Origin of the sequence: Flavobacterium branchiarum, assembly GCF_030409845.1 — a bacterium.
Lineage (GTDB): Bacteria > Bacteroidota > Bacteroidia > Flavobacteriales > Flavobacteriaceae > Flavobacterium > Flavobacterium branchiarum.
Window position 1 is genome coordinate 1,382,009 of record NZ_JAUFQQ010000003.1, and the last position, 230,686, is coordinate 1,612,694.

Genomic DNA, 230,686 nt, shown 5'->3' on the forward strand with positions numbered 1-230,686 from the left:
TCAACGGTGGAACGGCCATTGATACTGCTAAACTTGAATTATTAGGAAGTAACTAGAATATGTAGTGTAGCGGTGAAATGCTTAGAGATTACATGGAATACCAATTGCGAAGGCAGGTTACTACTAATTGATTGACGCTGATGGACGAAAGCGTGGGTAGCGAACAGGATTAGATACCCTGGTAGTCCACGCCGTAAACGATGGATACTAGCTGTTGGGAGCAATCTCAGTGGCTAAGCGAAAGTGATAAGTATCCCACCTGGGGAGTACGTTCGCAAGAATGAAACTCAAAGGAATTGACGGGGGCCCGCACAAGCGGTGGAGCATGTGGTTTAATTCGATGATACGCGAGGAACCTTACCAAGGCTTAAATGTAGTTTGACCGATTTGGAAACAGATTTTTCGCAAGACAAATTACAAGGTGCTGCATGGTTGTCGTCAGCTCGTGCCGTGAGGTGTCAGGTTAAGTCCTATAACGAGCGCAACCCCTGTTGTTAGTTGCCAGCGAGTCATGTCGGGAACTCTAACAAGACTGCCAGTGCAAACTGTGAGGAAGGTGGGGATGACGTCAAATCATCACGGCCCTTACGCCTTGGGCTACACACGTGCTACAATGGCCGGTACAGAGAGCAGCCACTGGGCGACCAGGAGCGAATCTATAAAACCGGTCACAGTTCGGATCGGAGTCTGCAACTCGACTCCGTGAAGCTGGAATCGCTAGTAATCGGATATCAGCCATGATCCGGTGAATACGTTCCCGGGCCTTGTACACACCGCCCGTCAAGCCATGGAAGCTGGGGGTGCCTGAAGTCGGTGACCGCAAGGAGCTGCCTAGGGTAAAACTGGTAACTAGGGCTAAGTCGTAACAAGGTAGCCGTACCGGAAGGTGCGGCTGGAACACCTCCTTTCTAGAGCCTTAGTGTTAGCTATATGCACGCTAGGGAAAGAAGACGAAAGATACTAAAGGTTCATCTCTAAAGATTATATTACTCTGCTGTTAGTTCAAATAATAAATTTAAGTAAAACAGAGTCTCGTAGCTCAGCTGGTTAGAGTACTACACTGATAATGTAGGGGTCGGCAGTTCGAGTCTGCCCGGGACTACTATTTAAAACTTAAATAAAAGGAAATTTTAGAAGTTGAGCATTTATGAGTGAATTCATAACTCATAATTCATCATCATTTTAAAAATGGGGGATTAGCTCAGCTGGCTAGAGCGCCTGCCTTGCACGCAGGAGGTCAACGGTTCGACTCCGTTATTCTCCACTATCTTTAAGAAGATAGAATATAGAAAAAAAGAATATAGATTAAGTCTATACTCTAATCTCTATTTTCTTAATCTAAAAAGAAAAAGTTCATTGACATATTGAGATAAGAAAATAATAAAAAGTAGAAAGCGTTTTTATTGAGTAGCAATACAAAATATAAAAACAAAAAAAAACGGTCATATTAAATTATGATTGGTACAATAAGCAAAATAAGGGCGTATGGGGGATGCCTTGGCTCTCAGAGGCGATGAAAGGCGTGATAAGCTGCGAAAAGCTACGGGGATCGGCACACACGAATTGATCCGTAGATACCTGAATGGGGCAACCCACTATGTTGAAGACATAGTACACCGATAGGTGGGCAAACCCGCTGAACTGAAACATCTAAGTAGGCGGAGGAGAAGAAAACAAAAGTGATTCCGTAAGTAGTGGCGAGCGAACGCGGATTAGCCCAAACCAACCATGTTACGGCATGATTGGGGTTGTAGGACCACGAGATTTCTTGCACAAAGAATTAGAATCTACTGGAAAGTAGAACCATAGAGGGTGATAGTCCCGTATAGGTAATGAGTGTAAAGGATAGTGGTATCCTGAGTAGGGCGGGGCACGTGAAACCCTGTCTGAATTTGGCGGGACCATCCGCTAAGGCTAAATACTCCTGAGAGACCGATAGTGAACCAGTACCGTGAGGGAAAGGTGAAAAGAACCGTGAATAACGGAGTGAAATAGATCCTGAAACCATACGCTTACAAGCGGTCGGAGCCCTTTCGTGGGGTGACGGCGTGCCTTTTGCATAATGAGCCTACGAGTTAACGTTGCTGGCAAGGATAAGTGGTTAAGCCACGGATCCGTAGCGAAAGCGAGTCTGAATAGGGCGCTTTAGTCAGTAGTGTTAGACGCGAAACCGTGTGATCTACCCATGGGCAGGTTGAAGCTGTGGTAACACACAGTGGAGGACCGAACCGGTTGACGTTGAAAAGTCTTCGGATGACCTGTGGGTAGGGGTGAAAGGCCAATCAAACTCGGAAATAGCTCGTACTCCCCGAAATGCATTTAGGTGCAGCGTTGTGCATAAAGTTATATAGAGGTAGAGCTACTGATTGGATGCGGGGGCTTCACCGCCTACCAATTCCTGACAAACTCCGAATGCTATATAATGTTTCACAACAGTGAGGGCTTGGGTGCTAAGGTCCAAGTCCGAGAGGGAAAGAACCCAGACCATCAGCTAAGGTCCCCAAATATATGTTAAGTTGAAAGAACGAGGTTTGTCTGCCCAGACAGCTAGGATGTTGGCTTGGAAGCAGCCATTCATTTAAAGAGTGCGTAACAGCTCACTAGTCGAGCGGACGAGCATGGATAATAATCGGGCATAAACATATTACCGAAGCTATGGATTTACAGTTTACTGTAAGTGGTAGGGGAGCATTCTAACAGGGTTGAAGGTGTATCGTAAGGTATGCTGGACTGGTTAGAAAAGAAAATGTAGGCATAAGTAACGATAATGCGGGCGAGAAACCCGCACACCGAAAAACTAAGGTTTCCACAGCTATGCTAATCAGCTGTGGGTTAGTCTGGTCCTAAGGCGAACCCGAAAGGGACAGTCGATGGCTAACGGGTTAATATTCCCGTACTACTAATTACTGTGATGGGGTGACGGAGTGATGAAAGCGCCGCGAACTGACGGAATAGTTCGTTGAAGTACCTACCTATAAGCTGTGCAGGCAAATCCACACGGCTTGGGGAAATACGATAGTACTCGGAGACTTCGGTTGAAGAGATAGTGCGCCTAAGGGCTTCCAAGAAAAACCTCTAAACTTCAGGTAATTAGTACCAGTACCGTAAACCGACACAGGTAGTTGAGGAGAGAATCCTAAGGTGCTCGAGAGATTCATGGCTAAGGAATTAGGCAAAATAGACCTGTAACTTCGGGAGAAAGGTCGCCAGCAGCAATGCTGGCCGCAGTGAAGAGGTCCAGGCGACTGTTTATCAAAAACACAGGGCTCTGCAAAATCGTAAGATGAAGTATAGGGCCTGACACCTGCCCGGTGCTGGAAGGTTAAGAGGAGATGTTATCTTCGGAGAAGCATTGAATTGAAGCCCCAGTAAACGGCGGCCGTAACTATAACGGTCCTAAGGTAGCGAAATTCCTTGTCGGGTAAGTTCCGACCTGCACGAATGGTGTAACGATCTGGACACTGTCTCAGCCATGAGCTCGGTGAAATTGTAGTAGCGGTGAAGATGCCGCTTACCCGCAGTGGGACGAAAAGACCCTGTGCACCTTTACTATAGCTTAGTATTGACCTTGGATAAATGATGTGTAGGATAGGTTGGAGACTGTGAAGTGGCGTCGCTAGGCGTTGTGGAGTCATTGTTGAAATACAACCCTTTGTTTATCTGAGGCCTAACCCCGTGATTGCGGGGGACATTGCTTGGTGGGTAGTTTGACTGGGGTGGTCGCCTCCAAAAGAGTAACGGAGGCTTCTAAAGGTTCCCTCAGTACGCTTGGTAACCGTGCGTAGAGTGCAATGGCATAAGGGAGCTTGACTGAGAGACATACAGGTCGATCAGGTACGAAAGTAGAGCATAGTGATCCGGTGGTTCCGCATGGAAGGGCCATCGCTCAAAGGATAAAAGGTACGCCGGGGATAACAGGCTGATCTCCCCCAAGAGCTCATATCGACGGGGGGGTTTGGCACCTCGATGTCGGCTCGTCACATCCTGGGGCTGGAGAAGGTCCCAAGGGTTGGGCTGTTCGCCCATTAAAGTGGCACGCGAGCTGGGTTCAGAACGTCGTGAGACAGTTCGGTCTCTATCTACTGTGGGCGCAAGAAATTTGAGTGGATCTGATTCTAGTACGAGAGGACCGAATTGGACAAACCTCTAGTGTATCTGTTGTTCCGCCAGGAGCACCGCAGAGTAGCTACGTTTGGAAGGGATAAGCGCTGAAAGCATATAAGCGCGAAACCCACCACAAGATGAGATTTCTTTTAAGGATCGTGGGAGATGACCACGTTGATAGGCTATAGATGTAAAGGCAGTAATGTCATAGTCGAGTAGTACTAATAATCCGTAAGCTTATGTACACCCTTTTCCCCACACTACGGTGTGGGGGAGAAACTTTCTAAATAAATTATATTTTTTCTTTATCTCAGTGTGTTAAGATATTGTTCACTTGATAATTAATAATCAACAATTAATAATTAACAATTGAAAAGTTGTCCAAAGCAACTAACGACCTTAAGGTGGTTATTGCGGCGGGGCTCACCTCTTCCCATCCCGAACAGAGTAGTTAAGCCCGCCTGCGCAGATGGTACTGCAGTTATGTGGGAGAGTATGTCGTCGCCTTTCTTTAAAACCCTGTTTCTAACGAAACAGGGTTTTTTTTTGCCCAATTTTGTCCTTCTGAGGAACGAAGAATCTTCAGGATCAGGTTCAAAAGTTGTGTTTATGCAAAAATGTTAGTCAATCTGTAGAGGAAGAATTTAATATCTCTTACTCCTCTAAATAGAGATCTAAAGCTTTTTATGGATCAAGCGTTATTTTATTCTGTTTAATAGCTCTATTATTACGGATCAAGCGTTATTTTTGGGGACTAGTATAATTATGCATATAATTTAGTTAGTCTAAAAAGGAAGAATTCAATATCTCTTACACCTCTGAACTGAGCTCTAAATTCCTTTATTTTGGCATTAAAAGATTCTGCCGAAGCATTTGTACTTCTATTATTAAAATAGTTCAGAATCGATTCGTAATGTATTTGTATTGATTTTGCGATGGTATTGAAAGAGGATCAAGCGTTATTTTTGGGGACTAGTATAATTATGCATATAATTTAGTTAGTCTAAAAAGGAAGAATTCAATATCTCTTACACCTCTGAACTGAGCTCTAAATTCCTTTATTTTGGCATTAAAAGATTCTGCCGAAGCATTTGTACTTCTATTATTAAAATAGTTCAGAATCGATTCGTAATGTATTTGTATTGATTTTGCGATGGTATTGAAAGACCTAAATCCAGAATCTTCTACTGTATTATACCATTGGGCTAATTTTAATCTTGCTGTATTTTTATTGGTATTGTTCTCGTAGATATAACATAGACCTTGCGCTAGTTTGTAAGCTTTTTTAATTGATGGATATAATTCAAATAATAGCTGTGCTCTAAGGGCTTGTGAAGTCGTCCATTTGTTTGGAGTTTTAAACAATACATATCTAGAGCGTGCTAAAAGCTGTTTTTTAGGGATTAAGCGTTATTTTTGGGGACTAGTATAATTATGCATATAATTTAGTTAATCTATAGAGAAAGAATTCAATATCTCTTACACCTCTGAACTGAGCTCTAAATTCCTTTATTTTGGCATTAAAAGATTCTGCCGAAGCATTTGTACTTCTATTATTAAAATAGTTCAGAATCGATTCGTAATGTATTTGTATTGATTTTGCGATGGTATTGAAAGACCTAAATCCAGAATCTTCTACTGTATTATACCATTGGGCTAATTTTAATCTTGCTGTATTTTTATTGGTATTGTTCTCGTAGATATAACATAGACCTTGCGCTAGTTTGTAAGCTTTTTTAATTGATGGATATAATTCAAATAATAGCTGTGCTCTAAGGGCTTGTGAAGTCGTCCATTTGTTTGGAGTTTTAAACAATACATATCTAGAGCGTGCTAAAAGCTGTTTTTTAGTATCTCCGTTTGAGAGTAGTTCTGGACTGTATGGTTTTCCTGTATTTTTACTTCTTTCGTATTGAATATTCTCTTGTTCTATAATCTCCCATCTTAATTTTATTCGCTCCTCTTGAACAGCTTGAGTAGCTAGTTTTTGTACATGAAACCTATCAGTGACAATTTGAGATTTAGGGAAACATTTTTTAACTATTAAATTCATGTTTGAAGCCATATCCACAGTTACTTCTTTAACCATGTCTCTTCTAGAGGGAGGTATTCTGTTTAATAGCTCTATTATTACTTCAGCCTTAGTTCCTTTTACAATAGCCACTATAGCTCCTTTTTTTCCTTTAGCTGCTTTATTAGTTAATACAGTATAGAGTTCTCCATTGGAAAGTGAAGTTTCATCTAAACTGAGGTACATTCCTAGGTTTTTACCAAAGAGCAACCATTGTTTAGCATGTTGTTTTTGTGACCAGAGCTTGAAATCACTCAAATGATTTTTATAAAGATATTGCAACTTTTTGCCATCAGTATTGTAATAGCTACCAAATTTACTTGCGCTTACAGGATTTTTATCCAATGATACCTTTTAAAAAAGACGCGAATTCAGCTGTAATTCGTGTTCCTTTGGCAACAATTTCCCAATCTCGTTTAATTATTTCATTGGATTTAATCAATGTCCATCTTCTTCTTTTTATATGTAGCAATACTGATTTACCTCTAAGAGGAAAGTCTTCAACTTTAATTTCTGGCAGAAAATCTTTCGATTTGGCTAATTCTGTTTTGTATTCTTGAGGAAGGACATTTTTTTCTTCAAGATAAAAATGGATCACTTCATTTTCTAGTTTATGCGAAACTATATCAAAATAATCTAGTATTCCTTGAGGTAAAAAATATATAGCTAATTCTAAATCCAAAATAGTTTTTTTTAATGTTGCAAATTTAGCTTTTTAAACATTTGTCCCCAAGTTTTTTGTTTGACCCATTATTACTTCAGCCTTAGTTCCTTTTACAATAGCCACTATAGCTCCTTTTTTTCCTTTAGCTGCTTTATTAGTTAATACAGTATAGAGTTCTCCATTGGAAAGTGAAGTTTCATCTAAACTTAGGTACATTCCTAGGTTTTTACCAAAGAGCACCATTGTTTAGCATGTCGTTTTTGTGACCAGTGCTTGAAATCACTCAACTGATTTTATAAAGGTATTGCAGTTTTTTGCCATCAGTATTGTAATAGCTACCAAATTTACTTGCGCTTACAGGATTTTTATCCAATGATACCTTTTAAAAAAGACGCGAATTCAGCTGTAATTCGTGTTCCTTTGGCGACAATTTCCCAATCTCGTTTTATTATTTCATTAGACCTAATCAAAGTCCATCTTCTTCTTTTTATATGTAGTAACACCGATTTACCTCTAAGAGGAAAGTCTTCAACTTTAATTTCTGGCAGAAAATCTTTCGATTTGGCTAATTCTGTTTTGTATTCTTGAGGAAGGACATTTTTTTCTTCAAGATAAAAATGGATCACTTCATTTTCTAGTTTATGCGAAACTATATCAAAATAATCTAGTATTCCTTGAGGTAAAAAATATATAGCTAATTCTAAATCCAAAATAGTTTTTTTTAATGTTGCAAATTTAGCTTTTTAAACATTTGTCCCCAAGTTTTTTGTTTGACCCATAATTATGCATATAATTTAGTTAGTCTAAAAAGGAAGAATTCAATATCTCTTACACCTCTGAACTGAGCTCTAAATTCCTTTATTTTGGCATTAAAAGATTCTGCCGAAGCATTTGTACTTCTATTATTAAAATAGTTCAGAATCGATTCGTAATGTATTTGTATTGATTTTGCGATGGTATTGAAAGACCTAAATCCAGAATCTTCTACTGTATTATACCATTGGGCTACAAAAATTAAGCATAAATATTGGTTAGTCTAAAAAGAAAGAATTCTATATTTCTAACACCCCTAAATTTTGACCTGAATGCTTTTATTTTGGCATTAAAAGATTCAGCCGAGGCATTTGTACTTCTATTATCAAAGTAGTTTAAAATGGTTTGATAATGATTTGCAATGGTTCGTGATATTGTACCGAATGACTTGAATCCAGATTGATTTACTTTTTCATGCCATTTGGCTAATTTTGCAAAACCAATGATTTTATCAGTTGTGTTCTCAAAGATACCTTTAAGTTCTTGAGTTACTTTATATGCTTTTTGTATATCTGGATATAATTCAAACAATAACGTGGCTCTCTCTGTTTGGTTTTGGGTCCATTTTGATTTGGTTTTGTATAAGAAATAACGGCTTCTGCTAATAATTGCTTAAGAGTATCTCCATTAGAAAGTATTTTAGACTCAAATTTTAAGTTTAATTTCCTTGTTCTCTCTAAGTCACCATTTTCAAGATCAATAGCTTGCCAACGATATTTAATTCTAATTTCTTGTAAGGCTTCTGTAGCGAGCTTCTGAACATGAAATCTATCTGTAACACGTACAGCGTTTGAAAAACATTTTTTAGCAATCAAATTCATGTTTCCTGCCATATCTAAAGTGATTTCCTTAACTTGATTACGCAGTTTTAAAGGAATTTTTTCGATAACATCAATCACCGCTTCAGCTTTAGTTCCTGCAGTGATTGCAATTATAGTACCTTTTCTTCCTTTACCAGCTTTGTTGGTTAAAATAGTATAGAGTTCTCCGTTAGAAAGTGATGTTTCATCTATTGATAGGCGTTTACCAATGTTTTGTGGAAAAAGTAGCCACTTTTTTGCATGTGTTTTTTGATCCCAATTTTTAAATTCACTTAAAAAATCGTTGTATTGGCATTGTAGATTTCTGCCTTTTACGCCGTAAAATTTAGCAATCGAATTGCAATCATTTGGACTGGAATCTATTGATTTCTTTTAAAAAACACGCAAACTCCTGAGTTACACGAGTTCCGTCTGCTACTAAATTCCAATCTCTAAAAACCACTTTCCCAGTATCTTCATTCAGCCATCTTCTATGGGTGATGTGTAAATACACCTGATGCCCACGAATAGGAAAATCCTGAACTGTTATCTCTTCAAAGAATCCTTTTAAACTTAATTTTGAATTGCGATATTCTTTAGGAATCGAATTTATCTCTTTTAAATACAAATGAAGTATTTCTTCTCCTTTTTGGTAGGAAGTGAGTTCAAAGTAATCCACTATTATTTCAGGTAATAATAATTTGAGAATATCTAAAAAGGAGTCTTGCATTGCTTTAAATTTTAAAATACAAAAATCGACTTTTTAATATTTCCTCACAACAATATGTATTGATCCAGAATTCAATGTCTCTTAATCCTCTGAACTGAGCTCTAAATTCCTTTATTTTGGCATTAAAAGATTCTGCTGAAGTATTTGTACTTCTATTATTAAAATAGTTCAGAATCGATTCGTAATGTATTTATATTGATTTTGCGATTGTATTGAAAGATCTAAACCCTGAATCTTCTACTGTATTATACCATTGCGCTAATTTCAATCTTGCTGTATTTTTATTGGTATTGTTCTGATAAATATAGCATAGACCTTGCGCTAGTTTATAAGATTTTTTAATTGATAGATATAATTCAAATAATAGCTGTGCTCTAATGGCTTGAGAAGGTGTCCATTTGTTAGGATTCTTAAACAATACTTATCTAGAGCGTGCTGAAAGCTGTTTTTTAGTATCTCCGTTTGAGAGTAGTTCTGGATTGTATGATTTTTCCATTTTTCATATTGAATATTCTCTTGTTCTATAATCTCCCACCTTAATTTAATTCGCTCCTCTTGAACAGCTTGAGTAGCTAGTTTTTGTACATGAAATCTATCAGTGACAATTTGAGATTTAGGAAAACATTTTTTAATTATTAAATTCATGTTTGGAGCCATATCCACTGTTACTTCTTTAACCATATCTCTTCTAGAGTGAGGTATTCTGTTTAATAGTTCTATTATTACTTCGGCCTTAGTTCCTTTTACAATAGCTACTATAGCACCTTTTTTTTTTGCTTCTTTATTAGTTAATACAGTATAGAGTTCTCCATTGGAAAGTGAGGTTTCATCTAAACTTGGGTACATTCCTAGGTTTTTACCAAAGAGCACCATTGTTTAGCATGTCGTTTTTGTGACCAGTGCTTGAAATCACTCAACTGATTTTATAAAGGTATTGCAGTTTTTTGCCATCAGTATTGTAATAGCTACCAAATTTACTTGCGCTTACAGGATTTTTATCCAATGATACCTTTTAAAAAAGACGCGAATTCAGCTGTAATTCGTGTTCCTTTGGCGACAATTTCCCAATCTCGTTTTATTATTTCATTAGACCTAATCAAAGTCCATCTTCTTCTTTTTATATGTAGTAACACCGATTTACCTCTAAGAGGAAAGTCTTCAACTTTAATTTCTGGCAGAAAATCTTTTGATTTGGCTAATTCAGTTTTGTATTCTTGAGGAAGGACATTTTTTTCTTCAAGATAAAAATAGATCACTTCATTTTCTAGTTTATGCGAAACTATATCAAAATAATCTAGTAGTCCTTGAGGTAAAAATATATAGCTAATTCTAAATCCAAAATAGATTTTTTAATGTTACAAATCTAGCTTTTTAAACATTTGTCTCAAGTTTTTTGTTTGCCTCTTTAGTTAATCTAAAAAGGAAGAATTCAATGTCTCTTATTTCTCAGAACTGAGTTCTAAATATCTGTTTGTATCCATTTAATTTCACCATTTTCAATATCAACAATGATTTTATCACCATCTTTGACATCACCAGCAATGATTTTTTTGGCTAGTGGACGTCTTAAATGACTTCTAATGATACTTTTTATAGGTCTTGCTCCATATTTTGCATTGTACCCATTTTCGGCTAGATGTAGTTTTACTTGCAGTGGTATTTCAACCGTAATATTTATATTTTTTAGCAAATCTAGGAACTCTTTCTTAAGATGAACTTCAAAAATTTTCAATGCATTTTCCTTGCTTATTGGGGCAAAAGGAATGATTTCTGTTAGCCTTCCTAAAAATTCAGGTCTAAAATAATTTGCCATAATTCCCATCAAATCTGAAGAGTTCGGGGTTTGACCTTTTTCAAAAGTAGTTGCAATTTGATCCGCTCCAATATTCGAAGTAAAAAGTATAATAGCATTAGAAAAATCACCTTCTTTTCCTAAACGGTCGTGGAGTTTACCTTCGTCCATTATTTGAAGAAAAACATCATAAACTGAAACGTGAGCTTTTTCTATCTCATCAAATAAAACAATAGAGTATGGTTTTTGTCTAATTTTGTTTACTAATAAGCCACCTTCTTCATAACCTACATATCCCGGAGGCGCTCCATAAAGTAATGCCGCGGAATGTTCTTCTTTAAATTCTGACATGTCAAAACGTATAATTGCATTTTCATCTTGAAAAAGAAATTCAGCTAGGCTTTTTGCTAATTCTGTTTTTCCAGTTCCTGTTGGTCCTAAAAAAAAGAATGATGCAATCGGCTGTCCAGCTTTACTTAATCCCGATCTTGACTCTAATATTGAGCCTGTGACTGTTGCAATACAATGGTCTTGACCAATAACTCTTCTGCTTAGAACTTCTTCGATATTATTAAGTTTTTGTTTTTCCTCTTCTTTTAATTTACCAACAGGAATGCCAGTTTTCTTTGCAATAATAAGTGATAAGTCAATAGGTTCAATGTGAACACGTTTATCTAATGCTTTTTGTTCTAGATTATTAATTAAGTTTTCTATATGATTAAAAATAAATTCTGATGATTCAGAATATTTGGATTCATTTTCTTCATCTACTTCTATTAAAAAACTTGTTTTATTAATCAAATCCGTAAGAAACCAGTTTGATTCTTTTATTAATTGAGACTCAGATAAATTTGAATCATTTTGTTTTAGTACTGCCAATTTATCTAACGTTAACTGTTTTTCTTTCAAAAATGTTTCGCCTGATGTTTTTAATACTGACATCGTATGATCGATTAGATTTATCGCTGATTCAGGAAGGCTTTTTTCTTTTAAATATCTTCTGGATAATCGAATTGATTCTGTTATTGTTTCATCATCTATTTCTATTTTATGATGATCCTGATATGTCTTGATAGATTCACGAATCATTCTGAATAAAGTATCATCGTCAGATTCTTGTAGTTTCACAATTTCAAACATTCCAGTTAAACCTTGTTCTTTTTCTATTCTTTTTGAATATTCGTCACTAGTGGAAGTTGCTATTATATTCAGACCTTTGGATAATTCACCTTTTAAAATATTGGAAACGCCAGAATCACCTCCGTTTTTATCTAATAAAGTATGTATTTCTTCAATAATTAAAATTGTTTTTGAATATTGTCTTAGTTCAATTATGCAGTTTTTTAAGCGGTCTTCTATTTCGCCTTTGTATGAAGCTCCGGCAATTAGAGTTGGTAAATCAAGTTCAAAAAGTTGTACTTTATTTAAAGTATCGGGAACCTGATTAGAAAGTACATTTTGAACAATAGTGTCGATTAATATTGATTTGCCAATTCCCCGATCTCCAATCAGTAACACATTGGGTTTCGAAAATCGACAGAGTATTTCTTTTATTGTATTTAATTCTATTTCGCGTCCAATTGCAAGTGTTACTTTTTTTCTTTTTTCAAGATTTTTATGAATGCAGTATTTTCCCAAAAAGCCCTTTTTTACTTCTTGTCTGCCGTTATCTTCATTTTGGGGAATGGCAATTTTATCCATTAATAATTCATTTCTTGAAATAGGATACGATTTCATTTGATTAAAATCAAAACCGACTCCTGGTGAGCTTATAGCTATTATAATCGCATAAAGGCTTATTTCATGTTCATTTAATATCGTTCTAACTGAATCTGCTTCGTCAATAATTTTATCAATAAACTCGCTTGGTTCTGCGTCAAGAACGCCTGAGGTTTTTGATTCTTCTTCCATTCGTACTTCTGCCCATTCATCGAGATAATAAACATCTTTCCCCATCGCTTCGAGACACTTTAAGAGTCCTAAATCCCTATTTAAAATAGCTTTTAATAAGTGAGATGATGAGTAATATTTATTTGAATTTGTTTTGGCAATCTTCTTTGCAATTTCAAGAGCTTTTAATAATTCTGTGCTGAAAATGTTTTTTTCTTCTTCCATTAAATTTTAATCTTTAGACCAAATCAGGTGTTTTTTTACTTTGTAACTGATGTTAATTCCTTTAATACAGTTATTTTGTTTGTCTTTGTTAAGACGTATTGATTCTATTCTTATTTTTTTGCCTTTTATAGATGCGCATAATTGTGAAAAAGTCAATAAATCTTTGTTGTTTTTTACGATTGGTATATCAAGATTATCACATAAATATTCTGTAAAATCATCTTTTACTTTATTACCTTGTGTTACTTTAATTAATAAAATTTCAAATTGATCTTCAGATACTTTCGGTGCTTTTTTAATTACACTAATAGTGTCTTTTGTGGTTTTGTTTTTTGGCGCAACGGGTACATATTGTAGCATTTCTTCCAGAGGGTCTTTTTTTACAGTTCCGCGTGGCAAAGCAAATGATTCTGTACTTTTTTCATATATATAAGAAGTTACATCAAGAGGATTGGTTTTTTTAATAACTTTTGGATGTACATAAATTGTTCTTTTTGCTACACGGCTATAATCACCATTTATAATCAGTGTAATTACTTTTTCTCCAGAAGTTGTAAACTTATAAACTGGGTTTTGTGATGTTTCATCAATACTTTTATTTTCACCAAATGCCCATTCCCATGTTTTAGCATTTTCAGACTCTGATTGAAAATAAGCAGGTTTTCCAACAGAGATAACATTGGGTACATTTATTTTTGGTGTACCTTTTTTATTCTTGGCATATTTGTATTTTATTTCAATCTCTTTTGTAAGAATGCAGTTGTTGTTTATTGTTAGTGTAACTTGATATTTTCCTGCGTTTTTATAAACATGTAAAGTATTTTGTCTTACATCTTGTTCTGTTCCATCTCCAAAGTCCCATCTCCATAACTTTGCATTTGGAGTCTTGTCATAAAATGCTATAGGTTCTTCTGTTTGGAAATTATCTGAGAAGATGTGAAATTTAGTTTCTTTGCAGTCTAAGTTATTGTAAATTTGTAGTGTATAGATAATTATTCCTGTTAAAAATAAAAAACAAAAGAAAATTATTACTCTAGTGTCGATGTTTTTTTTATTCATTTAAAAATTTTAAAAATTTAATATGTACGATATCGCTTGCTAAATGAAAGCAAAAGTAGTTTTATTTAATTTATAAATCTATAAATTATTACTATAAATTTTACAAAAAAAAATGTATTCTTACAAATAAAATCACTAGGTTTGTCGTTGGATAGTTTTAATAGCAACTATAATCTTGTTTGTTAATTGAGTTTATTTATGTTTTATTTGTAAGTATGAATTGATTCTATTAAAGTTTGATTGTGATTTTTATGTTACTAAATGCTATATGTAATTCAATAAATGTTGCCCTTTTTTTAAAAAAAACAGTGGGTAAAATAATAAATAAAATTTTTTATGAGGCAGATATTTTTTTTAATAAGCATGTTGCATTTTAGTTTGATATGTTGTGCTCAAAGTTATATTCTTCAACTTCCCTTTAAATATGATTATTCTCTTGAATTACTGAAAAAGCAATCTCAAATAGAAGAAATTGCCCTAAAGAATAGAATTGTCGTTAACGATAATTCAGAAAACCTCAGTGATGATATTTTAGTTTTAAAAGAAAAATACTCTATTATTCTGGCAGTAATGCCAAATAAAATTACTAACTACAAACTATATGCTTATATCGATCCTTGGGTAAACACGCCTTATAAAGAAAAAAGTTTTTCTAAAAAAGGTATCGATTGTGCTTATTTCTTGCAGTCTTTATATAGTGATGTTTACAATGTTATGCTTCCAAAAAATCCAGCTGGAATGTGGAAATCCAAGGCAATACAGATTTTTACAGGCAGAAGTTTTCTTGCGGAGGGCGATCTTATTTTTTTTAGATATGATAAAGATCATCCGATTTCAGATGTAGGTTTATATCTGCACAGTGACAGAATTTTGGCTTGTACAAACAATGGCCTTGCAATATATAATTTCAATGATGAATATTTTCAATTACGTTATATAGGTGCAGGACGAATCAACGATGATGCAAAGAAAAAATAATATAAATCTGGAGGAACTTGTATACGAAATAGAAAATATTTCTTATGACATAAGAGCAGAAGTTGTTGCTAATGATTTGCTTGAGAGTAATTCGATTTTGCAGGAAGAAATTATGATTTCTAATCACGGGCAATTTTCAAGAGCGTACAGAAATGATATTCTAGGTGTTGCAATTCATGATAATAATTATGATAAGCACGAATATCTAAATATACAATTGTCAAGAGATAGTATTTACGATGTGCTTCCTGAAGGTTTAGTGCACAGCTTAAGCGAAAATAGTACTGATAAGTCTGTAAAACAGATGATAAAAGAACATAAACTTCAGAAGAAACAAGAATTAGAAGCTCGAAATTTTTTTAGTCCTTTTGAAAATGAAATTTTTCATTACCGTACTAAAATAGAAAGTGTTGAGAGAATTTTTTTACATAAGTTAAACGGGAGCAGACCCCTAGATTTTTTTTATGTTTTCTGGGGATTACCGCATATTTATCCTGAAATTTTGGTTTCAAAATTTATTCAACTCCTGCCGTATGCTTATAAAATTGTTGGAGATATTGGGTTGGCATGTAGTTGTTTAGCTAGTATTATTGAAGAGGAAGTGAGTTACAGCACGACTACTTCAAAAGAATATAGTGACGATAAAGAAGAAATAAGTCTAGGAGTAAACAGATTGGGAGTTGATTTTATTAGTGGAAACAATTTTATGGATTACTCAATGAATTTAACTATTGAAATTGGCCCAATCACTAATAAGCCTTTTGATAATTATATTAAAGATGGTGAAATAAAAAAATTTATAGACTGTTTTTGCGAACATTTTTTTCCAATGGAAGTAGAAGTAAAAATAGTGCTGTTAATGAATCAGGAAACAGAAGAGTTTAATTTTAATAAACAGCCTGTATTAGGTTATACAACAAGAATTTAGAAATGATTAAAAAGAATATAGGAGCCCTTATTGATATAAATATTGTGATATTTTTAGTGATAATTATTGCAATTAGTTTGATACTTACAATGGTATTTAAAGAGATGGTAAAAGAATTTGCTGTAAAGTATAAAAGGAAATTTTACATCTATATTTTTTCATTTGTATTAATTTATGCTTTAGTAGGTTTTTTGGGTTACAATAAATTATTTACAGAACGGTCTGATGAATTTGTTTTCTATCAAATTGCCTCTCTGTTGTTTGGTACTCTCAATGTATATCTATACAGATGGTACTTTGACGAATTTTATTTGAGGGCTGTAAGCGTAGAATTGTTGTTTTCTTTTATAGTTATATTGTATTCCAGTGTGTTATTTATTGTTATTCATACTGTATTAAATGGTCTAGGCCTTACCTTTTTAATGGTTTCTCATTTTTTAGTCTTTATGGTCCCTACAGGTATTTATACAGCATTCAATTATATGATGCAGATACCACCAAAAGAATATGTTACCTGGAAAATACCAGAAAAGAAAGACCCTTTTCCAGAAATTATTAATGTAGAAATGAAAGATTTACTATTGATCACATTATTAATTCAAAAGAATCCCGATAGTTCTACTTACACATCTATAAGATCAAAAAGACCTGTTCGAATTGATTTTGGTGCTTTGTTTTATCATACCGTTTCTGGCTATAATGATCATAACGCCGAGAGTCAGATTGAATTAAAAGAGAATAAATTAAATTGTTATTGGGTTTTCTTTTTACAGCCAAAATGGTATCAAACTGCTAAATATGTAGATGCTAATTATACTTTGGGAATGAACGGTATTACCGAAAACTCAGTAATTATTTGTAAGAGACAAAAAAAGGAGGAAATCGGATTACCGAAGAACAAAGGGGGTGATGATAGTTTTATTTTTGAGCCTAAAACAGAAAAGAAAGAAAATCTGGAATAAGTTGAATTATCTAATTAATAATATAAAATACTTAAAAGTAGATGTTCTATATAAACAAGTCAGAATAATCAGAATACGGTAAATATCTTATTTATAGGGTAGTAAAAGGGGATGCCTTACAAAGTGTAGCTAACAATTTTGATAGTGATGCTCAGGAAATCAGGGGGTTTCATAATATATATTGCCCTATTCCCGATTTGATAGAAGCTGATTTTAAAAGCTATTTAGAATTTGTGATTTTAGAGCCAAAAAAAGATACTAAATCAAAGGTAGAGATACTAAAAAAACTTAAAAAAGTAAGTTTTGCTAGTAATCACAGACTTCCTTTTTTAGCGAAAGGATTTTCGTAAAGTTATACTGTATAATATGCTTCTGAGTTTGGAAAGGAAATTAATGTGACAGAATTGATTATGGACGTTAAGTGGCTTGTGTCAGATAAAAATAGCTAACATCTATTTGAAATTAATAGAAATAAAGCTATTTATATTGTTGACATAAAGAAAAACAAAAAGCGTTCAATGACGTAACAGCAGAGGTCTTTTGTATTGATACTTGCAAGTGGGGAGAAAAAACAGAAGAAATAAAAACGATTGATGAATTTTCAACTTATGATAATGAGTATATAGTTGATTCTAAAAAAGCTTATATTAATGTAATAGTTCCTAAAGATAGAAGAACAGAGGGGGTATTTGTGTTTTTTGATGCGACTAAAATTATATTGAAAGGCTATGCTTTAGCTATGGGAACAGTTGATAACAATTTTTTTGAACGTAATGGCAAGGGAAGCACTCCGACAGGTTTGTGGTCAACTTCTTACGCGAAGAAACATATTGGAGAGGAAAGTTATGGAAATTACGGATTGATTGATATGGATGGTATAACTGGGGATGCTAAAAAAGCAACTGCACCAGGAAAAAGAGATGGTATGGCTATTCATTGTGGACATACTACTAAAAAAGGGATAAATGACGATAATCGATTAATGGTTACTTATGGATGTATCCGAATTTACAATTCGGATATGAAGAAATTAGTAGAAGAATATAATTTGTTGTTAGCTAAGGGTAAAATAATATATGTATATGTTGAAGAAGTTGATTCTATGAGTGGAGTATATAAAAAATACGGTTTGGTTGCTGACTCAAAGGATAAAAAAGAAATTACAGTAAAAATGCAAAACAATAGTGCCAATGAAAGTAATAATAATTTTATTGATAACAACTTTTGTTATCGGTTGTAATTCTCAAACAAAAGAAAGGAATAAAATATCTGAAATTTTTGAAAAAAAATCAAAACGAGTTATAAAATTGAAACATTGAACGATTTAGAAATTTGTCTGCAATCCTTCAAGCATGATAATATACGTTTAATTAATTTTTGAAGACAACTATATTTTAAAGAATCACTATAGTTCGGACGTTAATACATTTATTTTAGTAGTTAATCTCAATATGAACATTTACTCTAAAAAAAGGTTCAGTGTGTGTGAATTTTTTATTTAACCCGAAAAATTTTATAAAATAATATATTTATATTCTTAAAAAATTATTCAAAATTAAATAAAAACAAAGCATAGAATTACAATTTTACTGATTTTTTTACCAGTATCAATTTCAGCGAAAGTCGATTGGCAAAATATAAATTCAATATGTATTTATTGTACAAGACTGGAAGAGATAAAGAAATTCGGTTTTATGTTTTTTAATGAGAAAACGAAATGATACCTGTTTTTAAAGTGCATTACGGCTAAGATTCGAATTTTCAGAATGCTATACTATAGATTTTTATTATCTGGTAAAGCATAAGTTGATAGAATTACAAGGATATTCCGAAGCTAATTTAAATAAAAATTTAATGAACTAGGGAGATTATATAAGTATCTCTTAATATAAACAATATAGAATTATGATAGAAAAATTAAGTCATTTTCCCGTTAACTGGATCGATGGGATGAAGATAAACAAGAGTCATTTTTTATCTATTCAGGATAATGTTTCCGAATTGGTAAATGATGCGATAGGAATTCACACAACACCTATAAGTTACGGTCTATTAGACTCGGGGAACCAGAATAAAGAATCGACTAAAATAACATTAGGCATCGATAATCATAAATTACTGCGTGTACGAGTAGAAGAGTGTCATGCGATTACGCCAAACGGTTCAAGGATCGAAATAAGTAAAAGTAACACGGATACGCTCGATCTTCAGATTCCGTATCCGGAAGACACCTATGAAATGAAAGATGGAGAACAGTTGGTTTTATTAGCATGTATCTCTGTTAATTCAAAAAAAAGGATTCCGTTTGGGGAGCCAGATCCAGAAGAGGTTCCACCTCGATATCCATATACACTGCCGGACTATAAACTTCATTTAATCAAAGCTGAAGAGTTTCGTTCAGGAATCGGTTACGGAGGTTTTTATCTGGCAATCGGAAAAATTATTATAGGCGATACTACAGTTCTAGACGAACATTATATTCCGTCTTCTGTTACTATTGCCTGTCATCCTAAATTGGTAGATATGCACGCTCAGATTGCGCGCTCGTTTGGACAAATTGAAATTTACTCGGTTCAGATTTCTCAAAAAATCAACCGTCTGCAACAAACTGGATTATTGTCGCAGACAGTTATGCAATTGGCAGACAATACAGGTTATTATTTAGGAAGTACACTGACACAGTTTCGCTGGTTAGCTTTACATCAGCATCCAGCAACGATGTTAAGTACAGTGGTTTCTTTTGCAAGAGTGATGAAGAATTTTATTGATTCTAAATCTGGAGCAGGAAAAGAAGAACTACTTAATTATTTTGCCGAATGGTGTGATATTTCACAAGGGGATCTTGAAATCCTGTTTACCTCTCTTATTAATGCAGGGTACGATCACGTGCATATCGATAAGACCGCAATCTTAACAATGAGTGCACTAGCTAAGATAGAAAAGTTGTTTGATACGCTTAGTAAACTGGATTACATTGGTAAGAAAAAGGAAAATATCGAATTGTTTGTTGCCGAAACGGATAAGAAAGACATTATTCAGAACCCGAAAAGACATGGTTTCTTTGTAAAAGATTAAAATAAAGTAATAAAAAATATGGAAGTATTAAACAAACAAGAACGACATAAAGCATTTGTCTCTTTTCTAATAGCATTTATGCTTACTTTTTCGGTTATGCTGATTGCGGTTTCGTTCAATTTTTATATGCCGATAGCTGAAAATAAAATGCTGAAGGCAGAGAATGAAATGATGAAAAGAGAATACGATTATCAGGCTAATTTTTCGGTAAAAATGGATAGTATCAGAATAACAATTGATTCTATTAATTCGCCAAAAGTAGATAATGATTTTCAGCAACGTTTGGCTAATGTGATGATTGCCAATATATATCAAAAAATACCAAAAGATACAACAGAAAATAAAAAGCTGTACAATAATGTTATTCTGGCGTATAAGAATATTATCGATTATAAGAAGCAGATAAGAAGCCTTACCCACAACTCACATTTAATAGACAGTTTGAATCAGTCTGCCAAAACGTACAAAGAAGAATTAGAAAAAGTTAGTAGAGATTTAGATGTTTGTCGTCAGATTTATCAAAATCAATAATTGAATACCGGAGTAAAAATAATTATAATAATCACTTAAAATTTAAATTTATGTTGTCGAATTACGGAATTGGAGGTAATGAAGTAAAATTAGATGCAGATGAAGCGATCTCTGCAATCCCTCAGAACAGAACTCTTGTTGCTCAGAAATTAACTGTTGATGCTCCTGTCAAACCTGAATTGGTTGAGGGTATTACAAGTATTGAGAAAGCCTTTGAACACTTTAAACCAGAAGTAAAAGTAAATTTTGAAACTGCAGATGGTGCTACAAAAGTAGAAGCTTTGAACTTTAAGAATTTGGGTGATTTTGGTGTAAAAGGAATTACAACTCAAAGTAATTTCCTGTCTAATCTTGAAACAGAAAAAGATCAATATCAAAAAATCATTCGTCAGTTAAAATCAAACAAAATTTTGAAAGCTGCATTAGAAGACCCAGAAGCGAAAAAAGCGCTGTTGGAAAGTATTAGTGTGATGATTACTGAATTAAAAGATAATAAATAATTAAATTTTAAAAAGATAAAAAATGTCAACTAAAGAAGTATACAAAGTTAATAGTGCTGATACAGAAGTGTTAGAACGTAAAGTAACTGGCAGTTCGATAGAGAGAAATGTTGAGAAATTAGCAAAATATGGTGGTTTTGATTTATTAGAAATGTCAATTGAAGGAGTTCAAAATCTTAATCCTGACAGAAAAGCAAGAAGAAAAATCTTTCTTGGTGAAGTAAACAAAGCAAAAGAAAGAGAGACTCTTAAGAGAACATTAGAGTTATGGTCTGCAGTTTTAAGTAGTAATGAAGCTTTGACTGATATGGTTGCGCAAAGTGAGGATAAATGCAAAGATTCTGAAGTATTATTGATAAAGAATCTTGCTAAAGCCGTAGAAGACACTAGAGAAATTGAAGCAGCTTACAGGACAATTGCTTTGTTTTTTAAAAACACAGAAACGGATAAAGTAAAAAATATTACTATTGTAAATGCAGATATTGAGCAATTAAAAGATCTTGATAACACACGGTTTATTGATGCAATTCATTCTGAATTAGTAGATAATTATGATCGTTTAGATCTTAAAAACAACTACGGGATTCTAGTTGTTCCTGGATATTTAGGATCAAATAAAGTAATTGAAAAGTGGGCAAAAATCGCGCATGAAAATAAAGTAATGCTTGTTACAGATTTTGAACACCTTGACGAACCGGATGATGTAATGGAAATGTTTGATACTGCTGCTTTAACAGGTGGCGACGTGTACCGTTCTAACGTCATCATGACTTGCAACTGGTTGGTTGGTCGTGGAAGATTTGATCAAATAGGTGAAAACGAGGATTTATACATTGCTCCATCTGCAGCGCTTGCTGGAAAAATTTACAAAACTTTAATGTCCCAGGTTACTGCGGGGAAAAAATTCGGTGGAATCAATGAGGTTGACGGAGTTAAATTTGACCTTAAGAAAAGTGAAATCGCAAATCTTGAAAATCTAGGTTTAGTTCCTATGGTAAACGAGTACGGAAAAGTTATGGCATTCTCTGCAAAAACTTTATTTAGTGGGGATAACTTAGGTTTACAAACGTATTCTGTAGTTCGTGTTTTTGATTACGTGACTAAAGTATTAATGGATTTCCTTAACCGTCGTGCTTTTGAAAATTTTACAGCAAAAACACGTAAAGAAATCATGAATCAAATCGTTGCTTTCCTTGATGGAATTACCGGTCCGGACAAATTAATCGAGAACTTTGAAATTCGAAGATTCGAACAAGATCCAATTCAAAAAGATAGAATTTATATGGATATCCATATGAAACCATATTTTCCAGCTAAAAATTTCCTTATAAAAATGGATGGTCAGAAAGGAACTGACGGTACAGAATGGGATACAGATTACGAACAAAAATAATTGTACAGTAAATTCTAAAAAGGAAACACATTTTATAATGTGTTTCCTTTTTAAACAAAAAAAACATTGATCTTTTGAATGGTCAAATCAAATAATTCAAATTCATGAACGTATTTAAAATTTTACTTTTAATCAGTTTTTTTTCAATAACAGATGCGATTAAAGCGCAAGATGCAAGCCAGATTGAAACTTTAGACTGTCCAATTACGCAAAACGAATTATTGCTTTCTGGACGGTTATTTGCAAGTGCAACACCAATTTTGCTTCGTGTTTTTAATGAAGAATTTGAGGAATATGCAGTATTACAACTAGGAAAAAGAAGAGGTAGTATTTTTTTATATTTTAAAATTTTTACTGACAATGTTTGTGTTAAACAACAACAGCCTCTCGACCTTTATTTTAAAAACGGAGCAAAATACCGACTCAAAAATACATTCAAAGTAAATTGTGACGGTACAGCTGCTTTGAAACTTTCAAGAAGAGATAGAAAGAAACTAACGAGTAACAGTATTAATACAATCAAGTTTTATACACTTAAAAAAGATTATGAATTTAGCCCAAGTGAAGTGGATAATCAAAATATAAGGATTTATCTGCACTGTCTGAAATTATATAAAATCAGGAAAAAGAGATAAGATTAGGTTTGCAATTAATTATAAGTTACAGACAGCATTACAACAACATTACTGAAGTTTAATCTATTAAATCATAAATATGCCATTTCCAGAATTAAATCTTTCGCTAGGTCTTACTGATAATGATGGTTCTGTTTTTTATTCAGGAAGCGGTGGAGGAAAAGTTATTGTAAGAACTGATTCGGCCTTAAAAAAACATACCATTTTTATAACAATTTCGGAACAGGAGGTAGGAACAATAAACCTAAAAACACATATTAAAGGAGCTGTCATTCCTGCAGAAATAGAAGTTCCTGTTTATCAGATGATTGTTACAGACGATAAGACAAATGAAAAAGAAATTTATAAAGTTACACGCGATACTTTTTTTTATAAAGAACAAACTTCAAAAAAAGGAATATGGAGTTTTTTAGGTTTAAAATTTTTGGCACCAAAAAACTTCCTTTTCGAAAATATTCCGTTTGAACCTTTAAAAGAAGCTATGGAGTTATTTGATATTGCAAAATATAGGAAGCTAAGCCAAGATGAACTTACATACAGTTTTGAAAAAGAAGGTCAAAATGTCCAAATTTTTGCGGGTGACATTAATACATTACAAGTTAACAAAGGAACAAGTTACTTTGTTATTGTAGATGAAAATAAGGGACAAAGATTTATTGGAGATATTTTATATCGTGAGAAAATGTTAAAACTTATACCAAATGTAAAGTTGCACATAATCAAGCGTAAACAAGTTTCAAAAGGAATTGAAACAAACAAACAAGGTCGAACTGACAGGTTAATTTATATTTAAATAAAACATGAAAGGAGCTTTTTATAAACTGCCTATTGATTTTAATAGTGTAATGCAAAAAAAGGAATTAGAAAAAACCTCAATAGAGCACTCCATTGCGCAACAAATTATTTTGCTTGCAACAACAACTTTTGGTGAATGTAAATTTGATGAAACTTTTGGTTCTAAAATATGGGAAATTGATTTTGATTTATTGATGAATGAAAATACTTTGAAAGAAATCATTTCAAAAACGATGAAACAATCATTGCTTTTTCATGAAAAAAGGATAAAAGTCAAAGAACTAATAGTTGAATTATCAGAAGCAATGTATTTGGTTGATGATGTTCGAAGAGCAAAAAAAAAGGTTGATATTATAATTGAAGCTACAATTAAAAGTACAAATAGAGATTTTGACTTTAGGGGATACTTTTTTGTAGGTCCTTTGTCTTATAAATGAGGTGTTTATGTAAGGGCTAATATTAATTAATGATAGTATTTTATCTTTAATATAATTGAATAATCTTTTTTTATTTAAAATTTACGTACAGAAAACTTTGTTAAAGTTTGTTTAATTATAAGAATTTATTTATATATTTGTTTTTTAAAATAAATGTATAATTAATTAAAATTTTTATTATGTCGTTTTTAACATCATTGACAGTTGCAGGAAAGGATTACAAAGTATTAAACGTAAACTATGATTTATCTCAGGAAACAGATCCTTCTGGGCGCCCGTCTACGGTTACTCGTGGAGGTAGAATCACGATTGAAGTAGAATCAACAGGAAGCACCGAATTATTTGAATGGATGACCAACAATTTTGAGCGAAAAGATGGGGCAGTAAAATTCATTAAGCGTGACTCAAACGCTACTTTAAAAGAACTAAAGTTTACTGAAGCTTACATGGTTAAGTACAAAGAAAACTTTGATCATGATAGTATTACACCTTTGACAGAAAAATTTGAAATTTCTGCACGTAAAATTTCGATGGGTGGAGGAGAATTTGATAATGCTTGGGTTTAATCCTGTGGACTTTATTAAACTTTTTTAAGCTGAAACAAAAAAAGGAAGTCCATTTTTTGGACTTCTTTTTTTGTTTATCATCAAAATTTAAAATTTAAGTATGCAGTCGTTGTGCTGTATTTTCAAACAATTTAAACAATCTACAAATGAGTTTTTTATCTAAATTACATATAGACGGAGAAGAATATAATGTCCTTGAATTTAATATTGGTTTCAAACAACAAATTGATAGCACAAGTAAACCAGCTGGGGAAGCCAAAGGAGGCGTTATAACAATGATAATTGAAGCAAGCCAAAACAGTCATTTCTTATCATGGATGTTAAACGGTGATTTGACCAAAGATGGTAAAATTGTTTTTTACAGAAGAGATGCTTTGAGCAAAATGAAAGAGCTTACGTTTACAAAAGCTTTTTGCGTTAGCTATGACGAGCAGTTTACTAGTACTACCGAAGTTCCGATGAAGATAACAATGGAACTCGTAGCTAAAGAATTGGTTTTTGGAGATGCTAAATTCTCTAACAATTGGATCGCTTTAAATTAATTGTAACAACTAAATTAAAATTAAGGACGTATTATCATGGCACATTTTTCAGAACAAGTACATATAACTATAGGAAGTTTTACCCAAAACATTGTTTATTATGATTTAAAGCTATCTCAAAAAATGGCAGATCATCATCATTTTTCTTTCGTTTGGCAATATACAGGTAAAGCAATAATAAAACCTGCAGATCAGGCAAAAGCCTTAAGAAGCTATTTGGGAGATGAGGTTATCTTTACATTTAAAAGTCTTACAGGAATACGATTGATGAGTAAAGGTATTATCACAGAATTATCTTCTATTGATCTTCATGGTAGCCCAGTTGGTTTGCATGTAACAGGAATAAGTCATACTGTAGTTATTGATGACATGAAAAAATCTAAAGCTTTTCAGAAGCGTGGCATGGATAACATCGTACTAGATATTTTTTCGGAAGGCCCAGGTGAGTTTTACCAAAGAGATTCGATCAAATCTACTTATCAAAAGGAGTTTACAAATCTTATACAATACAATGAAACCAATTTTGAGTTTCTGAAAAGAATAGCAGCACGTTATGGTCAATGGTTTTATTTTGACGGAATGCGTATGCAGTTCGGGCAAACAAAAACCAGCAAGGTAAAGCTCATTAATGGAGCTTCACTCCATAGTTTTAAGATACAAACCAATATGGCTTCGCATAAAATTTCGTTGACGGGTTATGATTATGCTACGGTAACAACTTTGCATAATGCGAAAACTAAAACCTCTTCGGGAAGTAAAGACAGTTTTTCTGCTATTGTAGGCTACAATCAAGGAACTGTTGCTAATTCTGATTTGAATAAAGGTGTTTACACTGCAAATGCAAGTAACAAAGAGGATTTAGAAGAAATGGTAACGTTGCAGACAGCTGGTAGCGATGCAAATAGTGTGTATTATAGCGGTATTTCTTATTTTCCAATTGGTTTGGGGCAGGTTTTCAGAATAATAAACCAAACGGTAGAACACGAATTAATAGCTATAGAAGTTGTACATCATTCTGAGGTACATGGTAATTATTCTTGCGAATTTAAAGCAATTCCTGCCGATGTAGTGGCACCACATTATACAAATGTACATGTTTTTGCTAATGCAGAAACACAGCCAGCACAAGTAAGCGACAATAACGATCCTGAAGGATTAGGACGCATTAAAGTAGAGTTTCGTGGCGCAAGTGGCAGTGCTGTAACCGATTGGATACGAGTGATTCAGCCATATACTGGTGCTGGAAAGGGATTTTACTTTATTCCCGAAATTGGAGAAGAAGTACTCGTAAGTTTTGAAGGGCATAATGTGCAGAACCCCTATGTAATTGGTGCTCAATATAACGGAAAAGATTCAAGCGGTTATGCAGATGCGCAAAATAATATAAAAGCAATTCATACGCGCTCAGGAACAAAAATTATCCTGAACGATGGTGAAGGTAGTATTTTGATAGAAGATCCAAGTGGGAATAAATGGCAGATGGACGGACAAGGTAATATTAATGTAAATGCACCAAATGATATAACATTTACAGCTGGGGAAAATCTAAACCTAAACGTTGGTGGAAGTATGAATACAAACATAGCAAGGAATAAAACTGATACTATTGGCATGAATAACACCCTAAGTATTGGAGCTATGCAAATGACAACCGTTGTTGGTGATTTTTTAGCAAATGTGAATGGAAGTTTATTCGAAAACATAAAAGGAAACCGAGAGTCAGACAGCGTACAGAGAAGAGAAATAGCAAAATTTGTGAGTTTAGATAGTACAGAAGATGCCATAAATTTTAAAAGTATAAAAAATGTAAACTCACATAGTGGTAGTAAATCTAATAATAAATAATTTATGAGTATTATAAGAATTATTGGTGGAGAGATGAAGAATACCACCAGAGGAGTAATGGATTTACATGCTACAGAAGGTGATTTTACTATTAATGCCGCTACGGAAAATAATTGGGACGGAGGAGAAGGAGGTGTTGTTCATAAAGAATATGAACCTTTACATCCTGCTGATACCATGACGAACAGGTTGGAGCTTACCCTGAATATTTTTTTTGATGGCACTACCAATAATAAAACAAATACTGAAGCTCGGGAGAAGAATGATAGTGCCTATCATAAAAAATCAAACAAAAAGGATGATAGTTATGAAAATGAATATACCAATGTGGCAAGAGCGTATGCGGCGACTGCTATAGATAACCCTAAACAACTGAAAGTATATGTTGAAGGGGTGGGTACAACCGATTTAAAGACAGATGATACCCTGCCAATTGGTATTGCACAAAGTGCAGGGTTTTGGTATACAGGTATATCAGATAAAGTAAAAAGAGGCTGTGAATTAGGAGCAATAGAAATTAAAAAAGCTTCTATAATGAGACCTATTGATTTATTGACGATAAACGTATTTGGTTTTAGCCGTGGCGCAGCTACTGCGAGACATTTTTTGCATATTACAAATGAATCGTATAGAGCCAAAATTTCGGCTAATGGTTTGTTTTATCTTCCGGGAAGAAACTTCCCTTTTAGCTATCCTAAAAATGAGGAAAATCTAAAAGCCCCTTATCCCAAGCATTTACTAATAGAGCATGGTTATTTTGGACAATCGCTGGTTGCTAATGATGTATATGAGGTAAAAAAAATAGTTTTCAATTTTGTTGGCTTATACGATACGGTTTCGTCCTACGGTTTTAATCATAATAATGATGTAAGAGATTTGGGACTTAATGCAATAAAAAAAGCATTGATGGTTTTTCAGCTATCTGCGGCAGATGAATACCGTGAAAATTTCGATTTAACCGATATTCGAAGTTCGGGTTTACGGGGTCTCGAATTAACTCTTCCTGGTGTGCACTCGGATATTGGCGGTTCATACCTGCCCAATAGCCAAGAACGTTCTGTTGTTTATGGCGAGACTTATACCGAGACCTATATTCAAGGCCGTGAAACAGTTCCTGATATTAAAAATGCTGTTGCTTTTAAAAAGATATTAGTAGACGAAGGATGGTACAAACCAGAGGAACTAAGTATTGATTTTAAATATGAAAAAAACAAAACGTATCTCGTTGGTAACCGTTTTTTGCAAAATACTTACGATAAAGTAGCATTGAATAAAATGATATTGGTCTCTAAACAGTTTGACGTAAAATATGACGATGCTAAAAAAAAGAAAATAACAAACATTTCGGATCCTTTTATTGCTAGTGTTTTTAATCAGTTAACCAATTACAGTAGGGCTGTTATGGCACACAGAAACGATTCTATTAAAGAGGATAAAGAGGTGCAACAGTATATTTCTGAATCACAAAAAATAAGCTACCTGGATTATATCGATCCAGAGGATTTAAAAAAACTTCGTAACGAGTATCTGCATTGGTCGGTAAAAGTAGATAAGTTTGGTTTAGGGCCTAGGTTTGATAAGGTTCTTTCAGCAGAAAAACGCAAAAGAGAAATTCACCATGGGTAAATTTCAAAAAAGAATAATTTTATTAATACTAGGAGCCTTAATACTAAAAATAGGTTTTAATATACATGACCTCATGAAAAATAGATACGAATGGCAGAGTTCTGCTTGTCAGCCAACAATAGGAATGGTAAATGGTAATATAAATATATACGGTGTAGAGTTTGTAAGAGGAGATATTATTACACTCGAGGGCATTCCTGCTACTTTGCCTTTTGATGGGTCTTCAGGTAATTGGGGATATACAAGCTCAGCCTGGACGCCACAGCACGGTACTCCTATAGGTGCCGATGTAATTTATTATGCCGGTTACGAAGATAAATTCTATCATCTTAAGACAGATTTTCCTGTAGAAGAGATGAAAAAAGCAGTCGACACAACTTATCAATACTTTAACGATAAATTCGAAAAATTTTCAGGATTAATTTTTGGTTTTGCTCCACAGGGCATGGTGGTGGTTTGGAAAGAATATGGTGTTATGAGGATTGAGCTAGGGCGTTATCAGGCAGAAGTTATTAAAGAGGACACAGAACTGGAGACGAGGCTTTTTAGAAACTGGGCAATGAATCGCGAAGAGGTAAAAGAGCGGGATTTTATGCCAAATGCTTCCTGTGCCAGATGGGATATGTATCGCCAGCGGTATACTTTTAGGGTAGTAATGCAAAATGAAAATCCAAATTTACGGTTATTCCAATATTGTTTTACCAATTACAATGGTGAACAACAAATCATTTTTATGCCTTCCAGACCTGCTACGAGTTATGATAATCGTGCGCTACCTCAAATTTTGGAAATGGATTGGGAAACAGGTTTTTATGAACGTTTTCGAGGTAATATCTTTTTGAATGAGAAAGTGATTTTCGAGAAATTTAAAAACTTCAAGCCCGAAGATAAACAGGAATTTGTGGTAAAAATAAGCAAGGATAATAGAAAGCTAGAATTGTTTTTAAATAACGAACCTGTTGAAGTAGACAGTGTACGAATTTATAAAGGTTCCGTCATGTATAAAGAGTCTTATTGATAAAAGTGTAAGGTATTGTTATGGGTAAATTACAAAAAAGAATAATTTTATTAATACTAGGAGCCTTAATACTAAAAATAGGTTTTAATATACATGACCTCATGAAAAATAGATACGAATGGCAAAGTGCTACTTGTCAGCCAACAATAGGAATGGTAAATGGTAATGAGAATATATACGGTGTAGAGTTTGTAAGAGGAGATATTATTACGCTCGAGGATATTCCTGCTACTTTACCTTTTGATGGATCTTCTGGCTTTTGGGGAGTTTCTGGAAAAAGCTGGACACCACAACATGGTACGCCTATAGGTACCGATGTAATTTATTATGCCGGTTACGAAGATAAATTCTATCATCTTAAGACAGATTTTCCTGTAGAAGAGATGAAAAAAGCAGTCGATACAACTTATCAGTATAATGATCATAAATTCGAAAAATTTTCAGGATTAATTTTTGGTTTTGCTCCTCAGGGCATGGTGGTGGTTTGGAAAGAATATGGCGTTATGAGGATTGAGCTAGGACGTTATCAGGCAGAAGTTATTAAAGAAGACGCAGCGCTGGAGACAAGGCTTTTTAGAAACTGGGCGATGAATCGCGAAGAGGTAAAAGAGCGGGATTTTATGCCAAATGCTTCCTGTGCCAGATGGGATATGTATCGCCAGCGGTATACTTTTAGGGTAGTAATGCAAAATGAAAATCCCAACTTGCGTCTGTTTAGGTATTGTTTTATCAATTACAATGGAGAAAAAAACATCATTTTTATGCCTTCCAGACCTGCTACGAGTTATGATAATCGTGCGCTACCTCAAATTTTGGAAATGGATTGGGAAACAAGTTTTTATGAACGTTTTCGAGGTAATATCTTTTTGAATGAGAAAGTAATTTTCGAGAAATTTAAAAACTTCAAGCCCGAAGATAAACAGGAATTTGTGGTAAAAATAAGCAAGGATAATAGAAAGCTAGAATTGTTTTTAAATAACGAACCTGTTGAAGTAGACAGTGTACGAATTTATAAAGGTTCCGTCATGTATAAAGAGTCTTATTGATAAAAGTGTAAGGTATTGTTATGGGTAAATTTCAAAAAAGAATAATTTTATTAATACTAGGAGCCTTAATACTAAAAATAGGTTTTAATATACATGACCTCATGAAAAATAGATACGAATGGCAGAGTTCTGCTTGTCAGCCAACAATAGGAATGGTAAATGGTAATATAAATATATACGGTGTAGAGTTTGTAAGAGGAGATATTATTACACTCGAGGGCATTCCTGCTACTTTGCCTTTTGATGGGTCTTCAGGTAATTGGGGATATACAAGCTCCGCCTGGACGCCACAACATGGTACTCCTATAGGTACCGATGTAATTTATTATGCCGGTTACGAAGATAAATTCTATCATCTTAAGACAAATTTTCCTGTAGAAGAGATGAAAAAAGCAGTCGATACAACCTATCAGTATAATGATCATAAATTCGAAAAATTTTCAGGATTAATTTTTGGTTTTGCTCCTCAGGGTATGGTGGTGGTTTGGAAAGAATATGGCGTTATGAGGATTGAGCTAGGACGTTATCAGGCAGAAGTTATTAAAGAGGACGCAGAACTGGAGACGAGGCTTTTTAGAAACTGGTCGATGAATCGCGAAGAGGTAAAAGAACGGGATTTTATGCCAAATGCTTCCTGTGCCAGATGGGATATGTATCGCCAGCGGTATACTTTTAGGGTAGTAATGCAAAATGAAAATCCCAACTTGCGTCTGTTTAGGTATTGTTTTATCAATTACAATGGAGAAAAAAACATCATTTTTATGCCTTCCAGACCTGCTACGAGTTATGATAATCGTGCGCTACCTCAAATTTTGGAAATGGATTGGGAAACAGGTTTTTATGAACGTTTTCGAGGTAATATCTTTTTGAATGAGAAAGTGATTTTCGAGAAATTTAAAAACTTCAAGCCCGAAGATAAACAGGAATTTGAGGTGAAAATAAGCAAGGATAATAGAAAGCTAGAATTGTTTTTAAATAACAAACCTGTTGAAGTAGACAGTGTACGAATTTATAAAGGTTCAGTCATGTATAAAGAGTCTTATTGATTAAAAATATGTAATTCATCTCTTGGTTGCTATGTTACTAACAGGTGCAACTATTTGTTTTGCATGAAGATAAAGAGCTAAAATATTGAGAAAAGGTTTGAAGTATCTTTTTCTACGATAGGATTAGAGGCTATAGACTATTGAAAAAATGGATCTTAAATCAAATTATTTTACTAAAATAATTTGATTTAAGAAAAATAACTAACCACTAAGTTAGAAAAACTAAGAATGAGACAAGAACGTATAAAAGATAGGGTATTAAAAAGAGCCGCAAGATCGTGGGGCTTTTCAGACGTGGAAATGGAAACATCATTTGATCCTGTTGTATCGATGATGCTTAATGCATTATCATATGAATTAGAAAAAGTTGCAGATGAACTAGAAAATTCTAAAACCCGTGTGGTTGAAAGAGTTCTTGAAATTATGTTCCCAGAAGTTACAGCTGGAACAAAACCTTCGAGAGCAATTATGCATGCTTTGCCATTGGAAAATAATATGAAAGTTTCTTTGCACAACCAAATGGTGGTTGGCAGAAGGATTCATAATATTTACAATCCATTAGCTCCTATTACTAAAGAGATTGTGCTTTCACCCACGATAGAGATTAAATTGTCTTCTGCAGAAGTGAGGTATATTGCATACGAAAGAAATCTATATGAAGTTTCTAATATTTTTTATAAAGATTCAGTTCGTGACTATAGACATTCATTGCCTTCTGGGGAGGTTTTTTTAGGTGTAGAATTGAAGAATACCAATGTTTTGGAGTTAGAAGATTTGATGTTATATATTGACATTAAAAATACACACCAAAAAGAGATGTTTCATTACTATTTAAAACAAATGAAATGTTTTCATGACAATTTGCAAGTTACAGTAGAAGAAGGTTATAATGTACCAATAAATCATTTAGATATAGAAAGTATTATTAATCGTAATTATACGCATCTAAGCGAAGTAATGCAGGAAGTAAATGAGTATTATTTTGATAATTTTTATACTTTCAAAGGGCCGTTAAAGCATAAAGAAATGAAGGAATATGATGTAGAGTATAAATATTTTGAGGATGTAACAAATAAAAACAATAATCCTGTAATTTGGATTAAATTAATTTTTCCAGAATCACTGATTCCCCAAATTTTAGATAATGTATCTTTTACTGCAAATTGTTTTCCAGTAATTAATAAAAAAAAGCATACAATAAATAAGGCGCTTGGTGATTATTTATCTTACGTAGCTCTTGAAACAGATGATAATATTTATCTCGATGTAGATACTGTTGTTGATGGATACAATAATCATTACGAAATAAAAGAGTTTAAAGACGGTGTTATAGAAGAAGGAAATGCGGTTTTAAGAACTGGTGGTGTTTCGAGATTTGATTCAAGAAGTGCTTCTGAATTACTTCAAAATGTATTGGATTTACTAAAAGATGAGAGTTCTTCTTTTGCAGGGTTAGGAAAAGATTTTATGAATAGTTCTTTGGTTGAAATTAATCAGTTATTAGCTTCTGTGGAACAACAAGCAAAAGAAAGTAGTTTTTCTAAAAATAATGCCCCATATTTAATGATTAAGCCTAAAATAGATGAGTCAGTAGGAAAATCATTTTCAATAAATTATTGGTCAACTTGTGCAGAAGAAGGAAATGATATTAAAGCGGGAACTGTATTAGAAAGTAAAGATGATTTTTCTTTTGTAAGTAAGGAATCGGTATTAGTTACAAATACAGTGGGAGGATTGAATAAACAAAACAATAAAGACCGTATTTTAGCGTATCGAAATGCTTTACTGACTCGAGGTAGAATTGTAACATTTGCAGATATAAAGGCTTTTAGTCTTAATCATTTTAAGAGTTGTATAACAGGAGTTAAAATAGAAAAAGGAACGCGAAAAGAAATTTCTGTAAAAGCAGGATTTAGTAGAACAGTAGATATACATTTAATTGTAAATTTAATTGAGAAAGAATATTTGTCAGCTACAGAATGGGACTATTTGTGCGATAGTTTCATGAAGAATTTAAAGAACAGATCTTCAAATGTATTTCCTTATCGTTTGTTTATAGAAAATGAGAGCATTAACGAAAGGAAGATTTAAATAAAGATGGATTCTGATACATTGTTGTGGAGAAATATTATATGATGATTTTTGAATTGTTTCTCAATTTTACTTAGATTTTCTTTCCATAAAAAATGCCCCAAATAGTCTTTAACTTTTTGGGGCATGTCCTATTCAGTGCTTTTTGTATGGGAAGTAAGATTTGAACTCAAACTTGTAAACTCTTGCCTATACTACAATTGTTGATTTTAAAAGGTGCTCTTTCCGTTTGTTGTTACTAAATTTAAATTATTGCTTTTTAAATTAAATTTATAGAAGCTTGTTATTATAAAAGTATTGTTAAAGAGTGCATAATTTTAGAAGAGTTACTTTTTTTTAGTTTTAATATCGAAACATTCCGTTTGATTTTTTTTCTTTACCTGCAAATTTCTGAATCTTGTACGTTAATGAGAACATTACGTAGCGTTTCAATACCGTATTCTCTTCGTCTCTTATAGTTGTTGGTGTTATCGATCTTGTAGCGCTCTGATTTTGGTTAAGAAGGTCATATACTTTTGCTTTTGCCATGAATTTCTTATTGAAAAAACTATAAGACAAACTCGTATTCCATAAGAAAAAATCTTTTTTAAATCCAGGGGATATATTAGAGTTATAGGTATATCCAAAGTCGTTTCCGAATGTCCAGTTTTTAGGCCAATAATTCGTCACTTGAAGGTTGAGTTTATGTGTTAGATAATCTGCCTGATTAACATTGTAATTGGTATAATTTGTTTTATTGTAAGAAAAATTATAAGATGGATTTACGGTTAACAGTTCTCCATAATCGTAAGTGAAATTTAAACGTGGTGACAAAACATAGGATTTTGCAGTAAACAACTGCCCATCTGTGAATCCTTTTGAGTAGCCGAAGTTATTATTTATTCTTAACTCGTATTTAAAAGTATGGGCCTCTTTTTTGATTGTTTTGTTCCAATATAAACCTAACCAAGAATTATAGGTCCCGTTAACATTCTCGTAGGTTGTAGTTCGTTTCCTATTCTCATCATAATTTACAGAGGCAACAATTTGATTTTCATATAAATTTCCGCCTGTATAAAATCCATAACCAGAGCGAGTAGCATAATCGAAATTTCGATACGATAAGTAAAGACTATGATTTTTATTTAAATCAATTTCAGGATTTCCAATATAAGTATTTAGAGGATCTGCTAAATCTTCTATTGGTAGCACTTGTCTTGCAGTAGGAAGACTGTATTGATAACTGTAATTTGCATATAAATTTTTAGCTTTTGAAAAAGCATAAGACCCATAAGCATTTGCATACGGCAATGCGTACTTTTTATTTAAACTTGTATTAACAGTCATGTAATCGCTGTTAACATCAAAGTCGATTATGGTTGTACCTAAGTTCAAATCGAAATTTATTTTTTTCTTTTTTAAAATAATACCCATGTTTGGTGTAACTGTTTTCTCGGTGGAATTGAAAATGTTTGTTAATTCAGCGTTTGCAATAGTATAGGATTGTGTATTATCATCATAGTCAAAGGAGTCTCTATTGTCTTTCTTTTTGTTGAATTTATATTCAGTCCCTAATTTTATTTTTAGAGAGTCTGTAATGGGTTGGGTGAACTCAATTTCGGTGTAGTAATTATCATTTTTGATTTTAGTTTCATTTAATTGGTTTCGTATATCATCTGGGTCCGAGGTTTGATTAAACACCGTTTTTGATTTGATATAATCATCATTTTCATTGACTGTATTTTCATTTTTAAAAACGACACTTAAATTTTTGCCTTTCTTTTTAAAAGTCTTAGTAAAAGACAATGTATTGGTAAAGCTGTTTAAATCATTTTCAGAAAAATTATTAGATGTACTTGAATTTAGCAAGGCATTTTGGGCATCGTATGAAAATTGTTCTGATTGAATTTCTTTTTTCGAATTAGCTTTGGTGAAATTAGGCTCAATTACAATAGATGCTGTAGAGTCTATTTTAAACTCAAAAACGGATGTTGCGTTATGTGTATAACGGTCTTCATTTGAGCTAGAAGTTGATTTAGTAAGAAAATCTCCAGAAGGTAAAAAATTAACTAGATTAGTTACGTTATCATTTTTAGTATTGCCCCCAGAATAAAAATAGCTTAAAGTGGCATCTAAGTTTTTCCTCCATTCATCGGAGTAATTTATTCCGACTAAATCAGAACGAGTTATTCCATTAGCGCTTCCAAACTGTCTTCCGTTTATACCGAATGTACCATTGCTATTCATCCAGACATTACTGTTTCGTCCTCCTCCCATATTGTCAAAAACTTCATCCATTGAAAAGCCTATAGAATTGATATTATTGGAGGAAGCAAGTACACTAAGTTTTCTTTTGTTTTTAAAATAATTAATAAGTGCACTACTTTCATAACGAGAATCAGAACCTGTTCCTGCCATAAATTTACCAAATAATCCTTTGTTCTTATTCTCATCGATGGTTAGATTAATGCTGGCATTATTAGAACTGGAAGATGCACCTGTTTTTTCTTCTTTCTTGGTTTTGGTGTCGGTAACCTGAACTTTTTTAATGATGTCTGAAGGTAAATTTTGCAAAACAATTTTTCCGTCTTTATCAAAAAATGGTTTTCCGTTTACCAGAATTTGGTTGACTTCTTTTCCGTTGACTGTGATTTTTCCGTCGGAACCGATATCAACTCCTGGTAGTTGTTTTAATAACGTTTCTACATTAGCATCTGGACGAACCTTAAACGATGATGCATTAAATTCTAAGGTATCTTTTTTAATGCGTATGGGTGGAGCCTGACTTTTTACAACAACTTCGTCTAGTGATTTTATTTCTTCTTTTAGGGAAATTGTACCAAAGTCTTTAATTGTTTCATTCTTTTTTAGATCAATTGTGTAATCCTGGTAAGAAACAAACGAGATTTTTAAATATAAAGGATTGCTGTTTTGTTTTATTTTAAAATCAAATTTTCCAAATTTATCTGTAATGGTATATTCCACGACTGTGGAGTCTTTTGCATTGGAAACATAAACGGTTGCCGATTCAATTGGTAATTTTGTAGTTTCATCAATAATTTTTCCTTTTAGAGAAATTGAATTTTGAGCAGATAAGTAAGAGCACATAAAAAACAGCAAGAGAAAATGGTAAAATTTTAGCATAAAATGGTTTAGTTATTCAGAAGCGGCTAATTAAGTAATTTACTGTTAAATAATTGTGTTATTTCTTTAAACTTTAACATATAGTATTGAAGAAACTATTTTTTTTTGTATTTTAACTGTTATAGGGGCAATACATAATATTTTGGGGAAATATTGAAATGGAGATTTTCGTATTAATCCCTAATCTCACAAAGATTTTCAGTGTTTTTTGGACATAAGAAAAGTCCTGAAATAATTCAGCACTTTTTAGTGGGGAGAGCAGGATTCGAACCTAAGCTCGGGAATGTCTGTTTACACTACGTGCGTTAATTTTTAAAAGACACTATGCCAAGATGTAGCCACGAAATTTTTTTTTAAAATTAAGTATGAAAATAGAGTCTTGAGTGCAAAGAACGATATAATTTGAATTGTTAATTCATCTATTTTTTGAAGCAAAATTTTAAAAAATAATTTCAATTTTCACTAATAACGTAAGTCGATGAAAAATCTTGAGTTCTAATCGTTATGAATAGCCTTAAGTTTTTGTGGAAAAAAAGTATCCCTTCCAAATTAAGAATATTAGCAAATCAACACAATAGATGTAAAAGTTGTAGTAGATAATGGAAAAGTAAAAATCCAATACCCAATTTTCGTCGGTATTGGTTTTTTTATGACTTCAATCTCTTCAAGATTTATTTTGATCCTTTTAGAATAATAACATTTTCAGGTCAATTCCTTATATGGAACCGTTTATTATAAAAGTGTCGCGATAGGAGCAGGGAACCAATGCGGCTTCTACCGAAGTTAAAATAGTATTTTGATTCAATGTATTCATTTATCTGCTTCCTAAAATTGTTTCCTTCTTTTATGTAAAAAGGAAAAATATTATTGTGTCTTGTATTGGTTTGATTGAAAACATATACAATTCGTATTACTATAAGTCCAGCTAAAATAGCAGTATAAGTAACTATGATTTCTTGTAAAGTTATTCTGGGTTCATTGTGTAATAATGAAAATCCGACTATATCTGCAATTTCTCTCTTCAATGTTTCATCTATTTTCTAAAGAAAAACTGTTGGGATCCTGAGCTAAATCTTGAGCTTAAATTGGGTTCACCTGTATTTGTAAGTAAAATTATTCGCAAAGATTTATTCACATTTTGTTCTTAACCAGAGAGGTTTAGCTGCTGATTTCCTGCTGAAAAAGTAACAGGAAAAGACCATCCAAAACCCAAAAAATGATTCTCTTCTTTAGTTTTTATAGCATTATTATCCACCTATCATTACATTTAAAGCTCCTAATACAATACTTCCACCATGTGCAGTTGCATCTCCCATTCTTGCAGCAGGCATACCCCCAATCATGACGGTTGATGAACCTTTTACAATAGAATCTGGAGGCCCTACACACACTAACATATCACCAACTCTTGCGGCGGGTAATTTGCAAATTAAAACAGTAGGTTCTCCTGGCCCTATTATAGGACCTCCAACATGTGGAATAGGAGCTGGAAATGCTGGTGTTTGCATAGGGCATTGATGAAAATCGGTTATTCGTGCTGCTGGTGGCATATTATTTTTATTTGGATTATAAAATTCTTAAGTCAACTTCTAATTTATCATTACCATAGCCCCTTTTAGAACTAATTGTGCACCACCTTGTACTTCGGCGTTTAAATTTCCTTTTGCAGTATACTGGCTTTGTGCTGTTTCTTCTATATTTATTCCCTTAATAGCAACATCACCTCCTGATGAAGCGATGTTAATACCTTGATTTCCTTTAATATTAACATTTTGAGTGGCTTCAATATTGATGTCTTTTGCGCTTTTAATGGTAATTCCGCTACTAGACATAATGATGCTATTATCATTTTGATCTTTAATGGTAATTTCTTTGTCTTTATCACTTACAATTATGGTGTTTTTATTGGGAGTGCTAAGTGTCCAGACTACATTTTCATCGTCAAATTCAATGGCAATTTTAGATTTTGAAACAATGGCTTTAATACTATTTTTTTCGTTTGGAGTTAAGCCCTCGTAAGGTTTTAATTTAGAACTACTATATAGACTGCCTAAGATAACAGGGTATCTGGGGTCTTCGTTTAAAAATCCAATTATAACTTCATCACCTACTTCGGGTAAAAAGAAAACACCGGCACCATTTGTTGAATAAAAATTAGAGAGACGCGCCCAAATTCCTTCTCCATTAGTGTCAAATAGAGGAATAGTTACTAATATCCGGTATTGTGAATCAGGATCGCTGTCTATTTTTTTTACCGTTCCGTTAAAAATGCCTCTTGCACCAGGTAATAAACCAGAGGCAGAAGGAGCCATAACATCAGTTTCTTCTGTAAACCAAAGTGGAGAAAGACCGATGCTTATTTCGGTGATCCAGTTCCCCTCGGATAAATCGTGAGTTACGCTAGAAATAAAATGATCTCCACTAAAGCGATCACCAATTCCGGTTAAAGTGATATAATTACCAGGATTCACTAAATTGGTACCTTGAAATTTTGCTTCTCCTTGAATTTTAGAATACTCACTTTTTATGAGTTGCGCCTTTGCCCAATTTGTCAAATCGGCATTTTCAAGTGGGGCTGTGGTTTGTATTTGATAGTCGGCTAAGCCAACTACTTCTGAAAGTTTTTTAGAGGAGATATTTCCTGGTCCGGCTTTAGCATTAGTAGATTGCATAGAAGCTAAAGCCTGATTTTTAAAATCCCAGGTATTTGCTTTTACAGTATCTAGTTGTGTAATAGCGTTCATTGTAGCATTAAATTGCATCAACCCGTTTCCATAGGATACATTCAAAACAGAATTTGTATTTGCGTCAGGTGGTGCTACTGTAACAGTTCCGTTAAGAGTGGTAATTAACATTCCGTTGCTTTCAGCACGAGCCATAATGTAGTCCCAATCGCTCACATAATATTGTACTTGTCCAGGCCAATTAGTAGCAGTAGGAGAGACTTTTGCTTTTAAACCCGAATAAGTACCAATGATTGTGGCTATTATATCGCTATCTTTTTGATTGTTAAAGGTTAAACTTTTTCTGCCTACAATCATTTTTATTGCTTCATCCCTACATTCTACCTCAAGAGCAGCGCCTACAATGTCATCAATGCGAATGGACTGGCTTGTAATGATTCCTTGAAAAACAATTTCATTTTTAGAATCATAGCCACACTCAATGCTTATTTTCTCACCTGGCACAAAAGTTGAGGATGAACTAACATCAAACTTTCCTGTATTTGCTTCTCCATCAAGGATGGTTATTTTTGCAATTGCAATTCTATTTACAGCTTTATTTATATGTATAGACAGCACATTCAATTCATTGGGAATTGATGTACCATTAATTTTGATCGTAAATGTTGCTGTGTTTCCAGACACAATTTTTGTTTGAGTTGCCATTTATATAGGTTGAATTATTGGAGGAAATATTAATTTTTGTGAAGGAGCGCTGGTATTGGGCGGTTGCTGTTCATTATATTCGATGCCTCTCTGCCATTTTATAGTATCTGGATTAATCATAACAGTATAGGGTTGTCCTGCGAAAGCTTGTTAAAAATTTTCGTCGGTATATCCTATTATTTTCATTAATTCTAAACTCGCCCCCATAGTGTTTGTGTTTATCTTTTATAGCTATTTTTTCTTTGTTCGTTCTGCGATCATTCTTTTGCATTCTTCAAGTAATTGTCTTTTTAACAGTTGAATTTCGGCTTCATTAGCATTATCATTTTTGAAACTATCTTTAGAAACTATTTCAGTTTTTATAATTAATTCTCTAATTTCTATAGGTATACGCTAAGTAAATAAGTCGGCAATTGAGCTATCGGGTGTTATGACAAAGTAGGTATAGGCTAACTCGATAGATTCTATTACAAGTTCATTTTCCTGAGATTTTAAATCAGATACTGAATATTTTACGGAATACGCATTGTAAAACGTCCACATTACCGAAATGAAGCCATCAGAATTAAACAAGTTTACCGAAACATCGTGTGTTGTTATGGAATTAGCTAGACCTTCGTCTAATGTACTTGCACACCAGTCAATTAATTTAGAACCTTCTGGTATGAGTGCTCTTTTAAGTACAAGGTTTTGACTGGTAGTAATAGTAGGGATAGGATAGTTAAATCGATTCTCCGCACCACATACTACCTCTTCCATACTCAACTCTTTTGAGATACCGGATACTTCTTTGAAGGCGGCATCTTCACCCTTAAAAGAGAGTTCGAAGTAAAAACCTACTGGACAATTATTTGCCATTAGTAATTACTAATTGTTCGTGTGCAATTTCTATTGTATCTACCGCTACCTCATTGCCATCTGATTTTAAATCGGTACTTGTAATTTTGGTAGGCCAGGCATTGTTTAATTGCCATTGCATAGTAGTTCCTCCTTTTTCATCTAATAGACGAATAATAACAGTTCGTCTTTTGATAGTATTCATAGTTACTTGTGCATGCCAATTCCAAAAACTATTATCGTTTACAAAAACTCCTCGTTTCATAGTAACGTTTCCATATTTTGTAATGCCTGGCATTTTTTCTGTTGAAAAAAGAGGGCTATTACTTTTTCGATATTCAATGATTTGGTTTTCAACATCCATTCCAGATACTTCTTGAAATGCTACTTTTGTTAATTCAGTTCCTAAATCTACTTCAAATCGAAACTTTGGCATGGGCCATGTTGCGCCTTCTAGACTTCCGTCATCTGCTGCCATAGTATTTTGTTTTTAGATTGATTATAATTTTATTTATATTTTTTTTCTGTCTAGCTAGAAGTTGCCATTTGTTGTTGAAAAGTTAGTACTATAAATTCAGCTGGACGAACTATAGCTACTTTGATAGTAATTTTCATAAATCCATTTAAAATATCTTCTGATGTCATGGTAGTTCCTAATCCACAAGCAACAGAAAACGCATCTGAAGCCGATGCCCCCTGAAGGCCCCCTTCTTTCCAAATAGAGGTCAAAAAGCTTCCAATCATTGCTTTTACAGCTTCCCAGGTGTTTTTATCATTTGGTTCAAAAACATAAGCGTTAGCTGCTAGTTTACATGACTGCTCTAAAAAGGTCATTGTTCTTCTAACCGAAAGATATCTCCAGTCCTGACTATTCCCATCTAAAGTTCTTGCTCCCCAAATTAAAATTCCAAGACCATTGAAAAAGCGAATGGCATTAATCGATTTTCCAGAAACAGCATCTACATTTAGACCGCCTTGTTGCGTTTCCGATAAACGAATAGGTAAAGAAGAGACTCCCACTATAGAAGTATTTGCTGGGGCTTGCCAAACTCCCTCTAGGTTATCTGTTGTAGCAATAACTCCGGCCATCCCACCGCTTGGAGGTAAAATATTGACATCAAATAAGATATGCTTAACCATAAGACTATAGGTTTTGCTGGAGTTTATTAATGCATTGTTATTTTGTGTAACACTTAGTCCTGAGGAAGGATTGTTGATGTTAGTCATAATACTTGCTACACTTGGATTGGGATTATCTCCAGGATTTAATAATGCTTCAAGCTGTTTTGTATCACCACCAAATAAGTTAGTATAGTCTATATCTTGATTTTGCATTATTGTCGTTCCTATAAAAGGATAATAAGCTGTTCCATAATTTAAACCTTGTGAACCTGTATTGTTTCTAAAAGTTTCAATATCATTTGGATACATGATTGGATCAGGATTTCGACCTCCTATAATATCAAAAATAGCAACAGCTGTTTGCATTTGTGTACATTGCAATAACATTTGTTGCATCAAGGTACCGTTGTTGTCTATCGTAAGTAAAGTTGCTTCTGGGCATATGTACATGGTAGGTTCTTGCTCATTTAAGAGTATGGATAAACCATTTTTCAAATCAGCTAATTGTACATTTGGATTTACAATTTGGTCTCCTGGAGTCATTGGGTTTTTTGAAGGTGCACCATAAGGACCTACGGATACAATGTAAGCATCACCGCCACCATTTTCATAAAACAATTTGATACTATTGTACAAATAATATATAGTATTAGGGTCTGGAACAATAGAGTAATATGCATTATCAATTAGCATATAATCCCCTTTGGTTGGCTGACTTTTTTGTTTTACCATATAATATTCCGGAGTATATTGTTTGGCAGGACTTGCAGGAGGAGCAGGGTCTGGGAAACAATAAATAGCCTGAAATTCTGCAAAAGAAGTGATCTTTTGTGCCACATTTGTGTATGATTTTCCTTTATACGATGCCGTGGGAGTATAGCCAATAAAGGCAGGTACTGCAGTTGCAACAGGAAATACTGAATTAGGAAAGCCATTTAATTCATTAATGTAGACACCTGGTGATTTAATGTTAGACTCAATCATGGTTTTTCATATTTATCTTTATTAATCATATATGCTTACATGGGTGATGTAACTATTTTTTCTTTGTTTTTTTCCTCAAGACCTATGTTGTTAGGTTTGGGATTTGGTAAACTTTTAAAAATTGTTTTCCTTTTTGATTGCTAATAGTTGATTTATCTACTAAATCAAATTTGTATTTTGGTAATTCACTCATTTTCATAAAGTTTCCCCTAGATGAAAAAAGGAGTGCTTTATTACTCTTGTATTAGTTTAAAGTTAAAACTTAATTTAAGATGATAAGAAAAAAATGTTATAATGCAGTTTTTACTTGTCATCAATTTTTTTTTATATCTAATTATTATTATTATTATTATTATTATGAATAATTGGACTCTTTTTTTTTTAACAGTCATAAAGAAAAACGTACTTTATTATACAGTTGTAAGTTTTTTAAAACGTTGGTCTATTTCTATTTGAATGTGTGAATTTATGAAAAATTGGAGATATTACTCTTAGTATTAATACCTGTTTTTACTTTTTATATTCTTAATTGAATCTGCCGTGAAAAGCGTTCTTTAGTATCTGGACATACTAATTTATAATACAATACGTCCGCAACTATCCTTGCATTGAAATACACCTGTAGAAACTTTTCAGGAAAATTGCTAGATTTAAATACATACACAATACATTTTCGAGAACAGAGAAACTTAAAAATATTAGCAAATCAACACAACAGATGTAAAAGTTGTATTTGATGCTGGAAAAGTAAAAAATTGATACTAGATTTTTATAGGTATTAGTTTTTGTAGTTTGAATCTCTTTAAGAATTATTTTGATTCTTTTATAATAACACCATTTTCTGTTCAATTCTTTATATGGAACCGTTTATTATAAAATTGCCTCGGAAGGAGTAACGTAATTATACATCTCTTCAAAACTAATAACTTCTAAGTAATTTTAAACCATTCAGCTGATGACAAACTTTTAAAAGAGAGTAATTGACCAAAATTGAATCGTAACGGTGCGTGGTTACTTTGACTGGTTTTTTCAGCTCTCGTCTCTAATTCTCAGGTTTAAAAACTACAATTGCCAAAGGAGCTGTTTTAACATATTTTGCCAATGAATGATTCCACCTTCGACCTAGTAAAGTAAGGAAGTATTTTTGGGTACTTAGTTAGCAATCGAGAAAGTAATTGATAAAGCTTCTTCGTCTTAACGTAAAAATTCATCTTGTTAACAATTAAAATGCATTTCAGCGTTAAAACAGATGTTTTGCCGATTTATCTACTGGCTTTTATTCTTTTTTTGTATTTTTGCCGTTATGAATTTCCTGCTTTTTTTAAATCGTAAGAAGAATTTGAATAGAATGTTAACTTACTTATTATGATTGTTTTTTTGTAAAACTTCAAATGGTCTTTTCTTGACACTTTCATTTCATTTGTTTAATTAACTGTCTTTCTAGCGAGATTATATGCAGAGGCTGGTTTCAGAATAGTACACAAGTATAGATTGCAAGATAAGTTTGTGTGTACTTTTATAATTTTAATGCTACAAATGCAGAAATCAACTACATATATAAAATTTTCTTTGGTATTTTTATCTTTACATTTTGTAAGTTTTTATTTTTTGCCATTGCCATTAGCTCTTTTCTATGGACCAATCATGTACGGAATTATTTACAGAATTCCAGCAAAAGCATTTGCTTTTCATCTTGTGCTACCTTTTAGTTGTTGTTATTTATTATTTAATTACTATTTTAATGGAGAGAATAATGAGTTTTTAAGATTATTAACAACTACTAATTATTTGCTAACCATTATTTCTATGACTGGATATTTTTTGGCTTTCTATTTCAGAAAGAAGTATCTAAAATTAGAAAATGCTATGTTAAATGATGAATTATTATATTTACTATGGATCATTTATTGCATCTGTTGGGTTTTTATTATAGTTTCATTTTTGGAAAGCATTAATGTCATTGATGTATTAAATTTCAATCCACTCTATTTAGTTAACATGCTGATTGGTGGTGTCTTTCTGATTGGATTGTATTATGTTGTCGAAAATAAGAAAGAGGCTAAAAGAGTTTACGAAACATTTCCAAATGCGTTAGAAAACTCCAAGATAATGGAAGAATATGAAAAAGCGGTGCATGTTTATTTGACCGAATCAAAATTATTCCTGAAACAAGGTATTTCTCTTAAATTGCTTTCTGAAAAGATAAACATACCAAAGCATCAATTGTCAATACTGTTCAATTCCTATATGCATAAAAGTTTTTACGTATTAATTAGCGAGTATAGAATAAAATATGCAAAAAAACTTATCAAAGAGAATAGCAATTTAACCATAGAATCGATTGCCTTCGAGTGTGGTTTTAATAGCAAATCGACCTTTAATAAGTATTTTAAGGAATACACGGGCTGTTTGCCTTCGGAGTACCGATGTCTTATATAACTATTTCATAAGAAACGTTTGCAATGATTTTAAAAATTTGTTTACTACTTATTCTTTTTTTCTGCTGTGCTGGTTTGTGGTATATTGTTAAAAATAAAGAAAGTTTTTTTTTCTATAAAGTAGTATGCCTTTATCTGATTTTGTTTTTTATACAATGTTTTCATATTTTGTTATGCGAACTCTTTACATCTGATATTGCCTATATAAGTACCTCTGGAGCTTATAATTTATTATATGGGCCTTTGTTTTATTATTTAGTCTTAAGATTACAAAATAGACATTTAAAACCGTACACTTGGTTGGTACACTTGAGTCCTTTTATTTTTATTTTTATTTTTTATTTTTTACTTTTATTTAATACGGAGGTAAGAGCGTATTATCTAGCATTAGATATAAAAATATTTGACAAAGTTGTAATGCTTTCTTTTTTGGGTTATGTGGTGGCTGCCATTTTTCAAAAGAAAAGGTTTGTCGATAAACCTGCATTCATTGAAATAAAAGAGTTTGTAATTACAATGGGGTTATTTTTAGTCTTCATTGCTCTTTTTTTTCATGTGGTTCGTGTTACAGGAAATTATACTATGTATGAGTCCAGATTGGTTGTGTATTTTACTATGTTATTGATGATCATTTATATTTTTATATTTCTCGTCAGGAAAAAAGGAAAAATAAATAATTGGGACATAGAAGAATCATCTTCTGATTCTATTAAAGCTTTGAATAAGAATAAATATAAAAAAGTTAAAATTACCGAAGAACAATTGGATCTATATGAGCAAAAGCTGTATCATATTATGAATGAATGTAAGATTTTCTTAGATACAGACCTTTCAGTGGCCAAATTATCCAAAGAAATGAAAATTCCAAGTTACCATTTGACTCAATTGTTTAGCTTGCGGATTGGCAAAAATTTTAATCAATTTGTCAATACGTATCGGGTAAATTATGCATGTACTATAATTGATCAAACAGAAAATGTCAAAATAGATACACTAATTCCTATGAGTGGTTTTAATTCTAAAACTTCTTTTAATCGTCACTTCAAAATGATTGTAGGGATTTCTCCTTCAGAATATTCTTCCCAGAAGTAATGTATAATCTATTTAGTCCATTAGTATTTTACAGAGTTGTATTCCTATGACCTGGTATTTTTATTTAACTATAAACCTGAATTCGATAGATAATTTGGACTACTATATTGTGCAAAAAAGCAAAGGATCTAATGTGTTTGAATTCTTAGGCAATTAAAAACTCAACTAAATTATACCTTCAATCCTTATCGTTGGTACTTCTAACTTATAATTCCTTACGAAAAAACGATCCTTAAATACAAAACCATTACAACTAACCCTTAGCTGTATTTTATTAATCGATCCAAGATTGTAATATAGCTAATTGCTTCTTTTTTAGTTGTTAATAAACGAGTCGTATTTTTAGCACGTAGTATGTCCTAAAAATTTGGCACTCATTTTCGTTCTAGTTAGAATTAAATTTGCGAAAAATTAAAACGTGAAAAACGAGAAAGCATTTTTGTTGGTCTCGTTTGTTTTTTTTATAAAATAAGAGGTGCTTACATTAAAAGATGCTAGGTGTCTTTTCTTTTTATAAAAAAGTAGAAATATTTAAAAGATAATAAAATTATGAAAAAAAGATTACTTCAGTTACTATTTCTTTTAGTTTTGACAGGTGCTTATGGCCAAGTTGGTATTGGTACATCTATGCCTGACAATTCATCACAATTGGACGTTGTAGCCGAGAATAGAGGAATACTGATACCAAGGTTAAAATTAACAAGCACGACTGATATTTTAACGATATCAAAAGGAAATGTAAATAGCTTACTAGTTTTTAACACTGCCACAACTGCAGATGTTAAGCCAGGTTATTATTATTGGTTTGAAGATCGTTGGAATAGAATCAGTATCGCTTCTGATTTAGGATCGTCGCAATCAAATGTTATTTTCAATCCAACGATAAATGACTTTAGTTACATTAATAACGCTGGAAATATACAAGTAATAAATTTTGAAAATCTTGTTAAAACAAATGAAACAGTAACTGAATTAGTTAATAATAATAACGGTACTTATACTTACAACAACGAAGCAGGAACTCCGGTAATCATCGATGCTAATACAACCAAAGTAAGTGTTGTTGATGGTGTTTATACTTTTATTGATGCTGCTGGAAACACTATCACTTCGATTGATACCAATGCAAGTGCTAGTGCATTTGACAATACAGCTTCAGGATTAACGGCTTCTAATGTTCAATCAGCTATTGATGAGTTGGCTACAACGATAGTAACCAATAAAGGTGACTTAACAGTGGCAGGTGGGTTAGAATTTACAGGTGGTACAAATGGAATTGCAAAGCTTTTAGCTGATGCTGGTATTCAAGTTGCCATTGGTGGAATTGGTTCTACGCAGCTAGCTAACAATGCAATTACTTCGGATAAAATTTTAGACGGAACAATCGCTACCGCAGATTTAGCTGCTGGTGCAGTAAGTGCAGATAAATTAGGTGCTGATGGAGCTTTAGCAGGGAAAGTTGCTACAGTTAATGCAGACGGAACAGTTTCTTATCAAGATATTTCGGCTACGAACTTAGTTGATACAAAAGGAGTTACTACAGATGGTATTATAAAAGTAAATGGAACAAATGCATTAGCAAAATCTGTTTTACTTGATGCAGAGTTATCAATCGCTGCAGGAGGAATTGGTTCTACTCAACTAGCGAATAGTGCAGTTACTACAGATAAGATTGCAGACGGTGCAGTAACCAATGCAAAAGTTGGAGCAGATGCAATTACTTCGGATAAAATTTTAGACGGAACTATCACTACTGCTGACTTAGCTAATAAAGCTGTTACAGCAGATAAATTAGGATCAGGAGCTGCAACTTCAGGTCAAATTGCTACAGCAAATGGAGACGGAACAGTAACCTATAAAGATATCACGATTACAGATGCGAATATCACTAGCACAAAAGGAGTTACTACAGATGGAATTATAAAAGTAAATGGAACAAATGCATTAGCAAAATCTGTTTTACTTGATGCAGAATTGTCTATCGCTGATGGAGGAATTACTTCTACTCAACTAGCTACTAATGCAGTTACTACAGATAAGATTGCTGACGGTGCAGTAACCAATGCAAAAGTTGGAGCTGATGCAATTAATTCGGATAAAATTTTAGACGGAACAATCACTACTGTTGACTTAGCCAATAAAGCTGTTACATCAGATAAATTAGGATCAGGAACTGCAACTTCAGGTCAAATTGCTACAGCAAATGGAGATGGAACAGTTACTTATAAAGATATCGCGATTACAGATGCGAATATCACTAGCACAAAAGGAGTTACTACAGATGGAATTATAAAAGTAAATGGAACAAATGCATTAGCAAAATCTGTTTTACTTGATGCAGCGTTGTCAATCGCTGATGGAGGAATTACTACAGATAAAATTGCTGACGGTGCAGTAACCAATGCAAAAGTTGGAGCTGATGCAATTACTTCGAATAAAATTTTAGACGGAACGATTGCTACTGTTGACTTAGCCAATAAAGCTGTTACAGCAGATAAATTAGGATCAGGAACTGCAACTTCAGGTCAAATTGCTACAGCAAATGGAGATGGAACAGTTACTTATAAAGATATCGCGATTACAGATGCGAATATCACTAGCACAAAAGGAGTTACTACAGATGGAATTATAAAAGTAAATGGAACAAATGCATTAGCAAAATCTGTTTTACTTGATGCAGCGTTGTCAATCGCTGATGGAGGAATTACTACAGATAAGATTGCAGACGGTGCAGTAACCAATGCAAAAGTTGGAGCTGATGCAATTACTTCGGATAAAATTTTAGACGGAACAATCACTACTACTGACTTAGCCAATAAAGCTGTTACAGCAGATAAATTAGGATCAGGAACTGCAACTTCAGGTCAAATTGCTACAGCAAATGGAGATGGAACAGTTACTTACAAAACTATTTCAACTACGAACTTAGCTGATAAAGGGAGTTTAACAGTTGCGGGTGGATTAGAATTTACTGGCGGTACAGATGGAGCTGCAAAGCTTTTAGCTAATGCAGGGATTCAAGTTGCAGCTGGTGGGATTACCGCTACTCAACTAGCTAATAATGCAGTTACTACAGATAAGATTGCTCCTGCTGGGAATAACCAAGTTCTTACAACTGATAACACAGGTGCTCCAATATGGGTAAACCAAGCTACAATAACTGTTACTGCTAAAAACGGTTTACATAAAGATGGTTTAGACATTAAATTAGGTGGAGCCTTAAGTGAGGCAACGGCTATTGGAACAGATGCAACCAATACTTTAGCTATAACTGGTTTGGATAACCAAAAAGTGCAAAACACAACAGCTGGAGCTAAAGACTATTTAATGGCTGTTAATGATGCAGGAGTTGTTAGGGCATTAAAAGCAGCGATGCCTAAGTTTTTCTACATGCCTTCAATTGTAATGCCAACAGCAGCTGATCAAATAACCGATGCAACTATAGTTTCAGTAACAGCTGGTACATTTACTGTGCAATTATATGGTAGTTATACAAAACAGTTTGGGATGACCGTTGCAGCATCAAGCAAAGCAAATGCGACTAGAACTACAGCTTTACCAGTTTTACCTGTTACTGAATTGGATTATTATGTTACATGGTATGATAATACTGTATTTGATAACGTAAATATCACTGATTCAGGTGTGCTGACTTACACAATAAAACCTACTGCTGAAGTAACAATCGGTTCGTTCATGAACATTGTGTTTGCAGTAAAACCATAATGATGAAGCCATCATGAGCTTTAAAAATCTCACAAACCGAGATGGATATTTGCTCATAATAGCTTCATCACTATTAAAAAAACAATTATTTTGATGAAAAATATTTTTAAAAGTACCTTATTAATTCTTACTATCGGTTTGATACAGACCAATGTTAAGGCACAGGGTTTTACTCCTAATCAGGCAGTAACAGCTGCTTTTGCAACTGATGGAAGTAGTTTATATAAAGACAAAGTACTTTGGCTCACTTGGGGAACCCCCGATTTAGCGTCAGGGCAAACATTGACATTGGACAATTCGAACCGATACGGAAAGCACGGAACAAAATTAGCAGTGGGGTCAAAATCTAGAGCTAAAATTCCATTAGGGTCTAATAAATTTTATTATGTAGAAGCAGAGATTACAGCAATTAAGATTACTAGCGTAAATGATGAGGCTAAGTCGGCTGGAATAGTTTCTTACGCTTCAGGGAATTGGAAAGGGGATTATTTAGATGATTTTTATAATATAGGAGGTATAGGAAAGACTGAGACTAATAGCACCAATAATAATAAGCTGATAAGTGGAATTGCTAATGGGACTGGTCATGCCACAACAGCCTTGTTCACTATAAAATGTAGAGCATTTATTGGGAATGACCCTGTACGTTTGGAAGGAATGGTGGTTGGGGATGCAGAGTCAATGGATGGAGGGGAATACTTAGAAGTTATTGCAGATGGAGATTGGAATATTGTAGAGGCTAATCAAACCAATTCAGGTAATTACTATGTGTCCAAGTATGATGTTACTAGCTCGACTAAAAAGAAAATTCGACTAGGGATAGGAAATAACGCAGGTGCAATGGCAGTTACTTTTTTGAAGTTTAATGAAACAGCCTATGCTTTGCCAGACTACTCTGTAACATTTGATGTAACGATGCGTGGTGGAGGTACAACTGCAGTAGCTTTTGGTTTGTTAGCACCTAACGCAGACTTAGGAGATGCGCCTGAATCGTATGGATCTCCTTTACATACACTGCAGAATATTAGCTTTAAATCTGATAAGATTCCCTATCTAGCTGCTGGTTCGACAAACATAACGCAAAGCAATATTAATTCAACAACCTATACAGTTGGCGAATTATTAGAAGATAATAAAATGTATTTAGGCACCGCTCCAGGAAAATTAAACAACAGTCCTATTCATTCTAAAGGTGCAGATTTGGATGGATTTGGTACCAGTGAAGAAGATGCTTGGCCAGAAGAGTACAAACGTTTTTCATATAAAGTGGTATACAAACCCGGAAATAAGATTACAGCAGTGATTCCTTATAAATCAGATGTTAATGGATTTATAACCGGATGGATTGATTTCAATAGAAATGGAACTTTTGAGGATGACGCAAAGGAGAGAAGGACGGTAGCCGTCACAGCTAACCCAAATGGTACTGCAACTTTAGAATGGACGATTCCAACCACAAGAAGCCCTTATTCTACCTATGTGCGTTTACGATTACATCAAGAACCTGAAAATGAGGTTACGCCTTATTCGAATAGTGTTAGAGGAGAAGTAGAAGATCATCATATCCAAATTCTTGGACCAGCTATCACGAACCCAATGTTACCTAATAAAGGGAAATAATAAGCAATGTAATCGCTTTAGCTAAATAAAATAGCTGATTTACGAAGTAAAGGAATCGATTAATGAGCAAAACTTCATTAAATAGAAACATAAGTAAGTTGAAAGTTTAAAAGCCCAAAGTCAAGAGGACTACATATGTTATGAATCCTTGTAAATACAAACCGCTTTATACGCTTCAAGACTTCAATGGTATCGTAAAAATTTGATTATCGATAATAAGAAAAGACCTGCCAGTTAGGTGAAATAGATTAGAGATTAAAATAGGTTTTGCTTTGTCATTTATAAATATAAAAAATTAAAACATGAAATTTTCTACATACCTATTGGCAATTGCATTTACGCTCGTTGTTGGGCAGAAAATGGTTGGACAGACTACAAACATAGGAGATGTTACAATACTTCCAAATACGATTATGTCAACAGTTGAAACTCTTGATAATAAGCAAACTGGTTATTTAGTTAACGACGGAGAATTTTTTCTATATTCTCATCTCAATAATGATGGATTGCTTACTTATACTTCAGGAAAGAGAGGTTATACTCGATTTCAAGGGACAGTTTCACAAAAAATTGAAGGATCTGTTCCTTCTGAATTTTACGATGTGATTTTTAATAATCCAAGCCCGCAACCTGCATTTCATTTGTATGGAGAAATGAGGGTAGGTGGTAATGTTGATTTTTTTAAAGGAATTGTACAAGACGATGACTTTGGAGGATTGTTAGTATTTGAAAATGACGCTACACATACCAATACCGATAATGAAAGTCATGTGGACGGAGAAGTTCGTAAAAACGGTAATTCAGAATTTCAGTATCCAATAGGAGACAAAGAGTTGTATCGATATGCTCGTATCTCGGCACCATCTGAGGTATTGAGTAGTTTTACAGGTAAATATTTTTATGAAAATTCAAATCAGCTTTATTCTCATCTCAACAAAGCCGACAAAATAGCACTCATAAACAATCAAGAATATTGGACTTTAGATAAAACTGGCGGAAATTCAGATGTCATGCTCACCTTGAGTTGGGATGAAACCGCAACAACACCTACAGATATAGTAGTTTCTCCACAAAGTTCCATACATATTGTTCGATGGGATGTTACACAAAAACTTTGGATAGACGAAGGTGGAGTTGTAGATAGCGATAAAAAAACAGTTACTACACCTATGAATGTTTCTGGATACAATGTATTCACAACTGCAAGAGTTGATGACAATGTTGTTTTACCGTGCAGTAATTTAATAGTTCATAATGCCTTCTCGCCAAATGGAGATAATAGAAATGAGTACTTCAAAATTGATGGTTTAACAGATTGCTCTTCAGATAATACAGTAGAAATTTATAATCGTTGGGGTGTAAAAGTATTTGAAACCAATAATTATGACTCTAACGGAAATGTTTTTAAAGGCTATTCTGAAGGACGAGTAACAATGGCTAAAGATAAAATGTTACCAACGGGGACTTATTTTTATATTTTAAACATCAAATATATGGGAGCTAAACCTCAAACCATAAAAAAATCAGGATACCTATATTTAAGTAAAGATTAATTTGTTTTGACGAATTAGAAATTTCAGTAGATACTTATAAAACGCTAAAATTTCGGAGGACTTTTTCCTGATTATAGGATGACAGAATAATCGTGACTTACTAAAAATAAATACATGAGAATAAATTTTTTGACAATAAGTGTTATGTTAACGGGATTCCTATGTACCGCGCAACAAGATGCCCAGTTTACACAATATATGTATAATACCATTAGTATAAACCCGGCTTATGCAGGCTCAAGAGGTGCAATGAGTCTTTTTGGGCTTTATCGTACGCAATGGATTGGTCTGGATGGAGCACCAGAAACTAGCAGTTTTTCATTAAATACACCTCTAAATAATAGTAACTTAGGGGTGGGAGTTTCACTTGTAAATGATAAAATAGGACCTATAAACGAGAATACTTTTTCGGCCGATTTATCTTATACAGTTCCTACATCTGAGACTTTTAAATTATCTTTTGGAATCAAAGCTACCGCTAATTTATTCAATCTGGATATTAACAAATTGAACCCCGATGAGCAAGGTGATCCACAATTTCAAGACCTAAATAGTAAATTTTCACCTAATATTGGAGCTGGAGTTTATTGGCATTCTGATAAAGCTTACATCGGTTTGTCGGTACCAAATTTTATCGAAACCAACCAATACAATGATAATGATGTAGCTATTTTTAAGGAAAAAATTAATTACTATTTAATCGCAGGTTATGTATTCGATTTAGATCCTTACATCAAGTTTAAGCCAGCTGTACTGACTAAAATGGTCGAAGGATCGCCACTGCAAGTAGATCTTTCAGCCAACTTTATGTTTAATGACAAGTTCGTGGTTGGGGCGGCCTATAGATGGAGTGCTGCGATTAGTGCTATGGCAGGATTTCATGTTACCGAAGGAATGTACATAGGTTATGCATACGATCATGAAACTACCAGATTAAAGAACTATAACTCTGGATCGCATGAGATTTTCCTTCGTTTTGAGTTCTTTAATAATTATAACCGAATTACCTCACCAAGATTCTTCTAAAAGCAATAAAGATGAAAATTAAACACCTATTATCGACCCTGTTGATTGTTTTTATTGCGTTAAAAGTAAGCGCACAAACAGCAATTCAGAATAAAGCCGAAAAGGATTATAACCAATATGCCTATATTGATGCTATTGCGATCTATGAGCGAGTAGCCGAAAAAGGATACAAAGACGAACAAACGTTTCAAAGGCTAGGTAATGCCTATTATTTTAATGCAGAATTAATAAAAGCTGCAAAATGGTACGATGCCCTTTTTGAAATGAATGCAGATCAAGAGCCGGAGTATTATTACCGTTATGCTCAGTGTTTAAAAGCTAGAGGTGATTACCAAAAAGCAGATAAGATTCTCGAAACTTTTAATAAAAAAGCAATCACAGATAAAAGAGGTATTTTGTTTGAAAAAAATAAAAACTACCTAGACCAGATAAAAGCCAACTCGGGACGATTTGAAATAGCCAATGCTGGAATAAATTCGACTCAATCCGATTATGGAAGTGCTTATTACGGGAACAAAATTATTTTTGCTTCTGCCAGAGATACAGGAGGTGTTGTTAAAAATAAATTCAAATGGACTAATAAATCGTTTACCAACTTATATTGGTCAGAATTTAAAACGGATGGAACATTAGGGAAGCCCGAGCGATTTGAAAAGAAAATTAACTCTAAATTCAATGAATCGACACCTGTTTTTACTAAAGATGGTAAAACAATGTACTTTACAAGAAACAATTTTCTAGACGGTAAAAGAGGAAAAGACGATCAAAAAGTGACGCTTTTGAAACTCTATAGAGCAGAATTCATTAATGACAAATGGACAAATATAACGGAATTGCCATTTAATAGTAACCAATACAGTACCGCTCATCCAGCATTAAGCAATGATGAAAAAAAGCTGTATTTTGCATCTGATATGCCAGGAACTTTAGGCCAATCTGATTTGTATAGTGTAACAATAAACGATGATAAAAGCTTTGGGAAACCAGAAAACTTAGGCCCAGGAGTTAATACCGAAGGGAGAGAGACTTTTCCATTTATAGCCACAGACAACCAATTGTATTTTGCTAGTGATGGTCGACCAGGATTAGGTGGGCTTGATGTATTTGTAACTACAATTAAAAACGATACTAGCTTTAGTACAGTACAAAATGTAGGTGCTCCAATAAATAGCCCACAAGATGATTTTGGATTTATCATTGATAACGAATCTCACACCGGTTTTTTTACCTCTAATAGAGAGGGCGGATTAGGGAGCGATGATATTTACAAACTATTAGAAACAAGAAAACTACTTTGTGAGCAAAAGCTAAAAGGGACAATAATTGATTTAGAAACAAATAAAGTGCTTGATAATGCCAAAGTAATTTTATTTGATGAGCAGTTTAATCAGATAGGAGAAGCATTGACAAAGACAGACGGAAGTTATGTTTTTAGCAATGTAGAGTGCGGCAAAACCTATCATGTTAGAGCAGTCAAAGAAGAGTACGAGACAAAAGAAGTTCCGATAGTCATAGCTGGACAATCAGGTGAAACAAGCTTAATTATTGCATTAGAAAAACGAATCAAACCAATAGGAGTGGGAACCGATTTAGCCAAAACGCTAAACATACCAATTATTTATTTTGATTTAGATAAGTCTTTCATTCGCAAAGATGCCGCTTTTGAGTTAGAAAAAGTCTTGGCGGTTATGAAACAGTATCCAAAAATGAAAATCGACGTTCGTTCTCATACAGACAGCCGACAAACCGCTCAATATAATATCAATTTATCCAACAGAAGAGCCAAGTCGACCATACAGTGGTTGGTTAAAAATGGAATCGCTCAAAACAGATTGACAGGAAAAGGATATGGGGAGAGTCAATTAGTCAACAAATGTTCTGATAATGTACCTTGTACAGAAGTCGAACATCAGTTAAACAGACGAAGTGAATTTATAATTATTTCTATGGAGTAATAGAATTATGCACTGTCCTAAAAACGAATAAGTTTTAAATATAATAGGGTTTAACTTTTTAATTAAAGTTGAACCCTATTTTCATAAAGTTTAGAATTGATTGAGTATTAAAAAGTGGAAGGGAAGGAAGTGATTAAAAGGGGTCTGTTGCATCTATTTAATAACTATTATCTTTAGAACTTCAAAATAGATTAAAAGGATACCAAGGCATTATTATCCCAAGGCTGTCATTCTCTAAGCCGTTTATTTTAAATTGAGAATTTACCCTAAACTTTTCTTTATAATCTACGTAGACCCGATCCGATAACTACTAGACGAGGTAATCTCATCTAGTAATTCGAAAATCCAGAAATACTTTGCGTTAGTTTCTTGCGGAAATTCTTCCTTCGCTAAAGACAATATTTAAAAATTAAGATTTTCGTATTGATCCCCAATTTCGAAAAGTTTTTCGCTAGTTTTTATGTATAAAAAAGGTCCTGAAATAATTCAGGACTTTTTGGTGGGGAGAGCAGGATTCGAACCTAAATCTGGGAATGCCAACCTATACTGCATTCGTCATTTTTTAAAAGCGGCTGTGCCACGATTTTGCCACGAAACTTATTTTTTTGGTTTAAATCTTAAGTATGAAAATGGAGACTTGTGTATAAATAACGTTATAATTTGAATTATAAATTTACCTGTTTTTTGAATAAAAAAAATGAAAAATGAATTTCAATTTTCACTAATAATGTAAGTGGAGGACAATTCTGGAGTTCTAATTGTTATAAACTGCTTTAAGTCTTGTGGCAAAAAATGTATTACCTCTAGATAGCAGGTTACACATAGATACGAAAAAGTTAGATTATTGGCTTGTACAAAAAAAAAGATTCTTAACTTACTTCAGAGTACATTATTTTTAGTGACCTATACAAAAGAGAGTCTCCCCTATGTTAACTGGAGGAGTTCCTATTTTATATAGTATAATTCCGCTTACAGGAGCTGTTATCTGAGCTATTATTTTACCAAATTCATCTGTTATATACCCTAAATTTTGATTCTTGGTGATACTATCTCCACTTTGGATTGAACTGAAGAATATACCTTTTTGTGGAACCCTGATGTAAGATTGTTCATTTATATACTCTCTCTTTATTTCACCTGTTGCATTTTTTGCATTGATCATTTTTGAATAATCAAGCATGTTGTAAACAGCATTTTTTATCAGTTTTACATTCTCTGACTGAACGGTTCCTAGTTTTCCAGCTTCTATACTTAATGCGACAGTTCCGCTCTGTACAGCCTGTTTGAATGCATATTTTGCAATCTCATTTTTTGTAAGGTTATATGGATATGAAACGATATATTGCATACCAGAAGACTCACTTAATAGTTTTGCTTTTTCTGTTTGACCATCCTTATTATCATAATAGCAGATAAAAGGGAGCAGATCTTCATTGGCATCACCGCCATGAATATCCAGAAAAACATCGGAATTGGGAATAATTTCCTTTGTAATCCAATGAGCAATCTGTTTTGAAATAGAACCTGAGACAGAACCAGGAAAAGCATTATTGAGGTTTAGTCCATCTATCGGATTAACGAAAGGGGAGCGCTTATAAAAAGAAGCCACATTGGTTATGGGTAATATAATAAGCGTTCCTCTAAGCTTGGTAGCATCTATCTCTTTCATCAATTCTTGTACAGCAATGATTGGGGGATATTCATAGCCATGTATTCCAGCTATAATTGTAAAAACTGGCCCTGGATTTTTCCCTTTTATCACAGTAAGTGGTATATATTCAAGTGCGTTATCGCCTCTGAAAGAAATTAATTTATTGATCCGCTCTCCATTTTTTATTTCTTTGAGAGTATTCCTAAGTTCTTGAGCTTGTACATGATATATGCATAAAAAAAGGATTAAAATTAAAGCTATTCTTCTCATAGTGTATAATGAATTTTTTCTGTATCGTTAAGACCACCAAAAATATTAAATTATAGGTATGAAATGCTATACCAACTCCACTTTGGAATTAAAATTTAACTTATTTTGGCATAAGTTTCCTTCCTTCCATAAAAAAAAAACATAGATTGAGTTTATGCTAAATTTTATCAAACGCATAGTATAAGGAGAATTTTATAATAGATTTATTCAAAAAAAATAAATTAATAATACTGTTTGTTCGTGAAATTTCTAATTAAGGGAATAAATAATAGTTGCAACCAGCGTATGAATATTGATAAAAGCGGTTCTAACACTAGCGTAATAAGTGTTTTTGACAAACGCTCTTTTTCGAATATAAAGATTCGGTAATGTAAGCATCTCAATAATATAGTTAAACAAGAGCATCGTTTTATCAAATGGAGAATACAAAACCGCTTAGGCTTCAAAAGATTCAAATCTGTAAAAGAACGTTAGGTAGAATTGAAGTTACATATATGCTGAGAAAGAATCAGATGATAAAATCAGGGATAATTATGTTTTAATCATCTTGTAAATAGGCTACATAATTTATAACTCTGTGATTTCTTTCAAATTTATATTACAGATTTGACAAAAGCTATTTTTTAATCTACTTCCATCTATTAACGAATTCTGCATAAGGCTTGCGATAAGATTCAGTCACGACAATTTCTGTTTTCCCAATTTGTACAGCATTTTTTTTAACGGAAGTTATTTTATCTAATGATACAATGTAGGAGCGATGAATCCTCAGAAATTTATCAGAGCCAAGTTTTTCTTCTATGTTTTTAAGACTTGTTAATGTGAGGACAGGCTTGTTCTGTTTTTCTAAATATATTTTGACGTAATCTTTCATTGATTCTATATACAATATCTGATCTTTTGCTATTTTTACTAGTTGGTATTCCACTTTTATATATAAAAAAGGGTCAGCAAGCGCAGATGGCAGAGGTGTAACTAAAGTTAACTTTTCTTCATTAACAGTAGGAAGTTGCTTTGTCAATTTGAAATAATTTTCAGCTTTTGAAACTGTTCTGCTAAAATCAACATAAGAGAAGGGTTTAAGAAGGTAATCTAATGCGTCTACAGAATAACCCTCTAGGGCATAATTGTCATAAGCAGTTGTGAATATCATTCTTGGTTTTTCATTATCCTGCTTTTGATTAAGAATATGTGCCATTTCCATTCCGCTCAGTTCAGGCATCCTTATGTCAGTAAAAATTAGATCTATCATATTGTTTTTCAAAAAAGCAATTGCATCCATCCCTGAGGAAAATTCTCCACAAAGTTCTAAGTCTGGCGTACGCAGAACGTACCTTCGGATCAAATCCAAGGCGATAGGTTCATCATCTATTATAATACATCTTATATTCATGCTAACTGCAGTTTAAGGTTAATTCTAAATTCTTTTTTCTCTTGATTATTATCAATTTCCAGCTCATAAAAACCAGAATATAGCAGATCAAGTCTTCTTTTTGTATTGGTAAGACCTATGCCATTACTTTCTTCAAGATCTTTAGCTTTAATTTGGGCAATAGGATTGATAACTTCAAAAATTAAAACTTTAGATTCTTGATAAATATTGATAATGATCTGATCCTGCTTACTAAAAGTCAAACCATGTTTAAATGCATTTTCTATAAAAGGTAACAGTATCATTGAAGAGATGGGATGATCTTTTATAAATTCAGGTTTATTAAATATGATTTCCGTGTTTTGAGGTATTCTTAGTTTCATCAGTTTGATGTAATGCTCAATAAATAAAATCTCTTTGCTGAGCATTGAGGAGTGATGTTTTGTTTCATAAATAACATATCTCATCATCAGTGATAAACTGTGTAGAGCTTCTTGAGCTTTCTCTACATTGGTTTCAGTTAATGAATAAATGGCGTGAAGAACATTGAAATAAAAATGGGGATTGATCTGGGTTTTGAGAAAAGCTAGCTCCGAAGCTAATTTTTCCTGCTCCAGTTGTTTTCTGTTATTACTTATTTTTTTTAATCTTTCATTAACTTTTACAGTCGTGCTGATAAATATTAGAAATAATGTAACACACAGGAACATAAAGTTGTTGAGTTTTAAAAAACCTATGGATGTATTTTTATTGCTAGTCATTAAGTATTCCATTTTAGCATCTATATCAAAATATACTGCGGCATAATAATTAATACTTGAAGATACAATTATTAAAAGGCATATTACAATAATAAAATGAGTGCTTTTTGCTTTAAAAAAAGTTTTAGGTACTGCCAAAAAATAATTTGTATAGTAAATAATGAGATATAAAATCAACTGAAAGCTTTCCAATATCCAGAATTCTTTTGGAAAAGGAATTTGAAATGTGAGGGGAAATAACAAAAATAAAAGAAGTGGGATAATAATATATAAATGAGGTGCCCACAATAGATATTTTTTCATATGGATTAAACTTTGTGGTAAATAAAAACAAAATATGTCAATTATTTTCAATATCGTATGGAAATCAATTATTTGTCGACGAACAATGACGTTTTACCGACGGAATTGGATTTTCTTGCTTTTTTTCATTCGTCTGTACTATTTTCTTGTATCGTCTATTTGTCTTATGTGACTGTCTAGGTTCAGAATAATTCTACCCGAATTGAATTTATTTTGCAGTTTGTAAGTGATCAGACAAATTCCTGATGTTTTATCTGGAATTAATTTCATCAGCAATCTTTAATATTATAAAGTACTATGTTTCAATTCAACCAGACCACAAAAAAAATAATTTTGAATATAATAGCCTTTTCATTTTTTATTTCCTGTAGTGGAGATAAGAAAGGTTCAGAAGATGTTGCAAGTAAAGAACTCCTTATCGAGAGTTATCCCGTTTTTACTGTAAAGTATTTGTCTACAGATCTTTTTCGTGACTATCCCGTTACAATTGACGGACAGGAAATTATAAATATACAACCAAAGATTGATGGCTACATCAATAAGGTTTATATAGATGAGGGATCACTTGTGTCTAAAGGACAGGTCTTATTTACTATTTTCAATCCTCAATATGAACAGGAACTTGATAATGCTCAAGCAGCAGTAATCAGTGCAAAAGCAGACGTTAATTCAGCTGAAATGGCAGTAAGAAAAGTAATGCCATTGGTTGAGAAAGATATTGTAAGTAAGTTTGAGCTGGAGTCTGCTGAATATACACTGCAAATGAGAAAAGCGGCTCTCAAGCAGGCAGGTTTTAACGTGGCTACTGCAAAAACAAATCTAAGTTATACAAAGGTTATTAGTCCTATAAATGGTGTTGTGGGAAGGTTACCTCTTAAAACAGGAAGTTATGTGAGTAGTACTGGTACGACACCATTGACGACTATCTCAAATACGGGCAAAATATTTGCCTATTTCTCAATGAATGAAAAACAGCTTCTGGAATTTCTACGTACCACTAAAGGGGTGACCATTAAAGAAAAGCTGAAAAATAGCCCGCCAGTTATCCTGTTGCTCTCTGATGGTACACAGTACAGTCAAAAAGGAAACCTGGAAGCTGTCCTTGGTCAGATTAACAGTCAGACTGGTTCATCAAGTTTTAGGGCAACTTTTTCTAATCCTGAACAACTTATAAGAAGCGGTGCCAGCGGAACGATACGTATTGCTGATCATTTGGATAATGCTATTCTTCTGCCACAAAAAAGTACTTATGAAATGCAGGGAAAACGTTTTGTATATATAGTAAAAAACGATAATACAGTAAAAACTACTGAAGTTGAAGTGATGGATATTACTTCGGGTGACTATTTTGTTGTGAAGAAAGGATTAAATGCAGGCGATAAAGTTGTTCTTGACGGTTCTGGGAAGCTTCAAAATGATGTGAGAATTAAACCAGAAATGCTGAATGTGTATTCTACACAATAATTTAAGAATTACTAATAGATATAATTTAAGATATGTTAAAAACATTTATAGAACGACCTGTATTATCGACGGTAATCTCAATTATCATTGTGATATTAGGATATATCGGGCTGACAGGACTGCCGATTTCACAATATCCCGAAATCGCACCGCCTACTGTAGTAGTATCAGCTTCCTATCAGGGTGCCAATGCAGATGTAGTAATCAATAGTGTGATTGTTCCTTTAGAGGAACAGATTAACGGGGTTGAAAATATGACTTATATGACTTCTACCGCCAGTAATGATGGATCTGCCAGTATAAGTATTTTTTTTAAGCTGGGTACCGATCCTGATCTTGCGGCAGTAAATGTCCAGAACAGAGTTGCCAAAGCTTCAAATCTTCTGCCGGAAGAAGTTACAAAAGCAGGCGTTACCACACAAAAAAAACAAAGTAGTAATGTAATGATCTTTTCTCTTTACAGTGATAATCCTTCATTTGACCAGAAGTTTCTTCAAAATTTTGCTAACATCAATCTGCTTCCAGAAATTAAACGCATCAATGGAGTAGGTGATGCAACTGTTTTTGGAAATATGGATTATTCGATGCGTATCTGGCTTAAACCAGACGTGATGGCTAATTATGGACTAATTCCCGAGGATATAAGCAAAGCGCTGGCAGAACAGAATGTAGAAGCTGCACCTGGAAAATTTGGAGAAAACGGCAGACAGTCTTTTCAATATACAATCAAATATACGGGCCGTTTAAAATCTGTATCTGAATTTGGAAATATTATAATTAAAGCAAATTCTAAGGGTGAAATATTAAGATTAAATGATTTGGCACGAATTGAGCTGGGAGCACAAAGCTACACCAGTACTTCAAAAACTAATGGAAAGCCTACTGTAGCGATAGCAATTTCCCAGACCGCAGGTTCCAATGCTCACGAGTTGATAGAGGAGTGCCAGGCAGTTTTAAAAAATGCAAGTAAAACTTTTCCTGAAGGTGTTAAGTATGTAGAACTTATTAATGCCAATGATTTTCTAAATGCGTCAATAGATAAAGTCGTGCACACTTTAATTGAAGCATTTATACTTGTTTTTATTGTGGTATTTATTTTTCTTCAAGATTTTAGATCAACTTTGATACCTGCCATTGCTGTACCGGTAGCAATTATAGGAACTTTCTTTTTTCTTAATTTATTTGGATTTACAATTAATTTGTTAACTCTGTTTGCTTTGGTTTTGGCCATTGGAATTGTTGTGGATGATGCCATTGTTGTTGTAGAGGCAGTGCATGCCGAACTCGATATGGGAGCAGGCTCTGCTAAAGAAGCTACCTCCAAGGCAATGAATGGAATCAGCGGAGCCATAATTTCCATTACTTTGGTAATGGGTGCAGTTTTTATACCAGTATCTTTTATAAGTGGCTCGACTGGTGTTTTTTATAAGCAGTTTGGTCTTACGCTTGCTATTGCTATTGTAATTTCAGCTGTCAATGCATTAACATTAAGTCCTGCCTTATGTGCTTTGTTTTTAAAACCTCATAAAGATTCTGAATATCATCAAAAAGGATTTTTGCAAAAATTCTACACTTCATTTAATGTTGCATTTGATGGAATGACCCTAAAATATAAAGGAGGAGTTGAGTTTCTCATTAAAAGAAAATGGGTAGCTTTTGGAACCATAATTATTTTTGGAGGATTATTTTACTGGTTGATGCAGACCACTCCTAAAGGATTTGTTCCCAGTGAAGATCAGGGAACTTTGTTTGCAAATATAAGTCTGCCTGCTGGTTCTTCACTTGAAAGAACAACGGCAGTGACTGAGGAAATTGACAAGATCATCGGTAAAATTCCTGAAGTTGAAACAACTCTTAGAATAACTGGGAAGAATTTTATTGCTGGTGATGGAGGATCTTATGGAATGGTGGTTGTCAAATTGAAATCCTGGGATAAAAGGAAAGGTAAAGGACAGGATATTAATACAGTAATTGGCAAGCTCTTTGGCGCAACCTCTCATATTCGTTCAGCGAGTGTTATTTTCTTTGGTTCACCTACTCTTCAGGGTTTTGGTACCAGTAGTGGGTTTGAATTTCAGCTTCAGGATAAAACAGGAGGCGAACTCAGTAAATTTAATGATAACAGTAAAAAGTTTCTAACAGCATTAAGAAAACGTCCAGAAATTCAATTTGCAACAACATCTTTTGATATCAACTTTCCGCAGTATAAAATGAAAGTAGATGTGGCAAGAGCAAAGCAGGCCAACGTATCAGTGAGCAAGATTCTAAGCACAATGCAGGGCTACTATGGCGGGGTTTATTCGTCCAATTTTAATGATTTCGGGAAACAGTACAGAGTAATGTATCAGGCAGATGACCAGTTTCGTGCCAATCCGGAAACGCTCAATAAAATTTATGTGCGCACAGATGATAATTTAATGGCTCCAATTTCAGAGTTCATTACAATGGAAAAAGTTTATGGAGCTGAGGCGATTAACCGATTTAATCTTTTTACCTCTATAGCAGTACAGGGGGCTCAAAATGAAGGTTTTAGTTCAGGTGATGCTATTAATGCGGTAAAGGAAGTGGCACAGCAGACACTTCCTGCTGGTTATGGATATGAATTTTCAGGATTGACACGTGAGGAGATGTCGAGCGGTTCCCAGACCGTTTATGTATTTATTTTGTGTCTGGTTTTTATTTACTTCCTTCTAAGTGCGCAATATGAAAGTTACATAGTTCCTTTTTCAGTTTTATTTTCATTACCGTTAGGACTTGCAGGAGCTTTTATATTTGCTAAGCTCTTCGGTGTAGAAAATAATATTTATCTCCAGATAACTCTTATTATGCTTATTGGACTTCTGGCCAAAAATGGTATTCTAATCGTTGAATTTGCACTTGCACGAAGAAGAGAGGGGTTAAGTATCGTGCAGGCTGCTGTTGAAGGAGCAGTGGCAAGATTAAGACCCATTTTAATGACCTCGTTTGCATTTATTTTAGGTCTTGTCCCACTTATGATGTCCTCTGGTGCTGGAGCAGTAGGCAACAAGTCAATTGGGACAGGTGCTGTCGGGGGAATGCTTATAGGAACCTTATTGGGTGTTTTTGTTACACCTGCTTTATTTGTAGTTTTCCAATCACTGCAAGAAAGATTAAAAAAGGCCTCCTCTTAAAATAATAGTAATCATCAATTAAGGATAAGATGAATTTAAATAAAAATTATATTATATTGTTAGCCGTAGCTTTAAGTATGACATCTTGCAGGATTGCTGATGTTTATAAAGAGCCTGAGGTAAAAAACGATGCTATTTACAGGACTGAAAAAACTCAGACAGACAGCCTATCTATTTCTACTATTTCATGGAAGGAATTTTTTACCGATCGCCAACTTCAGAATTTGATTATCGAGGGGCTGAATAATAACGTTGATATCAAGAACGCTGTTTTAAAGATAGCAGAATCCCAGGCAAGCCTCAGGCAAGCAAAACTTGGTTATTATCCGACAGTAGACGGTTCACTTAAAGTTACTAGAGCCAAGCAGTCTTTAAAAGCTCTTAATCTGGGAAGTTTTGCTAATCAGGTAAACCTTAAGACCACCATTTTACAGTTAGCAGCTTCTTCAAGTTGGGAAGCTGATATCTGGGGGAAAATTGGAAGCTTTAAGCGTCAGGCGCTGGTGAATTATCTTGAAACCGAAGCTGCACAGCGGGCAGTAAAGACACAATTAATATCAAACATTGTAACAAATTATTATTTATTGCTCTCTCTTGATAAACAATTGGATATAACCCAAGAAACGATTCAAAACAGAACAAAAGATGTTGAGACAATGATAGCGCTTAAAGAAAGTGCTGTTGTAACGGGAGCTGCTGTTGTTCAAAGTCAGGCTAATAAGCTATCTGCTCAGGTATCGGTACCTGATCTGAAAAGACAGATTAGAGAAACCGAAAATGCTATTAGCATACTTTTAGGAAGGACACCTGATAAAATTGAAAGAACAACCCTAGAAAGCCAGATTACAGCCTCTAGAATAAATGTAGGGATATCATCTGATCTTTTAAAAAATAGACCAGATATCCAGCAGGCTGAACTAAAGTTCCGATCGGCATTTGAAGAAGTGAATATTGCAAGAGCCAATTTTTATCCAAGTTTTACCCTTACAGCCGAAGGAGGTTTTTCTACTTTGAAAATTAAAGATTTTTTCAATAATTCTATTTTTTATAATCTGATCGGTGGACTGGCGCAGCCAATTTTTAGCCAAGGCAAAAACAAAGCTACTTTAACAATAGCTAAGGCTCAAAAGCAGGCAGCATTTAATACCTATCAGCAGTCAATTCTTAATGCTGGTAAGGAAGTTTCCGATGCTCTTTATTCTTATGAAAACGCATTGGAAAAACAAAATATCCGTAAGGAGCAGATTCTGTATTTGAATAAATCGGTCGATTATACAAAAGAGCTGTTAAATTTTAGCTCAAACACCAATTATACGGATGTATTGACCTCTGAGCAGAACCTTCTTGCAGCGCGTTTAAGTAGTATTGATGATAAATTACAGGAATTACAAGCTATTATAGATCTTTACATCTCATTGGGTGGGGGGGTATAAAATTAGTTTTTATCTGATAGAAACACCAATTACATGGTGATTATTTGTTTGTTATACAGTTGGTTAATTTTTTTTGCAAAAATAGAGCTAGATTAAGTATGACTGTGTAGTGTGAAAAGGACAATTAAGTTTTTAAGCAGACTTAAATCATAGAATTCTGTAGGATGAATAAAAAAGATAGATAAAGAATTTTTAAAGGAGTAGAGTGAAATTCCAGCTCCTAATGCAGATCACCAAAAAGGCCTGTGCTGTAATAAATTATGGTTGTAAATTTTTGAAAAGAGGTGAAATGTTTTGTATTAGGCATCATCTTGTATTGTTTTTAAAAATAACATGAAAAATAACTAAAAAATGAAACATAGCTTAAGAGATCTCCCTATTGATGGTAACCATTTTTTTACGGGAAAAATGCTGGGACATTTTACAGAACGGATAAAAAATTTATCCCCGCAGTCTAAAGCTTTGTGGGGTACAATGGCGGTAGACCAAATGCTTCACCATTTAAATTTAGCTTGTGGAAATTCGTCGGGTCATTTTAATCTTAAAGATGAAACTTTTTTTTATCCCGGACGGTATTTAAATGGCTTATAGTAGATCTGCTTCCGCAGATGCCTAAAGGGTTGAGACGTCCTTCAGGTTTAAGGATCCCAGTCAACAGCTATTATGATTTTGAACAGGAGAGAAACCTGCTACTCAAGATAATTACAGCTGCGATTACTAGTACCTCTGCTACGGAATGGAGTGAGCATGTAGCATTCAGTTATTTAACCCACAGACAGTGGGGTAAACTTTTATACAAACATATCGATTACCATCTAAAGCAGTTTAATGTTTAAAAACCAGCTGTATCAGTAAAAATAGTTGCATAATCGCCATTGTAAAGTCTTGATTTTTAGATGTTTCATATCGATTTGAGTCTATTAAAAAAGTATATAACTGCAGCAGTATGAATTAGTAGAAGTTTATCTCAACTCATAATGTAAACATAATTCACTGTGAAGAAACGAAACATAGAAAAAGTGTATATAAAATATTGGCCGGAATACCCTCTTAATGATTCTGAAAAAACAAAGATGGCCAATTGGAATAAATTACGTTTAAAATTGTTTTCTTCAAAAAGTCTCATTGAAAATTTATGAGTATATGGATTCAGTGAAAATTTCTATATGGTAATAAACATTGCTACATTAATAAAGTTCCAAAGTTCATCTGAATGAAAAAGAAATTAAATATTATTAATCTTCTACTGCCCCTGCTAGTATTATGTACAATATTGTTTGCAGTGGTGTATTCTTATGAACATATCTCTCATCATAAGCCAAATTCTACAAAGAAAGAATTTGTTAATTCGGGTAAGGTTGATTTTAAAATTCTAAAGGAGATCGAAGAATGTGCAGTCTGCAATTTTAAATTCAGTCCTGTTCCAACTTTTACTTTTGAGTCGTTTCAGTTTTATAGAAGAAGTAATTCAGCTCCGTTGATTTTCTTTTTTGCAATAAGCTATTCTGATTATTTTAAAGGTTATCTCTTTGCACTTCGCGGTCCCCCTATCTTTAAATAATATCGCTTCGCAGGGCAATTCTCTTTTATGCTTTACCTATTTGATAATTATTTTTAACTGTACTACAGTTAGTCTTAAATTTTGTTTGTTAAGCGTAAAATATTAGTATTCTAGATACTACATTCATTAGGTAATCTGGAATAGAATCCAGCGGAAAATAGTTTGCTTTTATCCTAAAAACTTTAACAGTTATCTGCTCATAAAGTTTAGGGGCAAATGATGTTTGTATTTGCCTAGTTATTTTTATTAAACCCAATTAAATTTACATGAGAACTATTTTACTTTCTTCTTTACTTTTATTATTTTACCTTCCGTCTTTTGCACAAGAAATTGCTAGCACAACTGAAAAACAAAAAAAAGTAGTAGCCTTATTTACTGAGTCTGATACCATAAAAAATAAAAAAGAAGAGATTCTTAAAGAAGTTGTCCTAACAGTCAACAAACATCCAAAACCGGTAACTGTCTTACGTTCTGGATTAAAACCAATGGATGTTCCGCAAAGCGTTCAAGTTATTGATGCCCAGATGATAGAGCAACAGCAAGCCATTCGCCTGAGCGAAGTTATAAAAAATACTAATGGCGTTTATGTAGGTTCAGCCCGAGGTGGAGTGCAGGAATCATTATGGTCTAGAGGTTATGATATGTCTGCAAATAATATGTTTAAGAACGGTTTTCGTTATAATTCAGGGTCTATACCCGACGTTTCTTCTTTAGAAAAAGTAGAATTTTTAAAAGGAGGTTCTGCATTATTATTTGGAAATGTAGCCCCTGGCGGTATTTTGAATCTGGTAACGAAAACGCCAAAATTTATTAAAGGTGGAGAGATCTCTATGCAGGCGGGAAGCTATGATTTTTACAAACCATCTGTAGATTTTTATGGACCAATAAACAGTTCAATTGCTTACCGCTTTACTGGTTCTTATGAAAATTCAAAAAGTTTTAGAGATTATGTAAAAAGTGATCGTATATACATTAATCCTTCGTTTTTATTTAATATCTCTGAAAAGACGCACATAATAGTACAAGGAGATTATTTAAGTGCTGATTTGACTCCAGACTTTGGTACAGGAATTATTGGTAAGACTATTGTAGATCTTCCGCGTAATAGCTATTTAGGTACTCTTTGGGCAACAGGAAACACAAAATCATCTAGTGCTTCTATATTGTTTAACCATAATTTCACTAAAGATTGGAAATTATGTTTTAATAGTTCATTCCAAAATTACGAAAGAACACAAAAATCGTCAGCTCAATTAAATATAATAGCGGCTAATGGTGACTTTAAACGTGGATTAACACAAGCTGAAGCAGCTGAAAGAATATTTGGTAATCAATTAAGTCTACAAGGTGTTTTTAATACAGGAAGAATCAAACACCAAATATTTACCGGTGTTGATTTCGAAAATTCAATTGCTCCAAATTATACTTTTGGATTTTATGCCGATCGAGATGTAACAACTCCAATTACAACAGATGGGACTGTAATAAATTTGTTCAATTTCGACTACAGAGCACAAAGTCTTGAGGCTCCCTTCAGCAGAATAACCCAGTTGGCCACAACTGATACACAAAGATTTGGGGTATATGCACAAGATTTAATTTCGGTTACTTCCTATATCAAAGTTTTTGCTGGACTGCGCTGGTCTTGGCAGGATAGCGGAATTACCACAGCTAAAGAAGTTATTGAAAAAATCAATAATGTAAATACCATCACAACCAATTATGAAAATGCTGTGTCAGTAGCTGGCGCTAAAACCATAAATAGTGCTTTCTCACCTAAAGTAGGTTTGGTAATTCAACCCGACAGGAATTTGTCTCTTTTTGCAAGTTATTCGAATTCATTTACTCCTAATACCGGAACAACAGTGGATTTAAAAACGTTAGATCCTTCTATAATTGACCAATATGAAGCAGGTCTCAAAAAAGATTTCTGGAATGGAATTTTGAGCACAAACGTAACGGTATATCAAATATCGAATAATAATTTCGCCCAAACTGCACAATATTTAGCAGATGGTGTTACACAAAACGTAGATTCCTCCAAAAAAGAATTGGTAGGATCTACAAAAGGTAAAGGATTGGAGATCGATATTACTTCTAGACCAATTGTAGGTTTAAACATCAATGGTGGATATAGCTTTAACGAAACCAAAGTATCGAAATCTTCAGGAACTAATGGAAGTCTTGTTGCTGGCAATGCCCTGACAAGAACGCCAAAACATACTGCCAATTTAAGCTTTTTCTATACATTTCCTGGTGGCGTACTTAAAGGAATCACTTTTGGAGCCATTGGAAACTATATAGGAGACCGTACTGGAGGCTGGAATGATGATTATTTATGGACTGAAAAAACACCTTCAACTACTCCAAAGACATATATTGTAACGGTTCGAGATCGAAATATTCCCTTAGTAGGATACATGATATTTGATGCTTCTGTGGGTTATAATTGGAATAAAGTATCCATCTTATGTAAGTTATCAAATATCACAAACGAGTTAAATTATGTAGTACATGAAAATTACAGTGTAAATCCAATTGCTCCACGCCAAGTTATGACAAGTTTAAAATATAAATTTTAATCAAAACTTTACATTGCTATTTTAAGATTTTAAAGCTTTAGATTTCTATTTAGAGGAGTAAGAGATATTAAATTCTTCTTGTATAGATTAACCAACATAAAAGCTTTAGATCTCTATTTAGAGGAGTCAGAGATATTAAATTCTTCCTCTTTAGATTAAATAACATTTTTGCATAAACACAACTTTTGAACCTGATCCATTTTTGTCTCCCCACAGGTTTTAGTGTTGATCCGTTTTCGTCTTGATTCATAAAAAGGGATCCAGATTTTCACTGATTTTCGGGTATAAAAAAAGTCCTGAAGTAATTCAGGACTTTTTTGTGGGGAGAGCAGGATTCGAACCTGCGAAGTTCTCACAGCAGATTTACAGTCTGCCCTCGTTGGCCGCTTGAGTATCTCCCCAAAGCTCGTTTTATCTTGCGTTGTTCTGCTAGACGGGTGCAAATATAGGGACACTTTTTAATTCTGCAAACAAAAAACATACTTAATTTTAAGTTTATTTTATGTTGTTTTTTAAATCATTGGTATTGAATAAAATAAAATGAGACCACTAGGTGTTTTATATTTTAAATGTAGGTGGAATAGGATGATTTTGTTTTAAGTTTCGATATTCAGTTTTCAGTATTCGCTTGTATACCTTGAGCCTTTGTAACTTTGAATTTCTATTAAGGAGTTACTTTATGAGTTCCTTCCTTCGTCAGGAAGACAAGATTGGGGATATTGAGTGTTTAGTCTCAGTGTTCAGTTTTCCCCTTTTAGCCTCTGAACCTTTGTAACTCTGAACCTTTCAGCCTTTATTTATTGAGCTATTTCTCGCAAAGACGCAGAATCGCAAAGTTCTCTCTCTTTGAGCCTTTGAATCTTTGTAACTCTGAACCTTTGAGCCTTTTTTTTTGAAACTATTTCTCGCAAAGATGCAGAATCGCAAAGTTCTTTCGTTTACATATCTTTTAACCTTTGAGTCTTTGTTGCTTTGAGTCTCTATTAAGTATTCAGTTTTTCACCTTTGTTCCTTTGTAACTCTGAACCTCTGAGCCTTCTTTTTTTTTGAAACTATCTCTCGCAAAGACGCAAAGTTCTTTCGTTTACATATTTTTTAACCTTTGAGCCTTTATTTATTGAGCTATTTCTCGCAAAGACGCAGAATCGCAAAGTTCTCTCTCTTTGAGCCTTTGAATCTTTGTAACTCTGAACCTTTGAGCCTTTTTTTTGAAACTATTTCTCGCAAAGACGCAGAATCGCAAAGTTCTTTCGTTTACATATTTTTTTACCTTTGAGTCTTTGTTGCTTTGAGCCTATATTGAGTGTTCAGTTTTTCACCTTTGTCCCTTTGTAACTCTGAACCTCTGAACCTCTGAACCTTCATTTTTTGAAACTATTTCTCGCAAAGACGCAAAATCGCAAAGTCTTTTAGCTTACATACGTTTGTGTCTTTCCTAGTTTGTTTCTTTGTAACTCTGAGCCTCCGAACCTTTGAATCTTTGCGCCTCTATTGCAGATTATTAGCTCGTTTTAGGTATTTAAATTAGAAATTTGTGCGATGTTGTATCAAACAAAAAAATCTCCACTAGGGAGATTTTTTGTTTTATTCTGAGTATTGGTATTATTTAGCTAGAAGCTCAATAATTTTTGCTCTTAGTTCGTCACCTCTTAAGTCTTGTGCTACTACTTTTCCAGATGCATCTAGTATAAATGTTGCTGGAATTGATTGAACACCGTATTGAGCTGCAATTGGCTCATCCCAAAACTTTAAGTTTGAAACTTGCGTCCAAGTTAAATTATCTTTTGCAATTGCTTCTTTCCAAGCCTTCGCTTCTTTATCTAAAGAAACACCAATGATGTTAAGACCTTTTGAATGTAACTCTTTGTAAATAGCTACAACATTTGGATTTTCCTTTCTACATGGTCCACACCATGAAGCCCAAAAATCTACAATGGTAACTTTCCCTAAACTTTCTTTAAGAGATACCGTTTTTCCTTCTGGATTAGGAGCAGAAAAATCTGATCTTCAGTTAGCGCTACCAACTGGAGGAGCAGTAGCACCAACAGCAGGCATTTTCATTTGACCGATTTTTTCTTTTATTTCTTTACCTGGTTTAGTGCTTTTTACAGACTCATCTAAACTAGCGTAGATAGTTTCTACTTTTTTCAAATCAGTTGAAGGATCGTTTAACATCCCTTTGATGATTAATGCACTAATAAAAGATTTTGGGTGAGATTCTGCGTAAGTAGTGTACTTAGTTTTAGTTTCAGTTTGTACATCAGCTTGTATTTTCATGAAATCTTTCATTAAACCATTGATTACTGCAGTATCTTGAGCTTGTTGAGCAGTATTCATAGTAGCTGTGTTTTTTTTCTGGAAATCAACTAATTTCTTTTGAACTTTCATAAGTTCGTCGTTGAATTTTACATACTCATCATTGTTGTATGTACCAGAAATTTTAGATTTATGGATACTATCTTTATCTACAGCAATTGTAATTTCTCCAGTTTCAAGAATAAAAGGAACTGGTCCTTGAATGTCTTGTATTTGTAATATGTGAAATGCAGGCTCAGTTACTTTACCTTTAATTTCGAATTTTCCATTTTCAACTTTTACAGTGTCTAATGAGATTGCAGCTCCAGTAGTTGGATCTTGAGTTTGTAGGATGATAGTTTTACCATTTTCGATCCCTTTTGCAGTACCTGTAATTAGGTATTCTCCGTCTTTAACTTTGTTGCAAGAAATTATTGCAATAGAAGCAGTAAGTAAAAAAAATATTTTTTTCATTATTAATTAGTTAATTGATTTGAGGAACAAAAGTATTTAAAATTATATGACTTAAATAATTTTGTAACCTAAAATTTTGTTATAGTTTTAAGAGGGTTAAAAGCTTTGTAGTCAGCTTGTTTTGGGGTGTTTTATTAGGTAGGAGTTATACTTTTATGTTAATTTTAAAATATATAACAATATTTTATGTGTTTTTGTAGCAAAAAAAAAGCATCCGCCAGAGGGGATGCTTTTCTAAAACAACTAGAAAACTAGTCTTGATTTGTTTTCTTTCTCCAAGTAAAAGAGTTAAGAATATGTCTTTTTGCAAATCTTCCAGGAGAATCTGCATTTACCATTTTTACGTAAGTAGCTTTTGGTACACTGATGTACTCATATACGCTACCATTTGAGAAATCAATTATTAATCTTCCTTCTACAAACTTGTAATCTGCAATAGATGAAGTAGCGATTGTTTCTGTGTATTCTGGCAAGTTTAGTTTAATTGTCTCAGGATTGATACTTACCAAAAAGTGGTATGCTTCAATAACTAATTTACTTTTTTCTTCTGCTTCTTTCAAACCAGCGTCGTTACCTTGAAATTTGTCAGGATGACATTCTTTCATAGCATTACGATAGATTGTTTTTAAATCTTTTAATTCTGCAGTTTTGTCTACATTAAGTAACTTGCGGTATTCAACTATTTTTTTCATAAATAAGATAACTACTTGTCTATTAGGTTTAAATTAATATTTGTTTAATTCAAAAAAGACAAATTTTTTGCAAAGGTACACTTTTTTTTAACTTTTTACTTTCGTAGAAAAAAATATTCATAAAATATGTAAAATACTGATTTTTAAGTATTAAAAACTATTTGTTTATGAAAAGTGTCTGCCGAAATTGAAAACTTAGTAAATAATCGAATTATTTTTGCTCTGGTTTATTATTTGCTTTGTCAAAGTTTTTTGACTTTTTTGGATATTTGTTATAACTGATGTCGCTTGGGTTTTCGATAATTGATTTTATAGTAATCCAATCTCCAACTACGTGATTAGCATGTGCTATCTTGTAATCTAAAAGATATTCGCCACAAAAATAATTGTTATTTTCATCCTTCTCCATTATTCCTGTATATACTCCTTTTTGTAACATTTTTTCTTGAGAAGCCTTTGTCATGATATTTTTATTTAAAAATTGATGGTGCAAAGTTAATCAATATATTGTTTCGTTTAGGGAGTTCGTGACAATCTCAGTATATTTGCACATGCAAAAAAACTTTAGACCCAATCCAAATTCGTTCAAGAATACATTTTGTGTTTTTCAGGAAGTGATGATGACAGAAGTTCAAGGTTTGAAAATTCAATTTGAAAGTAAGGCTGGGAGTACCTATTATTATTCGGATTTAGGGATGTATCGGTTTTCAAATCATTGGGGAAGATTAGCCAATAGTAAATGGAGATTAATAGCTTTGGAACCAGAAACAGATTCTAAATTTAAATTAGGTTTTGCATCGTGGAGCTCTTTTTTTCCTGATAATGCTATTGATAAGTTGTATTATATCGAAGCAGATTTTGTGAGAAACAACGTCAATTATCAGCATAAAAATAATCCTGAGTACGACAATAAAGCCATATTGAGAACAAGTTTTGATACGACAAAAAGGATAAAACAAATTAGAAATTTACAGCAACTAACTTCGTGGGCAAAATATTTTGATTACGATGATATTGCTGTTCTAAGAGAATCAATTATTAATGAACTTATTTTTACCAATAAAACATTGGAAGAAATTAAAAAAGAGATAGAGTAATGGGAAGAAATAACGAAAGGAATATCAAGAAACACAACGATAAGTTGCATAAAGCACAAGATAAAGCAAAACAGGCTGTAATTGCGCGTAAGGAGAAACTAAAAGAAATTGTAAGGAAATTTAATGAGGACAAGTCTTCATCAGAAAAATAGAATATAAATATATGGAAAACGATAAATTCAACGGTCTAAAAGAAAGTGTTCAGGAAATAATTGATTTAATTGCTGCTAAGCAAAATAAATCTGCTAATAATAAATTGGTAGAAGTAAGTGATATTTTGGATGAATTACTTGACTTTTCAGAAGAAGACGAAGATTTAATCGAGATTAGTAAATATCAGGTTTTGCTAAATCAATTGCATCAAAAGATTAATACTGCCGAATAATACTAGATTTTACTTTCATGGGAAATTCCAAATGTTTTTGCGATACAGGTTTATCTTTTGATGATTGTTGTGGTTTGTATCTCAAGATTAATCAAAAAGCACCAACAGCTTTGGCTTTAATGCGTTCTCGATTTTCGGCTTACGTTATTAAAGACGCCGATTATTTATTGGCTACAACACATTCTTCAGAAAGAAAATATTATTCTATAGAAGATATTCTAAAATGGGCTACTACCAATGAGTGGCAACGATTAGAGATTATAAACTTTACGGAGACTACAGTTGAATTTAAAGCCTATTTTTTAGATGAAAACAAACAGCCTCAAATACATTACGAATTTTCTACTTTCAAACAAGAAAATGGAGCTTGGTATTATGTTGATGGAAAGTTTGAATGATTTTCACTTTGACTTTTTGGTTATTTTGAATTATATCTTTTAACTAAAAATTAGTATCTGTTTGTTTAGCTTGAATCTAAAATGATGTAATTTTAGAATTATGAAAGAGGAACATAAAAAAGGGTTTTATTTTAAAACGTATGAGGCACCAAATCAGTCACCGTTTGAAAAGCTTTTTGGTATTTTCAAGGAGTTAATCACTCATACTTCAGGTGATTTTGATGAGGCTATAGATTGGCTTCGCGAATTGGATAAAGAATACAAGCTTACAGATGCCAATTATACTATCGACGATTTTATAGAAGATCTTAAAAAGAAAGGTTATATAAAAGACGATTTAAAAGAAGATGGTTCATCTGGAATTGGAATTACTGCTAAGACAGAACGTGCTATCAGACAACAGGCTTTAGATCAGATATTCGGGAATTTAAAGCGGTCTGGAAACGGAAATCATAAAACTAAATATGCTGGAAATGGAGATGAACATACGGGAGAATTCCGTGAATTTCATTTTGGTGATGGATTAGAGCGAATTTCGCTTACTGAAAGTTTGCGTAATGCTCAGATTAATAATGGAGTAGGTAGCTTTATGCTTACCGAAAATGATTTGGTTGTAGAAGAAACGCAATACAAATCGCAAATGAGTACGGTGCTTATGATTGATATTAGCCATAGTATGATTTTGTATGGTGAAGACCGTATTACTCCTGCCAAAAAAGTCGCCATGGCTTTGGCAGAATTAATTACTACTCGTTATCCTAAAGATACACTCGATATCTTAGTTTTTGGAAACGATGCTTGGACAATTGCTATTAAGGATTTGCCTTATTTAAAAGTGGGGCCTTATCATACCAATACTGTGGCTGGTTTACAACTCGCAATGGATTTATTGCGTAGAAAGCGAAATACCAACAAACAAATATTCATGATTACAGATGGTAAACCAAGTTGCGTTCGCGAACGTGATGGTTCTTACTATATGAACAGTAATGGTCTAGATGAATATATTGTTGATAAATGTTACAATCAGGCGCAACAAGCCAGAAAATTGCATATTCCAATCACAACATTTATGATTGCAAACGATCCATATTTACAACGCTTTGTAAATCATTTTACCGAAGCCAATCAAGGAAAGGCATTTTACACAGGATTAAAAGGTCTTGGAGAAATGATTTTTGAAGATTATGAAGCAAATAGGAAGAAAAGAATTAAATAGTTTTTTTTTAAAGGTTCAGAGTTGCAAAGGCTCTAAGGTTTTGAGGTTTTTATAAATTGTCAAACTGAGCGGAGTCGAGGTACAAATTGATAGTTTATTAAAGCATAAAGGTTCTGAGTTGCAAAGGTTCTAAGGTTCTGAGGTTTTTATAAATTGTCATGCTGAGCGCAGATAAACACAGACTAATAGTTTTATGAAATTCAAAGTTGTTATTTTCATTGTCATGCTGAGCGGAGTCGAAGCATTTTCTGAGGTTAAATATAAAATCTTTTGGAATCTTTTCAAACAAAATAAGAAACTAAACCACGTTACAATAAGTAGTATAAAATAATAGTAAAGATTGATATTTTAAAGTTTCAATCTCTTCAATTTTAAAAGTTAAACATGAAAGTAGAAAATATAAAAACATTAGGCGAATTAAAAAAATCAGGATACGTTAGTACAAGTATCAAAGACGAATTAAGAAATAATCTCCGTGAGAAGATAAAATCTGGTAAGCCTGTTTTTGAAGGTGTTCATGGTTTTGAGAATACTGTTATTCCTGAATTAGAACGTGCTATTTTATCACGTCATAATATTAATTTATTAGGACTTCGTGGTCAAGCCAAAACGAGATTGGCTCGTAAAATGGTAGAATTATTAGATGAATATATTCCATTTATAGCCGGTTCAGAGATTAATGATGATCCGCTAAATCCGATATCGCGTTTTGCAAAAGATATAATTGCCGATAAAGGAGATGCAACTCCAATAAGTTGGTTGCACAGGAGTGATCGTTTTTTTGAAAAACTGGCTACACCAGATGTCACCGTTGCCGATTTGATAGGTGATGTCGATCCGATAAAAGCAGCAAATTTAAAATTGTCTTATGCAGATGATAGAGTAATACATTTCGGAATGATTCCGCGTGCCAATCGTTGCATTTTTGTAATTAATGAATTGCCTGATTTGCAAGCAAGAATTCAAGTGGCTTTGTTTAATATTTTACAAGAAGGAGATATTCAGATAAGAGGATTTAAATTAAGAATGCCACTTGATATGCAATTTGTATTTACTGCAAACCCTGAAGATTATACCAATCGTGGTAGTATTGTAACGCCATTAAAGGATAGAATAGGATCACAGATATTAACGCATTATCCCGAAACAGTTGCAATTGCAAGAACTATTACAGAGCAAGAAGCTAAGTTGGATGAAGAACAAGAAAAGACAGTTTATATTCCGAGTTTAGCAAAGGATTTATTAGAGCAAATAAGTTTTGAAGCTCGCGAGAGTGAGTTTGTTGATAATAAAAGTGGAGTAAGTGCCAGAATGAGTATTACTGCTTTTGAAAACTTATTAAGTACTGCAGAGCGTCGTGCATTGCGAGCAGGAGTAGATAAGACTACACTTCGTTTGTCTGACTTTATGGGAATCATTCCTGCGATTACAGGAAAGGTAGAGTTGGTGTACGAAGGGGAGCAGGAGGGAGCTGCTATTGTTGCGCAACATTTAATTGGCGATGCAATAAAAACGTTCTTCCCATTATATTTTCCGAAGATTGAAAAACTTGAAAAGCCAAGCGAAAAAACACCTTTTTCTGATACAGTCGAATGGTTCTTTGCCGAAAGCGGTTTTGAGTTATTAGATGATTGTACAGATGAGGAATACAATGAAATTCTTGATGGAATTGCTCCATTGGATGAATTACTTAAAAAATACCAACCTGAACTGCCAGTAGAAGATCGCTATTTTATGAAGGAATTTATATTATGGGGATTGGTAGAATTTAAAAAACTAAGTAAGGATCGTTTTTCTGAAGGATATGAATTCAAGGATATTTACGGAAGTTTTATCAGTAAGTTGTAAATGATTAAGAATCAAAAAGAGTAACAATTGTTGCTCTTTTTTGATTTTAACTAAGTTTTAATCAGTTGATTGTAAGTCGTTTGTTTTTATTTTATAAATAACTCTACTATTTCTATAGAATATTGGAAATATATTTATAGATTTGTAAAAGAAATGAAAAACGAAAGTCAAAATACAATTCCTTATAACTGCGATGCAATAATGTGCTATATGTATGATTTGTTGTATGAACTAGCTTAGTACGAATTGGTTCTAGTCTTACGGCCAATTTTACATACTTAGATTAGATATTAAAAAAGAAGAATTTAAACGGTTGCTAAAAATATATAAATGAGATTATATTCTATAAATACTAACATTATGATGCAAAGCTGCCACATGAAAATTCCCCCCTGTTGCAGAATTTGCTGTTGTTCATATAAAAACATTTAAGCTCTTTCGTAACAATTTCGAAAGGGTTTTTTTATGCCATTCTTATTTCAATAAAAATGTTTATTTAACCCGTTGGGTACTATCTACTTCGTTATTTTGCTTCGCTAGGGTCGTAAAATGGCATTTAACACATAGAGACATAGTTATAATAGTTTATCGGAATAGAATTTAATAATTAAAGATGATTTAAGAAAAATATATTTTTTCGCATAGCTAATGTGATTTATTTTAAGTGAAACGTCTTTTTTAGAGTTTGTTAAACTATGTCTCTATATGTTAAAATAATTATACCTAACGAGTTTATTTAATAAAAATATAATTTAATACCCCAAAAAGTATGAGTTCAAATATTGCTAAACAGAACCCTTTTCAATCGATGATTGATCGTTTTAATATAGCTGCTGATATTCTAAAATTAGACGAATCGGTTAGGCAAAAATTACAAAGACCAGAGAAACAAATCGTAGTGAATTTTTCTATTACACTTGATAATGGTAAGGAACAAAATTTTGAAGGATATCGTGTCATTCACAATACGGCATTAGGTCCGTCAAAAGGAGGTATTCGCTATGATACAGCTGTAAATCTCGATGAAGTAAAAGCACTTGCAGCTTGGATGACATGGAAATCGGCAGTAACCGGAATTCCTTTTGGAGGAGCCAAAGGAGGGATTATTTGTGATCCGAGGTTACATTCTAAAACAGAATTAGAAAAAATTACACGTGAGTATACCAATACCTTATCTGATATTTTTGGTCCCGATAAAGATGTTCCAGCTCCTGACATGGGGACGGGCCCAGATGAAATGGGCTGGTTAATGGATGAGTTTTCTCTTATTCACGGTAAAACAATTCATTCGGTAGTAACAGGAAAACATTTGCATTCAGGAGGATCTTTGGGTCGGGTAGAAGCAACAGGAAGAGGAGTAAGTATCATAAGCATTCTGGCACTTCAAAAATTAAAATTGCGACCAGCAAGATCCACAGCAGCTATTCAAGGATTTGGCAATGTTGGACTTCATTCTGCTTTGTTTTTATTTGAAAAAGGTGTGAAAATTGTTGCTGTAAGTGATATTTCAGAAGCATTTTACAATCCAGAAGGATTAAACATTCCAGAGCTTATATTGTATTATAATCTAAATAACAAAAGCGTTAACGGTTACCCAAATGCTATTGCTATAAAACATGAAGAGCTATTGCTGCTTGATGTTGATGTTCTTATTCCGGCTGCCAAAGAGGATGTAATTACTGCTGTAAATGCTGGATCTATTCGTGCGAAAATTATTGTGGAAGGAGCAAATGGACCTGTTTCTTCAGATGCTGATACAATCTTGCACGAAAACAATGTTTTGGTAGTTCCCGATATTTTGGCAAATGCAGGAGGTGTTACTGTTTCTTATTTTGAATGGCTCCAGAATTGTCTCTTGGAATCTTGGAAAATTAATCAAATTAATAAACGACTGGAAGACATATTAGAAAAAAGTTTCGAAACAGTTTTTACTACTTCTGTAAAGTACAAAGTAACGCCACGCATTGCAGCTTATATTATTGCGTTGCGTAAAGTAGCCGATGTTCAGCAGGTAAAAGAGATTAAGTTGATTGAGAAAAAATTCAAACAGAATTAAAAATAATTTACGTTTAAACGGGCTTTAAACAAGTTTAAGATAATTTTCATTGGCTATATACAGTATTTTTTTTGGTGTTTTTTTTTTTTTTGAAATACTGCGTTGGTTAGTCGCATTAGTATATAGTCAATGGAGATGTCTTTTTTATTTGTTTTTTGTTATTCTAAGTATATATATTATTTAAAAAATGGAACATATTAATTTTTTGGCCTTTGCTATGCCTGCTTTTTTTCTTTTTGTTTACATTGAGTTTAGAATGGCACAGCGAAGCAACAGACCTGAATTATTCAATTATGAAAGTTCTGTTTCAAACATAAGTATTGGTATTGCGGAGCGATTGATTAATCTATTTATCGCCGCCAGTTTTTATCAATTATATTACTATATCTATAATAATTACAGGCTTTTTGATATACCAAGTAATCTTCTTGTCTGGATTGGATTGATTCTCGCTACAGATTTTGTTTGGTATTGGTATCACAGATTGGGACATGAAATAAATTTTTTCTGGGCTGCGCATATTGTACATCATCACAGTAATGAGTTTAATTTTACTGCTGCTGCAAGAATAACAACTTTTCAAGCAATTATTCGTACTGGTTTTTGGTGTATTTTGCCCTTTATAGGTTTTCATCCTAAGATGGTTATTACTATGCTTATTGTTCATGGTGCTTATTCTTTTTTTACGCATACCCAAGTTATAAAGCGAATAAAATGGTTAGAATATGTTTTTGTTACTCCTTCTGTTCATGGGGTTCATCATGCTTCTGATGAAAAATATTTAGATAAAAATTACGGAGATATGTTTACGTTTTGGGATCGTATCTTTGGAACTTTCCAAGAAGAGGAAGAGCAACCAAAATATGGATTAACACATCCTTTAAAAAGCTATAGTTTTCTTTGGCAACATTTTCATTATTATTTTGAAATCTATGAATTATGGAAACGTTCCCACGGTTTTAAAGCCTGTTGGAATGCTGTATTTGGAAGTCCTGCCAATATGGACCAAGATATTCGTCCGATACTTGAAAAACGATTTCTACAAGATAAAAACATCCCAAACCATAGACTTAAATTTAAGAATTACCTCTATTTGCAACTTGGAGCAAGTACTTTTTTGTTGACTATTTTTACTTATTATTTTGATTCTTTGGATGCATCCGATAAAATATTTGTATTGTCTTTTATCCTAATTACGCTTATTAATTGCGGTGCTCTATTAGAACAACGAAAATGGATTTATTACCTCGAATATTTCCGTGTTTTGATTGGTACAACTTATTTTTTATATGTTTTTGATGAAGTCGAATTCTTTCTTGTTCCTGCCATTTTCCTATTTTTAATGGAGCAAGTTTTTTCTTTGGGAGAGAAGTATCAAAATGCAGTGCTTCAACTTGAAAGTACCGAGTAATAGGCTTTATTTATTAATTTGATTTTACCATAACTGATTCTTTTGCTATATTTGAAAGTAAAAGAATACATAATAAACTGTAAGCATAATTTACAGGAAAAATAAGGATATAGATAATGGGATTAATCAATAGTATTTTTGGTAAAAAAGAAGTGGCTATAAAATCGTATGCCGATTTTTGGAATTGGTTTGTAACAAACGAAAAAGTTTTTTTTAATGCTGTTAGCAATGGAAAAAATATTGAAAATGTTTTCTTTGATAAATTATCGCCCAAATTGGGAGAGCTAAAAGAAGGCTATTTCTTTTTGACAGGGATGTTAAATGATGATACCGCCGAGTTGGTTCTTACTGCCGATGGCAATATTAAAAATATTGTTTTTGTAGAAGATTTGGTAAATGCAGCTCCTCAACTTCCTAATTGGAAATTTACTGCGCTAAAGCCAGCTATGGATATTAATAATCTTGGTATCAGTATGAATGATCATAAATTTAATAAAGAAAATTTATTTTTTTATTCTAATGAAGATAGTGCATTTCCAGATAAAATAGATGTTACAATTGTTCATTTGGATTGTACAGAAGCGAATAAAGCAATTATAACCAATGGAACATTTATCTTTTTGGATAATTACCTTGGAGAGCTTCATTTTACTGAAAACATTGACAGAATTAATGTAGTTGGTTCAACTGAGGCAAATAAAGAATTGGTTCCTATTGAAAAACTAAAGGATTTCCTGATTTGGAGACAAAAAGAATTTGTTGAAAAATACGAAGGAGTGAGACATGATACCGAAAATGACGGATATTCTAGTCTTGAAGCCACCCTAAATAATGGTATGCCATTAATGGCAGTTATTAATTCGACATTGTTTAAATGGGACGCAAAACCATCGCATCCTTGGATAGTAGCTATAAGAATACCGTATGATGGGAAGCATAATAATGGTTTTCCTGATAACGATATGTTTCAGTTATTAAATGAAATTGAAGATGATTTTTTAATGGTAGAATTAAAAGATTCTGATGGGTATTTAAATCTAGGACGTGAAACAGCTGATAGTTTAAGAGAGGTTTATTTTGCTTGTAAAGATTTTAGAAAACCTTCCCTTGTTCTTGAAGAAATTAAAAACAAATTTGCCAGTCAGGTTGATATAGAATATGAAATTTATAAAGACAAATACTGGCAATCATTTAGTAGATTTATGAATTAATACTTTGGATTTATGAGGAGGTAAAGGTTCAGAGCTACAAAGGTTCAGAGGGACAGAGTTACAAAGGCTCAAAGTCACAAAGGTTCAAAGGTATGTTAGCGAACAAACTTTGCGATTCTGCGTCTTAGCGAGAAATAGCTTCAAAAAAAGAAGGCTCAAAGGTTCAAAGGTTCAGAGTTTCAAAGGTTCAAAGGTTCAGAGTTTCAAAGGTTCAAAGGTTCAGAGTTTCAAAGGTTCAAAGGTTCAGAGTTTCAAAGGTTCAGAGGAACAAAGATTCAGAGGAACAAAGATTCAGAGGAACAAAGATTCAGAGGAACAAAGATTCAGAGGTATGTTGGCGAACAAACTTTGCGATTCTGCGTCTTAGCGAGAAATAGCTTCAATGAATGAAGGCTCAGAGGTTCAAAGGCTCAGAGGTTCAGAGGAACAAAGGCTCAGAGGTTCAGAGGAACAAAGGCTCAGAGGTTCAAAGGTTCAGAGGAACAAAGATTCAGAGGTATGTTGGCGAACAAACTTTGCGATTCAGCGTCTTAGCGAGAAAAAGTCTCAATAAATGAATGTTCAAAGGTTCAGAGGGGCAGAGTCTCGAAGAGACAGAGATTCAAAGTATATAAGCGAACAAACTTTGCGATTCAGCGTCTTAGCGAGAAATAGCTTCAAAAAAAGAAGGCTCAAAGATTCAGAGTTACAAAGGTTCAAAGGGAAAACTGAGCACCGAAACTGTCCTTCGACTCCGCTCAGGATGACAATACTGAAACTGATTACTCAAAAGAGGTTCAGAGGTTCAAAGTAGGAAAGTCTTAAAGGTGCAGAAAAAAGAAACATTTCTAAAAGTCACAACACCATTTTAAATTAGTAAGGAATTAAGTTTCGAAAATAAGCAACACTTAGATTTCTTAATTCCTTACTAGTTATTTATTTTTATAAATTCATTCCTCCAGAAACTTCAATACGTTGCGCATTAATCCATCGAGCATCTTCCGTACATAAAAAAGCCACAACACCACCGATATCATCTGGTAATCCAGCACGACCCAATGCAGTTACAGACTTAACGTAATCATTATATTGTTGGATATCTCTAACAGCTCCACCTCCAAAATCGGTTTCAATAGCCCCTGGAGCAACAACATTAACGGTAATTTTGCGGCTACCAAGTTCCTTTGCTAGATATTTTGTTAAGGTTTCTATTGCACCTTTCATAGATGCATAAGCAGAGTAGCCTGGTCCAGTAAATCGTGCCAATCCTGTAGAAATATTAATTATTCGCCCACCATCTTGTAAAAAAGGCAATGCTTTTTGGGTTAAAAAATATACACCTTTGTAGTTAATATTCAGTAACTGATCAAATTGCTCTTCGGTCGTTTCAGAGAAAGGAGTATTAATTCCGATACCAGCATTATTGATTAAGAAATCAAAGCGTTCAGCATGAAAAGTATCTTTTAAAGCAGTTGCAATTTTGGTGTAAAAAATATCAAAACTTGCTATATCTCCACCAGTATTAAGTTGTAAAGCAATAGCTTTTTGTCCTAATTTTTCAATTTCAGCAACTACAATTTTAGCTTCATCTTCATTGCTATTATAGGTAAGTATTACATCGATTCCTTTTTTAGCAATGCTTATTGCCATATTTTTTCCTAATCCTCTACTGCCTCCAGTTACTAAGGCTATTTTAGTGTTTGTTGCCATTTTTATATTTGTTTATAAATGAAAGAACAAAGGTAAATGAGAAGCAAAAGGAGCTGTTTGCAAATTTCAATCAGATGTTTGCAAAATTCAAATCCAATAAATTATAAACGAAATGATAACGGAGTAATTGAGGTTTGTTTTTTGAAAAAGTTAGAAAAATGGGCTAGTTCTTCAAAACCCAGAGCGTATGCAATTTCAGATACATTCCAATTCGTTTCTTTTAGTAAAATCTTTGCTTCTTGAGTTAGTCGGCTACTGATTAATTCGGTAGTAGTTTTTCCGGTATTTTCTTTAAGTACTTTATTAAGATGATTTACATGAATAGATAATCGAGTAGCAAAATCTTTGGCAGTTTTTAATTCTACTTTCTGATGTGGAGACTCTATAGGAAATTGTCTTTCAAGTAATTCTATGAACAATGAGGAAACTCTTGTGGCCGAATTGTGTTTGGAATATAAAGCAGTTACAGGCTGTAGTTTTTGTCCAAAATGAATTAATTCTGATACATAATTCCGAATTAAATCATATTTATAGGCATAATCAGAATCGATTTCGGTATGTATCTTTTTGAATATTAGCTCAATTTCGGTAGTTTCGTTATCACTGAGTTCAAAAATAGGATAGCCATCAGATTTAAATATAGGTAGCTCATCTAGTTCTATTCCGTTTTTATTACCTGTTATGAATTCTGATGTAAAAATACAAAAATAACCAGATTGATCAGTGTCTAGAGGTACGTAATGATACGGGATTTTGGGAGTTGCAAACAAGATGGCATTCTTCTTAATGTCAATTACCTTGTTAGCGTATTCAGCTCTGTTTTTACCTCTAATCAAACTTATTTTGTAATAAGTTCTTCGATCATAAGCCATAACGGGTTTGTTTTCAAACTTCTCCCAGAGCTCTTTTATATTGAAAACATTAAAGTGTCCAATTTCTTTTTTTATATCATTGGGCAATAATGAGCTAGGCTCAATATTTGATCCTTCTGTGATTTCTTTATAAAATTGGTCGATTGAAGTCGTTTTCATGTAAATGACTTGTAAGATTCAAATATACGAAATATAATTATTAAGGATTTAAATAGATTTTAATCTAAAAAAGGGTTCCTTGAATCAATTCAGGTTGTGTATTACTATTAAATTTAAAAGTATCAATTACCATGAATTGTTTTATAGTATCGTCAAACTGTCTCAATACGATAGCATCACATACAAAATTGAGATCGATTGAGGTGAAAATCTGGTTTGCAATTTTTATATTCTCAGGACTTAATCTTCGGGCAATTGACAGATGAGGACTATCACTTTTTTTCATATTCGAGATAAGAAGTGATTGTTGAACCCGTTTCATAATTGGTTTTAATCTATTTTTAGAAGTTTCGCTAGGAGTTATTACAAATGCACCATTTGCATAAGAACTAAAGCCGTCTAATTGTATTTCAAATGGTTCAAAACTATCACACAATCGGTTTAATTTGGATTTAACAAGTTCAAGTTCTTTGTCTGAAGCTTTGAATTCACAAATGGTATTATGGGCAACAGAATTTTTACTATTAAACCATCCAACTTCTTTAGCCAGTTGTTCTTTCATTGATTTAATTATGCCAATGATTGGTTCAGAAGGATATATTGCAACCGAATAGTGTTTCAGCATTGTAGATTTTATTTCTTATAAAATTAGAGATTTACAAAGTTACAATACTAACAGTTGAGGTTTTTTAATTTTTTAACTGAAAATATTTAGAAGTATTATTAATTGTCACTTCAGTATTTGTTACTAAATCTGGATAATTATTTGGTTTAAGAATTATATAAGCAGATTCTGGTTTTTTGTTAATGAAATTTCAGGACTAGACATATCATAAGCGGTGTGGCTCAATGTTACAATATATATTCGTGACATCTGGATTTTTATTCATTGCATTCATCAAATAGTTTTTTACTTGAAATAAATAAGTTTAATGATTCATATAAATTATTAATATAATCTTTTCCATAGTCGTTTAAAATAGAGATACATTTATGAGAGTTCCTTATGTTTGATAATATTTCTCCTAAAACTTGTCTTTTAGCTTCTAAATCTGAATTTTTAATCATTTCCTCTTCGAAAATATCTATTAAAGTTTCTTTCGTAATTATATTTGTTAATATGAATTCCTGAATTAAAACTACTAATTTAAATTCGGCAATTATTGAACCATAATTTGTATTTTGAATGTTATTGACAACAAAAAATAATTTATCCTTAAATTCTTCTATTTGCATTTTATTTTAATTTATTTTAAAGGTATCTATAAAATTTTAGTAGTTGATAATAAACCATTAAATTGGTTTTCGGTCCCACGCTAGCGCGAGCATCTTGCTCGTGAGCATAAATAAATTTTCAATATTAGCTAAAAAAATAAGCAGAAAACACATATTTAGCTAAAAAGCTGAAACTTGTTTTATCAATTTATTACTAATTTTATTGATTCCGAAATACGATTCTACATGAGATTATGATAATAACAATCAAACTTTTTTTCAAACTGATATTGATTGATTAAGATTGTGCTCACGAGCAAGATGCTCGCGCTAGCTGAGTGAGCTCTGACTTCAAATTACTACTTTCGGCTGTCGTCGTATTTTATATTATTATCCTAAATTACTATTCATTATATCTTCTCTAGAAAATCCTGCATTTAAAATCGCTATTGTATCGGTGATTTCTTTTGAATAATCTACTCTAATTATTTCAGGGGAGTCTGATAAATATTTAACTTTATAAAACTTACCAATATCTTTTAATGAAATTGTCGCTTTTAAATCATTTTCATGAAAATTATATTTTTCATTTTTTATGCGATAGGATATATATATATTAGACCATTTAGGTAGTCTTTTAATACTATCAATTTTACCAATTGTTATTAGACCTTTTTCTTTTAATTCATTTTCGTATTTATAACTTCGTATCTGACCGTACAAAACAAAAATAAAAAAAGCCATTAAAAATAATAACGGTATAATATTTCTCTTATTTATCATAATTAATCTAATATTTTTGGAGCAACATTTGCTCCAACTCCAATAACTCCTTTAAAATATTCTTTGACCACTGTCTCTCCAAAACTAGAACCCGAAAGGTAATTATCTGTGGCCTTCCCAAAATGATTACTTATAAACTTGATCTCCACATTCAAAATTGAAACTTAAAACAGTATCTTTTTTATGGATACTAAAAATAAGTTCACCTTTCTTTTTTACAAGTGTATCTCCAACTTCTATATAGCCTTTGTAAATAGACCACCATCTATCGCTTATTTGTGAATTACAATCACATTTTTTTTCTGTTATTGGGTTGGTTCCTTTATAGTCAAATCGACTGTATTTATCAGTTAATTTTTCAACTATTAAAAGACACTCATCATCACGGCGAGCATCTGCTAACAATTCACAATCAACAACTGATCCACAGGAAAACATCAATAAAATAACACTTAACAAAATAATACATTTCATAATTTTTTTATTTGTCAATATACTTAGATGGAATGGGGGAAATTCCGCGCGGCATTTGGCTACATATCCAAGCAATAGTACATTGTTATTCTATTCCTAAATTACTATTCATTATATCTTCTCTAGAAAATCCTGCTTTTAAAATAGCTAATGTATCGGTGATTTCTTTTGAATAATTACCTCTAACTATTTCAGGAGATTCAGGTAAGTATCTGATTTCATAAAATTTCCCAATGTCTTTATTAGAGATTCCTGTCTGTAAACCATTTTCATAGGAAGTATATCGCTTGTCTCCAATAAAATACGACATATGTAAATAAGACCACTTTGGTAACTCTTCAATACTGTCAATCCTACTAATTGTTACAACACCTTTTTCTTTTAATTCATTTTCGTATTTATAACTTCGTATCTGACCGTACAAAACAAAAATAAAAAAAGCCATCAAAAATAATAACGGTATAATATTTCTCTTATTTATCATAATTAATCTAATTATTGATAACGAACAAGCAAACAAAAAACTTAATCCACCAAGGCAACAAAGCTCTTCTTCTCTCAGTAACTTCAAAATTATAATTCATAAATTTCTCTACACATTAAATTCTATACAACAAATTAAATAACATAATACAGAATATTTTTCGATTTGTTTATTTTCTACAAGAAATTTGATATCTAAATTATAACCTTCTAAATCTAAAATATCCCTCATAGATACAATAGCAATTAATTCCGAATTAAAATATATCTTGGAAAAAATCTTTTTATTAAAGAAAAAAAAAGGATTATTTTTAATTCTAATTTGATTTTCATCAATTAAAAAATCTGTCATATATAGTTGTTGTTTGATAATATTAATTTTCTCAAAAAAAGATTGATATAAAATTTGTTTTTTAAAAAAAATACCTAATTGTATTTTACCTATTTTATTATCCCCTTCGAAAATTTCTCCATAAGTTTTAAAAGAAAGCAATGGTGTATTTCTAATCATTGTATAAACTATATTTCTATCATCGTAGACAGTAATTTTACTTTTATTTTTTACATTTATCTGTATCATTCTTGAGTTCCTATTTTTAAATCCACACTAATTCCAAAAAATGCTCTAATACCAGCTCCAATATCTAAGCAATTACAATAAGTTGCCATGGTTGCTCTTGGAGATACATTTAAACCTGAATGACTTGGTAAAAAATTATTTCCGAAATCTAAGGCTGTTTGTCCATGATATTTTAATTTTCCATTCCATATGTCCCATCAAGATTTTTTATTTAATTCTACCTATTGTTCAGAACAGGTATTAATGTATATAGGGTCACAATTTATTAAAGACAGAAAGCCTCGTAGATACGAGGCTTATATCTCATAATTTTTTTATTCGTCAATATACTTAGATGGAATGGGGGAGATTCCGCGCAGCATTTGGCTACATATTCAAGCAATAGTACATTGTTATTCTATTCCTAAATTACTATTCTCAATATCTTCTCTAGAAAATCCTGCTTTTAAAATAGCTAATGTATCGGTGATTTCTTTTGAATAATTACCTCTAACTATTTCAGGAGATTCAGGTAAGTATCTGACTTCATAAAATTTTCCAATATCTTTATTAGAGATTCCTGTGTGCAAACCATTTTGATAGGAAATATATCGCTTGTCTCCAATATAATATGACATATGTAAATAAGACCACTTTGGCAACTCTTCAATCCTGTCAATCCTGCCAATAGTTGTTACACCACTTGCTTTTAATTTATTATCAGTGTTGTAACCCCATAGATACGCGAACATAAGAAGTAAAAACATCCCTCCTAGAATTATTATTGCTTTTGTTTTAACTTTCATAATTATTCTATTTCTTGTGGAATCGAATTTGCCCCAACTCCGATAACTCCTTTAAAATATTCTTTGACCACTGTTTCCCCAAAGCTTGAACCTGAAAGATGGTTGTCAGTCGCCTTCCCAAAACGATTACTTAATACCGAAGCACCTGCTTGAACGGCCCATTTATTAAATGATTTTGGCACTGAAGGTCCATCATCTTCCATGAAATTATTAGGCGTATAACTAAATGTTTCTCCAAAAATAACAGGGGCAAATCCAGGAACAATAGAACTACCAGCCGAAAATAAATTTATTTCTCCAAAATTTCTTCCGTTTGATAAATATTGAGCTCCTGCATTCCCGACTACATTAGTTATTGCAGATTGCAGAGTTATTTAAGAAAATGCTGACGCAACTTCTGCAATCGCATAAGACCCTCCTGCCGCCAGACTTCCTGAAACTGCCAATATTGGTAAAGCGACTACACCAGCAACCATTGCAGCATGAGTGGGGTCTTTATCAGGACCATAGGCTCCTGATGGAACATAATTGCTTTTATATCCTTTAATATTAACATTGTTTAATGCAATAGTATTACCTAAATCTTTCGCTCCATTCTGTCCTATCCAAGTAGTCGTAGCTTTATTGTATTTCCAACTACCACTACTATCAGTATGAATAGCCCCATCATTTGCGTCTACACCAGTAGGGGGGGGGCTGCAATCATACCTGTTGGATCAACAAAATTTATAGGATTATTGAAAGCATAAACATACGAACCATAATTAGGCATTTTTTCACTTAATGGGTCTGGAGATATCCATCGTCCTACAGCATCACCAATAGGTTGTGCATAAGGATCTGTAGGGTCATGGATTATGCGTCCAACAATTTGTTGGTTCTTTACATGCCAGCGGACTCTACCAATAGTGACGATACTATCTAGGTCATGAACTTCGAGATATTTTCCGTTACTCAACGTTGCAACATGCGCTTTTGAACCATATTTAGCAAATGGATTTCCTGCTAGAATATTTTTTGCTCTTCTTTCCTGTTCTTCTTTTGATAAAATTTTCTGAGCCGAAACTACATTAAAACTAAGGACTAAAAGTATTAAAAAATATAGGTTTTATGTTTATTGTTGTTTAGGGCTCTATTCTAGAACTTTATTTTATGTTAAATATAGTTTTATCATTTTCTTTGGCAATAAAGAAAATGCTATAATTAAATTTTTCTTTATTATTTTAATTATTTATCGTTAAACTTAATTGTTTTAAAAGAATTAACTAATAAATCACTTTCAGTCTTATTTAAATTTTCTCCAATTATTGTTAATCTGTTTTTAGATTTTTTAACACTATCAATTGAGATTCCTGTAAATCCTTTACCTTCATTTTTAGGAATTCTTAATTTTGATTTATGTTTATCAATAATAATATACATATAAAATTCATTTAAAAACGTACCTTGAGCTTGATCTATTTCAGGAGTATAAGACCAAAATAAATTTTCCGTATCCATGCCCATTTCTTTATACTTTAAAAATTGTTTTCTAGAAAAAACTTTATTAGTTTCATTAAATTTCTCAGTATTTTCTCCAAAATCACTTGTTATGGTATCGCCTTTTGCAGTTATAATAACTCCTAAATAACTATCAATTCCTCTTTGATTTATTTCTTTCCAATCACTTGGTATGTCTATCTGATAATTTCCAATATTAATAGTTTTTGCTTTATCTTCATTACAACTGAAAATAAATATTGTTAGTAAGATGACTATTATTTTTTTGTACTTTTTCATTGTTATTTTATTTTATTTTTTGATAAAAAATCATTTACCTGTGTTTGAATCTTAGTGTTATAGTTTGTACTATTTTGAGATTGAATATAAATCCCATTTCCTTCTAGAGGACCTACTTGATTATACAAAATATTACCTCTTTCAGAAGCACTTGTAGAAGTAGTACCTGCTATGATTGATGGATTCATTAATCCTCCATTCTTATGCTCTAATCCTAAATTGTGACCTATTTCATGTTGAGCTGCTTGATTAAAAGTACTATTTTTTATTGTTCCAATTTCTACAGCACTTACTCTTCCTCCTTTAATTGCTAAACCTACAGGTTTAATGCCATTAGCTATTTTGGGTATATCATTTACTAACATCATGACGTGGTCATTTTCTCCAACTTCTTTTAAAGAGCTTACAACTTTATAATCAAGAAAAACATTTTGCAAATTATCAGATGCATAAATATCATTGCCTCTAAAATCTTTTTGCGCAACACCCGTCATTGACGATAGTTGAACAGACCCAACAGATTTATTAAACATTGTTTTAGATAAATCTGCACTGTTTGAGTTAACAATGGTTAAGGTCATTCTTATACTTATATCTCTTTGAACATAGTGAATATCTCCTTTTTTATTAGAAACGTTGGTGATTATATCATATGGTAATGGTGCCATTCCATCAGGATCAACAAAATTTATAGGATTATTGAAAGCATAAACATACGAACCATAATTAGGTGTTTTTTTTCTGAAAACGAATTTTAATTTGCGCACTACACAAATTTCAAAGAGTTACGCTTCAATTTATTCTTTTAAAAAAAAATATAAATTAGGGAAAGCACTTTTAAAGTTTTTTCCTTTAACTAAAGAATTGTTGCCATATTCTAATCCAACATCTATATAAGAGTGGATTATTTTTTTTTGTTCACTGTTTATTTTTGAAATGGATTTTATGTATTCCGTTTCACCTAATGTTGTAACTAGATCAACAATAACTGCCCCTTGATCATATCCAACGGCATTGTCAAACTCTAATAACGATAATTTTTTTATTGAATTTTCATCGCCAGTGAGGGCTTTCCTTAATAATTCACAATAATTAATAGATTTTTCATTTGCAACTGTACTTAACAATACACTAACCTCTATATTTTTTACAATACATTTATTGCTACAAGAGTTTATAAGTAATAGTAAAATGCACATACGCATAATTATATAAAAATTAGTTCTCATTATTCTTGTTTTTCCCAATCATCTTGAATTTTCTCATTTAATTTTATTTGTCAATATACTTAGATGGAATGGGGGAGATTCCGCGCGGCATTTGGCTACATATCCAAGCAATAGTACGTTGTTATTCTTTTCCTAAATTACTATTCTCAATATCTTCTCTAGAAAATCCTGCATTTAAAATCGCTAGTGTATCGGTGATTTCTTTTGAATAATTACCTCTAACTATTTCTGGAGATTCAGGCAAATATTTCATTTCATAAAACTTACCAATATCATTTTTTGTAGTTTTATATTCTATATCGCTTTCAAATGAAGTATATTTTTTATTGTCAATATAATACGTTAAATACACCGTTGAGGCCCATTTAGGAGGAGTAACAATAGAATCAAGTCTTGCGATTGTTTTTTTTCCATTTTCTTTTAATTTGTTATCAGTACAATAACCTCTTATATATGCGAATAAAAGAAGAGAAAACATCCCTCCAAAAAATAATATTGCCTTTGTTTTTACTTTCATAATTATTCTATTTCTTGTGAAGCTGAGTTAGCTCCAACTGCTACAAATCCTTTAAAATATTCTCTTACCATTGCTTCTCCAAAACTAGACCCCGAAAGATAATTATCTGTTGCTTTTCCAAAACGATTACTTAAAACTGCTGCACCTACTTGAACTGCCCATTTATTAAATGATTCTGGAGTTTGAGGGACTTGTCCTTTCATTATGTTTTTAGGTGTCCATCCTAAGGTTTCTCCAAAAATAGCAGGTCCCATTCCTGGTACAATTGAACTTGCTGTAGAAACAATATTAATATTCTCAAATTTTCTACGATTTGGATAATATTGAGCCGTCGCATTTGATAATACATGTATATCGCCCTAGCGCACTGTTACCTAATTTTCGGACTAGCTGTGGAAATAGAATATCTTATATTTTTTTTTAATGTAATGTACATTTCAAAAAAATCATAGAGATAGTTACTTATAAATCTTTCCCTCACATTTCCAAGGAAAAGTTAGTACTGTATCCTTCTTATGAATATTAAAAATTAATTCTCCTTTTCTTTTAATAATAGTATCTCCTATAGAAATGTGACTATTATATTCATACCAACCATTATTTGTCTTATATTCTCTTTTTTCACCTGATATTGGATCAATCCCACTAATATTAAATCTATAAGTCCCCGTATTTGGCTTATTATAAACAACAACGAGAAACTCATCATTCTTTCTTTTTTCTGCTAAACGATTACAATCAACTTTCATACAAGAATTGAAAGTCAAAACTAATAACATCAATAAAGAGTATTTCATATTTAATTATTTTTAGAATTATAAAATATTATCGTATTAGAGCCTGTAAATCCAGCATTGAATCCTACTTTCAAATCAAAACTTTTTGTTTCAACACCTTTATCTGAAAATCCAAAATTATTACTTTCAGCGGATTTAGAATAAGTCCCACCAAAAAGAAGTGAGCCAGTATAGCCTGTTGAAGTACCTCTTAATCCATCAAGTACGCCAGTGTTTCCTCCATAATTATCATACATATCAAAAGACAATCCACATCCCAATTTAGGCAATGCTAATGTACCATTATAACCAATGTTACCCCCATAGCTTCCAAAAAAAGCAAAATCTTTTTTTCTGTCAATTGCAATCCCTATGGCTCCATGAAATTCTCCAAAAAGTCCAGTATTTATATTAACATTTGTTGAAAATCCAGTTGCATCTGGTATATAAGGCGAATAAGGATTTTTACCGTCAATATATTTATAGGTGTCAAAATAACCTTGGTAATACGATGTTTTTTTATACCCCTTAATATTAACATTATTTAATGCAATAGTATTACCTAAATCTTTCGCTCCATTCTGTCCCATCCAAGTAGTCGTAGCTTTATTGTATTTCCAACTACCACTACTATCTGTATGAATAGCCCCATCATTTGCATCTACACCAGTAGGGGGTTCTGCAATCATACCTGTTGGATCAACAAAATTGATAGGATTATTGAAAGTATAAACATAGGAACCATAATTAGGCATTTTTTCACTTAACGGGTCTGGAGATATCCAGCGTCCTACAGCATCGCCAATAGGTTGTGCATAAGGATCTGTAGGGTCATGAATTATACGCCCGACAATTTGTTGGTTCTTTACATGCCAGCGTACTCTACCAATAGTGACGATACTATCTAGGTCATGAACTTCGAGATATTTTCCGTTGGTCAACGTTGCAACGGGTGCTTTTGAGCCGTATTTAGCAAATGGATTTCCTGCTAGAACATTTTTAGCTCTTCTTTCTTGTTCTTCTTTTGACAAAATTTCCTGAGCTGAAACTACATTAAAACTAAGGATTAAAAGTATTAAAAAATAAAGGGTTTTCATGAAATTAATTTTTATTAAATGCATTTATCTTTTTATTTTGATATTTGTTTTTTTCGGTTTTTAAAGAAACTAACCAACTGAGGTACACATTTTCGGGCATATTTCTGTATCCTATTTCATGAATAAAAGCGTATTGTTTTTCTAATTTTTTAAAGAGCAAATTTTGTTTTTCTTTATCGATTTCTTTTTCAATTAGAGTGTAGTTTGTTTCCGCTTTTAAAATCAATGCCGATGCAAAGTTTGGATATTGTTTTATGGCCAACTCGCAACATCTTAAAACGAATTCTCCATCATTATTAGGGAATCTAGCATTATAGTTTTCCGCTAAGTCAATTAAAACAAGGGCGATACTTTCATTATTATTTAAAGCTTTCATATATACTCCGTTAGCAATAGCATCAATATGCACAAAGCCCGACGCCATAATCCAAGCATCAATAGGAAACATGGCACTTGTTAATTCGGTATTGTACCAGCCCTCTTTTAGGCTGCGATGTTTGATATAAATATGATTTGGTGCTAGTGCTAGATTTGCTTCTACACCCAATTGTTCAGCAAGAATTTTATATAAATAGGGTAAAGAATGACAATTACCCTTTCGTGTTTCTAATAATTTTGAAACAAAAAGACTCTTTTTGGTCTGATGTCCAAAGACATCATTAAAATCATAACCAAAAGGTTTGTATTGATATACTATATTATTTGTAATTAAAGGAATAGTATCACACATGACTTGAAAAACAGCTGCCCATTTATTGACCTTTTCTTTATCCTTTTCAGGATAATCTAAAAAGCGTTCTTTGGTAAGAGCCAAAGTCAAATTATGTAAATTTTTCAGTTTCTTATTTAGCGAAACGGTGTCTAGGTTTCCATCTAAATAAGCATTTTCTACAGAAAAGACTGCTTTCTTAAAGCTGTAATTATTTTCATTGGCAATCATGCCATTGAGTAAAGTATAGCTATCTTCAAACAGATTCTCTTGTTTTTGCGCATTTGCACAAAAAAAGGAAATAAGTAATACTAGTATGTATATTGTTTTCTTCATTTTTTAATCTTTTTGTTTTTTTATAATTAGTCCTTTAAATTGTTTCTTAACTGTTTCGTTTTCTTGTTTGTGCTTTGCATCTTTTAGTGAACCTAACCAATTTTCATAAGCTTCAGCAGGCATGTGTTGATAGCCCAAATCTTTAATTCTTTTATACTGCTTATTCGATTTATTTAATAAATGGACCGCTTGAGGGTAAGCATTGATCTTTTGTAACTCTTTGTTATCTTCAGGATTTATGCCTATTTTATTTGTAACATATCTAAAAAATGCGTTGTCGTAATTTGCTTTAAGCATATTCGCATTGATATTATTAGGATATAATTCTATAGCTTTATTGATTACTTTTTCTATAAATCCATCGTAACCGTATTTTTGAACATATCCAACTGCCAAGTCAGTATAAAATTGAGATAGTAATTGTTGTTTGGACAAACCTTTCATGTAAATACGATTTTGAATCGCTTCTGCTTTTATAAATCCTGAGTTTAGAATAAATGATGAAACAGTATACACTCCGCGGGTAAGTTCCAGATTATACCACTTTCCTGTTTCATCTTGAAACTTGATATACATATGGTTTGGACTAAGTGCCAAATAGGCTTTTGCTCCGATTTCTTCTGCAAGTATTAAGTAATACAATGGCATGGAATGGCATTGTCCAGTTCCAGTACGCATAAGTTTAGTAACAAACATCTTAGACAAATCTTTGTTACCACTATAATCTTCAAAATCGTATTTTATCGGAAAGTGCTTTTCTTTGAAACCGTTTACTTCAAGTGGTTGAGTAAAGAATTCAAAAAGCATAAAATTTTTAAGTGCATTACTGTTAACATCATAATTCAATTCTTTCATCTTAGCTATCAAAAATTTACCAGTCTGCTTAATGGTTTTATCAAATAGATCTTTATCCAGTTTGTTTTCAAAATAGGCGTTTTCAATTTCAAAGTTTACATCTTTAACAGAGAAGTTTTCTTTGTTTAGTGTGAGCATTTTATCATAAACATTTCGATAATACTCTGTTCCCTTTAGATTTGAAAAAGTAGGTGGAACATAATTACTGTTTTTAGATTGATTACTCCATGAACTAATTAGCTTTAATCTTTCTTTTTTTCTCCTTTCAATCAGTTCGTTTTCTCGTATCAATTGGCGATTTTGCTGTTCCGTAATTTGCTGTTGTTGTTTTAAACCTAAAAAATCATTTTTATCAAAAATGTCTATTCTCGGTGCGTTCGGAAAATTAGGATGGGGGTTTGTATTGAAGGGAGTGTAATGATCATTAGGACTTGGAAATCTAACCTGTCCAGAGGTTAATATTGTTGACAAGAATAACGATATGCTTAAAATAATTTCGGTCAATTTCATTCCTTTTGTTTTTGGTTAAAATAGTATAAAATCTAATTAGTTTAAAATAATTCCTACAATGTAATTATTTTTAATAGATTAATACTGTTAAATTTTAAATTTAACACAAAAGGTAGGCTTGAGCATTACGGATTTTTACGGTATCGTACGCAGTACTACAGAGCAGTATTACTAAGAAAACCCTTTTTTATATTATTTTATTTAGTACTAGAAATAGCTTGAAAGTCAGGGCACTTCTTACGAGAATTTTCAATATTACTAGGGAAAAAATCAAACAAAAAAAACCTCAATTTTGTAAAATCGAGGTTTAAAATATAATTAGAGTTTTTACTCTACATCCAAATGAAGGTTTACAAAGGAGCAATACTATGGTTGCGGTTCTTCAATTTTATAACTTGAAAGGATCAAATAGGCAAAGCGAATTAGTCGAGTTATAAGATTGATTTAGTAATGAATGATCCTATAGCTTTTTAAAATCAGTAGGTTTCATGTTTTTCCTTTTTTTAAAGAAATTCGATAAATGGCTTTCATCCGTAAAACCAAATTCGTGCGCAATTTGCTTGATGGGCATTTGATTGTTTGAAATTCTTTTTTCGATTAATGTGGTGCGTAAATTATTGATATACGCTCTGTAGCTAATAGAAAATGTTCTTTTAAAATAAGCACTAAAATAAGTTTCGGCGATATTAAAATGAGCAGCAATTGTTTTTATCTGAACAGATTTAGGGTAATAAATATTCTGATGAATGTAAGATGTAATTTGTTCGTTATCAAAATTATTCCCTTTTACTTTAGGATTCATACCTCGCATCGTTTCTTTAATTAATCCGAAGATAGAAAGGATCTGATAGAAAACAATAGGCGAAGTGGTTACGTCAATTCGGCTGTTATAAGCGGTAATGTTCTCGATTGTGTTTTTTAGAATTGTTTTACAAGGTTCGTCTAGTTTAAGGACGGTCTCTTTAAGTAATCTATCTCTCATAAAACATTCTGGAGTATTTAGAAGTAAATCATCGCAGAAGAGGCTTTTGTTTGAATTGAAATAATTATCAGTAAATTTTATATATACAAATCGGGTACTTTTTTTAATATCAAAATAATGCTCGTCTTCGGGTGAAACGACAAATAAATCTCCTGATTTATAAGGAAGTAAGTTTTTGTTAAGGTGATGAATTCCATTTCCTTTAACGATATAAATTATTTCATAGTAGGTGTGACTATGAAAAGGGAGATGGAATTTTTCATCTTCAAATTCATGGATAACAAGCGTTTCAAATTGATTTAATTTCGGCATGCTCTATATATACAAGTTTATGTTGTAAATGTACAACTTATTTAAACTTCGGAAGAAGTAAATTTGTGCCATAGAAAATCTATTCCTTTTCTTAAAAAAATCAAATGAAAAAAAGTCTTATTGCGCTCTCATTGGGAGGTTTAACTATCGGAATCACAGAGTTTGTGATGATGGGTTTGTTACCAGATATTGCACAGAATATGAATGTTTCCATTCCGGTAGCTGGATATTTAATTTCAGCTTATGCTTTGGGTGTTGTAATTGGTGCACCGCTTTTAGTTATTATAGGTAGAAATTATCCACCAAAAAAAATGCTTTTAATTTTATCGATGATGTTGGCTGTATTTAATGCCCTTTCGATTATTGCGCCTACTTATGAATTATTGTTTGCTTCGAGATTACTTTCGGGATTGCCACACGGAGCATTTTTTGGAGTTGGAGCAGTTGTTGCTAGTCGTCTTGCGGATAAAGGAAAAGAAGCACAGGCTGTTTCTATAATGTTTGCAGGATTAACATTAGCAAATTTAATTGGTGTTCCAATTGGTACTTATATTGGGCATCATTTTTTATGGCGTTATACATTTGTTCTTATCGCCGCAATTGGACTACTTACATTTCTTTGTATTTATTTATGGATGCCAAATTTAGAATCGAATAATGGCGAAAGCATGAAAACACAGTTGCAGTTTTTTAAAAGAGCAGAGGCTTGGTTAATTATCGCAATAACAGCAATTGGTTTTGGAGGCTTGTTTTCTTGGATAAGTTACATCGCACCTTTACTTACTAGTGTTTCTGGATTTTCATCCGAAAGTGTTCCTTATATTTTAATCTTGGCAGGATTAGGAATGGTAATCGGAAACTTTATAGGAGGGAAATTAGCCGATAAATTTTCGCCTGCTTCTACAGTCATGATGTTACTTTTGGTTATGGCAATCGATTTACTTTTGGTTTATTCTTTTTCTTCTAATCAATATGCTTCTTTGTTTCTAACATTCTTAACAGGTTGTGTTTCGTTTTCGATCGTGGCACCAATTCAAATGTTAATGATTCAAACAGCAACTGGAGCCGAAATGATTGCATCCGCAGCGATCCAGGCTAGTTTTAATATAGGAAATGCATTAGGTGCTTTTCTAGGAGGATTACCTTTAATTGCAGGATATAGTTATGCATCGCCTAACCTCATTGGTGTTGGAATGTCGGCTTTGGGAATACTTATTACTTTTGTGTTTATTCAAAGAGAAAAGCGTATTCTTAAATTACAAAAGGTTTAATTAAAATCATATTTAAAAAAGACAAGTCTAATCGATTTGTCTTTTTTGTTAGTAGATATCTCTTTTAGGAATTAAATTATTTTAAATAAAAGTCTATTTTTACTTTAACGATGTTGGTTTTAATGACTGTATTATAAAATGAAATGCAATGAGTAGCAATAAAATGATTAAGGCCGTGTCTTACGGTGAGGTGCTTTGGGATGTTTTTGGTAATGAAAAGAAAATAGGAGGTGCTCCACTTAATGTTGCTTTAAGGATGAAAACATTAGGATGTGATGTTGCAATGATTAGTTGTGTAGGTAATGATGCTGATGGAATTGCAATTATAGAACACGTAAAGAATTTAGGTTTAGATACAGCTGCTATTTTGAAATCAGAAGAATTCTCGACTGGTTTGGTTCAAGTTTCTCTAAATGATACAGGATCGGCTAGTTATGAAATAAATTACCCATCGGCTTGGGATAAGATCGTTGTTAATGATACAGCCCGTGAATTGGTTGCAAATGCAGCTGTGCTTATTTATGGAAGTTTAGTTTGTAGAGATTCCGTATCGCGTTTGACATTAGAAGAGTTGCTTAAAAATGATGTTTATAAAGTTTTTGATGTCAATTTAAGAAAACCCCATTATTCGTATGATATAATCGAAAAGCTAATGCAATCTGCCAATTTTATAAAATTCAACGACGAAGAGTTGTTGGAAATTGCTGCTGTTATGAAATCTCCTTTTACAAGTTTAGAAGAGAACATGGCATTTATGGCAGAAAAAACAAATTCTAAAGCGATGTGCGTTACCAAAGGGAAAGAGGGAGCATTGTTATTGTGGGAAGGGAAAATGTATCAGAATGCAGGTTATCCGATTAAAGTGGCTGACACGGTAGGAGCTGGCGATTCATTTCTTGCAACCTTAATTACGTCGTTGCTGACAGATGAAAGTAATCCGCAAAGAGCCATTGATTTAGCTTGTGCAGTTGGTGCTTTAGTGGCAGGATCTGTAGGGGCAAATCCTGATATCACATCTACTCAAGTTGATGAATTAATGCAAAGAAGGGTTTAGTTTTTATTTCACATCAATTCCAGTTACTAATACTTTACAAAGATATTTGTATAATAGTTTCTCCCGTTAATAGGGTTTTTGGTTATAGAAATCCCAAAGTCACTATAATCTCCTGTGATGTTTTTTTTGTGAAGTGGACTCGCTAGCCAAGCATTAACCGCCGCCCGAGGAGTTTTATAGTTGTAAGCAACATTTTCACTTACTTTTATAACGCCAAGAGCTTTGATGATGTCTTCTGAACGGGCTACAAAATTATCGTGACCAACTGCATTGTTGGTTATCATGTAATTATTGTGCTCTTCGGATTTTACAGAAACATAGTTAATTGTTTCCAGTGGATTCAAACCAATACTGATTCTGTATTCGTTAATTAAATTAGTTACTTCTAATTCTTCGGGAGTATAATTGTAAGCTACATTTGCTTCGGGAGTTGGACCTAATGCAATACTATTGCCTAGAACATCATTAGTACAGGAAGCGAGTGTTGTTATTAATGTGATAACGAATGTAATTCGACTAATTTTTTTTATCATGATAAAATATAATTTACTGATTTAAAAGTGTTTATTTCAGTCGGCAAAGTTCCGTTAAGTATATTTTTTCGGGTATCATTAAAAATTTTAAAAATAGCAGATTAGGGTTTTTTTTGCCTTATATATGATTGGTAATGATGTTTTTTTAGAAATTATCGTACTTTAAGTTGATTAAAGACGGATAAACTACAAGTGTTAATATTATTAGTAATGATGCTTAATTTTAGTTTAAAAGTAATTTTATAGGAATAGTCTTTTGAAAAGAGATATGTTAAAGTGCGTGATTAATTTTAGATTTCATTTAAAAAGGAATGAAATCGGTATGTTTTGAGTGTTATTTAACAGATTAATTTTATTTTTTTTAATGTGTCTTTTTTTGGGTTTAATTTTTGTTTTGATATTACATTAAAAATAATTATTTGTCAACTTTGTTATGTTAGTAAATTTTTATTTTATTGATTATTAAGGTTTTAGTTTGTTTTGTTTGTCAACTTTTTGCTTGTCATTTTTTTTATAGTTTAATTATTTTTAAATTTACTAAAGAATTAAATATTTAAAAAATGCACTATCATGGATGAATTATTAGCTACAAAAAACAATGCAATTACCTATACGCAAGAAGAGGCAATAGAAGCATCTTTGGCTTATTTTAAGGGAGATAGTCTTGCCGCAACAGTTTGGGTCAGCAAGTATGCCCTTAAAGATTCTCAAGGAAATATTTATGAGTCATCTCCTAATGATATGCACCACCGTATTGCAGGTGAAATAGCTCGAATTGAAAAAAAATATAGTAATCCGTTATCTGAGGATGAAATTTTTAATTTGATAAAAGATTTTAAATATTTAGTACCTCAAGGTAGTCCTATGACTGGTATTGGAAATCCGTTTCAAGTTGCTTCTTTATCTAATTGTTTTGTAATTGGTAATGATAATTCGGATTCATATGGTGGAATTATGAAGACGGATCAGGAGCAAGTACAATTGATGAAAAGACGTGGAGGAGTGGGGCATGATTTGTCACATATTCGTCCTAAAGGATCACCAGTAAAAAATTCGGCATTAACCTCTACAGGATTAGTACCATTTATGGAGCGTTATTCTAATTCAACTCGTGAAGTTGCTCAAGATGGTCGTCGTGGAGCATTGATGCTTTCTGTATCTATTAATCATCCTGATGCGGCCGATTTTATTGATGCAAAAATGGAGCAAGGTAAAGTTACAGGTGCCAATGTGTCTGTACGTATCGATGATGCTTTTATGAAAGCCGTTAAAGAAGATGCTATATATGTTCAGAAATACCCAATTTTTAGTGCTAATCCATTATATACAAAAGAGGTTAAGGCAAAAGAACTATGGAATAAAATTATTCATAATGCATGGAAATCTGCAGAACCTGGAATTTTATTTTGGGATACTATAATTAATGAATCTTTGCCAGATTGTTATGCCGATTTGGGATACAAAACGCTATCTACAAATCCGTGTGGAGAGATTCCGCTTTGCGCCTACGATTCCTGTCGTTTACTAGCTATAAATTTATTGTCTTATGTAGATAATCCTTTTACCAAAGAAGCTTCATTTGATTTTATTCTTTTCAAAAATCATGTCGCTGCCGCTCAAAGAATAATGGACGATATTATTGATCTAGAATTAGAAAAGATTGATGCTATATTGGCAAAAATAGATGCTGATCCCGAAAGTGATGAAGTAAAAATGGTGGAGAAAAACTTATGGCTTAATATTAGAAATAAAGCAAAAGAGGGGCGTCGTACAGGAATCGGAATTACTGCAGAAGGGGATATGCTTGCAGCTCTTGGATTGCGCTATGCAAGTGAAGAAGGAGTTATTTTTTCTGAACAAATACATAAAACACTTGCTATAGAGGCATATCGAGGTTCGGTACATCTTGCCAAAGAACGTGGCATGTTTGCTATATACGATTCAGAAAGAGAGGAAAATAATCCATTCTTACTTAGATTAAAAGATGCCGATGCCGAATTATATTACGAAATGAAAGAACACGGCCGTCGTAATATTGCATTACTTACTATTGCTCCAACAGGAACAACGAGTTTAATGACGCAAACAACATCGGGTATCGAGCCTGTTTTTTTACCCGTTTACAAACGAAGAAGAAAAGTGAATCCAAATGATAAAGATGCTCGCGTAGATTTTGTTGATGAGGTTGGAGACAGTTGGGAAGAATATGTAGTTTTTCATCATCGATTTAAAGAATGGATGCTTGTAAACGGATATGATGTTTCTAAAAATTACAGTCAGGAAGAAATTGATGAGTTGGTAAAAAAATCACCTTATTATAAAGCTACAAGTAATGATATTGATTGGTTAAGTAAAGTACGTATGCAAGGTAAGATACAAAAATGGGTAGACCATTCCATATCAGTTACCATAAATGTACCCAATGAGACACCCGAAGAAATGGTGGATAAATTGTACATGGAAGCATGGGAATCAGGATGTAAAGGAGTTACGGTATATCGCGATGGTTCACGTTCGGGAGTGCTTATTGCTAATACAGAAAAGAAAGAAGAAGTTGCAGAGACTGCACCAAGTATTTTCCCGACTAAACGTCCTCAGATATTAGAAGCTGATGTAGTTCGTTTTCAGAATAGTAAAGACAAATGGATTGCTTTTATTGGATTGATAGACGGCAAACCTTATGAAATTTTCACTGGTCTTGTAGATGATGAAGATGGTATTTTGATTCCGCGTTGGGTATCAGAAGGATTTATTATCAAAAACAAGAATGAAGACGGAAGCAGTCGCTATGATTTTCAGTACAAAAACACAAGAGGTTATAAAACGACTATCGAGGGACTTTCGCATAAATTTAACCCTGAATATTGGAATTACGCCAAGTTAATATCAAGTACATTGCGACACGGAATGCCTATTGATAAAGCGGTTGAATTAATAAGCAGTTTGCAATTGGATGGTGAATCTATAAATACTTGGAAAAACGGCGTTGCTCGTGCTCTTAAACGTTATATTGTAGATGGTACCGAAGCACATGGTCAAAAATGTAGTAACTGTAATTCAGAGAATCTTATTTATCAAGAAGGTTGCCTTACTTGCAATGATTGTGGTTCGTCTAAATGTGGTTAATATTGATTTGTTATATTGATAAGTAATCTAACAAAAATCGCCTGCAAAGATTCTCTATGCAGGCGATTTTGTTTATTTGAAAATGGTAAAATTAAAGTTTCTCATAAGTCGATTCTGTTCCACCAGCCGCTATAACGCTATTGAAAAGAATCAGTTTTTTATCTTCTAGAAACACATATGTTTTCTCTTTATCATCATAAAATATAATGCTATAGTTGGCTTTGTGATTATTTATCGTTGTGTCTTCTGGAAAAATAGTGTAGGTCCCTTCTTCCTCTTTTTTTCCTTCATAATAACGTTCGAATTTTAGTCCTTCAAAATTTATTAAATTTCGATTTCCAGGTTTAAAGACTGGATCTGCATTTGCAACTTGGATACCTTCTATGTGTCGGAGCTCCCATGAGCCGTTTAATTCGTCTGTTACCGATTTTTTTCCACAACTCGAAATTGTAAAAAGTACCACAAAAGGTACTAATAGGTTTAAAATGTTTTTCATCTGTTTTTATTTGTAAGATATTATAAAATTAAGGTTTTATCACTTTGGCTAAAACTTGTGGTATTTGTATTAAATCATAGTCATCAGTGAAGACAATATATTGGTTGTGCCACGAAGGAGAAAACTTTTCTTTAAAATCCCTGAGTCCTTTATAATGTGAAAATGATTTTACTTTTTTATATACATATTTCATCGATTTCTCTTGAATTGTTGTTGGGTTTTCAATACCACTCATTGGCGCAAGACCAATATTTACGGCAGTAAGATTTTGAGATTTTAAGTGATTAAAAAGTTCAATCAAAATGAAATCAATTATGCCATTTGGAGCATCGGTAGTTTTTCTGATAAGGTCATAGGTTCCTTCGTTTTTAGTGTAATCTGGAATGATGTTAAGGAATGCGATAATTTTTTCTTCGCTATTTTCAACCGTAATTAAAGTTTGCTTTTTTAATTCATCCCATAAAAAAATACCTTGTGAGAAAAGAATTTCTTTACGTCCGGTTTCTTCTAGCCATTCGTCACTTACAGATTGTATTTTTTGTAATAAACCATCTTTTATTGGCGGTAAATTAATGGCGGTTTTTAATTGTAAATCGCTTATTTTTTTTAATCCATTGCGCAATGATTTTTTACTACCGCCTTCTAGATTAAAAGTTGTTAAATCAACAACGCCTTCCTGACCAATAAAAAAACATTTTTTTCCAAGTGATTTATAGGTTTCCAGATTTTTTTCTGGAATACGGTAATACATGCTTTTTAATCCTGCTTCGTAACAATAATTATCAAATTCAATTATACATTGTTTCATTTCGGTTTCATCTTTAGCAACGGGATTCTCGAGTACAACTGCAAAATTGCTCGAAACACGATAGGCTAGGAACGAATCCTTATTTTGAGAAATAAATAAAAGTTTGTCAAAGTAAGTTTTAAAATAGTCTAAAGACGAATTTCCATATTTTTCTAATAGTTCATTTGCAATTTCTTTTTCAGCACTGGTTACTGTATTTTTTGATATATAAGGTTTAATTAGTGTGTATATTAAGAAAACGAATGATGTAAAACCGCTAATTTTAATGGATGCGAGAAAGTGTTTTGAGAAATTATCTAAAGGAACCAAATAGTAACTCCCTAGCAAAAAGTAATTTTGTAGTGTATAGCGTATCGATTGTCCAATACTAAAATCAATATTAAAATGCTTTTTGTCTAAAAAATAGAATCCAACTATTCCATAAATTAATACAGCTATAACACTTAAAATTGCTGTTTGCAATCCCAATAAACGAAGTTTAGGATTGGTTTTGATATAATATTCTTTTCGAGTTGCAATTAAACAAATGCATACTAGCAAGGCAAGTGTTGATTCTTCAAAATCGAATGCCTTGGTAAGATTCCCTACAAGAGAAATCACCGATAATCCTAAACCAAACCACCAAGCCATTTTTAAGCCCTTTAGCATAAAAGATGAGGTAACTAGCAAGAATAATCCAGAAGCAAAAACGAGATAATTAGATAAATGAATAGCCTCTAAAGGAAGGATACTTTTTAATTGAATTAATCGATCACTAATAGCAGGAGTTAGTACCGAAACGATATTTATTATTCCAAGAAAGAATAATAACAAGGCAGGAATAACTCTCATTAAAAGTTTATTTATTTTGGATAAAAAAGTAAGCAATCCTGCAACGAGTGGGAGCCAGAATTCAAATACTCGGTATAATAATGTTATGGCTATTGCTTGGGAACTTGTAAACCCATATTGAATCAAGATAAACCCCATAGAAACTTCTACCGGACCCAAGCCGCGAAGAAGAGGAGATATGATAAGAAAGATTACCGCAATTATGTACCCCATTGATGCCGCTACCAATGAAGGTTCAAATTGTAGTGCAATCATAGCAATATACAAATGAGCAATTCCGATAATGTCGATAAGAATAGAGACTAAAATGGTATAAATGAATTGGGTTCTATTAATCGTATTGTTTTGTAAATCGGTGAGGAAAATCTCTGTTTTAGGAAACCATTTTAAAAGTAATTTATAAGCGCTTCCATTGTTTAATATTGAATTAAATAACAAGAACAACCCCGTTATTAATAAGATGATTGTAAATAAGCCAATCCACTCACTAGAAGCTATTTTTCCATATAATAAAGCGTAAATGAATAGTGGAATTCCAATAGTTAGGACAGATAAAATTCCAATAAATCCATAAATGGCAGATGCTAAATGAATCTGTGTTTTTTCGATGCCTCTTTTGGTTAGCGGTTCTGTAAAGAAATAGAGCGAAGTGATACCACCAGCAGGAATAAATACGCTTATGAAATTTCTTTTTAAAAATAAAATAAGCGCTTGTTTAAGTTTGATTGTGACGCCAATTGCCGAAAAAGAATAGATATACATCACTCCTTGAAGAAAAATGTAAAATAGAGTTGTAAAAATACCAGCAACTATCCATTCTATTTTTGCATTTGTAAAACTATTTTTAACCTGAGATAGTTCAGTTTGTTCTTGTTTAATAAACCAGATGGCAACTCCAAGAAAGAAAAGTGTTACTATAAATTGAATTATTATTTTTCCATTTCTGGATAATAACGGAACACTTTGTTCTTTTAAAGTTTGGATATAATTATTGAATTTTGATGGCGTTTTCAATATTATTTTAATTAAGTATCTTAGTATAAATATATTGTATTATTTTTTAAAAAGATGTAAATAATCTAATTATGATAAATATACAGGTTAAATCATTAAAAATTAATCTGATTTTCATTTAAGTGCAGTAGTTTTAAATACAAATTAAATCAAGTATTAATTTTAAAACAATACAAATCATGAAAAAACTATTCTTGGCTTTAACCATTTTGTATGGTGCGACAATGTTTGGTCAAACAGAAGCTAAATCAGATAAAGAAATTATACCTCCAGTAGCAGTTACGATTGCATTTCAAAAAGAATTTTCAGGAATAATTCCAACCTGGACGCGGGATTTTGAAGGAGAAGATTCAGAACATATCAGGTATCTAGCAAAATTTAATACAGGTTCCTTTGCAGGATTAGCAGTTTATGACAACAATGGTAATTTAAAAGCGTATGAATTGGCAATAGCCAAAAACGAGCTCCCTAAAGCGGTTTTAAATTATATACAAAAGAATTATCCAGATGAAACTATTAGGGAAGCTGCTAAGCTTATCGATGGCAATAATGTTATTACATACGAAGTAGGTATCATAAAAGACAAGAAATTTATTGATTTGGTATTTGATAAAAAAGGCGGATTTCTTGAGGTAACAGAAAAGAATTAATTTGATAAAAAACACACATCATAAGTTACTTACCTAATAGAATATTTTAAAGCATCGAAATAATATTTAATGAGAGTATCTAGTAGAAAATGATTCCCCGTTGAGTAAAACTATAAAAAAGATAGGCTGTATTGGGGCTTTATAACTTTAAATATTTATTTTTGAAAATGTATAATTAATAGTATCATTGTCTTGAGCAACTATTCCATTCCTACTTTATCTGTTGGTACTATTCTCGGTGAAGAGACTTTAGGTATTACACTATTTCAGCATAGTGTAAAAGGGCGTGATGCATTTGAAGAACCTCATAAGCATGATTTTTATATGTTGTTCTTTGTAGAGAAAGGTTCAGGATTTCACAATATAGATTTTACTCAACATAATGTTGCAGATAATCAGGTTTATTTTATGCGACCAGGTCAAGTCCATAATTGGTTGCTTAATGCAAATACGCAAGGATTTCAACTGATGGTTTCGGCTGAAATAATTACTATTTTTTCTAATTTATCACAGCTTCCATTTTTTGGTCAAGGCGTTCCATCATGTCTTTCTTCAACTAAAGAAGAATTTCAAGAATTTAAAAAACATTTGCTTGAGATAGAAAAAGGGCTATCTCAAGATGATTTACTTTCAAAAGAAATAATTCTACTTCGATTGCATTTACTTTTTAAGCTATTGCAAAAAGATTATTTAGATCAATTTCCTGAATATCATTTTTTGGGTAAGCCCGAAAAAGTAATAAAAAGGTTTAATGATTTAATCGATATTCATTTTCAAACTGAATCTTCGGTACGTTTTTACGCGGATAAACTCAGTATTACACCTAATTATCTTAATATTTTGTCTCAGAAGTATTTAATGATGCCTGCAGGCGATGTTATTAAAGAAAGAACAATTCTCGAGGCGAAACGTTTTCTTACTAGTACCGATTTATCTATAAAAGAAATTGCCTACCAATTGGGATTTAATGATAATGCATATTTTAGTAAGGTATTTAAAAAATATGCTGGAAAAACTCCAGGTGATTTCAAAGAAAGTTATAATCTTTACCATCCTTCTCAGCAATAATACCATTACTGTTTAAAATTCTAACCGATTTTTGTAAACATAAATGTTGCTTGTTTTCGAGCATAATTATAAAATTTAAAAAATAAACATGGGGAATGTCTTAAACAGAAGTAATCTACGGTATTGCTTAATTTTTAGCGTGCTATTATTGATTGGTTGCTCATCTAAACAAACAGATTTAAACAAAGATAGTATGGCAAGTAAAACACTTTTAGAAGCAGTTGAAGCTAGTGATTTGGAGAGTGTAATTACTCTTTTAAAAGACAATCCTTCATTAGAAGTAAAAAATAAGGATGGAGAAACTCCATTAATGAAAGCAGTTTATAATCAAGATAATGAATTAGCAATCGCATTAATTAATGCTGGTGCCGATGTAAACGCACAAGATAAAATGCTTAATAGTCCGTTTTTATATGCTGGAGCCGAAGGTAATCTTAAAATCGTAAAAGAGGCCTTGAAACACGGAGCTAATTTTGGTGTTTATAATCGATATGGAGGTTCAGCACTTATTCCAGCAGCCGAAAAAGGGCATTTGGAAGTAGTAAAAATTTTAGTAAATACGCCCAATTTTCCAAAAGATCATATTAATAATTTAGGTTGGACAGCTTTATTAGAAGCTGTTATACTTAGTGATGGTGGTACAGTACATGTAAATATTATAAAAGCTTTAATAGCTGGTGGCTGTAATGTAAATATTGCTGATAAAAATGGTGTGACTTCATTAGCTCATGCTAAAAAACTGGGTTATAAAGAAATGATAAAAGTATTAGAACAAGCTAATGCGAAATAAAATACTAGGTATGGAAGATAATAAAATAAGCAGAAAAAAATTTTTAGGATTAGGAGCTGCCGCAACTGGTGCTGCGTTGTTTTCAGGAATTGGAGCTTCTGCAATGGCACAAGGGCAATCTGAGGAAGAAAAAAAGACTGCTTTAAAAGAATATATTTTAATCAATGCAAGATTAGAAGAAGGTTTTGAATACAATGAAAAGAACGAAGTTGTTGCAACTAAAACTTCTTTATATAATTTGCATATTGCCGATGGTAAAATAAAAAGTATTACCACAGGAAAGCTAATTACAAAATTAAAAACGGTTGATGCCAAAGGTTTGCTAATGCTACCAGGATTGCGTGATATGCATATTCATATAGATAAAACGTACTACGGAGGAGCTTGGAATGCTGCACCAAGAAAAGGATATACTGTAAAAGATATGATTACGCTGGAGCAAAAATTAATTCCACAACTGCTTACTGATTCTCAGCATAAAGCCGAAGAAGCTATTAAGCTAATGCAAAGTCAGGGAAGTTATTTTGCCCGTTGCCAATGTAATATTGATCCTGTTAGCGGACTCAAAAGTTTGGAGCATTTGCTTGCCGCTTTAGACAAGAATAAAGATAGTTTTGGATGGGAGATTGTAGCTTTCCCTCAACACGGAATTTTATATTCGCAATCTGAACCTTTATTAAGAGAAGCTGCCAAAATGGGAGTTGATTTCATAGGTGGATTGGATCCTACAAGTGTTGATGGCGATATGGAAAAATCGCTTGATGCAATGTTTCAAATTGCAATTGATACCAATAAAGGAATTGATATTCACTTGCATGAAGCACCACCATCGGGTAAATCTGAGATAGAATATATTATAAAAAGAACGGAAGAAAATAAGCAATTACAAGGAAAAACATATATAAGTCATGGTTTTGCTCTTGCAAAAATGGATCCTAAAGATTTAGAAAAAGTAGCTGAACAAATGGGGGCTCTTGGTATTGGAGTAGTTTCGACAATTCCTATTGGTAAAACGATAATGCCAATTCCGACATTAAAAAAACATGGTGTAAAATTAATGACAGGAACTGATAGTATCGTTGATCACTGGATGCCTTTTGGGACTTGCGATATGTTAGAAAAAGCTAAATTATGTGCGCAATTGTATGGTTGGACAGATGAGTATAGTTTAAGTCGTGCCTTGCATATTGCGACTACAAATGAAATTTTGCCTCTTAATGATGCAGGAACTAGAGTGTGGCCTGCAGTGGGGAATGATGCTAATTTTATTTTGGTAAAAGCAAGCTGTTCTGCTGAAGCAGTTGCTCGCCTTCCGAAACGCGAAGGGGTATTTTATAATGGTAAGTTGATAGCTGGTGAGATGATATAGAGGTCTCAGTATTCAGTCTCAGTCTCAGTCTCAGTCTCAGTCTCAATCGCAGTCGCAGTCTCAGTCGCAGTCTCAGTCGCAGTCTCAGTCGCAGTCTCAGTCGCAGTCTCAGTCGCAGTCTCAGTCGCAGTCTCAGTCGCAGTCGCAGTCTCAGTCGCAGTCGCAGTCTCAGTCGCAGTCGCAGTCGCAGTCGCAGTCTCAGTCGCAGTCGCAGTCGCAGTCGCAGTCGCAGTCGCAGTCGCAGTCGCAGTCGCAGTCGCAGTCGCAGTCGCAGTCGCAGTGTTCACTGCTATATAAAAAAAAAGATTTTGCATTGCAAAATCTTTTTTTTTATGAGACAAACTGTAAACTGTAAACTGTAAACTGTAAACTGTAAACTGTAAACTGTAAACTGTAAACTGTAAACTGTAAACTGTAAACTGTAAACTGTAAACTGTAAACTGTAAACTGTAAACTGTAAACTGTAAACTGTAAACTGTAAACTGTAAACTGTAAACTGTAAACTGTAAACTGTAAACTGTAAACTGTAAACTGTAAACTGTAAACTGTAAACTGTAAACTGTAAACTGTAAACTGTAAACTGTAAACTGTAAACTGTAAACTGTAAACTGTAAACTGTAAACTGTAAACTGTAAACTGTAAACTGTAAACTGTAAACTGTAAACTGTAAACTGTAAACTGTAAACTGTAAACTGTAAACTGTAAACTGTAAACTGTAAACTGTAAACTGTCCTTCGACTCCGCTCAGGATGACACTGTTAATTCCTGTAAACTGAATACTGTAAACTAAAAAACTACCATCCTTTTACAGCTCCTCCTTTAAATTCTTTTTCAGCAGCTTTTTCTACTTCTTCTGATTGGAATGCTTTAAGGAATTTTTTAACTTTTTCTTCGTTTTTATTATCTTCTCTAGAAACGATTAAGTTCACGTAAGGAGAATCTTTATCTTCTACAAATAAGGCGTCTCTAGATGGCACAAGACCTGCTTGTGATGAGAATGTATTGTTGATAATAGCAATAGTTACGTTAGCATCGTCTAATGCTCTTGCAATTTGTGGTGCTTCTAGTTCTAGAATTTTTAAGTTCTTAGGGTTTTCTGCGATATCAGTTACTTTTGGCAAAAGGCCAACACCATCTTTAAGTTTGATAAGTCCATTTTTTTGTAATAACAATAACGAACGACCACCATTTGTTGGGTCATTAGGGATAATGATAGTACTTTCAGGTTGTAATTCAGCTAGTGTTTTTATTTTTTTAGAGTATCCAGCTATCGGATAAACAAAAGTTTTTCCAACGATAGCCAGTTTGTATCCTCTTTGTTTAGATTGTTCGTCAAGATACGGTTTGTGTTGAAATGCATTTACGTCAATATCTCCTTGGTTTAATGCTTCGTTAGGAACTACATAATCATTAAATGTGATTAGTTCTACATCAAGTCCGTATTTTTCTTTAGCCACTTTTTGAGCCGCTTGTGCTACAACAAATTCAGGTCCTGCAGCAACACCAACTTTAATATGATTTGGATCGTTTTTTTTGTCTTTTCCACAGTTAGCAAATACTAATGAAAGAAGCAGTACTCCTGCAAGTGTTGAAAATTTAATCTTTGTATTCATAGTCTTATTTTTAATTATAATTATTTTATCTGTGATCAAAACGTTTTGAAAGTGCATCTCCAGCAAATTGTATTATAAATACTAGAGCAACTAAAAGAATCAATACGATGTTCATGATTGTAGCATCATAACCGATGTATCCGTATTGGTATCCAATTTGTCCTAAGCCACCTGCGCCTACAGCACCGCCCATTGCAGAATAACCTACAAGTGTGATTAGTGTAATCGATGCCGCATTGATAATAGAAGGAAGGGCTTCTGGTAATAATACCTTGTAAACAATTTGAAAAGGTGTCGCTCCCAATGCTCTCGCCGCTTCTATCAATCCAGAAGGCAATCCCAAAAGACTGTTCTCAACTAATCGCGCAATAAAAGGAGCAGCTCCAATGCTAAGAGGAACTAATGCGGCACTAACCCCGATAGATGTTCCTACTAATGCTCTTGTAAAAGGAATCATCCAGACAATTAAAATGATAAATGGAATGGATCTGAAAATGTTGACTATCACCGATAAAATTCGGTTAAATACAACATGTTCCATAATTTGTCCTTTACGAGTTAAGAATAGGAAGATACCTGCTGGAAGCCCCAATACGAAACCGAAGAATCCAGAAAGTAAGGTCATTATAATAGTTTCTAATGTACCTTTTAATAATAAAATTATAATAGATTCAGACATAGCCTAATATTTCAGTTTTAATATGTTTTTCTTTAAAAAAGTTGATTGCTTGGTTTTGCTCACTTTCGTCACCAGAAAGTTCTACAATAAGGATTCCAAAATTTGCATCACCAGCAAATGCAGTTTGTGCTGTTATAATATTGGCATTAACATTAAATTTTCTTGCTGCCTGTGTAAGGATAGGTTCATTGACCGATTTACCATTTAACTCTAATCGCAATAAAGGATTCAGTCCGTTTTTGTAAACTGCAGAGAGACGCTCTTGATATATTTCAGGAATTTCAATGTGTAATGATGAGGCAATAAATTCGCTTGTTAAAGCATGCTTCGGATTAGCAAATATTTCGCCGATAGTTCCTTGTTCTATTAATTCGCCATTACTAATTACGGCAACTTCATCACAAATAGCTTTTACAACTTCCATTTGATGCGTAATAAGCAATATGGTAATGTTTAAACGTTTGTTTATGTCTTTCAATAAATTTAGAATAGATCTTGTCGTACCAGGATCCAAAGCACTTGTGGCTTCATCACACAACAATACTTTAGGATTATTAGCCAAAGTTCTTGCAATAGCGACACGTTGTTTTTGCCCTCCTGAAAGACTTGCAGGATAATCGTTTATTTTTTCTTTAAGACCAACCAGTTCTAGTAATTCTTTTACTCTGTCTTTAATTTCATCTTTAGAAACGCCAGCTAATTCTAGTGGAAAAGCAACATTATCAAAAACAGTTCTAGATGATAATAAATTAAAATGCTGAAAAATCATCCCGATTTGTCTTCTTTCTTGTGCTAATGCAGCATTTGAAAGACTTAATAAATATTTTCCTCCAACGATTACATCGCCAGATGTTGGTTTCTCTAGTAAGTTAATGCAGCGTATAAGTGTACTTTTTCCTGCTCCTGAAGTACCGATTACTCCAAAAATTTTCCCTTCTGGCACATGAAGCGAGACGTTATTAAGGGCTGTAATTTCCCTTCCTGTCTTATGGAATTTTTTGGTTATATTTTTTAATTCTATCATATCTAGCTATTTGTAATCATTAATAAGATAAAGGAGATGTCAAATTCTTTAAGAATTGAAGCCAACCAATTGAAGCCAACTAAACGTTCTTTTTTATTATAGTCCTTTATATTATTATGCAAAGGTAACTCAGAAATTTAAATAATAAAATCTATGGGTTAAGTAGAATAAGATAAAATGTTAATTTTAAAATGAATTTTACTAGAGATGATGATTTATTCTGTTTATTTTTTATGATTCAAAAAGCTAAATTTGTATTAAAAACAAAGTTAAACTTGTTAAAATGATATATAAGGTTTATTTTTTTGTTATAAATATCTAATAATTGCTTAAATTTAAAACAATTTAAAATATCAAGCTAAAAATACGCCATAATCATTGTTTTTAATATGCCGAAAACCAAAATTATAGAAAAACTTAAGCTTCCAAATGTTTATATTCTTTTACTAATAGTATTTTTATCTTGTACATTATTAATTTTTATTAATTTTTACACAATTGAGATTTTATCTGCAAATAGAGCGTATGTTAATGGAGAGTCGCATTATTCAAAAGGGCAGAAGGATGCAGTAAGGCATCTTATAACCTATTTGTATACTGGAGATAAAGAACAATGGGAGTTATATAAAAAAGAAATAAAAGTTCCACAGGGGGTTGGAGAAGCCCGAATTTTACTATTGTCAAACGGTGATGTCAATGCCATTAAAGAAGGATTAAGAGACGGACGTAATAATGAAAAGGATTTAGATGACATGATTTGGCTCTTTAGAAACTTTAAATCAGTTTCTTTTTTAGCAAAAGCTATTTCTATATGGGAAGAAGCAGATAATTTAGTTGATCAATTAGAAGTAACAGGAGGAATTATTGATAAGAGAATTACAAATTCATCTTTAAATGAAGTCGATAAAAAGCAATTTCTTAATTTACTTAGTGCATTAAGTGATAAGCTGACAATAAAAGAGCTTGAGTTTTCAAATACATTAGGAGAAGGTACTCGCGCAATTAAAAACCAATTGATATTAACGAATATTATTTTTATTTTAATAATTGTAAGTAGTGTTTGCATCTATTATTCGATTATGGTAAAGAAGATTATGATATCGAAAAAGGAAGTAGAAGCGAAAAATGAAAACTTAATTTTAGCAAACAGAGAACTCGATAGATTTGTTTATAGTGCTTCACATGATTTAAGATCTCCAATTACATCTCTTAAAGGATTAATAGAGATTACGCAAATGGAAGATGATTTAGGGCAGATACGAGAATATCTAAACTTGATGAAGTTAAGTTTAATTAGACAGGATCAATTTATAAGTGATATTATAGATTACTCTAAAAATAAACGTAAAGGAGTTGTTTTAGAAAACATTAGTTTAATAAAATTATTCGAAGGAGCAATAATACAACACACTCATATAGAAAATGCAGATCGTATTATTGTAGATATTGAAATTTTGGTAGATGTTATTAAAAGTGATAGTCTTAGATTGAAAATTATCATAAATAATTTGCTTTCTAATGCTATAAAATATGCAGATGAAAGTAAAGAAGAAATGCGTATTTTAATTAAGACTTATGAAGAAGGAGATTTTTATAAAATTGAAGTAATAGATAACGGAATAGGAATCGTGCCAGAATTTAAGGAACATATATTCGAAATGTTCTATGTTGTTGATAGCAACAAAGGATCAGGTTTAGGACTGTATATCTTGAAGGAAGCTGTAAAAAGCCTTAACGGGACTATTGAAGTAGAATCTGAATTTAATATCGGAAGTAAATTTACATTGACAATTCCAAAATTAGAATAGCGCTTATGAGTTAAAATAGTTAGTAAGAGATAAAATGTTAATACCATATTCCCCAAAATAGTATCAACACCATGGAATCTAAATATGTTTTTCTGTTAATAGAAGATAGTGATATCGATAAGTTAGTTATAAAACAACTGCTTAAAAAAGTGCTTGCTGTAACACATGTAAATGCTGTTAGTAATGGCAAAGAAGGAATCGAATGGGTTATAGATAACCGAAAGAGCTTTACGCAATCTCTTATTATTCTACTAGACATACAAATGCCAATAATGACTGGTTTTGAATTTCTTACTGAGTATGATAAGCTTTGAGATGAATTAAAACATGAAACTCAAATTTTTGTGCTCTCCTCTTCTTTAGTAAGAGAGGAAATTAAACGGATTAAAAATAATCGTTATGTAACTGATTTTTTAAGTAAACCTATTGCTATTAAGGAGTTTGGAGATGTGTTGTTTCCAAATTTAAAAGAAAAAGTGCGATAAAATATTTGAAAAATATTAAGTATTATGGAACGTTTATATAGAATCGAGAACTATTTTCCTTGGTTAGCAGTTTTGCTAAAAGGAATTGGTCAAATTATGCTACAACAATCTGCTTATACAGGCTTGTTTTTTTTGATTGGAATTTTTTGTGGATCTATTACCATGGGATTAGGAGCATTATTAGCGGTTTCTGTTGGTACGATCACAGCGTATTTATTGCAATATGATAAAGAACAAATTGCAAATGGTATTTATGGCTTTAGCGCTACTTTGGTAGGTGTGGCACTTACTTTTTATTTTGAAGCAACACTAATTGTTTGGATTGCTATTGTGGTAGGTGCTGTATTGGCTACAGTTTTGCAACATTGGTTTAGTGAGAAAAAGATACCTGTATTTACTTTTCCTTTTATTTTGGTCACTTGGGGAATACTATATTTATTAAAATACGTTTACCCAGTCGAGCCATCCCTTTTTATAACTGCTCCAGCCGAAATTAATCAAGATTTTGCATTTGCATTTCGTGGATATGGACAGGTGATATTTCAAGGAAGTACTCTAGCGGGAATATTGTTTTTTATAGGAGTATTTGTTAATTCTCCATTGCACGCGCTCTATGGTTTTTTTGGTGCTGTAATTGCTGGTTTTATTTCTGAAATTTATGGTGCACCTATAGAATTAGTTGCTACGGGATTATTAAGTTATAATGCTGTACTATGCGCGATAGTTTTTGTGGGTGATAAAATAAATGATGGGATTTGGGTGATTATAGCAATTATACTTTCATTAGTTGTTAGTTTTTCCATGAGTGTATATCAAATGGTACCACTTACTTTTCCATTTGTAGCAGGTACTTGGGGTGTTTTGATAATAAAGAAAATTACAGCAATAAAGAGTGATAATTAATCTTAAAAACTATTTATTTTTAAGTGTCTTTATTTCATTCTTTAATTCTAAAAACATGGATTTAATAGTATCAATTTCAGATGTTTTTTGTTCTTTATCACTTCTACCAATATTGCATACATATTCCCAGATTTCGAGGATATTTGATGCTTTTACAAGATAAGGAGGGTAGAATGTATTGTCTGAATGTGCCATTAAATCATTTTTTCCATTTTTGTTGAGACGTTTATAGACTATACCGTCATTTTTTGTAATAAGAATGTAGGTTCTACCATCTAGAACTTCGCCAAAATTTTCTATATATCTACCCACTATAAAAGAGCCGTTTTCATGAGGAGGCATAGAATCGCCTTCTACAGGAAACGCTCTGTGTTTTCCGTGACCTAAGAACGGGAGTGAGATGTGTTGTAGGTTCTCGATATACTCCGGATCGGCGTACCCGGATAGATAGCCTGCTTTGGCTTTATGCGGAATAATTTCAATTAAATTATCTCCATTTCTATCTACTGTGATTGGTAACAATATTCGGTTGTCCCCCAATTTTAGCAACTCTCCCATGGGAATTTTTTTCATTTCTACAGAAAGCAGAAGATCAATGCTAATATGGAAAAAGCGCGATATGGCTACCAAAATTTCTGGAGGAGGAGAGTTTTTTCCATCTTCATATTTGGCATAACGATCACGAGATATAAGTAAACCTTCGGCCACTTCACGTTGTGAAATCTCTTTTCGGGCTCTAAGGTGCTTGATGTTTTCAGAAAATAACGACATATGTTAATGGGATAATTTATCACAGTAAATATATGTAATTTGTGACGATATATACTAATTTTGTTTTTAATATAAAACAGACACCAAATTACTAGTTCATTTCACTTAATTCAATTAGCATGTTACTTTTTAATGATACCGAAATTTTCACGAGTGGTAATAGAGAAAAAAAGATTTTTGATCTTCCAGATACAGAATTGATATTGTCTGATTTTCTTTTTACCAAAGAAGAAGCAGATCATTATTATAATGTCTTGCTAAACAATACAGCATGGCGAGAATATGAAATGGAAATGTATGATAAGACACTTAAAGTTCCTCGAATGATTTCTTGGTATGAAGACAAAAGTAATATTGGTGCAGAACTAGATTCCCCAGATTGGACCCCAGAATTATTACAGATAAAAGAACGAGTAGAGGCAGAGACTCAAGTAAAGTTCAATAGTGTATTGCTTAATTTGTATAGGAACGGAAACGATGGAGTGAGCTGGCATAGTGACCGAGAAGAAAATTTCGGAAAAGATGCTATCATTGCTTCCGTAAGTTTTGGTGAGACTAGAATTTTTAAGCTAAGACATAAGTCTAAAAAAGAAATTCCAAAATTAGAAATTCCTTTGTATCACGGATCTTATTTGCTAATGGGAGGAACAACACAAAGTTTCTGGCAACATCAGGTTCCTAAGACTACAAAACAGATTTTACCAAGAATTAATCTTACTTTTAGAATTGTTGATAGAAAACAATAAAACGTAATTTAGATTATCCTAAGTTTGATTTTTTAAGCAAAACAGTAAGGCGTTATATTTTGTTTTTATAGAGAAACTTGGTGTCGTTGTTTATCAGAAATCAGTATTTTCAGTATGGATAATTAGATAGTAATTACGATTTATTTAGTAGCGCATTTGTTCTTCTAATAGATTCCTCATCTTTATAATCTAGCCAAGCTTGCCCTTTACGTTTTCGCATCCAATTATCATAATGTCGTATAACTGTAACATTAAGTAGGGCTTTAATCACATTAGTTGGTCTACCAGATATAGAGCGTAAACTCATAGAAAATCCAGGAGTAGTATATTTCATATAATGCCACCAGCCCTCTGGCATATACAGCATTTCGCCATGTTCTAAATTAGTAATATATGGTTTTACATATTTAAGAGCAGGAAATCTTTCGTAATCTGGATTATCAAAATCTATATCTTCATTACAAATCCAAGAATAGGGAAGACGATACATGTATTTTGTTTCTTTTGGATCTACAAGAACACATTGTTTTTTTCCTTGAAAGTGGATGTGGAATATATTGGGAAAGTCAATATCATAATGCATGAAGACTTTAGCATTTTGACCTCCAAAAAACACCAATGGTAAACTTTTTATTAGCCTAAGACCTAATTTAGGCCATTTCATATCTTTCTTCATTAATGGCACATCTTTCATTAAATTATATAAAAAAATGCGTAAGTGAGTAGGTCCTTTTTCGAGAATATCCACATATTCTGACATTGTCATTGTAAAATCGGGCTCATTGACTTTTTTGGTATGGTCCGTTTTGCGATTATCGTATAAAGGCACCGTTTTGTCTCCAGCAACTTCTCTCAGATAGTCAAAATTCCATTTTGTAAAAGCAGGCCAATCTTCTATTTGATTTGTTATAACAACTGGCTTTTGAGGTTTATAAAAATTTTCAATAAATTCTTTTTTTGTAAGTTTTTCTACTCTTTCAATTTCGATATATTCAAATGCCATAATTAAATTTTAAAAATGTTAGAAAATCATGTGACTATACGTTCTTGGAAAAATTATATATAAAATTTAAAAAACATTCTCATTTTAATACAAAGTACATTTGTGTTTTTGTAAAGATTTTATGTTACTTAATGCGCATTAAGAGTATAAATTGTATTATAGAATTGGTTACTTTTTTTATTTTGAAAAATGAAATTATTTGTGGTGGTAATGTTGTTGTTTTCTTATAAAATTAATTAACATAAAGTTATTGAATTTTTAATATAGATGCTCAAAAAATAAATAAATTTCTTTAAAAAAGGTGTTTCATCATGATTATTGTATTTGTTTAATTTTTTGTGATTATAAATGATTTTACTATCTATAATTGTTTATGTTTGTTAATGAGACGTTATGAATAAGGTTAAAATTAACTTTTTATATTTTTAATGTTTCAGATAATATATTAGAATTTATTATTAAAATATTATATTATTTGGTTATGTAAGGTTTTGATAATGAGTTTTTTATTTTTTGGGTGTCTGTTTTTTTAGATCAAATTTTTATTAATACCTTAATGAAAACATAACTATTTATTAAAATGATTTATGCTGATAAAATAAAAAAATGTAAATGTTAATTTTTACGAAACTAAATAAAATAAGTTTTTTCTCACTAATAAACAAAGCTTAAAATGTAAAATTTTAAGTATTAAATTGGGTTACTATGTATTCCTAAGTTTATTCCAATTGGAATAGCCAACTAACATTAATTGCATTATGAAAATTCAAACAAAAACTAAGATAGATGTTCTTGATGATTCTATACTCTGGAATAATTTGAGGGCTGGTAATGAAAAAGCTTTTTCATCGCTTTTTGAAAAGCATTATGCTCATTTGGTTCGATACGGAAACTCACTTTCTCCTTTTGCTGAAAAGGTACAGGATTGTGTGCAGGATGTATTTACAGACATTTGGATATATAGAGAAACATTAGGTGATTCGGTTGTTGTAAAAGCATATTTATTATCAAGTGTACGAAAGAGAATTGCTCGACTTCATGAGCGTGACCATATTTTTCGCAAGACTACTTCTATAGATTCGATTGAATTTTTATTTGATTTCTCCGTTGAGCATCAGCTTATCGCTGATGAAGAGACTCTAGGTAAAGTTTCGCATCTTAATAAATTACTAAATAGTTTGCCAGCAAGGCAAAAAGAAGCTTTATACTTAAGATATAATGAAGGGCTTAGTGTGGAACAAATTGCAGAAATGCTTAATGTAAATTACCAATCGGCTAACAACTTGTTGCACCGTGCTTTATTGAATCTTCGTAAAGAATGGAAAGGTAATATCTCCCTTTTACTGCTTATATCATCAGGACTTTTTTAGTATTTATTAATTAAATGCAAAAAAAATCATAATTAAGTGAGTATATAAAGTTAAATCTGTCCTCTATGTTTTTGTAACCCTTATTTTAAGATGCAAAAACGTAACAATTATAAAGAAGTAGAAGATTTTTTGGCTGACAAATCATTCCGAACATGGGTTCAATCTAATGAAGATTTGGATCGTTGGGAAGAATGGACTCTTGAGAATCCTAAACGTGCCAAATTAGTAGAAGAGGCTCGTTTATGGTTGTTGGCAATGAATGTTCCTGAGAGTACTTTATCTCAAACAGATATTCAATTAGCATTACAAGCTACATGGAATAAGATTGAAAGAAAAGAAACGGTTCAGAAAGGTGTGAATTTTTCGGTATTTAGACTTTGGAGTAATTATTGGCTTAGTGGAGCTGCCGCTGTTTTAATTTTTGGACTTGCAATTAGTTGGTTTTATAAGAATAATATAAATTCTGACAATACAATTGTTACTTATAAAGAACTTGTAAGTGAAAGCTATGAAGGTCTTGTGGAACAAACCAATCACTCTAATAAATCACAAATTATAACTTTATCTGACGGTAGTTCTGTTTTGTTAAAACCAAAAAGTACGCTAAGTTATCCTAAAACATTTACAGGTAACGAGAGAAAAGTTTATCTATCTGGCGAAGGCTTTTTTGAAATTAGTAAAAATCCCCAAAAACCATTTTTTGTCTTCGCCAATGAGATAGTTACTCGTGTAGTGGGAACGAGTTTTAGGATTAAAGCTTATTCTGATCAGCCTAATGTTGAGGTGCTTGTTCGAACAGGGAAAGTAATTGTTAAGTCAAATGAATTACTTACAAAATCAGAAAAAAAAGAAGTTGTTTTATTACCTAATCAAGCCTTACGTTTTGTGCGACAGGGATTTACTTTTAATAAGATTACAGATATTACACAAGATGAGTCTTTAGCGCACTCAGTAGGTAATATAGAACAGCTAAGCTTCGAGTTTACTGATATTCCAGTTACGCAAATACTCAAGACAATTGAACAAGCGTATTTGGTAAAGATTGATTATCCCCATTCAAAACTTAAAGACTGCCATTTAACTACTTCATTAAGCGATCAACCTTTGCCTGAGAAGCTTAAAATTATTTGTAAAAGTCTTGGCAACAATACAAGTTATGAGATGAATGGAAATCAAATCATCATAACATCCAATGGATGTGAATAATAGCTAATGCTTATGTAAAAATGATATAAAAAAAGCGCCGAAGATGCTGTAACATTTTCGACGCTTAAATGAAATCAAATTGTACTCTGTAAAGTGCAATTTGTGATGTTCCTCAATACCCAGTAAATAGTATTAATTAAACAAACCAAAATTATGAAAAAACCTGTTGTTAAACAACGATTACTCTTTCGAATCATGAAAATAACATTATTTCAGTTTGTCTTGGCGTTTGTCTTTTCAAGTGTCACTATGGCAAATAGTGTGAAAGGACAAAGGAAATTGGACACGAAAGTAACAATCGACGTTGTTAATTTAAGTTTGGATAATGCGTTATCTAAGCTTGAAAAATCAGCAAAAGTTAAGTTTTCGTATAACTCAAGGATGACTCAGTTGAATCAAAAAGTGAGTATCGAAGCCAATGATGAAACCTTATCAAGTATTCTTAATCGAGTGCTAAAACCGTTCAGTATTACTTACTCTGAGGTAAGTAACCAAATTATATTACAAAAGGATAGCTCGCAATCAACAAACTTTGAGGATGTAAACGTTTCAGCGTCACTTTTTGAAAGTTTATTTATTCCAGTTGTAAAAGGAAAAGTAATTGATCAAAATGGGGATCCTTTACCAGGGGCTACCGTACTTGCAAAAGGGAGTAAGATTGCAGTACTTACTGATTTTGATGGTAATTTTTCAATTGATATGCCTACAAACAGTACCAAGTTAGTAGTCTCTTATGTAGGTATGGAAACTAAGGAAGTAGATATCGTAAATTCTCCACTAACAATTTCATTAAGTGAGCTAGGACAAAACTTAAAAGAAGTTGTAATCACAACAGGTTATGAAAAAACTTCAAAAAGAACTTTTACAGGAGCAATCAGTAAAATTTCTGGAGCAGAGTTAAAGGTTGATGGTGTTGCAGATATCAGTAGAATGATCGAAGGAAAAGCGGCAGGTGTTACTGTACAAAACGTTACAGGTACATTTGGTACAGCTCCTAAAATTACTGTACGTGGATCATCTTCAATTTTTGGTGATACAAAGCCATTATGGGTTATTGATGGTGTTGTACAAGAGGATATCATCAATATTTCATTTGCAGATTTAGCTTCAGGAAACTCAGAAACATTATTAAGTTCATCAGTTGCAGGTTTAAACTCAAATGATATTCAGAGTATAGAAATATTAAAAGATGCTTCGGCTACTTCTATCTACGGATCAAGATCTTTAAATGGAGTTGTAGTTGTTACTACAAAACAAGGTCGTAGAGACTCTCCTTTAAAAGTGAGTTATTCTTTGGAACAATCTGTAAGATCTGTACCAAATTATAGTCAATATGATATCTTAAATTCTCAGGAATCGATGAGTATTTTTAAAGAAATGGAAGCTAAAGGATTTCTTGATTTGCCATCAACTGTTCAAGGAAGATACGGTGGAGTATATAATATTTTAGGAAAAGCTATCAATACTTACGTACCAGAAACAGATAGTTATTTAGTGAAAAATGATCCTGTAAGTCGTAATAATTTTTTAAAAAAATACGAGTTAGCTAATACAGATTGGTTTAAAGTTTTATTTAGACCATCTATAACACAAAGTCACTCGTTGAGTTTTTCTGGAGGAGGAATGAATAATACATTTTATGCCTCTTTAGGATACTACACAGATCCAGGATGGACAATTGCTGATAATGTAAAACAGTTATCATCAAATATTAAAGGAACCTTTTTTGTAAACGATAAATTAAATATTACTTTATCTACGATGGCTTCTGTTAGAGATCAGCAAGCGCCAGGTACATATGAAAGTCAAAAGGATGAGGTTTTTGGTAAAGTAACTCGTGATTTTGATATAAATCCATTTGCTTATGTTTTAAATACAAGCAGAACGTTAAGACCTTATGATGAAAATGGAAATCTAGAGTACTATCGTAATAACTGGGCTCCTATGAATATTGTTAATGAATTAAAAAGCAATTATTTAGATATTAACGTAAAAGATATTCGCTTTCAGTTAGATTTAGATTATAAAATAAACAAGCATTTAACTTATAATCTTACAGGATCAGCTCGTTATGCAAATACCACTAGAGAACATAAAATTCTAGAGGGATCAAATGTTGTTGGTGCTTATAATGCAATGGAGACTACAATTGTAAGAGATGCAAATATCTTTTTATACAAAGATCCAAATGATTTATCAACGCCAGCAATATCTGTTCTTCCTAATGGAGGTTTTTTAAGAAAGTTTACAAATGATATGACTTCTTATAACATCAGAAACAGTATAAATTATAGAAATACTTTCAATAATAAACATGAAGTAGAAGGCTTTTTTGGTACAGAGTTAAGATCTTTAGATAGAAATAGTGATAATTTTACCGCAGCTGGTCTTCAGTATGACAGAGGGCTTACTGCTTTTACTGATCCTAGAATTATAGAAAAAGTAATCAATGAAGGAAATTCTTATTTTGGATTTAATAGTGAAAAAGAACGTACTGTTGGTTTCTTTGGAAAAGTAGGGTATACTTATGATCGTCGTTATACAGCATCTGTTACTGGACGTTATGATGGGTCAAACAGACAAGGAAATAGTGGCTCTTCAAGATGGTTACCAACTTATACTTTTAGTGGTAAATGGAATGTTACTGAAGAAAAATTCATGCAAAACATGAAAACAGTAAACAATTTAGCATTAAGAGGTTCTTATGGTTTAACTGCAACAGCTGGTCCAGCAACAAACTCTTTGGCTATATATAAAAGTATGATAGCTAATCGTTTAAATTTAAATGATAGAGAAATAGGAATTGAAATTGATCAATTGCAAAATGGAGATTTAACTTGGGAGAAACAATTTGAGACTAACATTGGTTTAGATTTAGGATTGTTTAATAACAGAGTTCAATTAGTAACTGATATTTATAGACGTAAAGCATTTGATTTAGTTGACTATGTAGTAACATCAGGTATTGGAGGTCAAAGAATTAAACAAGGTAATAATGCTAATATGCAAACCAAAGGTCTAGAGATTGGTTTAACAACACAAAATATTGTAAATAGAGATTTTAAATGGTCAACTACATTTAATTTTTCAGTTTACAATCAGGAAATTACAAAGTTAGAAAACCAACCAACAGCTTTTGATTTAGTTGATGGAAATGGAGGAAACGCTGTAGGACGTCCTAGAAACGCTATCTATTCGTACCAATTTACAGGTTTAAATAATCAAGGACTTCCAACATTTGTAATGCAAGATGGTGAAAATGATAAAATTACAGGTGCTAATTTTCAGGATAATAAAAACGTAACTAATTATTTAAAATACGAAGGATCAATAGAGCCTAATAAATCGTTTGGTCTTGCAAATACGTTCACTTACAAAAATTGGTCGTTATATGTATTCTTTGTAGGGTCAGCAGGAAATAAAGTTCGTTTAAATCCTATTTTTGATAGTCAATATGATGACTTAACAGTTTTCACTAAAGATTATACTAACAGATGGATTAATCCAGGAGATGAAAACAGAACTAACGTTCCGGTTATTGCAGACAAAAGATTAATTGCTAATAATGAAGGTGCAAGTAACCTTGCTATTGCATACAACACTTATAATTATTCTGATGTTAGAATTGCAGATGGTGATTTTGTACGTTTAAAAAACATATCATTAAGCTGGGAATTTCCAAAAGAGTTTAAGAAAAGGTTAGGTCTAACTACTTTTACTCTAAAAGGATCAGCAGTTAATCCTTGGTTGATTTATTCAGATAAGAGATTGAATGGTCAAGATCCTGAATTCCGTAATACAGGAGGAGTAGCATTTCCAATAACTTCTCAGTATACATTTACTTTAAATATTTCATTATAATATCATTCAATTATGAAAAATATAAAAATAGCACTATCATTATTATTACTTATAAGCATTAGTAGTTGTGATGAGTTTCTTTCGGAAACACCTGATAATAGAACGCAAATAGATACTCCAGAAAAAATATCAGAATTATTGGTTAATGCATACCCTGTAGGTGGGACTTATATGGATTTTGCTGAAACGATGTCTGATAACGTAACCGATGGAAGATTAGTAGAGACGCTACCTAAAAATGAGCAGAATTATAATTGGCAAATGCAAAATGAAACCAATATAGATACTCAGGCAAATTATTGGGATGCATGTTACAGAGCGATTGCTCATGCTAATAAAGCACTTCAGGCTATTGAAGAGCAAGGATTTCCTGCAAGTTTGAATGCACAAAGAGGAGAGGCATTATTGGCTAGAGCTTATTCACATTTTATGTTAGTAACATTTTGGTCAAAACGTTATAATCCTAGTACTGCAGCAACAGACTTAGGTATTCCTTATGTGTCTGAACCAGAAACTGCTTTGGTTAAAAAATACACTAGAAATACTGTTGAGGAAGTTTACGATTACATTCAAAGAGATATAGATGAAGGTTTGAAATATGTAACTAGCGAGTATAAAGAGCCAAAATTTCATTTTAATAAAGAAGCGGGAAAAGCATTTGCAAGTCGTTTTTATTTAATAAAAGGTAATTGGGCTAAAGTACTTGCACTTACTGAGGGATTGGGATCAAAACCAGTCGGTAAAATTAGAGATTATGTAGCTTATACAAGCTTAGATCCTAATATTCAATTTATTGACTATGCAAAACCGGAACATACTACAAATTTATTAATAGTTTCATCTTATTCAATATATTCTAGAGCAAATCAATTAAATAGATTTCATTTAGGAGGAAATAAGGTTGCTGAAATATTGGGTAGTGGTAATTTTTATAATAAAGATTGGTATTATTCAACTTATTCTTATAACAATAAAACAAATTTCCGCCCTAAGTTCAAAGAATATTTTAAATATACTAACCTTACAGCAGCAATTGGAGAACCATTTTTAGGAACTGTACTTTTTTCTAATGATGAATTTTATTTAAATAGAATTGAAGCACTTGTTATGTCTAATAGAATTGCTGAAGCTAATACAGAACTAGAATTCTTTTTAGGTATGAGAACAATAGGGTATAACGCTACAACTGATAAGTTAACAGAGGCAAAAGTTGTTGCTAAATATCCAGTTATTACAAATGAATATACGCCTTTTTATACTATGACTCCAGTACAAACTTCATATGTAAAAGCTATCGCTGAGGCTAAAAGAAGAGAGTTTATTCATGAAGGAATGAGATGGTTTGATGTGAAACGTTTTGATCTTGAAGTGAAGCATGAAATTTTCAATAGCCCAACAAACATTTTAACTAAAGATGATAAACGTAGAGTGTTGCAAGTACCACTTAGCGCATCTAGTAATGGTGTTGAATTAAATCCTAGATAATAAAATAATATAAAGTATTATGAAGATATTAAACCAATATAAAAAAATTGCATTAATTGCTGGAGTAGTAATGATTTTTTCTGGTTGTTCTCATGAAGATCAGCCTAAGGAAAGCCAATTAGATTTTACGCAGCCAGATCAATCGGTGCTTGATAAATGGATTACTGCGAATTACCTTGATCCGTATAATATTAACGCACGCTATAAATGGAATCAGAATACTGTTGATAATAGCAGATATTTATTCCCTCCTACTATCGATAAAGTACAACCTGCTTTAGAAATTGTTAAGCAAATATGGTTAAAAAGTTATGCAACCATTGGAGGAGCTGATTTTGTAAAGAAAATAGCACCAAGAGAAATTGTTTTGGTTGGAGGTGTAAACTCAAATGAAAATGGTACAAGAACGTTAGGAATTGCAGAAGGAGGACAAAGAATAACACTTTTTGAAGTTGATTATATCAATAAGCAAAATCGTGCAATTGTTTCTGAGTTTATTCATACTATTCAACACGAGTATGTACATATTTTAAATCAAAATAAACCTTTTGATGAACAAGCTTGGGGAAAATTGACACCTTCAGGTTACACAGCAACTTGGCATTTAGAAACGCTAAAAAACTCAAGAGAATTAGGTTTCATAACTAGCTACGCAAGGTCTAATATTGTCGAAGATTTTGCTGAAACAGCTTCTATAATTCTAATTAGTACCAAGGCGGAATACGCAGCTATTTTAGCAGGTATTAGTAGCACAAAAGCAAAAGAGGATATTAAAAAGAAAGAAGCTATAGTAGTAAAATACTTCAAAGATGCTTTTGATATGGACTTCTATGCATTAAGGGATGAGGCCGAAAGAAATACTACAAGTGTAATTAATGGTAATTAGTAATAGTAAGTTCGAAAACATTAATTTAAAAAAACATTATGAAAATAAAATATTTATATAAGTTGCTAGTTGTTGCTTTTGTAGCAATTCAATTAGTTGCTTGCAGTAACAATGATACAGAACAAAAGTTTGATGAAACTCCTACTGGTAGAATTAATACTCAATCTGAAAAATTGAATGAATTATTACTTTCATCTGAGTATGGATGGAAAGCTGTTTATTTTACAGATAACAAACAATTAGGTGGATATACGCATTTATTTAAATTTTCTCCTGGTGGGAAAGTGTCAATGGCGTCAGATTTTGATAGCGATACAAAAAAATATGATAGTCAATATGAGATTCAACTTGGAAGCACTGTAAGCGTAGTTTTTACTACAGCCAACAGAATCCATCTTTTATCTGACTCAAATTCTTTCCCAAACGATGATTTTGAGGGACAAGGATATTTGGGTGATTTTCAGTTTTTATTTTATGGAGAAGATAAAGGGGATATTGTTTTTAGAACCAACCGTAAGTTTCAGGAATTACGTTTTGTAAAAGCTACTGCAGCTGATTGGGCAAGTTTACCATTAAATATTGTAATGGAAAAGAATGTAATTGGGGCAAATTCACGACCACTTTTTAGACTATTAGAAACTACAGACGGAACAACTGTGCGTCAATTTGATTTTAATTTTGATAAAGCCACTCGTTTCGCTACTGCAGACCCTATTAGTGAAGGTTTCTCAGAAAGTTATAATTTTGGTGTTGGTTATTCACCAACAGGAATGATAGTGAGTCCTGCTATTGTAGTTAAGGGACAAAATTTATCTGAATTTGTTTATGACGACGCAACAGGAAGCTTTACATCTAAAGGAACTGATGGAGTTAGTGCTACAATTAAGTACAGTGCAAAACCTTTAGTAATTACAGATGATTATAAAATTCTTTTGAGTGGACAACCAGCAACTGCATTTGGCTACATTGCATCCATTTTGATAAATTCATCTGGAAATTCAACTTTATGTAATGCATTATTAAATGAAATTAATGCTAGTTTACCTACTGCACAAAAGGTCAATAGGGTTCAATTCGAGTTTAACAATGACGGTGATTCATATATAGTTTATACTTTTACAGGTGGAAAAGCTACTTTATATCATAACGTACAAGTTGTTGAGGATCCAGTTAAAAAAACAATTACGCTTAAACATCTTTCTTGGCAAACCGCAACTGCTCTTATTGCAGAACCAGCCTTGTTGAAGAAATTTGATCAAGAATTAACAAATCCGAATGGATTATATGTTAAGAGAGAAGCTTTCAAACTTGCAGGAGTACCTAACACAGTTTATACTTTTACATCTTCGTCAAGTAATTTTAGATTAGCTACTTATGCTTTTCAATAGTTAAAACAATAAACAATAAAAAGACTGCTTTTTTAAGTAGTCTTTTTATATTATAAGATTGATATTAAAAATGTAATTATGGATCCTAGTAAAGAAACTAAAGATAACTGGCGTAAGGATCCTTCAAATTGGATATGGGGAATTTTTTATTTTAATAAAGAAGATAAAAGATTGTTTCCTCCTAAGAGAATAAAAGAATTGGGTTGGACTATTAATTTTGGAAATCCAAATTCAATATTATTTTTTATAATTCTATTCGCAGTAATTTATGCTATTAAATATATTGTTGAGAATATGAATTAGTTGCTATTAAAAATCATTACCCAGAATATTTTAAGTGGATTTTACATGGTACGAAAGAGTATATAATTGATTCAGAACTATTGTTTTAGAATTAAAAGTAAATTCTTGGATTAGTTGTTTTAAATCGTTGTACATCAGTGATATGAAAATCATAGGTAAATTTATTAATCTAATTTATTATGTTAAAAACAATCTTAAGTTTAAATGGAGTTGAGTTGCTTAGCAAAAATCAACAAAAAAACATTATTGGTAAAGGTTCAAATGGTCCAATTCCTATTCCTAGATGTGATAAGAATGATTGGGCGCCTGCAGGAGCTAATCCGTGGGAATATCCTAATTACCCATGTATTGGTCCTCAAGAAGTACCTTGTTTACCTACTCTTTTAGAAGATGGTTCTGTAACCGGATGCTAAAAAAATATTGAGTTTAATAAGCCGTTTCATAATTCGAAACGGCTTTTTTAATTTATAAAATTTGTTATAGCGATTCTCATCACCTTAATTTAATACTAATAGCTGATTGATTTTTTTAAATTAATTAAGTAGTTGATTATTAGATTATTTAAATACATGTGATATGTTTTTTAAAAAGTAATTTCTTATATTTAATGCTTTAAAAGTCTAGATGTCAATGGACTTAAAATTATTGATAAATTTAAAAATCTAATTATTTAATTTATTAAGTTAAAATCAATCTTAAATTTAAATGGAGTTGAATTGTTAAGCAAAAATCAACTAAAAAAAATTGTTGGTAAAGGGCAAAACGGACTAGAGATTCATCCTGTATGTGCTGATGGTGATTGGGCACCTCCAGGGGCTAGTCAAGCAACTTATCCTAATTTTCCATGTGCGCATACTATAGTTGGACCTATTGTAGGGGACACTAGAATTTGTGCAGAACCAGGTAAAGATGGTATAATTCCGATATGCTAATATTTTATAAAAGCCAGTATTTATTACTGGTTTTTTTATGCACTTTAATGACGAATGATTTTTTAATTTAGTTTATATTTAATATGATTTTCCTAATAATAATTCCTATCAAGCTATATGATACCTATCTTTGATAAAGAAGTTTTGGTTACAATTGAAAAAATAATTGGTATTCCTTTTATAGCAGAATTATATTTTGAAGGTAGCGTTTGTTTTGCAAATAATGATGAAGTTCGAGCTGAGTTTAGACAAACGTTTAATGTATTTGATGTTATAGATTATGTCAATGTGATTTTTTATGAATCACAAAGAAATAGAAGTAGTTTTCTTTTAGATGAAGCTGCAATTGAAATTCCATATCCTAGTAATTCAAGTTTTTTTTGGGAACAAGTTACAACAGGAAAGAAGCTTCGTGAAAGTGCTTTGTTAAAACAGTATGAGATTAAAAGCTATTTTGAGATAAAATGGTACCGTAAATAACGATAAAAAATGTAATGAGAGAAAAGGAAAAAGAAATAAACTATAAAGAGTGTACAGTTCAGGAATGCGATACAGATTATATTAATTTGCATGGCAGTACTCCGTTGTACAGTATTTTTCTTTTGGAAGGAACAGGAAAAGTAAGTGTAGATTTAGTAGAATATGCTTTTGAAGGCAAAATTATTTTGTTTACCTCTCCGTATCAAATCATTCATTTTGATGTAAAAAAAACTCTTAAAACTACCCGATTGCAGTTTCATGGAGATTTCTATTGTATTGAATATCATAAAAAAGAAGTAGCTTGTAATGGACTTTTATTTAATAACATATACCAGCAACCATTTGTAAATCTTGAGAAAAAAGACTTTGTAGAGTTAGATTATATTTTAGGAAAGTTAATTCTTGAGTTAGATAATAACACTAGCTATGCTATGGCAGTAGTACGTGCCTATTTGCAGTTGATACTGGCATTATGTAGTAAAATTAAATATGAAGATAATCTTGTTGATGAAGAAAAAAACATTCATCATCCATTAATACAATTCAAAGAATTATTAGAGAATAATTTTAGAGAAGAAAGACAACCATCTTTTTATGCCGCCCAAATGGGAATTTCTCCTAACAGTTTTTCTAAATTATGCAAACAGTATTTTCTGAAAACGCCCTCTACATTAATTCAGGAAAGAGTAATATTAGAGGCTAAAAAGCTCATTCATCTTACTTATAAAAGTATGAAGCAAATAGCGGCAGAATTGAATTTTGATGATGAAAATTATTTTAGCCGCTATTTTAAAAAACATACAGGTATTACTCCAACTGCATTTAGAGAGGATGTTGGAATATCTATTGTAGCAGATTTGTCTAGGTAATATCCATATTTGTCCATTGTAGACCGTGTATTTAGTAGTTAATTTTGTCTTTTGAATGTTAATCTTAAAAGAAGAAATGTATGAATATAATAGTAGCACTATCAAAATTACAAAGTCAGTTTTTTAATTTAATGCGAATTGCCATTTTTATTGTAATGGTTTGGATTGGGGGACTTAAAGCTTTTCAATATGAGGCAGACGGAATCGTACCATTTGTAGCTAATAGTCCACTGATGAGTTTCTTTTATAACAATCCAAGTGAATATAAAGACCATAAAAATAAAGAAGGTGAGGTAGTAGAAGACAATATAAAATGGCATATTGAGAACGGAACGTATATCTTTTCTTATGCTTTAGGTGGAGTAATCATAATTATTGGATTACTTACTTTATTTGGAATTTTCAACCCTCAAATCGGACTTGTAGGAGGAGTTCTTACCGCTTGTATGGCAGTTGTAACCCTCAGTTTTTTAATTACCACTCCCGAAACTTGGGTACCAGATTTAGGAAGTGCAACACATGGATTTCCTTATTTATCTGGAGCTGGAAGATTGGTAATTAAAGATGTTATTATGATGGCTGGAGGACTGTTATGTGCTTCTGATTGTGCCAAAAGAATTATATCTCAAAAGAATTAATTTATGATTCTATTTTAAAAGGCTATCTTTTCAGATAGCCTTTTTTATTTGCATTTGCTAAGTCACAGAAATGGGGGCAGCCATGGATTAATTAATCTTAAATTTTTGAGGAGAATACCCATAGAAATTTTTAAAAGCCGCAGAGAAATGAGATACATCTTTGTAGCCACATTTGTATGCTACTTCGCTAACACTTATAGGTTTAGATTGTAGTAATTCTTTTGCGCGTTTCATACGAAGTTCAATAATATAGCTTCTTACAGTGATTCCATAACAGGCTTTGAATCCCTTTTTTAACTTGAATTCATTGAGAGAAATCATTCTTGATAATTCAGGAAGAGTAGGAGCGTCCACATAATCTTTATTAAGGATTAATTTAGCCTCTTGAAGTTTCATATAATCATCTTCATCCATCAAATCTTTAGGAGCTTTTTTTTCAATAAGCGTTTCAAACTGTAAGATTAAAAGCTCTTTAATCTTAGTTTCTATATACATTCTTTTTAAGGCACCTTTGCGGTTGCAATTTTTTATTTCATGTATTACCCATTGAATATCAGGTGTAAAGGCACTATAATTAGAAGTTATATAGCTAGATTTTTTTAACAGAATATTTTTTGAAAACTTTTGATGAAGCTCCCAATCTTCATTGATAATATTGCAATAAAAATCTTTTGATAAAATGATTGAAAAGTAGTTTATTTTCTCAAATGCTGGTATTTTAAAAGTGGCTTTATAATTTGATGTGTAGATGATGTTGTGCGTGTTTTCTCTATGAAATCTTTCGCTTTCTAGCTGGTCAATTTGTGTTTCGACATTATTACAATATATAAAATTCATTATAATCGATTCGCAACTAATCTCAAATAGTATTGTCTGAGGCTCAGAAAAGTACATTTGGGTATCGTGAATAACAAGTCCGTCAGTTATTAAATGATTACTTTTGATATCTTCTACATCTTTAATTTCGATACTAATATTTTCTTCTGTTAAGTGACTTTTTGGGTCATAACCATCGTGAACACCTATTGAGAATATAGGTTTTTCATGGCTTTTAATTTTTGATTTAATTTTCAAAATAATAATCCTTTTTTACAAAATAATAATCCGTTTTTCCCTATAATTTATCGGGTGAGTGATGGTACTTTTGCGACAAAGTTATTTATAATTAGTCTAATTAAACATATGCCAACACATAAATTTTTATTTACCAGTATAATTTTTTTATTGTCATTCTTTTCGTTTGCCCAACAAAATAAAGGGGTTTTAGTCTCAGGACAGGTTACGGAGAGTTCAGGACAAAGTATTCCATTTGCGACGATAAGTCTAGAAAAAACAGATTTTATCATAATGTCCGATGAAAATGGAAAGTATAATTTTAAAAGTGTCAAAGCAGGAAATTATATTTTGAGAGTATCCGCAATAGGATTTACAACTTCAAAAAAACCGATTGAAGTTAAAGGAACAAGTGATATAATATTTTCAGTTCGTTTAGAAAGTGAGTTAAACGCATTAGATAATATAACCGTAATGGGACGCACTCAAACTGAAAAAGTAAATAAGCAATCGTATAGCGTAACAGCCATAGATGCAAAAAAGTTGCATAACTCAACACTTGATTTGTCGCATGCCTTAGATAGAGTTTCGGGAGTTCGTGTTCGAGAATCGGGTGGAGTAGGATCGAGATCTGAACTTTCTATTAATGGTTTTTCGGGTAACCAGATAAAACTTTTTATTGATGGAGTTCCTATGGATAATTTTGGATCGTCATTTCAGCTTAATAATATTCCAGTAAATCTTGCTGATAGAATAGAAGTTTACAAAGGAGTTGTGCCTATTTGGTTAGGTGGCGATGCTCTTGGAGGTGCAGTTAATATAGTTACAAATTCTAAACCTCGTACCTATGTTGATGCTTCTTATTCTTTTGGATCATTTAATACGCATCGTTCAACATTAAATGCAGGTTATACTGCCAAGAGTGGTTTTACTGCCGAAATTAATGCTTTTCAAAATTACTCAGATAATAATTACTGGGTTAAAGTAAAAGCATCAGGTTTATTTAGTGGACAGTACTATCCAGAAGCGCGTGTGAGAAGATTTCATGATAATTACCATAATGAAACTGTAATTTTTAATATCGGTGTAACAGGTAAAAAATATGCCGATAAATTATTATTTGGTTTTACTGCAGGGCAAAATAAAGCTGATATGCAGACTGGAGCCCGTATGGAAGCCGTATTTGGTAAAATATACAGCAAAGGAAATATTTTGATGCCAAGTGTAAAATATCAGGTAAAAGATTTCTTTACAAAAGGATTAGATCTTAGCGTTACGGGTAATTATAATTTTGGTGAAGAACAAAATATCGATACCGTTTTTAGAAGATACAATTGGTTTGGTGAATATAAGCAGATGCCAGGTTTAGGCGGAGAACGTAGCCGTACATTACGTAAGTTCAAAAACAATAATGGAATAGCAACTGCAAACTTTACTTATGCTCTAAATGAGCGACATACATTTATGTTAAATAATACATTCAACACTTTTGATCGTAAAGAAAGTGATGAGTTAGTTCCAGAATCATTAGCATATAAACAACCTAAAAAATCGCAAAAAAATATTATTGGTGCAGGTTATAAATTTGATTATAACGAAAAATGGAGTACTTCGGTATTTATAAAAGAGTATTCTTTAAAAAATACCTTTTCTAGGAGTTATAATCCTTCAGGTAATTGGGGAGATATTGCTTATCAGGAATTTAAGGATAATAAAACACTGTTTGGATATGGCGGAGCAACTAGTTATTACATAAAACAAAATTTGCAAGTAAAGGGATCTTTTGAAAAGAGTTATAGATTACCAATACCAGATGAGGTATTTGGAAATCCAAATACTAGTACGGCAGGCAATCTAGATCTTAAGCCTGAAACGAGTAATAACTTTAATCTTGGATTTAGTTATCAAACTAGCTTTAAGAAAGTACATGCAATGACATTTGATTTGAATTTCTTGTATCGCGATGCAAAGGATTTTATTCGTCCAGAAATGAACGTAAATCAAATCGAAAGCAGAAGTGTTAATCAACCGGGAGTAAAAAATTATGGAATAGATGGAGAGGTAAGATATTCTTATAAAAACAGATTTACAGCTGGTGCAAACATGACGTATCAAAATCTACGTAATATGACACGATTCGAGCAGGGTAAAGAAATCCAATCTGCATATTATAAAGATAGAGTTCCCAATATCCCTTATCTTTTTGGTAATGCTGATGCTTCAGTCTTTTTTAATGACTTCATAAAAAAAGGAAATAATTTATCAGTTGGATATAACTTTTTATATGTACATAGTTACTATTTATCATGGCCAAGCCAAGGAATTAAAAATAGTAAACAAGACATTCCTCAACAGTTTAATCACGATTTTAATGTAGTATATACGTTGGCTGGTGGTAAATACAATATCGCTTTTGAATGCAAAAATGCATTTGATAACAGTTTATACGACAATTTTTCATTACAAAAACCTAGTAGGGCTTTCTATTTAAAACTTAGATATTATTTCAACAAATCAAATAAATAACTTTAATACTTAACAAACAATCATTATGAAAAAAAGAAACATATTAGTAATGTTTTCAGCTTTAGTAGCTTTTACTACTTTTTCTTGCGAAAGCAATTCAGACTCCCCTGATGGAGGAGTTCCAAGCACAGGAACAGAAAAAACAAAATATATTATTACAGCAACAACTGGAGCAGCAGGAATTGCAGATTATTTATTGACTGCAGATGATATTACTACAGGGTCTATCACAACTACAGGTAACGGATTGGAACAAGATGGTTCTTACCGTTATTATATCACAAACCAGAACAAATTTTTTAGCATGCTTTACGGACAAGGAAATCCTGGAGCAGTAACTACTTATGCATTAACTGCTGAAGGTAAGTTGGCTAAAACCTCAAATTTTCAATCAGAAACGGTACAGGTTTTTGCAGCAGTAAATAAAGATATTTTAATGATAAAAGTACCAAGAAGTGGAGCAGCATCTATTGCTTCTATGTACAAAGTCGATGCTACAACATCACTTATTGTTGGTGAAGCACAACAAGATACCAAAATTCTAGCTAAAAATGGAGAAAGAGCATTTTTTACTTGGGCTACACAAGTAGGAGATAAAGTATATATGCCATACATGAGTATCAAAGGGGATGGTGTTGATAGTTTTGGGACTAAATATCCAGATAGTACTTGGGTTGCAGTATATAACTATCCAGAATTAAAATTAGAAAAAGTAATTAAAGATAATCGTACTAGTTACATAGGGGATTATTTTTCGAATGGATTAGTTCAGGATGAAAATGGTGATGCTTATGGTTTTTCTGGAGCTGTTGCATCAAGCAATTCTGTTTTGACATCTAAAAATCCATCTGCTGTTGTAAAAATTAAAAAAGGAACTACAGAATTTGACAAGACTTATTTTTTCAACGTACAAGAAAAATCTGGAGGATATAAGATTTCTTCAAACAGTTATATTGGTAAAGGAAAAGTATTGTTACAAATGTATGGTACTGTTGGTACAAATGATGGAGTGCCTAAATTGGCTGTAGCCGATGTGTACAATCAAACATTTACTTGGGTTACTAATGCACCTAAAATAATTAATTCGACTACTACAAAATACAATATTGCTACAGAAGATAATAACTCTATTATACTAGGTATCAATACACCTGAAGGGAACTGGGTTTATACAATTAACGGAGCTACAGGAGTGGCTACTAGAGGAATGAAAGTAGAAGGCGGTGAAATTACAGCTATAGCGAAATTAAAATATTAATTTTTTTTTTTTTGACCGTGAGCTTTTAGGAGCTCACGGTTTTTATTATTTAAATTTAAGATTTTAAAACATGTCTACTTCTACCCCAAAAAAGAAAAAAAGTAAAAAATCGTTTTTCAAACGCGCCTCGGCATGGCTACATTTGTGGTTAGGATTAGGATCAGGAATCATTGTCGTTATTGTTAGTCTTACTGGTTGTATGTACGTTTTTGAGCATGAGATTAAAGATTTTATTGAAGATTGGCGTTTTGTTACACCTCAGGAAAAAGGGTATTTATTGCCATCGCAATTAATAGATATTGCTAATAAAGAAGTTAAAGGCAAGAAAGCTACAAGTGTTACCTTTGGAGATAAAGATGAAGCTGCAATTGTTAGCTATTTTGTTCCTAAAAAAGAAAACAAAGAAGAAATTCAGAAGGAACAGCAAAAACAAGAAAAAGCTAATTTAGCTTCAAAAAATAAAACAAAAGATAAAGAACCAAAGCGTAAAAAAAGACGAAGTGGTGCTACTATCAATGTGTATATGAATCCATATACAGGACAAGTACTTAATGTAAAAACAATTTCCAGAGCAGATACCGATTTTTTTAGATTTATGCTTAATGGACATAGAGCTTTATGGCTTCCTTATGATATTGGACGTCCGATTGTAGGAGTTGCCATTTTAATTTTCGTTGTAATATTAATCACTGGTATCGTTTTATGGTGGCCAACTAAATGGATTAAATCTATTAGAGACAAGAGTTTTAAAATTAAATGGTCGGCTACTTTTAAACGAGTAAATTATGATATGCATAATGTACTTGGGTTTTATAGCATGTTTTTCTTATTATTTATTTCTCTTACCGGTTTAGTTTGGAGTTTTGGCTGGTATAGTAAATCATTATATTGGATAACTTCGGGAGGAAAACCATTAGTAGAAACTAGAGAATCACCTAAGTCTGATACAACAAATGTTAAGGATTTTCATATCTCCACAGTAGATAAAGTAATACTCAAATTAGCAAAAGAAAATCCTCAAGCAGCAGGGATTTTGGTAACAATACCAGAAAAGCCATCAGATCCCATTGGTGCTTTTGTTTATAAAAAAAGCAATACCTTTTATAATATGGATCGCTTTAGTTTCGATCAGCAATCACTCAAAGACATTACAATAAAAACCCCATTTTCAGGAAAGTACGAGGAGGCAAGTGTACCTGATAAAATTCGCCGAATGAATTATGATATTCACGTAGGTGCAGTATTAGGACTTACGGGGAAAATTTTAGCTTTTTTTGCAAGTTTGATTTCCGCAAGCTTACCTATTACAGGATTCTTAATTTGGTGGGGTAAACAGAAGTTTAGCAAAAAAGCAACGAAAACTGCACCTAAAGTAGTTGCAAAAGCAGTACCAGTTCCTAAAAAGTTAGAAGAAGAAATGTCATATTAGAATTTCGTTATTCTGAAAAAGTTTGAACCATTAAGGCATTAGGATTATCAATGTCTTGATGGTGAAAACTATTTTATTAGAAATTAATCAAAGGTGTTTTTTATGCCATAATATAATACAACAGTAAATATTGTACCCGAAATTTTATCGGATGTTACAGCGATACTTCCTTTATGGAGTAATATTATTTTTTGAGTTAAAGACAATCCAATCCCGTTTCCGTCAGCATATATTCTATTTAATCCTCTGTAAAATGGTTTAAAAATATGCTTTAGATCTTCTTCTAAAATACCAATACCATGATCGGTAAATTGTAAAATAATTTTCTCTTTTTTTAGTGATACGACAACTTTACTTTGATTGTCTTCTGAGAATTTACAGCTATTTTCAAGTAAGTTAGCAAAAGATACTTTTAGTAAATATTCGTCTCCATTAACTGTGATTTGTTCCTTATCCGCAAAGTCATCTTCAAAATGTATTGTAATAGTATAATTGGGGTTTGATTTTAGAACTAGTTCTTTAGCGTCTAGTAAAACTTCATCAATGCGAACTTGTCTGAATGCAATCTCAGAAGGATCATAATTCGCCTTAGCAAAATCTAGTAAGTTGTTAGATAATTTTGCTAGTTTTTTAGTGTCTTGCAACGTATTAATAATGATGTTTTTATATTCATCAGCGTTACGCTCCTTTTTGGAAGATTGCTCTAAAGTGGTGATGATAGTAGCAAGTGGTGTTCGTAATTGATGGGAAATATTAGAAACAAATTGTTTTTGAGAATCAAAGGAGTTTTCTAATCGATTTAGCATTTTATTGAAAGTAGTTGCTAATTCAGAAACTTCATCTTTACTTTCGTTGGTGTATAGTCGTAAATGGAGATTTTCAGTAGAAAAGGTTTTTGCATTATCTGTCATTTTAACAACAGGTTCAAAAGCTTTTTTAGAAAAAAAGCGCCCCAACAGATATAGAAGTAAAATAGATGCTATAAAAGAAATAACAGCGGTTTCGAATAAATTCTCTAATTTTATATATCCAAATTCGTCGTAAGCGGTGGCTGTAATAATATATTCTTTTCCTTGAAACTGGTATTTCATACCGATAACTTGCTGTTCATTTTGATAGAATTGTATTTCATTTTTTTGTACAATTTTTTCAATGAATGATTTCGTTTCAGGTACTGTTTTAACAGTAGGTTCATCATGATACAACAATTTAAAAGAAGGAGTGTATATAGCCACTTCGGCTTCATTCAATGTCGTTCGATTGTTGGAATAAATGTGCTGTAATGTTTTACTATCTACTTTGGCATTTAAAAATAAAGTAGCCTTAGCAATAGCTTCTTTTTTTAGTAATTCATAAAATTCTTTCTCTCTATTTTCCTTTGCAGAAATTAGGATAATAGTAGCAAATATCAATAAAATAGTTGCTGTTGTAAATGTAAATAATATGGTTAATCGTGTTCTAATTTTCATTCTACTTTCAAAATAAATCCCATTCCAGACTAGGTATGGATAAGTTTTTTTGTCATTTTTTTTAATCTACTTTCCTTTAATCGCCATAGTAAGTAAATACAGGTTTCAAACCTTGTTTATCTAGCTCTCTTTTGGGCTAATTTGGGTATCCTTAAGATTGTCACTTTTCGTGGGCATAAAGTTACGCTTCATTTTGGAGATTAACCGATAAATGCATAAAATTAGATTTTTATGTTTTTTTTATTTCCTGATGAGGCAATAAAAAAAAGCTGCCTTTAATGGCAGCTTTTTGATTATTTTTTAAAATCTTGAATACCAGATTTTAACCATTGTTCGTATTCAACAATGTCTGGAGTATATCCTGTGGCTTTATTCAAGCTTTGTTCATTAGTATCTAATACGATATAATACGGTTGCGCATTTGCTTTGTAACGAGTAATCTGGAAATCACTCCATTTATTACCTATCGATTTTATTTTTTTACCCGTTTCTTTAGAGGTATATTGTTCCTCAATAGGTAACTCTCTTTTATCATCAACATATAGAGAGATCAAAACGACTTCATTATTTAAGATTGATAAAATACGTGGATCAGACCATACGTAATCTTCCATTTTTCGACAATTCACACAAGCAAATCCAGTAAAATCTAAAAGAATAGGTTTGTTTACACTTTTGGCGTAGGCCAATCCTTTTTCATAATCAGTAAAAGCGATGATATCATGCGGGCCTTTATGAGCTCCGTCTGGTAATGCAGTTTCTGATGCAGTACTTTTACTTGAACCTCCAACACCATAAGGTGATTCACTGTAAGTCATTGGTGGAGGAAAACCACTAATTAGTTTCAAAGGTGCACCCCATAATCCTGGAATAAGATATATAGTAAATACCAATACAACCAATCCCATTGATAATCGACCTACCGAAATAGAAGACGAAGGAGAATCATGTGGTAAGGTAATTTTTCCGAATAAATAGAATGCCAAAGTACCAAATATTGCGATCCAGATAGCTAAGAATAATTCTCTTTCAAACCAGTGTAATTGCAATACCAAATCGGCATTAGATAAGAATTTGAATGCTAAAGCTAATTCAATAAATCCTAAAAATACTTTTACAGTATTTAACCATCCGCCAGATTTAGGCAACGTGTTTAGCCAACCTGGGAACATAGCAAATAACATAAATGGTAACGCTAAAGCGAAAGAAAACCCTAACATTCCAACAATTGGTGCAATTCCACCTTTAGAAGCAGCTTCAACTAGTAAAGTTCCTATAATTGGTCCTGTACAAGAAAAGGAAACTATTGCAAGAGCCAATGCCATAAAAACAATACCTACTATTCCTCCTTTATCCGCTTGACGGTCTACTTTATTTGCCCAAGAATTAGGTAGCATAATTTCGAAAGCACCTAAAAAAGATACGGCGAATACAACTAATAAGATAAAGAAAATTACATTAAACCATACATTAGTTGATAATGCATTTAGGGCATCAGCACCAAAAATAAGCGTAATTACAGTACCAAGAAATACATAAATTAATATGATAGAAACACCATAAATAATTGCATTCTTGATCCCTTTTGCTTTTGTTTTGCTTTGTTTTGTAAAGAAACTTACCGTCATAGGAATCATAGGAAATACACAAGGAGTAAGCAATGCAGCAAAACCTGACAAAAATGCAACAAAGAATATCATGTATAAACTCGAATCAGATTTATCCGATTTAGGTTGTTCTTCGATTGTTGTAGCTACAGCAGTTTTTGTTGTTTTTTCATCAACTATATCAGTCGCCTGAATTTCTTTTGCGGTAAGCGTTTTAAGATTAAACTCAAAGTATTTCGTTTCGCTAATGCAGTTTTCTTTACAGACTTGATAAGATAGTTCGACTTGTACAGTTTCTTTTTCTGGATTAGTTTGTTTGATTAATTGCGTAAAAATAACGGTATCAGAAAAGAATATTTCATCTACACCAAAGATTTCATTAAAGGCTCTTTTGGTTTCACTCTCGGTAGCTTTACCTATAACTTCATAATTGTTTTTGTTATCATGAAAAAGAAATTCAGCTGGAAGAGGACCGTCTTCGGGAGTAAATTGTGAATATACATGCCAACCTGATTCGATAGCTCCTTTAAAAGAAAGAACAAATTCAGAGTTAGTTTTTTTCTCAATTGAAGCTTCCCATTTCACAGGATTTATAATCTGTGCCTGGACTTTTGCAAAAGCAAAAACCAAGAATATTAAATAAAATATTTTCTTCATTTTGTATGTTTAATTTGAACGATTTGTTCAGAGGGATGATAAATTAAACCTAACAGATTTAAAAACCTGTTAGGCTTGGGAAGAGACATTTTTTGAGTAAAACGACCTATTACACAATCAAAAGAATGCCCCTATTTTATATTGTTTTTAGACTAGATTTTAGATACCATATTCTCCAGCAAAGTCTTAGAAGCATAAAGAAATAGGCTGATTAAAACTTAGTGAATCTGCAACTTTGCGAGAATATCGAATCTTTAGCTATAAATTAAAATCATAGAAAAGTAATTTATTTAGTCACGTTGAAAAAAGTGTACTCTAGTTTTAAGAAAATACCATCAGATGCAGCACGATGCATTGAACTATACAATTCTTTTTTGTAAGCAAGGTCAATTCTCGCCTGACTGTTAATAATAAACTGGATAGAAGGCACCACATCAAGATATGATTTTCCGTTTTCGGTTATCGTTTGACCCGTAAATTCTAGCATTGCATTAATGTTAGTTTGTTTAAAACTAGTGTATTTTTTAGGATACATTAATTTACCCACAGAGAAAGTATAGTTTATAGCGTCTTTACCTAATAAATCCGGAAAGCTATAATCCGTGTTATTCAGTGCCCGTGCATAACTTACAGAAGAACTTATGGCAACTTTATGAATTAATTGAGTAGCTACTAAACCAGCTTCATAACCAGAATTCCCACCCATTAAATCTATTGCTTCTTGGTTTATAATAGAGTTATTATAACTGTATCGTCCAAAGGCAGCCATTCTAAAATGACTCTGTAAATCATCTACAGAAAAGAATCTATATTTGGCATAAAAACCACCACCTTTAATTCCTAATCCGTTTTCTTGATTGCTTAAAAAACCCGAAGCACGAACCATTAAATTTTTATTTATTCCCCAAGTAACTTCTGGAGTCAAATTGTACATAGAGCCACTTTCAAAATTATTCTCCATGAGTGATTGCCCTACACGAACCCCAATAGAACCCGCTGGAGCATTACTAGCAGGCTCGGTTACTACAAATAATTCTTGTGCATCTATTTGGAATGAAGCAAGAAATAGGAGTACTATTGATATTTTTTTCATTTTATTATAGTGCTTTTAAATAATAATCATTTTCATTTTCTGTGGCATAACCAGGATATTTTGAATATGATTTAAGTAGTTTTTTATACTCTTTTGAAGTTACAAAACCTTTATCTAAAACTCTGTATTTTGCTTCTTGATGTGCTACAGGATTTTTAATATCAATAAAAGTATAAGTTGCATCATCCATTTTTAAAGTTGTATTGTCTTCAATTGTAGGAGTATGAAATTTTGCTGTTAACACCATAGAGCCTACAAAGAAACCAGCTTTTTCAACTGCCTTTTTTAAAACTTTAGGTTCTAATGAATTGTCCTTTTTAAAGTAAACAGTAAATGTATTTGTATTTAAATCGGTTCCAATACTATCAACTTCTGTGTATGATTTTAACTGTTTGTTTATTGCATTAGAGCACATAGAACAAGTTAATCCAGTAGCCATTATTTCGGCTTTAGTAATTTGAGAATATGATTTTGCACCAGTTAGTAATAATATAACTGCAGTTGCTACGAATTTTATATATGTGGTTTTCATTTTATTTTTTATTTTTTTTAATTTGAGAAATAATTTGTGCTTCAGTTGGGTTTATGGCAACCAGTTTTCCTGATGCATCAAAAAGATAGGTTGAAGGTAAAGCATCAATTCCAAAAGTAACAGCTGTTTTTGCATCAAAACCTTTTGGATCAATTAACTGCTGGTGTTTCAAATTATCTTTTTCAATAGCTTTTAGCCATTTTGTCTTATCGATATCTATCGATATTCCAACTATTTCAAAATTTTGACCTTTATATTGGTCATACAGTTTTACTAATTTTTTATTAGCCACTCGACAAGGAGCGCACCAAGATGCCCAAAAGTCTACTAAAACTGTTTTTCCTTTAAAAGAATTTAGTTTTACTGTAGCATTATTATTGTTTTGTAGTTGAACATTTGGATAACTATCTCCTACTTTTATTTGTGCACTTGCTATAGAAACAGTTGTTATAAGGGAGAATAACGTGATTATATTTTTTATTTTGAACATGATATTTTAAATGATTTAGATTGAGATTACTCTGTTTTTTTACTGTTTGCCTCTCTATCGTATTGGCAACATCCGTGTAGTTCATTATAAACAGCATCTGAAGCCTTAAATTTTTCATTATCATATCCAGCATCTGCAACACGTTTAAGAATTGCATCAAGATTAGTTTTCTTAGTATCGTAAGTGATAGTCGCTATTTGCGTGGTTTCATTCCAAGTTACTTTAGCTTCTTTATTAACATTTGCTGCAGTTTCGATAACTTTTTTGCACATGCCGCAGTTACCACTAATTTTTACAGTTTCTTTAGTTTTGTTTTTTATTTGCGCGCTAGCGAAAGTAACTGATAGTAATAGCGTCATTACCATCAATAAATTTTTTATTGAGTTCATTGTATGTAATTTTTTTTGGATGAGAAAATTCTAAAATACAGCAGAAACTATAGCGTAAGAGCTATTTCTGTGATAGAATAGAATTAAAATTGTTTTTGATTTAAAGCCTTATATTGGCTTTGGATGAGACAGATTTATGGCTGTCAGGGTATTAATCTAGCTTATTTTAGGTGGAAGCCAGATAGAACGGAAATCTGAAGAAATAAAGATTTCTGAATAATAGTAATTTTGTTTTCTTTCAGAAAAACTAAAAAGTGAATTGTTTTCTGTTTGAAAAATTGCCATTGGCGAAAAACCGCAAGCACCCGATGTAGAAGTACAAGAATTACCTAAACAACCTTTATCACAATCGTGATCTTTCTTTTTAGAATCTTTTTTCTTGCAACAGTCTTTTACTGTAGATTCTTTTTTACAACATGACATTTCTTTTTTTGTACCATGCGCATAAGTAAGCGTTGGTCCCATTAGGAAACCAAAGGTTAAAAGCAACAATATGTAAAATTTTTTTGTCATAGTCGAGAGCAAAGATACTTTTTCTAGGTCATTGTAATTGTTAATTTTTTTATAAACATTTTGGAGTAACTCAGTTTTACTTCAAATTATATAATTTATTTCGATATACTGATAGTTTCTAAGTTATTGTTATTTAATGTTGTATTCGATGTTATTTGTTCTTCTTATTGTTAAAATATCATTTTTTTTAGATTAAGTGTGCACGAGTAATAAATTTTATTATTTTTACTAAATCGATTTAGCAATTATTGTAACATTTTTAATTTATGAAAAAAATATTCTTCATCTGCCTTTTTATTATAGTTTCGAATGCATATTTAAACGCGCAAGAATTAAAATCTCCCGATGGGAATCTGGTTTTAAGGTTCTCTTTAAATGCGACAGGAACTCCTGTTTACTCTTTGTTTTATAAGAAGAAAGAAGTAATAAAAGAGAGTAAATTAGGCTTAGTTTTAAAGTCAGATATTATGTTGAATAAAGATTTTAAAATTATTGAAACCAAGTTTCAGACAGAAAATAGTACTTGGAAACCTGTATTAGGTGAACAAAAAGAAATCCAAAATCATTATAATGAATTAAAAACAGCGCTTATTCAAGATAAGAGCAAACGTAAAATATCAATTTACTTCCGCTTATTTAATGACGGATTAGGTTTTCGATATGAATTTCCTGTGCAAGACAATTTGCGCCACTTTATTATTCAAGAAGAAACAACCGAATTTAATCTAACAGGCAATCATAAACTTTTTTGGATTCCTGGAGATTATGATACGAATGAGTATAGCTATACTACATCTAAAATTTCTGAGATGCAATCTTTGGTATATGATGCGATTCATGTTCCTTTGGCTGCACAGGCACCAATTAAAAACTTAGCTACACAAACGCCTTTGATGATAAAGACCAATGAAGGACTTTATATAAACATTCATGAAGCAGCTTTAAAAAATTATCCTGCCATGTGTCTTAATGTTGATGATAAAACATATTCATTGAGTTCTCATCTTGTTCCAGATGCATTAGGAAACAAAGGATATATTCAAACGGGGAGTTTTACACCTTGGAGAACCATTGTCGTAAGTGATAATGCTAAAGATATTCTAGCTTCAAAGATGATTTTAAATCTTAATGAACCATCTAGTTTTGATGATACTTCTTGGATTAAACCAGTTAAGTATATTGGTGTTTGGTGGGAATATTTTACTGGAGGCGGGTCTACTTGGGCCTATTCAGACAATCAAGATGTAGTTATAGGATCTACGGATTTTTCTAAATTAAAGCCTAATAATACACATGGAGCAAATACAAAACATGTAAAAGAGTATATTGACTTTGCTTCGACTAATGGTTTTGATGCTGTTTTGGTAGAAGGTTGGAATGAAGGTTGGGAAGACAATACCGCCTTTAAGAAAGAGCGTATTTATAGTTTTTCAAAAGCCTATCCCGACTTTGATGTAAAAGAGTTGAGTGATTATGCTAATAAAAAGAATGTGAAAATTGTGATGCATCACGAAACCACTTCTTCAACTGCCGAATATGAACGTCAATTAAATGATGCATTAAACTTCATGGTTGATAATAAGTACAATGCTGTAAAAACAGGCTATGTAGGACCTATTATTCCAAGAGGTGAACATCATGATGGGCAAGTAATGGTTAATCATTACACCTATGTAGCCCAAGAAGCTGCAAAACATAAAATCATGGTGAATTCACACGAAGCTGTTCGCCCTACGGGTTTACATCGTACGTATCCGAACTGGTTTGCTCAAGAATCAGCTCGTGGTACTGAGTTTGAATCAATGGAAGGAATTCATCCTGATCACACTACAATTTTGCCTTTTACGAGATTAATGGGAGGTCCTATGGATTATACTCCTGGAATTTTTCAAGGTGATTTATCAGTATATGGATCTAAAAAGAATAAATTAAGTACGACCCTTGTAAAACAATTGGCCTTGTATGTTACGATGTATAGTCCGTTGCAAATGGCAGCTGATTTACCTGAAAATTACATACGTTTTAAAGATGCTTTTCAATTTATAAAAGATGTGGCATTAGATTGGGATGAAACCTATATTCTAGAAGCTGAGCCTGGAGATTATATCACGATTGCAAGAAAAACGAAAGGAAAACAAGAATGGTTTGTCGGAGGAATTACAGATGAAAATCCACGAACTGCTATAATTGATTTTAGTTTTCTTCCAAAAGGCAAATCGTATGAAGCAATTATTTATGAAGATGGAAAAACTGCAGATTATAAAATAAACCCACAATCGTATAACATCCGAAAAGTGGTTGTGAATAATAAAACTAAATTAAAACAAAATTTAGCTGCTAGCGGTGGAGTTGCTATTTCGATAAAATAAATTTTGATTGTGAATATGGAACTCGGACGACACGGATTTACTAATGTAAAATCTGTTAAATCAGCGAGAGAAAAGTTTAGCCACAGATTAAAGGATTAAAAAAGATTTTTTACGCAGATGTTTTATAAATCATTAGAATCATTTTAATCCGTGGCAAAAAGTAAAATTAGCGAGAGATAAGTTTAGCCACAGATTATAGGATTAAAAAAGATTTTTTATGCGGCTATTTTATAAATTATTAGAATCATTTTAATCTGTCGCAAAAAGTAAAATTAGCGAGAGATAAGTTTAGCCACAGATTAAAGGATTAAAAAAGATTTTTTACGCAGATGTTTTATAAATCATTAGAATCATTTTAATCCGTGGCAAAAAGTAAAATTAGCGAGAGATAAGTTTAGCCACAGATTAAAGGATTAAAAAAGATTTTTTATGCGGCTATTTTATAAATTATTAGAATCATTTTAATCTGTCGCAAAAAGTTAAATCAGCGAGAAAAAAGTTTCGCCACAGATTAAAGAATTAAAAAAGATTTTTATGCGGATGTTTTATAAATCATTAGAATCATTTTAATCTGTGGCAAAAAAAAGAGCATCTTAATCTGTGGCAAAAAAGTCAAAACAGATTTTAAGAAAAAATCCGTTTAATCCGTGTCATCCGCGTTCTATTTCAGACAATCTTTAAAATAAAAAACAACAAATTTTAAAATAAATAATAATGAGCACAAAAATGTATCCTTTGCAATTTGAACCAATCTTGAAAGAACGAATTTGGGGAGGCGAAAAATTAAAAACAGTCCTAAATAAACCTATTGTTTCTAAAATTACAGGTGAGAGTTGGGAATTATCTACTGTAGAAGGTGATGTAAGTATTGTTGCAAATGGAGAACATAAAGGCAAATCTTTAACAGATTTAATTGACAAATTACCTAACGAAATTTTGGGGACAAGCGTTTACAATCGTTTTGGGAATCAATTTCCTTTATTGTTTAAATACCTAGATGCCCGCGAAGATTTATCGATACAAGTACATCCTAATGATGCATTGGCCAAAGAACGTCATAATTCTTTTGGTAAAACCGAAATGTGGTATATAATGCAGGCTGATCCTGAAGCTAGGATTATTGTTGGGTTTAAAGAGGATTCAAGTAAAGAAGCATATGTTGAGCATTTAAACAATAATACATTGATATCAATTTTAGATGATGTAAAAGTTAAAGCTGGTGATGTATTCTTTTTAGAAACAGGAACGGTCCATGCTATTGGAGCAGGATTGGTTGTTGCAGAAATTCAGCAAACATCGGATATTACGTATCGTTTGTATGATTTTGATAGAGTAGATGCACAAGGAAATAAAAGAGAACTTCATATTGACTTAGCACTCGATGCAATTAATTATAATAAGGTAGATACGTATAAAAAATACGAAACGATTATAAATGAATCTAATGTAGTAGTAGATTGTCCTTATTTCACAACAAATTTTATTCCGTTAAATGGAGTAGTTAAGGTGAACAAAAACGAAGATACTTTTACAGTATATATGTGTATTGAAGGGACTTTTGAAATTAGATATGAAAATGTAACGTATCAATACAAAAAAGGAGATACCGTTTTAATTCCTGCTGGGATGGAAGAATTTGTTCTAAATGGTACAGCATCAGTTTTAGAAGTGTTCATTTCCTAGTTATTTGAGGTTTTTATATATTCAAAATGCTTCTAGTTTCAAAATTTAGTTATTGCAATTTGTTTTCTTTGTACTTCTACGACATATTGAAATTATTATTAAATAAACTATAAATACTATATTTTGAAGCGGGTTATTTATGGTATAATTTAGAAATCATTAAAACGGTTATAGGTATTTAATTCGTAAATGGTAGTTATTATTGATAATAACACCTATAATTGAGTATAAAATAATGATATGTTTAAAAAAATAATTACAAAATCGTTTTAGTAAATATTTTTATGTATATATTTGTGATATAATTAATAACAGCTTAATAAGCAATTAACTCAATAAATGAAAAAGATTACTATTAAGGATATTGCTACAGAGGCGCAAGTTTCTATATCTACTGTATCTTTTGTTATTAATGATAAGGGTGAAAAAATGGGCATTAGTCCTGCAGTAATTAAGAAAGTGCAAGAAGTTGCCGAAAAGCTTAATTATCGCCCGAGTATGATAGCTACAAGTCTTAGAACAGGAAAGACTAGATCTATCGGACTTATTGTTGAGGATATTTCGAATCAGTTCTTTGCCGATTTGGCCAGAGTTATTGAGGATGAAGCCAAAAGTATTGATTATAGAGTTTTTTACTGTAGTACAGGAGGAGACGATGCACGTTCTGAAGAGTTAATACATAGTCTTTTGCAGGCAAATGTAGATGGGTTTATAATTACTCCAACTGAAAAGTTAGAGAAAAGCATCGACCTTCTTTTAAAGCTGAAAAAGCCAGTTGTATTAATAGATAGATATTTTCCAGGTCAAAAAGTGAGTCATGTTGTTATGGACAATTATGAAGGTTCACATTCCGCAACTAAATTTTTGTTAGAAAAAGGCAGAAAGAATATTGCGGTTGTAAATACCAACTCCGAAATGATTCAGATGAAACTAAGAGAAGAGGGATATAGAGACGCCTTAAAAGAGGAAGGTATTTATAATGACTCACTTGTACTTCATATGGATTATAATAGTAGCGAGGAAAGTAAAATTGCAAGTATATTAGATTTTGTAAAAAACAATCCAAAAATTGATGCAGTTTTGTTTCTAGCAAATTATATGGGGCTTGCCGGTCTTCAGGCCTTTAGAGGAATGAAATTTAGAATTCCAGAGGATATTTCGATTATTAGTTTTGATGATCATGATAGTTTCAAATTACATACACCAACAATATCTGTAATTGCACAACCAATAAAGGATATAGGTGAAAATGCAATAAAATTGTTGATGGATCAAATGACTGGGACTACTCCTTTTGTAATAGAAGGAATCCTTAAAAAAGGAAATTTAATAATAAGAGAATCGGTATAATTAAAAGTACCATTATATAAAAAAGAGAAAAGAAAACTACGGTTTTTTTTTACTCTTTTTGCTAAATCGTTTTAGTAAGGTTTTTTTGTAAAATTTATCAGTTATTGATTTTTTTTTACTTTTTATACTAAATCGTTTTAGTAAGTTTTAATTGGTGAAATAGGTAATTAATTAGTTTTTTTTAAATAGTTAACTATATCGATTTCTTAAAATATCCGAGAAGGATTATTTTTCGGAAACAGCTAACATTCATGACAAGTTGATGTGTGTTGTATTAAAGTTGAGTTCATAATTTTTATAAATATTTTAAACACAAACAAAAATCAAAACAGATAAACCAAAAACAAAAGCTTATGAAACAAATTTTAGCAGTGTTAGGGATGATAATGTTGACCAGTTTAGGGGCTGTGGCGCAAAATCGACCATTAACAGGTATAGTAGCAACAGATGCAGATAATAAAGGTATTGTTTCTGCAACTATTAAGGTAAAAGGAAAATCGATCAGTACTATAACCGATTCTGAGGGGCGCTTTTCGATGACAATTCCTGAGGGAAGAGTTAGTTTGACGGTATCTTCAATTGGATTTATTACAAGATTTATCGAAGTTGGTGAAAATGAAAAGAACATCAATGTAGTATTAACCTCAAGCGTAGAAGAATTAAAAGATGTTGTAATTACTTCATTTGGAGTGAAGAAACAAAAGAAAAGTTTGGGATATGCTGTTGGAGAACTTAAAGGAGATGATTTAACGAAAACCAAAGAAATCAATCTTGGAAATGCATTGCAAGGAAAAATTGCTGGGGTAAATGTATCTGCACCAGTATCAGGGCCATCAGGTTCTAGCCGTGTAGTAATTCGTGGAGCGACTTCGGCATCTGGACTTAATCAGCCTTTGTATGTGGTAGATGGTATTCCTATTGATAACAGCCAGCAAGGAAATGCAGGAATGTGGGGAGGTGCTGATAAAGGAGATGGAATGTCTTCATTTAACCCAGATGATATTGCATCTATGTCTGTATTAAAAGGTAGTGCTGCATCGGCGCTTTATGGATATAGAGGTTCAAATGGAGTTATCTTAATTACAACTAAAAAAGGTAAAGCAGGAAAAGGAATTGGAGTTGATTTTAGTGCAAATACTACCTTTAACACACCAATAAGCCTTTTAAAATGGCAAGATCAATATGGAGCTGGAGCACCAGTAAATGGTGTTGCAACAAGATTTGGTAACTTACAAGAACTTAGAGATAGTTATTATTTTGCTTGGGGAGATAAATACGATGGAACACCTTCACTTTCTCTTGATGGACAAACACGACCATATCAAGCATATGGTAAAAATAATGTAGATAAATTTTACAGAACAGGATTTTCTTTCAACAATACATTAGCTGTATCTGGTGGAAATGAGAATACAAATTTTAGATTGTCATTCGGAAATACTAAAGACGAGTCAATCCTGCCAGGAACAAAATTTGGAAGAAATAACATTGCTTTAAATTTTAATTCTATTGTAAACGAAAAAATAAGTGTTGAGGCTAATGCACAATATATCTCTGAAAAAAGTCATAACAGACCTTATTTAAATGATTCACCAAGAAACGCTTCTTTCCCTACTACATTTTTAACTCCAGGAACAGATATAAGATGGTTAAGTAATGGATATGATGCAAATGGAGGGGAAGCAGATTATTTTGGTGCAAATACTTACCAAACGAATCCTTACTTTGCAACACAAGAAACATTAAATGAAGATCTTAGAAAACGTTTTATTGGTTCTGCTAAAGTAAATTATAATATTACTGATAAAATATATGCTAAAGCAGTAATTGGAATTGATGATATTAATTATGAATATACTGAAATAGAACCTACAGGAATTAATTATAATCCAGGAGGTTCTTTTGAAAACAGAATCGAGAATCGTTCTGAGATAAACGCTTCTGGTTATTTAGGATATAAAGGTGATATAGGTAAAGATTTTTCATTAGATGCTTTTATTGGAGCAAACCGTCAGCATAATAGATTTAGTGGAATTAAAATGAAAGGAAATAATTTTATAGTACCTTTTAAATATTTCTACGGAAACACTATGCCTGATAAAACAGAGAAATTATATGCAGAAAGCGAAGTAAACTCTCTTTTTTATTCTGCCGATTTAGGATATAAAAATTTCTTATACTTAAATGTAACGGGTCGTGAAGATTGGTTCTCAACATTAAATCCTGCAAATAATAGTACTTTTTATCCGTCTGTGAGTACAAGTTTTGTTTATTCTGAATTGTTTAGCTTACCAGAGTGGATGTCATACGGTAAGATTAGAGCCGGTTGGGGTAACGTAGGAGGTGCATTGCCAGATGCATATGCCTTGGCTTTAACTTATACTGCACCAGACGGGCAAACAGATGCACAAGGACAACCAATTTTAGGTGTTAATGGAGAAACTGTTCCAAATCAATTTTTGAAACCGTACAATGTAAGTACAATTGAATTTGGTTTCGAAAATACATTTTTCAATAATAGAGTGAGTACCGATTTGACTTTTTACGAAAAGAGAACAACTAATGATATTACGGATGCAGATATTTCACAATCTTCAGGATACAGAACTACTAAAATTAACGTAGGGGAAATTGTAAACAAAGGAGTGGAGTTTGCAGTGAATGTAAAAGCAATAAAAACGGATAAATTTAGCTGGAGCATTGGTTATAACTTTGCTTACAACAATAGTGAGGTAGTTAGTCTTTCTGATAAAATAAATACAAAAACATTAGAAGGAAATAGAGATTCTAGAGCATCTGTAGTTTTAGAAAAAGGACAACCTTTCGGAGTAATCAAAGCCTATGACTATTTAAGAGATAAAAACGGAAACGTTGTGATTGGTTCAGATGGTAAATTTATGAGAGGAGATTTAATTATTGCAGGACAAGGTGTAGCTCCTACATCAATGGGGCTTTCAAATGATTTTACTTATAAAAATCTAACACTTTCAGTTTTTGTAGATGCTAAATTTGGAGGAGAAATCTATTCAGCTACAAACCAATTAGGAACACGTTATGGATTGTCAGATAAGACACTTGATGGACGTGAAGAAGGAATTGCAGTATCTGGTACTGATGTTTCAGGAAACCCTGTAAACACTAGAGTTTCTGCCTATGATTATTGGAGAAGTTACAGTGATGTAACATCAAACTTTGTTTACGATGCAGATTTTATTAAACTTAGATCGGTATCTTTAAGCTATAACTTACCAAAATCATATTTAGCACATTCGCCATTTCAATCTGTTAGTTTAGCATTTTCAGCTCATAATTTATGGACAATTTATAGCAAAACGCCAAATATTGACCCAGAGTCAAACTATTCTAATGGTAATGCACAAGGACTTGAAAGAGCATCTATGCCTTTGACAAGAAATTACGGAGTAACTCTTAATGTCAAATTCTAATAATAAAAATCGAAAGATGAAAAATAAATATATCAAAATATTTTGCATTGCAATTGTTAGTGCAATGGCATTTACAGCATGTGACAACGGATTCGAAGATTTGAATAAGAATCCAAATGCTTTAACAGATCCAGCACCTAAATCAATGTTTACTCTTGCTGAGATTTACATCGATGGGCAAGATTATTCTAATACAAGAGGAAACAATGGGTATGCTGCTCAAATAGTACAACAATTTTCTTCATTAGGAGGTCCTGGTTCAAAATATACGTATTCATCAGAGTATTCAGGTTCTTTGTTTGGAGAATCATACGGAAAAGGATTGAATCAAATTTTTCAGTTGATGTCGGTTTTGCCAGACACTCCAGAAAACTCTAATATGATTCAGGCATGTAGAATCATGAAAGTTTTTATGTTTCAAAAATTAACTGATACCTACGGAGAAATTCCATATTTCGAAGCAGGTAAAGGATATAACGGAAATATTTTCGCTCCAAAATACGACACACAGCAAGCTATTTATAATGACTTATTAAAAGAATTAGATGAGGCTGGTACTGCATTAGATGCTAATAAACCTTTTGTAGGTAATGCTGATTTGTTTTACCAAAGTGATGTAACAAAATGGAAAAAATTTGCAAACTCATTAATGTTAAGAGTTGCTATGCGTTTGTCTAAAGTAGATCCTGCAAAATCGAAAGAATTTGTTGAAAAAGCGGCTACTAAAGGAGTTTTTAGTTCTAATGATGATAGTACAGTATTAAAACATGATGTAAGTCCACAAGGAGTTAGAACAAATCCTATTACTTCTTCTTGGGTTAGAAATGATTTAAATGGAGGTGAAGCAAATGTTAAATACAGTAAAACTTTTATAGATTTATTGAAAAACACCAATGATCCACGTTTAAGAATTTATGCTAAATTAGAAGCATCAGGAAATAACAATCCAGCTAGCCAACAAGGACTTGCAAATGATGCAAAAGAATTTCCAGGCGGAGATAAAAAACTTTTCTCAGACCCAAATACTTCTACAGTATTGCGTTTAGATGCACCTACTTTAATTATATCTTATGCTGAAGTACAATTTTTATTAGCAGAAGCTGCTGTAAAAGGTTGGAATGTTTCTGGATCTGCACAACAACATTATGAAGATGGAGTAAAAGCAGCAATGCAAGGTTTAACGATTTTTGGTGATAAAGTACCAGCGGTTACAACTTCAGAATATAGCAATTATATAGCAACTTATCCTTTTAAAACTACAGGAACAGAGGCACAAAAAATAGAGCAAATTATAACTCAGAAATGGATTGTCTTATTGTTTAATGGTTTTGAGGCTTTCTCAGAGTACAGAAGAACTGGATATCCTGTTTTAGTTCCTGTTAATGATCCTTTGGGAGAAACAAATGGTACTATTCCAAGAAGATTAATATACGATCAATCAGAATTGATTACAAATGGGGCTAATTACAAAGAAGCAATTCAGCGTCAGGGGTTAGATTTAATGACTACTAGAATCTGGTGGGATAAACAATAATTAAATTTGGTGAGGTTAGTTCAAATAAGTCGGGTAGGATGCAACCTCCCGGCTTATTTTTAAGTTTCTATTTTGGTTTATAAAAAAAAACATTTGTTATAAAGAGGTTAATATATTGTTTTTTAGTACCTTTTTTTTCGCAAACTGCAAAAAATGCTTTGCTGAAAAAGATGGAATTACTTTCAATATAACTTAAAAATCGTATGACATTGATTGTAGATTTTTATATTGAATAAACCGGATCGGTTGGAGCAATTTTAAAAGGCATTCAACACTTAGAAACATAGTTCAGATAGCTATCGAAATAGAATTGATGATTAAAGGTGATTTTAGAAAAGTATATTTTTTCACATAGCTTTATGTTATCTATTTTAAGTGAAACGTCTTTTTTAGATTTTGTTAAACTATGTCTCTATGTGTTAAAATGACTATTCCCAATGGGTATTGATTAAATAGATTTCTGAAAAGATTAAAAAAAGCTCTTACCATATATTGTAAAGAAGATGTAAACAAGTTTAAGTTCGGCAGCTGTAAAAAAGGAAATATGTCTAGTTTTTTTGTTAGTTACTCTTGTTCTAGGATATAAAAACCTAAAAAAGAGAAGGAATTAATTGTAATAACAATTTTCCTTCTCTCACTGCCAGCTAAAAAAAATAGTGCTCTTTACAAAAACTTAAAAAATTAGACCGAAATAATAATTTTATTACACAGTAAAAATGAAATGTAAAAAAAGCTTTTATTGGTTTGTATGTATTTGTCTTGCAAATTTTTCTTTTGCAGTACGTGCTCAAAATATTGACATACAAAAAGGTTGGGAATACCGAGAAACTAAAACTACAAAATGGTATCCAGCTACAGTTCCGGGAGAGGTACATACTGATTTGTTGAATAACAAATTAATACCAGATCCTTATTATAGGGACAATGAAAAAAAATTAGAGTGGATAGAAAAGAAAGATTGGGAATATAAAACTACTTTTCAAGTAACTCCAGCCACTTTTAATAAAAAGAATGCAGAACTAGTTTTCGACGGATTAGATACTTATGCAACTGTTTATTTGAACAATCAAATGGTTTTAAAGGCAGATAATATGTTCCGTCAATGGCGTGTAGATGTAAAAAAAATAATAAAATCAGGAAATAATGATTTAGTTATAGTTTTTAAATCAGCACAAAACGTTGTGGATTCATTGGCTAAGAAAGATTTACCATTTGTAATTCCAGATAATCCTCGTGCTTATGTTCGTAAAGCGCAATATCATTTTGGATGGGATTGGGGGCCAAAATTTACTACTTGTGGAATATGGAAAACACCTCGATTAGAAGCGTATGATGTAAAAGCTCCAGAGAAACCTTATGTACTTGATCGTAAAATTGAATTGGTACAGCAACCAGATAGTCTAGGTAAATCATTTTATTTTAAAATAGATGGAAAACCAGTGTATATGAAAGGAGCAAATTATATTCCTTCGGATGCATTTCTTTCTAGAGTTACCAAAAAAGAATACGAAAAAGTAATTGGTATGGCAAAAGACGCTAATATGAATATGCTACGTGTTTGGGGAGGAGGAATCTATGAAGATGATTATTTTTATGATTTATGTGATAAATACGGAATCAATGTTTGGCAGGATTTTATGTTTGCAGGAACAATGGTACCAGGTGATGATGCTTTTTTCGATAACGTAAAAAAAGAAGTGCAATACCAAGTAAAACGCCTACGTCATCATCCAAGTATTGTTTTATGGTGTGGTAATAATGAAGCCGATGAAGCATTTAAAAATTGGGGTTGGCAAAAAAGCATGAAAATGTCAAAACAAGATTCAACACGCTTATGGCATGATTACGTTCGTTTGTTTCAGGATAGTATTCCAAAATGGGTAAAAGAAGTTGACAATAAACGTCCTTACATAAGTTCTTCACCTTTATTTCATTGGTCAAAAGAAAAAAGTCTTACAGAAGGAGATAGCCATTATTGGGGCACTTGGTGGGGATTAGAAGATATCGAAGCTGTTCAGAAAAAAACAGGACGCTTTGTGAGTGAATACGGAATGCAAGCAATGCCAAATTATTCCTCTATTGAAAAATTTACTTTGCCAGAAGATCGTTATTTATACTCTGATATTTTAAAAGCGCATCAAAAAGCAGGAAATGGATTTATGAAATTAGATTCTTATCTGAATCGCTATTTTATTGATTCAACCAAAATAAAGAAAATGAATGTGGAAGATTACACTTATCTAACACAATGTTTACAATATTATTCGCTTAAAAATATTATTGGAATTCACCGTTCAAAAGCACCTTATACTATGGGAACATTGGTTTGGCAGCTTAACGATTGTTGGCCAGTAGCAAGTTGGAGTGTGACCGATTATTATGATCGTCAGCCAAAAGCGGCTTGGTATGCAATGAAAGAAGCCTATCGAGATGATATAACACCCAAAATAGATCTTACACGTCCGATAGATTTAAAATTAGAAGATCCCAAAATAACTTGGGTAGTAAAAGGAAATAAATTGATTTTAAAAGCATCGAAATCTGCTAAGTATGTCAATGTTTCTATAAAAGGATATACAGGAAAATGGAGTGATAATTATATAGATTTGGAGCCTGGAGAAGAAAAAACAATCTCTTTTGAAGGCAAAATAACCAAACCAGAGATTAAAGTTTTCTCTCTATATGATGTTTTAAAGAGGTACTAAGGTTCTGAGATTCTGAGGTACAAAGGTTTTTTGAGGTTCAAAGGTTTAAAGGTTTCTTGTATTGAGAATAAAAAAGGGTCATAGGTTTTCTGTAGAGACGCACAGCAGTGCGTCTTTGTTAAAGAGCAGTGTAGAGGCACAAATAGCAAAACTTTGCGCCCTTTGCGATTAAATTTTTATCTCTAAATAATTTCAGTATCTCTTATTAGCAATTAAAAAAAATAAAAATGATTAGAAAATACAACAGAATAGTTTTTAGCGGCATTTTCGCTTTAAGTATATTTTTTAGCCAAGCTACAATTTCACAAGAAAAAAAAGCAAAACAAAATAATTTAGATTACACAAAATACATAGATCCATTGATAGGATCGGCAGGTCACGGACACGTTTTTGTGGGAGCTAATGTTCCTTTTGGAGCAGTGCAGTTAGGCCCCGTAAATGTATTTGAAGGTTGGGATTGGTGTAGTGGCTATAACTATGCAAGTAATACCATATTAGGATTTACGCATACACATTTAAGCGGTACAGGAATTGGAGATTTAAACGATATTCTTTTGTTGCCAGTATCAGGAAAAGTTCCTCTTACCAAAGGGACAAAAGAAGATATGGTAACAGGATACGGATCTTATTTCTCACACAAAAATGAAGTAAGTAAAGCAGGTTATTACAGTGTTTTTCTTGATAAATACAAAATTAAAGCAGAGTTAACGACTAGCGAGAGAGTTGGTTTTCATAAATACACATTTAACTCAACTACCGATGCACATGTGCTACTAGATCTTGCCGATGGGGTGGGATGGGACAAGCCAGTAAAAACGTTCATAAAAAAACTTAATGACCATACGCTAGTAGGATATAGATATTCTACAGGTTGGGCCGCAGATCAGCGCATTTTTTTCGCAATGGAATTCTCAGAACCAATTGCTAATATGGCTTTATATGATAATACGACAGCAGTAGCTGGCAATGAAGGTGAAGGTGTAAAAATGAAAGCAGTTTTAGATTTTGCAACTTTAAAAAACAAACAAGTTTTAGTAAAAGTTGGGATTTCTCCAGTAAGTTATGAGAATGCTTTCGTAAATATTAAAGCCGAAATTCCTAATTGGGATTTTAATGCAGTAGTAAAAGAAGCAACTTCAAAGTGGAACAAAGAACTAAATAAAATACAGATAAAAGCAGATGATAAAACGGCAAAGGTTTTTTATACTGCTTTGTATCACACTATGTTTGCACCTTCAATTTTCAATGATGTAAACGGAGATTACAGAGGAACAGATAAAAAAGTATATGAAAAAGCGGGTTTTACTAACTACACCACTTTTTCACTTTGGGATACGTACCGAGCTTTGCATCCTTTGTATACCATTACGCAACCAGATAAAGTTAATGATATTGTTAAATCATTTTTAGCAATCTACGAGCAACAAGGAAGATTACCAGTTTGGCATTTAATGGGGAATGAAACTAACACCATGAACGGAAACCATTCGATTGCAGTTATTGTAGATGCTTATTTTAAAGGCTATAGAGATTACGATACAGCATTAGCTTATGAAGCTATCAAAAAAACTGCTATGCAAACTCGTGATGGAATGGATTATATTCAAAAATTAGAATACATCCCTGCTGATAAAGTATTAGAATCAGTTGGAAATGCTCTAGAATATGCTATCGATGATTATTGTATCGCGCTTATGGCAAAAGCAATGAACAAGACAGAAGATTATGAGTATTTCTCTAAAAGAGCCAATTTGTACAAACTTTATTTTGATAAAGAGACAACGTTTATGCGAGGAAAATTAGTTGATGGAAATTGGAGAACACCATTTAATCCACTTTCATCTTCACATCGTAAAGACGATTATGTAGAAGGTAATGCGTGGCAATATACTTGGTTGGTTCCACAAGACCCTTATGGATTAATTGAATTATTTGGAAGTGAAGATAAATTTATAGCTAAACTGGATTCTTTATTTCTGATAACAGACAAGGTTGAAGGCGAAGAAATTTCTCCTGATATTACGGGACTAATTGGACAATATGCGCAAGGAAATGAGCCTAATCACCATATACCTTATTTGTATGCATACGTAGGACAACCTTGGAAAACAGCAAAATTAGTTCGTGAAATAGATGATAAATTTTATTCAACAAAACCAGACGGATTGTGTGGTAACGAAGATTTAGGGCAGATGTCAGCTTGGTATATATTTTCAGCAATGGGATTCTATTCAGTTAATCCAGCAAATGGAATCTATGTTTTAGGTAGTCCATTAGTAGAGACTGCTACAATTCATCATAAAGAAAATATTTCATTTACATTGAAAGCATTTGATAACAGTGATAAAAATATCTACATCCAAAAAGCAGAATACAACGGGAAACCATATACAAAATCATACATCACACATGATATGATTGTTAAAGGAGGAGAATTAAAATTGTATATGGGAAGTAAACCATCAGCAACTTTTGGAGTAAATAAATCTGATAGACCGATTTAAGAAAGTATTCAGTTTGCAGTCGCAGTTTACAGTAATCAGTACTTGATAGTGTCATCCTGAGCGGAGTCGAAGGACAGTCTCAGTATTCAGTTTACAGTATTCAGTTTACAGTTTACAGCTTGCAGTTTACAGCTTGCAGTCACAGTGTTAAGTTTACAGAAATTGATAGTGTCATCCTGTGCGGAGACGAAGGACAGCTTACTTCTTACATTTCACAAATCACATCTCACACATTACAACACACATTTTACATAAAAATCATGAAAATAAAGAGTTTAATTTTTTTAGGGTTATTACAATGTGCCATTTTTGTAAATGCACAAGTTAAACCTTTGGACCCTGTAGAATATGTTAATCCTTTAATGGGAACACAATCTCTGCATAGTCTTTCTAACGGTAATACATATCCTGCAATTTCTAGACCATGGGGAATGAATTTTTGGACACCACAAACAGGAAAAATGGGCGATGGATGGGCCTATATCTATACGGCTGATAAAATCAGAGGATTTAAACAAACGCATCAACCTTCGCCATGGATGAATGATTACGGACAGTTTTCGATCATGCCTGTAACAGGAAAACTAACTTTTGCAGAAGACGAAAGAGGCAGTTGGTTTAGCCATAAAGCAGAAGTTTCAAAACCGTATTATTACAGCGTATATCTGGCTGATTACGATGTTACAACAGAAATTACAGCTACCGAAAGAGCAGCACATTTTCAGATTACATTTCCAGAAAACGAGCAATCTTCAATCGTAATCGATGCATTCGATAAAGGTTCTTATATTAAAATAATTCCATCAGAGAATAAAATTATAGGATATACTACTCGTAACAGTGGTGGAGTTCCAGACAATTTTAAAAACTATTTTGTATTGCAATTCGATAAGCCATTTGAAACTAATTATACATGGCATGACAAGGTGCTGAAAAAAGATCAATTAGAATTAAAAAACAATCACGTAGGCGCAATTGTAGGTTTTAAAACCAAAAGAGGGGAGAAAATAAACGTAAGAGTAGCTTCTTCATTTATCAGTTTTGAACAAGCAGAGTTAAATTTGAAGAGCGAATTAGGAACTGCAACTTTCGATCAAACGGTAGCCGAATCAAAACAAGAATGGAATAAGATTTTAGGTAAACTAACTGTTGAAGGTGGAAGTGATGAGCAATTAAAAACTTTTTACTCTTGTTTATATCGTACAGTTTGTTTTCCGCAAAAGCAATATGAAATAGATGCAAAAGGAAAAATCATGCATTATAGCCCTTATAATGGTAAAGTGTTGCCAGGTTATATGTATGCAGGAACAGGATTCTGGGATACTTTCCGAGCTTTATATCCTTTACTTAATTTAATGTATCCTTCTATAAACAAAGAAATGCAAGAAGGACTAATCAACGATTATAAAGAAGGAGGCTTCTTGCCAGAATGGTCAAGTCCAGGATTTAGAAATGTAATGGTTGGAAACAACTCAGCATCAGTAGTTTCAGATGCATACATAAAAGGATTGAGAGGATATGATATAAACAAATTGTATGAAGCTTTGCTACATGGAGCCAACAACGAAGGACCGTTAGACGCAGTAGGAAGAAAAGGAGTTGCCTATTACAATACTTTAGGATATGTTCCTTATGATGTTAAGATTAACGAAAATGCTGCTAGAACATTAGAATATGCATACGATGATTTTACCATTTGGAAATTGGCAAAAGCCTTAAACCGTCCAAAAAGCGAAATTAGTTTATTCGAAAAAAGAATGATGAACTATAAAAATTTGTATGATCCATCAATCGGATTAATGAGCGGTAGAAATAAAGACGGAAGTTTTCCGAAAAATTTCAATCCGTTTAAATGGGGTGATGCATTTACAGAAGGAAATAGCTGGCATTACAGTTGGAGTGTTTTCCATGATGTAAATGGGTTAATTGATTTAATGGGTGGTGAGAAAAAATTTACCGACAAATTAGATGCTGTTTTTACAACACCTCCAATTTTTGATGATAGTTATTACGGTTCAGTTATTCATGAAATACGCGAAATGCAAATTATGAATATGGGACAATATGCTCACGGAAATCAGCCTATTCAGCACATGATTTATTTGTATAATTATGCTGGTCAACCTTGGAAAACACAATATTGGTCAAGAGAAGTAATGAACCGTTTGTATAAACCAACTCCAGATGGATATTGTGGTGATGAAGACAACGGACAAACTTCGGCTTGGTATATTTTCTCTGCAATGGGATTCTATCCAGTATGTCCAGGAACAGACGAATATGTACTTGGAGCACCCTTATTTAAGAAAGTAACATTACAGTTAGAAAACGGAAAGCAGTTTATTATAAATGCACCAAATAATTCAGAAACTAACAAATATGTACAGGATTTAAAATGGAATAACTCCACTCATACTAAAAATTATATCAACCATTTTGATGTATTAAAAGGTGGCGAATTAAATTTTGATATGAGCAACCAACCCAATTTACAAAGAGGAACTTCAGCAAGTGCCTACCCATATTCTTATTCAACCTCAAAATAATACTATGCAATCACGTAGAAAATTTATAAAAAATACAGGAATTTTATCAGCAGGATTAATGGCGCTTCAAACAGATGTTTTTGGAATGCAGTCAGATGTTTTCAATTTTGCATTGAAAGATTTTATTACCAAAAGACCACCATTAGCAGAGAGAAAATTCACTAGTAAAGCAATAGAAGCAGCAATTGTAAGAATCAAAAAGCAAATTGCAAATCCAGAATTGGCTTGGTTATTTGAAAACTGTTTTCCAAATACATTAGACACTACAGTTGATTTTGAAATCATCGATGGAAAACCAGATACTTATGTAATTACAGGAGACATTGATGCAATGTGGCTACGTGATAGTACAGCACAAATTTGGCCGTATATTCCGTTTGTAAAAGAAGATAAAAAGCTGGCTGAATTGGTAAAAGGAGTAATAAACCGTCAGACAAAATGTATTTTGCTAGATCCTTATGCTAATGCGTTCTACAAAGATTTTAATCAGGTTAGCGAATGGAAGGATGATATGACCAAGATGCAACCTGGTATTCATGAACGTAAATGGGAGATAGATAGTTTATGTTACCCAATACGATTAGCACACGGATATTGGAAAGAAACAGGAGATGTTAGCTTGTTTGACAGTAAGTGGAAAGAAGCAATGCTTTTGGTATTGCAAACTTTTAAAGAACAACAACGTTGGACAGATAAAGGCCCATATAATTTCCAGAGAGTTACAGCTTGGGCCACAGATGGTGTTCCATTAAGCGGTTACGGTTATCCTGTAAAGCCATGCGGATTAATTGTTTCTACTTTTAGACCAAGTGATGATAGTACTTTATTTGGATATTTAATACCGAGTAATATGTTTGCTATAGAAGTACTTGGGTATCTTCAGGAAATTTTCTCTTTACCAGCATTAAAAGATGATAATTTAGTAGCTAGAGCAAAAGAACTACAAGGACAGGTTCAGAAAGGATTAGAAGAAAACGCAATCATTGAACATCCAAAATTTGGAAAAATAATTGCTTTTGAAGTTAACGGATATGGAAGTTTCCATATGATGGATGATGCTAATGTACCATCGTTATTATCATTACCTTATTTAGGAGCTATTGAACCAGATAATCCACTTTATCTTAATACAAGAAAAGTAGTATTGTCAGATAATAATCCATTTTTCTACAAAGGAAAAGCAGGCGAAGGAGTTGGAGGGCCACATACAGGAACAGATACTATTTGGCCAATGAGTATAGTTCTGAGAGCTATTACAAGTGTTGATGAAAAAGAGATAAAAGCATGTATTAGCAACTTGATAAAAACAAATGCAGATACAGGATTTATGCACGAATCATTCCATAAAGACGATGTTACAAAGTTTACCCGTAAATGGTTTGCTTGGGCAAATACGCTCTTTGGAGAAATGATAGTTCATACAAGCATTCATTATCCACAAATTCTGAAAGATAAAAATATCTAGAATTAGATATACAAGCATTGCTTGTTTTCAGAAAAAGATAAAAAACTAAAACTAAAAAAAGATCAGTAAGAAATTAAGTAGTTACACTTCATTTCTTACTGTTTAAAAATACAAAAGAATGAGCAAAAAATATGCCGTTGGATTAGACATTGGAGGTACACATATTACCGCTGCGGTTATAGATATAGTCGATATGAAAGTGATCGACTTTTCATTGCATAAAGAGTCATTTGATTCAAATAGGCCAGTAGATGAAGTGATGACTATTTGGGAGAAAGTAATTACGACCTCAATAGAAAATTCTAAAGTAGAAAAAACATCAGGATTGGCTGTTTGTATGCCTGGACCATTTGATTATAATACAGGTGTTTGTTGGATAAAAGGGCAATCTAAATATGAGCATTTTTACGGATTAAATGTGAGGGATTTGTTTAAAAACAAATTGAATCTCTCGAATGATTTTCCGATTTTGTTTGAGAATGATGCTGTATGTTTTGGAAAAGGGGAAGTTTTTAAAGACATAGACAATCTTTCTAAAAACGTAATGGCAATTACACTTGGTACAGGACTTGGAGCTTGTTTTATCGATAAAGGAGAATCTATCAGTACAGGAAATTTAGTTCCAAAAGACGGTGAAATATACGATCTTCCATTCAAAGAAGGTATAGCCGAAGATTACGTTTCTGCACGCGGACTAGTAGCAGGTTATTTCGCTTTAAGCGGAAGAAAATTGAATAATGGTTTAGCGCTTTTTGATCTTGCTAAAGCGGGAGATACAATGGCGGTAAAAGTGTTTGAAGAAATGGGAGAAAATTTGGCTACAATAGTTCTTCCGTGGTTTAAGAATTTCTCTGTAGATAGTTTTATCATAGGAGGTAAAATTGCAAACGCAAGTGAATTTTTCTTAGCGTCATTTAACAAAAAAATAAAAGAAGCTGGAAGTAACGTTACTGTTTCTATTTCTACAGATAACGAAAAGGCTGCTCTATTAGGTGCTACAAGTTTACTTTACAACGCATAGTTTTTTATAAATTTATAGAGCAAATAGGTTTTGCCACAATCTTGTCACTCTGAGGAACTAAGAGTCACATTTAGTAGCTCGACAAAGATTTCGGTTACATAATTTACCACAATCTTGTCCTTTTGAGGAACGAAGAATCTTCGCCAGTAATTCTCCAAAGATTATAGCGTTTCTCGTGAAGATTCCTCCTGCATCGGATTATTAAAAAAGCTAATTTTTTATAAATTTATAGAGCAAAGAGGTTTTGCCACAGATTAAAAGATTTTCACAGATTAAGATAATCCTTTTGAATCCTTTAATCTGTGGCATTAAAAAAGCATAGTTTTTTATAAATTTACATTGGAGATATATTTTTGCCACAGATTAAAAAAAATCATAATTATTTTTTTTTGATTCTTTTAATCTGTGGCTATTAAAACAATAAGTATGACAAACTCAAATCGTAGGAATTTTATAAAAACAGCTGCAATAGCTTCAGTAGCTGTAGCATTACAATCTTTTAATACAGATTCAGAAGAACAACAGCTTATGCTGCCTAAAAAAGTAAAGAAACCAATCGTACTTTCTACATGGAAGTTTGGAATACCTGCAAATGAAGCTGCTTGGGAAGTCTTGAAAAATAATGGAAATGCTCTCGATGCAGTAGAAGCAGGGGTTAAAATTCCTGAAGGTGATCCAAAAGAACGAAGCGTAGGTTATGGAGGACGCCCAGACAGGGACGGACGCGTAACACTTGACGCTTGTATTATGGATGAAAATTCCAATATCGGTTCAGTAGCTTGTTTAGAATATATAAAGCATCCAATTTCGGTTGCAAGAGCTGTAATGGAAAAAACACCTCACGTAATGTTAGTGGGTGATGGGGCATTACAATTTGCCGTTGAACAAGGTTTCAAAAAAGAAAACCTATTGACAGAAGAATCTGAGAAAGAATGGAAAGAGTGGTTGAAAGACAGCAAATATAAACCCATTGCTAATATTGAAAATCACGATACTATTGGAATGATTGCGTTAGATGCCAATGGAAACCTTTCAGGTGCTTGCACAACTAGCGGAATGGCATTTAAAATGCACGGACGCGTTGGAGATTCGCCAATTATCGGAGCGGGTTTATATGTTGATAATGAAATTGGAGCGGCAACGGCTACAGGACATGGTGAAGAAGTAATCAGAATTTCGGGTTGCCATCTAGTAGTAGAATTAATGCGCCAAGGAAAATCACCTCAAAAAGCGTGTGAAGAAGCTGTCACTAGAATTGTAAAATTAACCAAGAATAGAAATAAGGATTTAAAAGATATTCAGGTAGGATTTATAGCCTTGAATAAAGCAGGAGAATATGGCTCATATTGCGTTCAAGGTGGTTTTAATTATGCAGTTCACGATGATTCAGGAAACCGCTTAATCGATGCCGATTATTTCTTGAAGTAGTTTTACCCGCAATCTTGTCCTTCTGAGGAACGAAGACCCGAGCGAATAGTGGATAGACGAAGTAATCTCCTCAAGCAGCTCCGCAAAGATTTCTGTTACATAGTTTATCGTAATCTTGTCCATTAGTTTCTCCGCAATCTTGTCACTCTGAGGAACGAAGAGTCTCATCAAGCAGCTCCCCAAAGATTGCGGTTACATAGTTTACTCACGATCTTGTCACTCTGAGGGACGAAGAGTCTTCGCCAGTAACTCTCCAAAGATTATTAAGTTTCTTAGTAACTCTGAGTAAATTTTTAATATCATAAAAGAGTGATTTTCACTATGAACTTAAAAGGAAAGGGTTGTATCTTTGACCTCAGAAATTTTGAAAATACTTCAAAAATTAAGCCTCAACAAGTCCATATGAAACGAGAACATTATATTCCCTTCAACAAGGAATTCTTACTCGAACAACAAATAGCAAGTTTCAGTGAAGACTCAAAAAATGCAGCTGATTTTAAAAAGTTATTCGATATCATCGAACATTATTATCATTATGAAGCCTTTAATCTAAATCGGAATCTAAAACAAAATTACGCCCTATTTGACCCAGATTTAAGTCCGAAGGAGCGTGAAGGATTTGTTGGCAAAAGTAATTTCACTGTTTTTAAAGAAACACTTCTTACCGTTCTAGAATATGGAAACTACAGACGTATTGATAAGGAAACTCTAGATAAAGCAATTAATGACTCCGATTTAATAGGATTGAATCTTTCTATAGATTTTAATGCTTTTAAAGAGTACGAATTGTATGTTAGAGGAAGTCATAAGGCTAAAGAAACGGTAGCGAAATATGTTTTTTGGAAGAAAGAAATAGAGATTGAATATTATGATCGTGTCATGATTTATCTGAATTATAATGATGCTGATTCTCTTAAAGCTAAAAATGTAAAACTTGGGAAAATACCAATTGATCCAGAATCTGTAGTCTTAAAGATTTTCAAGCGTGTTCCTAAAAATGATCTCGAAACGATATTTCCGAATGCGGTTCCGATGATGTCAACTACTGATAAATTATTATTATGGGTTCCTGGAATTTTTGGTGGTGTTTCGTTATTGAGTACTACTGTAATTCCTGCATTAATTGGGATGTATGGTGCTTATCAATCGGGGGAAGCAATTGATTTACTAAACAGTAAAACTTCGCTTAATCAAGGTTTAATTGCCTTAGGAGTACTTTGTGCTTACTTATTTCGCCAGTATAATAATTTTGCAAATAAAAAGATTAAATATTCGAAGATGCTTTCGGATAGTCTTTACTTTAAGAACATTGGAAATAACAGTGGTGCATTTTATTCCTTATTGAATTCTTCGGAAGAAGAAGTACTAAAGGAAACTATTTTGGCTTACGCTTTTTTAAATAGAAGTAATAGCCCCTTGTCGGCTGATGAACTTGATTCTCAAATAGAAACGTGGTTTTCGGAAAAGCTAAATACAGAATTAGATTTTAATGTAAATAATGCCTTGTCGAAATTAAAAAGCATTGGCCTTGGTATTGAAGCAAATGGTAAATGGGAGGTGATTTCGCTTGATAAAGCACTCATTAAAATTGACGAATTATGGGATGGCGTTTTTGATTATAATCAGAAAGTAGTTGAGGCTTAGAGCTGCAGAGGCTCAAAGGTTAAAAAAAAAAGGTCCAAAGGAACAAAGGCTTTTGTTTGCGTATAAGGTAATTGTGTTAAAAAGACATATCGAATCATGAGGTAACTCACAAGTGCCAGACAATTTTTGAGTTCAAACTAAACCTTTGTTGCTTTGTCCCTCTGCAACTATGAACCTTATTTTCTCAATAATTTTCAAAAATAGATAAACGGAAAAGAAATTTTATTAGATTTACGGATGCCTAAATACTGAATTATGAGAACATTAGAACAATGGTTTGAAGAATATGCTGTAAGTCATCAGAATCCGAAGAACAAAGTAATACATTATGTATGTGTTCCTGCAATTTACTTTTCGATTGTAGGTTTATTAATGAGTATTCCGAGTGGTTTTATTGCCAATATTTTAAAATTAAATGCTCCAATAATCGAGAATTGGGCTGTGGTCATATTACTTTTTGTGCTTGTTTTTTATATTCGATTGTCGGTTGCAATGGCTTTTAAGATTGCAATTTTTTCCGCTATTTGCTTGGTAGTAAATTATTACATCGGACAAGTCTTCCCATTATGGATTTTCTCTATTGGTGTTTTTGTAATCGCTTGGATTGGGCAATTCTACGGACACAATATTGAAGGAAAAAAACCTTCTTTCCTTAAAGATCTTCAGTTTTTAATGATTGGTCCAGCGTGGGTGGTTGAGAATTTGTTCTCTAAGAAATAAGGGTTGGCAAGAAAGGTTCAGAAGCTATAAGAAGTAAAGAAAAAAGGAACGTTTCAGTCTTTTAGTATTTCTGTTATGAACTAAGATTAAAGTAATTACTAGCCCAGATAGTAGCGACATCCTTTTCTTTGTTTCTTTAACAAAGAAAAGATATAGCGAATAGCTGGAAATCAACGTAATTAAACTGTAGAAATTGATTGCTCCTAATAAATAAACAATAAATCTAGCGCTGTTATTTCTGTAAAAAAAGGACAGAACATACCGATTATTATTTCTTTTGCTTTTGTAAAACTAGCTCCTATTTGATTAGCCTGATTCTTAATTTGACTTGGTGGATAACCAAAATATTTACGGAATGCAGTACTAAAATGGTTAGGTGTTTTGTAGCCTAATGATTCAGCTACTTGGTAAATATTTAACTCGTCTTTTAATAATTTTTGTTTGGCTTCATTCATTTTTAGTTCGTTTAAATAACCAAAAACGGTTGTACCATATAGCTCTTTAAAGTATTTTTTTAATTTGAATTCATTTGTCCCAACTTTACGGGCAAGGTCAATTAGAGAGCAAGGAGTAACGATGTTTTGCGTTACTAATTCTCTGGCATGATGCATTCTTTCTATATCAATTTTTGGAATTTTAATTGAAATGTCTTGTATTTGTGTTAACTGCTCTACTTGCAACAATACTAATTCAGTCACTTTTGTTTCCAAATACATTCTGCGGAAATATCCAGTTCTTTCGCAAGAAACGATATCTCTTACTGCTGTCAGAATTTCTGGAGACATGATTTCGCTATATTTTATCTGCTTTGCTGGATTTTCATTAGAGCAAGTTGCAATAAATTGAAGGTCTAAATCTAATGAATCAATAAGCGTAGTGTAGGTGTCTTTCGGAATTAATATTGATAGGTATTCTGATACTGTTGGGTTTGCTGGTAGTTTTGCCAGTTTTGTACCAGCTGGCAAAAGATGTATTTGATGATGCATCAGATTCGAACATCCTTTCATAAAAAAGAACATTTGTATAGCTGGTTCATCTGTATAATATTCGATTTTAATAGGCTTAAGTAAATCTAACTCAATATAGTTTATAAAAAAGGACCCAGCTAGCGTATGGCTGTCTTTTATATTGCCATATTCGGGGTGATTAAAGGTATTGGTTTCTTCGATAAGTTCATAAGCTTGGTCTACTTCTTCAAAAAACACCTGGTCACAGAGTTTATAATCTAAATCTTTTATTGTGGTTTTAAGTTGCATGGAAAATCTTACTTTATTATTTAGCAAATATACAGTATATAATCCATATATGTATTGAGTCTAAATAAAAACAATCCTTTTTGTGTATGTTATAATCCGTATTTGAAACCCTTATCCCGAGTCAGTAGGGGTAAGTTTGCACCTGAAATTAATAATACCAATTTTACTTTGTAATGGGTTTCAAAAACTACATAGATTGTTTTAAAACAATTAAAAATATAATAAATAGCTATATGTTAAATGGTTACGTGTTTGGTAAAAAGAATCATTCTTTATCGCAGTCTTTAAAATTTGTTGTATTTTTTATTTGCCTATTTTTTTTACCATCTGGAGTATTAGCACAAAATGGAACGCTTTCGGGAGTTTTAAAACTTGATAATGGCACGCCAATTAGTTTTGCTGCAGTTGCTGTTAAAAACACTAAACATCAGATGATTACGGATGATGAGGGTAAGTTTGAGTTTAGAGGTCTTGCACACGGACATTACGAAATTGAAGTTAGCTCTATCGAAATCACTAGAAAAAGTATTAAAGTTGACTTTAAAGGTAGTGGCGAAAGAATTTTATTAATTGTTGAGCCTTCATCAAGTTTAGGTTTAAAAGAAGTTGTAATTAATGTTAAGACTGAGAAAAAAGAGGTCGAGACTAAAGGGTTTGCTGTAAATGTAATTGATACTCAAAAGATGGCAATGCAGTCGATTCAGACCAATGAATTATTAGACCGATCGGCAGGGGTTCGTATTAGACAAGATGGAGGATTGGGATCTAGAATTGATTATAATATTAATGGTTTATCTGGTAATGCTGTAAAGGTTTTTATTGATGGTATTCCTGCTTCTAATTTTGGTTCTTCTTATTCTTTAAATAGTATTCCTCCAGCTTTAATTGACCGTATTGAAGTTTATAAAGGGGTTGTTCCTGCTAACCTTTCTGAGGACGCACTAGGTGGAGCAATCAATATTATCTTGAAGAAAAAAACTAGAAATTCATTGGTAACATCGTATTCTCTTGGCTCATTTAATACGCACCAATGGAATATCGCAAGTAACTATAGAAAAGAGAATGGTTTAACAGTTGATGCTTCGGGTTTTTATAATTATAGTGATAATAACTATGAAGTTTGGGGGCAGAGCATAACATTTAAAGATTATACGGGTAAAACGACTACGAACCAACGTGCAAAACGGTTTCATGATGCTTATAAATCATACGGAACTAAGATTGAAGTTGGTTTCACTGATGTAAAGTGGGCAGATCGATTTATGATTGGTGGTATTTTATCTAAAGATTATAAAGAGGTGCAACATGGTATTACAATGGATAATGTGTATGGAGATCGTCATACGAGACGTAATTCTAGTATAGCAACATTAACGTATAGTAAGAACGATTTCTTGACTAAAGGATTGTCATTCAAAACCGATGCTAGTTATTCTTATCTAAAAAGACAAGCAATAGATACTGTAGGTATTATGTATGACTGGTCAGGTAAACCAATTATGTATCCTGATGGCACTTTTGTAAAGTATACTAGTGGAGCTGAGGTTGCTAGCGCTAAAACTCTGGGGATTAATACCGATAAAACTTTGTTTGTTCGTACCAACTTAGGATATACGTTAAATAGCAATAACACGATATATGCCAATTATATGTATAATAATTTTGTACGTGGTATATCGGATGAATTACAACCTTTAGGATTGCAACTATTAGAGAATACTAGAGATTTACAAAAAAATATTGTTTCGTTTACCTATGAGAATTTAGCTTTTTCTCAAAAACTGAGAACGAATGTTTTTTATAAGCATTATTTTCAAAAGGTTACTTCAAATGAGCCTTTTAGACAAGATATTACTCCGGGTATTCCTAATTACGAGATGAGAGTATTTACTAAAAAATCTGATTTTAGTGGCTACGGGATTACATTATCGTATGAGTTAAACCCTAATTTATATTTGTTAGGATCTGCTGAGAAAGCTATGCGTTTGCCAAGTGCTAACGAATTGTTTGGTAATATTAATGACAATTTACTTGCTCCAGCTGGTGAACTAAAACCTGAAACAAGTCACAATGTTAATATTGGTGTAAACTGGTCGGGATTAAAATTTAATAGTCATTCTATTAGGTTAAATGCCTCTCTATTTTATAGAGATACAAAGGGGATGATTAGAGAATCTATACGAGCTGGTAGCTTTACGTATTCGCAATTTGAAAACCTAGAGAATGTATTGTCTCGTGGGATAGATGCTGAGTTAATTTATGATTATGCTAAGAAGTTTAATCTTTCTCTTAATATATCAAAATTTGAGTCTTTGTTTAATACTCGTTTTGATGCCAATGGAGCTCCATACTTGTTTTATCGTATGCAAATAAGAAACGAACCTTCGTTTAAATTCAATATCAATGCTGTCTATTATCAGGATGATTTATTTGCAAAAAAATCAAAGGCTTCGATCTATTATAATATTAGCTATGTGGATGAATTTCTTAGAAACTGGGCCAATGTTGGTGGAAAGAACTTAGACTATATTCCGACACAATTTTCTAATAGCATAGGGGTTGCCTATACTTTTCCATCTAATAAATTCACAATTAGTGTGGATGCAAAAAACATATTCGATCAACAGATATTTGACAATTTTGGTCTGCAAAAACCAGGTCGTGCATTTTATGCCAAACTTACATATTCATTAACTTCAAAATAATCAATCACAATGAAAATTAAATTTAGAAATTTAAAAAGTACATTACTTTCTGGTGCTTTTGCAATAGCTTTATTGAGCTCATGTAGCAATAACGATAATGATGGGGAAACTGCTCCGACATTACCAGAAGTAAAAAAAAGCTTCCAGTTAGCATTTGCTAGTGGTTCAGGTAGTATTTCTGGAACTTATCTTCAAGGTCTTACAGATATTTCTCAAGGTGAAATTTCATTCTCTGGAAAAGGATATTCAATGACTTCATCGCGTACTGCTAGAGTATTTACTTCTACAGATGGTTCTATTGTTTATAGCCTTAACTATACAATAGGTACTATTGACAAGTTAACTTACCATGGTGCTGATAATTATAAAACAATAACAACTTTTGATGCTTCTATTCCATTAGGAGTAAAAGCTGTTCGTTTTACAAAAATGAATGATAAAGTTGGGTCTGTACATAATATTGCTGCAGTTGCACAATATGGTGGAGCTGAGAATAAAGATTATTTAAAACACAAAATGACTGTTGCTATTGGTATTCTTGACTTAGAGGCAATGAATTTCGGTACTAACTTTAAAAAAGATATTGATTTAGTTCTTCCTGGAACTTTGGCTAGTGAAGGATATTATATTTCTCGTATTGACTGTCCTGTTGTTTCTGGAAACAAATTGTATTATGGAGCAGCTGTTAGCAAATTTAACGCAGCAACTGGTAAAGCGGGTGAAACAGATAAGACATTTACTCTTGTACTTGATTACCCAAGTTTAGCGAATGCTACTGTTATTAGTACTTCGCATGTTAAAGGGGCTACAAATGGTTACCGTACTCCTACACAACACTTTAATGAAGCTGGTGAAATCATGCAAATGGTTAGCAACGGAAAAGACTTAAACATTGTAAAAATCAAAGATGGTAAATACGATGAAACTTATAAATTTAGCGTAAGTGGCTTATTAGGAAGAGATGCTTCTAGTAATGGTTGGTTTTATGCTGGTAACGGAATTGGTTATGTTCCTTATGAGAAAATAGGTGAAGACAAAATTCAGATTGGTGTTAATCCAAGTGGTGAACCAACTTATTCAGGTTCATGGGGATTGGCAAGAGTAGATTTTAAAAACAATACAATTGTTGATTTAGTTGTTCCTAAAGGATTATGGTTACAACAATACCAAAATTCAGTTGTAAGAGATGGAAAATTCTATATTGCTTTAACTCCAGTTGGTGTACAAGGAAATATCTACATCTATGATGTTAACTCTGCAAATCCTAATGGTACTGTTGGTGCAAAAGTATTCTCTGGTGCTGATCAATACTATATCGGTATATTCTAATACTTTTTTTCAATACTAAAAAAAAGCAGCGATTTATTTAGAGTCGCTGCTTTTTTTTTGAGGTTCTGAGTTGTAAAGGTTCTGAGTTGTAAAGGTTCTGATTTGCAAATGTTTAGAGAAGGATAGGTTCAAAGGAGGAAAACTTTGCGGTTCTGCGTCTTTGCGAGAGATAGTCTCACTGACGGAGGCTCAAAGACTCAAAGCTACAAAGCAACAAAGGAGGAAAGCAACAAAGGAGGAAAGGTTGAAAGGAAGAAAACTGAAAACTGGGACTGTCCTTCGACACCGCTCAGGATGACAATATTGAGACTGATTACTCAATAGAGGATCAAAGGCACGTTAGCGAAAAAACTTTGTGATTCTGCGTCTTTGCGAGAAATAGTCTCAATAATTGAAGTTGCAAAGTAGCAAAGGAACAAAGGAGGAAAGGTTCAAAGGAAGAAAACTGAAAACGGGGACTGTTCTTCGACACCGCTCAGGATGACAATACTGAGACTGATTACTCAATAGAGAATCAAAGGTTCAAATCAGGAAAGATTCAAAGGCACGTTAGCGAAAAAACTTTGCGATGCTGCGTCTTTGCGAGAGATAGTCTCACTGACGGAGGCTCAAAGCAACAAAGGAGGAAAGGTTCAAAGGAAGAAAACTGAAAACGGGGACTGTCCTTCGACACCGCTCAGGATGACAATACTGAGACTGATTACTCAATAGAGAATCAAAGGTTCAAATCAGGAAAGATTCAAAGGTATGTTGGCGAAAAACTTTGCGATTCTGCGTCTTTGCGAGAGATAGTCTCAATAAATGAAGTTTCAGAGTTGAAAGGTGCAGAGGATCAAAGGCACGTTAGCGAAAAAACTTTGCGATTCTACGTCTTTGCGAGAAATAGTCTCAATAAATGAAGTTTCAAAGTAGCAAAGGCTCAAAGCTACCAAGGTTTCTGCTTGAATACAAAACGGCAATGGTATTCTAAAGCCTAGCCCAGATAGCAACGGCATCCTTTTCTTTGTTTCTTTAACAAAGAAAAGATATAGTGAATAGCTGGAAAATGCTTCTAAAAATTATAAAGAAATTCTTAATCCTTTATTGGAATTGTTTTTTTTGCTGTCATTGTTGAGCCAACAGATGCTATTATCACAAAAAACACGGCAATTATTTCGCTTACACGTAGGTGTTCTTGCAAAAATAAGAAAGCACAAATAGATGCTGCAGCTGGTTCTAAACTCATTAATATACTAAAGGTACGTGGAGGAAGTTGACCTAGTGCTTTCATTTCTAATGTAAACGGTATAGCGCTTGATAGTAAGGCAAGTGCAATTCCCATTCCTAAAAGATTAGGTGTTAGGTTGCTTAATCCATTTTCCATAATTCCAAAAGGGATTATAAGTAGAGAGGCAAACAACATTCCGGTTGATACAGCATCACCGTCTTTCATTACTTTAGAGACTTTCCCGCCCAATACAATATATGTTGCCCAAAAAACACCTGCTAATAAAGCAAATAAAGCCCCAACCATGTCAATTCCGTTACCAGACCATGGTGCAATAAGTGCAATTCCTATCGCAGCGATAAATACCCATAAATAATCTATTAAGCGTTTTGATCCAAAAACGGCTAATACTAAAGGACCTACAAATTCTAAAGTAACTGCCAAACCAACTGGAATTCGCTCTATTGCGAGATAAAAAATTAGGTTCATTGATCCTAATGATAATCCGTAAGGAATTACAAGTTTCCACTGTTCGGGAGTTATTTTACGTAAGTTTGGTCTGTAAGCTAAATATAGAATTATTGCTGAAATCCCTATACGTAACGATGCTGTTCCTGCCGCTCCAATAGAAGGGAAAAGACTTTTTGCAATCGCTGCTCCAAACTGTACACTTATGATTGCTAAGAGAATTGCTGGAAGTGGTGGTATATTTATTAGTTTATTTTTCATGAGAATCCTTCAAAATATGAGGGCGCAAAAGTACAAAAAAAATCACTCATAATTTTGGCTGATAAGTTAAATGAATTGTAAAGTTTTTTGTAAGATTTTTAAATGCATTAAAAGTTTTTTTAACTAGTTCATTTTTGAATTATTTAATGGAGAAGTTTTGATTTACGTATTTAACTAATTAGTTTTGAAATGTATAAAATAGTAAGCTATGAATGTTGTAATTGTTCCTATCGAAAATGAATATTCTGATGCAGTAATCGATTTGATTTTAAATATCCAGCAAAAGGAATTTAATGTTCCGATTACTTTAGAAGACCAGCCGGATCTTCTGGAAATTAATAATTTTTATCATAAACCGGGAGGTTGTTTTTGGGGCGCTTTTGCAGATGGAGAATTGGTTGGCACTATTGCTTTAGTAAAATATGATGATAGTAGGGAGGGGGCTATAAGAAAGATGTTTGTAAAAAAGGAATATCGAGGAAAAGAGCTATTTATTGCCCAACAACTTCTGGATAAATTGATTACTTTTAGCCAACATAATTAGATACATGATTTATATTTGGGGACAATATCAGTATTAGAAGCAGCTTTACGATTTTATGAAAGAAATGATTTTGTTCGAATCGAGAAAGAATCTCTTCCCGTAGCGTTTCCTGTAATGGGGGCTGATAATGTTTTTTGTCATTTAAAATTAAGTTAGATATATGAATATTATAGATGAATTAGGTATTTTGGCTTTATCAACAAGGTTGCAACGCCTTAGTGAACAATTGCGTAAAGACGGTGCCTTGCTCTACAAATCTTTCGATATTGAGTTTGAACCGAAGTGGTTCCCTGTAGTTTTTACTCTTCACAACAGAGGTGTTTTAAGTGTCGTTGAAATTGCTAATGAGATTGGTTACACCCATCCATCTACTATTAGTTTGCTAAAGGAATTAGAGAAACACAAACTAATTCGTTCTAAAAAAGATAAAGAAGACGAACGTAAGCGCTTAATTGTACTTACCCCAAAAGGACAAACTATTATTGTACAAATGAAACCGGTATGGGAAATTATCTCTCAAGTTCTTAATGATATTACGGATAATGAGAATAACTTATTGAAAGCCATAAATGAAACCGAAGCTAAAATTGCTGATATGAGCCTTTTCCAGCGGGCACTTCAACTAAAAGAAAGTAAGTCGTAATCAAAAATATAAAACCGCTATTAGCGGTTTTTTTTATGGCTTCATATTTTATAAATTATTTATGAAAAGTATAATTATATAGAATTTTGGCAACAAAAAATTATACAGAAGCTTTTTTTTGAGTTGAATTTTAGCCACAGATTAAAATTTTTGCCCCCTTTTTAATCTGTGTTAATTGCTAAAATCTATACTTCTTATTAATAATCAAAACGTTTAAAAGCTTCGATTGCTTCATACTCAGCCAGTCCTAAATCATCATATAAAATCGCCGTGTTTTTATTGCGATCTTCGGCTCTAACCCAAAACTCTCTGGAGTCATTTCCTTGAAACATTACTCTGTCTTTTTGAGATTGATGATACAAAATCGCATGGCGTTTTAATAATACTTCTGATGGACTTAACGGTACAGCCATGTCTATTTCATGAATATCCCATTCGTGCCATGCTCCTCTGTACAACCATAACCAGCAATCATGCATATAAGGCTTTGACTTTAATTCCTTCAGCGCAGCAAATATGGCATTTAAACATACCTCATGCGTTCCGTGTGGATCTGCTAAATCTCCTGCTGCAAACACCTGATGTGGTTTTATTTTTTCGATGATATTTTTTACGATAGCAATATCTTCAAGCCCTAACGGATTTTTCTTAATTTGTCCTGTCTCATAAAATGGAAGATCTAGGAAATGGGTATTTTCATCTTTTAATCCAATATATCTCGTTGCTGCATACGATTCTCTACGGCGGATAAGTCCTTTTAACTTTCTCACTTCCAATGAATCAATTTGATTTTCCGATTTGTTATTCAGAAACTCAATCACAGATTTAAAATTTATTTTTGCACCTGCATCAGCAATAAAATCATTACTAACCTCAGCAAACTTTAATGCCTCATCATCAGTTACTGCAATATTTCCAGAGGTTTGATATACTACGTGTACATCATGTCCTTGCTTTATTAATTTGGAGAATGTTCCTCCCATCGAGATAACATCATCATCTGGATGTGGACTAAAAAGGATAATTCTTTTCTTAGCTGGATTGGCTCTCTCTGGACGATGCGAATCGTCTGTATTAGGTTTTCCTCCTGGCCATCCTGTAATGGTGTGTTGCAATACATTGAACATATTGATATTCAAATCGTAAGCAGAACCTTCTTGAGCCAATAAATCGGACATTCCGTTATTGTTATAATCTCTGTCGGTTAATTTTAAAATAGATTGTTTTGTTTTTTGGCACAACCAAACAATCGCTTTACTTTTTAATTCTTGATTCCAAATGCATTCTCCTACCAACCATGGTGTTTTAAAACGTGTTAGTTCTGATGCCGCCGATTGATCTAATACAAAAGTTGCATTACCGTGGTTTTGCAAAAATGTAGCTGGAACTTCTGAGCTAATATCACCTTGAATGGTTCTCTTGATAATATCGGCTTTGTTTTGTCCCCAAGCCATCAGTACTATTCTTTTGGATCTGAGAATTGTAGATACTCCCATTGTAATGGCCCTTTTTGGCACATTATCAATCCCGTTAAAATCGGAAGAAGCATCTACTCTCGTTATATGATCCAAAGTAATAATACGTGTTCCTGAGTTTATGTGCGATCCCGGCTCATTAAATCCTACGTGCCCAGTACGACCAATTCCTAATAATTGAAAATCTAGTCCTCCAGCATTTTTAATATTTATTTCATAATCAATACAATATTGATTCAATTTATCAATCGAAACCGTACCATCTGGAATATTCACATTTTCTGGTTTAATATCGATATGATTAAACAAATGTTGATGCATGAAATGGTGGTAACTCTGGTTATTTTCTTTAGTCATCGGATAATATTCATCCAAATTAAAAGTAACAACATTACTAAAACTCAATCCTTCTTCATTGTGCATTCTAACTAATTCTTCATATACTTTGATAGGTGAAGAACCTGTCGCTAAACCTAGTACACAAGATTTGTTTTTTTCTTGTTTTGATCTAATTAATTGAGCAATTTCCTGCGCAACAATTATCGATGCTTCGGTAGAATTCTTGAAGATTTCATTGTGGATTTTTTCAAATCGTGTTTCTTCAAATTTACCAGCACTTTTATAACTAATATCTGGTTTGGTTTCTATAGCACTTTTCATTTTTGTATTTATTTGAGTTGGTTATTTTGTAAGTTGAGTGTTGTCTTTAGTTAATTTTTTGATGTAGTTCTCTACGCGATTCATTTTGAGTGAAACGCCTTTTAGACTTTTTTAATTATTGTTTTATGGTTTTATGGTTTTTTAGTAGTAATCCTTATCGGGATTAGGTAATTATTTATTGGCTTGTATTTTGTGGTTAGCAATGAAAATAACCCCAAAAAGCATAGTGATTTATGGGGTTTTTCATTATTTAAAAAAGTGGTTTGTTTTTGGTAAGCATTTGTAATATTGTTTAAATAGTATTAAAAATTTAATGTTTCTATTACTGATAAATCTGCATTGAATTTGACAAAACTTGCAGGGAATCCAGTTTTAATTTTACCTATTCTATCTCCCATATCAATTGCATTTGCTACATGGCTAGTGGCCATTTTTATAGCTTCGTCTGCCGTTACGTTTAAATGATTGTAGGCATTTTGTACAGCTTCTTGCATTGATATTGTTGCGCCTGCTAGATTTCCTTCGTTGTTTCTATAGAAACCATCTTCTAAATGAGCATCAAAATTTCCCCATTTGAAATCGGCTATTTTGCGTCCTAAAAATGTAGCATCACTAATTAAGAAAAACTTTTCTTTTTTTAGTTTGTATGCTAATTTTGCTGCAGCATAATCACAATGTGCGCCATCTAAAATTACTGGAGCATATACATTTTCATTTTCAAGAGTGGCACCAACTAAACCAGGTTCGCGATGTCCGAATTGAGTCATAGCATTAAATAAATGAGTTACGAGTTTTATTCCTTTAGAAAAATAAACTTGTGCTTCTTTATGCGTAACGGTCGAATGTCCTATCGAAATTGTAATACCACTTTCTAATAACATATTCAGTTGTTCCTCTGTAAAACATTCAGGGGCAATCGTGATTACTTTTATAACATCTTTCCCTAGGCGTATAATTTCTTCTAACTCTGCATTAGTTGGTTTGCGTACTTGGTCAATACTATGTGCGCCACGTTTTAAAGGATTTAAAAAGGGGCCTTCCAAATGCATTCCGATCACGCCATTGTTATGTTTTTGCCTGTAACTACGAAAAGCTTCAATTCCTTGTAGAATTGTTTCTTTGGATGATGAAATTAAGCACGGTAGTACATGTGTAGTACCGTACTTAAGACTTGCATCATATATATCTTGAATTGTTTCTTCGGTTGGTGTTTGACTAAAATATAGCGTTTCGCCACCGTTTATTTGAATATCTATGAATCCAGCTGCAATATGGTTTCCTTGTAAATCAATAGTTTCAATATCATTTGGAGTTTCTTTTTGAACAGAAAGTATAGTTCCATTTTCGATAATAATGACACCATTATTAATTATTTCGTCACCAGTATGTACAGTTGCATTGATAATCGCTTGTTTCATTTTTATATTTTTATTTCTTGATTAGCTTACTACTAATAGATGAATTTGTATCATTTGCTTTTAAAATATAAATGCCTTGTGCTTGGTTTCCTAATGAGAACGAAGCTTCTGTTTCATTAGGTTTTATAGTTTCAGTACGTATCATTCTGCCTGATAAATCAAATATTTTGATGTTTACTGCCCCTTTAGCATTATTGACCTTAACTTTTACTAGATCATCTATTGGATTTGGCTCTAATATAACACTAAATTTTTGCTCTTTTGATATTGTGTTTTCTTCATTTTCTATGCCTAAAGAAGGATTATTTGCAGGAACAAATGTATCTGCGCCATTGGTTAACCAGTTCAGACTGAAACGTACAAAATACATTTGGTATGTTGAACTTTCTCCATTTTCATAATAAATCCCAATTGTACCATCTGGTAATATTGTTAAACTTGAATAAGCAGATGTTCCTGCAAAAATAGTTTTAGGTGCCGCCCAAGTTGTTCCTTCATCTGTACTCATTTGTACACTAACATTTTTGCGACTACCAGCAAACGGAATTGAATGCAGTAAACGGTTTTTGTCATAACCATCTAGGGTAGACGTATAGCGAATGAAATCGCCATCGCAATTAGGGTCTGTTATGCTAGGTTGATTGTAAGCTGTTCCCCATGTTAGTCCTTTATCTGTAGAAACATTGAATCGGCGCGTTCCTGAATTACGGATACTCATCATAATATTTCCATTATTTAATTCAACAACTTTGGCTTCGTCTCCACCTAACTCGGCTCTGCCTGTCGATGCTGCCCATGTAACTCCATGATCGGCACTTGTAATCATATAATTATTGATGCGTTCTGTTCCAGATACATTTTCTCTCACGGCAATTGCAGCTACAAGTTTACCATCACGCAATTGATGCGCTCTTCCTGAGGCTACAAACAATCCTTTCCAGTTTGGATTTGGTCCATAAATTTGATTGGTAACATCTAGTGGTGCTCCCCAAGTTATTCCGTTATCAGCACTTTTGATAACCAAAACTTTGGCAGGAGCAGCATTTGTAGAAGCAAAGAAACCTTTTTCGGCAGATACTAAACATAACAATTCGCCAGTAGTTTTATCAAGTACTAATGCAGCATCGCCTACTCCGGTTGAAGCTCCAAAATTAGCAATGGTTAAGGGAGCTGACCAAGTTTTACCATTATCTGTACTGCGACGAACTACGGGATCAATTTTAGCTGCTAAATCTCCGGCGCCATTCCATCTTTTATCAGTTACTGTTACCAGAGAACCATCAGCAGCAGTAATGATTGCTGGAATACGATAGTTTGATGAACCTGCGTCTCCTGGTGTGAATAAAAGTGTATTGGTTAATAATATTACTCGATTACCTGCAACTGCATTGGCAATTGTAGTATAGGTGTTTGTATTGGTTATGATTGATTCGCAAGTGGCATCTAATATATTTCCTTCGGTTGCATTGGGAGCAACATCGTAGGTAATCCAGAAATAGTTATCGCCAGAGCTTAATGTTCGTGAACCATTAACTACTAGATTTCCATTTGCAGGAGCAATAGTTCCGTATAAGGTTGCAGTTGTTGGATTAAATATGGAGGTGACTCCGCTAGAATAAATCTTGATATTGGTCACATCTGTAATATTGGTAGTTCCTGCCATTGTAAAGTTTAAAGCGTTTACCGTAAGCGGATTAATCGCGCCAGTTGCAGTGACTTTTACAGCTACAATTCGTTGATTTAAATCTCCAATACCAGTTGGTAATTCTGTTTGAACTAATGAAACGGAATTGATTTGCATTTCGTTTGTTTGTGCAATTACAACCGCTCCGTTTTTTAAAGTACCAGGATGGTTATTACCCGAAATATCAGGAACTGTTACCCCATTTATATTTTCAAAATCCCAAGCAGCTATTAGGTTGGTTTCTGCCCCTGTTACTATTGCTGTTTTATCTGTAAGCACTTCTGTAGCTGTCATTGCTTTGTTCCAAAAGCGAATATCATCTAATTGCGCATTCATATAGGATGCAAAATTGCTAACAGTTCCAAATAGAAGGTCTCCTGTATTAGTAACCGTATTTGTACCACCTATATTTGTTGTTGTTTTGGTTTGTTGTAAAACACCATCAACATAAATTTTACAACTCGTTGTAGCAACATCAATTACCATTGCTAGATGATGCCAAACGTTATTAGCTATATTCGATGTTCCGTATGGAGGTCCTGCAGCTCCGCCACTTGTATTTAAATTAACTCCAAATTGTCCACCTCCTGCAGATGAATTATTAATAAATTCATATCCGATTCCCGCGCTATTTGGTCTCTTGCTAATAATACGTTTTGCAAAATCACTTGTTTTAATCTTGCAGGTAATAGTTAAGCTTTGTCCGCTAGCGATATTAAAATCACTATGATTAACTACCGACATATAATCATTTACCCCATCTAATGTAAGCACCATCGGAAAAGCATTTGATGTAGTAGGTGAACCAAATAGGGTACCTGTATGATTATTACCAGAAACATCAGGAACGGAGTTGCCAGATATGTTTTCAAAATCCCATGCTGCAAGAAGATTGGCTGTTGGAGTATTAATTATTGCTGACATATCAGTTTGTAGTTCAGCTGGTGTCATGGCTTTATTCCAAACACGAATATTATCTATTTGACCAGCCCATTTGAAACTGTTAGTTGCATCAGACGTTGCACCAACAACAAAACTTAAAGCATTAGAGAAATCGGAAGTAATCGAGGTAAAAGCTTTACCAGTATTTGCCAAGACACCATCTATATAGCCATACATAGTTCTGTTACTAGATGCATCGATTACCAACGCAATATGATGCCAAGTTCCATCGGCAATTGAGTTTGCAGAATATCCTGCTGTGCTAATATTGGTTGGAGTTCCATTGCCACTCATATTCATTGCAAACTTTCCTCCATTTGTGCCATTGCCTGTCCAGAATTCATATCCGTTACCAGTTGATCCATTTCTTTTGGCAAAAATACGTGGTGTTCCTGTTGTAGTGGTTGTTTTTATCCAACAGGTAATTGTTTTATTTTGGCTTATGCCAAAGTCTAAATCGGAATGATCGGGTACTGTCATATAAGTCGAAACGCCATCGAGGTTTAAAACCTTACCACTTTGTGCTTTTGTACTTAAGCAGGAGAAATACATAAAACACAAACAAAAAAAGAGTACAGTTTTTTTCATAATTTTTGATATTTGGTTAAAAATGGTTAGTAAGCATAAGGTTTTAATCTCGAATAACTTGACGATGTGTCCAGTTGATCAAACTGAATTTAGATTATTTTTTTTCTAAAAATTCTGTTAGTATTTGTGTACAATACCATTCTTGGCGAGGCAAATGAAATGGTCCTTTATATAAGTTTCCTTTAGCAGTTTGAGCAATACTTCCGTCTCTGTGTAAATAGCCAAACCACTCTCCGTTTTGTTTGTCAAGGAATTTACTATAAGAATAATCATGAATCATTTTATGCCATTTGGCGTATTTTTCATCTCCAGTCATAGTATAAGCCAGCAAGGTTGCTATGATTACTTCATTATGAGGCCACCAGAACTTCATGTCTTGCCAATATTCCTGAACGGGTTTACCATATACATCACAGAAATACATAATTCCACCATGTTCTTTATCCCATCCGCGTTCCCACATATAATCTAACATTTTGCAACCTAGCGCTATTAAATGTGGATCGTTGTTTCTGTATTTTGCTTCGTGTAAAATGAACCAAGCACCTTCTATGGCGTGTCCTGGATTCAGCGTACGTCCGTCGATATGGTCTATTATAGAACCATCAGGAGCTACTTGTTCCATGACACATTTGATATCATCTTTTACAAAATCACGTTCAATTTCGGCTATCCATTTGCTAATCCATTCATCACAGCGAGGATCACCAATGGTTTCTCTTAGTTGTTGTGCCGTGTTTATCATAATCATCGCTGATCCAATTCCTTTTGATGGACGAACGTCTGTATATTTAGGTTCTAATATACCTGGCGTAGTAGCATATTTAATGCATTGTCCGAATAGGTTACGTGCCATTTCTGCTACTGCTTCGTCATTACTTGCTTTTGCATAAGCACTCATGGCAATTACAGCAAAGGTTTCCGAAAAATAATAACGGCGTTTACGAATCGGTTTTCCATCACGTGTTACATGAAAGAACATTCTTCCATCAGTATCGAAACAATATTTGTTTAAGAAATCGATACCAGATTTTGCTCCATCCAACCATTCTTTTTTAGGTTCAACCGTATTGTAAAGTGTAGCAAGCATCCAAGCCGCTCGACCTTGAAACCAAACCGATTTATCATCATCGATTAATTCGCCCATTTGGTCGCGCATTAATAAATAGCCTCCGTATTTTGTGTCTATCGAATGAGGAAACCAAAATGGTATCGTATCATTTAATAGTTGATTTTGATAAAAATCTTTTAAGTGTAACAGATCATTTTTTGAATAGCTCATTTTATATATTTTTTATGCTTAGTGTTTTGTATTATCTAAGCGTTATTTTTTTATTTTTTTAATCTTTCCTCTTACATCTTTCCTCTTTCCTCTTTCCTCTTTTCTCTTTTCTCTTTTTTCTTCTCTCACATCTTTCTTCTTTACTCTTTGCTCTTTACTCTCAGATCTTCACATCAGAATCTATTTCGAGTTGAAAAGTGGAGCATGGTAAATTAGCTTCATTAATCAAATTTGCTTTTGTGTATGGTTTGTATGCGTATAGAATTTTTTTTATTTTTTCGTTTTTGGGAATCTCAATTTGAACCTGATCTTTTATGATTATTGCTTTAGTTTCAATGCGAATTCCTTTGTCGGTTACCAATTCAAACCCAATTAATTCTTTTTTGTCTGCAGTAGATAATTGCTTGGTATTCGAAAAAGCCACTATAATGTGATCTGAATTTTTAGTTGCTTTTAAAGCAGATGGACCATTAGCATTAATATTTTTTCCATAAGTATATTGTAAAGCTAAAAGTGCCAAACGTTCACCAATTTGTTTTTTATTAATAGGATGTACATTGATGGAATCTCCGTAATCCATACTGATTGCCATTTTGCTATTTGGAATTTCCTTTTGTAATTTGTTCTGCATTTCTCTAAATGAAGGCCACGTAGGGCGGTCGATACTAGATAGCTGCACGTAATAAAAGGGAAGGGAAGTTCCCCATGCTTTGCGCCAACTTTGTACTAATGTTGGCATTAAGTGTTGGTATAATTCAACATTGTGCGCATTGCTTTCTCCTTGATACCAAAGAATTCCTTTTATTGGAAATGTTGTGAAATTTGCTACGCCCGCTTCATAATTATAACTAGGAGAGTAGGGATGACGTTGTTTAGGGTTTGTGGCATTTTTTAAATTCACATCAGCTCGTGATCTAACCCAAGGCATAATAAAATCTGACTTGCGCCAGTTGGTTAATAAGTCAACTACTTTATCATCATGTTCTAAGGTATATCTGTCTATCCAAGATTCTATCGGTGATCCACCTACAGCAACTTGTATTAAACCTATTGGCACATTTTCTTCGCGAATGATTTGCTGACCAAAATAATAGGCTATTGCCGAAAAGTTTTTGGCACTTATAGAATCACTGATTGCCCATTTTCCAGAAAAGTATTTTAATTGATTGGTCTTTGCTAATGTAATTGAATCCCAAGGTGTGTCTTCCGTTTCTTGAAGGACTTCAAAATTGAATAAACGAAGTGTTTTATTATCGATTGCTTTTTTTACTTCGGCAGTTCCATTTTCAGATTTTTCTAATGGGAATGCCATGTTAGATTGTCCGGAGCAAAACCAAACATCACCGATTAGAATATTATTTAGCGTTATTTTTTTTCCGTTAGATGCAACCTTTATCTGATGTGTGCCACCAGATTTCATTGCTGGGAATACCGTTTCCCATTTTCCATATTGATTTGTAGTAGCAACTTCAGTGTGGTTATTAAAAGTTATTTCTACTTTGTCACCACCATTGGCATTGCCATAAATAACTATTGGCTGGTTGCGTTGCAAAACCATATTGTCTGTAAAAACAGGAGCGAGTTTTAATCCGCTATAATCTTGCGTAATATTTTCATAAACAGTTTGTGCTAGAATTGTTGCACCTTCTGTAGTTGGGTGTAAAGCGTCTGGAAAAAGTTCTGGACGATTGTATAGTTTTTCGTGTAGGTTAATCAGGTTTACCTTATTAGCAATAGCAATTTCTTCGATATGTTCTTGAATTTGCCAAAACCAATCTCTAGTTCCTGATTTAAATCGGGGATGCTCATTAAATATCGGTGTCATGCGACAGATATATAATTTTACTTTTGGATTTTGTTTTTTTAAAGTATCTAATAACCAAGAATAATCGGCGTTGAAATCTTCTTTGTAATTAGGCCAATTTCTCGGGTCGGTATCATTTAATCCTAAATGAATAATAGCAATATCTGGGCTATACGAAATTGCCTCCGCACATGCTGCCGTTTTAAAATAAGGAGTGCTTCCTTTCTTTAATAGAGTTGCTCCACTGTGTCCAAAGTTTTTGACTTCATATTTTTTACCCATCAAAACTTGTAGTTGTGAGGGATAAGATTGTGTGGTAGGATTGGCTAAAAGATATCCTGCAGTTACCGAATCGCCAATACACGCAATTTTTACAATTGCTTGTTGGGCAATGATTTCAAAGGTTGAAATCATTGAAATAAGGAATATGTAAAAAAATAGATATCGTTTTTTTGTATTCATTTTTTCTCAGCTATTTTTAAAAATAAGGCATAATATAGGCTGGGCAGAACGCAAGGCTCCGCCCTAGCTTATAAAAAACAAAAGCCAACTAATTTTATAAAATTTAAAAATGTGGGGTGAACTAACTACTGCTATGCATCGACAAAATCATTGACTTTGGGACGAAGAAAACTTATTTGGACTATTAAAGCTACCAAAACTACTCCAGCCATTAATGCAAAACCTAAACCTAAAGTTCCTGTATCGGCAGATTTACCTAACATTGAAGTTACTAATGCGCCACATCCAACTCCGGTCATGTTTAGCACTCCATAGGCTGTTGCTCGATATTTGGACGAAACAAACTGACAAATGATTGGCATATTATTAGCATCAAACATTCCGTAACCAACACCAAAACATAATACTGCTCCCACTACGTGAAAGAGTGAATCTCCAAAACCAATTAGCATTAATGCCGGAATGGTTAAACTCAAACCAATTGCACTTGTGTAAACCCTGCCTTTAATATTTTTTTGTACCCATTTGTCAGATAAGATTCCTCCAAAAATAACTCCTAATAAAGAGGAGAACGAAATTGAAATTGTTGCCAATGGGCCAGCTTGATCCATTGAAATTCCTAAGTTATCAGAGAATAGGGTAGGTAACCAGTTTTTGGTTGCCCAGCCTGGTAAACTAATTATGGCAAAATAAAATAAGATTACCCAAAAGGAGATATTGGTAAACAATAATGCTAAGCCTTTAAATAGCGTTTGTTCTCCTGTTTTTTTATTTGTTTTTATTACTTCCGAAACTTTTTTCTCACTTAACAGAAAAACCAAAATAAAAGAATAAACGATTCCTATAATTCCAAAATGGTGAAAGGTAGAATGCCAAGAATATTTTGCAGCGATAGTAGCGCCAAAACCACCTAATGCCGATCCTACATAAAGTCCCGTCATGTGAATACCAATGGCTAATGATCTTGTTTTTTGCTGATGATAATCGGCAATTAATGATAAACCTGCAGGTATATATAAGGCTTCGCTAACTCCCATAAGTGCTCTTAACCAATAAACCTGATTGTAGGTTGTTGCATAGCCCATTGCGTAGGTTACTGCTGACCAAACAAATAAACTGCCTATAATTAACCATTTACGGTTTAATTTGTCAGCAATGATACCTGATATTGGACTCATTAAAGCATAAATCCAAAGGAATATAGCCATTAAGCGTCCGAAATTTTCACCCGAAACAAGTTCAGGAATATCAGCTTCCATCGATGGTCTCATGGTAGCCAGCATTTGCCTATCCATGTAGTTTAGTAATGCTACAATCCATAGCAACGCTACTATTACCCAAGGATAATATTTAGAGTTTTTCATATTTTGATATACTTTAAAATCTTTAGTCTTTTAGTTTTTTTAGTCTTTTTTTTAACACATAGAGACATAGTTTTTGCTAGTGGCTATCAGGCGTTTCACTTATAAATAAAACGCATAGCCCTATGTGAGAATATATATATTCTTCAATAAACTTTAATTATTAATTCTATTTTGATAGCTATTGGAACTATGTTTCTATGTGTTAAATTATTTTCAGCCAGAGCTTAGTATTATTTTTATAATTCATGTTTATTTTTGATACACAGATTTATATTTTTTCACTGGTGGTTAATCAGGTGTTTTACTTATAAATAAAACGGAAAGCACTATGTTTTAAATTGTTTTCAGTCAAAGCTATTTCACTGTTCCCAACATTACATCTGGTGTACGTACCCCAGGCTTTATTTCTCCATTGGATAAAACAATTTTATCATCCCAGATTGTTGCTGTTGTTGTTACTTGGGCAAGAAATGGTAATTCACCAATTTTTGACCATTTATCAGTATGCGTGTTGTACAACAAGATGGCATTGTAGAAACCGTTGTGTGTTGTATTTAATTTGTTTTTTTCTGCGATAAGTCTTGCTTTTTCTTCATCTGAATCGCTTTTAGCAATTTGCGATAAGTACGTTTCTATTTTATGGAAAGTTTTTCCGTTATCTCCACCAACGATTAAAATAGATTCATTTCCTATTGCTACTCCAGCACCAGCCGAAAAGTTGGTTGTGTTTTCTCCATCAGATATATTGGCGCGATTTTCCCAGATTTGTTTTTTTAAGTTAAATGCAAAAGTGGTATTGTGTAAATCACTTATACCAGATGGTGTTTTTGTTCTTCCGCCTACTATATATATATTCTTTCCGTTTTTGTCATTTTGTACAACTGCAACAGAGTTTGCAAGAGGTATTGGTAATTTTGGCAATGCTTTCCATTCAGGGTTAGCTTTGTTTAAATCAATACTGAAAACTAAATCTGAAGATTGTTTTGCTTCATCACCACCTATTGCATAAACTACATTATCGATGTGGGTAAGGGCAATATTGGTAACTGCTATTGGATAATTAGGTAAAGATTTAATTTCTACTTCGTTTTTATTGGCATTCCAATTTAAAATATATGCCTTATTCGAAAGTCCATTTTCATTTTCACCACCCACATAAACTACTCCTAAGTTGGTAGCAGTATTTCCAGAATAAGCTATTGGTTCAGGTAATGTTGTTAGTACGTTTTTATTCCAAGCGTATTGATCTCCTGTTTTCTGTAATACATGGATTTCTTTTGAATAATGTTTTTTTCCACCTTCCCAAGGCATCTTATCTTGAAAGTTTGCGCCACCACTAACAAGTAGGGCACCGTTGCTAATACCGTTTATTGGTCCTGCAAACCCCAACGAAAGACTCCCATCTGCATTTAGCAACTGCGCCGCTCTTTTCCATTCGACTTGAGATATATTTGTTTTTTGAGAAAAAGCAACCGTTGTTGACATAATAAAAGAGATAAGGATTATTGAAAAAATGGATTTAGACATAGCGCTTGTTTAAAAAACTAACTAGGATTATTTTGATTTAAATTCATTGAAGTTCAAACTGTCAACGTCTTTTTTAAATAATTCAAATTGTTCAGCTGACATGTTTTTAACTGGTAATCTAAACTCGCCTAAATTATGACCTACTAATTTCATGTATGCTTTACCTACTGAGATCCCACCATATTTACCTAATAAGCGAATCATATTGATAGATTTTTGTTGTAAAACACGTGCTTTAACCAAATCATTGGTATTAAACGCATCAATTAAATCGTAGTATAAAGGAGCAGCATAGTTAAATGTACTTCCTACAGCACCTTTGGCACCTAATACTAATGCAGATAGCATGTTTTCATCACGTCCCCAAAGCATGTCGAATTTTCCATTTTCATAACTCATACAACTTTGGAAATCCATAAAGTCTTCATGTGTATATTTTACACCAGCAAAATTTGGAAGCTTACCATCTAATGCTCTTACTAAATCGAACATCGCTACATTAACCCCAGTTAATACTGGAATATGATAGTAGTAAAAAGGCATATTTGGAACACTTTTACCTACTTCAATACAAGCTTCTGCTAGCATATCAACATTGGCAGGTTTAAAATAAAAAGGAGCTGTTAATGAAACGGCGTACAAACCTATTTCGTAAGCATGTTTAGCTAAATCGATACAATCACTTAAACAAGTACCTCCAAGAAAAACCATTACTTTAAAATCGGCATCATGATTAGAACAGTCAGCCCAAGCTTGTGCTACTGCTTTTTTTTCTTCTAATGTAATCGAAACACCTTCTCCTGTTGAACCATTGATAAATGCACCAGTAATTTTATTTTGCTTTAAAAAAGTATAATAAGCTGGGATAAGGCTAACGTCTAATTTTCCATCGCTGTTAAATGGGGTAAAAGGTGCTGAAATAAGACCTTGTAAGTGTTCGATTTTCATGAGATTATTTTTTTAATTATTGGTGTCTTTTGTTTTATTAGACTGGGAACGGTTAAATTCCCAGTCATTTTTTAAAATTTAGTTCTTAGAATTTATTTACTAAGTGGATTTTGTACAATTTTCGGATTGAAATTGATGGTATTTTGAGATATAGGAAATAAAACTTCTTTATTAGCTGTCATCGATGGTACTAGGCTTGTTTTATTAAAACGAACTAAATCCCACCATGCTTTTCCTTCAAAAGCCAATTCTTTTAAACGCTCATTTAAAATAGCATCATCATTTGCAGTTTGTGAACCGTTTGCAAATGAAGCTGAAGGATTAGCTCTTTGCATTACAAGATTCATTTCTGTTGTTGGATCTTGACCTAAAGCATTTTTAATTTCAGCTTTCATTAATAAAATGTCTGCCCAACGGTATATGATAATATCGCTTACAAATCTTCTAAGTGTACCATCAACAGTTCCATTGTATTTTACCAAACCTGTTACTACTGGCGTAGCTCCGTTGTAAAGAGTTAAATAAGTAGCATTTTTTCTAGTATCACTAGAAGCAAAGTTAAATCTTGTAATATCTGGTTGTACTCTTGAGATACCTGCATTTCCAGCACCAGTTCCTAAAGTTCCAAAAGTAGCTATTGCTGTTGCAGCTGTTAAAGGAGCAAAATCACTTGGACCGATAAACATAAATGAATTCCAGTTGTCTGATAAATTTGAAGGTAAATCTGCTAGAGAATAACGAACTGCAAATAATACTTCTGCATTTCCTTTTTTGTCGTAAGCAAAAACATCTTTAAAATTAGGTAATAATGATAGAGTGTTTGGTATTGCATTCACTGCTGCTAAAGCAGTATTTAAATCTGCTGCACCACCATTTAATTGTTTAGCTGTCCATAAATTCACATCCGCTTTAAGCGCATATGCAGATGGAAGCGAAAGTTGTATTTTATTATTGGTTGCATCTGGAAAATTTGCAATTGCTGCTTCGATATCAGATTTAATAAATGCAAATGTTTCTTGTATTGTATTACGTGGAATGATGTATTCTGACTGATTTGTATTTTCAGTTGGTTTAGTAACAATTGGCACACCTCCCCAAGAACGAGCCATAATAAAATATGCCATTGCACGCATCGTGTACGCTTGTGCAATATATCTTTTTTGCTCGTTTACTGTTGATGGGCTAAATTGAATTCCAGGAACATATTTAAGAACCAAATTCGCCTGATGAACTACCGTGTATAAACCTGCCCAGTCTACATCTATCGTTGCAGGAGTTAGTGTGTTATTGTAGTAGAAAGCCAAATTTAAAGGCGATTGCACACCCGAAGTTATTTCGGCACTTCTGGCTCCACCCAATAAATAATACGTTTGTTGGGTTTGCGTTCTAAAATTAACGTACATACCGTTTACACCAGCTTTGGCATCGTCTTCTGTTTTCCAGAAATTGTCTGAGGTGATAACACTTTCAGATTTTAAGTCTAAATCATCTTGACATGAGTTAAATAGAGAAAGACTAGAAAAAAGTATTGTGTATAAAAGAATTTTCTTTTTCATGATTTTAGTATTAAAATTTACAAAGCGATATTTAAACCAAGTATAATATTTCTAGGAACTGGATAAGTACCTGTAGAGCCAGCCGCATTAAGTCCTAAACTAGAACCTCCATCGATACCTTGTACTTCTGGGCTTAAACCGCTATATTTAGTAAAGTAGTATAAGTTGCTTCCTGTTAAGTAAACACGTACTGATGTTAATCTCGCTTTTTCAACAAGTGTTTTCGGAAGGTTGTAACTAACTGTAATTTCTCTTAAGCATAGGTAATCTCCACTTTCGTAGTAACGGCTATTTCCTTGAAACATGTTAGTATTGTAAGCAGCTCCTCCCGCTTCAGAACGGAATAAGTTATTTTGATTAGTTTGATCTGCCCAACGGTAGCGAGGTACATCTGTAATGTCACCTTCTTTTTGCCAAGACTGACCGCTTTCTGCTAATAATCCGTAGTTACCTTGAAATTGTCCTAAGAAACGTGCTCTTGCTTCGTTGTAAATTGTAGCTCCTAATGAATAATCTGTTCTTACTGCAATTGAGAATCCTTTGTAACTTGCGTCGAAGTTAAATCCACCCACAAATTTAGGGAACATATTACCCATGTACTTTCTGTCTCTACTATCAATAACACCATTGTTATCAGTATCTTCAAATACAGCATCTCCAGCAAATTTCTTACCAGTAGGGTTGTTTCCACCTGCTGTTTTAGTTACATAAGTATCATGAACTTTCGCATTGTATGCATCAGCTTCCGCTTGAGTAGAAAGGATATATAATTGTTTGTGAGCATAGAAATCTCCAATTTTTTGTCCTTCTTGTAATCCTCCAACAAATTTGTAAGTACCACTAGCAGCATCCCAAATTTCAGTTCCACCAATTCTATTGTTTGTATTTCCGTTGAAAGGCAATTTTTCAATAACGTTTTTATTGTGTGATACGTTTGCTCCAACATTAATTTTTAAATCATTTCTGTTGTAAACATTTGCAATAACTTCTAATTCGAAACCTTTACTTCTTAATCCTCCAAGATTAGTTAATACAGTAGAGAAACCACTATTAGAAGGAAGAGTCAAGTTCGTTAATAAATCAGATGTTAGTTTGTTGTAGAAATCTCCAATAACTCTAATTCTATCTTCATTCAATCCTAAATCAAAACCACCATTTACAGTTTGTGATTGTTCCCATTTTAATCCTGGATTAGCAATTTGTGAATTCACAATTGCCGATTGTCCGTTGTAGCTATTAGGAAGTCCGTTTGTAGTACCGGAGTATAATCCTCCTGCTTGAAAATCGCCTAGTGTACCTAAGTTACCATTCACACCATAACTTCCACGAAGTTTAAGTGAAGAAACAAATTTTGGTGCAACTTTACCCCAGAATTGTTCTTCTTGAATATTCCATCCTGCAGAGATTCCAGGAAAGAAACCATATTTATTATCAGGTCCTAAACTTGATGAACCATCATAACGGAAAGATGCTGTTGCAAAATACCTGCTTTTGTAATCATAATTTACACGACCAAAAACACTATTTAAAACCAGTTTTGTGTTGTTACTAAAAACAGAAACCGGAATAGGAGAAGAGTCTAAAGTTTGCGCTAAATCTGATGGGCTTCCTTTTCCAGATGCATTAAAAGATTTTATTGATCTATCGTATTTTGAAACTCCTAATTTAGCATCAAAATCCCCAATAGTTTCTAATGATTTATTATAAGACAAAACCCCTTCGTATTGAAATTGTGATATTTGATTACTTAATCTAGTAGCTGTACGAGTATTATCTACTAAACCATTATTACCACTTAAGAAGGCTTGTTGAAATGTATTATCGTTTTCGTTCTCACTGTAAAGCGACATAGATGGTGTGAAAGTTAAATCTTTCGTGATTTTTAAATCACCATCAACACTCATTTGTAATTTATTGTTTTCGTTTATTCCTTTTACTTTCCCCATTTGATACAATGGATTTCCGTTGATGTTATTTTGCCCAGGAGCAAGAGTTCCATCTTCTAAGTATAATTTTGTAGTAGGAGCATTTCCTAAATATCTGTTGAAAACAACGCTATTAGCCACAACTTGATTGTTACTAGATTTAGCATATAAAACGCGACCATTAATTGTGAAATTATCTGCTACTTTTAAAGAGGCATTTAATTTACTTGTAAATCTTTGGTATCCAGTAAATATAGTAATACCGTCGCCTTTTAAATACCCTAAGCTTAAGTCAAATACTCCAGTGTCTCCACCACCACTAAAACCAAGGTTGTGATTTTGAGTAATTGCATTTTGGAATAATACATCGTTCCAATTGGTGCTTTTGTACATAATTGTATTACTAGCATTAAGAGGATCTTGTATTTCTTGCCATCCTTTTGCTTGCAATTGTCCAATTGTTTCTGGCGTTAAGTTAGATTTTAATAAAGTAGCAAACGGAGTATTATTTTGTAGGTTGTTACCAGTTCCAGCAGGAGTTGCACCAGTTAGTTGACCTAATCTAGCTACACCAGTTGTTGTGTTTAGTCCAGCAATTTCTGCAGCATTGTATAAACCTAAACGTTGTAATCTGATGTACTCACCACCATCCATGAAATCGTATTTTTTACCGATTTGGCTATTTTGGGTAGATACATTGTAGGTAATTTTAAATTTACCGGCTTTACCAGTAGTAGTTGTAATAATGATAACCCCATTAGAAGCTCTTGCTCCGTAGATTGATGTTGCAGCCGCATCTTTTAGTACCTGAAGCGAAGCAATATCTGCAGAGTTGATATCGTCAATTTGAGTACGAATAACTCCATCTACTATATATAAAGGAGTAGCTCCAGATGGATTATCGATTGATGTACCTCCACGAACTAAAATATTTGATGCCTTACCAGGTTGTCCAGATGAAGTACGAACAACTAAACCAGTAACATTTCCTTGTAATGATTGTGTAACGTTTGAATACGGTACATTTTCTAAAACTTTTTTGTCTAGTTTAGAAACGGCAGTACTTAAAGTTCTTCTGTTCTGTGAACCATATCCTACCACAATAACCTCATTCATTTGTTCACCTACTTCTTTAAGAACAATAGTAAGTGATGAAGAACTAATAGCTACTTCTTGATCCTGAAGACCAATATAAGATACAATTAATGTAGTGGCATTGTCTGGTACTTCAAAAACGAAACTACCATCAAAATTGGTTTGTGTGCTAATATTAGTTCCTTTAACAACAATATTTACACCAGGCAAAGCTTCTCCTTTTTCATTGGTTACAGTTCCTGAAACCTTTTTTTGAATTGGATTTAATTTAGTAGTTACATTTTTTTCTGATACCGAAATAGTTTTTGAAGATACTGTAGCCGACGCCTCTTGTGCATTTATGGCGAGCAGAAAAATAGACGTTAATTTCATAACATCTACGAACTTAGATGTAAGTCTAAAATTTTTAGGCTTACTTTTTGGTAATAAATTCATACTTTTGTAATGGTTAGTTAGTAATAATTTTCCTTCGTGGTTTATTTATTTGATTTCTAATCGTAATTCTTTTTGTTAAGAATCTCAGCCAGCAATGTTTTCTCGACCTGCTGGCTTTTTTTATAGATCACAAATGAATCTTTTTTAAAAGGGTGTTTCCTTTTTATTTATGTCTCTTATTGTTACTGTTCTTCAAACTTCCTTTAATTTGATGAACACACTTTTGATTATTTTTTTTCAAGATAGTATCTTTCCCATAATAATATATGTCGAACTAAATTTTGATTTAGTTGGCATACTATTTTAGGAGTTATCCTTTTTTTGATGTTAAATTATTTTATAAACTATTCTTCTCTTTGGTTTAATCAGAGAGGATTATAAATGAGAAGTATAAATAAAGATTGTTGTATCTATTACATAGAATATCTTCCCATAATTTATTATCATGGTGTAAATATATAAATATATTTAATAATAGATATGTAATTATTAAATTTTTTTAATAATTAAAAGAAGAAGTGAAATTTAATTGTTAATTAAAGGAGATAACATCTTTTCTTTAATTACGCAACATGCCCCAATTACGCCAGCTCGACGGCCTAAATTAGATTTTTTAAGCTTCATATCTCGGTTAACTAAACCTAGAGAATATTTTTTTAATGCAGATTGAATTGGTAAAAGTGCATAGTCGCCTAATTGTGCAAAATCGCCACCTATTACTAATAAGTCAGGATTAAAGATATTAAGTAATATAGATAAGTAACGACCCATTTTTTCGCTTTGCTTTGTAATTAGATCGATACAAAGAGTATCTTCTAGGTTTACAGCACCAGTAATAATAGCGTTGTGTTGTAGGGCAGGAGCAATATCATCGAGAATTACCTTCGATTGTTTCCCATCTTTTATAGCTTCTTTAAATTGATTTATTAATGACCAACCTGAGATTTCAGTTTCTAAACAGCCTAGTTTTCCACATTGGCACATTATATCATTATCAAAAATGGTACTATGTCCAAATTCACCTGAATAACCTGATTTACCATAGTATAATTTACCTTCGGTAATAATACCAATTGCAACTCCCCAGCTATAATTTACAAATATGATGTTTTGTTCATCATCTACAACTCCCTCGCAATATTCACCAAAGGTCATGGCTCGTGTGTCATTCTCTAAATGAACAGGCAAGTCTAACTGTTCCGAAATGATTTCAGTTAAAGGTCTGTTTTCGCTAAAAAAGTAATTATAACTAAACCCTTCCATTGAGTTAATACGCCCAGAGAAGTTAATACATGCTCCTACAATCATCTTTTTTTCTACCGAACTGTCTTCTATAAATGAATTGATTAGATTGCAAAACTTTACTAATGATTGTTGGGTGTTTTCTAAAACAAAAGATGTTCTTAGATCGATACTAACGAGTTCGTTTTTTATGTTTTGCAAACCAATTGACATACCCGAAATACTAACTTCTACACCTAAAAAGTAGGCGCAAGTAGGATTGATACTGTATAATGAAGGTCGTCTTCCGCCACTATTGGTAATTTTACCCATATCGACAACATATCCTTCTACTAATAATTCGTTTACAGCTTTGGTCACTGTAGGAACACTCGATTGTAATTCAGCACTTAATTCAGCAATAGTTGCATTACCTTCAGATAGTAATCGCTTTGTAATTGCCTGTCTTAGCATATGCCATTTTTGTCCAGAAAGGCTTTTGTCTTTGCTAATGTCTAATAAGTCTTTTAAATTCATCGTAGTGCTATTTATATTCAGAGATGTATTACAAACTTAATCTAATTTTTAAACAATGAAGAGAATTTGAATTTCAATATTAAAATATTTTTTTATTTGGAGGTATATTTTAAATAAATAGCATTAATAGTATTGGGTTAGTAAATAGTAGAACCCATGTATGATTTTAAAATTATATTATCTATTGGTGTATTGATATCGTAATTCTTTCTAGAACCAGTTGCTGTGGAAGAACATTAATATCTAAAAAAATGAATTTATTGGTTAAAAGAAGAAAGTAGAAATTTCATTAAATGCGTTTTAAAAAATAGTATGCGGTTTAGGTCATAAATATAAAAAACACTAAACATATTTAGTCTAAATTATTAGGTTGTAATAGCATAATTTACGATATAAAATACTTAATTATATCTTCTTAAAAAGTATTTAGTGCGTAATTGCTTGCTAAATGAATCAGAAATTAAATGGCAAATCAAATTGATTTTTATCTTTTTATAAGTTATTTGTTTTTGTTTAATTATTTGATTTGTAGTGGTTAATGGTTTGTTTTTGTCTATTTTATTTGTAACAGGAATCTGTTTAAAGTAAGTTTGAAACTTTTTTTTTTGAATTCAATTCCTATTTTTGTTTCATCACAATTTATTAAAATGAAATTACTCTTAGTAGAAGACGAACCGAATCTTTTATCCATTTTACGAAAAGGCTTTGCCGAAAACAACAACGATGTGAGTGTTGCTCTTGATGGAAAAACGGCCTTAGAAATGATAAATAATTATGATTTTGATGTTGTTGTTTTAGACATAATGCTACCAGATATAAACGGAATAGAAATTTGCAGGAGATTACGAGCAAGTAAAAATTTTGTTCCAATATTGCTTTTAACTGCCCTTGGAACTTCCGAAAATATTATTACTGGACTAAATGCTGGTGCCGATGATTATTTAGTGAAGCCATTTAAATTTGGAGAACTAGATGCGCGAGTAAATGCACTATTCAGGAGAGCAAGCCAAGAAACAGATAAACTAGATACCATTACAATAAGTGATTTAGAGATTAATGGTAGAGCTAAGACAGTAAAAAGGGAAGGACAACTACTCGTCTTGACCGCAAAGGAATTTAAACTATTATATTATCTCGCTAAAAACAGCGGAACTATTGTATCTCGCGGACAAATTCTGGACAATGTTTGGGATATTAATTTTGATATGAATACCAATGTCGTAGATGTTTACATTACCTATTTAAGAAAAAAAGTAGACAAACCTTTCAATAGTAAACTAATTCATACTATAAAAGGATTAGGTTACACTATTAAATCATAATAATGAATATTAGAAAAAAAATCACGTTTACTTATGTTGCACTTTCAACGTTTAGCGCTCTATTGTTGTGTATTGTTATTTTTTTCCTATTTCGGGCAAATAACCAATACTATTTTTTAAAACGCTTAGAGGACAGAGCTAAAATCATTGCTTCAATTCATTTTCAAAAGGATTTGGAAAAAATGAAATATTACAGTGAACTTAAAAAAAACGGTCTTGAAGAGTTGATTGAAGAGGAAGAATTTGTTTTAAAAGTTAATAGTGCAAGTAGTTTTGAATACAATACTAATCTTAATCTGCCAAATAAGTTTTACAACAAAATTTTTAAAACGGGAAGAAGTTGGTTTGAAGTAGGTAATAAATATTACCTAGGGCAACTTTTTGAAGAACAAGGTCAAAGATATATTGTAATCGTTTCTGCTAGAGATAAGAAAGGGGAGTCTACGATGATTTATATTGTGAAGATAATGCTTTTAGGGGGAATATGTTTTGTGATTTTAACCTATTTCTTAGGCCGTTTTTTGGCTAAACGTGTTATTAACCCTGTGGCGAGAATTACCAAAGAAGTAAAAAGGATTAGTGCTTCTAATCTTCATAATAGATTGCCAGATATTAAGAACTCTGATGAAATCTCAGATCTTACAGCCACATTCAATGATATGCTAGACAGGCTTGAAACATCATTTGAAATACAAACTAACTTCATTAATAATGCTTCTCATGAATTAAAAACTCCGATAACGACCATTATTGCAGAGTCGGAGATTATGCTTCTTAAAGAGAGAGAGCCTCAAGAATACATGCAATCTTTAGGGAATATCTACAATCAAGCATCTCGATTAGGAAACTTAACGGAGAGTTTATTAAAACTTACTCAAACTGGTTATGACGGGAAAAAACAGGTTCTTGACATTACCCGAATTGATGAACTGTTACTGACTGTAAAATCTGATTTAGATAAAATTTTTCCAGATAACAGAGTTAGTATTAAGCTAAATTTTGCTCCTAAAGATTCCAATCTTCTATTAATACCGTGTAATAGACCTTTGCTAGAACTAGCCATAAATAATATTATTACAAATGGGGTAAAATATTCAGATAATAATGAAGTCTTTGTTGCACTCACAGCAAATGAAGAGGCTATTAAAATTACGATTAATGATATTGGTATTGGTATTCCACCAGAAGATATTCCGCATTTATATGAACCCTTTTTTAGAGGTAAAATTGCTGCAAAATATATCGGTTATGGCTTAGGGCTTCCATTGGCGATGAAAATCATCCGTATGCATGGAGGAGAGTTGCAAGTTCAGTCTGAACAAAATAAGGGCACAATGGTTACTATTATCTTTAAAAAATGCAACATTAAAAATTCTAATGTTAATTCTTAGGAAGTTCTAATTTTATCTTAGGGAAGTTATAATGTTGGACCAGTTATTTTGTAAGTATAAATCAAACAAAAATTATACTTATGAAAAATTTTCTAATTCCGACCACTTTAAAAGAAGATACAATTGATGCCGTAAGATTGGCTATTTATCAAGCAAGAGAAAGCAAAAGTGAAATTATCTTAATGATTCTTTCAGAAATTCCAGAGACCTATTCAGCATCAAGTTTTTTAAGAACTATGAGAGTTAGTTTAACTAAAACTCAAGAAGATGTTTTAGATGTATGCAGACAAATTATTGCAGCTTCGGGCAATTGTAAAATTAAAATCCATAATCAGTATGGAATAACTTCACCAATTTTTAAGGGAATCATTACGACTTTCTCTATAAAGTTACTTGTCGTTCCGCATTCTTATAAACAAGAAACCAAAAAAATACATCATTATCTAATGCAATTGGCAGGAAATCAAAAATGTCCAATATTGCATTTGGGTTCAGAACCTTGTAAAGATGGTTTTTATAAAGCATTGTACATTGAAAATGAACAACAAAATCTTCACGTAAAAGACGTTCAGGAATTTATTAGCAATAATTTTTCATTTGAAATTGTTAGTCAGACTAAAAATTTTGATGATAATTACGAAGAGTTTGCTCCTCAATTAATGAAAGAGATAGCTAGAAATAATATCGATTTATTAGTTCAAACTCGAAAGCCGGAGAGAATTAAATTCAATAAAACTAAAAATGAGACTATTAACGACTTATTTGGACTCCCAGTTTTATCACTTTATGAAGAGTTAGCATAATTAATTCTTTTGAAAACAAGTTTAATTTAATTCCTGTAAACACATGCTATTAAAAAAGAAAATTCCAATGAAGTATGTTCTTGGAAAAATAAAAGTTGAACTTATCCTGGTCACTACTTACGCAGTATTCTTTGAAATTTTTCATCATTATTTTATTAATATTTCTGTAGATATTCCTATTGCAGTTCCTACCATTATCGGTACAATTATATCATTATTATTAGCCTTTAAATCCAATCAGGCATACGACAGATGGTGGGAAGCTCGAATTATATGGGGAGCTATTGTAAACGAATCCAGAACTTTGGTGCGACAAGTAATTACATTTTACAAAGACCCAGATTTCTCTGTTGAGGCAAATGATTTTAAAGAAAAGTTTGCCAATAGACAAATTGCTTGGTGTTATAGTTTGGGACAGTCTTTAAGAAATAAAGATGCTATAAAATCGGTAAAGCATTTCTTGACTGAAGAGGAATTGCGTTTTATTCAAAATCATCAACACATTCCGAATGCTATTTTAATGTTACATGCTAAGGATCTTAGCAATGCAAGTAAAGACGGGAAAATGAATTTTTTTCAGGAAGTAGAAATTGATAAAACATTGACACGATTGTGTGATGCTATGGGAAAATGTGAGCGTATTAAAAACACAATTTTTCCAACGACATATAGTATGTATATCCGCTTTACACTGTGTTTGTTTGTATTCTTATTGCCTTTTGGATTAAATAATTTATTGAGTTGGTACGCTGTCCCATTGACAATAACTATAAGTACTGCTTTTTTCCTTATCGAAAAAATGGCAATTCATTTGCAGGATCCTTTCGAAAATAGACCAACAGATACACCTGTTACTGCAATTTCGAATACTATCGAAAAAAATCTAACTCAAATGATAAATGAATATCGAAATGAATTTGCATTTAAAAAGGGGGTAGATGAAAAAATTGAGATAAAAAGAAAAGAAAGCAATGCCTATTTTATTTTGTAAAGTAACAAAGATTTTAGTTTCAAAACAGAACTCAGTTCATATGATTATTCAATAATTGTATGAACTTTTTTTTGTCTGATGAAAAATCACTTTCTAATAAGTGAAAAATAGTTTTAAACTCGCTACAAGAATTGAAGAGATATTAGTAACACCTTGTCAGTTATAGTTTTATTTGTTGTTAGATTGTCGAGCTACTCGCGGTGATTACTTCGTCTATTCGCTATCGCTTGGGTCTTCCTTCGTCAGAAAGACAAGTTTGTGAATGGTTTGTGATAAAAAGAATCTCCACAACATGCTAACACAATGTTTTTGTTTAATTGCCTCCTGCTTTAGCTGGAGGTTTACAAAAGAGAAGTGAAAAAAGGCTTTAGCCAAAAAAACTTCTGCTCAGTCTTGTATTTCTTCATCAGAAAGACACCTTTGCGAGTGTTTTAGACACTATCCAATTCTTTTACAAAAGATACAATGTGTGTAATTTTTACCCAATTTGGGTAACAGGTATACACTAAAAATGTGCAATTACTATCGTAATTGGCTCATTTTCTATTAAAAATGGAAATGGCACAAGGCTTGCTAAGTATGATTTGTTCCTTCTTTTACACAATGTAATTTGATTGTTTTATTTCAAAAATAACGTCAAAAAAAAAATAAAAGAATGAACATTTTAATAAGAGCCGTAGAACAGAAAACGATAGTAATACAAGAATACAAGCATGAAAACTGAAACAATTTCAAAGCAATTATACGCTGCAAACAGCGCTACAAGCACAAATGAACATTCTTCTTCAATTCCTTTTTTTGGAGTTAATAGTAAATCAATAAAAAAGGCATTAAAGATAAACTCAACACCATTAGGATTTATTGTACTAATAAGCAGTTTTATATTAATGCTTACGGGAGCTTTTCTTGTTTATAAATACCAAGCCGACTTTGATCAATTTCATATTGACCGAATAAACTCAACATGGGGATATCCGTTTTTGGTAATTGCGACAGTCTTTTTTGTATTTAAGGCAGGAGTTTTTCTATATAATTTATTCCTTTATTTTCAATACAAACCTATTGAGTCAGTTAGCGATGAGTTATTGCCTACCTGTACAGTAATTGTTCCTGCTTACAACGAAGGGAAACTAGTTTTAGATACTTTAATAAGTTTAGCAGAAAGTGATTTTCCAGAACAAAAAATGCAAATCCTTGCTATTGATGACGGAAGTAAAGATGATACTTGGTACTGGATGCAACAAGCAAAAATAAAATTAGGAGATAGATTGTCAATTTATCAGCAACCTAAAAACCAAGGGAAACGTCATGCACTTTACCGTGGATTTGAATTAGGAACGGGAGAAATTTTTGTAACTGTAGATAGTGATTCAGTTGTGAAAAAAGACACAATGAGAAACTTAGTTAGTCCATTTATTACCAATAAAAATTGTGGAGCAGTAGCAGGAAACGTTCTAGTTTTAAATAACAAAAAAGCGATACTTCCAAAAATGCTTAATGTAAGTTTTGTAATGAGTTTTGAATTTGCTCGTTCTGCAGAGAGCGTTTTAGGTTCGGTATTATGTACTCCAGGAGCTTTGGCTGCTTACCGTAGTGACGCTGTATATGAGTGTCTTCCAGAATGGATTAATCAAACTTTTATGGGACAACCTTCTGATATTGGTGAAGACCGTGCAATGACGAATATGATTTTAAAACAGGGACGTCAAGTATTGTTTCAAAGAAACTCATATGTATTAACCAATGTACCTGAAGAGTATACAGGATTGTATAAAATGTTTATCAGATGGGGTAGAAGTAATGTACGTGAGAATCTAATGATGGCAAAATATGTTTTCAAAGACTTTAGAAAAGGATCTAAAATTGGTACAAGATTATTGTTTTTAGATCAATCAATAAAAATTGTAATGGCATTACCATTTGTCTTGTTCATGTTTTATTTTATAGCAGTACATCCAATATTATTTTTTGGTTCTACACTTTTAAGCATCATGATTGTATCAAGTTTCTCTGCTTTATTTTATGCTAAAAGACATAGTGTGTCAGAAGCGTTTTGGGCGTATTCATATAGTATTCTTTTTACTTTTGGATTATTTTGGATAACACCTTATGCGTTGCTTACTGCCAATAAAAGTGGTTGGCTAACACGTGGTTTGGCTCAAGGGAAGTAAATAAATAACAAATAAAATAAAAATGCTCGAATGTACATCAGTTGTATATTCGAGCATTTTTTTGTTAGATAAAAACAAGTTTAACCTGTTCTATTTATTTCAATATAATCGAAGCAGTTGTTTCTCTAATAAAAATTAAGGCATCAAAATCAATACCGGGCTTCATAGGTAACGCTATTGTATTGGTCCAGTTAGAGTATATATTGGTTATGTTACCATTGGCATTATAAAATGGACTTTCTTCGGTAGTGTTGAATGAAATAAAGAAATTAGGATACTTGGCTTCAGCAAACAAAGCCGAATACGATTTTGGCAATGCTTCAAAGGTGCGTTGTACGTAATTATTCCCTTCTAAAACAGTAACATTTCCTTTATAAGTATCAAAACCAATTGCGTAATATTCATTGCCATATTTTTGTTTTAGATGATAACCCATTCCTTCCGCTTTAGGCATATTGGTATCTTTAGCAAAATGAATATTATGTCCCCAAATAATCGTTTTGTTTTTATTCTCTTGTTGAAAGTCGGTTAGATTCTCAGCCATAAACTGATCTCTAGCCAAAGGATTTGAAACTAGCGTGCTTTGGTACAGAAGTGATATGTATCTTTTAAACTCGTTATGCTCTTTACTTGTAGAAGCACCTTTTAGTTTTATTTCAGTATTTAAATGAGAGATAATTGCTGTTTCGGCATCAGATAATTCATATATAGGAAAATCAGGAGTAGCAATCTTTTTTAAAACAGGTATTGCAGCTTGTCCATTAGTATAATGAGAAGCATTTTTCAGTAAGTAAGCACTACAAAAGTTGGCAGAAGCATCAACATCCGATTTAATATAATTAGTGTCAAAGCCAAAAAGAGTAACTTTATCTTTCAAGGTTTTAGAGGCATTATATGTTTTTACCCATTCGAATAAATCATATATTTCGCTTGTATTAAATAAGCGGAGTGGCTTCATGAGTTGTTTTAAATCGCCTTTTCCAGTCAATAAATAAGCATTAATTGGAGCCATTGCTGAATATCCAAACTCGAAACCAATCGTCTTATATTGAGCATTTGTAACCAGGTATTTAATAATGCGATTCTTTTCAGTATAGAATTCATGAGTGCCATGAGAAGCTTCTCCTAACCCACAAATTTTATTATCCTTAAGCTGATTCGTTAATTGAGAATAGAAGATTTTATTGTCATCCTCATTGTTAGTAATTGATACTGCATGAGAATTTATCCAGTTCAAGGATTGCCCTTGCGCAAAAGTACAAACGGTAAAAAAGCAACTGAACAAAGCGGAGAAAAGGAAGTTTTTGGTCATATACTGGTTTTTGGACTACTAAAATACAAATAATAATTATATTAAGTGCTTCATAATAAGTATGTAAAGCAAAGTCGCCAAGCTGTAACGTCTATATACAAATTCCTCAGCGCCTTCGTGACTTTGCGTGGGAATTGGTATAAAGGTTGAAAATAGTAAATTCAATGTCTCTAAGTCAGGATTACCATTGAGTTCTTGTAATAATTTAAAAAAGCACCTTGAATACTGTGCGGAATAAATCTCTCGCAAAGTTGTAAAGACGCCAAGCTGTAACGTTTATATACAAATTCCTCTGCGACTTCGCGCCTTTGCGTGAGAATTGGTATAAAGGTTGAAAATAGTAAATTCAATGTCTCTAAGTCAGGATTACCATTGAGTTCTTGTAATAATTTAAAAAAGCACCTTTAATACTGTGCGGAATAAATCTCTCGCAAAGTTGTAAAGACGCCAAGCTGTAAGGTTTATATACAAATTCCTCTGCGACTTCGCGCCTTTGCGTGAGAATTGGTATAAAGGTTGAAAATAGTAAATTCAATGTCTCTAAGTCAGGATTACCATTGAGTTCTTGTAATAATTTAAAAAAGCACCTTTAATACTGTGCGGAATAAATCTCTCGCAAAGTTGTAAAGACGCCAAGCTGTAAGGTTTATATACAAATTCCTCTGCGACTTCGCGCCTTTGCGTGAGAATTGGTATAAAGGTTGAAAATAATAAATTCAATGTCTCTAAGTTAGGATTACCATTGAGTTCTTGTAATAATTTAAAAAAGCACCTTGAATACTGTGCGGAATAAATCTCTCGCAAAGTTGTAAAGACGCCAAGCAGTAAGGTTTATATACAAATTCCTCTGCGACTTCGCGCCTTTGCGTGAGAATTGGTATAAAGGTTGAAAATAGTAAATTCAATGTCTCTAAGTCAGGATTGCCATTGAGTTCTTGTAATAATTTAAAAAAGCACCTTGAATACTGTGCGGAATAAATCTCTCGCAAAGTTGTAAAGACGCCAAGCAGTAAGGTTTATATACAAATTCCTCTGCGACTTCGCGCCTTTGCGTGAGAATTGGTATAAAGGTTGAAAATAGTAAATTCAATGTCTCTAAGTCAGGATTGCCATTGAGTTCTTACAATAATTTAAAATAGTACCTTTAATGTTGTGTGGAATAAATCTCTCGCCAATTCGCGGAGACGCCAAGCAGTAACGTTTATATACAATTTCCTGTACGACTTCGCGCCTTTGCGTGAGAATTGGTATAAAGGTTGAAAATAGTAAATTCAATGTCTCTAAGTCAGGATTACCATTGAGTTCTTGTAATAATTTAAAAAAGCACCTTTAATACTGTGCGGAATAAATCTCTCGCAAAGTTGTAAAGACGCCAAGCTGTAACGTTTATATACAAATTCCTCTGCGACTTCGCGCCTTTGCGTGAGAATTGGTATGAAGGTTGAAAATAATAAATTCAATGTCTCTAAGTCAGGATTACCATTGAGTTCTTGTAATAATTTAAAAAAGCACCTTTAATACTGTGCGGAATAAATCTCTCGCCAATTCGCGGAGACGCCAAGCAGTAACGTTTATATACAATTTCCTGTACGACTTCGCGCCTTTGCGTGAGAATTGGTATAAAGGTTGAAAATAGTAAATTCAATGTCTCTAATTCAGGATTGCCATTGAGTTCTTGTAATAATTTAAAAAAGCACCTTTAATACTGTGCGAAATAAATCTCTCGCCAATTCGCGGAGACGCCAAGCTGTAACGTTTATATACAATTTCCTGTACGACTTCGCGGCTTTGTTTGAAAATCGATATATCAAGATAGAAAAACAGTAAATTCTAATTCCCTTTAATTCTATTTAATATTCCTTTCATTAAGGCTTTTCCATCGCGTTTTTCTTTAGGAACCTCTTGTGCTCTTAGTTTTCCGTTTTCTTCTTTAAAAACATAACTAAAAGCAAATTGTGGTTGTTTTGGATCCTTGGTAAGCAGTCCAAATCGCAAATCATTAAAGTGATATTCATTATCTTTTTTAGTTATGATATACCAACCTTCACTTACTTTTTTTAAGGTTTCAAAATCGGGATTACCAGCGAGTTGTTGTGATAAACTATTGTTTTTTTCATAGCGCTCAAAAGTAATTGGCTGACTATCAAAAAGAGAATAATCACCTAATAAATAGGCATCTTTAGTAGCCACATTGGCATTCCATAAAATACAATTGAAGGCAGTAGGTTTTACAATGAGATCATTATAAGTTATATGTTGTTCTTGTAATGCATTTTTGAATTGTTGCAACGCATACAATTTTAAGCCACATGTTAGCAAAAGATACAGCGAACTGATGTATATACCACGCAAAACATATTTTTTTCGTTGCAAAAAAGTAGGTTTTCGCCATGCTAAAATCAAATAGACAAGCAGTGGAAGCGTATACAAAGGATCAATTACAAAAATAGTTTTCAAGGCAATTCGGTCAGGAAAAGGCCAAAAGATTTGTGTTCCCCAAGAAGTAAACATATCTAAAAGAACATGGGTAAACAAACACCAAAACACCATCAAAGAAGCAGTGCGAAAATTAATTTTTCCCCGTTCTATTTTGGCAATAGCCCAGCCTAAAATAGGTGAAAGTAATCCGAAAAACAGCAGGGAATGACTCAGTCCTCTATGTATTGCTACACCGTTAACAGGATTTAAAAATTGTCCAAAAACAACATCAAGATCAGGGATGGTTCCTAAAACAGCACCATATAAAATAGTTTTTCGATGTAGCTTTTCGCCTGCGCATAATTCGGCAGTTGCAATTCCTAGCACAATCTGAGTAAAAGAATCCATGAGGTAAGTATTGAGTTGCAAATTTAAACAGAAAGAAGCCTTATTCTGTCGCCTCTAAAATAGTTTTTTATTCTTAGGTTTTAATCAATAGTACAGAAGAATATAACTAAACTAGCTTCACAATGTTTGGGTAAAGTGGTTTATGATAATAGCACTTTGAATGCAATTACTTTGTCAATTGACTTCACTCGGGTCGTAAAAGTGGTATTTAACACATAGAAACATAGTCCTGATTTATCGGAATAGAATTGGTAGCAAAGGTGATTTAAGAAAAATATTTTTTTTCGCATAGCTTATGTGATTTATTTTAAGTGAAACGTCTTTTAGAATCTGTTAAGCTATGTTTCTATGCGTTAAAATAATTATACCCAACGGATCAGAAATAATAATTTATTTATAATTGATTGTTGCTATTTGTTTTACAAAATAATACCTAAATTTAGATAGAAAATCTCCCTTATGAATAAAATCACATATACTCTCATTGGTCTTTTTACTGTAGGTATTTTATTGTTTACAGCACGAATTTATTCAGAAGAAGCAAAACCTAAAACAGTTGCATTTAAAGCAAAGAAATATCCGCCAGGGATATTGTTATCTTTTGATGATAACTATGTTGAAGATTGGTATAATGCCGAAAAAAGATTGCATCATCTCGGATGGAAAGCTACTTTCTTTGTATGTAAATACGATTCGTTGACAGCTATACAAAAGAAAAAATTGCACTACTTGCAAGATGTGGGACACGATATAGCGGCACATGGATACAATCATGAAAATGCACTAAAATATTCGGCTGCTCATGGACTCACTGCCTATATAGATAATGATATAATTCCTCTAAAAAAAATTATGGATAAAGATGGATTTAATATCCGTTCTTTTGCTTATCCCGATGGAGCACGTGATGCTGCATTAGACAAAGAATTATTAAAATATTTTGACATTATACGAGGTACTACTTACGGAATGCTAGCTCCTGAGTCGCAGTATTGTTATTATGAAGGAAATAGGGTAATTTATGGTTTGGGGATCGATGACGATTATAAACAGTTTAATGTTGACTATTATAAACGACTAATGGACTACGCCAAAAAGAAAAATAAAATTGTCATTTTCTATGGTCATAAAACAGTAGATATTGCCGACGAAAAAAACGAAACACCACTTGCAGCATTAGAAGAGCTATGCAAATATGCAGTTGATAATAATCTTAAATTTTATACTATTGATGATTTAAAAAACCTTTGAGATGTATCAAATTTTAAGTTTTTTGTATTGCACTTAGCGGGATAGTAAAAGGAAATATGAGAAAAAGTAAAAGAGAAATCACTTATCGACAAATAATTAATTTTTGTCGGTTGGAGCAGTTCTTTCGTCGGTAGGTTTTTTGATCAAGGTATTGTTCAAATACTTTTGAAGAAAAAATTGAACCTATGTCTCCACTCACACCACTTATTTGGCTTTTAATTATGTTGCCAATTTTTATTTTTGCTTTCATCAATGTTAAAAAAGTAAATCTGAAATTTCTCTTGTTTTTTATTCTATATTTCTTAGCCGATTGTTATTTGCAACAGTTTAGCAAAGAGTATCTTAGTCTTGAATTTCTTGGGTTGAAATTTACATGGATTGGAAAGTTTTTAAGCTTATTTTTGGCTTTAACTATTATCTTTTCGGTTAGTAAAGAAAACAGAGAAGCCATTGGATTTACCACCAAAAGCAACACAACTAAACAACTGAAATTTGGGATTTTATTTTTCCTTGGTTTTTTACTTTTTGATGTTGTCTTTAAGTTGATTTTGTTTCCAAAAGGAGGAATATTTGATTTAGAAACTTTTGCATTTCAGGCAACCATGCCTGGTTTAACAGAAGAAATCGCGTTTAGAGGAATTGGTTTATGGCTTTTGGATAAAGCATTTTTGCCTAAATGGGATTTTAAAGGAATTAAATTCGGATGGGGATTTTTTATTGTAACTCTATTATTTGGGATTGGCCACGGTGTAGTTCTAACCGCAGACCACCAATTTAAGTTCGATATTATTACGATCGTTTATCTAACCTTAATTTCGTCTTTAAGTCTTGGTGTGCTTCGAAAATTCTCAGGTAATCTTGTTTATCCAATTTTAGGGCACAATATCATTAATTTAATTAATGCGTGTATCAGAATATTATAATTAAAGAAACATTTTTAAAAACTATATATAAATTTGTTTCTTATAAAATGGACTTAATGCAAGACACAAAAATTTTCTCCAATTACTTAGTCAGCAAAATAGCAGCGTTTAATTTTGAAGAATTTCAGACTACGAGAAATCGGATAGCACTGCATGTTTTTATGTGGCTTAGCTTTTCAATATTGTTAATTCTAAGTTACGTACTAGCATATCAACTGACCTATTTCAATGCTTTCATTTTAACAGTTAGAATGACAGCAGTAAATATGATTGTGTTTTACATGTTCTTTTATTTGATGTTGCCCATGATTTTTTCGGGAGGTAAGACCAGAATGTTGCTTTTGTTGCTAGTTACTTTTATCGTTTCTATTTTTGTTTGGATGGCAGGAACCTATTTTTTTTCGTTGCTCTATCATTCACTCGGGTACGAAATTGGTAAAGGAGAACTTAAAGGAGCTATACAAATGGCCGCGAATCAAACGTTTTTAGAAGCAATTTCGGTAAGGCGTATGTTCTCACAAGCATTCATTATTATTACACTATTATCACCTTTCTTTTTTGTCAAAATCCTATTTGAAATCTCTAAACTGTATAGTAAAACTTTAAAAATTCAGAATCAGAAAGCAGCCTTAGAAATTCAAAATATTAATATCGAAAAAAACTTTCTCAAGGCGCAACTCAATCCGCATTTTCTGTTTAATACATTAAATAATCTGTATGGACTTTGTATTAAAAAAGAGGATAGTGCACCAGAATTTATCCTGAATCTTTCGGATATAATGAGTTATACGCTTTATGAATCGAATACTGAAAAAGTCGCGCTAGAAAAGGAATTGGATTTTATAAAAAATTATTTCGAATTAGAAAAGATGCGGTATTCTGCAACTAAGAATATTCAACTTAACATACCAAAAGACATTCATTTATCAGGATTGTATATTGCGCCATTACTGACTTTTACATTTGTAGAAAACGCATTTAAATATGGATTAAAAGGAAACGAAGAACAGTTTGTCTCTTTAGAAATAAAAGTTCAGGATAATAAGTTCCATTTTCAACTTCAAAATGATGTAGAACAAGGAATAAAAGACAATGAATTTGGTGGTATCGGTATTACAAATGTTCGTAAACGGTTGCAACTATTGTATCCGAGCAAGCACCAATTAGATATTGAAAATTTAGGCACAAAATTTAGTGTCAATTTAATAATAGATTTAGACTAATGAATAAATTAATTTGCATCATTATAGATGATGAGCCACTAGGGAGATCGGTTATAGAAACATTCGTTAAAGAAATTCCCTATCTAGAGTTAGTTGCCTCGTTTGAGGATCCAGTTGACGCATTGACGTATTTACATAATAATGTAGTAGATATAGTTTTTAGTGATATTCAAATGCCGAAAATAACGGGCATGGAATTGCTACGTTCGTTAGTATATCCGCCTGTGGTGATATTCATTACAGCACATCGTGATTTTGCATTGGATGGCTTCGAAGCTGGTGTAACAGATTATTTGGTTAAGCCAGTTCGATTTGATCGTTTTTTGAAGGCAGTTAATAGAGCAAAAGAGAAAATTTCGTTAAGTCAAGTAGCAACAATACAGCAACAAATTCATACTGATAGAATATTTATAAAATCAGAAGGAAAGTTGGTAAAGATTTTATTTGATGAAATTTTATATATAGAGGCTCAAGGCGATTATCTTAAAATTATTATTCCTTCGGGAACATTTACAACGCAAGTGACTCTTAAAGCGATGGAAGAAATCCTGAACCTTCCAAACTTTTTTCGGGTACAGCGTTCTTTTATTCTCAATTTAGAAGCCGTGAGAAGTATTAATGGGAATACAGTAGAACTTACAAATGGCAAATCGATTGCAATAGCTTTGAATAAAAAAGAGGAACTTTTTAGTTTATTAGGCATAAAATAAAAAAATAGAAGATGTCTTACTTAAGAATATCTTCTGTTTTTTTAGTTAAGATTTGATTGTGATTAACCTTAAATTTATTATTCGTTTACGATGTTATCAAATTAATTATATCATTTATGAAAAAGGATAGGATATAGTAATGCTAAGCTATTGAATTCCTTTCTTTTTTACTTCAAATTGAAAATTTTCGACACCTAACAAGCCATCACCGCTTACGCCTTCGATATTTACTAAAAACGGGGTGTTAATATCCGAACAAAAAAAGGTTACTGTTGCCTCACCTTGCTCATTAGTAATGATATCTGGTTTCCAATACAAAGTGTTACGGTAATCCGGAGTAGGATCAGTCAATGTTACTTCATCATACAATGCTTCATAGAATACTTTCTTTCCATAATAGCCTTTGATTGCAACAGTATTGAACTTTGCCAGAAGTTCTGATTCGGTTAATTGTGCGTTATAGGCATTATCTTGGGCAGGGGGGTGTTTAGGGCAATTTACTATTCCATTTAGACATACATAATCAGTAGAAGGTTTTACTTTGGCTAAACTGTCCAGCCTTCCTATAAACTTATCCCGAAATACTATCTTCTTCTTTGAAGAGATCAAAACTTCATTCAATTTGTTTATTTCTGGGCGATCGGTAAATTTTGGTGCAACTTCAGTTTTGACTTCTAATTTTGCAGGTATTGGATAAAGCGTTGTTTTGATTTTACGTTCCTCGTTGATGTTTTCAAACGAAAAATCCTTGGTATCAATTCTGTATTTAGATTCTTCAGGAGCAAGCAATTTTAGGTACGTATAACCTCCTTCTCCTTTTTTTAAATCATTTGGAGTAATAATAAAAGTTCCGTCTGAATTAGCAATTAAAACATCAGCTGCTCTGTTTTTATCGGCAGAAGAGATTGTTACCCCTTGTGGCTGTGGTTCTTTTGGTTTCGAACTAGCGTTTTTTAAACTGATTTTAGCTTTTTGTTCGTCAAAAACAATTGGACTTAATGTATTGCCTTGTTCTTTTAAATTGGATTCGTCCCACACATAATTTCGCCATCCCTGAGTAAGTAACAATTGGTTTAATGCCTGTTCTCGGTCTTTATTCTGTTCGTTAAAATAATATTCGGGAGCATACACACTGCCTTTTAATTGAGTAGAAAGAAAATAGTGCGTAAGTATGTTTTTAGAGTCTCGTTTGTTTTGGTATAATTCATCATAGACACTCAGTCCCAAATGGGCTTTAGTGGGTTGTGCGTTTTGATCTGTTACTTTTATTTTTAGCGTTACTTTCTCTCTTGTAGCATAGTTTTTTTTATCAAGTTCTACCACAATATTTAATTTCTGGTCTTGATTTACATAAACCAATCGTTCTGCTTCGGGTACTGAATTCCCATTAAAAAGGGTAACTTCTGCTACGCCTTGTGGAATATCTTTTAAAGGGAGTTTAATTATTAATTCTTTTTTCAGTAAGCCTCTTGCAATACTGTACGCTATTCCTCGTGCTTGCAATCTTAAACTTATATTTTCTTCATTTAAAGTCTCGCTTTGTGAAACTTTGAACGTTAAGAATTCTTTTGTCTGTTCTATTAATTGAAGTGCTTTACCGCTTTGAGATATTTTTACCAAAGAAAATTGTTCTTTAGATGCTGGTGTTGTGAGTTGAATATGGTATTTTTTAGTTGCGTCGGGTGTAAAAACGAAGCTTCCCATACCAGCATGACTACTTTTAAAATCAAGCAAAGGGACATTGTTTTCATACAAGCTACCCGAGACATCCACAGGCAGACCATTTGAATCGATGGCCTTAAACGCTAATCTAGACTTAATTCCTGAGATCAGGTTTCCTCCTTCTGGAAAAGTAGTAAATTGCAAAGTGCTCTCTTTTTGAATCGGATTAACAATTGCTTTACTGCTTATTGATTTTACTACCTCCAATTTCCTTACGGCGTAGAATTCTTTTGTGTTTTTTGTATACGAAAAAGAGCTGTAGGCAGCTAGGGTATAAGTGCCCTCTGTTAATTTACTATCCAAAAAGAGATGGCCATTCACAAAGCCGTTTTCTATTTCATATTTCTTTTCCCAAACAACCTTATCTGTTTTGTCTTCTATCAATTGCACAAACAGTATTTTACTTCGATCTGAGGGCGTAAGATAGTGTGCATCCAAAACATATCCTTTAAACCAAACATCTTCTTCTGTTTCGTAAATGCTTTTGCTAGTTTGCAGATATACTAAATCTGAAGCAGTATTTCTGGTTAGACTATGCAGTTGTTCAACTAATTGATCTGTTTTTATATCGTTTTGTGAAAACAAAGGCAAGGAACAAAACAGGAAAAAGAAAAGGATTTTTTTGATCATATTTTAATTTAATAATGCTTTGTAGTTTTTGCAATAATTCACTGGATTAAATGATTGTACTATAAAAAAATACTCTTTAAATCTCAGATGATTTAACTAAACGCTACGTTATGAGTTGTTTTGATAAAAATACAGATATTTTCTTATTCTTAATGAATTTTGAATGATTTTGATACAAGGATGCCATTTTTTTAGGAAAACTATTAAAACTACTTTCAGTTAGTTTAATAGTTACTACTTTTTTAGGTTTTTATTTTGTTTATTCTGTTGATATTTAAGAAGTTTGTTTTTTAATCAACTCCTTTTTTCTTTTAGTAGCATTATTTTACAACTACAACCTTATATCTTTATATTTGCAAATTCGCATAATTTAGCAAAACCGTGATGATTTTATAAAGCACGTTCTTTAGGGCGAAATTCCAAATTTGACTGACTTTAAAATTACATTAGAATATTTAAACCAATAAATCATTTATTACTATTAACCAAAAACCAAAAATTATAAATGCATACTATTTCTTCTCAGGCTACTGTCTTTAAAGACTCAAAAAAACATTATGAAATTCTGGATGGGCTTCGAGGCGTTGCCGCGCTTATTGTGGTCGTTTTTCATATACTTGAAATTTTTTCATGAGGAGATCATACCAAACAATTTATTAATCATGGTTATCTAGCAGTAGACTTCTTTTTCTTGTTGTCAGGTTTTGTAATCTCACATGCCTATGATGACCGCTGGAATAAATTGTCAGTAAAAGAATTCTTCATGCGCAGGCTTATAAGGCTTCACCCAATGATAATTGTTGGAATGCTAGTTGGGGCAATTTGTTTTTATCCTAGTGCTGCGGCTATGTTTCCTTTAGTTGCCGAAACGCCAATATGGAAAATGATACTTGTAATGCTAATTGGTTTTACGTTAATTCCTGTAACACCATCGATGGATATTAGAGGTTGGCAGGAAATGCACCCATTAAATGGACCTGCTTGGTCATTATTTTTTGAGTATATCGCTAATATTATGTATGCTTTATTTTTTAGAAAATTATCAACCAAGATGTTGGCTGTACTTGTGTTTATTGCCGGAATCGTATTGCTTCATTTTGCAATTACTAGCGAAAAAGGAGATGTAATAGGAGGATGGTCTGTAGATGCTCTTCAATTGCAAATTGGTTTTACAAGGCTTATGTATCCTTTTTTGGCAGGTATGCTATTGAGAAAAATCACGAGACCAAGAAATATAAAAAATGCTTTTTTATGGTGTACTGTTTTAATTGTTACAGCTTTATCATTTCCACGTGTAGGAGGAATGGAGAATTTATGGGCAAACGGAATTTACGATGCTTTGGTGATTCTTTTTGTTTTTCCTGCCATTGTTTTTATAGGCTCTAGCGGAAGCATTAGAGGCCAATTCATGCAACGCGTTTGTAGTTTTTTAGGTGATATTTCATATCCAATATATATAATACACTTTCCTTTAGTTTATGTGTTTTATGCATGGGTAGAGAATAATAAAGTGCCACTTGAAAAAGCTTGGCCAGCAGGGATAGCTGTATTTTTAACTTCGATTTTTATTTCTTATATAGCAATGAAGTATTACGATATTCCATTTAGAAAATGGTTAAGTGCTCGTTTACTTAAAAAATAGTTCAATTAGAAAATCATTTACATAGAGTACATACTCTATTTTAAATTTAAAGTTTTGTATGCCCAGTCCAGTTTGATAAACTTGGCTGGGCATTTTTCATGAGTTATATCTTGTAGCAGAATGTTCTAAATTTGTGTCCTTTCACATTTTTTTAAAGTTAATTTCGGGATAATTTACACATTTTTTAAATCGCACAATTTGCAAAAAAGTTTGTTCTCAACTATTACAATTTTTGGCTAGTTCTTTTTTTAGTTTTCTACATCTATTGTAAATAGTTTAGTCTATAAACGACTAAAATTTAGTAAGTAAGAATTTATGAAGCTACTGTTTCGTATTCCTATATTTAGATTTTTTTGACGTTTGACTCTGTTTTTTTTTAACTTTTGGACTGTTTTTTCGTTAAAAAAGCATCACATTAGAACTCAAATTCATTCTTTTTTACAGTTATTTTGCTTACTAAATCCTCTTTAAAATTATTATATGTATTGTTATGCAGCAACTGTAATTACTACAGTTTTTACGTACTTCTATACTTTTTATTCGGCAATTATTTATTGTTTTTTTGTAGGCTTTGTTTTCTTTGAATTTTAAATTTAATGGAGTAAAAACTCACTTTTTTAATTATTATACTTATTTTTGCAAATAAAATCTTAGAAAAAAAACTAAGATTAAATGTGTTTAATTAATTAATTATAAAAATGAATTATATGAAATTAGACTACATAAATTTCAAAATTGAAACTATTAAATAAACGTTGTACATAAGTTACTTAGTAGGTTAACCAATTCCTTTAAAGGATTTAAAATAATAGTATTACTGTCTGTTTGAAGCAATTGAAAAATTGCATTTAACACATAGCGCTCTAGTTCCGATTGGTATCGGGATTTTGCATGAAATTAATTATTCCCAACAACTTATTCCCCCTTAGTTTTTGCATTAGTTTTTGACAACTTTTTTATCATAAAACAATTCGTTTTTGGATAAGAATAGTGTTGTTATTATGACTAAAGTTGGACACTCGAATTAAATATTTTAAAGAAACAGCAAGACGTGCATTGAAAAGATATAACGCCAATGAACAGCTTAAAATAGTACGAAGTGATTAATAATTATGTCCCAATTAAATTTAATAATGAATAGAATTACAATGAATTTAGAAAAAACAGTAAGAATAAAAACGGTAATAGTACTCTTTTTACTTGGAATCAATTTTTCGAGTTTTGCTCAGGAAAGAAGCTCAGGAATTAATACTTTGACGCCCAATGCAGCTGCAGCTCTTGAGGTTTTTTCTACCTCCAAAGGATTTCTTCCTCCTAGACTCACAACAAATCAAAGAGATGCGATTACTGTAAAACCTGCTGGATTGATGATTTATAACAGCGATATTAATTGCCTTGAATTTTGGAATGGGGTTAAATGGATTGAACAATGTTCTAGTTCAGAATATCCTTTTTTTGGAGATTGCACTACTGGCTTGGTTAGCGGAGTATTTGGTAGAGGGGTAATAATGACTGATAAAAATACGCTTAGTGTTGCCGTTATGGCATCCGTGCTTGGGCCTTGGAGTTTTGTTTCTGATGTAATAAATGGAATATCTTTTAGTGGCAATGGCAGATTTACCACAACTGGAGTACAGAATATTACTCTGAGAGCCTCGGGAACTGCACTTACAGATGGTGATTTTAAATTCACACTCATAAATGGCACCTCGGTTTGTTCTAAGGTTATTACTTTTTCTGCTCCTCCTCCTGAGCCAGATTTGACCCTAAATCGTACAGGTCTTAAATTACCATACAGTGCTAGTGGAACTGTTATGAACGGAACAGTTACTGAGTTACCCGTAAGTGCAACATTTAGTGATTTTTTTAATATACGTTCAACAACTATTCTTAATCCTTACTGTGGAATTATAATTAATGATACATGGACTCTTGGTCTTGTTGATAAGTCATATATGACAATTAAATTTAATAGATTGGTTACTAATTTAAAGGTATTCCAAGTTTCAGTTGATCCTAAGGAAGTGGTTAGTTACGTATTAAAACGTAATGGTACTGTAGTACCTGGAAAAATACAGATATCTACTGCCAACTACCCTAATTGTATTACTAATTTTACTGTTTCAGGCACAGAAATCACCTGTGATGTTGGTAGAGCCAGTGGTGTTGTTTACAACATTGGAGATGTCTGGTTTGATGAAATTGAAATTAAACATAATGGAGAGGGTGCTGGTTCTCGTTTTGGTTTTTATTTGGGAGCTGCCAAACAAGACTAATTGGAGTTGAGCCTAAAGCTAAAGTTCTATATCAATTATTCTCAAAATCAGTAACAATTTAAAACAGCTTTTTTTTAGTTACAAATCCTTAAGGTAATTTTTGTTGTTTTTTTGTATGTTTTATTAAGTATGTTTGTTTTGCCTTTCGTGATGTTCTCAAGCTAAATAATTAAATGTGTTAGGTTGTAATGATTTTGAATGCTCAGTTTAACTTTATAAAGTTGGCTGGGCATTTTTTTTGGAAATTTGTTTTACCAACTATAAATATACACTACAGGTTTTTATTATGATGTTTTTTTTTTAAATAAAGACTTATAAGTGGGGTTTTTTGCATTTATTACTACCTATTATCAACACCTATTTTGCTATTTTTTAATTAATTATTTTTATTTTTTTTCTATTTATTAATAAAAAACAGAAAATGAAAAGGTACGTGCGTGTGTTTTATAGTCTTTATTATTAGGTGTTTAAGTTTAAAAAAACACCCTTGTGATAAATTGTGATATACAAAAGTGCTTCGAAATTATTGATTAAATATACTTTTGCAGATTTATTGATATAATTACTACTGTTACATCCTAAGTCATGAGACATGCATAATTTATTATTTTATATTCTACAATTTAATAGCATAGTTTTAAAAATTCATGGCCTAATTAATTCTAATTTTTAGGATAATGACTAACAGAGTCTAATTAAGAATATTGATAATTCAGAAGCGCACAACTGCGTTTTTATGCATGAGAATAATTTTAGCAAAGGGATTAAGTGCTAAAATTTGATTAAATACAGTTGTTATGCTGAACTTAAGGTTTATGCTCGGGGTAACAATTATAAATGGTAATAATTTTAAAACTAAAAAAAAAAATGAAAAGGACTTTTAAAAAAACGTTTAAAATAAAATTGTTGGTTTTTTTAATTCTAATTGGGGTAAATTTTTCGAGTTTTGCTCAAGAAAATAGTGTGGGAATAAATACCCTGACACCAAATACAGGTGCAGCCCTTGAGATATTTTCTACATCTAAAGGACTTCTTCCACCAAGGCTTACAACTATTCAAAGGGATGCAATTAACCCAAAACCAGCAGGATTGATGGTTTATAACAGCGACCTTAATTGCCTTCAATACTGGAATGGAACCAAATGGATTGGACAATGTTCTAATTTAGGAAGTGGAGACTTTAAGGATTGCAGTACAGGGAAATTGAATGGGACGTATGCTGAGGGCGAAGTGATGACAGCTCTAAACACGCTTACTTTAACTGTTATGGTAACAGAGGTAGGTCCATGGAATGTTTTTTCTGATGTAGTAAATGGAATTTCCTTTAGCGGAAATGGTACATTTAATGTAATAGGAGAGCAGAATGTTACATTGACAGCAACTGGAACCCCAACTGCAGGCGGTGATTTTACATTTAAGCTTAATTTGGACACATCTGTCTGTACTAAGAGTATTACTTTTAAGAGCTCTCTTGCGCCAGATCTTTCAGCTAGTACTACAGGGCTTAAGTTGTTATATAAAAGTAATAATAGTAGTGTAAGCGGAGAAGTAAATGGACAGCTTGTGACTGCTACATTTAGTAACTATACTAATATTCAAAACTACAACTCATCGGGTGGTCAATGTGGCGTTTCTTTAGCTGAAAATAGTTGGTGGATTGGTAGTGTTAATTCTTCTTCTATGACTATTAAATTTAACAAAACTGTAAGTAATTTTAAAGTGTTCCAAACCCATATTGATTTAGGAGAAGTAGTTAGTTACGTTTTAAAACTCAAAGGAGTTGTTGTATCAGGAAATATTGCTTTATCCACTGCTTACTCGCAAAATTGTAATACTGATTACACTGTTTCTGGTACACAAATAACCAAATCTATTGGTTCTGCTCAGGGAGGTGCTCTTTACAATGTTGGTGAGGTTTGGTTTGACGAAATTATCATTTCTCATAATGGATTAGGCGGTGGTTCTATCCTTAATTTTTATTTAGGATTAGTGAAATAGATTTAATAATACCTTTTCCATTATTAGTATATCGACTATAAAACCAATTGGTAAGGAAAAGGTATGATGTTTGTTTAATTTCTTATAAATTTTTTAATAAAAGAAATAACAGCTGTAATTTTTTTAGTTTAATCTATAAATTGAGCTCAAGTTTAAAAATATTTTGCCCAGTCCAATATAATAAAGGACTGGGCATTTTGTTTTGTTAAAACAAATTAATTTGCATAAATCTGCAAATTCGCATAATATTGCAAAATGAAAAAATTAAATTTGAAAGAGATAACCTCTAGATCTATAGTAGGTATCAGAAGTATTTATTTTGTTTGTGGTTTAGGTCTCTCTAGTTGGGCACCTTTAGTCCCTTTTGCAAAGGAGCGTTTGGCACTTGATGAAGCTGGACTAGGGCTTTTATTATTACTATTAGGAACAGGAGCAATTATAATGATGCCAATTTCTGGTATCTTAGGACAGCGTTATGGAAATAGAATTGTCATAGCATCTTCAGCATTATTATTCTCGCTTGCGTTGCCTTTTTTAGCATTTTTAGATTCTCCATTACTAATGGGGTTAAGTTTATTCTTATTTGGAGCTGGAGTTGGTACTGTTGATGTAGCCATGAATTCTATGGGAGTACATATACAGAACTTACACAGCAGACCTGTTATGTCCTCTTTTCACGGACTTTTTAGTTTAGGTGGCTTGTTTGGTTCTATTGGAGTAGGATTTTTAATGAAAATGGGGTTAGAGCCGTTGTTTGCTGCAATATGCATTTCTATTTTGGTTATGGTAACTATCGTATTACAGTATAATAAACTTTTTGATAGCGCAACAGAAAAAGAAACAGCAAATGAAAATGATGATTCAGAAGAACTTTTACAAAATGTAAGTTCATCATGGTGGCATCGAGGAGTAATTTTCTTTGGAATATTATGCTTCATTGTCTTTATGGTAGAAGGTGCTGTATTAGATTGGAGTGCACTTTACTTGCGTGAAAATAGAGGAATTGATGAGGTTTGGGCTGGGTTAGGTTTCGCAACATTCTCGGTTGCAATGGCAATTATGAGACTTTTTGGTGATGGTATTGTTGAAAAATACAATAGTAAAGTAGTTGTAACTGGTGGTTCATTAATTGCTGCTTCGGGGCTACTACTTGTTATCACAGCTCCTGTTTTGTCTATTTCATTACTTGGATTTTTTATTCTAGGCTGTGGAGCGGCAAATATTGTTCCTGTGTTTTTTAATGAAGCAGGTAAGTTAAAAGGGATTCCAACATCTATAGCGGTGAGCGCAATTAGTACCTTGGGCTATTCGGGTATGCTGTTAGGTCCTGTTGGTGTTGGGTTTTTGGCGCAAGTTTCATCACTTGCAATTGCATTTGCAGTTGCCACTACCTTGTTGGCTACAGTTGGAATCTTGTATTTGTGGTATGTGTCAACTAGAAAGTAATTAAGAATCTCGGTTTCAGTTTTCAGTCTCAGTCTCGGTTTTCAGTCTCAGTTACAGTTTTCAGTTTCTCCAATTTTGTCTTTCTGAGGTACGAAGAATCTCTTCAAGTGGCTAACATAAAACAGTTTTTAGAATCCTGTATTACCACAATCTTGTCTTTCTGATGCACGAAGACCCGAGCGACTGCGAACAGACGAAGTAATCTCTTCAAGTAGCTCGACAATCGAGGAATACTTTGTGTTAGTTTCTCGTGGAGGTTCTTCCTTCGTTAGAAAGTCAAGATTGTGGTTAAAAAAAAACGAAAAATAAAACTAGCAAATGGAATTTGTATAAACAAAAAAAGCACCTACAGGGTAGGTGCTTTATAACAAAATATATAGGATGTTAAGCTATTACAACGTTTGTTGCGTTTGGTCCTTTGCGACCCTCTTCAATATCGTAACGTACTACATCGTTCTCACGAATGTTTTCCGATAATCCTGAAACATGAACAAAGATTTCACTTCCACCATCATTAGGTGTTATAAATCCGAAACCTTTTTCTTCATTGAAGAATTTTACTGTACCTTCTTGCATTTTTTAAATAAATTAATTTATGCAAAGATATACTATTAAATCCTAAAATTTACTTAAAAAAAAGATTGATTTTTTGCATTATCAATAAAATAATCTTAAAAATGTTCTGAGATTCAGTCACAGTCTCAGTCACAGTCTTGGTTTTCAGTCTCAGTTTTCAGTTTTCAGTCTCAGTTTCAGTTTTCAGTCGCAGTTTTCAGTCTCAGTTTTCAGTTTTCAGTCTCTCCAATTTTGTCTTTCTGAGGTACGAAGAATCTCTTCAAGTGGCTAACATAAAACAGTTTTTAGAATCCTGTATTACCACAATCTTGTCTTTCTGAGGTACGAAGACCCGAGCGACTGCGAACAGACGAAGTAATCTCTTCAAGTGACTCGACAATTGAGGAATACTTTGTGTAAGTTTCTCGTGGAGGTTCTTCCTTCGTCAGAAAGACAAGATTGTGGTTAAAAAATTCCGTTAGCTATCGGAATAGAATTGATAATCAAAGATGATTTTGAGAAAAAAAATTTTTTCGCATAGCTTATGCGGTTTATTTTAAGTGAAACGTCTTACTAGCCTTAGAAAAGCTATGTGTCTATGTGTTGAAATATTTACAGAAAATAGGTTAATTAAGTGATTTAAATAAAGAAGTATTCATAGCAAAGTAATGTTAAACCAATTTGGTCGATGCATTTCTATAAGAATCCAATTTGGGGTCATTACTGGCTAATTCGGTGATAAGAATCTCAATTTCTTCCATCGGGCAAATCTTATAAGGTTCTGCTTGGTCCATTTTTTCTAAAAGCGCCAGTGCAATACTTTTTTTGGAAGCTTTGTGCATTGCCGTTTTTACATCACCATCATTCTTGTAAGTAGCCGTTACCCCAAATTTACTATCTACAGCACAAGTTCCGAGGAAATAGACATCGGCAACATAGTTTTTAATTTCATCGCACGTTTTAGCTCCTTCAGTAGTTTGAGTTTGTGGATTATAACTCCCGCCTAAAAGCACTAAATTAATGTTCTTATGATTGGCTAGTATAGGAACAATAGAAATATTATTTGTAATAATAGTTAAACTTGTAGTAACAGGAATTTTTGCTGCAATGCTACAATTTGTAGTACCACCATCCATAAACAAAGTTTGTCCATGATGAATAAATTGCTGTGCTTTTAAAGCAATGATTTGTTTTTTATCAGTAAGATAATTTGCGCGATCAACAAAACTCAAAGGGTTTTTTTCAACAGGAATTGCACCGCCTCTTACTTTAGATAATAGTCCGTTATTATGTAGGGCTTCAATATCTCTGCGTACAGTATCTTCCGAAACTTTTAATTCTAGAGAGAGGATTTCGTAAGATACCTTACCTTTTGAAGCAAGGATATGGAGTATTTTATCAAAACGTTCTTCTTTTAACATAATGGAGTATTGAGCTTACAAATATAACATTCTTTACCCTATTTCAACAAGTTCATATAACTCATTAATATCCTCATAAAATAAGGTGTTCAGATTGGTTTCTACGTTAGGTAAGTGTGTTATTGCTGCCATAGTAAAACCATGTTGCTCCATAGTTATAAGATCATCGGGACGGTCTTTAATTACAAGCGTTCCAAAAGGAGAAAATCCCTTGGAGGAAGTAATCTGTAGTGCAGTAGTGCCATAAGAGTTTTTTATGTCTGCAAGAATCTGGACTTCTTTAAAAAAAGGATGTAACTCTGTGAGGTTAAGATTTTTTATAACAACATCATAATTCAGTTTTGTAACTAAACAATATGGAACTTGTAAGCTGTTTATGAATTTTTTTACACCAGGATTTGATTCTAATCCCGAGTTTATCTCAGACTCCAGACATTCTTCTAGATAAGATTCACAAAATTTAGTATTGCATATTTCTTCGAGTATAGGAATACATTTTTTTAGTGATTTACCGCCAAAATAGTTGATAGCCAAATCGGGGTCGAGATTTTTTCCTTTGTTCTCAATAGTATCCAATAGTATCGATATTAGTATGGTATCTGAATTAATTAGAATATTATCGCAATCAAAAATCACAAACTTAATAGGATTTGTTTTTTTAACTATTTTGGACATAAAATTTCATTTTTTTCTATAATTGGAATAGTTAACAGGATAAAATAATTATGCTAAAATAGGCAAATTTGCATAATTTTGCAAATATTTAAAAATGAAAAATAATAATTTGAAGCTTACGTTATCTAGTTGACTTTATTGTAGATAGCAAATAGGTTTTGTGGAGGAAAGATCTTTAAAAATAAATTTGAAGCTAGCTTTTAGGAGGACACAATTATTAAATCTAAAATTTTAATGTTATTTAATTTACTTGTATTTAATACGATGTATTTGTAAGTAAAAAAGCCAATACGTTATGAAAATCGTAGTTTAAAAAAAAACATAAATTGATATTATTGTAAAATATGCTATATTTCGAAAGTTTTTA

Annotated in this window: 180 protein-coding genes, 3 tRNA genes, 3 rRNA genes and 2 pseudogenes (1 of these 188 only partly in view); 101 read left to right on the forward strand and 87 right to left on the reverse strand. The window is 32.7% G+C overall.

Going from position 1 to position 230,686, the window contains the following annotated elements; all coding sequences use genetic code 11:
* From QWY99_RS06830 to rrf, 5 genes are all read left to right on the forward strand, one after another.
* Positions 1-908: ribosomal RNA gene (locus QWY99_RS06830) — 16S ribosomal RNA — on the forward strand (it extends 606 nt beyond the left edge of the window).
* Positions 909-1,028: 120 nt separating this feature from the next.
* Positions 1,029-1,102 (forward strand) — tRNA-Ile (locus tag QWY99_RS06835).
* A gap of 88 nt (positions 1,103-1,190) precedes the next feature.
* A tRNA-Ala gene (locus tag QWY99_RS06840) sits at positions 1,191-1,264 on the forward strand.
* A gap of 200 nt (positions 1,265-1,464) precedes the next feature.
* Positions 1,465-4,349: ribosomal RNA gene (locus QWY99_RS06845) — 23S ribosomal RNA — on the forward strand.
* A 155-nt stretch (positions 4,350-4,504) separates the two neighbouring features.
* Positions 4,505-4,614, forward strand: a 5S ribosomal RNA gene (gene rrf, locus QWY99_RS06850).
* Together the 16S, 23S and 5S rRNA genes with 2 tRNA genes alongside form the textbook arrangement of a ribosomal RNA operon.
* A 253-nt stretch (positions 4,615-4,867) precedes the next feature.
* Here rrf and QWY99_RS06855 read toward each other — a convergent pair.
* From QWY99_RS06855 to QWY99_RS06915, 15 genes and pseudogenes are all read right to left on the reverse strand, one after another.
* A complete protein-coding gene (locus QWY99_RS06855; RefSeq protein WP_290265355.1) occupies positions 4,868-5,041 on the reverse strand; it encodes a transposase in 174 nt (57 codons plus the stop codon).
* Between the two features lie 44 nt (positions 5,042-5,085).
* Entirely contained in the window at positions 5,086-5,508 is a 423-nt protein-coding gene (locus QWY99_RS06860) for a transposase (protein WP_290265357.1), read from the reverse strand.
* A 28-nt stretch (positions 5,509-5,536) separates the two neighbouring features.
* Complete coding sequence (locus QWY99_RS06865; protein WP_290263057.1) at positions 5,537-6,520, reverse strand: ISAon1 family transposase; 984 nt, start codon at positions 6,518-6,520, stop codon at positions 5,537-5,539.
* Positions 6,513-6,857 carry an ISAon1 family transposase N-terminal region protein gene (locus QWY99_RS06870; RefSeq protein ID WP_290263060.1) on the reverse strand — a complete coding sequence of 115 codons (345 nt, stop codon included), beginning with the start codon at positions 6,855-6,857 and terminating at the stop codon, positions 6,513-6,515. The genes QWY99_RS06865 and QWY99_RS06870 overlap by 8 nt, the downstream gene beginning before the upstream one ends.
* 33 nt (positions 6,858-6,890) lie before the next feature.
* Positions 6,891-7,055: a hypothetical protein gene (locus tag QWY99_RS06875; protein WP_290263062.1), complete on the reverse strand. Its 165-nt coding sequence runs from the start codon at positions 7,053-7,055 to the stop codon at positions 6,891-6,893.
* Between the two features lie 149 nt (positions 7,056-7,204).
* Positions 7,205-7,549 carry an ISAon1 family transposase N-terminal region protein gene (locus QWY99_RS06880; RefSeq protein ID WP_290263064.1) on the reverse strand — a complete coding sequence of 115 codons (345 nt, stop codon included), beginning with the start codon at positions 7,547-7,549 and terminating at the stop codon, positions 7,205-7,207.
* 71 nt (positions 7,550-7,620) lie between these two features.
* On the reverse strand, positions 7,621-7,854 hold the full coding sequence (locus tag QWY99_RS06885) for a transposase (protein ID WP_290265360.1): 234 nt from the start codon (positions 7,852-7,854) through the stop codon (positions 7,621-7,623).
* Entirely contained in the window at positions 7,854-8,258 is a 405-nt protein-coding gene (locus QWY99_RS22235; RefSeq protein WP_435387556.1) for a transposase, read from the reverse strand. Before QWY99_RS22235 ends, QWY99_RS06885 begins: the two co-directional genes overlap by 1 nt.
* A complete protein-coding gene (locus QWY99_RS06890) occupies positions 8,141-8,836 on the reverse strand; it encodes an ISAon1 family transposase (protein ID WP_353960578.1) in 696 nt (231 codons plus the stop codon). The genes QWY99_RS22235 and QWY99_RS06890 overlap by 118 nt, the downstream gene beginning before the upstream one ends.
* Positions 8,817-9,182, reverse strand: a complete 366-nt coding sequence (locus QWY99_RS06895) for an ISAon1 family transposase N-terminal region protein (RefSeq protein WP_290263066.1) — start codon at positions 9,180-9,182, stop codon at positions 8,817-8,819. Before QWY99_RS06895 ends, QWY99_RS06890 begins: the two co-directional genes overlap by 20 nt.
* A 4-nt stretch (positions 9,183-9,186) precedes the next feature.
* A pseudogene (locus tag QWY99_RS22240) lies at positions 9,187-9,600 on the reverse strand (ISL3 family transposase).
* Positions 9,504-10,028: a transposase gene (locus tag QWY99_RS22245; RefSeq protein WP_353960569.1), complete on the reverse strand. Its 525-nt coding sequence runs from the start codon at positions 10,026-10,028 to the stop codon at positions 9,504-9,506. Before QWY99_RS22245 ends, QWY99_RS22240 begins: the two are co-directional and overlap by 97 nt.
* 149 nt (positions 10,029-10,177) lie before the next feature.
* Positions 10,178-10,528, reverse strand: coding sequence for an ISAon1 family transposase N-terminal region protein (locus QWY99_RS06905; RefSeq protein ID WP_290265362.1), 351 nt, complete (start codon positions 10,526-10,528; stop codon positions 10,178-10,180).
* A 113-nt stretch (positions 10,529-10,641) separates the two neighbouring features.
* The gene (locus QWY99_RS06910; RefSeq protein ID WP_290263069.1) at positions 10,642-13,089 is read right to left on the reverse strand and encodes an AAA family ATPase; all 2,448 of its coding nucleotides are present in this window, start codon (positions 13,087-13,089) and stop codon (positions 10,642-10,644) included.
* A gap of 6 nt (positions 13,090-13,095) precedes the next feature.
* On the reverse strand, positions 13,096-14,148 hold the full coding sequence (locus tag QWY99_RS06915; protein ID WP_290263071.1) for a PKD domain-containing protein: 1,053 nt from the start codon (positions 14,146-14,148) through the stop codon (positions 13,096-13,098).
* Positions 14,149-14,484: 336 nt separating this feature from the next.
* Here QWY99_RS06915 and QWY99_RS06920 point away from each other — a divergent pair, with 336 nt between their 5' ends.
* The 19 genes from QWY99_RS06920 (at position 14,485) to QWY99_RS07010 (ending at position 34,162) form a co-directional block, all read left to right on the forward strand.
* Positions 14,485-15,126 carry a C40 family peptidase gene (locus QWY99_RS06920; protein ID WP_290263072.1) on the forward strand — a complete coding sequence of 214 codons (642 nt, stop codon included), beginning with the start codon at positions 14,485-14,487 and terminating at the stop codon, positions 15,124-15,126.
* The gene (locus QWY99_RS06925) at positions 15,107-16,054 is read left to right on the forward strand and encodes a type VI secretion system baseplate subunit TssG (RefSeq protein WP_290263073.1); all 948 of its coding nucleotides are present in this window, start codon (positions 15,107-15,109) and stop codon (positions 16,052-16,054) included. The genes QWY99_RS06920 and QWY99_RS06925 overlap by 20 nt, the downstream gene beginning before the upstream one ends.
* A gap of 2 nt (positions 16,055-16,056) precedes the next feature.
* Entirely contained in the window at positions 16,057-17,016 is a 960-nt protein-coding gene (locus QWY99_RS06930; RefSeq protein WP_290263074.1) for a TssN family type VI secretion system protein, read from the forward strand.
* A gap of 691 nt (positions 17,017-17,707) precedes the next feature.
* A complete protein-coding gene (locus tag QWY99_RS06935) occupies positions 17,708-18,256 on the forward strand; it encodes a L,D-transpeptidase (RefSeq protein WP_353960571.1) in 549 nt (182 codons plus the stop codon).
* A gap of 665 nt (positions 18,257-18,921) precedes the next feature.
* Positions 18,922-20,091: a hypothetical protein gene (locus QWY99_RS06940; protein ID WP_290263076.1), complete on the forward strand. Its 1,170-nt coding sequence runs from the start codon at positions 18,922-18,924 to the stop codon at positions 20,089-20,091.
* An 18-nt stretch (positions 20,092-20,109) separates the two neighbouring features.
* Entirely contained in the window at positions 20,110-20,622 is a 513-nt protein-coding gene (tssO, locus tag QWY99_RS06945) for a type VI secretion system TssO (protein WP_290263077.1), read from the forward strand.
* Positions 20,623-20,672: 50 nt separating this feature from the next.
* Positions 20,673-21,122: a hypothetical protein gene (locus tag QWY99_RS06950; protein ID WP_290263078.1), complete on the forward strand. Its 450-nt coding sequence runs from the start codon at positions 20,673-20,675 to the stop codon at positions 21,120-21,122.
* Between the two features lie 22 nt (positions 21,123-21,144).
* A complete protein-coding gene (locus QWY99_RS06955; RefSeq protein WP_290263079.1) occupies positions 21,145-22,515 on the forward strand; it encodes a DUF5458 family protein in 1,371 nt (456 codons plus the stop codon).
* A gap of 104 nt (positions 22,516-22,619) precedes the next feature.
* Entirely contained in the window at positions 22,620-23,150 is a 531-nt protein-coding gene (locus tag QWY99_RS06960) for a hypothetical protein (protein WP_290263080.1), read from the forward strand.
* 79 nt (positions 23,151-23,229) lie between these two features.
* The gene (locus tag QWY99_RS06965; RefSeq protein ID WP_290263081.1) at positions 23,230-23,943 is read left to right on the forward strand and encodes a hypothetical protein; all 714 of its coding nucleotides are present in this window, start codon (positions 23,230-23,232) and stop codon (positions 23,941-23,943) included.
* 7 nt (positions 23,944-23,950) lie between these two features.
* Positions 23,951-24,382 (forward strand): GPW/gp25 family protein, encoded by a 432-nt coding sequence (locus tag QWY99_RS06970; RefSeq protein ID WP_290263082.1) that lies wholly within the window; start codon positions 23,951-23,953, stop codon positions 24,380-24,382.
* Between the two features lie 179 nt (positions 24,383-24,561).
* Complete coding sequence (gene tssD, locus QWY99_RS06975) at positions 24,562-24,948, forward strand: type VI secretion system tube protein TssD (RefSeq protein ID WP_290263083.1); 387 nt, start codon at positions 24,562-24,564, stop codon at positions 24,946-24,948.
* 146 nt (positions 24,949-25,094) lie between these two features.
* Complete coding sequence (gene tssD / locus QWY99_RS06980) at positions 25,095-25,490, forward strand: type VI secretion system tube protein TssD (RefSeq protein WP_290263084.1); 396 nt, start codon at positions 25,095-25,097, stop codon at positions 25,488-25,490.
* Between the two features lie 36 nt (positions 25,491-25,526).
* A complete protein-coding gene (locus tag QWY99_RS06985) occupies positions 25,527-27,335 on the forward strand; it encodes a type VI secretion system Vgr family protein (RefSeq protein WP_290263085.1) in 1,809 nt (602 codons plus the stop codon).
* A 3-nt stretch (positions 27,336-27,338) separates the two neighbouring features.
* The gene (locus tag QWY99_RS06990; RefSeq protein WP_290263086.1) at positions 27,339-28,961 is read left to right on the forward strand and encodes a phospholipase effector Tle1 domain-containing protein; all 1,623 of its coding nucleotides are present in this window, start codon (positions 27,339-27,341) and stop codon (positions 28,959-28,961) included.
* Between the two features lie 73 nt (positions 28,962-29,034).
* Positions 29,035-29,979, forward strand: a complete 945-nt coding sequence (locus QWY99_RS06995) for a DUF2931 family protein (protein ID WP_290263087.1) — start codon at positions 29,035-29,037, stop codon at positions 29,977-29,979.
* 101 nt (positions 29,980-30,080) lie between these two features.
* The gene (locus tag QWY99_RS07000) at positions 30,081-31,025 is read left to right on the forward strand and encodes a DUF2931 family protein (protein WP_290263088.1); all 945 of its coding nucleotides are present in this window, start codon (positions 30,081-30,083) and stop codon (positions 31,023-31,025) included.
* A 101-nt stretch (positions 31,026-31,126) separates the two neighbouring features.
* Positions 31,127-32,071, forward strand: a complete 945-nt coding sequence (locus QWY99_RS07005; RefSeq protein ID WP_290263089.1) for a DUF2931 family protein — start codon at positions 31,127-31,129, stop codon at positions 32,069-32,071.
* A 228-nt stretch (positions 32,072-32,299) separates the two neighbouring features.
* The gene (locus tag QWY99_RS07010) at positions 32,300-34,162 is read left to right on the forward strand and encodes a type VI secretion system baseplate subunit TssF (protein ID WP_290263090.1); all 1,863 of its coding nucleotides are present in this window, start codon (positions 32,300-32,302) and stop codon (positions 34,160-34,162) included.
* A 342-nt stretch (positions 34,163-34,504) separates the two neighbouring features.
* On the opposite strand, the gene QWY99_RS07015 is transcribed toward QWY99_RS07010, so the two are convergent.
* From QWY99_RS07015 to QWY99_RS07040, 7 genes are all read right to left on the reverse strand, one after another.
* Positions 34,505-37,285 (reverse strand): outer membrane beta-barrel protein, encoded by a 2,781-nt coding sequence (locus QWY99_RS07015; RefSeq protein WP_290263091.1) that lies wholly within the window; start codon positions 37,283-37,285, stop codon positions 34,505-34,507.
* A 1,247-nt stretch (positions 37,286-38,532) separates the two neighbouring features.
* Entirely contained in the window at positions 38,533-38,835 is a 303-nt protein-coding gene (locus QWY99_RS07020) for a PAAR domain-containing protein (protein ID WP_290263093.1), read from the reverse strand.
* Between the two features lie 39 nt (positions 38,836-38,874).
* Positions 38,875-40,674 (reverse strand): type VI secretion system tip protein VgrG, encoded by a 1,800-nt coding sequence (gene vgrG / locus QWY99_RS07025; RefSeq protein WP_290263096.1) that lies wholly within the window; start codon positions 40,672-40,674, stop codon positions 38,875-38,877.
* A gap of 231 nt (positions 40,675-40,905) precedes the next feature.
* Positions 40,906-41,064 carry a DUF5908 family protein gene (locus QWY99_RS22250; RefSeq protein ID WP_353960579.1) on the reverse strand — a complete coding sequence of 53 codons (159 nt, stop codon included), beginning with the start codon at positions 41,062-41,064 and terminating at the stop codon, positions 40,906-40,908.
* A gap of 3 nt (positions 41,065-41,067) precedes the next feature.
* Positions 41,068-41,532, reverse strand: a complete 465-nt coding sequence (locus tag QWY99_RS07030; protein WP_290263098.1) for a phage tail protein — start codon at positions 41,530-41,532, stop codon at positions 41,068-41,070.
* Positions 41,522-41,989, reverse strand: coding sequence for a phage tail protein (locus QWY99_RS07035; RefSeq protein ID WP_290263099.1), 468 nt, complete (start codon positions 41,987-41,989; stop codon positions 41,522-41,524). The genes QWY99_RS07030 and QWY99_RS07035 overlap by 11 nt, the downstream gene beginning before the upstream one ends.
* Positions 41,990-42,039: 50 nt before the next feature.
* Positions 42,040-43,617: a phage tail sheath family protein gene (locus tag QWY99_RS07040; RefSeq protein ID WP_290263102.1), complete on the reverse strand. Its 1,578-nt coding sequence runs from the start codon at positions 43,615-43,617 to the stop codon at positions 42,040-42,042.
* Between the two features lie 1,536 nt (positions 43,618-45,153).
* Here QWY99_RS07040 and QWY99_RS07045 point away from each other — a divergent pair.
* The 7 genes from QWY99_RS07045 to QWY99_RS07075 all read left to right on the forward strand — a co-directional run bounded on the left by QWY99_RS07045 (position 45,154) and on the right by QWY99_RS07075 (position 57,027).
* Positions 45,154-46,056, forward strand: coding sequence for an AraC family transcriptional regulator (locus tag QWY99_RS07045; protein ID WP_290263104.1), 903 nt, complete (start codon positions 45,154-45,156; stop codon positions 46,054-46,056).
* 23 nt (positions 46,057-46,079) lie between these two features.
* Positions 46,080-47,147, forward strand: a complete 1,068-nt coding sequence (locus tag QWY99_RS07050; RefSeq protein ID WP_290263106.1) for a helix-turn-helix domain-containing protein — start codon at positions 46,080-46,082, stop codon at positions 47,145-47,147.
* Between the two features lie 549 nt (positions 47,148-47,696).
* The gene (locus QWY99_RS07055) at positions 47,697-50,873 is read left to right on the forward strand and encodes a beta strand repeat-containing protein (protein WP_290263108.1); all 3,177 of its coding nucleotides are present in this window, start codon (positions 47,697-47,699) and stop codon (positions 50,871-50,873) included.
* Between the two features lie 93 nt (positions 50,874-50,966).
* Positions 50,967-52,493 carry a CshA/CshB family fibrillar adhesin-related protein gene (locus QWY99_RS07060; RefSeq protein WP_290263110.1) on the forward strand — a complete coding sequence of 509 codons (1,527 nt, stop codon included), beginning with the start codon at positions 50,967-50,969 and terminating at the stop codon, positions 52,491-52,493.
* A gap of 302 nt (positions 52,494-52,795) precedes the next feature.
* Positions 52,796-54,046: a T9SS type B sorting domain-containing protein gene (locus tag QWY99_RS07065; protein WP_290263113.1), complete on the forward strand. Its 1,251-nt coding sequence runs from the start codon at positions 52,796-52,798 to the stop codon at positions 54,044-54,046.
* Positions 54,047-54,160: 114 nt separating this feature from the next.
* Positions 54,161-55,072, forward strand: a complete 912-nt coding sequence (locus QWY99_RS07070; protein WP_290263116.1) for a PorP/SprF family type IX secretion system membrane protein — start codon at positions 54,161-54,163, stop codon at positions 55,070-55,072.
* Positions 55,073-55,083: 11 nt separating this feature from the next.
* On the forward strand, positions 55,084-57,027 hold the full coding sequence (locus QWY99_RS07075) for an OmpA family protein (protein ID WP_290263119.1): 1,944 nt from the start codon (positions 55,084-55,086) through the stop codon (positions 57,025-57,027).
* An 895-nt stretch (positions 57,028-57,922) separates the two neighbouring features.
* On the opposite strand, the gene QWY99_RS07080 is transcribed toward QWY99_RS07075, so the two are convergent.
* The 3 genes from QWY99_RS07080 to QWY99_RS07090 form a co-directional block, all read right to left on the reverse strand.
* A complete protein-coding gene (locus QWY99_RS07080) occupies positions 57,923-58,948 on the reverse strand; it encodes a succinylglutamate desuccinylase/aspartoacylase family protein (RefSeq protein ID WP_290263121.1) in 1,026 nt (341 codons plus the stop codon).
* 628 nt (positions 58,949-59,576) lie between these two features.
* A complete protein-coding gene (locus QWY99_RS07085) occupies positions 59,577-60,341 on the reverse strand; it encodes a LytR/AlgR family response regulator transcription factor (protein ID WP_290263124.1) in 765 nt (254 codons plus the stop codon).
* Entirely contained in the window at positions 60,338-61,384 is a 1,047-nt protein-coding gene (locus QWY99_RS07090; protein WP_290263125.1) for a sensor histidine kinase, read from the reverse strand. Before QWY99_RS07090 ends, QWY99_RS07085 begins: the two co-directional genes overlap by 4 nt.
* A gap of 333 nt (positions 61,385-61,717) precedes the next feature.
* Here QWY99_RS07090 and QWY99_RS07095 point away from each other — a divergent pair, with 333 nt between their 5' ends.
* The 5 genes from QWY99_RS07095 to QWY99_RS07115 all read left to right on the forward strand — a co-directional run bounded on the left by QWY99_RS07095 (position 61,718) and on the right by QWY99_RS07115 (position 71,576).
* Positions 61,718-62,848 carry an efflux RND transporter periplasmic adaptor subunit gene (locus QWY99_RS07095; protein WP_290263127.1) on the forward strand — a complete coding sequence of 377 codons (1,131 nt, stop codon included), beginning with the start codon at positions 61,718-61,720 and terminating at the stop codon, positions 62,846-62,848.
* Positions 62,849-62,880: 32 nt separating this feature from the next.
* Positions 62,881-66,000 (forward strand): efflux RND transporter permease subunit, encoded by a 3,120-nt coding sequence (locus QWY99_RS07100; protein ID WP_290263129.1) that lies wholly within the window; start codon positions 62,881-62,883, stop codon positions 65,998-66,000.
* Between the two features lie 29 nt (positions 66,001-66,029).
* Complete coding sequence (locus QWY99_RS07105; RefSeq protein ID WP_290263132.1) at positions 66,030-67,433, forward strand: efflux transporter outer membrane subunit; 1,404 nt, start codon at positions 66,030-66,032, stop codon at positions 67,431-67,433.
* Between the two features lie 351 nt (positions 67,434-67,784).
* Positions 67,785-68,024, forward strand: a complete 240-nt coding sequence (locus QWY99_RS07110; protein ID WP_290263134.1) for a hypothetical protein — start codon at positions 67,785-67,787, stop codon at positions 68,022-68,024.
* A 1,236-nt stretch (positions 68,025-69,260) separates the two neighbouring features.
* Positions 69,261-71,576, forward strand: a complete 2,316-nt coding sequence (locus QWY99_RS07115) for a TonB-dependent siderophore receptor (protein ID WP_290263138.1) — start codon at positions 69,261-69,263, stop codon at positions 71,574-71,576.
* 320 nt (positions 71,577-71,896) lie between these two features.
* Here the strand turns inward: QWY99_RS07115 and QWY99_RS07120 are convergent.
* From QWY99_RS07120 to QWY99_RS07135, 5 genes and pseudogenes are all read right to left on the reverse strand, one after another.
* Positions 71,897-71,977: transfer RNA gene (locus tag QWY99_RS07120), tRNA-Tyr, on the reverse strand.
* 1,201 nt (positions 71,978-73,178) lie between these two features.
* Positions 73,179-73,565: pseudogene (locus QWY99_RS22255) on the reverse strand (peroxiredoxin family protein); the annotation flags it as partial.
* Between the two features lie 18 nt (positions 73,566-73,583).
* Positions 73,584-74,345 (reverse strand): DUF4369 domain-containing protein, encoded by a 762-nt coding sequence (locus QWY99_RS07125; protein ID WP_290263140.1) that lies wholly within the window; start codon positions 74,343-74,345, stop codon positions 73,584-73,586.
* Positions 74,346-74,596: 251 nt separating this feature from the next.
* A complete protein-coding gene (locus tag QWY99_RS07130) occupies positions 74,597-75,037 on the reverse strand; it encodes a KTSC domain-containing protein (RefSeq protein ID WP_290263142.1) in 441 nt (146 codons plus the stop codon).
* A gap of 211 nt (positions 75,038-75,248) precedes the next feature.
* A complete protein-coding gene (locus QWY99_RS07135; protein WP_039115206.1) occupies positions 75,249-75,500 on the reverse strand; it encodes a hypothetical protein in 252 nt (83 codons plus the stop codon).
* A gap of 88 nt (positions 75,501-75,588) precedes the next feature.
* Between QWY99_RS07135 and QWY99_RS07140 the strand changes: the two genes are divergently transcribed.
* The 9 genes from QWY99_RS07140 (at position 75,589) to QWY99_RS07180 (ending at position 84,662) form a co-directional block, all read left to right on the forward strand.
* Positions 75,589-76,134, forward strand: coding sequence for a hypothetical protein (locus QWY99_RS07140; RefSeq protein ID WP_290263148.1), 546 nt, complete (start codon positions 75,589-75,591; stop codon positions 76,132-76,134).
* Positions 76,134-76,286: a hypothetical protein gene (locus QWY99_RS07145; RefSeq protein ID WP_290263150.1), complete on the forward strand. Its 153-nt coding sequence runs from the start codon at positions 76,134-76,136 to the stop codon at positions 76,284-76,286. Before QWY99_RS07140 ends, QWY99_RS07145 begins: the two co-directional genes overlap by 1 nt.
* 11 nt (positions 76,287-76,297) lie before the next feature.
* Positions 76,298-76,519 carry a hypothetical protein gene (locus QWY99_RS07150; RefSeq protein WP_129538940.1) on the forward strand — a complete coding sequence of 74 codons (222 nt, stop codon included), beginning with the start codon at positions 76,298-76,300 and terminating at the stop codon, positions 76,517-76,519.
* 17 nt (positions 76,520-76,536) lie between these two features.
* Positions 76,537-76,917: a YchJ family protein gene (locus QWY99_RS07155; RefSeq protein ID WP_290263153.1), complete on the forward strand. Its 381-nt coding sequence runs from the start codon at positions 76,537-76,539 to the stop codon at positions 76,915-76,917.
* Positions 76,918-77,017: 100 nt separating this feature from the next.
* Positions 77,018-78,136 (forward strand): vWA domain-containing protein, encoded by a 1,119-nt coding sequence (locus QWY99_RS07160; RefSeq protein WP_290263155.1) that lies wholly within the window; start codon positions 77,018-77,020, stop codon positions 78,134-78,136.
* A 384-nt stretch (positions 78,137-78,520) separates the two neighbouring features.
* Positions 78,521-79,984 (forward strand): AAA family ATPase, encoded by a 1,464-nt coding sequence (locus QWY99_RS07165; RefSeq protein WP_290263157.1) that lies wholly within the window; start codon positions 78,521-78,523, stop codon positions 79,982-79,984.
* A 769-nt stretch (positions 79,985-80,753) separates the two neighbouring features.
* Positions 80,754-82,040 (forward strand): Glu/Leu/Phe/Val family dehydrogenase, encoded by a 1,287-nt coding sequence (locus tag QWY99_RS07170; protein ID WP_290263159.1) that lies wholly within the window; start codon positions 80,754-80,756, stop codon positions 82,038-82,040.
* Between the two features lie 187 nt (positions 82,041-82,227).
* On the forward strand, positions 82,228-83,451 hold the full coding sequence (locus tag QWY99_RS07175; RefSeq protein ID WP_290263162.1) for a sterol desaturase family protein: 1,224 nt from the start codon (positions 82,228-82,230) through the stop codon (positions 83,449-83,451).
* Positions 83,452-83,567: 116 nt separating this feature from the next.
* Entirely contained in the window at positions 83,568-84,662 is a 1,095-nt protein-coding gene (locus QWY99_RS07180) for a DUF695 domain-containing protein (RefSeq protein ID WP_290263165.1), read from the forward strand.
* Between the two features lie 921 nt (positions 84,663-85,583).
* On the opposite strand, the gene QWY99_RS07185 is transcribed toward QWY99_RS07180, so the two are convergent.
* The 22 genes from QWY99_RS07185 to QWY99_RS07290 form a co-directional block, all read right to left on the reverse strand.
* Entirely contained in the window at positions 85,584-86,351 is a 768-nt protein-coding gene (locus QWY99_RS07185; RefSeq protein WP_290263167.1) for an SDR family NAD(P)-dependent oxidoreductase, read from the reverse strand.
* Between the two features lie 101 nt (positions 86,352-86,452).
* Positions 86,453-87,382, reverse strand: a complete 930-nt coding sequence (locus QWY99_RS07190) for a helix-turn-helix domain-containing protein (protein WP_290263170.1) — start codon at positions 87,380-87,382, stop codon at positions 86,453-86,455.
* Between the two features lie 64 nt (positions 87,383-87,446).
* Positions 87,447-88,007 (reverse strand): 2'-5' RNA ligase family protein, encoded by a 561-nt coding sequence (locus QWY99_RS07195; protein ID WP_290263173.1) that lies wholly within the window; start codon positions 88,005-88,007, stop codon positions 87,447-87,449.
* Between the two features lie 257 nt (positions 88,008-88,264).
* A complete protein-coding gene (locus tag QWY99_RS07200) occupies positions 88,265-88,618 on the reverse strand; it encodes a hypothetical protein (RefSeq protein WP_290263175.1) in 354 nt (117 codons plus the stop codon).
* A gap of 369 nt (positions 88,619-88,987) precedes the next feature.
* Entirely contained in the window at positions 88,988-89,380 is a 393-nt protein-coding gene (locus QWY99_RS07205; RefSeq protein WP_290263177.1) for a hypothetical protein, read from the reverse strand.
* A gap of 2 nt (positions 89,381-89,382) precedes the next feature.
* Positions 89,383-89,529 carry a hypothetical protein gene (locus QWY99_RS07210; protein WP_290263178.1) on the reverse strand — a complete coding sequence of 49 codons (147 nt, stop codon included), beginning with the start codon at positions 89,527-89,529 and terminating at the stop codon, positions 89,383-89,385.
* A complete protein-coding gene (locus QWY99_RS07215; protein ID WP_290263179.1) occupies positions 89,507-89,854 on the reverse strand; it encodes a hypothetical protein in 348 nt (115 codons plus the stop codon). Before QWY99_RS07215 ends, QWY99_RS07210 begins: the two co-directional genes overlap by 23 nt.
* A gap of 85 nt (positions 89,855-89,939) precedes the next feature.
* Entirely contained in the window at positions 89,940-90,338 is a 399-nt protein-coding gene (locus QWY99_RS07220) for a hypothetical protein (protein WP_290263181.1), read from the reverse strand.
* Between the two features lie 108 nt (positions 90,339-90,446).
* A complete protein-coding gene (locus tag QWY99_RS07225; RefSeq protein ID WP_290263184.1) occupies positions 90,447-90,917 on the reverse strand; it encodes a hypothetical protein in 471 nt (156 codons plus the stop codon).
* A 392-nt stretch (positions 90,918-91,309) separates the two neighbouring features.
* Positions 91,310-91,702, reverse strand: coding sequence for a hypothetical protein (locus QWY99_RS07230; protein WP_290263186.1), 393 nt, complete (start codon positions 91,700-91,702; stop codon positions 91,310-91,312).
* A 2-nt stretch (positions 91,703-91,704) separates the two neighbouring features.
* Positions 91,705-91,905, reverse strand: coding sequence for a hypothetical protein (locus QWY99_RS07235; protein WP_290263189.1), 201 nt, complete (start codon positions 91,903-91,905; stop codon positions 91,705-91,707).
* A 473-nt stretch (positions 91,906-92,378) separates the two neighbouring features.
* Positions 92,379-92,660, reverse strand: a complete 282-nt coding sequence (locus tag QWY99_RS07240) for an RHS repeat-associated core domain-containing protein (protein ID WP_290263190.1) — start codon at positions 92,658-92,660, stop codon at positions 92,379-92,381.
* A gap of 269 nt (positions 92,661-92,929) precedes the next feature.
* On the reverse strand, positions 92,930-93,481 hold the full coding sequence (locus QWY99_RS07245) for a hypothetical protein (RefSeq protein WP_290263192.1): 552 nt from the start codon (positions 93,479-93,481) through the stop codon (positions 92,930-92,932).
* 2 nt (positions 93,482-93,483) lie between these two features.
* Positions 93,484-94,248: a zinc metalloprotease gene (locus QWY99_RS07250; RefSeq protein WP_290263195.1), complete on the reverse strand. Its 765-nt coding sequence runs from the start codon at positions 94,246-94,248 to the stop codon at positions 93,484-93,486.
* Positions 94,249-94,278: 30 nt separating this feature from the next.
* A complete protein-coding gene (locus QWY99_RS07255) occupies positions 94,279-94,710 on the reverse strand; it encodes a hypothetical protein (protein WP_290263196.1) in 432 nt (143 codons plus the stop codon).
* Positions 94,711-94,831: 121 nt separating this feature from the next.
* Positions 94,832-95,227, reverse strand: a complete 396-nt coding sequence (locus QWY99_RS07260; protein WP_290263197.1) for a hypothetical protein — start codon at positions 95,225-95,227, stop codon at positions 94,832-94,834.
* Between the two features lie 2 nt (positions 95,228-95,229).
* A complete protein-coding gene (locus tag QWY99_RS07265; RefSeq protein ID WP_290263199.1) occupies positions 95,230-95,481 on the reverse strand; it encodes a hypothetical protein in 252 nt (83 codons plus the stop codon).
* A 204-nt stretch (positions 95,482-95,685) separates the two neighbouring features.
* Complete coding sequence (locus tag QWY99_RS07270) at positions 95,686-96,024, reverse strand: hypothetical protein (RefSeq protein WP_290263202.1); 339 nt, start codon at positions 96,022-96,024, stop codon at positions 95,686-95,688.
* Positions 96,025-96,026: 2 nt separating this feature from the next.
* Positions 96,027-97,100, reverse strand: coding sequence for an RHS repeat-associated core domain-containing protein (locus QWY99_RS07275; RefSeq protein WP_290263204.1), 1,074 nt, complete (start codon positions 97,098-97,100; stop codon positions 96,027-96,029).
* 4 nt (positions 97,101-97,104) lie between these two features.
* Positions 97,105-98,145, reverse strand: coding sequence for a hypothetical protein (locus QWY99_RS07280; RefSeq protein WP_290263206.1), 1,041 nt, complete (start codon positions 98,143-98,145; stop codon positions 97,105-97,107).
* Between the two features lie 3 nt (positions 98,146-98,148).
* A complete protein-coding gene (locus tag QWY99_RS07285) occupies positions 98,149-99,510 on the reverse strand; it encodes a hypothetical protein (protein ID WP_290263209.1) in 1,362 nt (453 codons plus the stop codon).
* Positions 99,511-99,970: 460 nt separating this feature from the next.
* Positions 99,971-100,804 carry an AraC family transcriptional regulator gene (locus QWY99_RS07290; protein ID WP_290263211.1) on the reverse strand — a complete coding sequence of 278 codons (834 nt, stop codon included), beginning with the start codon at positions 100,802-100,804 and terminating at the stop codon, positions 99,971-99,973.
* 104 nt (positions 100,805-100,908) lie between these two features.
* On the opposite strand from QWY99_RS07290, the gene QWY99_RS07295 reads away from it, so the two are divergent.
* Both QWY99_RS07295 and QWY99_RS07300 read left to right on the forward strand, forming a co-directional pair.
* Positions 100,909-102,075 carry an MFS transporter gene (locus QWY99_RS07295; RefSeq protein WP_290263213.1) on the forward strand — a complete coding sequence of 389 codons (1,167 nt, stop codon included), beginning with the start codon at positions 100,909-100,911 and terminating at the stop codon, positions 102,073-102,075.
* Between the two features lie 148 nt (positions 102,076-102,223).
* Positions 102,224-103,129, forward strand: a complete 906-nt coding sequence (locus QWY99_RS07300; RefSeq protein WP_290263215.1) for a carbohydrate kinase family protein — start codon at positions 102,224-102,226, stop codon at positions 103,127-103,129.
* Between the two features lie 26 nt (positions 103,130-103,155).
* On the opposite strand, the gene QWY99_RS07305 is transcribed toward QWY99_RS07300, so the two are convergent.
* Entirely contained in the window at positions 103,156-103,662 is a 507-nt protein-coding gene (locus QWY99_RS07305; protein WP_290263217.1) for a CAP domain-containing protein, read from the reverse strand.
* A 570-nt stretch (positions 103,663-104,232) separates the two neighbouring features.
* Between QWY99_RS07305 and QWY99_RS07310 the strand changes: the two genes are divergently transcribed.
* Entirely contained in the window at positions 104,233-106,788 is a 2,556-nt protein-coding gene (locus tag QWY99_RS07310) for an adenosylcobalamin-dependent ribonucleoside-diphosphate reductase (RefSeq protein ID WP_290263219.1), read from the forward strand.
* 91 nt (positions 106,789-106,879) lie between these two features.
* On the opposite strand, the gene QWY99_RS07315 is transcribed toward QWY99_RS07310, so the two are convergent.
* Both QWY99_RS07315 and QWY99_RS07320 read right to left on the reverse strand, forming a co-directional pair.
* Entirely contained in the window at positions 106,880-107,284 is a 405-nt protein-coding gene (locus QWY99_RS07315) for a hypothetical protein (protein ID WP_290263221.1), read from the reverse strand.
* Positions 107,285-107,312: 28 nt separating this feature from the next.
* Positions 107,313-109,937 carry a phosphatidylglycerol lysyltransferase domain-containing protein gene (locus tag QWY99_RS07320; RefSeq protein WP_290263223.1) on the reverse strand — a complete coding sequence of 875 codons (2,625 nt, stop codon included), beginning with the start codon at positions 109,935-109,937 and terminating at the stop codon, positions 107,313-107,315.
* A 179-nt stretch (positions 109,938-110,116) separates the two neighbouring features.
* Between QWY99_RS07320 and QWY99_RS07325 the strand changes: the two genes are divergently transcribed.
* From QWY99_RS07325 to QWY99_RS07340, 4 genes are all read left to right on the forward strand, one after another.
* The gene (locus QWY99_RS07325; protein ID WP_290263225.1) at positions 110,117-110,587 is read left to right on the forward strand and encodes a PepSY-like domain-containing protein; all 471 of its coding nucleotides are present in this window, start codon (positions 110,117-110,119) and stop codon (positions 110,585-110,587) included.
* A gap of 192 nt (positions 110,588-110,779) precedes the next feature.
* A complete protein-coding gene (locus QWY99_RS07330; protein WP_290263227.1) occupies positions 110,780-111,655 on the forward strand; it encodes a helix-turn-helix domain-containing protein in 876 nt (291 codons plus the stop codon).
* 88 nt (positions 111,656-111,743) lie between these two features.
* Positions 111,744-112,445 carry an ankyrin repeat domain-containing protein gene (locus QWY99_RS07335; RefSeq protein ID WP_290263229.1) on the forward strand — a complete coding sequence of 234 codons (702 nt, stop codon included), beginning with the start codon at positions 111,744-111,746 and terminating at the stop codon, positions 112,443-112,445.
* A 10-nt stretch (positions 112,446-112,455) separates the two neighbouring features.
* On the forward strand, positions 112,456-113,814 hold the full coding sequence (locus QWY99_RS07340) for an amidohydrolase (protein ID WP_290263231.1): 1,359 nt from the start codon (positions 112,456-112,458) through the stop codon (positions 113,812-113,814).
* A 794-nt stretch (positions 113,815-114,608) separates the two neighbouring features.
* Here QWY99_RS07340 and metQ read toward each other — a convergent pair.
* The 3 genes from metQ to metN are packed head-to-tail and all read right to left on the reverse strand — an operon-like array spanning position 114,609 to position 117,130.
* The gene (gene metQ / locus QWY99_RS07345) at positions 114,609-115,427 is read right to left on the reverse strand and encodes a methionine ABC transporter substrate-binding lipoprotein MetQ (RefSeq protein ID WP_290263233.1); all 819 of its coding nucleotides are present in this window, start codon (positions 115,425-115,427) and stop codon (positions 114,609-114,611) included.
* 25 nt (positions 115,428-115,452) lie between these two features.
* The gene (gene metI / locus QWY99_RS07350) at positions 115,453-116,106 is read right to left on the reverse strand and encodes a methionine ABC transporter permease MetI (RefSeq protein WP_290263236.1); all 654 of its coding nucleotides are present in this window, start codon (positions 116,104-116,106) and stop codon (positions 115,453-115,455) included.
* On the reverse strand, positions 116,099-117,130 hold the full coding sequence (metN, locus tag QWY99_RS07355) for a methionine ABC transporter ATP-binding protein MetN (protein WP_290263238.1): 1,032 nt from the start codon (positions 117,128-117,130) through the stop codon (positions 116,099-116,101). Before metN ends, metI begins: the two co-directional genes overlap by 8 nt.
* Positions 117,131-117,519: 389 nt before the next feature.
* Here metN and QWY99_RS07360 point away from each other — a divergent pair, with 389 nt between their 5' ends.
* The 3 genes from QWY99_RS07360 (at position 117,520) to QWY99_RS07370 (ending at position 120,326) form a co-directional block, all read left to right on the forward strand.
* A complete protein-coding gene (locus QWY99_RS07360; RefSeq protein WP_290263240.1) occupies positions 117,520-118,938 on the forward strand; it encodes a sensor histidine kinase in 1,419 nt (472 codons plus the stop codon).
* A 71-nt stretch (positions 118,939-119,009) separates the two neighbouring features.
* Positions 119,010-119,252, forward strand: a complete 243-nt coding sequence (locus QWY99_RS07365; protein WP_290263242.1) for a response regulator — start codon at positions 119,010-119,012, stop codon at positions 119,250-119,252.
* A gap of 195 nt (positions 119,253-119,447) precedes the next feature.
* On the forward strand, positions 119,448-120,326 hold the full coding sequence (locus QWY99_RS07370) for an urea transporter (protein WP_290263244.1): 879 nt from the start codon (positions 119,448-119,450) through the stop codon (positions 120,324-120,326).
* Between the two features lie 9 nt (positions 120,327-120,335).
* On the opposite strand, the gene QWY99_RS07375 is transcribed toward QWY99_RS07370, so the two are convergent.
* Positions 120,336-121,097, reverse strand: a complete 762-nt coding sequence (locus tag QWY99_RS07375) for an XRE family transcriptional regulator (RefSeq protein WP_290263247.1) — start codon at positions 121,095-121,097, stop codon at positions 120,336-120,338.
* Positions 121,098-121,216: 119 nt separating this feature from the next.
* Here QWY99_RS07375 and QWY99_RS07380 point away from each other — a divergent pair, with 119 nt between their 5' ends.
* Positions 121,217-121,843: an alpha-ketoglutarate-dependent dioxygenase AlkB family protein gene (locus tag QWY99_RS07380; protein WP_290263249.1), complete on the forward strand. Its 627-nt coding sequence runs from the start codon at positions 121,217-121,219 to the stop codon at positions 121,841-121,843.
* A 133-nt stretch (positions 121,844-121,976) separates the two neighbouring features.
* Here the strand turns inward: QWY99_RS07380 and QWY99_RS07385 are convergent, their stop codons facing one another.
* Positions 121,977-122,846 (reverse strand): cupin-like domain-containing protein, encoded by an 870-nt coding sequence (locus tag QWY99_RS07385; RefSeq protein WP_290263252.1) that lies wholly within the window; start codon positions 122,844-122,846, stop codon positions 121,977-121,979.
* 758 nt (positions 122,847-123,604) lie between these two features.
* Between QWY99_RS07385 and QWY99_RS07390 the strand changes: the two genes are divergently transcribed.
* The 12 genes from QWY99_RS07390 to rclC all read left to right on the forward strand — a co-directional run bounded on the left by QWY99_RS07390 (position 123,605) and on the right by rclC (position 136,264).
* Positions 123,605-124,216, forward strand: a complete 612-nt coding sequence (locus QWY99_RS07390; protein WP_290263256.1) for an RNA polymerase sigma factor — start codon at positions 123,605-123,607, stop codon at positions 124,214-124,216.
* A 90-nt stretch (positions 124,217-124,306) separates the two neighbouring features.
* Complete coding sequence (locus QWY99_RS07395) at positions 124,307-125,422, forward strand: FecR family protein (RefSeq protein ID WP_290263258.1); 1,116 nt, start codon at positions 124,307-124,309, stop codon at positions 125,420-125,422.
* 153 nt (positions 125,423-125,575) lie between these two features.
* Positions 125,576-129,283 carry a SusC/RagA family TonB-linked outer membrane protein gene (locus tag QWY99_RS07400; protein WP_290263260.1) on the forward strand — a complete coding sequence of 1,236 codons (3,708 nt, stop codon included), beginning with the start codon at positions 125,576-125,578 and terminating at the stop codon, positions 129,281-129,283.
* Positions 129,284-129,295: 12 nt separating this feature from the next.
* Complete coding sequence (locus QWY99_RS07405; RefSeq protein ID WP_290263263.1) at positions 129,296-130,768, forward strand: RagB/SusD family nutrient uptake outer membrane protein; 1,473 nt, start codon at positions 129,296-129,298, stop codon at positions 130,766-130,768.
* 19 nt (positions 130,769-130,787) lie between these two features.
* Positions 130,788-131,654, forward strand: a complete 867-nt coding sequence (locus QWY99_RS07410) for a zinc-binding metallopeptidase (RefSeq protein ID WP_290263265.1) — start codon at positions 130,788-130,790, stop codon at positions 131,652-131,654.
* A 38-nt stretch (positions 131,655-131,692) separates the two neighbouring features.
* A complete protein-coding gene (locus tag QWY99_RS07415; protein ID WP_290263266.1) occupies positions 131,693-133,042 on the forward strand; it encodes a DUF4302 domain-containing protein in 1,350 nt (449 codons plus the stop codon).
* 78 nt (positions 133,043-133,120) lie between these two features.
* Entirely contained in the window at positions 133,121-133,345 is a 225-nt protein-coding gene (locus QWY99_RS07420) for a DUF5808 domain-containing protein (protein ID WP_290263268.1), read from the forward strand.
* 179 nt (positions 133,346-133,524) lie between these two features.
* A complete protein-coding gene (locus tag QWY99_RS07425) occupies positions 133,525-133,758 on the forward strand; it encodes a hypothetical protein (protein WP_290263270.1) in 234 nt (77 codons plus the stop codon).
* Positions 133,759-134,061: 303 nt separating this feature from the next.
* Complete coding sequence (locus QWY99_RS07430) at positions 134,062-134,277, forward strand: hypothetical protein (protein ID WP_290263272.1); 216 nt, start codon at positions 134,062-134,064, stop codon at positions 134,275-134,277.
* Positions 134,278-134,394: 117 nt separating this feature from the next.
* Positions 134,395-134,757, forward strand: a complete 363-nt coding sequence (locus QWY99_RS07435) for a hypothetical protein (RefSeq protein ID WP_290263275.1) — start codon at positions 134,395-134,397, stop codon at positions 134,755-134,757.
* A gap of 14 nt (positions 134,758-134,771) precedes the next feature.
* Positions 134,772-135,626, forward strand: a complete 855-nt coding sequence (locus QWY99_RS07440; protein WP_290263277.1) for a helix-turn-helix domain-containing protein — start codon at positions 134,772-134,774, stop codon at positions 135,624-135,626.
* Between the two features lie 80 nt (positions 135,627-135,706).
* Positions 135,707-136,264, forward strand: coding sequence for a reactive chlorine resistance membrane protein RclC (gene rclC / locus QWY99_RS07445; RefSeq protein WP_290263279.1), 558 nt, complete (start codon positions 135,707-135,709; stop codon positions 136,262-136,264).
* Between the two features lie 87 nt (positions 136,265-136,351).
* Here rclC and QWY99_RS07450 read toward each other — a convergent pair whose 3' ends face one another.
* Positions 136,352-137,338, reverse strand: a complete 987-nt coding sequence (locus tag QWY99_RS07450; RefSeq protein WP_290263281.1) for a helix-turn-helix domain-containing protein — start codon at positions 137,336-137,338, stop codon at positions 136,352-136,354.
* Positions 137,339-137,446: 108 nt separating this feature from the next.
* Between QWY99_RS07450 and QWY99_RS07455 the strand changes: the two genes are divergently transcribed.
* The 3 genes from QWY99_RS07455 to QWY99_RS07465 all read left to right on the forward strand — a co-directional run bounded on the left by QWY99_RS07455 (position 137,447) and on the right by QWY99_RS07465 (position 142,530).
* Positions 137,447-139,843, forward strand: a complete 2,397-nt coding sequence (locus tag QWY99_RS07455) for a TonB-dependent receptor (protein ID WP_290263284.1) — start codon at positions 137,447-137,449, stop codon at positions 139,841-139,843.
* Between the two features lie 25 nt (positions 139,844-139,868).
* On the forward strand, positions 139,869-141,101 hold the full coding sequence (locus tag QWY99_RS07460) for a DUF4374 domain-containing protein (protein WP_290263288.1): 1,233 nt from the start codon (positions 139,869-139,871) through the stop codon (positions 141,099-141,101).
* 70 nt (positions 141,102-141,171) lie between these two features.
* A complete protein-coding gene (locus QWY99_RS07465; RefSeq protein WP_290263293.1) occupies positions 141,172-142,530 on the forward strand; it encodes a PepSY-associated TM helix domain-containing protein in 1,359 nt (452 codons plus the stop codon).
* A gap of 83 nt (positions 142,531-142,613) precedes the next feature.
* On the opposite strand, the gene QWY99_RS07470 is transcribed toward QWY99_RS07465, so the two are convergent.
* From QWY99_RS07470 to QWY99_RS07500, 7 genes are all read right to left on the reverse strand, one after another.
* Complete coding sequence (locus QWY99_RS07470; RefSeq protein ID WP_290263294.1) at positions 142,614-143,999, reverse strand: HAMP domain-containing sensor histidine kinase; 1,386 nt, start codon at positions 143,997-143,999, stop codon at positions 142,614-142,616.
* A gap of 293 nt (positions 144,000-144,292) precedes the next feature.
* Positions 144,293-146,263 (reverse strand): protein-disulfide reductase DsbD family protein, encoded by a 1,971-nt coding sequence (locus tag QWY99_RS07475; protein ID WP_290263296.1) that lies wholly within the window; start codon positions 146,261-146,263, stop codon positions 144,293-144,295.
* 286 nt (positions 146,264-146,549) lie between these two features.
* Positions 146,550-147,356, reverse strand: a complete 807-nt coding sequence (locus QWY99_RS07480; RefSeq protein WP_290263298.1) for a hypothetical protein — start codon at positions 147,354-147,356, stop codon at positions 146,550-146,552.
* A 4-nt stretch (positions 147,357-147,360) separates the two neighbouring features.
* The gene (locus tag QWY99_RS07485) at positions 147,361-147,888 is read right to left on the reverse strand and encodes a heavy-metal-associated domain-containing protein (RefSeq protein WP_290263300.1); all 528 of its coding nucleotides are present in this window, start codon (positions 147,886-147,888) and stop codon (positions 147,361-147,363) included.
* A gap of 1 nt (position 147,889) precedes the next feature.
* Positions 147,890-148,378, reverse strand: a complete 489-nt coding sequence (locus QWY99_RS07490; RefSeq protein WP_290263302.1) for a TlpA family protein disulfide reductase — start codon at positions 148,376-148,378, stop codon at positions 147,890-147,892.
* 26 nt (positions 148,379-148,404) lie between these two features.
* Complete coding sequence (locus tag QWY99_RS07495; RefSeq protein WP_290263305.1) at positions 148,405-148,767, reverse strand: heavy-metal-associated domain-containing protein; 363 nt, start codon at positions 148,765-148,767, stop codon at positions 148,405-148,407.
* Positions 148,768-148,923: 156 nt separating this feature from the next.
* Positions 148,924-149,280, reverse strand: coding sequence for a hypothetical protein (locus QWY99_RS07500; RefSeq protein WP_290263307.1), 357 nt, complete (start codon positions 149,278-149,280; stop codon positions 148,924-148,926).
* Positions 149,281-149,546: 266 nt separating this feature from the next.
* Between QWY99_RS07500 and QWY99_RS07505 the strand changes: the two genes are divergently transcribed.
* The 13 genes from QWY99_RS07505 to QWY99_RS07565 all read left to right on the forward strand — a co-directional run bounded on the left by QWY99_RS07505 (position 149,547) and on the right by QWY99_RS07565 (position 173,695).
* Entirely contained in the window at positions 149,547-151,649 is a 2,103-nt protein-coding gene (locus tag QWY99_RS07505) for a glycoside hydrolase family 97 protein (protein ID WP_290263309.1), read from the forward strand.
* A 714-nt stretch (positions 151,650-152,363) separates the two neighbouring features.
* A complete protein-coding gene (locus tag QWY99_RS07510) occupies positions 152,364-153,332 on the forward strand; it encodes a type I phosphomannose isomerase catalytic subunit (RefSeq protein WP_290263311.1) in 969 nt (322 codons plus the stop codon).
* 339 nt (positions 153,333-153,671) lie between these two features.
* A complete protein-coding gene (locus QWY99_RS07515) occupies positions 153,672-154,682 on the forward strand; it encodes a LacI family DNA-binding transcriptional regulator (protein WP_290263313.1) in 1,011 nt (336 codons plus the stop codon).
* 353 nt (positions 154,683-155,035) lie between these two features.
* A complete protein-coding gene (locus tag QWY99_RS07520) occupies positions 155,036-158,128 on the forward strand; it encodes a SusC/RagA family TonB-linked outer membrane protein (protein WP_290263315.1) in 3,093 nt (1,030 codons plus the stop codon).
* A gap of 16 nt (positions 158,129-158,144) precedes the next feature.
* Positions 158,145-159,662 (forward strand): SusD/RagB family nutrient-binding outer membrane lipoprotein, encoded by a 1,518-nt coding sequence (locus QWY99_RS07525; protein WP_290263316.1) that lies wholly within the window; start codon positions 158,145-158,147, stop codon positions 159,660-159,662.
* Positions 159,663-160,378: 716 nt separating this feature from the next.
* A complete protein-coding gene (locus QWY99_RS07530) occupies positions 160,379-162,367 on the forward strand; it encodes a beta-mannosidase (protein WP_290263320.1) in 1,989 nt (662 codons plus the stop codon).
* 227 nt (positions 162,368-162,594) lie between these two features.
* Positions 162,595-164,871 (forward strand): GH92 family glycosyl hydrolase, encoded by a 2,277-nt coding sequence (locus QWY99_RS07535; protein WP_290263323.1) that lies wholly within the window; start codon positions 162,595-162,597, stop codon positions 164,869-164,871.
* Between the two features lie 260 nt (positions 164,872-165,131).
* Positions 165,132-167,417, forward strand: a complete 2,286-nt coding sequence (locus tag QWY99_RS07540; RefSeq protein WP_290263324.1) for a GH92 family glycosyl hydrolase — start codon at positions 165,132-165,134, stop codon at positions 167,415-167,417.
* Between the two features lie 4 nt (positions 167,418-167,421).
* Entirely contained in the window at positions 167,422-168,882 is a 1,461-nt protein-coding gene (locus QWY99_RS07545; protein WP_290263326.1) for a glycoside hydrolase family 125 protein, read from the forward strand.
* A gap of 118 nt (positions 168,883-169,000) precedes the next feature.
* The gene (locus QWY99_RS07550) at positions 169,001-169,903 is read left to right on the forward strand and encodes an ROK family protein (protein ID WP_290263328.1); all 903 of its coding nucleotides are present in this window, start codon (positions 169,001-169,003) and stop codon (positions 169,901-169,903) included.
* Positions 169,904-170,329: 426 nt separating this feature from the next.
* Positions 170,330-171,331 carry an isoaspartyl peptidase/L-asparaginase family protein gene (locus QWY99_RS07555; protein ID WP_290263330.1) on the forward strand — a complete coding sequence of 334 codons (1,002 nt, stop codon included), beginning with the start codon at positions 170,330-170,332 and terminating at the stop codon, positions 171,329-171,331.
* A gap of 402 nt (positions 171,332-171,733) precedes the next feature.
* Positions 171,734-172,975 carry a TMEM143 family protein gene (locus QWY99_RS07560; RefSeq protein ID WP_290263332.1) on the forward strand — a complete coding sequence of 414 codons (1,242 nt, stop codon included), beginning with the start codon at positions 171,734-171,736 and terminating at the stop codon, positions 172,973-172,975.
* A 255-nt stretch (positions 172,976-173,230) separates the two neighbouring features.
* Positions 173,231-173,695 carry an Mpo1 family 2-hydroxy fatty acid dioxygenase gene (locus QWY99_RS07565; RefSeq protein WP_290263334.1) on the forward strand — a complete coding sequence of 155 codons (465 nt, stop codon included), beginning with the start codon at positions 173,231-173,233 and terminating at the stop codon, positions 173,693-173,695.
* Between the two features lie 203 nt (positions 173,696-173,898).
* Here QWY99_RS07565 and QWY99_RS07570 read toward each other — a convergent pair whose 3' ends face one another.
* Complete coding sequence (locus tag QWY99_RS07570) at positions 173,899-174,951, reverse strand: helix-turn-helix domain-containing protein (RefSeq protein WP_290263336.1); 1,053 nt, start codon at positions 174,949-174,951, stop codon at positions 173,899-173,901.
* Positions 174,952-175,184: 233 nt separating this feature from the next.
* On the opposite strand from QWY99_RS07570, the gene QWY99_RS07575 reads away from it, so the two are divergent.
* Positions 175,185-177,656 carry a TonB-dependent receptor gene (locus tag QWY99_RS07575; RefSeq protein ID WP_290263337.1) on the forward strand — a complete coding sequence of 824 codons (2,472 nt, stop codon included), beginning with the start codon at positions 175,185-175,187 and terminating at the stop codon, positions 177,654-177,656.
* Between the two features lie 9 nt (positions 177,657-177,665).
* Positions 177,666-178,985, forward strand: coding sequence for a hypothetical protein (locus QWY99_RS07580; protein ID WP_290263339.1), 1,320 nt, complete (start codon positions 177,666-177,668; stop codon positions 178,983-178,985).
* 1,072 nt (positions 178,986-180,057) lie between these two features.
* On the opposite strand, the gene QWY99_RS07585 is transcribed toward QWY99_RS07580, so the two are convergent.
* Positions 180,058-180,921 carry an EamA family transporter gene (locus QWY99_RS07585; RefSeq protein ID WP_290263342.1) on the reverse strand — a complete coding sequence of 288 codons (864 nt, stop codon included), beginning with the start codon at positions 180,919-180,921 and terminating at the stop codon, positions 180,058-180,060.
* A 208-nt stretch (positions 180,922-181,129) separates the two neighbouring features.
* Between QWY99_RS07585 and QWY99_RS07590 the strand changes: the two genes are divergently transcribed.
* Both QWY99_RS07590 and QWY99_RS07595 read left to right on the forward strand, forming a co-directional pair.
* Positions 181,130-181,465 (forward strand): GNAT family N-acetyltransferase, encoded by a 336-nt coding sequence (locus tag QWY99_RS07590; protein ID WP_290263345.1) that lies wholly within the window; start codon positions 181,130-181,132, stop codon positions 181,463-181,465.
* A 160-nt stretch (positions 181,466-181,625) separates the two neighbouring features.
* Entirely contained in the window at positions 181,626-182,108 is a 483-nt protein-coding gene (locus QWY99_RS07595) for a MarR family winged helix-turn-helix transcriptional regulator (RefSeq protein WP_290263347.1), read from the forward strand.
* Positions 182,109-182,305: 197 nt separating this feature from the next.
* On the opposite strand, the gene nagB is transcribed toward QWY99_RS07595, so the two are convergent.
* The 11 genes from nagB to QWY99_RS07650 all read right to left on the reverse strand — a co-directional run bounded on the left by nagB (position 182,306) and on the right by QWY99_RS07650 (position 203,031).
* Positions 182,306-184,243, reverse strand: a complete 1,938-nt coding sequence (gene nagB, locus QWY99_RS07600; protein WP_290263349.1) for a glucosamine-6-phosphate deaminase — start codon at positions 184,241-184,243, stop codon at positions 182,306-182,308.
* Between the two features lie 302 nt (positions 184,244-184,545).
* A complete protein-coding gene (gene nagA / locus QWY99_RS07605) occupies positions 184,546-185,661 on the reverse strand; it encodes an N-acetylglucosamine-6-phosphate deacetylase (protein ID WP_290263351.1) in 1,116 nt (371 codons plus the stop codon).
* Positions 185,662-185,671: 10 nt separating this feature from the next.
* Positions 185,672-188,875 carry a LamG-like jellyroll fold domain-containing protein gene (locus QWY99_RS07610; RefSeq protein WP_290263353.1) on the reverse strand — a complete coding sequence of 1,068 codons (3,204 nt, stop codon included), beginning with the start codon at positions 188,873-188,875 and terminating at the stop codon, positions 185,672-185,674.
* Positions 188,876-188,969: 94 nt separating this feature from the next.
* Positions 188,970-190,157: an AGE family epimerase/isomerase gene (locus QWY99_RS07615; RefSeq protein ID WP_290263355.1), complete on the reverse strand. Its 1,188-nt coding sequence runs from the start codon at positions 190,155-190,157 to the stop codon at positions 188,970-188,972.
* A 160-nt stretch (positions 190,158-190,317) separates the two neighbouring features.
* Entirely contained in the window at positions 190,318-192,423 is a 2,106-nt protein-coding gene (locus QWY99_RS07620) for a GDSL-type esterase/lipase family protein (protein WP_290263357.1), read from the reverse strand.
* Positions 192,424-192,554: 131 nt separating this feature from the next.
* Positions 192,555-193,787, reverse strand: a complete 1,233-nt coding sequence (locus QWY99_RS07625; RefSeq protein WP_290263359.1) for an MFS transporter — start codon at positions 193,785-193,787, stop codon at positions 192,555-192,557.
* 354 nt (positions 193,788-194,141) lie between these two features.
* Complete coding sequence (locus QWY99_RS07630; RefSeq protein WP_290263361.1) at positions 194,142-195,314, reverse strand: Kelch repeat-containing protein; 1,173 nt, start codon at positions 195,312-195,314, stop codon at positions 194,142-194,144.
* Positions 195,315-195,341: 27 nt separating this feature from the next.
* The gene (locus QWY99_RS07635) at positions 195,342-196,262 is read right to left on the reverse strand and encodes a dihydrodipicolinate synthase family protein (protein WP_290263363.1); all 921 of its coding nucleotides are present in this window, start codon (positions 196,260-196,262) and stop codon (positions 195,342-195,344) included.
* Between the two features lie 92 nt (positions 196,263-196,354).
* Complete coding sequence (locus tag QWY99_RS07640) at positions 196,355-197,818, reverse strand: RagB/SusD family nutrient uptake outer membrane protein (protein WP_290263366.1); 1,464 nt, start codon at positions 197,816-197,818, stop codon at positions 196,355-196,357.
* A 17-nt stretch (positions 197,819-197,835) separates the two neighbouring features.
* Entirely contained in the window at positions 197,836-201,273 is a 3,438-nt protein-coding gene (locus QWY99_RS07645; protein ID WP_290263368.1) for a SusC/RagA family TonB-linked outer membrane protein, read from the reverse strand.
* Between the two features lie 525 nt (positions 201,274-201,798).
* On the reverse strand, positions 201,799-203,031 hold the full coding sequence (locus QWY99_RS07650; RefSeq protein WP_290263370.1) for an ROK family transcriptional regulator: 1,233 nt from the start codon (positions 203,029-203,031) through the stop codon (positions 201,799-201,801).
* Between the two features lie 647 nt (positions 203,032-203,678).
* Here QWY99_RS07650 and QWY99_RS07655 point away from each other — a divergent pair.
* The 5 genes from QWY99_RS07655 to QWY99_RS07675 all read left to right on the forward strand — a co-directional run bounded on the left by QWY99_RS07655 (position 203,679) and on the right by QWY99_RS07675 (position 209,709).
* A complete protein-coding gene (locus QWY99_RS07655) occupies positions 203,679-204,353 on the forward strand; it encodes a response regulator transcription factor (protein WP_290263373.1) in 675 nt (224 codons plus the stop codon).
* A gap of 182 nt (positions 204,354-204,535) precedes the next feature.
* Positions 204,536-205,744, forward strand: a complete 1,209-nt coding sequence (locus QWY99_RS07660) for a HAMP domain-containing sensor histidine kinase (RefSeq protein ID WP_290263375.1) — start codon at positions 204,536-204,538, stop codon at positions 205,742-205,744.
* An 80-nt stretch (positions 205,745-205,824) separates the two neighbouring features.
* Positions 205,825-206,547, forward strand: a complete 723-nt coding sequence (locus QWY99_RS07665; RefSeq protein WP_290263377.1) for a hypothetical protein — start codon at positions 205,825-205,827, stop codon at positions 206,545-206,547.
* A gap of 67 nt (positions 206,548-206,614) precedes the next feature.
* Positions 206,615-207,538 carry a bestrophin family protein gene (locus QWY99_RS07670; protein WP_290263378.1) on the forward strand — a complete coding sequence of 308 codons (924 nt, stop codon included), beginning with the start codon at positions 206,615-206,617 and terminating at the stop codon, positions 207,536-207,538.
* Positions 207,539-208,251: 713 nt separating this feature from the next.
* Positions 208,252-209,709 (forward strand): glycosyltransferase family 2 protein, encoded by a 1,458-nt coding sequence (locus QWY99_RS07675; RefSeq protein ID WP_290263381.1) that lies wholly within the window; start codon positions 208,252-208,254, stop codon positions 209,707-209,709.
* Positions 209,710-209,803: 94 nt separating this feature from the next.
* Here QWY99_RS07675 and QWY99_RS07680 read toward each other — a convergent pair whose 3' ends face one another.
* Positions 209,804-211,021 (reverse strand): erythromycin esterase family protein, encoded by a 1,218-nt coding sequence (locus QWY99_RS07680; RefSeq protein WP_290263382.1) that lies wholly within the window; start codon positions 211,019-211,021, stop codon positions 209,804-209,806.
* 1,830 nt (positions 211,022-212,851) lie between these two features.
* Positions 212,852-213,847: a metal-dependent hydrolase gene (locus tag QWY99_RS07685; RefSeq protein WP_290263384.1), complete on the reverse strand. Its 996-nt coding sequence runs from the start codon at positions 213,845-213,847 to the stop codon at positions 212,852-212,854.
* A gap of 459 nt (positions 213,848-214,306) precedes the next feature.
* Between QWY99_RS07685 and QWY99_RS07690 the strand changes: the two genes are divergently transcribed.
* The 4 genes from QWY99_RS07690 (at position 214,307) to QWY99_RS07705 (ending at position 217,954) form a co-directional block, all read left to right on the forward strand.
* On the forward strand, positions 214,307-215,098 hold the full coding sequence (locus tag QWY99_RS07690; RefSeq protein ID WP_290263386.1) for a polysaccharide deacetylase family protein: 792 nt from the start codon (positions 214,307-214,309) through the stop codon (positions 215,096-215,098).
* 185 nt (positions 215,099-215,283) lie between these two features.
* Positions 215,284-216,021 carry a CPBP family intramembrane glutamic endopeptidase gene (locus QWY99_RS07695; RefSeq protein WP_290263388.1) on the forward strand — a complete coding sequence of 246 codons (738 nt, stop codon included), beginning with the start codon at positions 215,284-215,286 and terminating at the stop codon, positions 216,019-216,021.
* A 251-nt stretch (positions 216,022-216,272) separates the two neighbouring features.
* Entirely contained in the window at positions 216,273-217,244 is a 972-nt protein-coding gene (locus tag QWY99_RS07700) for a sensor histidine kinase (RefSeq protein WP_290263390.1), read from the forward strand.
* Positions 217,244-217,954 carry a LytR/AlgR family response regulator transcription factor gene (locus QWY99_RS07705; RefSeq protein WP_290263393.1) on the forward strand — a complete coding sequence of 237 codons (711 nt, stop codon included), beginning with the start codon at positions 217,244-217,246 and terminating at the stop codon, positions 217,952-217,954. Before QWY99_RS07700 ends, QWY99_RS07705 begins: the two co-directional genes overlap by 1 nt.
* Positions 217,955-218,101: 147 nt before the next feature.
* Here QWY99_RS07705 and QWY99_RS07710 read toward each other — a convergent pair whose 3' ends face one another.
* Entirely contained in the window at positions 218,102-220,306 is a 2,205-nt protein-coding gene (locus QWY99_RS07710; RefSeq protein ID WP_290263395.1) for a hypothetical protein, read from the reverse strand.
* A gap of 655 nt (positions 220,307-220,961) precedes the next feature.
* Between QWY99_RS07710 and QWY99_RS07715 the strand changes: the two genes are divergently transcribed.
* From QWY99_RS07715 to QWY99_RS07730, 4 genes are all read left to right on the forward strand, one after another.
* Positions 220,962-221,948: an acyltransferase family protein gene (locus QWY99_RS07715; RefSeq protein ID WP_353960580.1), complete on the forward strand. Its 987-nt coding sequence runs from the start codon at positions 220,962-220,964 to the stop codon at positions 221,946-221,948.
* A gap of 1,133 nt (positions 221,949-223,081) precedes the next feature.
* Positions 223,082-224,224, forward strand: coding sequence for a phage tail-like protein (locus QWY99_RS07720; protein ID WP_290263398.1), 1,143 nt, complete (start codon positions 223,082-223,084; stop codon positions 224,222-224,224).
* Positions 224,225-225,091: 867 nt separating this feature from the next.
* Complete coding sequence (locus QWY99_RS07725; RefSeq protein WP_290263401.1) at positions 225,092-226,222, forward strand: phage tail-like protein; 1,131 nt, start codon at positions 225,092-225,094, stop codon at positions 226,220-226,222.
* 255 nt (positions 226,223-226,477) lie between these two features.
* A complete protein-coding gene (locus QWY99_RS07730) occupies positions 226,478-227,668 on the forward strand; it encodes an MFS transporter (RefSeq protein ID WP_290263402.1) in 1,191 nt (396 codons plus the stop codon).
* 384 nt (positions 227,669-228,052) lie between these two features.
* On the opposite strand, the gene QWY99_RS07735 is transcribed toward QWY99_RS07730, so the two are convergent.
* From QWY99_RS07735 to QWY99_RS07745, 3 genes are all read right to left on the reverse strand, one after another.
* Positions 228,053-228,244 (reverse strand): cold-shock protein, encoded by a 192-nt coding sequence (locus QWY99_RS07735; protein ID WP_290263404.1) that lies wholly within the window; start codon positions 228,242-228,244, stop codon positions 228,053-228,055.
* Positions 228,245-228,894: 650 nt separating this feature from the next.
* Complete coding sequence (locus QWY99_RS07740; RefSeq protein WP_290263405.1) at positions 228,895-229,644, reverse strand: DeoR/GlpR family DNA-binding transcription regulator; 750 nt, start codon at positions 229,642-229,644, stop codon at positions 228,895-228,897.
* A 33-nt stretch (positions 229,645-229,677) separates the two neighbouring features.
* The gene (locus QWY99_RS07745; RefSeq protein WP_290263407.1) at positions 229,678-230,319 is read right to left on the reverse strand and encodes an HAD hydrolase-like protein; all 642 of its coding nucleotides are present in this window, start codon (positions 230,317-230,319) and stop codon (positions 229,678-229,680) included.
* Between the last annotated feature and the right edge of the window lie 367 nt (positions 230,320-230,686).

Coding starts and splice junctions, on each gene's coding strand:
- QWY99_RS07675 (WP_290263381.1), top strand. CDS start 208,252: ATGAAAACTGAAACAATTTCAAAGCAATTATACGCTGCAAACAGCGCT.
- QWY99_RS07055 (WP_290263108.1), top strand. CDS start 47,697: ATGAAAAAAAGATTACTTCAGTTACTATTTCTTTTAGTTTTGACAGGT.
- QWY99_RS06955 (WP_290263079.1), top strand. CDS start 21,145: ATGTCAACTAAAGAAGTATACAAAGTTAATAGTGCTGATACAGAAGTG.
- QWY99_RS06920 (WP_290263072.1), top strand. CDS start 14,485: ATGAGGCAGATATTTTTTTTAATAAGCATGTTGCATTTTAGTTTGATA.
- QWY99_RS07110 (WP_290263134.1), top strand. CDS start 67,785: ATGAAACATAGCTTAAGAGATCTCCCTATTGATGGTAACCATTTTTTT.
- QWY99_RS07235 (WP_290263189.1), bottom strand. CDS start 91,905: ATGGAAGATGATGGACCTTCAGTGCCAAAATCATTTAATAAATGGGCC.
- QWY99_RS07665 (WP_290263377.1), top strand. CDS start 205,825: ATGAAAAATTTTCTAATTCCGACCACTTTAAAAGAAGATACAATTGAT.
- QWY99_RS07710 (WP_290263395.1), bottom strand. CDS start 220,306: ATGATCAAAAAAATCCTTTTCTTTTTCCTGTTTTGTTCCTTGCCTTTG.
- QWY99_RS07060 (WP_290263110.1), top strand. CDS start 50,967: ATGAAAAATATTTTTAAAAGTACCTTATTAATTCTTACTATCGGTTTG.
- QWY99_RS07570 (WP_290263336.1), bottom strand. CDS start 174,951: ATGCAACTTAAAACCACAATAAAAGATTTAGATTATAAACTCTGTGAC.
- QWY99_RS07420 (WP_290263268.1), top strand. CDS start 133,121: ATGGATCCTAGTAAAGAAACTAAAGATAACTGGCGTAAGGATCCTTCA.
- QWY99_RS07700 (WP_290263390.1), top strand. CDS start 216,273: ATGACAGCAGTAAATATGATTGTGTTTTACATGTTCTTTTATTTGATG.
- QWY99_RS07180 (WP_290263165.1), top strand. CDS start 83,568: ATGGGATTAATCAATAGTATTTTTGGTAAAAAAGAAGTGGCTATAAAA.
- QWY99_RS07650 (WP_290263370.1), bottom strand. CDS start 203,031: ATGAATTTAAAAGACTTATTAGACATTAGCAAAGACAAAAGCCTTTCT.
- QWY99_RS07255 (WP_290263196.1), bottom strand. CDS start 94,710: ATGAGAACTAATTTTTATATAATTATGCGTATGTGCATTTTACTATTA.
- QWY99_RS07165 (WP_290263157.1), top strand. CDS start 78,521: ATGAAAGTAGAAAATATAAAAACATTAGGCGAATTAAAAAAATCAGGA.
- QWY99_RS07495 (WP_290263305.1), bottom strand. CDS start 148,767: ATGAACTCAATAAAAAATTTATTGATGGTAATGACGCTATTACTATCA.
- QWY99_RS07285 (WP_290263209.1), bottom strand. CDS start 99,510: ATGAAATTGACCGAAATTATTTTAAGCATATCGTTATTCTTGTCAACA.
- QWY99_RS07470 (WP_290263294.1), bottom strand. CDS start 143,999: ATGAAAATTAGAACACGATTAACCATATTATTTACATTTACAACAGCA.
- QWY99_RS07215 (WP_290263179.1), bottom strand. CDS start 89,854: ATGAAATGTATTATTTTGTTAAGTGTTATTTTATTGATGTTTTCCTGT.
- QWY99_RS07075 (WP_290263119.1), top strand. CDS start 55,084: ATGAAAATTAAACACCTATTATCGACCCTGTTGATTGTTTTTATTGCG.
- QWY99_RS07125 (WP_290263140.1), bottom strand. CDS start 74,345: ATGAAAAAAATATTTTTTTTACTTACTGCTTCTATTGCAATAATTTCT.
- QWY99_RS07335 (WP_290263229.1), top strand. CDS start 111,744: ATGGGGAATGTCTTAAACAGAAGTAATCTACGGTATTGCTTAATTTTT.
- QWY99_RS07020 (WP_290263093.1), bottom strand. CDS start 38,835: ATGCCACCAGCAGCACGAATAACCGATTTTCATCAATGCCCTATGCAA.
- QWY99_RS07730 (WP_290263402.1), top strand. CDS start 226,478: ATGAAAAAATTAAATTTGAAAGAGATAACCTCTAGATCTATAGTAGGT.
- QWY99_RS07440 (WP_290263277.1), top strand. CDS start 134,772: ATGAGAGAAAAGGAAAAAGAAATAAACTATAAAGAGTGTACAGTTCAG.
- QWY99_RS06965 (WP_290263081.1), top strand. CDS start 23,230: ATGCCATTTCCAGAATTAAATCTTTCGCTAGGTCTTACTGATAATGAT.
- QWY99_RS06950 (WP_290263078.1), top strand. CDS start 20,673: ATGTTGTCGAATTACGGAATTGGAGGTAATGAAGTAAAATTAGATGCA.
- QWY99_RS07550 (WP_290263328.1), top strand. CDS start 169,001: ATGAGCAAAAAATATGCCGTTGGATTAGACATTGGAGGTACACATATT.
- QWY99_RS07380 (WP_290263249.1), top strand. CDS start 121,217: ATGTTACTTTTTAATGATACCGAAATTTTCACGAGTGGTAATAGAGAA.
- QWY99_RS07065 (WP_290263113.1), top strand. CDS start 52,796: ATGAAATTTTCTACATACCTATTGGCAATTGCATTTACGCTCGTTGTT.
- QWY99_RS07525 (WP_290263316.1), top strand. CDS start 158,145: ATGAAAAATAAATATATCAAAATATTTTGCATTGCAATTGTTAGTGCA.
- QWY99_RS07635 (WP_290263363.1), bottom strand. CDS start 196,262: ATGAAAATCGAACACTTACAAGGTCTTATTTCAGCACCTTTTACCCCA.
- QWY99_RS07630 (WP_290263361.1), bottom strand. CDS start 195,314: ATGTCTAAATCCATTTTTTCAATAATCCTTATCTCTTTTATTATGTCA.
- QWY99_RS07220 (WP_290263181.1), bottom strand. CDS start 90,338: ATGATAAATAAGAGAAATATTATACCGTTATTATTTTTGATGGCTTTT.
- QWY99_RS06990 (WP_290263086.1), top strand. CDS start 27,339: ATGAGTATTATAAGAATTATTGGTGGAGAGATGAAGAATACCACCAGA.
- QWY99_RS07150 (WP_129538940.1), top strand. CDS start 76,298: ATGGAAAACGATAAATTCAACGGTCTAAAAGAAAGTGTTCAGGAAATA.
- QWY99_RS07625 (WP_290263359.1), bottom strand. CDS start 193,787: ATGAAAAACTCTAAATATTATCCTTGGGTAATAGTAGCGTTGCTATGG.
- QWY99_RS07460 (WP_290263288.1), top strand. CDS start 139,869: ATGAAAAAAAGAAACATATTAGTAATGTTTTCAGCTTTAGTAGCTTTT.
- QWY99_RS06940 (WP_290263076.1), top strand. CDS start 18,922: ATGATAGAAAAATTAAGTCATTTTCCCGTTAACTGGATCGATGGGATG.
- QWY99_RS07465 (WP_290263293.1), top strand. CDS start 141,172: ATGTCTACTTCTACCCCAAAAAAGAAAAAAAGTAAAAAATCGTTTTTC.
- QWY99_RS07640 (WP_290263366.1), bottom strand. CDS start 197,818: ATGAAAAAGAAAATTCTTTTATACACAATACTTTTTTCTAGTCTTTCT.
- QWY99_RS07130 (WP_290263142.1), bottom strand. CDS start 75,037: ATGAAAAAAATAGTTGAATACCGCAAGTTACTTAATGTAGACAAAACT.
- QWY99_RS07645 (WP_290263368.1), bottom strand. CDS start 201,273: ATGAATTTATTACCAAAAAGTAAGCCTAAAAATTTTAGACTTACATCT.
- QWY99_RS07000 (WP_290263088.1), top strand. CDS start 30,081: ATGAAAAATAGATACGAATGGCAAAGTGCTACTTGTCAGCCAACAATA.
- QWY99_RS07030 (WP_290263098.1), bottom strand. CDS start 41,532: ATGGCAAATAATTGTCCAGTAGGTTTTTACTTCGAACTCTCTTTTAAG.
- QWY99_RS06985 (WP_290263085.1), top strand. CDS start 25,527: ATGGCACATTTTTCAGAACAAGTACATATAACTATAGGAAGTTTTACC.
- QWY99_RS06895 (WP_290263066.1), bottom strand. CDS start 9,182: ATGCAAGACTCCTTTTTAGATATTCTCAAATTATTATTACCTGAAATA.
- QWY99_RS07035 (WP_290263099.1), bottom strand. CDS start 41,989: ATGGCAGCAGATGACGGAAGTCTAGAAGGCGCAACATGGCCCATGCCA.
- metQ (WP_290263233.1), bottom strand. CDS start 115,427: ATGAATACAAAGATTAAATTTTCAACACTTGCAGGAGTACTGCTTCTT.
- QWY99_RS07515 (WP_290263313.1), top strand. CDS start 153,672: ATGAAAAAGATTACTATTAAGGATATTGCTACAGAGGCGCAAGTTTCT.
- QWY99_RS07405 (WP_290263263.1), top strand. CDS start 129,296: ATGAAAAATATAAAAATAGCACTATCATTATTATTACTTATAAGCATT.
- metI (WP_290263236.1), bottom strand. CDS start 116,106: ATGTCTGAATCTATTATAATTTTATTATTAAAAGGTACATTAGAAACT.
- QWY99_RS07015 (WP_290263091.1), bottom strand. CDS start 37,285: ATGCTAAAATTTTACCATTTTCTCTTGCTGTTTTTTATGTGCTCTTAC.
- QWY99_RS07365 (WP_290263242.1), top strand. CDS start 119,010: ATGGAATCTAAATATGTTTTTCTGTTAATAGAAGATAGTGATATCGAT.
- QWY99_RS07135 (WP_039115206.1), bottom strand. CDS start 75,500: ATGACAAAGGCTTCTCAAGAAAAAATGTTACAAAAAGGAGTATATACA.
- QWY99_RS06930 (WP_290263074.1), top strand. CDS start 16,057: ATGATTAAAAAGAATATAGGAGCCCTTATTGATATAAATATTGTGATA.
- QWY99_RS07565 (WP_290263334.1), top strand. CDS start 173,231: ATGAGAACATTAGAACAATGGTTTGAAGAATATGCTGTAAGTCATCAG.
- QWY99_RS07300 (WP_290263215.1), top strand. CDS start 102,224: ATGAGTAGCAATAAAATGATTAAGGCCGTGTCTTACGGTGAGGTGCTT.
- QWY99_RS07080 (WP_290263121.1), bottom strand. CDS start 58,948: ATGAGAAGAATAGCTTTAATTTTAATCCTTTTTTTATGCATATATCAT.
- QWY99_RS07195 (WP_290263173.1), bottom strand. CDS start 88,007: ATGCTGAAACACTATTCGGTTGCAATATATCCTTCTGAACCAATCATT.
- QWY99_RS07545 (WP_290263326.1), top strand. CDS start 167,422: ATGCAATCACGTAGAAAATTTATAAAAAATACAGGAATTTTATCAGCA.
- QWY99_RS07425 (WP_290263270.1), top strand. CDS start 133,525: ATGTTAAAAACAATCTTAAGTTTAAATGGAGTTGAGTTGCTTAGCAAA.
- QWY99_RS07200 (WP_290263175.1), bottom strand. CDS start 88,618: ATGCAAATAGAAGAATTTAAGGATAAATTATTTTTTGTTGTCAATAAC.
- QWY99_RS07265 (WP_290263199.1), bottom strand. CDS start 95,481: ATGGGACCTGCTATTTTTGGAGAAACCTTAGGATGGACACCTAAAAAC.
- tssD (WP_290263083.1), top strand. CDS start 24,562: ATGTCGTTTTTAACATCATTGACAGTTGCAGGAAAGGATTACAAAGTA.
- QWY99_RS06970 (WP_290263082.1), top strand. CDS start 23,951: ATGAAAGGAGCTTTTTATAAACTGCCTATTGATTTTAATAGTGTAATG.
- QWY99_RS07160 (WP_290263155.1), top strand. CDS start 77,018: ATGAAAGAGGAACATAAAAAAGGGTTTTATTTTAAAACGTATGAGGCA.
- QWY99_RS07590 (WP_290263345.1), top strand. CDS start 181,130: ATGAATGTTGTAATTGTTCCTATCGAAAATGAATATTCTGATGCAGTA.
- QWY99_RS07050 (WP_290263106.1), top strand. CDS start 46,080: ATGATTTTAAAAATTTGTTTACTACTTATTCTTTTTTTCTGCTGTGCT.
- QWY99_RS07340 (WP_290263231.1), top strand. CDS start 112,456: ATGGAAGATAATAAAATAAGCAGAAAAAAATTTTTAGGATTAGGAGCT.
- QWY99_RS07005 (WP_290263089.1), top strand. CDS start 31,127: ATGAAAAATAGATACGAATGGCAGAGTTCTGCTTGTCAGCCAACAATA.
- QWY99_RS07685 (WP_290263384.1), bottom strand. CDS start 213,847: ATGGATTCTTTTACTCAGATTGTGCTAGGAATTGCAACTGCCGAATTA.
- QWY99_RS07315 (WP_290263221.1), bottom strand. CDS start 107,284: ATGAAAAACATTTTAAACCTATTAGTACCTTTTGTGGTACTTTTTACA.
- QWY99_RS07090 (WP_290263125.1), bottom strand. CDS start 61,384: ATGAAAAAATATCTATTGTGGGCACCTCATTTATATATTATTATCCCA.
- QWY99_RS07660 (WP_290263375.1), top strand. CDS start 204,536: ATGAAATATTACAGTGAACTTAAAAAAAACGGTCTTGAAGAGTTGATT.
- QWY99_RS07535 (WP_290263323.1), top strand. CDS start 162,595: ATGATTAGAAAATACAACAGAATAGTTTTTAGCGGCATTTTCGCTTTA.
- QWY99_RS07280 (WP_290263206.1), bottom strand. CDS start 98,145: ATGAAGAAAACAATATACATACTAGTATTACTTATTTCCTTTTTTTGT.
- QWY99_RS07555 (WP_290263330.1), top strand. CDS start 170,330: ATGACAAACTCAAATCGTAGGAATTTTATAAAAACAGCTGCAATAGCT.
- QWY99_RS07230 (WP_290263186.1), bottom strand. CDS start 91,702: ATGAAAGTTAAAACAAAAGCAATAATAATTCTAGGAGGGATGTTTTTA.
- QWY99_RS07585 (WP_290263342.1), bottom strand. CDS start 180,921: ATGAAAAATAAACTAATAAATATACCACCACTTCCAGCAATTCTCTTA.
- QWY99_RS06960 (WP_290263080.1), top strand. CDS start 22,620: ATGAACGTATTTAAAATTTTACTTTTAATCAGTTTTTTTTCAATAACA.
- QWY99_RS07245 (WP_290263192.1), bottom strand. CDS start 93,481: ATGAAAAAGTACAAAAAAATAATAGTCATCTTACTAACAATATTTATT.
- QWY99_RS07670 (WP_290263378.1), top strand. CDS start 206,615: ATGAAGTATGTTCTTGGAAAAATAAAAGTTGAACTTATCCTGGTCACT.
- QWY99_RS07510 (WP_290263311.1), top strand. CDS start 152,364: ATGAGCACAAAAATGTATCCTTTGCAATTTGAACCAATCTTGAAAGAA.
- tssO (WP_290263077.1), top strand. CDS start 20,110: ATGGAAGTATTAAACAAACAAGAACGACATAAAGCATTTGTCTCTTTT.
- QWY99_RS07520 (WP_290263315.1), top strand. CDS start 155,036: ATGAAACAAATTTTAGCAGTGTTAGGGATGATAATGTTGACCAGTTTA.
- QWY99_RS06995 (WP_290263087.1), top strand. CDS start 29,035: ATGAAAAATAGATACGAATGGCAGAGTTCTGCTTGTCAGCCAACAATA.
- nagB (WP_290263349.1), bottom strand. CDS start 184,243: ATGAAAAGTGCTATAGAAACCAAACCAGATATTAGTTATAAAAGTGCT.
- QWY99_RS07410 (WP_290263265.1), top strand. CDS start 130,788: ATGAAGATATTAAACCAATATAAAAAAATTGCATTAATTGCTGGAGTA.
- QWY99_RS07145 (WP_290263150.1), top strand. CDS start 76,134: ATGGGAAGAAATAACGAAAGGAATATCAAGAAACACAACGATAAGTTG.
- QWY99_RS07395 (WP_290263258.1), top strand. CDS start 124,307: ATGCAAAAACGTAACAATTATAAAGAAGTAGAAGATTTTTTGGCTGAC.
- QWY99_RS07615 (WP_290263355.1), bottom strand. CDS start 190,157: ATGAGCTATTCAAAAAATGATCTGTTACACTTAAAAGATTTTTATCAA.
- QWY99_RS07720 (WP_290263398.1), top strand. CDS start 223,082: ATGAATAGAATTACAATGAATTTAGAAAAAACAGTAAGAATAAAAACG.
- QWY99_RS07690 (WP_290263386.1), top strand. CDS start 214,307: ATGAATAAAATCACATATACTCTCATTGGTCTTTTTACTGTAGGTATT.
- QWY99_RS07390 (WP_290263256.1), top strand. CDS start 123,605: ATGAAAATTCAAACAAAAACTAAGATAGATGTTCTTGATGATTCTATA.
- QWY99_RS07375 (WP_290263247.1), bottom strand. CDS start 121,097: ATGTCGTTATTTTCTGAAAACATCAAGCACCTTAGAGCCCGAAAAGAG.
- QWY99_RS07225 (WP_290263184.1), bottom strand. CDS start 90,917: ATGATACAGATAAATGTAAAAAATAAAAGTAAAATTACTGTCTACGAT.
- QWY99_RS07435 (WP_290263275.1), top strand. CDS start 134,395: ATGATACCTATCTTTGATAAAGAAGTTTTGGTTACAATTGAAAAAATA.
- QWY99_RS07295 (WP_290263213.1), top strand. CDS start 100,909: ATGAAAAAAAGTCTTATTGCGCTCTCATTGGGAGGTTTAACTATCGGA.
- QWY99_RS07360 (WP_290263240.1), top strand. CDS start 117,520: ATGCCGAAAACCAAAATTATAGAAAAACTTAAGCTTCCAAATGTTTAT.
- QWY99_RS07505 (WP_290263309.1), top strand. CDS start 149,547: ATGAAAAAAATATTCTTCATCTGCCTTTTTATTATAGTTTCGAATGCA.
- QWY99_RS07485 (WP_290263300.1), bottom strand. CDS start 147,888: ATGAAAACCACATATATAAAATTCGTAGCAACTGCAGTTATATTATTA.
- QWY99_RS07595 (WP_290263347.1), top strand. CDS start 181,626: ATGAATATTATAGATGAATTAGGTATTTTGGCTTTATCAACAAGGTTG.
- QWY99_RS07040 (WP_290263102.1), bottom strand. CDS start 43,617: ATGATTGAGTCTAACATTAAATCACCAGGTGTCTACATTAATGAATTA.
- QWY99_RS07105 (WP_290263132.1), top strand. CDS start 66,030: ATGAATTTAAATAAAAATTATATTATATTGTTAGCCGTAGCTTTAAGT.
- QWY99_RS07385 (WP_290263252.1), bottom strand. CDS start 122,846: ATGGCATTTGAATATATCGAAATTGAAAGAGTAGAAAAACTTACAAAA.
- QWY99_RS07480 (WP_290263298.1), bottom strand. CDS start 147,356: ATGAAAAAAATATCAATAGTACTCCTATTTCTTGCTTCATTCCAAATA.
- QWY99_RS07275 (WP_290263204.1), bottom strand. CDS start 97,100: ATGAAAACCCTTTATTTTTTAATACTTTTAATCCTTAGTTTTAATGTA.
- QWY99_RS07155 (WP_290263153.1), top strand. CDS start 76,537: ATGGGAAATTCCAAATGTTTTTGCGATACAGGTTTATCTTTTGATGAT.
- QWY99_RS07655 (WP_290263373.1), top strand. CDS start 203,679: ATGAAATTACTCTTAGTAGAAGACGAACCGAATCTTTTATCCATTTTA.
- nagA (WP_290263351.1), bottom strand. CDS start 185,661: ATGAAACAAGCGATTATCAATGCAACTGTACATACTGGTGACGAAATA.
- QWY99_RS07310 (WP_290263219.1), top strand. CDS start 104,233: ATGGATGAATTATTAGCTACAAAAAACAATGCAATTACCTATACGCAA.
- QWY99_RS22245 (WP_353960569.1), bottom strand. CDS start 10,028: ATGTACCCAAGTTTAGATGAAACCTCACTTTCCAATGGAGAACTCTAT.
- QWY99_RS07680 (WP_290263382.1), bottom strand. CDS start 211,021: ATGACCAAAAACTTCCTTTTCTCCGCTTTGTTCAGTTGCTTTTTTACC.
- QWY99_RS06910 (WP_290263069.1), bottom strand. CDS start 13,089: ATGGAAGAAGAAAAAAACATTTTCAGCACAGAATTATTAAAAGCTCTT.
- QWY99_RS07370 (WP_290263244.1), top strand. CDS start 119,448: ATGGAACGTTTATATAGAATCGAGAACTATTTTCCTTGGTTAGCAGTT.
- QWY99_RS07540 (WP_290263324.1), top strand. CDS start 165,132: ATGAAAATAAAGAGTTTAATTTTTTTAGGGTTATTACAATGTGCCATT.
- QWY99_RS07530 (WP_290263320.1), top strand. CDS start 160,379: ATGAAATGTAAAAAAAGCTTTTATTGGTTTGTATGTATTTGTCTTGCA.
- QWY99_RS07740 (WP_290263405.1), bottom strand. CDS start 229,644: ATGTTAAAAGAAGAACGTTTTGATAAAATACTCCATATCCTTGCTTCA.
- QWY99_RS07560 (WP_290263332.1), top strand. CDS start 171,734: ATGAAACGAGAACATTATATTCCCTTCAACAAGGAATTCTTACTCGAA.
- QWY99_RS07100 (WP_290263129.1), top strand. CDS start 62,881: ATGTTAAAAACATTTATAGAACGACCTGTATTATCGACGGTAATCTCA.
- QWY99_RS07010 (WP_290263090.1), top strand. CDS start 32,300: ATGAGACAAGAACGTATAAAAGATAGGGTATTAAAAAGAGCCGCAAGA.
- QWY99_RS07725 (WP_290263401.1), top strand. CDS start 225,092: ATGAAAAGGACTTTTAAAAAAACGTTTAAAATAAAATTGTTGGTTTTT.
- QWY99_RS07045 (WP_290263104.1), top strand. CDS start 45,154: ATGCAGAAATCAACTACATATATAAAATTTTCTTTGGTATTTTTATCT.
- QWY99_RS06875 (WP_290263062.1), bottom strand. CDS start 7,055: ATGTACCTAAGTTTAGATGAAACTTCACTTTCCAATGGAGAACTCTAT.
- QWY99_RS07170 (WP_290263159.1), top strand. CDS start 80,754: ATGAGTTCAAATATTGCTAAACAGAACCCTTTTCAATCGATGATTGAT.
- QWY99_RS07500 (WP_290263307.1), bottom strand. CDS start 149,280: ATGACAAAAAAATTTTACATATTGTTGCTTTTAACCTTTGGTTTCCTA.
- QWY99_RS07115 (WP_290263138.1), top strand. CDS start 69,261: ATGAGAACTATTTTACTTTCTTCTTTACTTTTATTATTTTACCTTCCG.
- QWY99_RS07610 (WP_290263353.1), bottom strand. CDS start 188,875: ATGAAAAAAACTGTACTCTTTTTTTGTTTGTGTTTTATGTATTTCTCC.
- QWY99_RS07070 (WP_290263116.1), top strand. CDS start 54,161: ATGAGAATAAATTTTTTGACAATAAGTGTTATGTTAACGGGATTCCTA.
- metN (WP_290263238.1), bottom strand. CDS start 117,130: ATGATAGAATTAAAAAATATAACCAAAAAATTCCATAAGACAGGAAGG.
- QWY99_RS07745 (WP_290263407.1), bottom strand. CDS start 230,319: ATGTCCAAAATAGTTAAAAAAACAAATCCTATTAAGTTTGTGATTTTT.
- QWY99_RS07175 (WP_290263162.1), top strand. CDS start 82,228: ATGGAACATATTAATTTTTTGGCCTTTGCTATGCCTGCTTTTTTTCTT.
- QWY99_RS07490 (WP_290263302.1), bottom strand. CDS start 148,378: ATGTTCAAAATAAAAAATATAATCACGTTATTCTCCCTTATAACAACT.
- QWY99_RS07415 (WP_290263266.1), top strand. CDS start 131,693: ATGAAAATAAAATATTTATATAAGTTGCTAGTTGTTGCTTTTGTAGCA.
- QWY99_RS07695 (WP_290263388.1), top strand. CDS start 215,284: ATGTCTCCACTCACACCACTTATTTGGCTTTTAATTATGTTGCCAATT.
- tssD (WP_290263084.1), top strand. CDS start 25,095: ATGAGTTTTTTATCTAAATTACATATAGACGGAGAAGAATATAATGTC.
- QWY99_RS07455 (WP_290263284.1), top strand. CDS start 137,447: ATGCCAACACATAAATTTTTATTTACCAGTATAATTTTTTTATTGTCA.
- vgrG (WP_290263096.1), bottom strand. CDS start 40,674: ATGGCAACTCAAACAAAAATTGTGTCTGGAAACACAGCAACATTTACG.
- QWY99_RS07085 (WP_290263124.1), bottom strand. CDS start 60,341: ATGAATATAAGATGTATTATAATAGATGATGAACCTATCGCCTTGGAT.
- QWY99_RS07620 (WP_290263357.1), bottom strand. CDS start 192,423: ATGAATACAAAAAAACGATATCTATTTTTTTACATATTCCTTATTTCA.
- QWY99_RS07400 (WP_290263260.1), top strand. CDS start 125,576: ATGAAAAAACCTGTTGTTAAACAACGATTACTCTTTCGAATCATGAAA.
- QWY99_RS07735 (WP_290263404.1), bottom strand. CDS start 228,244: ATGCAAGAAGGTACAGTAAAATTCTTCAATGAAGAAAAAGGTTTCGGA.
- rclC (WP_290263279.1), top strand. CDS start 135,707: ATGAATATAATAGTAGCACTATCAAAATTACAAAGTCAGTTTTTTAAT.
- QWY99_RS07270 (WP_290263202.1), bottom strand. CDS start 96,024: ATGAAATACTCTTTATTGATGTTATTAGTTTTGACTTTCAATTCTTGT.
- QWY99_RS07580 (WP_290263339.1), top strand. CDS start 177,666: ATGAAAATTAAATTTAGAAATTTAAAAAGTACATTACTTTCTGGTGCT.
- QWY99_RS07140 (WP_290263148.1), top strand. CDS start 75,589: ATGCAAAAAAACTTTAGACCCAATCCAAATTCGTTCAAGAATACATTT.
- QWY99_RS07705 (WP_290263393.1), top strand. CDS start 217,244: ATGAATAAATTAATTTGCATCATTATAGATGATGAGCCACTAGGGAGA.
- QWY99_RS07475 (WP_290263296.1), bottom strand. CDS start 146,263: ATGAAGAAAATATTTTATTTAATATTCTTGGTTTTTGCTTTTGCAAAA.
- QWY99_RS06915 (WP_290263071.1), bottom strand. CDS start 14,148: ATGAATAAAAAAAACATCGACACTAGAGTAATAATTTTCTTTTGTTTT.
- QWY99_RS07325 (WP_290263225.1), top strand. CDS start 110,117: ATGAAAAAACTATTCTTGGCTTTAACCATTTTGTATGGTGCGACAATG.
- QWY99_RS07185 (WP_290263167.1), bottom strand. CDS start 86,351: ATGGCAACAAACACTAAAATAGCCTTAGTAACTGGAGGCAGTAGAGGA.
- QWY99_RS06925 (WP_290263073.1), top strand. CDS start 15,107: ATGATGCAAAGAAAAAATAATATAAATCTGGAGGAACTTGTATACGAA.
- QWY99_RS07290 (WP_290263211.1), bottom strand. CDS start 100,804: ATGCCGAAATTAAATCAATTTGAAACGCTTGTTATCCATGAATTTGAA.
- QWY99_RS07260 (WP_290263197.1), bottom strand. CDS start 95,227: ATGAAAGTAAAAACAAAGGCAATATTATTTTTTGGAGGGATGTTTTCT.
- QWY99_RS07305 (WP_290263217.1), bottom strand. CDS start 103,662: ATGATAAAAAAAATTAGTCGAATTACATTCGTTATCACATTAATAACA.
- QWY99_RS07205 (WP_290263177.1), bottom strand. CDS start 89,380: ATGATAAATAAGAGAAATATTATACCGTTATTATTTTTAATGGCTTTT.
- QWY99_RS07575 (WP_290263337.1), top strand. CDS start 175,185: ATGTTAAATGGTTACGTGTTTGGTAAAAAGAATCATTCTTTATCGCAG.
- QWY99_RS07190 (WP_290263170.1), bottom strand. CDS start 87,382: ATGAAAACGACTTCAATCGACCAATTTTATAAAGAAATCACAGAAGGA.